This window comes from Corynebacterium silvaticum (assembly GCF_004382825.2).
In the GTDB taxonomy this organism is placed as follows: Bacteria; Actinomycetota; Actinomycetes; order Mycobacteriales; family Mycobacteriaceae; genus Corynebacterium; species Corynebacterium silvaticum.
On record NZ_SDQO02000003.1, the window covers coordinates 1 to 230,686 of the forward strand.

The 230,686-nt window shown below is 54.9% G+C and carries 217 protein-coding genes, 6 tRNA genes and 14 pseudogenes (1 of these 237 cut by a window edge); 84 read left to right on the top strand and 153 right to left on the bottom strand.

The features are described from left to right. Positions 1 to 150 precede the first annotated feature (150 nt). Complete coding sequence (gene murA / locus ET810_RS08035; protein ID WP_087454462.1) at positions 151 to 1,407, bottom strand: UDP-N-acetylglucosamine 1-carboxyvinyltransferase; 1,257 nt, start codon at positions 1,405 to 1,407, stop codon at positions 151 to 153. Between the two features lie 38 nt (positions 1,408 to 1,445). Between murA and ET810_RS08040 the strand changes: the two genes are divergently transcribed. Then, on the top strand, positions 1,446 to 2,018 hold the full coding sequence (locus tag ET810_RS08040; RefSeq protein WP_087454463.1) for a cob(I)yrinic acid a,c-diamide adenosyltransferase: 573 nt from the start codon (positions 1,446 to 1,448) through the stop codon (positions 2,016 to 2,018). A 66-nt stretch (positions 2,019 to 2,084) separates the two neighbouring features. Here the strand turns inward: ET810_RS08040 and ramA are convergent, their stop codons facing one another. Next, positions 2,085 to 2,924: an acetate metabolism transcriptional regulator RamA gene (gene ramA, locus ET810_RS08045; RefSeq protein ID WP_013912216.1), complete on the bottom strand. Its 840-nt coding sequence runs from the start codon at positions 2,922 to 2,924 to the stop codon at positions 2,085 to 2,087. Positions 2,925 to 3,702: 778 nt separating this feature from the next. Here ramA and cysK point away from each other — a divergent pair. Together cysK and epsC are read left to right on the top strand one after the other, a co-directional pair. After that, positions 3,703 to 4,638, top strand: a complete 936-nt coding sequence (gene cysK, locus ET810_RS08055) for a cysteine synthase A (RefSeq protein ID WP_087454464.1) — start codon at positions 3,703 to 3,705, stop codon at positions 4,636 to 4,638. A 165-nt stretch (positions 4,639 to 4,803) separates the two neighbouring features. Continuing rightward, a complete protein-coding gene (epsC, locus tag ET810_RS08060; protein ID WP_087454465.1) occupies positions 4,804 to 5,370 on the top strand; it encodes a serine O-acetyltransferase EpsC in 567 nt (188 codons plus the stop codon). Between the two features lie 61 nt (positions 5,371 to 5,431). Here the strand turns inward: epsC and ET810_RS08065 are convergent, their stop codons facing one another. The 7 genes from ET810_RS08065 to ET810_RS08095 all read right to left on the bottom strand — a co-directional run bounded on the left by ET810_RS08065 (position 5,432) and on the right by ET810_RS08095 (position 7,877). Beyond that, positions 5,432 to 5,728, bottom strand: coding sequence for a GNAT family N-acetyltransferase (locus ET810_RS08065; RefSeq protein ID WP_134316379.1), 297 nt, complete (start codon positions 5,726 to 5,728; stop codon positions 5,432 to 5,434). A 134-nt stretch (positions 5,729 to 5,862) separates the two neighbouring features. Next, positions 5,863 to 5,938, bottom strand: a tRNA-Phe gene (locus tag ET810_RS08070). A 21-nt stretch (positions 5,939 to 5,959) separates the two neighbouring features. Further along, positions 5,960 to 6,033: transfer RNA gene (locus ET810_RS08075), tRNA-Asp, on the bottom strand. A 124-nt stretch (positions 6,034 to 6,157) separates the two neighbouring features. Next, a complete protein-coding gene (locus tag ET810_RS08080; RefSeq protein ID WP_087454467.1) occupies positions 6,158 to 7,234 on the bottom strand; it encodes an iron-containing alcohol dehydrogenase family protein in 1,077 nt (358 codons plus the stop codon). Between the two features lie 155 nt (positions 7,235 to 7,389). Continuing rightward, a tRNA-Asp gene (locus ET810_RS08085) sits at positions 7,390 to 7,463 on the bottom strand. Positions 7,464 to 7,486: 23 nt separating this feature from the next. Further along, a tRNA-Glu gene (locus ET810_RS08090) sits at positions 7,487 to 7,562 on the bottom strand. A 242-nt stretch (positions 7,563 to 7,804) separates the two neighbouring features. Further along, positions 7,805 to 7,877, bottom strand: a tRNA-Lys gene (locus ET810_RS08095). Positions 7,878 to 8,148: 271 nt separating this feature from the next. Between ET810_RS08095 and ET810_RS08100 the strand changes: the two genes are divergently transcribed. From ET810_RS08100 to cydC, 4 genes are read left to right on the top strand one after another with little or no spacing between them, the layout of a single operon-like run. Beyond that, positions 8,149 to 9,672 (top strand): cytochrome ubiquinol oxidase subunit I, encoded by a 1,524-nt coding sequence (locus ET810_RS08100; RefSeq protein ID WP_087454468.1) that lies wholly within the window; start codon positions 8,149 to 8,151, stop codon positions 9,670 to 9,672. A gap of 3 nt (positions 9,673 to 9,675) precedes the next feature. Further along, positions 9,676 to 10,659 (top strand): cytochrome d ubiquinol oxidase subunit II, encoded by a 984-nt coding sequence (cydB, locus tag ET810_RS08105; RefSeq protein ID WP_087454469.1) that lies wholly within the window; start codon positions 9,676 to 9,678, stop codon positions 10,657 to 10,659. A 9-nt stretch (positions 10,660 to 10,668) separates the two neighbouring features. Then, complete coding sequence (locus tag ET810_RS08110; RefSeq protein ID WP_087454470.1) at positions 10,669 to 12,237, top strand: ATP-binding cassette domain-containing protein; 1,569 nt, start codon at positions 10,669 to 10,671, stop codon at positions 12,235 to 12,237. Continuing rightward, positions 12,234 to 13,817 (top strand): thiol reductant ABC exporter subunit CydC, encoded by a 1,584-nt coding sequence (gene cydC, locus ET810_RS08115; protein ID WP_087454471.1) that lies wholly within the window; start codon positions 12,234 to 12,236, stop codon positions 13,815 to 13,817. The genes ET810_RS08110 and cydC overlap by 4 nt, the downstream gene beginning before the upstream one ends. A gap of 55 nt (positions 13,818 to 13,872) precedes the next feature. Here the strand turns inward: cydC and ET810_RS08120 are convergent, their stop codons facing one another. Then, the gene (locus ET810_RS08120) at positions 13,873 to 15,378 is read right to left on the bottom strand and encodes an acetyl-CoA hydrolase/transferase family protein (RefSeq protein ID WP_087454472.1); all 1,506 of its coding nucleotides are present in this window, start codon (positions 15,376 to 15,378) and stop codon (positions 13,873 to 13,875) included. Between the two features lie 674 nt (positions 15,379 to 16,052). On the opposite strand from ET810_RS08120, the gene dusB reads away from it, so the two are divergent. Further along, positions 16,053 to 17,198: a tRNA dihydrouridine synthase DusB gene (gene dusB, locus ET810_RS08125; protein ID WP_087454473.1), complete on the top strand. Its 1,146-nt coding sequence runs from the start codon at positions 16,053 to 16,055 to the stop codon at positions 17,196 to 17,198. Positions 17,199 to 17,245: 47 nt separating this feature from the next. After that, a complete protein-coding gene (gene phoU, locus ET810_RS08130) occupies positions 17,246 to 17,998 on the top strand; it encodes a phosphate signaling complex protein PhoU (RefSeq protein WP_087454474.1) in 753 nt (250 codons plus the stop codon). A 79-nt stretch (positions 17,999 to 18,077) separates the two neighbouring features. On the opposite strand, the gene ET810_RS08135 is transcribed toward phoU, so the two are convergent. From ET810_RS08135 to mshD, 6 genes are all read right to left on the bottom strand, one after another. Beyond that, complete coding sequence (locus ET810_RS08135; RefSeq protein WP_013912229.1) at positions 18,078 to 18,281, bottom strand: hypothetical protein; 204 nt, start codon at positions 18,279 to 18,281, stop codon at positions 18,078 to 18,080. Positions 18,282 to 18,480: 199 nt separating this feature from the next. After that, complete coding sequence (pstB, locus tag ET810_RS08140) at positions 18,481 to 19,254, bottom strand: phosphate ABC transporter ATP-binding protein PstB (RefSeq protein WP_087454475.1); 774 nt, start codon at positions 19,252 to 19,254, stop codon at positions 18,481 to 18,483. Between the two features lie 34 nt (positions 19,255 to 19,288). Beyond that, positions 19,289 to 20,167 carry a phosphate ABC transporter permease PstA gene (gene pstA, locus ET810_RS08145; RefSeq protein ID WP_087454476.1) on the bottom strand — a complete coding sequence of 293 codons (879 nt, stop codon included), beginning with the start codon at positions 20,165 to 20,167 and terminating at the stop codon, positions 19,289 to 19,291. Positions 20,168 to 20,194: 27 nt separating this feature from the next. Continuing rightward, a complete protein-coding gene (gene pstC, locus ET810_RS08150; protein WP_134316378.1) occupies positions 20,195 to 21,226 on the bottom strand; it encodes a phosphate ABC transporter permease subunit PstC in 1,032 nt (343 codons plus the stop codon). 49 nt (positions 21,227 to 21,275) lie between these two features. Beyond that, a complete protein-coding gene (pstS, locus tag ET810_RS08155; protein WP_087454478.1) occupies positions 21,276 to 22,382 on the bottom strand; it encodes a phosphate ABC transporter substrate-binding protein PstS in 1,107 nt (368 codons plus the stop codon). Positions 22,383 to 22,664: 282 nt separating this feature from the next. Next, a complete protein-coding gene (mshD, locus tag ET810_RS08160; RefSeq protein ID WP_087454479.1) occupies positions 22,665 to 23,576 on the bottom strand; it encodes a mycothiol synthase in 912 nt (303 codons plus the stop codon). A 50-nt stretch (positions 23,577 to 23,626) separates the two neighbouring features. Between mshD and ET810_RS08165 the strand changes: the two genes are divergently transcribed. Beyond that, positions 23,627 to 24,415 (top strand): LmeA family phospholipid-binding protein, encoded by a 789-nt coding sequence (locus ET810_RS08165; RefSeq protein WP_087454480.1) that lies wholly within the window; start codon positions 23,627 to 23,629, stop codon positions 24,413 to 24,415. Positions 24,416 to 24,420: 5 nt separating this feature from the next. Here ET810_RS08165 and ET810_RS08170 read toward each other — a convergent pair whose 3' ends face one another. Then, complete coding sequence (locus ET810_RS08170) at positions 24,421 to 25,455, bottom strand: diacylglycerol/lipid kinase family protein (protein WP_087454930.1); 1,035 nt, start codon at positions 25,453 to 25,455, stop codon at positions 24,421 to 24,423. A 68-nt stretch (positions 25,456 to 25,523) separates the two neighbouring features. Between ET810_RS08170 and ET810_RS08175 the strand changes: the two genes are divergently transcribed. Beyond that, positions 25,524 to 26,168 (top strand): heme-binding beta-barrel domain-containing protein, encoded by a 645-nt coding sequence (locus ET810_RS08175; protein WP_087454481.1) that lies wholly within the window; start codon positions 25,524 to 25,526, stop codon positions 26,166 to 26,168. On the opposite strand, the gene ET810_RS08180 is transcribed toward ET810_RS08175, so the two are convergent. Then, positions 26,165 to 27,082, bottom strand: coding sequence for an aminodeoxychorismate lyase (locus tag ET810_RS08180; protein WP_087454482.1), 918 nt, complete (start codon positions 27,080 to 27,082; stop codon positions 26,165 to 26,167). The two genes, ET810_RS08175 and ET810_RS08180, sit on opposite strands and share 4 nt — an antisense overlap. A gap of 53 nt (positions 27,083 to 27,135) precedes the next feature. On the opposite strand from ET810_RS08180, the gene ygfZ reads away from it, so the two are divergent. Beyond that, the gene (gene ygfZ, locus ET810_RS08185) at positions 27,136 to 28,266 is read left to right on the top strand and encodes a CAF17-like 4Fe-4S cluster assembly/insertion protein YgfZ (RefSeq protein ID WP_087454483.1); all 1,131 of its coding nucleotides are present in this window, start codon (positions 27,136 to 27,138) and stop codon (positions 28,264 to 28,266) included. Between the two features lie 218 nt (positions 28,267 to 28,484). Continuing rightward, positions 28,485 to 28,688, top strand: a complete 204-nt coding sequence (locus ET810_RS12035) for a DUF3073 domain-containing protein (protein ID WP_013242574.1) — start codon at positions 28,485 to 28,487, stop codon at positions 28,686 to 28,688. 97 nt (positions 28,689 to 28,785) lie between these two features. On the opposite strand, the gene purM is transcribed toward ET810_RS12035, so the two are convergent. The 3 genes from purM to ET810_RS08205 all read right to left on the bottom strand — a co-directional run bounded on the left by purM (position 28,786) and on the right by ET810_RS08205 (position 31,937). Beyond that, positions 28,786 to 29,850 carry a phosphoribosylformylglycinamidine cyclo-ligase gene (purM, locus tag ET810_RS08195; protein ID WP_134316377.1) on the bottom strand — a complete coding sequence of 355 codons (1,065 nt, stop codon included), beginning with the start codon at positions 29,848 to 29,850 and terminating at the stop codon, positions 28,786 to 28,788. Positions 29,851 to 29,924: 74 nt separating this feature from the next. Continuing rightward, positions 29,925 to 31,487, bottom strand: a complete 1,563-nt coding sequence (purF, locus tag ET810_RS08200; protein WP_134316376.1) for an amidophosphoribosyltransferase — start codon at positions 31,485 to 31,487, stop codon at positions 29,925 to 29,927. A 42-nt stretch (positions 31,488 to 31,529) separates the two neighbouring features. Further along, on the bottom strand, positions 31,530 to 31,937 hold the full coding sequence (locus ET810_RS08205; protein ID WP_134316375.1) for a sterol carrier family protein: 408 nt from the start codon (positions 31,935 to 31,937) through the stop codon (positions 31,530 to 31,532). Positions 31,938 to 32,086: 149 nt separating this feature from the next. On the opposite strand from ET810_RS08205, the gene nrdI reads away from it, so the two are divergent. Together nrdI and nrdF are read left to right on the top strand one after the other, a co-directional pair. Continuing rightward, entirely contained in the window at positions 32,087 to 32,512 is a 426-nt protein-coding gene (gene nrdI, locus ET810_RS08210; RefSeq protein ID WP_087454486.1) for a class Ib ribonucleoside-diphosphate reductase assembly flavoprotein NrdI, read from the top strand. Between the two features lie 38 nt (positions 32,513 to 32,550). Beyond that, entirely contained in the window at positions 32,551 to 33,573 is a 1,023-nt protein-coding gene (gene nrdF, locus ET810_RS08215; protein ID WP_087454487.1) for a class 1b ribonucleoside-diphosphate reductase subunit beta, read from the top strand. Between the two features lie 24 nt (positions 33,574 to 33,597). Here nrdF and trhA read toward each other — a convergent pair whose 3' ends face one another. From trhA to ET810_RS08245, 6 genes and pseudogenes are all read right to left on the bottom strand, one after another. Beyond that, entirely contained in the window at positions 33,598 to 34,275 is a 678-nt protein-coding gene (gene trhA, locus ET810_RS08220) for a PAQR family membrane homeostasis protein TrhA (RefSeq protein ID WP_087454488.1), read from the bottom strand. Between the two features lie 136 nt (positions 34,276 to 34,411). After that, positions 34,412 to 36,712 (bottom strand): phosphoribosylformylglycinamidine synthase subunit PurL, encoded by a 2,301-nt coding sequence (gene purL / locus ET810_RS08225; RefSeq protein ID WP_134316374.1) that lies wholly within the window; start codon positions 36,710 to 36,712, stop codon positions 34,412 to 34,414. Positions 36,713 to 36,726: 14 nt separating this feature from the next. Next, on the bottom strand, positions 36,727 to 37,398 hold the full coding sequence (gene purQ, locus ET810_RS08230; protein ID WP_013912248.1) for a phosphoribosylformylglycinamidine synthase subunit PurQ: 672 nt from the start codon (positions 37,396 to 37,398) through the stop codon (positions 36,727 to 36,729). Further along, positions 37,399 to 37,638 carry a phosphoribosylformylglycinamidine synthase subunit PurS gene (purS, locus tag ET810_RS08235; protein ID WP_087454490.1) on the bottom strand — a complete coding sequence of 80 codons (240 nt, stop codon included), beginning with the start codon at positions 37,636 to 37,638 and terminating at the stop codon, positions 37,399 to 37,401. A 1,052-nt stretch (positions 37,639 to 38,690) separates the two neighbouring features. Continuing rightward, positions 38,691 to 39,165 (bottom strand): annotated as a pseudogene (locus ET810_RS08240) (glutathione peroxidase). Next, positions 39,162 to 41,288, bottom strand: coding sequence for a S9 family peptidase (locus ET810_RS08245; protein WP_087454491.1), 2,127 nt, complete (start codon positions 41,286 to 41,288; stop codon positions 39,162 to 39,164). Before ET810_RS08245 ends, ET810_RS08240 begins: the two are co-directional and overlap by 4 nt. Before the next feature lie 234 nt (positions 41,289 to 41,522). Between ET810_RS08245 and ET810_RS13050 the strand changes: the two genes are divergently transcribed. Further along, a complete protein-coding gene (locus tag ET810_RS13050; protein WP_259484258.1) occupies positions 41,523 to 41,648 on the top strand; it encodes a hypothetical protein in 126 nt (41 codons plus the stop codon). Between the two features lie 55 nt (positions 41,649 to 41,703). Here ET810_RS13050 and ET810_RS08255 read toward each other — a convergent pair whose 3' ends face one another. From ET810_RS08255 to purD, 5 genes are all read right to left on the bottom strand, one after another. Further along, complete coding sequence (locus ET810_RS08255) at positions 41,704 to 42,597, bottom strand: phosphoribosylaminoimidazolesuccinocarboxamide synthase (protein WP_087454492.1); 894 nt, start codon at positions 42,595 to 42,597, stop codon at positions 41,704 to 41,706. Positions 42,598 to 42,819: 222 nt separating this feature from the next. Further along, a complete protein-coding gene (gene purB, locus ET810_RS08260) occupies positions 42,820 to 44,259 on the bottom strand; it encodes an adenylosuccinate lyase (RefSeq protein WP_166741062.1) in 1,440 nt (479 codons plus the stop codon). Positions 44,260 to 44,289: 30 nt separating this feature from the next. Further along, on the bottom strand, positions 44,290 to 44,946 hold the full coding sequence (locus ET810_RS08265; RefSeq protein WP_087454493.1) for a potassium channel family protein: 657 nt from the start codon (positions 44,944 to 44,946) through the stop codon (positions 44,290 to 44,292). Next, positions 44,939 to 46,273: a TrkH family potassium uptake protein gene (locus tag ET810_RS08270; protein WP_134316373.1), complete on the bottom strand. Its 1,335-nt coding sequence runs from the start codon at positions 46,271 to 46,273 to the stop codon at positions 44,939 to 44,941. Before ET810_RS08270 ends, ET810_RS08265 begins: the two co-directional genes overlap by 8 nt. A gap of 57 nt (positions 46,274 to 46,330) precedes the next feature. Beyond that, entirely contained in the window at positions 46,331 to 47,599 is a 1,269-nt protein-coding gene (gene purD, locus ET810_RS08275) for a phosphoribosylamine--glycine ligase (RefSeq protein ID WP_134316372.1), read from the bottom strand. A gap of 51 nt (positions 47,600 to 47,650) precedes the next feature. Between purD and ET810_RS08280 the strand changes: the two genes are divergently transcribed. Together ET810_RS08280 and ET810_RS08285 are read left to right on the top strand one after the other, a co-directional pair. After that, positions 47,651 to 48,076: an HIT family protein gene (locus ET810_RS08280; RefSeq protein WP_087454934.1), complete on the top strand. Its 426-nt coding sequence runs from the start codon at positions 47,651 to 47,653 to the stop codon at positions 48,074 to 48,076. Between the two features lie 4 nt (positions 48,077 to 48,080). Then, positions 48,081 to 48,697: pseudogene (locus tag ET810_RS08285) on the top strand (esterase/lipase family protein). On the opposite strand, the gene ET810_RS08290 reads toward ET810_RS08285, so the two are convergent. Together ET810_RS08290 and ET810_RS08295 are read right to left on the bottom strand one after the other, a co-directional pair. Then, positions 48,694 to 50,202 (bottom strand): sensor histidine kinase, encoded by a 1,509-nt coding sequence (locus tag ET810_RS08290; RefSeq protein WP_134316371.1) that lies wholly within the window; start codon positions 50,200 to 50,202, stop codon positions 48,694 to 48,696. The pseudogene ET810_RS08285 and the gene ET810_RS08290 overlap by 4 nt on opposite strands. Before the next feature lie 40 nt (positions 50,203 to 50,242). After that, the gene (locus ET810_RS08295) at positions 50,243 to 50,956 is read right to left on the bottom strand and encodes a response regulator transcription factor (RefSeq protein ID WP_087454498.1); all 714 of its coding nucleotides are present in this window, start codon (positions 50,954 to 50,956) and stop codon (positions 50,243 to 50,245) included. A 208-nt stretch (positions 50,957 to 51,164) separates the two neighbouring features. Here ET810_RS08295 and ET810_RS08300 point away from each other — a divergent pair, with 208 nt between their 5' ends. The 4 genes and pseudogenes from ET810_RS08300 to ET810_RS08315 all read left to right on the top strand — a co-directional run bounded on the left by ET810_RS08300 (position 51,165) and on the right by ET810_RS08315 (position 56,391). Further along, a complete protein-coding gene (locus ET810_RS08300; protein ID WP_263970156.1) occupies positions 51,165 to 52,583 on the top strand; it encodes an MFS transporter in 1,419 nt (472 codons plus the stop codon). Further along, a pseudogene (locus ET810_RS13205) lies at positions 52,570 to 53,104 on the top strand (TetR/AcrR family transcriptional regulator). The gene ET810_RS08300 and the pseudogene ET810_RS13205 overlap by 14 nt, the downstream one beginning before the upstream one ends. Before the next feature lie 114 nt (positions 53,105 to 53,218). Beyond that, entirely contained in the window at positions 53,219 to 54,400 is a 1,182-nt protein-coding gene (locus ET810_RS08310; RefSeq protein WP_134316369.1) for an alpha/beta hydrolase, read from the top strand. 73 nt (positions 54,401 to 54,473) lie between these two features. Continuing rightward, positions 54,474 to 56,391, top strand: a pseudogene (locus ET810_RS08315) (solute carrier family 23 protein). Positions 56,392 to 56,395: 4 nt separating this feature from the next. Here the strand turns inward: ET810_RS08315 and ET810_RS13210 are convergent. Continuing rightward, positions 56,396 to 57,263 (bottom strand): annotated as a pseudogene (locus tag ET810_RS13210) (DUF559 domain-containing protein). A gap of 155 nt (positions 57,264 to 57,418) precedes the next feature. Then, the gene (locus ET810_RS08325) at positions 57,419 to 59,155 is read right to left on the bottom strand and encodes a pyruvate dehydrogenase (protein ID WP_134316368.1); all 1,737 of its coding nucleotides are present in this window, start codon (positions 59,153 to 59,155) and stop codon (positions 57,419 to 57,421) included. A gap of 154 nt (positions 59,156 to 59,309) precedes the next feature. Here ET810_RS08325 and thrE (ET810_RS08330) point away from each other — a divergent pair, with 154 nt between their 5' ends. Beyond that, on the top strand, positions 59,310 to 60,779 hold the full coding sequence (thrE, locus tag ET810_RS08330; RefSeq protein WP_087454502.1) for a threonine/serine exporter ThrE: 1,470 nt from the start codon (positions 59,310 to 59,312) through the stop codon (positions 60,777 to 60,779). 73 nt (positions 60,780 to 60,852) lie between these two features. Here the strand turns inward: thrE (ET810_RS08330) and ET810_RS12720 are convergent, their stop codons facing one another. From ET810_RS12720 to ET810_RS08480, 36 genes are all read right to left on the bottom strand, one after another. Further along, on the bottom strand, positions 60,853 to 61,797 hold the full coding sequence (locus ET810_RS12720; RefSeq protein ID WP_225870283.1) for a DUF5979 domain-containing protein: 945 nt from the start codon (positions 61,795 to 61,797) through the stop codon (positions 60,853 to 60,855). Next, positions 61,794 to 62,810 carry a DUF5979 domain-containing protein gene (locus ET810_RS12725; protein ID WP_225870284.1) on the bottom strand — a complete coding sequence of 339 codons (1,017 nt, stop codon included), beginning with the start codon at positions 62,808 to 62,810 and terminating at the stop codon, positions 61,794 to 61,796. Before ET810_RS12725 ends, ET810_RS12720 begins: the two co-directional genes overlap by 4 nt. After that, positions 62,773 to 63,183 carry a DUF5979 domain-containing protein gene (locus ET810_RS12730; protein ID WP_134316367.1) on the bottom strand — a complete coding sequence of 137 codons (411 nt, stop codon included), beginning with the start codon at positions 63,181 to 63,183 and terminating at the stop codon, positions 62,773 to 62,775. The genes ET810_RS12725 and ET810_RS12730 overlap by 38 nt, the downstream gene beginning before the upstream one ends. Further along, entirely contained in the window at positions 63,134 to 63,958 is an 825-nt protein-coding gene (locus ET810_RS12735; RefSeq protein WP_134316366.1) for a DUF5979 domain-containing protein, read from the bottom strand. Before ET810_RS12735 ends, ET810_RS12730 begins: the two co-directional genes overlap by 50 nt. Then, the gene (locus ET810_RS12740; protein ID WP_134316365.1) at positions 63,919 to 64,311 is read right to left on the bottom strand and encodes an Ig-like domain-containing protein; all 393 of its coding nucleotides are present in this window, start codon (positions 64,309 to 64,311) and stop codon (positions 63,919 to 63,921) included. Before ET810_RS12740 ends, ET810_RS12735 begins: the two co-directional genes overlap by 40 nt. 1,139 nt (positions 64,312 to 65,450) lie before the next feature. After that, complete coding sequence (locus tag ET810_RS08355) at positions 65,451 to 66,848, bottom strand: hypothetical protein (protein WP_134316364.1); 1,398 nt, start codon at positions 66,846 to 66,848, stop codon at positions 65,451 to 65,453. 205 nt (positions 66,849 to 67,053) lie between these two features. Continuing rightward, on the bottom strand, positions 67,054 to 67,389 hold the full coding sequence (locus tag ET810_RS08360) for a hypothetical protein (protein ID WP_134316407.1): 336 nt from the start codon (positions 67,387 to 67,389) through the stop codon (positions 67,054 to 67,056). Next, entirely contained in the window at positions 67,386 to 67,841 is a 456-nt protein-coding gene (locus ET810_RS08365) for a hypothetical protein (RefSeq protein WP_134316408.1), read from the bottom strand. Before ET810_RS08365 ends, ET810_RS08360 begins: the two co-directional genes overlap by 4 nt. After that, the gene (locus ET810_RS08370) at positions 67,831 to 68,205 is read right to left on the bottom strand and encodes a hypothetical protein (protein ID WP_134316409.1); all 375 of its coding nucleotides are present in this window, start codon (positions 68,203 to 68,205) and stop codon (positions 67,831 to 67,833) included. The genes ET810_RS08365 and ET810_RS08370 overlap by 11 nt, the downstream gene beginning before the upstream one ends. 3 nt (positions 68,206 to 68,208) lie before the next feature. Then, entirely contained in the window at positions 68,209 to 68,373 is a 165-nt protein-coding gene (locus ET810_RS12045; protein ID WP_166741455.1) for a hypothetical protein, read from the bottom strand. 35 nt (positions 68,374 to 68,408) lie between these two features. Then, a complete protein-coding gene (locus ET810_RS08375; protein ID WP_225871224.1) occupies positions 68,409 to 69,662 on the bottom strand; it encodes a C39 family peptidase in 1,254 nt (417 codons plus the stop codon). A 5-nt stretch (positions 69,663 to 69,667) separates the two neighbouring features. Beyond that, positions 69,668 to 71,515 (bottom strand): glycine-rich domain-containing protein, encoded by a 1,848-nt coding sequence (locus ET810_RS08380; RefSeq protein WP_134316171.1) that lies wholly within the window; start codon positions 71,513 to 71,515, stop codon positions 69,668 to 69,670. Positions 71,516 to 71,520: 5 nt separating this feature from the next. Next, a complete protein-coding gene (locus ET810_RS08385; RefSeq protein ID WP_087454505.1) occupies positions 71,521 to 72,651 on the bottom strand; it encodes a hypothetical protein in 1,131 nt (376 codons plus the stop codon). A 37-nt stretch (positions 72,652 to 72,688) separates the two neighbouring features. Beyond that, entirely contained in the window at positions 72,689 to 73,414 is a 726-nt protein-coding gene (locus tag ET810_RS08390) for a hypothetical protein (RefSeq protein WP_225870137.1), read from the bottom strand. 363 nt (positions 73,415 to 73,777) lie between these two features. Beyond that, positions 73,778 to 74,269 (bottom strand): hypothetical protein, encoded by a 492-nt coding sequence (locus ET810_RS08395; RefSeq protein ID WP_134316173.1) that lies wholly within the window; start codon positions 74,267 to 74,269, stop codon positions 73,778 to 73,780. A gap of 96 nt (positions 74,270 to 74,365) precedes the next feature. Then, a complete protein-coding gene (locus ET810_RS12050; protein ID WP_166741054.1) occupies positions 74,366 to 74,515 on the bottom strand; it encodes a hypothetical protein in 150 nt (49 codons plus the stop codon). Between the two features lie 12 nt (positions 74,516 to 74,527). Further along, on the bottom strand, positions 74,528 to 74,791 hold the full coding sequence (locus ET810_RS08400) for a hypothetical protein (protein WP_087454507.1): 264 nt from the start codon (positions 74,789 to 74,791) through the stop codon (positions 74,528 to 74,530). After that, the gene (locus tag ET810_RS08405) at positions 74,784 to 76,079 is read right to left on the bottom strand and encodes a hypothetical protein (RefSeq protein WP_134316174.1); all 1,296 of its coding nucleotides are present in this window, start codon (positions 76,077 to 76,079) and stop codon (positions 74,784 to 74,786) included. The genes ET810_RS08400 and ET810_RS08405 overlap by 8 nt, the downstream gene beginning before the upstream one ends. Before the next feature lie 37 nt (positions 76,080 to 76,116). After that, positions 76,117 to 76,269 (bottom strand): hypothetical protein, encoded by a 153-nt coding sequence (locus tag ET810_RS12055; RefSeq protein ID WP_166741053.1) that lies wholly within the window; start codon positions 76,267 to 76,269, stop codon positions 76,117 to 76,119. A gap of 135 nt (positions 76,270 to 76,404) precedes the next feature. Continuing rightward, positions 76,405 to 77,124, bottom strand: a complete 720-nt coding sequence (locus ET810_RS08410) for a hypothetical protein (RefSeq protein WP_087454509.1) — start codon at positions 77,122 to 77,124, stop codon at positions 76,405 to 76,407. Positions 77,125 to 77,296: 172 nt separating this feature from the next. Further along, a complete protein-coding gene (locus tag ET810_RS08415; RefSeq protein ID WP_134316175.1) occupies positions 77,297 to 78,193 on the bottom strand; it encodes a phage tail protein in 897 nt (298 codons plus the stop codon). A gap of 195 nt (positions 78,194 to 78,388) precedes the next feature. Beyond that, positions 78,389 to 79,612 carry a phage tail tape measure protein gene (locus tag ET810_RS08420; RefSeq protein ID WP_134316176.1) on the bottom strand — a complete coding sequence of 408 codons (1,224 nt, stop codon included), beginning with the start codon at positions 79,610 to 79,612 and terminating at the stop codon, positions 78,389 to 78,391. Beyond that, positions 79,594 to 79,998 carry a hypothetical protein gene (locus tag ET810_RS08425; protein ID WP_087454513.1) on the bottom strand — a complete coding sequence of 135 codons (405 nt, stop codon included), beginning with the start codon at positions 79,996 to 79,998 and terminating at the stop codon, positions 79,594 to 79,596. Before ET810_RS08425 ends, ET810_RS08420 begins: the two co-directional genes overlap by 19 nt. A gap of 20 nt (positions 79,999 to 80,018) precedes the next feature. Further along, complete coding sequence (locus ET810_RS08430; RefSeq protein WP_232251731.1) at positions 80,019 to 80,207, bottom strand: hypothetical protein; 189 nt, start codon at positions 80,205 to 80,207, stop codon at positions 80,019 to 80,021. A 118-nt stretch (positions 80,208 to 80,325) separates the two neighbouring features. Next, entirely contained in the window at positions 80,326 to 80,673 is a 348-nt protein-coding gene (locus ET810_RS12060) for a hypothetical protein (RefSeq protein ID WP_174775564.1), read from the bottom strand. A gap of 94 nt (positions 80,674 to 80,767) precedes the next feature. Continuing rightward, positions 80,768 to 81,685, bottom strand: a complete 918-nt coding sequence (locus ET810_RS08435) for a hypothetical protein (RefSeq protein ID WP_087454514.1) — start codon at positions 81,683 to 81,685, stop codon at positions 80,768 to 80,770. 2 nt (positions 81,686 to 81,687) lie between these two features. Next, positions 81,688 to 82,065, bottom strand: a complete 378-nt coding sequence (locus ET810_RS08440; protein ID WP_134316177.1) for a hypothetical protein — start codon at positions 82,063 to 82,065, stop codon at positions 81,688 to 81,690. A 5-nt stretch (positions 82,066 to 82,070) separates the two neighbouring features. Next, the gene (locus ET810_RS08445) at positions 82,071 to 82,349 is read right to left on the bottom strand and encodes a hypothetical protein (protein ID WP_134316178.1); all 279 of its coding nucleotides are present in this window, start codon (positions 82,347 to 82,349) and stop codon (positions 82,071 to 82,073) included. Between the two features lie 12 nt (positions 82,350 to 82,361). Further along, positions 82,362 to 82,685 (bottom strand): hypothetical protein, encoded by a 324-nt coding sequence (locus ET810_RS08450; protein ID WP_225870139.1) that lies wholly within the window; start codon positions 82,683 to 82,685, stop codon positions 82,362 to 82,364. Between the two features lie 382 nt (positions 82,686 to 83,067). Next, a complete protein-coding gene (locus ET810_RS13055) occupies positions 83,068 to 83,196 on the bottom strand; it encodes a hypothetical protein (protein WP_259484264.1) in 129 nt (42 codons plus the stop codon). A 59-nt stretch (positions 83,197 to 83,255) separates the two neighbouring features. Beyond that, a complete protein-coding gene (locus tag ET810_RS08455) occupies positions 83,256 to 83,564 on the bottom strand; it encodes a hypothetical protein (RefSeq protein WP_134316179.1) in 309 nt (102 codons plus the stop codon). A gap of 12 nt (positions 83,565 to 83,576) precedes the next feature. Next, positions 83,577 to 84,497 carry a phage major capsid protein gene (locus ET810_RS08460; protein ID WP_087454518.1) on the bottom strand — a complete coding sequence of 307 codons (921 nt, stop codon included), beginning with the start codon at positions 84,495 to 84,497 and terminating at the stop codon, positions 83,577 to 83,579. Between the two features lie 30 nt (positions 84,498 to 84,527). Then, entirely contained in the window at positions 84,528 to 84,926 is a 399-nt protein-coding gene (locus ET810_RS08465) for a hypothetical protein (protein ID WP_087454519.1), read from the bottom strand. A gap of 15 nt (positions 84,927 to 84,941) precedes the next feature. Beyond that, a complete protein-coding gene (locus ET810_RS08470; protein WP_134316180.1) occupies positions 84,942 to 86,258 on the bottom strand; it encodes a head maturation protease, ClpP-related in 1,317 nt (438 codons plus the stop codon). Then, positions 86,255 to 87,748, bottom strand: a complete 1,494-nt coding sequence (locus tag ET810_RS08475) for a phage portal protein family protein (protein ID WP_174775565.1) — start codon at positions 87,746 to 87,748, stop codon at positions 86,255 to 86,257. Before ET810_RS08475 ends, ET810_RS08470 begins: the two co-directional genes overlap by 4 nt. A 192-nt stretch (positions 87,749 to 87,940) precedes the next feature. Continuing rightward, positions 87,941 to 88,492, bottom strand: a complete 552-nt coding sequence (locus tag ET810_RS08480; protein WP_134316183.1) for a hypothetical protein — start codon at positions 88,490 to 88,492, stop codon at positions 87,941 to 87,943. A 44-nt stretch (positions 88,493 to 88,536) separates the two neighbouring features. Between ET810_RS08480 and ET810_RS08485 the strand changes: the two genes are divergently transcribed. Together ET810_RS08485 and ET810_RS08490 are read left to right on the top strand one after the other, a co-directional pair. Then, a complete protein-coding gene (locus tag ET810_RS08485) occupies positions 88,537 to 89,454 on the top strand; it encodes a hypothetical protein (RefSeq protein ID WP_134316184.1) in 918 nt (305 codons plus the stop codon). 437 nt (positions 89,455 to 89,891) lie between these two features. Then, entirely contained in the window at positions 89,892 to 90,674 is a 783-nt protein-coding gene (locus ET810_RS08490) for a tyrosine-type recombinase/integrase (protein ID WP_225870450.1), read from the top strand. Between the two features lie 46 nt (positions 90,675 to 90,720). Here the strand turns inward: ET810_RS08490 and ET810_RS08495 are convergent. After that, positions 90,721 to 90,793, bottom strand: a tRNA-Thr gene (locus ET810_RS08495). Positions 90,794 to 90,985: 192 nt separating this feature from the next. Here ET810_RS08495 and thrE (ET810_RS08500) point away from each other — a divergent pair. The 5 genes from thrE (ET810_RS08500) (at position 90,986) to otsB (ending at position 95,606) form a co-directional block, all read left to right on the top strand. Then, entirely contained in the window at positions 90,986 to 92,530 is a 1,545-nt protein-coding gene (gene thrE, locus ET810_RS08500; protein WP_087454936.1) for a threonine/serine exporter ThrE, read from the top strand. 72 nt (positions 92,531 to 92,602) lie between these two features. Continuing rightward, positions 92,603 to 92,911, top strand: coding sequence for a hypothetical protein (locus ET810_RS08505; protein ID WP_134316185.1), 309 nt, complete (start codon positions 92,603 to 92,605; stop codon positions 92,909 to 92,911). Between the two features lie 8 nt (positions 92,912 to 92,919). Continuing rightward, positions 92,920 to 94,395, top strand: a complete 1,476-nt coding sequence (locus ET810_RS08510) for an alpha,alpha-trehalose-phosphate synthase (UDP-forming) (RefSeq protein ID WP_087454525.1) — start codon at positions 92,920 to 92,922, stop codon at positions 94,393 to 94,395. Continuing rightward, the gene (locus ET810_RS08515; RefSeq protein WP_087454526.1) at positions 94,392 to 94,871 is read left to right on the top strand and encodes a hypothetical protein; all 480 of its coding nucleotides are present in this window, start codon (positions 94,392 to 94,394) and stop codon (positions 94,869 to 94,871) included. Before ET810_RS08510 ends, ET810_RS08515 begins: the two co-directional genes overlap by 4 nt. Before the next feature lie 9 nt (positions 94,872 to 94,880). Next, positions 94,881 to 95,606, top strand: coding sequence for a trehalose-phosphatase (otsB, locus tag ET810_RS08520; RefSeq protein ID WP_087454527.1), 726 nt, complete (start codon positions 94,881 to 94,883; stop codon positions 95,604 to 95,606). Here the strand turns inward: otsB and ET810_RS08525 are convergent. Next, positions 95,603 to 96,694, bottom strand: coding sequence for a LacI family DNA-binding transcriptional regulator (locus ET810_RS08525; protein ID WP_087454528.1), 1,092 nt, complete (start codon positions 96,692 to 96,694; stop codon positions 95,603 to 95,605). The two genes, otsB and ET810_RS08525, sit on opposite strands and share 4 nt — an antisense overlap. 41 nt (positions 96,695 to 96,735) lie before the next feature. Between ET810_RS08525 and ET810_RS13350 the strand changes: the two are divergent. Next, a pseudogene (locus ET810_RS13350) lies at positions 96,736 to 97,568 on the top strand (CE1 family esterase). On the opposite strand, the gene rlmB reads toward ET810_RS13350, so the two are convergent. Genes rlmB through ET810_RS08555 form a run of 5 tightly spaced genes read right to left on the bottom strand, consistent with a single transcriptional unit; the run spans position 97,504 to position 101,723 of the window. Next, positions 97,504 to 98,445, bottom strand: coding sequence for a 23S rRNA (guanosine(2251)-2'-O)-methyltransferase RlmB (gene rlmB / locus ET810_RS08535; RefSeq protein ID WP_134316186.1), 942 nt, complete (start codon positions 98,443 to 98,445; stop codon positions 97,504 to 97,506). The pseudogene ET810_RS13350 and the gene rlmB sit on opposite strands and share 65 nt — an antisense overlap. 21 nt (positions 98,446 to 98,466) lie before the next feature. Continuing rightward, positions 98,467 to 99,864, bottom strand: coding sequence for a cysteine--tRNA ligase (gene cysS / locus ET810_RS08540; protein WP_087454530.1), 1,398 nt, complete (start codon positions 99,862 to 99,864; stop codon positions 98,467 to 98,469). A gap of 60 nt (positions 99,865 to 99,924) precedes the next feature. Next, complete coding sequence (ispF, locus tag ET810_RS08545) at positions 99,925 to 100,404, bottom strand: 2-C-methyl-D-erythritol 2,4-cyclodiphosphate synthase (protein WP_087454531.1); 480 nt, start codon at positions 100,402 to 100,404, stop codon at positions 99,925 to 99,927. Next, entirely contained in the window at positions 100,397 to 101,134 is a 738-nt protein-coding gene (gene ispD, locus ET810_RS08550; RefSeq protein WP_134316187.1) for a 2-C-methyl-D-erythritol 4-phosphate cytidylyltransferase, read from the bottom strand. Before ispD ends, ispF begins: the two co-directional genes overlap by 8 nt. Before the next feature lie 7 nt (positions 101,135 to 101,141). Next, entirely contained in the window at positions 101,142 to 101,723 is a 582-nt protein-coding gene (locus ET810_RS08555) for a CarD family transcriptional regulator (protein ID WP_087454533.1), read from the bottom strand. A gap of 330 nt (positions 101,724 to 102,053) precedes the next feature. Between ET810_RS08555 and ET810_RS08560 the strand changes: the two genes are divergently transcribed. After that, positions 102,054 to 102,626 (top strand): hypothetical protein, encoded by a 573-nt coding sequence (locus ET810_RS08560; protein WP_087454534.1) that lies wholly within the window; start codon positions 102,054 to 102,056, stop codon positions 102,624 to 102,626. 62 nt (positions 102,627 to 102,688) lie between these two features. Here the strand turns inward: ET810_RS08560 and ET810_RS12065 are convergent, their stop codons facing one another. Continuing rightward, complete coding sequence (locus tag ET810_RS12065; RefSeq protein ID WP_225870142.1) at positions 102,689 to 104,080, bottom strand: Ig-like domain-containing protein; 1,392 nt, start codon at positions 104,078 to 104,080, stop codon at positions 102,689 to 102,691. Between the two features lie 460 nt (positions 104,081 to 104,540). Here ET810_RS12065 and radA point away from each other — a divergent pair, with 460 nt between their 5' ends. Further along, entirely contained in the window at positions 104,541 to 105,920 is a 1,380-nt protein-coding gene (radA, locus tag ET810_RS08575) for a DNA repair protein RadA (protein ID WP_087454535.1), read from the top strand. Positions 105,921 to 105,929: 9 nt separating this feature from the next. Here radA and ET810_RS08580 read toward each other — a convergent pair whose 3' ends face one another. After that, positions 105,930 to 106,640, bottom strand: coding sequence for a hypothetical protein (locus tag ET810_RS08580; RefSeq protein WP_087454536.1), 711 nt, complete (start codon positions 106,638 to 106,640; stop codon positions 105,930 to 105,932). A 67-nt stretch (positions 106,641 to 106,707) separates the two neighbouring features. Then, positions 106,708 to 107,337 carry a carbonic anhydrase gene (locus ET810_RS08585; RefSeq protein WP_087454537.1) on the bottom strand — a complete coding sequence of 210 codons (630 nt, stop codon included), beginning with the start codon at positions 107,335 to 107,337 and terminating at the stop codon, positions 106,708 to 106,710. Between the two features lie 78 nt (positions 107,338 to 107,415). On the opposite strand from ET810_RS08585, the gene ET810_RS08590 reads away from it, so the two are divergent. Beyond that, entirely contained in the window at positions 107,416 to 108,303 is an 888-nt protein-coding gene (locus ET810_RS08590; protein ID WP_087454538.1) for an HhH-GPD family protein, read from the top strand. Between the two features lie 3 nt (positions 108,304 to 108,306). Here the strand turns inward: ET810_RS08590 and ET810_RS08595 are convergent, their stop codons facing one another. From ET810_RS08595 to ET810_RS08605, 3 genes are all read right to left on the bottom strand, one after another. Beyond that, the gene (locus ET810_RS08595; RefSeq protein ID WP_134316221.1) at positions 108,307 to 109,563 is read right to left on the bottom strand and encodes a threonine/serine exporter family protein; all 1,257 of its coding nucleotides are present in this window, start codon (positions 109,561 to 109,563) and stop codon (positions 108,307 to 108,309) included. A gap of 71 nt (positions 109,564 to 109,634) precedes the next feature. Beyond that, entirely contained in the window at positions 109,635 to 109,805 is a 171-nt protein-coding gene (locus tag ET810_RS08600) for a DUF4236 domain-containing protein (protein WP_087454540.1), read from the bottom strand. Between the two features lie 2 nt (positions 109,806 to 109,807). Beyond that, positions 109,808 to 112,465, bottom strand: coding sequence for an ATP-dependent Clp protease ATP-binding subunit (locus tag ET810_RS08605; RefSeq protein ID WP_134316188.1), 2,658 nt, complete (start codon positions 112,463 to 112,465; stop codon positions 109,808 to 109,810). Between the two features lie 232 nt (positions 112,466 to 112,697). On the opposite strand from ET810_RS08605, the gene ET810_RS08610 reads away from it, so the two are divergent. After that, positions 112,698 to 113,339, top strand: a complete 642-nt coding sequence (locus ET810_RS08610; protein ID WP_087454542.1) for a Pr6Pr family membrane protein — start codon at positions 112,698 to 112,700, stop codon at positions 113,337 to 113,339. Positions 113,340 to 113,412: 73 nt separating this feature from the next. On the opposite strand, the pseudogene ET810_RS08615 reads toward ET810_RS08610, so the two are convergent. Together ET810_RS08615 and ET810_RS08620 are read right to left on the bottom strand one after the other, a co-directional pair. Next, positions 113,413 to 114,816: pseudogene (locus ET810_RS08615) on the bottom strand (MFS transporter). Between the two features lie 36 nt (positions 114,817 to 114,852). After that, a complete protein-coding gene (locus tag ET810_RS08620) occupies positions 114,853 to 115,845 on the bottom strand; it encodes a nucleoside hydrolase (RefSeq protein ID WP_087454543.1) in 993 nt (330 codons plus the stop codon). Between the two features lie 196 nt (positions 115,846 to 116,041). On the opposite strand from ET810_RS08620, the gene ET810_RS08625 reads away from it, so the two are divergent. Next, positions 116,042 to 116,842 (top strand): alpha/beta fold hydrolase, encoded by an 801-nt coding sequence (locus ET810_RS08625; protein ID WP_087454938.1) that lies wholly within the window; start codon positions 116,042 to 116,044, stop codon positions 116,840 to 116,842. Positions 116,843 to 116,952: 110 nt separating this feature from the next. Here ET810_RS08625 and lysS read toward each other — a convergent pair whose 3' ends face one another. Further along, complete coding sequence (gene lysS, locus ET810_RS08630) at positions 116,953 to 118,509, bottom strand: lysine--tRNA ligase (RefSeq protein WP_087454544.1); 1,557 nt, start codon at positions 118,507 to 118,509, stop codon at positions 116,953 to 116,955. 114 nt (positions 118,510 to 118,623) lie between these two features. On the opposite strand from lysS, the pseudogene ET810_RS08635 reads away from it, so the two are divergent. From ET810_RS08635 to ET810_RS08645, 3 genes and pseudogenes are all read left to right on the top strand, one after another. Further along, positions 118,624 to 119,569, top strand: a pseudogene (locus ET810_RS08635) (SPFH domain-containing protein). After that, positions 119,570 to 119,782, top strand: coding sequence for a type II toxin-antitoxin system antitoxin (locus tag ET810_RS08640; RefSeq protein WP_087454546.1), 213 nt, complete (start codon positions 119,570 to 119,572; stop codon positions 119,780 to 119,782). Between the two features lie 144 nt (positions 119,783 to 119,926). Then, complete coding sequence (locus ET810_RS08645) at positions 119,927 to 121,216, top strand: dicarboxylate/amino acid:cation symporter (protein ID WP_087454547.1); 1,290 nt, start codon at positions 119,927 to 119,929, stop codon at positions 121,214 to 121,216. Here the strand turns inward: ET810_RS08645 and ET810_RS08650 are convergent. Both ET810_RS08650 and betT read right to left on the bottom strand, forming a co-directional pair. Next, positions 121,213 to 122,720 (bottom strand): annotated as a pseudogene (locus ET810_RS08650) (aldehyde dehydrogenase family protein). The gene ET810_RS08645 and the pseudogene ET810_RS08650 sit on opposite strands and share 4 nt — an antisense overlap. A 9-nt stretch (positions 122,721 to 122,729) precedes the next feature. Further along, positions 122,730 to 124,877: a choline BCCT transporter BetT gene (betT, locus tag ET810_RS08655; protein ID WP_134316189.1), complete on the bottom strand. Its 2,148-nt coding sequence runs from the start codon at positions 124,875 to 124,877 to the stop codon at positions 122,730 to 122,732. A gap of 205 nt (positions 124,878 to 125,082) precedes the next feature. Here betT and betA point away from each other — a divergent pair, with 205 nt between their 5' ends. Further along, positions 125,083 to 126,840 (top strand): choline dehydrogenase, encoded by a 1,758-nt coding sequence (gene betA, locus ET810_RS08660; protein WP_134316190.1) that lies wholly within the window; start codon positions 125,083 to 125,085, stop codon positions 126,838 to 126,840. Here the strand turns inward: betA and ET810_RS08665 are convergent. From ET810_RS08665 to dacB, 12 genes are read right to left on the bottom strand one after another with little or no spacing between them, the layout of a single operon-like run. Further along, a complete protein-coding gene (locus ET810_RS08665; RefSeq protein ID WP_087454550.1) occupies positions 126,818 to 127,486 on the bottom strand; it encodes a pantoate--beta-alanine ligase in 669 nt (222 codons plus the stop codon). The two genes, betA and ET810_RS08665, sit on opposite strands and share 23 nt — an antisense overlap. Before the next feature lie 7 nt (positions 127,487 to 127,493). Further along, positions 127,494 to 127,880 carry a hypothetical protein gene (locus ET810_RS08670; protein WP_134316191.1) on the bottom strand — a complete coding sequence of 129 codons (387 nt, stop codon included), beginning with the start codon at positions 127,878 to 127,880 and terminating at the stop codon, positions 127,494 to 127,496. Continuing rightward, positions 127,877 to 128,392: a DUF6779 domain-containing protein gene (locus ET810_RS08675; RefSeq protein WP_087454939.1), complete on the bottom strand. Its 516-nt coding sequence runs from the start codon at positions 128,390 to 128,392 to the stop codon at positions 127,877 to 127,879. Before ET810_RS08675 ends, ET810_RS08670 begins: the two co-directional genes overlap by 4 nt. A gap of 10 nt (positions 128,393 to 128,402) precedes the next feature. Further along, positions 128,403 to 128,849: a DUF3180 domain-containing protein gene (locus ET810_RS08680; protein ID WP_087454551.1), complete on the bottom strand. Its 447-nt coding sequence runs from the start codon at positions 128,847 to 128,849 to the stop codon at positions 128,403 to 128,405. Beyond that, entirely contained in the window at positions 128,846 to 129,301 is a 456-nt protein-coding gene (gene folK, locus ET810_RS08685; protein WP_087454552.1) for a 2-amino-4-hydroxy-6-hydroxymethyldihydropteridine diphosphokinase, read from the bottom strand. The genes ET810_RS08680 and folK overlap by 4 nt, the downstream gene beginning before the upstream one ends. 1 nt (position 129,302) lies before the next feature. Beyond that, on the bottom strand, positions 129,303 to 129,644 hold the full coding sequence (gene folB, locus ET810_RS08690; RefSeq protein WP_087454553.1) for a dihydroneopterin aldolase: 342 nt from the start codon (positions 129,642 to 129,644) through the stop codon (positions 129,303 to 129,305). Further along, a complete protein-coding gene (gene folP, locus ET810_RS08695; RefSeq protein WP_087454554.1) occupies positions 129,631 to 130,413 on the bottom strand; it encodes a dihydropteroate synthase in 783 nt (260 codons plus the stop codon). The genes folB and folP overlap by 14 nt, the downstream gene beginning before the upstream one ends. A 1-nt stretch (position 130,414) precedes the next feature. Next, positions 130,415 to 130,978: a GTP cyclohydrolase I FolE gene (folE, locus tag ET810_RS08700; protein WP_087454940.1), complete on the bottom strand. Its 564-nt coding sequence runs from the start codon at positions 130,976 to 130,978 to the stop codon at positions 130,415 to 130,417. After that, on the bottom strand, positions 130,971 to 132,977 hold the full coding sequence (gene ftsH, locus ET810_RS08705) for an ATP-dependent zinc metalloprotease FtsH (RefSeq protein WP_180709360.1): 2,007 nt from the start codon (positions 132,975 to 132,977) through the stop codon (positions 130,971 to 130,973). Before ftsH ends, folE begins: the two co-directional genes overlap by 8 nt. After that, positions 132,974 to 133,555, bottom strand: a complete 582-nt coding sequence (gene hpt, locus ET810_RS08710) for a hypoxanthine phosphoribosyltransferase (protein WP_087454555.1) — start codon at positions 133,553 to 133,555, stop codon at positions 132,974 to 132,976. The genes ftsH and hpt overlap by 4 nt, the downstream gene beginning before the upstream one ends. Positions 133,556 to 133,558: 3 nt before the next feature. Further along, positions 133,559 to 134,401, bottom strand: a complete 843-nt coding sequence (tilS, locus tag ET810_RS08715; RefSeq protein ID WP_134316222.1) for a tRNA lysidine(34) synthetase TilS — start codon at positions 134,399 to 134,401, stop codon at positions 133,559 to 133,561. A gap of 30 nt (positions 134,402 to 134,431) precedes the next feature. Then, positions 134,432 to 135,616, bottom strand: coding sequence for a D-alanyl-D-alanine carboxypeptidase/D-alanyl-D-alanine endopeptidase (gene dacB / locus ET810_RS08720; RefSeq protein ID WP_087454556.1), 1,185 nt, complete (start codon positions 135,614 to 135,616; stop codon positions 134,432 to 134,434). A 49-nt stretch (positions 135,617 to 135,665) separates the two neighbouring features. Between dacB and ET810_RS08725 the strand changes: the two genes are divergently transcribed. Together ET810_RS08725 and ET810_RS08730 are read left to right on the top strand one after the other, a co-directional pair. After that, complete coding sequence (locus tag ET810_RS08725; protein WP_013242650.1) at positions 135,666 to 136,142, top strand: inorganic diphosphatase; 477 nt, start codon at positions 135,666 to 135,668, stop codon at positions 136,140 to 136,142. A gap of 1 nt (position 136,143) precedes the next feature. Next, the gene (locus ET810_RS08730) at positions 136,144 to 136,428 is read left to right on the top strand and encodes a rhodanese-like domain-containing protein (protein ID WP_087454557.1); all 285 of its coding nucleotides are present in this window, start codon (positions 136,144 to 136,146) and stop codon (positions 136,426 to 136,428) included. Between the two features lie 34 nt (positions 136,429 to 136,462). Here ET810_RS08730 and ET810_RS08735 read toward each other — a convergent pair whose 3' ends face one another. Then, positions 136,463 to 137,905 carry a cation:dicarboxylate symporter family transporter gene (locus ET810_RS08735; RefSeq protein WP_087454558.1) on the bottom strand — a complete coding sequence of 481 codons (1,443 nt, stop codon included), beginning with the start codon at positions 137,903 to 137,905 and terminating at the stop codon, positions 136,463 to 136,465. Between the two features lie 268 nt (positions 137,906 to 138,173). Between ET810_RS08735 and ET810_RS08745 the strand changes: the two genes are divergently transcribed. The 5 genes and pseudogenes from ET810_RS08745 (at position 138,174) to ET810_RS12075 (ending at position 144,641) form a co-directional block, all read left to right on the top strand. After that, complete coding sequence (locus tag ET810_RS08745) at positions 138,174 to 139,421, top strand: lipase family protein (RefSeq protein ID WP_087454943.1); 1,248 nt, start codon at positions 138,174 to 138,176, stop codon at positions 139,419 to 139,421. Positions 139,422 to 139,442: 21 nt separating this feature from the next. After that, complete coding sequence (locus ET810_RS08750; RefSeq protein ID WP_087454560.1) at positions 139,443 to 139,883, top strand: MarR family winged helix-turn-helix transcriptional regulator; 441 nt, start codon at positions 139,443 to 139,445, stop codon at positions 139,881 to 139,883. After that, positions 139,884 to 143,714, top strand: a pseudogene (locus ET810_RS13060) (Pls/PosA family non-ribosomal peptide synthetase). 434 nt (positions 143,715 to 144,148) lie between these two features. Further along, positions 144,149 to 144,313: a hypothetical protein gene (locus ET810_RS12070; RefSeq protein ID WP_166741051.1), complete on the top strand. Its 165-nt coding sequence runs from the start codon at positions 144,149 to 144,151 to the stop codon at positions 144,311 to 144,313. A gap of 187 nt (positions 144,314 to 144,500) precedes the next feature. Next, positions 144,501 to 144,641, top strand: a complete 141-nt coding sequence (locus ET810_RS12075) for a hypothetical protein (RefSeq protein WP_166741050.1) — start codon at positions 144,501 to 144,503, stop codon at positions 144,639 to 144,641. A gap of 77 nt (positions 144,642 to 144,718) precedes the next feature. Here the strand turns inward: ET810_RS12075 and ET810_RS12170 are convergent, their stop codons facing one another. From ET810_RS12170 to groL, 6 genes are all read right to left on the bottom strand, one after another. Next, positions 144,719 to 144,871, bottom strand: coding sequence for a hypothetical protein (locus ET810_RS12170; protein WP_206666998.1), 153 nt, complete (start codon positions 144,869 to 144,871; stop codon positions 144,719 to 144,721). 280 nt (positions 144,872 to 145,151) lie between these two features. Then, positions 145,152 to 146,057, bottom strand: a complete 906-nt coding sequence (gene ppk2 / locus ET810_RS08760) for a polyphosphate kinase 2 (protein WP_087454561.1) — start codon at positions 146,055 to 146,057, stop codon at positions 145,152 to 145,154. A gap of 193 nt (positions 146,058 to 146,250) precedes the next feature. Beyond that, on the bottom strand, positions 146,251 to 146,433 hold the full coding sequence (locus tag ET810_RS08765; protein ID WP_013912376.1) for a hypothetical protein: 183 nt from the start codon (positions 146,431 to 146,433) through the stop codon (positions 146,251 to 146,253). Positions 146,434 to 146,484: 51 nt separating this feature from the next. After that, positions 146,485 to 146,634, bottom strand: coding sequence for a cell wall channel (locus ET810_RS08770; protein ID WP_134316192.1), 150 nt, complete (start codon positions 146,632 to 146,634; stop codon positions 146,485 to 146,487). A 916-nt stretch (positions 146,635 to 147,550) separates the two neighbouring features. Continuing rightward, positions 147,551 to 147,742: a hypothetical protein gene (locus ET810_RS08775; protein ID WP_087454562.1), complete on the bottom strand. Its 192-nt coding sequence runs from the start codon at positions 147,740 to 147,742 to the stop codon at positions 147,551 to 147,553. A 405-nt stretch (positions 147,743 to 148,147) separates the two neighbouring features. Further along, positions 148,148 to 149,788 carry a chaperonin GroEL gene (groL, locus tag ET810_RS08780; RefSeq protein ID WP_134316193.1) on the bottom strand — a complete coding sequence of 547 codons (1,641 nt, stop codon included), beginning with the start codon at positions 149,786 to 149,788 and terminating at the stop codon, positions 148,148 to 148,150. A gap of 211 nt (positions 149,789 to 149,999) precedes the next feature. Here groL and ET810_RS08785 point away from each other — a divergent pair, with 211 nt between their 5' ends. Continuing rightward, positions 150,000 to 151,361 carry a dipeptidase gene (locus ET810_RS08785; protein ID WP_134316194.1) on the top strand — a complete coding sequence of 454 codons (1,362 nt, stop codon included), beginning with the start codon at positions 150,000 to 150,002 and terminating at the stop codon, positions 151,359 to 151,361. A 186-nt stretch (positions 151,362 to 151,547) separates the two neighbouring features. Here ET810_RS08785 and ET810_RS12765 read toward each other — a convergent pair. Continuing rightward, positions 151,548 to 152,525 (bottom strand): annotated as a pseudogene (locus ET810_RS12765) (Abi family protein). A gap of 384 nt (positions 152,526 to 152,909) precedes the next feature. Between ET810_RS12765 and ET810_RS08800 the strand changes: the two are divergent. The 8 genes from ET810_RS08800 (at position 152,910) to ET810_RS08835 (ending at position 161,038) form a co-directional block, all read left to right on the top strand. Beyond that, positions 152,910 to 153,467, top strand: a complete 558-nt coding sequence (locus tag ET810_RS08800; protein ID WP_087454566.1) for an acetyl-CoA acetyltransferase — start codon at positions 152,910 to 152,912, stop codon at positions 153,465 to 153,467. A gap of 133 nt (positions 153,468 to 153,600) precedes the next feature. Continuing rightward, positions 153,601 to 156,459, top strand: a complete 2,859-nt coding sequence (locus ET810_RS08805; RefSeq protein WP_134316196.1) for a Na+/H+ antiporter subunit A — start codon at positions 153,601 to 153,603, stop codon at positions 156,457 to 156,459. Beyond that, on the top strand, positions 156,460 to 156,954 hold the full coding sequence (locus tag ET810_RS08810) for a Na(+)/H(+) antiporter subunit C (protein WP_087454568.1): 495 nt from the start codon (positions 156,460 to 156,462) through the stop codon (positions 156,952 to 156,954). It abuts the gene before it with no gap. Continuing rightward, positions 156,951 to 158,621, top strand: coding sequence for a Na+/H+ antiporter subunit D (locus tag ET810_RS08815; protein WP_166741041.1), 1,671 nt, complete (start codon positions 156,951 to 156,953; stop codon positions 158,619 to 158,621). The genes ET810_RS08810 and ET810_RS08815 overlap by 4 nt, the downstream gene beginning before the upstream one ends. Further along, positions 158,618 to 159,133 (top strand): Na+/H+ antiporter subunit E, encoded by a 516-nt coding sequence (locus tag ET810_RS08820; protein WP_134316197.1) that lies wholly within the window; start codon positions 158,618 to 158,620, stop codon positions 159,131 to 159,133. The genes ET810_RS08815 and ET810_RS08820 overlap by 4 nt, the downstream gene beginning before the upstream one ends. Further along, on the top strand, positions 159,130 to 159,402 hold the full coding sequence (locus ET810_RS08825) for a monovalent cation/H+ antiporter complex subunit F (protein WP_023636346.1): 273 nt from the start codon (positions 159,130 to 159,132) through the stop codon (positions 159,400 to 159,402). Before ET810_RS08820 ends, ET810_RS08825 begins: the two co-directional genes overlap by 4 nt. Beyond that, the gene (locus ET810_RS08830; protein ID WP_087454570.1) at positions 159,402 to 159,755 is read left to right on the top strand and encodes a monovalent cation/H(+) antiporter subunit G; all 354 of its coding nucleotides are present in this window, start codon (positions 159,402 to 159,404) and stop codon (positions 159,753 to 159,755) included. Before ET810_RS08825 ends, ET810_RS08830 begins: the two co-directional genes overlap by 1 nt. Positions 159,756 to 159,775: 20 nt before the next feature. Further along, positions 159,776 to 161,038, top strand: a complete 1,263-nt coding sequence (locus tag ET810_RS08835) for a glycosyltransferase 87 family protein (protein WP_087454571.1) — start codon at positions 159,776 to 159,778, stop codon at positions 161,036 to 161,038. On the opposite strand, the gene ET810_RS08840 is transcribed toward ET810_RS08835, so the two are convergent. Genes ET810_RS08840 through ET810_RS08850 form a run of 3 tightly spaced genes read right to left on the bottom strand, consistent with a single transcriptional unit; the run spans position 160,966 to position 162,947 of the window. After that, positions 160,966 to 162,090, bottom strand: a complete 1,125-nt coding sequence (locus ET810_RS08840; protein WP_134316198.1) for a glutamate--cysteine ligase — start codon at positions 162,088 to 162,090, stop codon at positions 160,966 to 160,968. The genes ET810_RS08835 and ET810_RS08840 overlap by 73 nt on opposite strands. 19 nt (positions 162,091 to 162,109) lie before the next feature. Continuing rightward, the gene (locus ET810_RS08845; protein WP_087454573.1) at positions 162,110 to 162,658 is read right to left on the bottom strand and encodes a LytR C-terminal domain-containing protein; all 549 of its coding nucleotides are present in this window, start codon (positions 162,656 to 162,658) and stop codon (positions 162,110 to 162,112) included. Positions 162,659 to 162,668: 10 nt separating this feature from the next. Beyond that, positions 162,669 to 162,947, bottom strand: coding sequence for a DUF3263 domain-containing protein (locus tag ET810_RS08850; RefSeq protein ID WP_087454574.1), 279 nt, complete (start codon positions 162,945 to 162,947; stop codon positions 162,669 to 162,671). Between ET810_RS08850 and ET810_RS08855 the strand changes: the two genes are divergently transcribed. The 4 genes from ET810_RS08855 to cls are packed head-to-tail and all read left to right on the top strand — an operon-like array spanning position 162,946 to position 166,769. Then, complete coding sequence (locus tag ET810_RS08855; RefSeq protein ID WP_087454575.1) at positions 162,946 to 163,539, top strand: peptide deformylase; 594 nt, start codon at positions 162,946 to 162,948, stop codon at positions 163,537 to 163,539. The genes ET810_RS08850 and ET810_RS08855 overlap by 2 nt on opposite strands. 6 nt (positions 163,540 to 163,545) lie before the next feature. Further along, on the top strand, positions 163,546 to 164,508 hold the full coding sequence (locus tag ET810_RS08860) for an N-acetylglutamate synthase, CG3035 family (protein ID WP_087454576.1): 963 nt from the start codon (positions 163,546 to 163,548) through the stop codon (positions 164,506 to 164,508). Positions 164,509 to 164,511: 3 nt separating this feature from the next. Then, positions 164,512 to 165,279 carry an exodeoxyribonuclease III gene (locus ET810_RS08865; protein WP_087454577.1) on the top strand — a complete coding sequence of 256 codons (768 nt, stop codon included), beginning with the start codon at positions 164,512 to 164,514 and terminating at the stop codon, positions 165,277 to 165,279. Then, positions 165,276 to 166,769 (top strand): cardiolipin synthase, encoded by a 1,494-nt coding sequence (gene cls, locus ET810_RS08870; RefSeq protein WP_134317674.1) that lies wholly within the window; start codon positions 165,276 to 165,278, stop codon positions 166,767 to 166,769. The genes ET810_RS08865 and cls overlap by 4 nt, the downstream gene beginning before the upstream one ends. 7 nt (positions 166,770 to 166,776) lie before the next feature. On the opposite strand, the gene ET810_RS08875 is transcribed toward cls, so the two are convergent. Genes ET810_RS08875 through ET810_RS08885 form a run of 3 tightly spaced genes read right to left on the bottom strand, consistent with a single transcriptional unit; the run spans position 166,777 to position 168,961 of the window. Then, positions 166,777 to 167,538: a multidrug ABC transporter permease gene (locus ET810_RS08875; protein ID WP_087454579.1), complete on the bottom strand. Its 762-nt coding sequence runs from the start codon at positions 167,536 to 167,538 to the stop codon at positions 166,777 to 166,779. Beyond that, a complete protein-coding gene (locus ET810_RS08880; RefSeq protein WP_087454580.1) occupies positions 167,539 to 168,468 on the bottom strand; it encodes an ABC transporter ATP-binding protein in 930 nt (309 codons plus the stop codon). A gap of 13 nt (positions 168,469 to 168,481) precedes the next feature. Continuing rightward, entirely contained in the window at positions 168,482 to 168,961 is a 480-nt protein-coding gene (locus ET810_RS08885; RefSeq protein ID WP_166741042.1) for an NUDIX domain-containing protein, read from the bottom strand. A gap of 76 nt (positions 168,962 to 169,037) precedes the next feature. Here ET810_RS08885 and ET810_RS08890 point away from each other — a divergent pair, with 76 nt between their 5' ends. Genes ET810_RS08890 through ET810_RS08900 form a run of 3 tightly spaced genes read left to right on the top strand, consistent with a single transcriptional unit; the run spans position 169,038 to position 173,667 of the window. Further along, on the top strand, positions 169,038 to 170,465 hold the full coding sequence (locus tag ET810_RS08890) for an MCP four helix bundle domain-containing protein (RefSeq protein ID WP_166741043.1): 1,428 nt from the start codon (positions 169,038 to 169,040) through the stop codon (positions 170,463 to 170,465). Next, a complete protein-coding gene (locus ET810_RS08895; protein ID WP_087454582.1) occupies positions 170,465 to 171,424 on the top strand; it encodes a glutamate ABC transporter substrate-binding protein in 960 nt (319 codons plus the stop codon). The genes ET810_RS08890 and ET810_RS08895 overlap by 1 nt, the downstream gene beginning before the upstream one ends. Further along, positions 171,421 to 173,667 (top strand): serine/threonine protein kinase, encoded by a 2,247-nt coding sequence (locus ET810_RS08900; RefSeq protein WP_087454583.1) that lies wholly within the window; start codon positions 171,421 to 171,423, stop codon positions 173,665 to 173,667. The genes ET810_RS08895 and ET810_RS08900 overlap by 4 nt, the downstream gene beginning before the upstream one ends. Here ET810_RS08900 and ET810_RS08905 read toward each other — a convergent pair. Together ET810_RS08905 and pta are read right to left on the bottom strand one after the other, a co-directional pair. Beyond that, entirely contained in the window at positions 173,664 to 174,866 is a 1,203-nt protein-coding gene (locus tag ET810_RS08905; protein ID WP_087454584.1) for an acetate kinase, read from the bottom strand. The genes ET810_RS08900 and ET810_RS08905 overlap by 4 nt on opposite strands. 3 nt (positions 174,867 to 174,869) lie before the next feature. After that, complete coding sequence (gene pta, locus ET810_RS08910; RefSeq protein ID WP_087454585.1) at positions 174,870 to 176,258, bottom strand: phosphate acetyltransferase; 1,389 nt, start codon at positions 176,256 to 176,258, stop codon at positions 174,870 to 174,872. A 248-nt stretch (positions 176,259 to 176,506) separates the two neighbouring features. On the opposite strand from pta, the gene ET810_RS08915 reads away from it, so the two are divergent. The 3 genes from ET810_RS08915 (at position 176,507) to ET810_RS08925 (ending at position 179,613) form a co-directional block, all read left to right on the top strand. Next, the gene (locus tag ET810_RS08915) at positions 176,507 to 177,859 is read left to right on the top strand and encodes an FAD-dependent oxidoreductase (RefSeq protein WP_134316201.1); all 1,353 of its coding nucleotides are present in this window, start codon (positions 176,507 to 176,509) and stop codon (positions 177,857 to 177,859) included. A 1-nt stretch (position 177,860) separates the two neighbouring features. After that, positions 177,861 to 178,331: a GNAT family N-acetyltransferase gene (locus ET810_RS08920; protein WP_087454588.1), complete on the top strand. Its 471-nt coding sequence runs from the start codon at positions 177,861 to 177,863 to the stop codon at positions 178,329 to 178,331. A gap of 121 nt (positions 178,332 to 178,452) precedes the next feature. Continuing rightward, entirely contained in the window at positions 178,453 to 179,613 is a 1,161-nt protein-coding gene (locus ET810_RS08925) for an HNH endonuclease signature motif containing protein (protein ID WP_134316202.1), read from the top strand. On the opposite strand, the gene ET810_RS08930 is transcribed toward ET810_RS08925, so the two are convergent. Next, the gene (locus ET810_RS08930; protein ID WP_087454590.1) at positions 179,558 to 180,613 is read right to left on the bottom strand and encodes an ATP-grasp domain-containing protein; all 1,056 of its coding nucleotides are present in this window, start codon (positions 180,611 to 180,613) and stop codon (positions 179,558 to 179,560) included. The two genes, ET810_RS08925 and ET810_RS08930, sit on opposite strands and share 56 nt — an antisense overlap. Positions 180,614 to 180,671: 58 nt before the next feature. Between ET810_RS08930 and ET810_RS08935 the strand changes: the two genes are divergently transcribed. Next, the gene (locus ET810_RS08935; RefSeq protein ID WP_134316203.1) at positions 180,672 to 181,175 is read left to right on the top strand and encodes a phosphoribosyltransferase; all 504 of its coding nucleotides are present in this window, start codon (positions 180,672 to 180,674) and stop codon (positions 181,173 to 181,175) included. Between the two features lie 37 nt (positions 181,176 to 181,212). Here the strand turns inward: ET810_RS08935 and ET810_RS08940 are convergent, their stop codons facing one another. The 5 genes from ET810_RS08940 to ET810_RS08950 form a co-directional block, all read right to left on the bottom strand. Continuing rightward, positions 181,213 to 182,703 carry a disulfide bond formation protein B gene (locus ET810_RS08940; protein ID WP_134316204.1) on the bottom strand — a complete coding sequence of 497 codons (1,491 nt, stop codon included), beginning with the start codon at positions 182,701 to 182,703 and terminating at the stop codon, positions 181,213 to 181,215. Beyond that, on the bottom strand, positions 182,704 to 182,871 hold the full coding sequence (locus tag ET810_RS12080) for a hypothetical protein (RefSeq protein ID WP_013912414.1): 168 nt from the start codon (positions 182,869 to 182,871) through the stop codon (positions 182,704 to 182,706). A 103-nt stretch (positions 182,872 to 182,974) separates the two neighbouring features. Beyond that, the gene (locus tag ET810_RS12770; RefSeq protein ID WP_225870144.1) at positions 182,975 to 183,412 is read right to left on the bottom strand and encodes a PrsW family glutamic-type intramembrane protease; all 438 of its coding nucleotides are present in this window, start codon (positions 183,410 to 183,412) and stop codon (positions 182,975 to 182,977) included. Continuing rightward, complete coding sequence (locus ET810_RS12775) at positions 183,363 to 183,749, bottom strand: PrsW family glutamic-type intramembrane protease (protein ID WP_225870145.1); 387 nt, start codon at positions 183,747 to 183,749, stop codon at positions 183,363 to 183,365. The genes ET810_RS12770 and ET810_RS12775 overlap by 50 nt, the downstream gene beginning before the upstream one ends. Positions 183,750 to 184,027: 278 nt before the next feature. Next, on the bottom strand, positions 184,028 to 184,444 hold the full coding sequence (locus tag ET810_RS08950; protein WP_225870146.1) for a hypothetical protein: 417 nt from the start codon (positions 184,442 to 184,444) through the stop codon (positions 184,028 to 184,030). 297 nt (positions 184,445 to 184,741) lie between these two features. Here ET810_RS08950 and ET810_RS08955 point away from each other — a divergent pair, with 297 nt between their 5' ends. From ET810_RS08955 to ET810_RS08980, 6 genes are all read left to right on the top strand, one after another. Next, a complete protein-coding gene (locus ET810_RS08955) occupies positions 184,742 to 185,053 on the top strand; it encodes a hypothetical protein (protein WP_087454946.1) in 312 nt (103 codons plus the stop codon). Beyond that, positions 185,053 to 185,310: a hypothetical protein gene (locus ET810_RS08960; protein ID WP_087454592.1), complete on the top strand. Its 258-nt coding sequence runs from the start codon at positions 185,053 to 185,055 to the stop codon at positions 185,308 to 185,310. Before ET810_RS08955 ends, ET810_RS08960 begins: the two co-directional genes overlap by 1 nt. Before the next feature lie 21 nt (positions 185,311 to 185,331). Next, entirely contained in the window at positions 185,332 to 185,586 is a 255-nt protein-coding gene (locus tag ET810_RS08965; RefSeq protein WP_087454593.1) for a hypothetical protein, read from the top strand. A 181-nt stretch (positions 185,587 to 185,767) separates the two neighbouring features. Next, a complete protein-coding gene (locus ET810_RS08970; protein WP_087454594.1) occupies positions 185,768 to 186,034 on the top strand; it encodes a hypothetical protein in 267 nt (88 codons plus the stop codon). Between the two features lie 2 nt (positions 186,035 to 186,036). Then, positions 186,037 to 186,303, top strand: coding sequence for a hypothetical protein (locus ET810_RS08975; RefSeq protein WP_174775566.1), 267 nt, complete (start codon positions 186,037 to 186,039; stop codon positions 186,301 to 186,303). Further along, positions 186,300 to 186,548: a hypothetical protein gene (locus tag ET810_RS08980; RefSeq protein WP_087454596.1), complete on the top strand. Its 249-nt coding sequence runs from the start codon at positions 186,300 to 186,302 to the stop codon at positions 186,546 to 186,548. The genes ET810_RS08975 and ET810_RS08980 overlap by 4 nt, the downstream gene beginning before the upstream one ends. A 42-nt stretch (positions 186,549 to 186,590) precedes the next feature. Here ET810_RS08980 and ET810_RS08985 read toward each other — a convergent pair whose 3' ends face one another. Further along, positions 186,591 to 187,877: an adenylosuccinate synthase gene (locus tag ET810_RS08985; protein ID WP_087454597.1), complete on the bottom strand. Its 1,287-nt coding sequence runs from the start codon at positions 187,875 to 187,877 to the stop codon at positions 186,591 to 186,593. Between the two features lie 80 nt (positions 187,878 to 187,957). On the opposite strand from ET810_RS08985, the gene ET810_RS08990 reads away from it, so the two are divergent. Then, entirely contained in the window at positions 187,958 to 188,812 is an 855-nt protein-coding gene (locus ET810_RS08990) for a hypothetical protein (RefSeq protein WP_087454598.1), read from the top strand. Here ET810_RS08990 and ET810_RS08995 read toward each other — a convergent pair whose 3' ends face one another. After that, positions 188,813 to 189,913 carry an FUSC family protein gene (locus tag ET810_RS08995; RefSeq protein WP_134316205.1) on the bottom strand — a complete coding sequence of 367 codons (1,101 nt, stop codon included), beginning with the start codon at positions 189,911 to 189,913 and terminating at the stop codon, positions 188,813 to 188,815. 133 nt (positions 189,914 to 190,046) lie between these two features. Here ET810_RS08995 and ET810_RS09000 point away from each other — a divergent pair, with 133 nt between their 5' ends. Next, entirely contained in the window at positions 190,047 to 191,144 is a 1,098-nt protein-coding gene (locus ET810_RS09000) for a chymotrypsin family serine protease (RefSeq protein ID WP_087454600.1), read from the top strand. A gap of 13 nt (positions 191,145 to 191,157) precedes the next feature. Here ET810_RS09000 and ET810_RS09005 read toward each other — a convergent pair whose 3' ends face one another. From ET810_RS09005 to ET810_RS09105, 25 genes and pseudogenes are all read right to left on the bottom strand, one after another. Beyond that, a complete protein-coding gene (locus ET810_RS09005; protein ID WP_166741044.1) occupies positions 191,158 to 192,282 on the bottom strand; it encodes an FUSC family protein in 1,125 nt (374 codons plus the stop codon). A 65-nt stretch (positions 192,283 to 192,347) separates the two neighbouring features. Next, positions 192,348 to 192,947: an ABC transporter permease gene (locus ET810_RS09010; RefSeq protein ID WP_087454947.1), complete on the bottom strand. Its 600-nt coding sequence runs from the start codon at positions 192,945 to 192,947 to the stop codon at positions 192,348 to 192,350. 55 nt (positions 192,948 to 193,002) lie between these two features. Further along, complete coding sequence (locus ET810_RS09015) at positions 193,003 to 193,818, bottom strand: ABC transporter ATP-binding protein (RefSeq protein WP_087454602.1); 816 nt, start codon at positions 193,816 to 193,818, stop codon at positions 193,003 to 193,005. Then, complete coding sequence (locus tag ET810_RS09020) at positions 193,815 to 194,087, bottom strand: PLDc N-terminal domain-containing protein (RefSeq protein WP_087454603.1); 273 nt, start codon at positions 194,085 to 194,087, stop codon at positions 193,815 to 193,817. The genes ET810_RS09015 and ET810_RS09020 overlap by 4 nt, the downstream gene beginning before the upstream one ends. After that, complete coding sequence (locus ET810_RS09025) at positions 194,080 to 194,646, bottom strand: DUF5808 domain-containing protein (protein WP_087454604.1); 567 nt, start codon at positions 194,644 to 194,646, stop codon at positions 194,080 to 194,082. Before ET810_RS09025 ends, ET810_RS09020 begins: the two co-directional genes overlap by 8 nt. Continuing rightward, positions 194,643 to 194,957, bottom strand: a complete 315-nt coding sequence (locus tag ET810_RS09030) for a PadR family transcriptional regulator (RefSeq protein WP_087454605.1) — start codon at positions 194,955 to 194,957, stop codon at positions 194,643 to 194,645. The genes ET810_RS09025 and ET810_RS09030 overlap by 4 nt, the downstream gene beginning before the upstream one ends. Before the next feature lie 115 nt (positions 194,958 to 195,072). Then, positions 195,073 to 195,327, bottom strand: coding sequence for an LPXTG cell wall anchor domain-containing protein (locus ET810_RS12780; protein ID WP_225870150.1), 255 nt, complete (start codon positions 195,325 to 195,327; stop codon positions 195,073 to 195,075). After that, positions 195,287 to 198,265, bottom strand: a complete 2,979-nt coding sequence (locus tag ET810_RS09035; protein ID WP_241656038.1) for an SdrD B-like domain-containing protein — start codon at positions 198,263 to 198,265, stop codon at positions 195,287 to 195,289. Before ET810_RS09035 ends, ET810_RS12780 begins: the two co-directional genes overlap by 41 nt. A 23-nt stretch (positions 198,266 to 198,288) precedes the next feature. Then, entirely contained in the window at positions 198,289 to 198,936 is a 648-nt protein-coding gene (locus ET810_RS12785; RefSeq protein WP_225870151.1) for a hypothetical protein, read from the bottom strand. A 177-nt stretch (positions 198,937 to 199,113) separates the two neighbouring features. Then, positions 199,114 to 200,148 (bottom strand): class II fructose-bisphosphate aldolase, encoded by a 1,035-nt coding sequence (gene fbaA, locus ET810_RS09040; RefSeq protein WP_013912436.1) that lies wholly within the window; start codon positions 200,146 to 200,148, stop codon positions 199,114 to 199,116. A gap of 153 nt (positions 200,149 to 200,301) precedes the next feature. Further along, the gene (locus ET810_RS09045) at positions 200,302 to 201,444 is read right to left on the bottom strand and encodes a glycoside hydrolase family 76 protein (RefSeq protein WP_087454606.1); all 1,143 of its coding nucleotides are present in this window, start codon (positions 201,442 to 201,444) and stop codon (positions 200,302 to 200,304) included. Positions 201,445 to 201,536: 92 nt separating this feature from the next. After that, positions 201,537 to 202,208 (bottom strand): TrmH family RNA methyltransferase, encoded by a 672-nt coding sequence (locus ET810_RS09050; RefSeq protein WP_087454607.1) that lies wholly within the window; start codon positions 202,206 to 202,208, stop codon positions 201,537 to 201,539. Continuing rightward, positions 202,201 to 202,746: an orotate phosphoribosyltransferase gene (gene pyrE, locus ET810_RS09055; protein ID WP_134316206.1), complete on the bottom strand. Its 546-nt coding sequence runs from the start codon at positions 202,744 to 202,746 to the stop codon at positions 202,201 to 202,203. The genes ET810_RS09050 and pyrE overlap by 8 nt, the downstream gene beginning before the upstream one ends. A gap of 48 nt (positions 202,747 to 202,794) precedes the next feature. Next, positions 202,795 to 203,793, bottom strand: a complete 999-nt coding sequence (locus tag ET810_RS09060; RefSeq protein ID WP_087454609.1) for a type III secretion system chaperone family protein — start codon at positions 203,791 to 203,793, stop codon at positions 202,795 to 202,797. A gap of 10 nt (positions 203,794 to 203,803) precedes the next feature. Next, positions 203,804 to 204,640 (bottom strand): sulfurtransferase, encoded by an 837-nt coding sequence (locus ET810_RS09065; protein WP_087454610.1) that lies wholly within the window; start codon positions 204,638 to 204,640, stop codon positions 203,804 to 203,806. A gap of 400 nt (positions 204,641 to 205,040) precedes the next feature. Further along, positions 205,041 to 206,762, bottom strand: a complete 1,722-nt coding sequence (locus tag ET810_RS09070; protein ID WP_087454611.1) for a glycerol-3-phosphate dehydrogenase/oxidase — start codon at positions 206,760 to 206,762, stop codon at positions 205,041 to 205,043. A 711-nt stretch (positions 206,763 to 207,473) separates the two neighbouring features. Continuing rightward, on the bottom strand, positions 207,474 to 208,373 hold the full coding sequence (locus ET810_RS09075; protein ID WP_225870170.1) for a YdcF family protein: 900 nt from the start codon (positions 208,371 to 208,373) through the stop codon (positions 207,474 to 207,476). Then, complete coding sequence (locus ET810_RS12790; RefSeq protein ID WP_225870152.1) at positions 208,363 to 208,911, bottom strand: hypothetical protein; 549 nt, start codon at positions 208,909 to 208,911, stop codon at positions 208,363 to 208,365. The genes ET810_RS09075 and ET810_RS12790 overlap by 11 nt, the downstream gene beginning before the upstream one ends. Positions 208,912 to 209,047: 136 nt before the next feature. Next, on the bottom strand, positions 209,048 to 210,799 hold the full coding sequence (locus ET810_RS09080) for a DUF6923 family protein (RefSeq protein ID WP_375167605.1): 1,752 nt from the start codon (positions 210,797 to 210,799) through the stop codon (positions 209,048 to 209,050). Then, entirely contained in the window at positions 210,775 to 212,196 is a 1,422-nt protein-coding gene (locus ET810_RS09085; protein ID WP_134316208.1) for a hypothetical protein, read from the bottom strand. Before ET810_RS09085 ends, ET810_RS09080 begins: the two co-directional genes overlap by 25 nt. Positions 212,197 to 212,304: 108 nt before the next feature. Continuing rightward, the gene (locus ET810_RS09090; protein WP_134316209.1) at positions 212,305 to 212,739 is read right to left on the bottom strand and encodes a hypothetical protein; all 435 of its coding nucleotides are present in this window, start codon (positions 212,737 to 212,739) and stop codon (positions 212,305 to 212,307) included. Positions 212,740 to 212,804: 65 nt separating this feature from the next. Then, positions 212,805 to 213,428: a hypothetical protein gene (locus tag ET810_RS09095; RefSeq protein ID WP_087454617.1), complete on the bottom strand. Its 624-nt coding sequence runs from the start codon at positions 213,426 to 213,428 to the stop codon at positions 212,805 to 212,807. A 172-nt stretch (positions 213,429 to 213,600) separates the two neighbouring features. Then, positions 213,601 to 214,499, bottom strand: a pseudogene (locus tag ET810_RS09100) (class C sortase). A gap of 196 nt (positions 214,500 to 214,695) precedes the next feature. Next, the gene (locus ET810_RS12795; RefSeq protein ID WP_225870153.1) at positions 214,696 to 215,007 is read right to left on the bottom strand and encodes an LPXTG cell wall anchor domain-containing protein; all 312 of its coding nucleotides are present in this window, start codon (positions 215,005 to 215,007) and stop codon (positions 214,696 to 214,698) included. Between the two features lie 135 nt (positions 215,008 to 215,142). Beyond that, positions 215,143 to 216,264, bottom strand: a complete 1,122-nt coding sequence (locus tag ET810_RS09105) for a SpaH/EbpB family LPXTG-anchored major pilin (protein WP_225870154.1) — start codon at positions 216,262 to 216,264, stop codon at positions 215,143 to 215,145. Positions 216,265 to 217,157: 893 nt separating this feature from the next. Between ET810_RS09105 and ET810_RS09110 the strand changes: the two are divergent. The 5 genes and pseudogenes from ET810_RS09110 (at position 217,158) to ET810_RS09130 (ending at position 221,753) form a co-directional block, all read left to right on the top strand. Beyond that, positions 217,158 to 218,024: pseudogene (locus ET810_RS09110) on the top strand (class C sortase). A gap of 98 nt (positions 218,025 to 218,122) precedes the next feature. After that, positions 218,123 to 219,043 carry an ABC transporter ATP-binding protein gene (locus tag ET810_RS09115; RefSeq protein ID WP_134316210.1) on the top strand — a complete coding sequence of 307 codons (921 nt, stop codon included), beginning with the start codon at positions 218,123 to 218,125 and terminating at the stop codon, positions 219,041 to 219,043. A gap of 33 nt (positions 219,044 to 219,076) precedes the next feature. Next, complete coding sequence (locus ET810_RS09120; RefSeq protein ID WP_225870155.1) at positions 219,077 to 219,715, top strand: ABC transporter permease; 639 nt, start codon at positions 219,077 to 219,079, stop codon at positions 219,713 to 219,715. Positions 219,716 to 220,047: 332 nt separating this feature from the next. Next, the gene (locus ET810_RS09125) at positions 220,048 to 220,896 is read left to right on the top strand and encodes a sensor histidine kinase (RefSeq protein WP_166741045.1); all 849 of its coding nucleotides are present in this window, start codon (positions 220,048 to 220,050) and stop codon (positions 220,894 to 220,896) included. Between the two features lie 233 nt (positions 220,897 to 221,129). Beyond that, a complete protein-coding gene (locus ET810_RS09130; protein WP_134316211.1) occupies positions 221,130 to 221,753 on the top strand; it encodes a response regulator transcription factor in 624 nt (207 codons plus the stop codon). Here ET810_RS09130 and clpB read toward each other — a convergent pair. Next, positions 221,750 to 224,299 carry an ATP-dependent chaperone ClpB gene (gene clpB / locus ET810_RS09135; protein WP_134316212.1) on the bottom strand — a complete coding sequence of 850 codons (2,550 nt, stop codon included), beginning with the start codon at positions 224,297 to 224,299 and terminating at the stop codon, positions 221,750 to 221,752. The genes ET810_RS09130 and clpB overlap by 4 nt on opposite strands. A 222-nt stretch (positions 224,300 to 224,521) precedes the next feature. Between clpB and ET810_RS09140 the strand changes: the two are divergent. The 4 genes and pseudogenes from ET810_RS09140 (at position 224,522) to ET810_RS09155 (ending at position 229,231) form a co-directional block, all read left to right on the top strand. Beyond that, positions 224,522 to 225,327: pseudogene (locus ET810_RS09140) on the top strand (ABC transporter ATP-binding protein). A 5-nt stretch (positions 225,328 to 225,332) separates the two neighbouring features. Continuing rightward, the gene (locus ET810_RS09145; protein ID WP_087454623.1) at positions 225,333 to 226,919 is read left to right on the top strand and encodes a transporter; all 1,587 of its coding nucleotides are present in this window, start codon (positions 225,333 to 225,335) and stop codon (positions 226,917 to 226,919) included. 201 nt (positions 226,920 to 227,120) lie between these two features. Continuing rightward, positions 227,121 to 227,750 (top strand): hypothetical protein, encoded by a 630-nt coding sequence (locus ET810_RS09150; protein WP_225870156.1) that lies wholly within the window; start codon positions 227,121 to 227,123, stop codon positions 227,748 to 227,750. 536 nt (positions 227,751 to 228,286) lie between these two features. Then, positions 228,287 to 229,231 (top strand): hypothetical protein, encoded by a 945-nt coding sequence (locus tag ET810_RS09155; RefSeq protein ID WP_087454624.1) that lies wholly within the window; start codon positions 228,287 to 228,289, stop codon positions 229,229 to 229,231. A gap of 221 nt (positions 229,232 to 229,452) precedes the next feature. On the opposite strand, the gene ET810_RS09160 is transcribed toward ET810_RS09155, so the two are convergent. Then, a protein-coding gene (locus ET810_RS09160) for a sodium/glutamate symporter (protein WP_087454625.1) crosses the window boundary here: on the bottom strand, positions 229,453 to 230,686 show its 3' portion. It continues 116 nt past the right edge of the window; only the last 1,234 of its 1,350 coding nucleotides appear in the window; its start codon lies beyond the right edge, outside the window — the gene reads right to left on this strand; it ends in the stop codon at positions 229,453 to 229,455.

Below are 230,686 nucleotides of genomic sequence, written 5' to 3' on the forward strand. Positions count from 1 at the left end.
CCTTACACTCACTGATTCACAATCACCTTCGTGGTGTTTGCCTCTGTGAGGGGCGCTGTCGGTCGCGGCGACTCACATAAAGTTACACACCACTTACAGAACACACAAATCCCCAGCTCACAGGCGTGAAGCTGGGGATTGAAAGAGTGTTTAATCGACTACTCGCTCGATGGTGGCGCCTAAACATCGTAAATCCTCAACAAAATTGGGATATCCGCGATCGATATGGAAGACATCGTTAACTTCGGTGACTCCCTCCGCGCACAAGCCGGCAAGAACTAATCCGGCACCGGCCCTAATGTCTGAGCTCCACACGGGAGTAGAAGACAGCTGTTCCACTCCGCGTAAAACAACGTGGTGTCCATCCACAGTGGCGTCTGCACCAAGCCGCATCAGTTCGTCGACAAAGCGGAAGCGTGCTTCAAAGATGTTCTCTGTGATCACAGAGGTTCCTTGAGCCACGGTCGCAATTCCGATGGCCATCGGCTGGAGATCTGTAGGGAAACCCGGGAAAGGCAACGTTTGATAATCAACGGCCTGCGGGCGACGGTTCATACGCACACGGAATCCATGCTCATATGTTTCAACTTCCGCGCCAGCTACCTTGAGCTTCTCCAGTGGCAAGTGGAGGTTCCGCGGCGCAATGCCGCCGACAGTGATGTCACCCTGGGTCATAGCTGCGGCATACGCCCAAGTTCCCGCAACGATGCGGTCGCCAATCACTTCATGCTCCGTAGGATAGAGCTTATCCACACCGGTGATGGTGATCGTTGAGGTTCCCTCGCCGGAGATATCGGCACCCATCTCTTTAAGCATGGTGCATAGGTCGAGGATCTCGGGCTCACGGGCTGCGTTATCAAGGATGGTGGTGCCGTCGGCAAGCACTGCGGCGGTGAGGATATTTTCCGTCGCTCCCACGGAAGGGAAATCGAGCGTAATTTTGGCACCTCTAAGCTGCTCTGCTTCCGCGACAACAGCACCGTGCTGAATACGTGTCTTGGCACCGAGTTTTTCCAGACCGCTCTGATGCATATCCAAAGGTCGGCTACCAATGGCATCGCCGCCGGGCAAGGCCACAACGGCTCGACCGCAACGCGAGGTCAGCGGACCCAGCACGCACACCGACGCACGGAACTGTCGCACGGCATCAAAATCCGCATCGCTAGAGATCTCCGCGGGGGTGCTAATACACACTGTCCCATTATCGGATTCCACTGAGCATCCCAGGCCTTCAAGCACCCGGATCATGTAGGGAACGTCCAAAATCTGCGGACAGTTAGTTAGGGTGGTTGTTCCCTCCGCAAGCAGAGCTGCCGCCATAAGTTTGAGAACGCTGTTTTTTGCGCCACTTACCCGTACGGAGCCTTCGAGTCGGGCCCCACCCGTCACTAGAAATCTTTCTTTCACCCTCCCAACCCTACTGACTTCTCACGTAGGTTGGGCTTATGGCTGTTCATTTAACAAAGATTTACACGCGTACCGGTGACGATGGAACCACCGGACTCTCCGATTTCTCCCGAGTTTCCAAAAACGACCCCAGGCTTGTCGCCTACGCAGATTGCGATGAGCTCAACGCAGTGCTCGGCGTAGTTTTGGCGCTATCCGAGGTACCTGACACAGTCGGCGCATGCTTACGCCGCATCCAAAATGAGCTTTTCGACGCCGGCGCAGACCTGGCTACCCCCATCGCCGAGAATCCCAAATACCCGCCCCTACGCATTGAGCAATCCTATATAGACAACCTGGAAAAAGACTGCGACTTTTTCAACGAGAACCTAGAAAAGCTCAACTCCTTCATCCTCCCAGGTGGCACACCGGCGGCTGCATTGCTGCATTCTGCACGGACTATCGCCCGTCGCGCAGAACGCGCAGCGTGGGGAGCCATAGAGGCTCACCCAGACACCACCTCTGTGTTACCAGCTAAATACCTCAACAGGCTCAGCGATTTATTGTTCATCCTGAGCCGAGTAGCAAACGATAGCAATGACGTGAAATGGGTTCCGGGAGGAAGCCGCTAATCCCTCGATAGACAAACAAGGGTAAGAGAAAATCTCTTACCCTTGTTCCTTCATGCACGCCCTCTATCAGGGCAGCGCGCCGATGCGGCGGGCCGCATTCACGGCCTCGTAGCGGGTGTGAGCACCCAACTTACGCATCACAGAGCGCAAGTAGCTCTTCACTGTTTCTGCGCCGATTCCCATTTCCTCAGCAGCCTCGACATTGGTGTGTCCGAGAGCCACGCAAGAGAGAACATCAAGTTCACGAGCAGAAAGCTTGGTGGTTTGCTTGACGTGTACAGGAGCGACCATCTGATCGCAGAGCTCTTCAAGCTCTTGGCGCAGCTCTTCATGCTCGATGCGGTTAGCAAGCATCCGCAGCTTGGAGTGAGTAGCTCTAATCTGCTCCCACTCGGCGCCGTTCATCATGCGCCCCTGCTTGGCTGCGCCGCGCAGCCCCTCGGAGCGTCGAGAAGCAGCAATAATAGCGAGATCTTGTTCCAGGACGCGCGCGGTCATGGTGACTTCTTCAATCACTTTGTCACCAAGACGCACCGGAGAATGCACGCCAACGTACAGGACACCGCGAACCTCGCGATGCACGATAACAGGGACGGCCACGATCGAATGTAAGCCCTCGTCCTGGATGACAGGATCCAGATCATGTGAGATCACGTTAGCCCGCATGTAATCGCTCACACCTACTGGACGGCGAGTCTTGACCACTCGCCCGCCAACACCCACGCCACTTTCAATCGTGAGATTCTGAAGCGCGGGGGTACGCAAACCCACCCACTGATTAATCAGCAGGCGATTATCCGACTGAACGGTCGCGTACATAGTCACCGGGATACCAGTGGCATTTTTCAGTGATGCCAGCGCAGAGCGGATCGCATCGTCATCATCTTTGACGCGTTGAGCTTCCACTGTAAGCCTCCTGTCAGACGCCCGGTCAGGCAAACACCCAACAGATTCGTTGGTTCGTTTGATCCATTCCTGAGCGAAAATGTGCAACTGGCGAAAGTATATCTACTTTACGGGGGTAGTCAAAAGCCCTCCGGTCCGACGTGTCGTTTTTAATATGTCCGTTTTGTCGGAACGCAGGGGTGCACTTCCAGCTCGAGATGGTTTTCAGTAACGCACGCAGATTTCACATATTTAAAGATTAAAAATCCCATCATGCCGGATAAATTACGCAAATAGTCCTGCATACTCACGCAAAATGTAAATATTATGCACTTTCCACGATAGTGCATTCGGTGAAAATATCCACCTCCACTTTCCCAATTTCTATTCCCCTACAGCCCTTAAATTCCCCAACCCAGAGTCAGGTCAACCATCCCAAATGTCCGTTTTGTCCGAAAAGAAAAACAAAAGCGTCATTATTGTGTGATGTATTTCACCACAATCGCGGGAACTAGCTTAGACCTCATCTATATACACCCCATATAAAACCATGATTTGGATATTATTTACATAAGAATTTACCATATAGAAACCCATTTTCCTGCCATTTCATGGATACATGCCGCCGGGACAAAAAGAGCCACACCTGGACATATATAGACAGATTTGTCCATATATAAAGACTAACCTGTCTGGTCTTTTTCGCTGAGGAAGAGTAAGGTCACGGTAAAGCGCACAATTGTGCTGCTATCTACTGATATCTACGTAGAATTAATCTGACTAAGGAGCCCCAACAGCTATGGCTAAGGTCTATGACAACATTTTGGACACCATTGGCAATACACCAATTGTTCGCATTAACCGTCTAGCACAGGACCTTCCAGGCAACGTGCTGGTAAAAGTAGAGTCCTTTAACCCAGCTAATTCGGTTAAGGACCGGATTGGTAAAGCCATTGTGGATGCTGCAGAGGCATCTGGTGTGCTTAAACCTGGTGGCACCATAGTCGAAGCAACGTCCGGAAACACAGGCATTGCGCTTGCGCTCGTCGGCGCAGCCCGTGGCTATGACGTTGTGCTGACCATGCCGGAAACAATGTCTTTGGAACGCCGCGTCATGCTCCGTGCATATGGGGCAGAAATCATCCTGACTCCTGGTGCCGCAGGCATGCAAGGGGCCGTGGATAAAGCCAATGAGATCGTCCGCGAGCGAGGCAATGCTATTTTGGCCAGCCAGTTTGCCAATGCCGCAAACCCAGAGATCCACCGCAACACCACAGGTGAAGAAATCTGGAACGATACCGAGGGCCAGGTTGATATTTTCGTAGCTGGCATCGGCACAGGCGGAACAATAACAGGTGCAGGTGAGACATTAAAGAAGCACAACCCAGACATTAAGATTTATGCCGTCGAACCAGCAGCCTCTCCCCTACTGACCACCGGTAAAGCCGGCCCCCACAAGATTCAAGGTCTAGGTGCCAACTTTATCCCCGAGGTCCTCAATCAGAAGATCTACGAGGAAGTTCTCACGGTGACCAACGAGGACGCCATTGCGACTTCCCGCCAAATGGCAGCCCAGGAAGGCATCCTCGGAGGTATTTCCGCAGGCGCAAACCTCAAGGCAGCTCTTGAAATAGCTGCCCGCCCAGAAAATGAAGGCAAGACCATCGTCACCGTCGTTCCAGATTACGGCGAGCGCTACGTCTCCACTGCCTTATTCGACGACATCCGCGACTAAAAACTTCTTTTTAGCCCCACGCTAGTCATAAGCGTGGGGAATTTATTTTTCCTGCAGTGGGTTGTACCCCTTAAACAAGCTCATTCCTATAGAAGGTTCACCCAGATAATAGTCACAATCTGAATCGCCTCAGCAGGAAAAGACAGACTGATAGGCTCAACAACCATGTACAACATCGTCAAGGTGATTCGCGAGGACCTAGCAAATGCACGGGATCATGATCCTGCGGCACGCGGTGACGTGGAAAACGCCATTGTTTATTCCGGACTACACGCCATTTGGTCACACCGAGTGGCACACGCGCTCTGGAAGAAAGGCTATAAGGGGCCAGCGCGTCTCCTATCCCAATTCACACGATTCCTCACTGGCATTGAGATCCACCCCGGTGCAACCATCGGCCGTCGGTTCTTTATCGACCACGGCATGGGCATAGTCATCGGAGAGACCGCGGAGATCGGGGAAGGCGTTATGTTGTACCACGGCGTAACCCTCGGCGGACAGGTTCTCACCCAAACAAAGCGCCATCCGACTGTGGAAGATAACGTAACGATTGGCGCAGGCGCTAAAGTCCTAGGTCCCATCACTATCGGCGAAGGAAGTGCCATTGGCGCTAACGCCGTAGTAACAAAAGATGTCCCGACTAACCACATAGCTGTGGGAATCCCCGCGAAAAACCGCCCCCGTGGGGCCGGAGAAAAGATCAAACTCGTGGATCCGGATTACTACATCTAATACAGCCATCAAACGTTTAAGAAGCAGTCGTCTCCGACTGCTTCTTTTTTAAATTTTCGCGCTAAACAACGAAATCCTGGTACTCAGGATTTTTAGCAATAAATCCTTCCACCGCAGAACACGTGGGAACGATAGAAAAACCATCTGCATGGCTGCTCTCAAGGGCCTGCTTAATCAGCGGTTTGGATAGCCCCTGCCCACGGAATGCAGAATCTACCACCGTGTGGTTGAAGTCGCGAGACTGGCCGCGTTCAACGTAACTGGCGAATCCTCCGGGCTTCCCGTCTTTGTAAACAACAAAACGGCTCTGCTCCGGCTCATGTTCTACTGCAATGATGTTATGAGAGTTCTGTGTCATAGCTATCCCCTGATGAGTTGTAGCGTCCAAGTACTCTCTACAACAACGCATCACTGTCCGATGTTCCATTAAGCGTTTCGACGTCCCCAGCAACACAAAAAGAAGCCCCATCCTCAACGAGGATGAGGCTTCGGTGGTGGCACGGACCAGGATCGAACTGGTGACCTTCCACTTTTCAGGCGGACGCTCTACCGACTGAGCTACCGCGCCACTGACCACAAAAGTGATCCGCGACCCTGACGGGACTTGAACCCGCGACCTCCGCCGTGACAGGGCGGCGCGCTAACCAACTGCGCCACAGGGCCATATTTATTTGTATGCAATCCGGTAAGCATCGCTCCCCTTTGCACGAGGTAAAACTTTACACAGTAGTCGTCACCTCGCACAAATCCCCAGCGTGCGGGCAGGAAACTATGATTGAAATCCTGACTAGTCCAAGACCTGAGCTTCAATGATCGCCCGGGCGAATCGATCAAAGTCGTACTCTCCGACTTTCCACTCGGTGGTAGCCGGAATTCTTTCCATAATCGCCGGAACATCAGACTCACTAAGATCCAGATCCGCAAGCGTCAATGGGAAGCCCATGGTTTTATAAAACTCCACGTAACGATCTTTGCGATCAAAATCTTGGTCATACTGCAAGAGCGCCAACACTCCATAGGACACGATCTCGCCATGCAGATGCACACCGACGCAACGAGGTATCGCGGTAGTGGAGTTATAGAAAGCATGCGCCAATGCGGAATTGTAGTAATACGTTTGTCCCGGATCGACTGTCATATTAGATACGTATCCACAGGTCATAATGATCGCCAGGGCCACTTCTTCAATGGCAGTTGAAGGCTTAGCGTTCTTGCAATCCTGAAGGGCCTGGAATCCATACTCCATGAGTGCAGGAGTCACGGCTGAGCTCAAATGACGGCCCATCAGTGGGGCACTGGTCAATTCTTTGCCCCGGGATTGCAATTTGACTTCGCATTCTTTTGACATGCCGTCGGCAATGCCCGCCCAGAAGAGATCTACCGGGGAATGCGCGATCACGGAAGTATTGATAAATACATGCTGACAAGGTCCTGGTTGGTAGTCATAGCCGTCCAGGGCGTCATCTTCCTTGTACATCACGGATAGATTTGTCGCCGCCGCGCAATTAGAGCCCACCGTAGGAAAGTTGAACAGGGGCTTTCCCAACCGCGCTGCAACAACCTTAACGGTGTCAACTGCCCGGCCGCCCCCAACACCGAAGATGACCTCTGCGTCGCGCACCGATTCAAGGCTACATAGCTTATCGACGTTGGCGTACGTGGAATTATGCCCGTAAACAATCCAGTCCTCGATAACAAAATCTTGGCTTGCTTGTGCAATCTCAAAAGCTTCACGGGTTTTCTCTATGGCGGTTTTACCCCCGATAACTACTGCACGGTATCCATAAGCAGCAATGACCTCATCAATTTTCCCATACGCATCTTTGCCAATGCTGTAGCCAGGAAGTTGAAGCGAGTAAGACATAACTAGTACACCTCAGAAAATTCTAGTTCCGTGATTCACCTTAGCGGTGTCGATTACCCAAGGTAGTGCAATCACGCATCATAAGCCCTCCGCTTCACCCCCGTAAGCTACTAAGAACATGCAAAAAGCGGCGAGTAAAAACTCGCCGCTTTTTGCGACCCTGACGGGACTTGAACCCGCGACCTCCGCCGTGACAGGGCGGCGCGCTAACCAACTGCGCCACAGGGCCGTATCACAAAACCACAAAAGTGGTGGTACTCCCAACGGGATTCGAACCCGTGTCGCCGCCGTGAAAGGGCGGTGTCCTAGGCCCCTAGACGATGGGAGCAAGCTTCACCATACTCAGCTAGCTGAGCGGCTCGACTGCAGAGAACTATACTTGATGTTCCAATAATCACAAAACAGCAGGTAAAAGTGCTTCTTTCCTTCCAATATATGAAGCAAGAAGCGTCAAGCCCCAGAAAGGTTCCCACCGACACCGGCCAATGCAGGCAACACGAGGCCTCCCATTACGCACTAAAACAAAAACAGGCCAGGCAGTAAATAGATACTTCCTGGCCTGCATAAAAGTGGGCCCTCCGGGGCTCGAACCCGGGACCTGCGGATTAAAAGTCCGTAGCTCTACCAACTGAGCTAAAGGCCCATCACCGTTTTGCCGGTGCGTTTGGCACTTTACTACTTTCATCCCTCAAGTGCGAAATCCAACCCCCACCGCTCAGGTTTTCCCTGCACCCTCATCACTCCCCCACACAAAAACTCCCGCAAATCGCGCGTCATGTGACACAACAGGCCACACCCCCGTCCCTCGATGAAAGTTGTCACAGTCGGAAACTTTTTAGCCACGTTTAGCGACAGTTAAGTTACCGTAGTATTTCCTTAAGGTTTTATCCCGATTTTCCCTGAAAGCAGTTCCCATGGATCTGGTTGATATTTCACGGTGGCAGTTTGGAATCACAACTGTTTACCACTTTATTTTTGTACCACTCACAATCGGGCTAGCACCGATAGTCGCAGGCTTTCAAACTGCTTGGGTACTCACTAACAAAGACAAGTGGCTACGAGCCACAAAATTTTTTGGCACTCTCTTCCTGGTGAACTTTGCCATGGGCGTGGTCACCGGCATTGTGCAAGAGTTCCAATTCGGAATGGCATGGAGCGAGTACTCCAGGTTTGTCGGTGACGTCTTTGGAGCACCACTCGCGCTAGAAGGCCTCGTCGCATTCTTCGTGGAGTCCACCTTCCTTGGACTGTGGATCTTTGGCTGGGGGCGTTTGCCCCGATGGGCTCACCTGGCGTCCATCTGGCTTGTTGCCATAGCCGTCAATGTTTCCGCTTACTTCATTATCGTCGCCAACTCCTTTATGCAGCACCCGGTGGGAGCTATCTTTAATCCCGATACTGGGCGAGCCGAGCTCGTCTCTCTCACCGAGTTGCTGACAAACCCCACCGCTCTTGCTGCGTGGCCTCACGCGGTAACCGGTTCGTTGCTTACCGCAGGCACCTTTGTCGCGGGAATTGCTGGTTGGTGGATGATTAAAGAAGCCCGAAGTAAGTCCGCAGAAAAGCGCGAAGAAGCAGCTTCTGTATGGCGGCCTCTCTTACGCATCGGGTCGTGGGTCACGCTCTTAAGCGCCGCAGGATTGGGTCTTACTGGAGACATTCAAGGAAAACTCATGTTTGTCCAGCAGCCAATGAAGATGGCTGCTGCAGAGTCCTTGTGCCAAACCGCCAAAGACCCCTATTTCTCAGTTTTATCCGTAGGAACCCATAACGATTGTGGAGCGGTAAAGCATCTCATTGAGTTGCCCGGCATCTTGAGTTTCCTTGCCACCAATAAGTTCAGCGGTGTGACATTGCAGGGTGTAGAACAGCTGCAGAAGCAGTACGAACAGCTCTACGGCCCTGGCAATTACACGCCTAATCTGTTTGTCACGTACTGGTCATTCCGCGCGATGATTGGGTTAATGCTGGCGTCGATAGTGCTTGCTGTCGTGGGCCTCTGGTACACCCGACGGGGTGCAGTCCCGCGTGCTCGTTGGATGGGCATTGGCGCATTAATCGCTGTGCCTTTCCCCTTCCTTGCCAACTCAGCGGGATGGGTCTTCACCGAGATGGGTCGGCAGCCGTGGGTAGTCGCCCCCAACCCAGATGTGGCGCCTGGCTCCCCAGACAACGCAGATCGTATTCATCTCATCGTTGACTTTGGCGTGTCTAACAACCCAGTGTGGGTAGTCTTTACGTCTCTCATCGGTTTCACCCTCGTTTATGGTGCTCTGGCCTGTGTCTGGTTCTGGTTGATGAAGAAGAAAGTTGTGGAGGGAATGCCCACCAATGTGGACTCCGCACCTCTTGTCACTCCGCACGATGAAGACTCGTCCGTGCACGTTCTGCAGTTTGGCAAAGACAAGCCCTCAACCGACCGTGAAAGTAGGAGCTAACAGATGGACCTGCACATCATTTGGTTTATCCTCGTGGGATTCCTGTTTACCGGCTACTTCATCCTTGAGGGGTTCGACTTCGGCGTAGGCATGCTGTTGCCCTTCCTCAAGCACTGCGAACGCGATGCTGCTGTCAAAGCCATCGGCCCGGTGTGGGACGGTAACGAGGTCTGGCTGATCACCGCTGGAGGTGCGCTCTTTGCAGCGTTCCCTGAGTGGTATGCCACCATGTTTTCAGGCTTTTACCTGCCGTTATTCCTCATCCTGATCAGTTTGATCCTGCGCGGAGTCGCATTGGAATGGCGCTCTAAAGCTGACACTGCTGCCTGGCGCCACTGGTGCGACCGTGGCATCGGCATTGGAAGCTGGGTCCCAGCATTATTGTGGGGCGTTGCTTTTGCCAACATCGTGCGTGGTGTCGCAGTAGATGCCAACCGACAGATAGATTCCGGGCTACACGGTTTATTGGCGCTTTTGAATCCCTTTGCGCTGCTAGGAGGTGTTGCATTTGTTGCGGTATTCCTCCTCCATGGGGCCACGTTCTTGGCTCTAAAAACAGACATCCAGCCGGTTCACCGTGCTGCACGCATAATGATTGGGCCAACTATTGCCGTTGGTGCCGCCTTTGCCTTGTGGACGCAACTTTCCTTTGGCAAAACCTGGACGTGGGCAGTGGTCGCGGTCATTGTTGCGGCGTGCGCGGCTGTGGTGGCGTCGTTAAGCTTCCGACGTGCCGGCTGGGCCTTTAGCGCAACGGCTGTTCTCATTTGCGCGGTCTCCGTGTTGCTTTTTGGCTCGCTGTTCCCATCTTTGCTTCCGACTACTCTCACCGATGGCGTTGGGCTCGACATTTACAACGCCGCAAGCTCTGCCTACACGCTCAAGGTCATGACCTGGGCTGCGGTTCTTATTACCCCGTTGGTTTTGCTCTACCAAGGATGGACCTACTGGGTATTCCGCGCCAGAGTCATCGTCCATCGCGATTAGGTGCGCTCTATGAATGGGCCGATCAATATCGACCTCGTACGTAGTACTCCTGCCACACAAAAGTTCCTCATCGGTGCTGGCGTGGCAGAAGGGGTGCGTAGTTGCCTGGTGATTGCGAGGGGCTTCCTCATCGGAACCCTTGTGGCACGCGTGATTACTACTTTTAGTAACCAGACCATCCCGGATATTTCTTCCTGGTATTGGATAAGCACGCTGATAGTCATGGTTGCGCTCGCACTAGTAACAGGTGCAGCGCGCCACTGGGCGCACGTCAGCTGCGGCAACGCAATAGACCAATTAAGATCTCAGGCACTTGACGCTTTGCGACGCAAAGACCCCCGTGAGGTGCAAGAAGAATCTGCGCACTGGCGCACTCTCTTAGGTGAGGGACTTGGCGGCTTGCGCGGATACTTCAGCGATTACCTTCCGGCGCTGCTCGCAATGTGCATCGCTACCCCCTCCGCGATCCTCGTCATTAGTCTGCTCGACCTTCCTTCGGGGATTCTCGCAGCAGTCACGATTCCACTCATACCCCTTTTTATGGTGCTCATCGGTACGCTCACCCGCACCGCTACCCAGCGTCGTCTGCAGGAGACCGGGATTCTCAACGGACAGCTCGTGGATTTATTATCCGGGACACTTACCCTTAAAGCATTGGGAAACACTGCAGGTCCAGCGGAAGAAATACGGCGCAGCGGCACCCGCCATGCTCGCACCACGATGTCTGTTCTCCGGCTAGCCTTCCTCTCTTCCTTTGCTCTGGAATTTATTGCCACGCTCTCTGTCGCGCTAGTAGCAGTGGGCATCGGGCTGCGTTTGGTGCACGGAGAAATATCCTTGGAAGCGGGGCTGATCATCCTTATTGTGGTACCTGAGGTCTATGCACCCTTGCGCAGGGTAGGTGCTGCTTTCCATGCCTCAGCTGACGGGCTCACGGCAGCAAACCAGGTGTTTCAGCTGATCAAAGACGCTCCCCCGTCGCATGTATCGCCGACGCATGAACCCGCTGGGGAACTGTGTGTCCGAGGACTCAGCGTGGCAGGCCGCGACGGCATCTTGCCCCACAACCTCAGCTTTAACGCACCTCGTGGACGCATCACCGTCTTATTGGGTGGCAACGGTTCCGGTAAGTCCACAACATTTCTTGCTGTTCTCGGCGTTCTTCCTTACACCGGGACTATCACGGCCCCGCCATTAGAATCCATTTCTTATCTCGCCGCTCAGCCCTATTTTCTGGAGGGAACGGTGGATGAGAACCTCCATGTGTTTGGCCAGTGCGATCCCGCCGCCGTAGAGGCATATATGGCACAACTTGATGTACAACTGCCGCCTGAACGTCAGATGAGCCCTGGCACGGGTGTTTCCACCGGGCAGGCACAGCGGCTGGCTCTCACCCGCTCGCTCGCCCAGCCCGCTAGCCTCTATCTTCTCGACGAACCCAGTGCTCATCTCAGCCCAGAGCTGATTGCACCGTTGATTGACGCCATTCAACAACGCGCAGCAGCTGGCGCTGCTGTAGTGATAGCCACGCACGATGATCGGCTCCTCACAGCTGCCCACCAGGTGGTGGAACTATGAATGATACGAGAAAATTTCTGCGCCAAAGCGGGGTGCGCAACCGTGACCTGGCCGGCGCTATCGCCGCCGCAAGCGTCACTCTTATAAGCGCGCTTGGGTTGTCTGTTTTGTCCGGTTGGCTTATCACGCGGGCGTGGCAGATGCCTCCGATCTTGGACTTAGCCATCGCCATCACTGCGGTCAGGGCCCTGGGTATTTCCCGGGCTGTGTTCAGATATATTGACCGCCTGATCTCACACCGGCTGGCACTACGCGCACTGAGAAACCTCCGCAGCACTGTCTTCCAGAGTATCGCTGAGACAACAACGCCTCACCCCGATGCTCTTCTCACACAAGGCGATCAGCTCACCCGTCTTTCCAAGGACACCGAGCGGGTGACTGACCTCATCGTCCGCTCGCTCGTTCCGGCTGGTACAGCACTGGTGGTGTCCATTATCGCGGTAGCCTTTGCCGCCCTTTTACTACCCACGGCGGATTTAGTGCTGCTCGCTGGTTTTTGCGTTACGGGTGTGTTCATTCCGTGGCTTTCCCGGCGCGCGTCCGACAAGCGGTTGCAGCGCGCTGCCGTTGAGTCGGAGGACGCGTGGGAGCAGCAGTTGCAGGGGGTGCTCTCTCATCGCGTAGAGTTCCACGCCGCAGGCATCGCACAGCAACGCGCAGAGTCGGCGGCCACTGCTTCTCGACGCGCCTCCCACGACCAGATCCGTGCAACCCGAAACGAGTCTGTTCAGGCATTCTTGCTGTCGTTATCCTGCGACCTCACCGTTCTTGGGATAGCGTGGCTGGGGGTCCAGCATTATGGTGGTTCACCGATGTGGTTGGGGATGCTGGTTATCTTGTCTTTAGCCGCCTTTGAATCCCATGCCGAGCTGGCAAAAGCATCTGTCTATGCAGATGTCGTGTCCACTGCGTCGCAAGCACTAGCCGAGGTAACCGGCGAGGCGTTACCGCGTCACCCAGCCACACAGCTTCCCCACGATACGACGCTCACCGTTTCCCATCTGCAGTGCCTGCATACAGACAAAACGTGGAACTTCACGCTCGCACCCAACGAGCGGCTCCTCATTACCGGGCCTAGCGGACTCGGAAAAACCACGCTGCTCTATACCCTGGCTGGTTTGTTGGAGCCTCGTGCCGGTAGCGCGTCGATAGGCGGCGATACTACCGCCGAGGCCAAGAGAGCGCTTATCCGTATGCATCCCGAAAACGAGTGGCTCTTTTCCACCACTATCCGAGAAAACATCCGCGTTGCCAACCCTGATGCCTCCGATGATCTCATCGACGCCACGCTCAGGGATTTGGGCCTAGGCCAGTGGCTGGATGCAAACCAGGGACTCGATACGGTGCTTCTCGACGGCGCCAGCTCGCTCTCCAGCGGTCAGCGCCGGCGATTATTGCTGGCCCGAGCCTTGTGCTCTACTGCGCCAATTGTGCTTCTCGACGAACCCACCGCCCATATCTCCCACGCCGACGCCTCTCGTATCCTCTATACCCTGCTTCATCAGCAGTTACCCGGCGCGTTGCCCCACCGCAGCCTCATAATCGTCAGCCACGAACAGGGAAAACCCGTCCGCGGATAGCAAAAGACGCGCCCGTGGTGGACGCGTCCTGTGCTGATGACGAATATGTGTGTGTTTACTTAGCCATTGTTCCGGTCTCGTTCATGCGCTGATGGAACGAGAATGCCTGGGTGAGATCATGCGGGGTCTGCATGAAAGGCGTTGCCTTCTTTGCTGCCTCGAAGTACTCCTCCAGCAAGGGGCGGTAATCCGGGTGCGCAACGGAGATGGCCTTCTGGACGCGCTCGCGTGGTGCAAGTCCACGCAAGTCTGCGACACCGTACTCGGTGATAAGAACCATCACGTCGTGCTCCGTGTGGTCAGTGTGAGATGCGAAAGGAACGATAGCGGAGATAGCGCCGTCCTTAGCCACCGATGGGGAGATGAACGTGGAGATCAAAGCGTTACGGGTGAAGTCTCCGGAACCGCCGATGCCGTTCATCATGCGCACACCATTGACGTGCGTTGAGTTCACGTTGCCGTAAATGTCAGCCTCGATCATGCCGTTGGAAGCGATCAGTCCGGTACGACGGATCACCTCAGGGTGGTTGGAGATCTGCTGCGGGCGAAGAACGATGTGCTTGCGGTAGAACTCCGCATTCTCATTCATCTTGTCCGCATACTCCGGAGACAGCGAGAACGAGGTGGCAGAGGCAACGGTCATCTTGCCAGCGTCGATCAGGTCGACCATTCCGTCTTGGATGACCTCGGTGTAAGCCTGGATGTTTTCAAACTTAGAGTCCAGCAGGCCTGCCATCACGGCATTGGGGACGTTGCCCACGCCGGACTGCATGATGTAGCGGTCATAATCGAGGCGACCAGCTTTCACTTCGCCTTCGAGGAAGCCCAGGAAGTTCGAGGCGATCTCACGGGAGATGTCGTCGAGAGGCTTGAAAGGAGCGTTGCGGTCAGGGGCGTCAGTCTCGATAACTGCGACTACCTTATTGGGGTCGATAGAAATCGAGGTATCGCCGATACGGTCACCGGTGTTCTTGATGGGGATTGCAATGCGGTTCGGGGTGCGTGGCATTCTCCAAATGTCGTGCATTCCCTCAAGGTGCTCGGACTGCCAGGAGTTAACCTCGATGATGATCTTTTCTGTGGCATCGAGGTATTCCACAGAGTTGCCGACGGAGGAAGAAGGCACGATCGAGCCATCTTCCTTGATGCGGACAGCCTCAACGATGGCCACGTTGAGCTGGCCAAAGAAGCCCTCCGCAACCATTGCGCCCGAATGCGATAGGTGAATATCGGAGTACAGCATGTCCCCTGAGTTAATAGCCTTACGCATGTTGGGGTCTGACTGATATGGCATTCGGAAACGCAAAGCGCCGGCTTCTGCCAGTACGCCATCGCAGTCCGGTGCAGTGGAAGCGCCGGTGAAGAGGTCAATGGTGTAGCTTTCCCCCTTAGCATGTGCTTCCTTTGCACGTTCGGCGATCGCAGCAGGCATAACCTTTGGGTAGCCGGCACCGGTAAAGCCCGAGACACCGACTTTATCGCCGTTGTCTACGAACTGAGCGGCCTCTTGTGCCGACATAATTTTGCCCCGCAACTGTGCGTTAGCAATGCGATCAGACATTTATTCCTCCTCAAAGAAACCTGCTGGTGGGTTCTTACCCATCCGCAGAAGGCTCGGACATTACGTGCTTTCCACCCGTCGAGTAATAGCGACCGGCATCACAGCCATTCAGTTATGGGCACCACAATAGTCCAATAATGCGAGCACTGTTGCTTAGTTCACTATTTCACCCATAATTCCCCCACAGAGCCGAAACTCAGCAAGAATTCAGGAAAAGTAAAGCATCAGTAAATACGCTTTCCCCGCTTTCATCTGCCACTGAACAGGTTCCCGGGAAGTTCATCATGGTTGACATAAAGAAAGACAATCAGAGGTACTTTCATTCAGAGTACTTGCACGAGAGACACAATTCATAAAATCGATTGTGCGATTGATTACACAGTTCAGAGGTGTGAAGCACTTTTTAAGCCCCGTTCCACCGAGACCGCCGATAAGCCTTGCACCATCCCCCCCAGCCTTGCCCCAAACCGTCATTAGACGCGCCAATCACATGCGGCGGCAACGCCACAGGGACACCCCTTAATAAGAGCCATCCCCCATACTGTGAATAGGTTGCATACAGCACCCCATACAACTACACCCGAAGTGAACAAGTATGGCCACAAAACACAGGATAACGGACTTCTTCTAGCGAATATTTGAGAGCAGGGCTCCCTTAAGGAACAATGACACGGGTGACTTTGAAGATTGGTGCGCTCAGCCTAGACTCCGCCGTGGCCCTTGCCCCGATGGCAGGTGTAACAAACGTAGCTTTCCGCACCCTTTGCAGAGAGCAAGAACTCGAAAGAACCGGAACAGTCTCCGGGCTCTACATCTGCGAGATGATTACCGCCCGCGCGCTGGTACACCGCAACGAGAAGACTCTTCACATGACCACTTTTGGGCCCCACGAAGATGTTCGATCGCTTCAGCTGTACACCGTTGACCCTGAGTACACCTTCAAAGCAGCAAAGATGATCGCTGACGAAGGCATCGCAGATCATATAGACATGAACTTTGGTTGCCCAGTTCCCAAGGTGACCAAACGCGGTGGCGGCTCCGCTCTGCCGTATAAGCGCCGTCTTTTTGGCAATATCGTCGCAGCCGCAGTCAAAGGCGTGGAAGGCACTAACATCCCCGTAACGGTCAAGTTCCGCATGGGCATCGACCAAGATCACCTGACCCATCTTGACGCAGGAAGGATCGCCGCAGAAGAGGGCGCTGCAGCCGTCACTCTCCATGCTCGCACCGCCGCCGAGAGATATTCCGGAGATGCCCACTGGGACGAAATAGGAAAGCTCAAAGAACATCTCGCCCGCACCAATGTCCCGGTGCTGGGCAATGGCGACATCTTCAAGCCCACAGATGCCGTCGATATGATCAAAGCCTCTGGCTGCGACGGCGTGGTAGTGGGCAGGGGCTGCTTGGGCAGGCCGTGGCTCTTTGCCGGACTATCGGCTGTCATGCGTGGCGAGGACATCCCTCCGGAGCCCACCCTGGGAGAAGTTACTCGCATCATCTATCGCCACGCAGAACTCCTCGTCGAGCATGAAGGCGAAACCAAGGGCTGCCGCGATATGCGCAAGCACATGGGCTGGTATCTCCGCGGATTCCCCGTGGGAGGAGAATTCCGAGGAGCGCTGTCCCGCATTAGCACGCTCGCTGAGCTCAAAGAGGCCTTGGCACCGTGGGCAGATTCCGAGGCTTTGGCAGAAGACTCAGATAGCGCACGTGGCAGGCAGGGTTCACCGGCTAAGGTATCGCTTCCCGACGGCTGGCTTGATGATCCGCAGGACGCTACTGTGCCGGAAGGAGCTGACATCATGCACTCGGGGGGATAGGCGCTTCATACCCTGCCGCGCTAGCGTTTTAGGGTTATAGTTTCCCCATGCGGACAGCCTACAGAGAACATCTTGATGCCTTTTCTCATGACCTCATCGTCATGTGCGACACGGTGACAAAGATCCTTCGTAATGCCTCCAAAGGACTGATGGAACAATCGCTGCAAGCGACTCAAGCCGCGCTATCGCTTTCCGACGAGATGGAGGAAATCAAAACTCGTTCGAGCAAGCGCGCTGTTCAGCTCTTGGCCCTTGAGGCTCCCGTTGCCCGCGATCTCAGGCAAATCGTCTCCTCCATCTACATTGTGGAAGACCTGGATCGTATGGCCAAGCTCGCGATGCACATCGCAAGCATCGCGCGGCGTCGTTATCCCGAGTCGGCTATACCTGAACCCATTACGGGTTACTTCCAAGAGATGTGCCGGCTTAGCCTGGAAATGTCGGAAAAAATCCGCAGTGTCCTCATCGATCCCGATGCAGACGTAGCGCTCGTACTCTCCGCGGAGGACGATGCCGTGGACGATCTACACGACCATCTCATGGGTGTGCTCACTAAACGCGACTGGCCACACAGCACCCGCGAGGCAGTGGACGTCACTCTGCTCGCACGCTACTTTGAGCGCTTTGCCGACCACACGGTCAACGTCGCAGCCCAAATCGTCTACCTCACATCAGGCCTCATGCCAGAGGAATACCAGAAAAAGCGTAACGACGGCTACGCGCAGGACGAGCTAGAACGACGCTTCTCCGAGTTAGAAAAGCAGTTCAGCAACTTCGACTGGCCTAAGCCCAAGGAATAGCGGTTATACCGCATGAAAAAGCTTCCCAACTCGCGACCAAAGGGGTTGGGAAGCTTTTTATCTGCGTCTCTCCGTGCGACTACGCGCGGAGAGGACCGGCAGAGCGGAAAGACTCACTGAGGTTTTCTTGAATACGGCGGAAAGATCCAACGAGGAAGTCAGCGACACTGGAGTTGTCTCGCTCTTGTGCTGCATACATGTTGCTAAAAGCTACATCTGCCGCGTTTATCAACTGATCTGCAGTAGGGAGATCGAGCTTAAGTGCGGTGATGGTGCCGGCCATAAATGTTCCTTCTTAGAAGTTCTGAAATCACATTGATGATGTTTTCTTGTGACGCTGACTTAGCCTCACAAGAAACTAATCTAACGCCCAAAGTTAAAAGGAAAGCACCGCGCAGGTAAACAGTTGGTGAACTTCCCCGTCATCTCAGGTAAATAACCTCAGAAAAGGTGATAACCAGCACAAAGGGTCACCTCAGAACCTAGCCGAACCGGCCCGAAATATAATCTTCCGTCTCCTTATTTGTGGGGTTGGAGAAGATTTTCTTGGTCTTTCCCACTTCCACCAGTCGGCCAGGTTTCCCCGTGGCTTCCAAAGAGAAAAACGCTGTCTGATCAGACACCCTGGATGCTTGCTGCATGTTATGGGTAACGATGACGATGGTGTAGTCCTGTTTGAGCTCATGTATCAGTTCCTCCACCGCCAGCGTGGAAATGGGATCGAGTGCAGAACACGGCTCGTCCATCAGTAGCACCTCGGGTTCTACCGCGATGGCCCTGGCAATGCACAAACGCTGTTGCTGCCCACCAGACAATCCACCGCCAGGTTTATTGAGGCGATCTTTGACTTCTTCCCATAAATTTGCCCCACGCAGCGATTTCTCCGCTACCTCTTTGACTTTCTTTTTGTCCTTGACCCCGGCAAGTTTCAAACCCGCCACAACGTTATCCTCGATAGACATAGTGGGGAACGGATTGGCTTTTTGGAAGACCATTCCGATGGTCGTGCGGACCGTAACGGGATCGACATGCGGCGCGTAGATATCGTGGCCGTCGAGAAGCACAGTGCCCGCTACTCGGGCGCCCGGTGTCACCTCATGCATCCGATTAAGAGAGCGCAATACCGTGGATTTTCCGCAACCCGACGGGCCGATAAAAGCAGTCACAGAGCGTTCCGGGACCTCAAGATTGATCTCCTGTACAGCGTGAAAATCGCCGTAAAAAATGTTCAGACCATCAATTTTTAGCTTAGACATACTCGCACATTACTTTCTGTGAAAAGAGAACCGGCTACGCGGAGCGGACGGAAAACTTGGAGGAAATAACCCGTGCAAGAACATTGAGCACGGTAATGATGAGAACAAGCGTGAGCGCAGCGCCCCAGAGCTTGTCCAATACGGCATCCGCTGTGCCTGCTTTGTACATATCCAGCATCATCAGCGGCAACGACGACTGCGGCCCCGCTGCTAGGTTCCAGTTGATCACTTGGGTCGAACCCACCAAGATAAGCACGGGCGCGGACTCCCCCATCACTCGCGCGATAGCCAGCATCACGCCGGTGACTATTCCGGATAAAGCGGTGGGCAAAACTATCCTGGTGATCGTCTTCCATCGTGGAATTCCCAGGGCGTAGGAGGCCTCTCGCAAATCCATGGGGACAACCCGCAGCATCTCCTCCGTGTTCCGAATAATCACGGGGATCATGAGAATAACCAGCGCCAGAGACACAGCAAATCCGGAGCGGCCAAAGCCAAACATGACAATCCACATGGAGTACACAAACAGCGCAGCCACGATAGAAGGAACGCCGGTCAGGATGTCCACCATGAAGGTGGTGATACGCCCTAAACGATTACCGTGTGCGTATTCCACAAGGTAGACCGCCGTAAGCACCCCAATCGGAATAGAGATAAGGGAGCAGATCGCAGTCTGAACCAGCGTCCCGACCATCGCGTGTAGCGCACCGCCACCTGGACGAGAATATAAAACACCCCGCTGGGAAGTAGTCCACCACGAGGGGTCGATCAGCGTTCCCAAGCCTTTTGTGATCAGGGTGGCAAGAACCCATAACAACGGGATGAGGGCAAGAGCCATGCACGCATAGACCAGAAGCGTAGCCGTTTTATCTGTAAGCTTTCGACGCCTAGTGGCAGTCTGCATGTGGATCATGACGTCCTCAGATCAAAATCATTCATGTCAGGCCTTAGAATTCACTATCGACCTGGCAAGGGAGTTAACTGCAAAAGTCAGCAGGAATAAGACCAGTCCGGCAGCGATATACGCCCCGGCGCGTAGGTCATCGTTGAATTCCGGCGCGGCATTGGCGATCGCGGTGGCAAAGGTCGTGCCGCCGTCGAAAAGCGAAAAACGGAACTCGGACGAAGGCGAAATGACGAGGTACAGCGCCATCATTTCGCCCAAAGCACGTCCCAACCCCAGCATCGAGCCGGAGATAAAACCCGATTTGCCAAAAGGAAGCACTGTCATGAGCACGACTTCCCATTTGGTAGCACCTAGTGCCAACGCAGCCTCAATGTGCCCGCGCGGTGTTTGTACAAAGACCTCACGAACGGTCGCGGCGATGATCGGAAGAATCATCACCGCCAAAACCACACCACCGGTGAAGATATTGCGACCGGTGGCAAAGGCCGGCGAGTTGCTATAGGTGGCAAGGAGGAAGAAGCCTCCGCCCCAGCTACTCACCCACTCATAAAAGCCTGACAACGCCGGCCCCAAAACCTGCCAACCCCATAGCCCATAAACAATTGATGGGACCGCAGCTAGCATGTCCACCAAAAATCCCAGTGGTTTTACCGCACGCGGACGCGCATAGTGGGACAGGAAGATTCCGATCCCTAACGCAATGGGCATCGCAATGACAAGCGCTATCGCAGAGACAAGGACAGTCGCTGCCAAAAGGTTGGGAATACCAAAGAGCATCTGCGCTGTGTTCTGCAGATTCCATGCTCCCGCGTAGGTAAAGAACCCAACGATGCCCTCTGAGTTATGACGGAGTGCCGGAATGGCACGCCACACAAAAAACAGCCCGATAGCTGCGATAATCACGCTTATGATCACCGTAGATGAGGTGGTAAGAAGACTAAAGATCTTGTCTCCTAGCCGGCGAACCCGAACCGGTTTCTGCTTCGGGCTGTTCTGTGGTGCCGGTGGTGAGGATTCGGGGAGAACCAAATCCTCAATTGTTATGCGTTCCGCGATGCGTTCCACTGAGACTGCGTCCTTACATAGTTATCGCTTGTTGTCGTTGCATTCCCGATTAGGAGATAGCTTTGACTGCTTTTTCTAGGCGATCGCGGTGAGTGCCTTTAACTGGGATATAGCCCAGGTCGGCGAGCTCTTGGTCTTGGGAATTCAGTGCCACGCTCAGGAAGTCTTTGACTTGATCATGGGTGGTCTGGTCATAGCCTGCGGAGCACACGATCTCGTAGGTTGTGAGAACCAACGGGTAGGCGTCTTTTTCTTTCATGGCAAACAGCGCTGAGGAGTCGACAACCATGTCGTTACCCTGGGTTTTAAAGGTCAAGTGATCCAGGGCCACTCCCACGGAGTCGGGGTTGAGCCGGACGGGTCCCTGACCAAAGTCGATTGCAGCTATTCCTAGCTTTTGCTGCTTGGCAAATCCAGCCTCGACATACGTAATGGCGCCATCAATGTTGGATACTTCGGTGGCCACACCATTGGAGCCGTTTGCACCTGAGCCGACGGCCGTGGGGAATGCTTGTCCCTCTGTAGACCAGTTCTCTGGGCTGGCTGCCTTGAGGAATTTTTGGAAATTATCGGAGGTACCGGACTCGTCGGAACGATAGACCACTTTGATGTCTGAGTCTGGAAGCTGCACACCCGTGTTCTCCTGAGCGATTGCCTCATCGTTCCATTTCTTGATCTCGCCTTTGAAGATCTTGGCTACGGTGGCAGCGGAGAGGTTGAGGTGGTCTACGCCGTTGAGGTGATAGGCCACTGCCACTGGTCCGATGACAAACGGAAGGTGCCATGCGTCGTTGCCGTTGCAACGACGCTTTGCTTTGTCCACTTGTTCTGCGCTCAGCGGGGAATCCGAGCCACCGAATGCTACTTGACCAGCGATGAAGTTTTTACGCCCAGAACCAGAGCCCGAGGCTGTGTACGCTAGCGAAGCTCCCGAGACGGCCTCTTGATACTTGATGTTGAAGTAGTCCATCGCGTTTTGTTGTGAGGAGGCTCCCTCGCCAACGAGTTCTCCGCCTACCTTGTTCAGACCGGAGACCTCACTGGTAGAGGCCCCTGCCCCGGAGGAACTTCCCGTCTCGGAACATGCGGAGAGTACGACAGCGCCCATACATACGATGCTGAGGGCGGTAGTTGAGCGCTTGAGATTCAGGTTCACGATCGACCTTCCAAATGATGTTGAGTGAGGATCATGTAAGCGACTGTTCCTTGCACACAAGGAATGCCTCTCGCTCACGTGGAAGAATCTAAAGAACCAAGGTGACGTACAACACCTATTTAGGTTAAATCCTGCAAAACGACCGGTTGACTTTTAGCTTTCCGCAGTTCACTGCAGCTTTGCGACGCCCCCTGCCCACTCATTTTATCCCGATTAGGGGGTGAAAGCCGCCCGCCTTGGGTGCCTAGGTTACGCACCCACCGGCTGATATTAACCTCATGTTCACGCTTGTCCAGCCGCGGAGAACACCACATGCCGTTCAAAAGTGCTAAATCCAAGCCGGTTATAGGCCTCAAGCGCTGGCTTATTATCCGCTTCTACGTACAAGATGATCCGCTGGGCACCCTCATGCACCAGATGTTGTAATCCTGCGGCGACCAAAGGGCCACCGAGTTTTTTGCCTCGGAAGGAGTCCGCCAGGCCAACCACATAGACTTCCCCATCTGCTCCTTTTGCCAGGTCACCGTGTTTTTTAGTCCAATGGAATCCCGCGACTTCTGGGTTCTCAGGATCGGCGGTGATAAGGAAGAGAACCCCCTCAGGTTCAAACCATGGAGTCTGCTGCGCACGGCCTAAGCGCTCAGCGTCCCACCCGCCTTGCTCTGGGTGCCACCAAAAGGCCTCGTTGTTAATGCGGAGCCATTGTGCGTCTATATCGGGAAATAGCTCTCGCGCTTCTAAAAGGTTCATCACGCGGTATCCCTCGGGAGCAGTACCGGCGCCTGGGACAAGATCCTCGCTCCGGGCCGCCATGACCAGCAGCTCACGCGAGACAGTCAGGTCGAGCGCTACCGCTAATCGTTGCGCTGCGGGAAGGTATCCATGGGACCAAAAGTCGGTGAGGCCGGTGTCGAGAAGCTTGCGAGCCAGCGCACGCCCAATCCCTTTATTGCGGTGTTCAGGCGCAACAACAAACTCTGCTTTCCCGCCGTGATAGGCACCTACACCGCTAAGCTGCCCGGAGTTGTCGTGTACGACGATGTGATGGTGGTCTAGCTCGGGGTTTTCAAGGCCCGCAACAAGGTGTTCTGCCAGCGGGGCTACACCATCAACCGCTTGTGCAGACTTGACAAGGGCTACGGCAGCTTGGGAGAGCTGTTTATCTGCGGGGATCTGGGTGGATGTGAAAATCATAGCCACCACACTAGTCAGCGCTGCCAGGTCTAGCTGGTAATAATAGTGAGGTGAGAATTACAACCCGGTCTCGGCTTTCCATCGCTGTGTGGGCAGGCATTGCTCTTATCTCCCTCATCGCTGCCCTGTGGGGTGTCGATTCCGCAATCGCTGCACGAGCGGAGCACCGAATTTCTCACGACGTTCGCAACAACGCGCACCTCGATCAAAACCCCAGCGTCTATCTTGGGGGTTTTCCTTATATTGGTGCTCTGTTTTCAGGAAAAGTCCCCGGGCTGGGTGTGAGCGTTTCTGACGTGGAAGTAAACGATTTTGGGCTTCTTACCACTACCTCCCAAGTCACCGACATGGAACTCAACCGCTCTCAGTTATTCAGCGGCGACGTAGAAGGAACCCACGCTCAATTGCTCACCCGCACCGTGGGATTCGACGCAGTAGCAGTGGGAAAACAACTCGATATTTTAGATTTAGACCTTTCCAACCCCTATGACGTGTCCCCCGCTGGCACCAATTCCAGCGAAGTACAACTGCGCGGAACCCCAGACGGCTTTAGCAAACCCGTCACAGTGATCGCGACCATGCGGCTCGAAGGCCCTACATTTAAGCTCACGCCTATCACTGTGGTGGACCGTGGCGACTCCGATCTAGATGACTCTGCTCTTTTCCGCGCCTTCACCTGGACGCTCAACACCAAGACGCTCCCCATCAACGCCCAAGCCAGTTACGTCTACCTTGCCGGCGGAAGCATTCGCTTTGAGGCACAAGAGCGCAACGTCACCTTGCGGCTGGAAGATCTTGCGCCTGTCCGCTCCGCATCCAACAAAGTGGTAGTGGATTAAAAGCGCTACATACGAGGATCGAAGAAACTAAAAGCGAGCCGGATTTTGGACATCGGGTTCGCTTTCACCGGATGCGTCGGCGCATAGACGTTGAGGGCATCAGCCACAGCACCTAGTCGAATACCATCGAACTTTCCTACAAATTCCCCATCTACTTGGAAACTCTGGTTTTCTGCGCATGAGATTTCCACGTCCATGGCATCGTCGAAACGCACAATGCGACGGTTAAACCAGCGCTTCATCGCCCGGCTGTGCCCAAAACCCACGAGGTGCGCCATGGCAGCCACACCGCCCGGGCCGGATAAGTCTGTCAGCCCGAATAACCCCAGCCCTAGATCAAAAGAATTTCTGGGGTTGGTTACCACGGGGACGGGACCTAAAAAGGTCCAGGGGTTGGTGTTGGAAGCGATGAGCAACGGTAGGTCGGAATGCTCGAAAAGCTCTCCCTTACGGTTTTTCGCTCGGACTCTCATCCGCGGAGGGTGCCGGTGTATGCGTCGCCACGCTACTAATGCCGCGTGGAGGTAGCGCAACGGTGTCGCGGCGGCACCGCGTCTGCGCACGCGCTCGACGCCCACGATCACATCAGCATCAATCCCAAAGCCTGCGTTGACGGCAAACCAGGACGTACCCCACGTTCCTACATCAATACTGCGGATCTTGTGGTGTTTCAGTGCGTCGACCAACACCTCGGTCGCCTGAATAGGATCCGGTGGAAACCCGAGTGCGCGGGCAAACACGTTGGCAGAACCCGTGGGTATTACCGCGAGGATGGGGAGATTCTCTCTGGGTTTCTTTCCCGCCGGGCCCAACAGCCCATTGATGATCTCATTCACCGTTCCATCACCACCGACCGCGATGACTACGTCAACGTCGTCTCGGCTGAGTCCCGCGCAGATGTTCGTGGCATGACCTCGGTAGTGAGTGAACTTTGCATGCAACGACAAGCCTGCCACAGAGCGCAGCAGAGGAATCACCACTCCAAACAAGTCCGAATCTTGGGTGGTGGAATTCGGGTTAGCTATGAGAAGGGCTCGCACGGCCCCCACCTTATCGCCTTGGCGAACAGTTGGGGTTCTTTGCATAATTGCCAGTAGGCTGAGTTGCTATGAGCGACGATAAAAACCACGTAGATGCTCCTGCTCTCAGCGGGAACGACGCCGTCAACCGCGCTGCGGAACAATGGAAAGACTCCGCCCTGCGCAATATTCCGGCGTTCGGTGACCTTCCGATCCCTGATGACACCGCAAACCTGCGCGAAGGACCCAACCTGCACGATGGGCTTCTCGCACTGCTGCCGCTGGTGGGCGTGTGGCGCGGCACCGGCCGTGCGGATACTGCAGAAGACGGCCAGTATTCCTTTGGGCAACAAATTACCTTTGCCCACGATGGAGAAAACTATCTCACCTATGAGTCCCGCATCTGGAAGCTGGACGAGGACGGCAACCACATCGGTCTAGATCAACGCGAGTCCGGTTTCTGGCGTATCAGCCTCAAAGATGAGATCGAGGTTGTGCTTACGCACTCCACCGGAGTCGTCGAGGTTCTCTACGGCGAGCCTATGAACGAGCGCGCCTGGCAGGTCGAGTCAGCCTCGACGATGGTCACTTCTACCGGCCCTGCTTCCCTAGGCCCCGGCAAGCGTTTGTACGGCCTCATGCCCAACAACAATCTGGGATGGGTAGATGAGCGCATGGTTGACGGCGAGCTCCGCCCCCGGATGTCTGCGGAGCTTTCCCGCGTCATTGGCTAGCCCAGGGCTGAATAGATAAGCTCGCGGATCTCATCCTCGTTGTCCGGGCGCGGCAGCTTGACGTCGTTAATGCGCCGTACCCGGGTGGCAACGCGCACTGAGCTCACAAGCCAGACGCTGTCGGCTTTCTCAGTGAGATATTCCAGGTCCAGGCCCTTAGTTTTACAGTTCCACCCGGCTGCGCGGGCTTGTTCAAAAAGCGCTGCTTGAGTTGTCCCCGGCAGGATATCTCCGCCGGGATGGGGCGTGCGTATCTTCTTATCGCGAACCGTAATCACGGTCGATGTCGCGCCTTCCAAGATGCGGTCGCCCTCGGTGAAGATGACATCGTCAAAACCATGTTTACGTGCCCACCGCAGAGCAGCCATGGTGGATGCATAGTTGAGGGTCTTAGCTCCCAGGATCAGCCAGGGAACTGAGGTGGAATCCACGTGGTATCCCCGTGGGCTCGTCATAACGCGTACGCCCTCAGCACGTTGCTTTACGACGCCCTCGTCGACCTTGGTGATCGTCAACCACGCAGAGGGATGTCCTGTGGAAGCGCGCCCGCGGGTGTACGTCCATACGCATTTAGCGTCGCACGCGTTGTGTGCAAACCACTGCTCAATCGCCATGGTGGTGGCGTGCAGCCAATCCTCAATGTTAGGCGCGGGCAAATCCAGCAATTTTGCAGAAGCGATAAAGCGTTGCGCGTGCCTTTCGATGTTGCAGGCCTTCCCTTGTCGTAGAAGAAGCGTCTCAAAAACACCATCCCCACGCGTGACCACAGCATCATCCCAGTAGACCAAGGGCAGCAGCGGGCTATGCGTTCGTACTGACCCACCATAGGGTTCCACCGCAAGGATTATGGGTTCGGGATTCCTCGGTTCGTGTCGATCATCCCGATGATCTTGATCTGATGAGCTGGGCGCCATGATTACTCATTATGCCCTGACAACCACGTGCTCGGTCGCGGTACGATCAAAATGTGACAAACTTTGAGAACTCTCATCCCCACGATTCCGTATATGTGTCTCCGCTTGCCACCTGGCCGGGTGCTGCGCTGCCCCAAGGCGACGACGATCTCCCCGAATATGCAGGTGTTGCCTGGCATTACGGCGCACCGCTTACTGAACAACGAGTCTTTGACACCGGCGTGGGGCTTATTGATCTTTCCCACCGCCGCGTTATCAAAGTCCACGGCCCGGAGGCCGGTGCCTTCCTGCACAACCTCCTTTCCCAAAAGCTTTCCGACGCCCCCCAGTGCCTGGCAGAAAAAAATACTGCAACCTCGGCATTAGACCTGGACATTCAGGGCCACATCCTCCACCAAGTGAACATACTCGCGGCACAGGACTCGGAAGATGTGCTTTACCTACATCTTCCGCAGGACCAATACGAGACGTTTTTCACGTTCCTCACCCGCATGATTTTTTGGTCCAAGGTCGAAGTAGAACCCGCCGACCTTGCTCTCTTGACCCTCATGGGGACTGGAGTCCCTGATTTCCGCTTACCAAGCTCAGACGCGATTGTGGCTGCTGCACAGGTCCCAGGTTTTACTACCCACCGCCTGGATATTCTTGTGCGCCGCCCAGAGCTCGCGGACATCGCGACAACGCTTACGGACGCCGGCGCTGTGCCCACTGGGCTTATGGCTTTTACGGCGGAGCGAGTGCGAAGCCAACAACCTGTTGTATCTCTCGATTTGGACGATAAGTCGATTCCCCACGAAGCCTCTCGTCTGATCGCAGATGCTGTGCACCTGAACAAGGGATGCTATCGCGGGCAAGAAACGGTGGCCCGGGTGGAAAATCTCGGCCGCCCACCCCGTTCGCTGGTGATTGCGCTTCTCGACGGCTCCGCCCCGACCACGCCCAAGCCAGGAGACCCGATTGTGTCTGGTGGCAGGACTGTCGGCAAGCTCGGCACTGTGGTCCAGGACTATGAGCTGGGCCCGATCGCACTAGCAACGATTAAGCGAAGCGCACTGAACGCCATTAACCTCGTGGTCGCAGATGATGTGGCCCTTGCCATAGATCCAGATTCTCTCCCCACAGATGACGATGAAAAAGCTGGGAGAAAGGCTATCAACAGATTAAAAGGACTTTCCACCGATTAAGGTTGAGACTTGCTTACCCCGTGGGGGTAAGCAAGGAGAAAATTCAGCACCACGAACCCACGACTGAGGGGAAATTTTCCGTGGTTACGGCGGCGGTGCGACAAATCGGACTGTTTCGGGCTATTGTGTCTAACAGGAATATATACGTCGAATATTACAGCTTCCGGAGAAGCCCAAATTCCCAAGTCTTCTCCTGCTCACTCCAAGGGGGTCCTGCCATGGGTCGCGGTCGCGCGAAGGCAAAACAGACCAAGGTTGCACGCCAGCTGAAGTACAACACTCCGAATATGGATCTGGATTCGCTTCAACGAGAGTTAGCTGGGAAGTCCCCTAATTCTAGCGATAACTATGAGAACAATTATTCGGATGAGTATGCAGAGGACGACCAGTACGGGGATTACTCCGACTGGGAGAAAAAGTAGCAAGGCACCGCCTCCTGCTTACATAGCTCCGCAACTTAGACAACGCGAAGAGGCTCGGGGAGTAAATTCCCCGAGCCTCTTCGCGTGCCTTCAGGCTTTAGTAACTCGGATGGTTTCCGTTAAGAACTACCGAATCCTCGCCCTCAGCGCTCACACGCACGGTGCCCAATTCCCACGCGTCGATATGCCGCGCGGTCAGCATAGCGAGCGCACGGTCACGGTCGCGTGGCGCGACAACAGCAACCATGCCCACACCCATGTTGAAGGTCTTCTCCATTTCCTCCTGAGGCACCTGTCCTACCGTCTCTATGAGACGGAAGATCGGCGCTGGAGTCCAGGAGGCACGAGTAAGCTCTGCCGTGAGCCCTTCAGGGATAACACGAGCAAGGTTTCCTGCCAGACCGCCACCGGTGACGTGACAGAAGGTGTGCACCTCGCACTCGTCGGCAAGCGCTAAGCAGTCCTTTGTGTAAATCCGGGTTGGCTCAAGCAATTCCTCGCCCAAGGTGCGATCGAGCTCTTCCAGGTGTCCGTCGAGAGGCAAACCGGCCTTTTCTAGCAGCACGTGGCGCGCCAACGAGTACCCGTTGGAGTGAAGACCGGAAGAAGCCATCGCGATAACGATGTCCCCGTTACGCACCCGATCAGGGCCCAATAGCTCATCTGCTTCCACGACGCCCACGGCGGTCGCGGAGACGTCGTAATGCCCCTGCTCCATGACACCGGGATGCTCAGCGGTCTCGCCACCGAGCAAGGCACATCCTGCCTGGATACAGCCTTCGGCAATGCCGGAAACTATCTGCGCGACATGCTCGGGCACCACTTTCCCGATAGCGATGTAGTCTTGCAGGAACAAGGGCTCTGCGCCACACACCACCAGGTCATCAACGCACATTGCCACCAAGTCGATGCCGATAGTGTCGTGCTTATCCATCGCCTGAGCGATCGCAAGCTTAGTGCCTACGCCATCCGAACCAGCAGCAAGCAGTGGCTCGCGGTATTTGCCAAGGGCAAAGAGTCCGGCAAATCCACCAAGCCCGCCTCGCACCTCCGGGCGGGTTGCTTTCTTTGCCAAGGGTGCAAAGAGCTCAACGGCTTTATCGCCGGCTTCAATATCCACGCCAGCGGCAGCGTAAGAGACACTTTCTTTGGGATCCGTCATGGTCCTTATTGTCCTTGTTCTTGGGAGTTTATTTTGTATTCGGCACACTACTCATGCACCGCCGATAATAATTGCTAATCGATGCTAGCGCAGGAGCTTCGCTTCATGGCAGAGACCAATTCCGCGTTCTTATTCCCCTCAGGCATGCCGATGGGATACTCGCCGTCAAAGCATGCACAGCACAGCTCATGACGCGGTTGCTGAGTCGCATCCACCATTTGTTCCGCAGAGACGTACCCCAGCGAATCCGCACCGAGCGCGGAACACACAGATTGAACAATCTCCGATTCGTTATCGCCAGTTACCGCGTTGGCAATAAGCTCACCGGAGCTAGCAAAGTCAATGCCATAGAAACACGGCCATTTCACCGGCGGCGAGGCAATGCGGACGTGAACCTCCGCCGCCCCCGCCTCACGCAGTATCCGGATGAGGGCACGCTGCGTATTACCGCGCACAATCGAATCGTCGACAACGATCAATCGTTTGCCCTGGATGACCTCGCGCAGCGGATTGAGTTTCAACCGGATGCCCAGTTGTCGCAAGGTTTGCGAAGGTTGGATGAAGGTTCGACCCACATAAGCGTTTTTCACCAGGCCCTGGCCAAAAGGAATCCCGGATTCTTGGGCGTACCCCACCGCGGCGGGGTTTCCCGACTCTGGCACCGGGATAACCAAATCGCCCTCGATGGGGGCCTCACGAGCAAGCCTGCGCCCGATTTCCAGGCGAGTGGCATTGACGTTGCGCGCATGGATCGTGGAATCCGGACGCGCTAGGTAAACGTACTCAAACACACACGTCTTGCGCTGCGGCTGAGCAAAGCGTTCACTGTGCACCCCGGAGCCGTCGATAGCAACCAGCTCGCCCGGTTCTATTTCCCGGACAAAGGAAGCTCCGACAATGTCCAACGCGCACGTCTCGGAAGCGATAACCCACCCATTGTTTAACCGCCCGAGAGCCAAGGGGCGAACTCCCCACGGGTCTCGGGCGGCATACATGGTTTTTCCATCGGTGAACGTCAAGCAAAACGCTCCGCGCATTCTAGGCAAGAGCTCACGCGCTGAATCCAGCAGCCCGTGATCCTTAGCAATGCCATGCGCCAAAAGAGCAGTCATGACGTCGGAATCCGACGGAGCTTCTTCCGGCTTTACCAGACCGAGCTCCCCAGCTTCCGCCATGAGCTCAAGGTAGTTCACCAGATTGCCGTTATGGCACAGGGCCACGTCTGTTCCATCGGGGGCGACGCGGAACATGGGCTGCGAGTTCTCCCACATCACGCCACCGGCGGTGGAATAACGCGTGTGTCCGATAGCTATGTCGCCACTGAGGGATTCCAGCGTTTGCTCATCAAAAACTTGCGACACAAGGCCCAAATCTTTGAACACCACCACTTGGTCACCATTGCCTACGGCGATACCAGCGGCTTCTTGACCACGGTGCTGAAGCGCGAAAAGGCCAAAGTACGTGAGTTTGGAAACTTCCTCGCCGGGCGCCCAGACGCCAAAAACGCCGCATTCTTCGCGGGGGGACTGCTCGCCATGATCGTTGAGGTCTAAAATTCGACGCCCTTGATCAGGTTGCGTCGGGTTAGTAGTTGAGTGTGGAAAGTAATCGTTACGATGACGGTCAAATTGTGCCACTCATGTCATTCTAGCTCGTGATCCATACATGCACTAATGGGGTTAACATACTGTCCCTTCTTTTGGTGGTGTTGGCAGGGTCACAAGCGGCAACCACTTTTCCACTTCGTGCACACGCGTTCCCGACGCGTCAACAGAAGCGTTTCCGGTGAGCGTCTCCAGTCCAACCGCCACCCTGAGCCATGTGTGCGGAGACATCTCCACAACGTTAGGAGGTGTGCCCCGAGTATGCCGAGGGCCTTCCACACATTGCACTGCGGCAAATGGCGGCACCCGCACTTCAACTGAGTTCCCCGGCGCGATCTGCCCGAGGGTGCGGACGCTCAGGCGTACGGCCTTGGCTAGGGACTCTCGCGAGGGCTTGGGGGCCTGGTGGGGGTCGATGATCCACTGTGCGACTGCCAGGACTGCTGCGCGGGTTTCCAGGGGATCGATACTGCGTGGTGCCATGGCGTTAAGCATATCTGGTGGCGTCGAGAAGCTACGCGGGCTTACCTCGGAGCTTTTGCAATTTACTCAGCGCGGCGTACATTCTCCATATCCCCTAAAGTTCAATCCATTGAACTTTTATGTTCATTTATAGATTTGGAGGGTTAATCATGTCCCCTGAGGGACCCGCCGTGATCTATTTTTCCTCAGTCTCGGAAAACACAAAGCGGTTCGTTGAAAAAACAAGGCTACCTGCGCAACGCATTGGCCTGAGGGTCAAAGACGGCCCCATCCATGCCTCCTCCCCCTTTGTCCTCATCACCCCAACCTATGGCGGCGGTGACCTAGCCAAAGCGGTGCCCAAACAGGTGATCAAGTTCCTAAACATACCGGAAAATCGGGAGCTCTTAAGAGGCGTTATCACCTCCGGAAACCGCAATTTCGGCCCGGCTTTCTGTTTTGCAGGAACCACCATCGCCCATAAATGCGGCGTGCCCGAGCTCTATCGATTTGAGCTGCTAGGAACAGCGGTCGACGCCGAATACGTGCGCACCGCAGTCCTCAACGCTTTGGATAAAGCGCCCGCACACGTATAAACATCCCCCGACGTTTTATTAAGGAGATCCATTCACCCATGAGTTATATCGATCAGTCCATCACCCCACCGCAATGGCGCACCACCCCGGAAATCCCCATGCGCCCCGTCAACTGGAACCACACAGAAGATCCCAAAGACATGGAAGTCTGGCAGCGTCTCACCTCCAACTTCTGGCTCCCAGAAAAGGTCCCACTTTCCAACGACATCCCCACATGGCGCGGCATGGGAGAAAACTATCGTACCCTGGTCACCCGAACCTTTACGGGCCTCACTCTCCTTGACACCGTCCAGGCCACAGTCGGTGAGATCAGTCAGATTCCCGACGCCCAAACCGAGCACGAGCAAGCCGTGTACACCAACATCGCCTTCATGCAGGCCGTCCACGCGCGCAGCTACAGCTCCGTCTTTAGCACCCTGTGCTCCTCCACCGAGATTGATGAGGCCTACTCGTGGGCAGTGTCTAACCCCCTGCTCCAACAACGAGCGTCCTCAGTGATGAGATACTACTACGGCGACGATCCGCTCAAGCGAAAAGTTGCCTCCACACTGCTATCTTCGCTCCTCCTGTACGCCGGCTTCTATCTCCCCCTATGGCTTTCCACACGCGGCCAGCTCATGAACACGGCCGATATGATCCGGCTCATCCTGCGCGACAAGGCAGTGCATGGATATTATTCCGGCTACAAGTATCAGCGAGGGCTGGACGCAAAGCCACAACGCAAAGACGAGATGGAAGACTTCACGTACAACTTTTGCGACGAGCTCCTCGCCCTGGAAAAAGACTATTCCGCCGACCTTTACGCCAGCGTGGACACTCTCGAAGAACCCCGACCCACCATTGACGGCGTGATGGCCTTTGTCTATTACAACGCCGATAAGGCCCTCATGAACCTCGGCTATGCCCCCGCATACGAGCTGCAAGCCGCCCATGTGAGCCCCGAGATCATCGCCGCGCTCACCCCTGAGTCCAATGAGACCCACGACTTCTTCTCCGGCTCCGGGTCCAGCTACATTATCGGCCGCGCCGAAAACACCACCGAGTCCGATTGGGACTTCTAGCTTTTCGACGCCCCCGCCCGGGCCCTATGCCACCAAGAGCCAGATAGCCACGTGGTGGGCGATAGCAGCAACGATCGTGGCTGTATGGAAGTGCTCGTGGTAGCCATAGATGCGCGCGCTGCGGCCGGGCCAGCGCAGCGCATACACAACAGCACCCAGGGAGTAGATCACTCCGCCTGCGGCTAGGAGCCAAACAATAGCCGGACTAGCGTTGACCCAGAGGTTGGGGATCACCGGTATCACCAGCCATCCAAGGACAAGGTAGACGGATACCGCAAGCCACCTCGGGTGGTCTACCCACACGAGCGCGAGTATCACGCCAAGAACGGCGCCCGCCCAGGCCACTGTCAGGACCCATGCGGCGGTGGCCGGTGGCAAGGCCACAAGGCAGAGCGGCGTGTAGGTGGACGCGATAAAGACCGCAATGGTGGCGTGATCAGCCCGGCGCCAGCGTTTGATCGTACTCATGCTGCGCCAGCGCCCTAGGTGATAGGAGGCCGATACACTGAAGAGAGCCACTGTCCCCAGGACGTAGATCGTCACTCCCAGTGCTTGCCACCACGTGAGCATGAGCCACGCAAAAGTAGCAAGAATAGCGCCCGATACCAGCGCAAACAAAGAAGCCACAGCATGGAACCAACCTCTAGTCTGTGGCCGCTGGCCACGGTCTACTACCACGGCCTTTTTCATTGTCACTGTCATTAACCCTCCACCCTAAGTTACTACTGCGTAGGTTTTTCTAAACCTACCTTCCCGCGGGTGCGTTGCCAAGACCTTGGATACAACAAAAGTGGGTCCCCGGCGTAACCACCGGAAGAACTCACTTGTTAGCTGTATTTTATTCCACTACGGAGTTCGCTCCCACAGCATGTCCAAACAACTCCGGAAGAGTGTTTTCCCATGCTGCACGGAGCTCTTCCACCCCAGCGGAAAACTCAGCGTTAGCGCCCTTCACGCTCAGCATGAGGTCATCGCGAGTGACACCTACCTTGAGAACCGGGATTCCCAATTCCCGAGCACGAGCTTCCACGGCGTCTCCCGCCTGTGTGGCCACGACCACGCGGGACGCAGACTCGGAGAACAGAGCCGTAAACACATCAGTAGCCACCTCGGTGACGTCAATGTCCATGCCCTTGTCCGCCTGCACTGCTAGCTCCACCAGAGTCTGGGCAAGCCCACCCTCTGAGATGTCATGAGCCGCAGTCACGATTCCTGGCTCCGCAAAGAATCGCACGAGCTTTTCCTCATTAGCCAGATCCACGCGCGGAGGCATACCGGAGAGCCCTGCGCCGGAGACCTGCTGCCAGATGGAACCACCGAACTCATCAAAGGTCTCGCCTAGGAGATAAACCTCCTCTGTCCCCTCAACGGTTCCCAGTTTCGCGCCGATGGCCTGATGTACATCGTCAATCACTCCCAAAACGCCGACCACAGGAGTAGGCAAAATCGCCTCATCGCCGGTTTGGTTGTAGAAAGAGATGTTTCCGCCAGAAACCGGGATGCCAAGCTCCTTGGAACCATCCGCCAGGCCATGCACGGCCTCCTTGGACTGCCACATCACCCCGGGGTCCTCTGGAGAACCGAAGTTCAGACAGTTGGTCACAGCAACCGGACGAGCACCCGTAACCGCCACGTTGCGATACGCCTCAGCCAGAGCAAGGCGCGCACCGGTGTTGGGATCCAGCTTGGTGTAGCGACCCGACGCATCCGCGGAGACAGCGACCCCGCGGTTGGTGGTTTCGTCGATACGCAAAACGCCCGCATCCGCATTCTTGGCCTGAACCGTATTTCCGCGCACATAGCGGTCGTACTGCTCCGTGATAAACGCACGAGAGCACAACGCAGGGGAAGCGACCATGTCAAAGAGAGCCTGTTTAATCTCCGCAGCATCCGTGGGCTTATTCACACCAGCGAATTCTTGCAGGCTATTCTGCCACTTCGGGCGCGCCAGCGGGCGATCGTATACCGGCCCCTCGTTAGCAATGGTGTGCGCCGGAGCATCCACCACGAGTTCCCCACGGTGCCGAATAATCAGGTGCTTTCCGTCCGTCACCTCACCGATCTCGGCGCAGGTAACATCCCAATGAGCACAGATCTCTTGGAAACGCTCGACATCCTCAGGGCGCACCACCGCGCACATGCGCTCCTGCGACTCCGAAGACAAAATCTCCGCCGCGGTCATGTTCTCCGCACGCAATGGAACGGCATCCAGGTTGACTTCCATGCCGCCGTCGCCAGACGCAGCAAGCTCCGAAGTCGCACAGGCAAGACCAGCACCGCCGAGATCCTGGATTCCCACAACCACGCCTGCTTTATACAGATCAAGACAGCACTCGATGAGTACTTTCTCCGCAAAGGGATCACCGACCTGCACGGCTGGAAGCTTGCGCTCCGCGCCTTCCACAAAGGTGTCAGATGCCAGTACAGATACTCCGCCAATGCCGTCAAGGCCGGTACGAGAACCAAACAGCATCACCTTGTTGCCCAGGCCCGACGCGAATGCCAACTTGAGGTCCTCCACCTTCAACGTGCCCACGCATAGCGCATTGACCAAAGGATTTCCGGAATAGGACTCGTCAAAGACCGTCTCACCGCCGATATTGGGAAGTCCCAGGCAGTTTCCGTAGTGGGAAATTCCGTCAACCACGCCAGGCAGCACCCGGGCGGTATCCGGGGCATCAGCAGGGCCAAAGCGCAGCTGATCCATCACTGCGATAGGCCTAGCGCCCATGGCCATAATGTCGCGGACGATGCCGCCGACGCCGGTTGCAGCGCCCTGATGCGGCTCAACATAAGACGGGTGGTTGTGCGACTCCACCCGGAAGGTAACAGCGTTGCCGTCTCCGATATCCACAACACCCGCGTTCTCACCGATACCCGCGAGGATCTTCTCCCCCATCTCAGGCGTGGTGGTTTCCCCGAAATAACGCAAGTGCACTTTAGAGGACTTATAGGAACAGTGCTCCGACCACATGACGGAGTACATGGCCAGCTCAGCGTCGGTGGGTCGACGACCCAGGATCTCCTTGATCCGAGCGTATTCGTCGTCCTTAAGTCCCAGGCTCGCATACGGTTGGTCGAGGTGTGGCTCAGCAGTTGCAGCCTCGACCGTGTCATTAAAAGTTGTGCGTTCAGTCATGAAAGTTGCCTCTTCTACGCTGCGATCGTGCCAATTGCGGAAAGGAACAGCTGCAAGCCGTCCACGGACGGGCCCGTTAGCTTTTCGACGGCATGCTCTGGGTGCGGCATCAGCCCCACCACGCGGCCCGTCTCATTGGTAATGCCAGCAATCCCGTTAACCGAGCCGTTGAAGTTATCCGTGTAGCGGAACACCACGCGCCCCTCCCCCTCAAGCATGTCCACGGTCTCTTGAGAAGCCTGGAAGCGCCCCTCACCATGCTTGGCAGGGACCAAGATTTTCTGTCCTGCTTCTAGGGTAGTGGTCCACGCGGTGTGGTTGTTTTCCACTACCAAATGGGTGTCCACGCAGTGGAAATGCAGGCCCTGATTACGCGTCAACGCGCCAGGGAGAAGCTTGGCCTCAGTGAGAATCTGAAATCCATTGCAAATTCCCAATACTGGCATGCCCTTGCCGGCCGCCTCTACGACAGAACGCATCACCGGCGCCAATGCTGAGATTGCGCCAGTGCGCAGGTAGTCGCCATACGAAAAACCGCCGGGAACAACCACAGCGTCCACGCCACGCAGGTCTGCGTCGGCATGCCACAAGCTCACTACCTCCGCGCCTGCGATGCGAGCAGCACGCGCAGCGTCGACGTCGTCAAGAGTTCCAGGGAACGTAATTACGCCAATTTTCGCAGTCATCTAGGCGTCCTCAAAGATCACGTCAAAGTCTTCAATAACCGTGTTAGCCAACAAGGTCTCCGCCACTTTTTCCAGGTCCTCGCGGGACACCGAATCATCGACCTCGATTTCAAAGCGCTTACCCTGCCGGACATCAGCAACACCCGTAACCCCGATACGCCCCAGCGCACGAACGACGGCCTGGCCTTGCGGGTCCAGAATCTCTGCCTTTGGCATCACGTTTACAACTACACGGGCCACGTTGACTTCAGCTCCCTTATTCAGAGGTTGGTATGCAAACCGATTCCCAAGAGAAGGGAATCAATGGCCCCAGCTTACCTAGACATCATCACAAAAAACTAGCCACAAACCCACTAAAAACCACTGGTTATATCCAGAAAAGATCAGGTTATCCCCGCAGGTTAAGACAGGATTTTTAGCACCAACACCGCTTTAGACAGGGAACTGGTACTACCTGCCAGCCTCCAGGCACCCCTCACCTCTACCCAGGAGAACACATGCTTATGACCTGTCAACCACCCCCACCGACCCCATCCCCACATCCCAACTCAGATACATCGCAAAATCGCAGGTCACGACCACAGTAGGAAACATGGAACAGTTTGTCAGCAAACTCCAACACTCCACCCCCGCGATATTCACACAACAACATACCAAGCAAAAACAAGCAGGTCAGGCACCGTTTCCAGAAATTTCCCAGCGCTCACAGAATTTTTTCAGCTAAAGGAATTTATGCAGTTCAGCGGCATGATTATAGATGTTTTTGTCCTATTGCGCCTCTACTTAATCCATGCGAGACTTCATTGCATCAACAGCACACAAGCTGTTGGGAGACCCAAACAGTCACCGGCGAAAGGAGAGAGCATGGCAGCTAACTCTCGGGTAGCAGCTCAACACAGCGGCACATGGTAGCGAACATGTAGCACGATGAGCGGCGAACCCGAGGACCAGAGACTCAAGGGATAGCGTTACTTGTTGAGGGACTAGCTAACGCACCACATTCTAAGAGTCATAGGTAGCTCGATGCATAGGGATTATCCCACCTCCTGGGAAGCGTTGAGGGGCGCGACTCAGAGCAGGCATTAGGCAAAGACAGACCGACTGGTCCCACAGCCGAATCCATTTCGGTTTAACTTTCTGAGGCATCTTTCCTTTTGAGGTTGAGGGATACCGGCCACCGCGCACACGGTGGCCGGTTCTTTTTGTCACCACAGCCTGCATTTCCATAGACATTGGACCGCAAAACGGTACCCAGAGGATGTTTTGTCTATGGAAATGCAGGCTGTTGGGCGCTAAAGCACCACGTGTTCCTCTAGGCATTCGATAATCTTGAGATCATCGGGGTCCATATTCGGGGTGAACCGACCCACAACCTTTCCTTCTGGAGAGACCACAAACTTTTCAAAGTTCCACTCAATATCCGGGCCGTCTCCCTTTAAGAATCGGTACAGCGGATGAGCGTTCTCACCGTTCACGTCTGCCTTTGCAAGAATCGGGAAGGTCACATCGTATTTCCCGCTTGCAGAACTCCGCGATCTGTTTATTGGATCCGGGTTCTTCCTCAGCAAACTGGTTGCACGGCATCGCAATCACAAAGAAGCCTCGTTGAGCATAGTCGCGATACAACTCTTCCAGAGCCTCGTACTGCGGAGTCAGACCGCATTTGGACGCGGTATTCACAATAAGCAGGCAGTGTCCTGCCCAGTCATTCATGGTTGTCTCGGTGGCGTCGTTAAGCGTCACCGGAATATCAAAGAACTGTGTCATTGAAGCACTCCCGTCGCCTGGTTAATGATCCATGCATATTCAAACGCCGTCTGCTTCCACTTTTCATACCGACCGGACACTCCGCCATGGCCCGCTGCCATCTCGGTCTTGAGCAAAAAGTCGCCGCTCTTGGCGGTAGCACGCAGCCTAGCAATCCACTTGGCAGGCTCTACGTACAGCACCCGGGTGTCATTAATCGAGGTCAAAGCCAGGATATTGGGATAGTCTTTGGCCTCCACATTCTCATAAGGGGCATACGACGCCATATAGTCATATACCTCCTTATCGTGCAGCGGATCGCCCCACTCATCCCACTCCGTGACAGTCAGCGGCAGCTCTGGCATCAGCATGGAGGTCAGCGGATCCACGAACGGAACCACAGCCTCAATTGCCTTGAATCGGTCGCCTGCGAGGTTGGCAATTGCTCCCATCAGCATGCCACCGGCGGAGCCGCCCTCGGCCACCATCTGCTCTGGCGTGGTCACGCCCTGAGCGATAAGGAAATCCGCTACGGCGATGAAGTCCGTAAACGTATTCTTTTTGCACAGCATCTTGCCGTTGTCATACCAACCCCGGCCCATCTCGCCGCCACCGCGGACGTGTGCAACGGCAAAAATCATCCCGCGATCCATAAGGGAGAGCCGCGCAATGGAAAATTCGGGATCCATAGATACCTCGTAGGAACCGTAGCCGTAGAGCAGCGTTGGGTTTGCAGTGGTCATGTCGAGATCAGCGCGGTGCACGAGCGACACCGGGATCTGCACCCCATCTGCTGCCGTGGCCCACAGCCTGGTTGCTACGTAGTCCTCACGGTTGTAGCCGCCAACGACCTCTTGTTGCTTGAGCAGGCGCTTGGAACCATCCGCAACCGTATAGTCGAACACCTGGCTGGGAGTGGTAAACGAGGTATAGCAAACGCGCAGCACGGGCGCATCCCACTCGGGGTTTCCGGCAACGCCCACGGTGTAGAGGTCCTCATCAAACTGAAGCTCTTCAAAGGTCCCGAAGCCTTGGTCAGTGAGCTGCATTATTGCGGCACGACCAATGGCCCCGGCGCGGTATCCCACCACGATCTGATCGCGGTAGGTGTCTACGCCTTCAATCCGGACATCATCGTGGTGCGGCATCAGCGTTGTCAGATCGGACAAGGCAAGGGGCTCCGTCGCGGGTGCCCACCCTATTTCAAAATTCGGCCCCGTAGCGTTGTGAGTAACTATCCACACGTCTTCGCCAGCAACAACGCCGTGGTCCACGTCGTATTCCACGCCCGACTTCCGGGGGATAATGCAGCGGAATTCGCCCTCTGGATTATCCATGTCAAGGACCCACACCTCAGAAGTTATCTTCGATGCGGATGCAATCATCAGGTATTTTTCTGAACGCGTCGCACCAATACCGGTGTTAAAATGCTCGTCTGCCTCATGGAACACGCGAACGTCTTCGCTCGAATCCGTGCCGATCTTGTGTCGCCACACGGAGTCCGGACGCCATGCGTCGTCGACTCGCTGATAGAACAGGTAGTCTTCTCCGGCCCATGTTGCGCCGTAGAAAAGATCCTCCAGGACGTCGTCTAGCAGTTCCCCTGTCTCCAGGTCTTTAATCCGCAGGGTAAAACGCTCATCGCCGGCGGTATCCACGGAGTAGGCCAAGTAGCGGCCCGACGTGGTGATCGTGGAGGCTCCCAGGGAGAAAAACTCGTGCCCCTCCGCCAGCTCATTCAAATCGAGAATGACCTGTTCCTGAGCAACCGGCTCCCCTTCTGGAATCACAGGTGGTACCCATGCGTCCTGCCCCTCAACGACGGGGATGCGGCAGGAGTAACCGTAGCTTTTCCCCTCTTCCGAGCGCCCGTAATACCAAAAATCGCCGGAGCGCTGCGGAACCGACATATCGGTCTCTTTTACTCGCGACTTTATCTCTTGATAAATATTGTCCCGCAACTGAGACAACCCTGCGGTCTCTTGCTCCGTGAAGGCATTCTCCGCCTCCAGATACGCAATGGTCTCTGGAGGCTCTTTATCCCGTAGCCATTCGTATTCATCGACAAACGTGGTGTCATGCACCGTTCTGGTGTGCGGATGAATCGGGGCTATCGGCGCTTGAATTCGCGTTGCTTCAGACATGCTCTAAATCGTAGTGGAAACCACTACCAAGCCTATTTTTTAAGCTTTTCGAGCTCTTGACATCCGCCCCTACGTCCCCCACCAAGACATATGCAAAAAATATGGATTTATCACCTTAGTGCTGCGTCTTTTTACTTCAGTGAACCCCGCCACGTGTTGCCTTTTTCTCTTGATTTTTTACAGAGTTCGGCTAGTGTAAATCCGGTCTTAGTGAGAAAAATGAAAGGTACCATAATGAGCAATGCCGTAGACGTATTTAGCCAACTCTCGTCTATCAAAGGTCTCAACCTACTTTCGGAGATGGTCAGCTTTACCAGCAAGATCGTCAGCGTTGTAGAGAAGATCAACAAGCTCACCTAATTAAGAAAATCAAAAAGCGCTGTACCGGTATCAGGTACAGCGCTTCTTTTAGTTTTTACACACAGGTTCCGATCCAATCACTGAACTTTTTTCCAGTAATGCGTTCGAATGCCTCCACATAGCGTTCCCGCGTCGCTTCCACGACGGACCCAGGAAGAGAGGGCGGCGGAGTAAGCGAATCCGTGGACCACCCCGACTTGGGGCCGGTGAGCCAGTTGCGCACGTACTGCTTATCAAAGCTCGGCTGCGCCTTGCCCTCCTCGTAGCCGTCGGCAGGCCAATAGCGGGAGGAATCTGGGGTGAGGGCTTCGTCGGCAAGCACTAAAGTGCCGTCCGCATCGAGTCCGAACTCAAACTTTGTGTCCGCAAGAATAATGCCGCGGGACTCCGCGATGGCTGCTGCCTCGGAGTAGATCTTCAGAGTCACTGCGCGTAGCTCGTTAGCGCGCGCCTCGCCTAGCTTGTCGACGACCGCGTCAAAGGACACGTTCTCATCATGATCGCCAAAGTCAGCTTTGGTTGCAGGCGTAAAGATCGGTTCGGGCAATTTAGATGCCTCTACCAGGCCTTCTGGCAGCTCGATACCGCATACCTTGCCGGCCTGCTGGTATTCCTTGAGGCCAGAGCCGGTGAGGTAACCACGTGCCACGCATTCAAAAGGCAGCATCTTCAGTTTCTTGCACACCAGCGCACGTCCCAAAACTTCTTCTGGAATCGCAGGATCATCGATGGGTCCGGCAAGGTGATTGGGAAAATTGATGTGATCAAAGAAGTACATGCTCATCGCAGTGAGCACTCGGCCTTTGTCGGGGATCTCCGGATCCAGGATGTGATCGTATGCGGAGATGCGGTCAGAGACCACCATGAGCAGGCGTTCGTCGTCGATCTCATAGATCTCACGCACTTTGCCCGCGGACACATGAGTGTACTGGGAGAGTTCAGGACGCATAACGTAGCAGTCTAGCCCTCACGTCTCATGCAAGTCATATCTTATCTGCTTTTGTAGGGTTAACGTTATGCGCAAGCGGCCAAACATATCCCAAACGCGCCCGTTTCCACTGTTCACCACCCTGATCCTAAAACCAGGGTCGTGACGATCACACACTACAGTGACCAAAGCTACAACCGGCTACTTCAGTGGAGTAGCACTTTTCAACGCTAAATTTAAACGCTAAAGAATCTCGCCAGGAGTATAGGCCGCGGCGCTCGGATAGCGGTTGGTGAGGTCCTCCACCCGGTTGAGAACCCGGGAAACCTGCGATTCTGCGGCACCGATAAAGGCATGATGATCCGCAAGGGCCTCGTCCAGCTGCTCCTGAGTCATCGGCAGGCGCTCGTCTGCTGCGAGGCGCTGAATCAGGTCTTGCCCGCCACCGTTTTCTCGCATGTTCAGTGCCACTGCAACGGCGTTTTCCTTGATCACCTCATGGGCAGTCTCACGGCCCACGCCTGCGCGAACCGCCGCCATCAAAATACGGGTGGTGGCAAGGAATGGGAGGTAACGCTCAAGTTCCCGATCAATCATTGCCGGAAATGCCCCGAACTCGTCGAGGACAGTCAGGAAGGTCTCGTACATTCCGTCGAGAGCAAAAAACGCATCTGGCAGAGCCACACGGCGGATCACAGAGCAGAAGACGTCGCCTTCATTCCACTGCTGGCCCGCAAGATCGGCGACCATCGTGAGGTATCCACGCAGGATCACCTGGAGTCCACCGACCCGCTCGCATGAGCGAGCATTCATCTTGTGAGGCATAGCGGAAGAACCGACTTGTCCCTCCTTGAAGCCCTCAGTCACCGTCTCGTTGCCTGCCATGAGGCGGATGGTGGTTGCCAAGCTTGATGGGCCTGCCCCCAACTGAACCAGAGCCGATACAGCGTCAAAGTCGAGGGACCTCGGGTACACCTGCCCCACGGAATCAAAGACCCGTGAAATGCCAAGGTGATCAGCCACCTGCGTTTCCAAGGACGCCAGCTTCTTCTGGTCCCCACCCATCAGGTCAAGCATGTCCTGCGCCGTGCCCATCGGGCCCTTGATTCCTCTGAGAGGATAGCGATCAAGGAGCTCCTCAACGCGGTCGATGGCCACCAGGATTTCCTCGGCGGCAGAAGCGAAACGCTTGCCCAATGTAGTGGCCTGAGCAGCCACGTTATGAGAACGCCCAGCCATAACCAGTGATTGGTATTGAGCGGCATGGTGTGCCACCCGTGCCACCACTGCCACAGACTTGTTGCGGATCAATTCCAAAGAACGGTAGATCTGCAGCTGTTCTACGTTTTCAGTGAGGTCACGCGAGGTCATGCCCTTGTGAATATGCTCAAACCCAGCGAGGGCATTGAACTCCTCAATCCGGGCTTTAACGTCATGGCGGGTGATCTTCTCGCGATCAGCAATGCTCGCGAGATCAATCTGGTCGATGATCCGCTCATAGGCAGCAATAGCCTCCGAAGGAATCTCAACCCCCAATGCTTTTTGAGCCTTCATCACAGCGATCCAGAGCTGGCGCTCTAGCAGGATTTTGGCCTCGGGGCTCCACAGCTCAGTGAGCTCGGCGGAAGCGTATCGGTTGGAAAGGACGTTGGTGATCTTCTTCTTGTCTGCCACGTCACTCATTATCGCATGCGAAGCACCGCTTGTCCCCCCCTAGTCAGTCATCCCAAACTGCTCTAACTCGTCTGGGTGACCAGCCGCCAAAACCAAATCCCCTGCTTGCAGAATCATCTCGGGTTTCGCGGGCCTAAACATACCGTTGCTCGGACGAACGGCAATGATCTGTACCCGATCAACCTCGTGTACCCGCTTACCCAGAATTGAGACAGGCGGCGCAACTTTCACGATGGCGTAATCTCGGTCGAATTCCGCGTATTCCTGCACCCGGCCATTCATCAAATGTGCCACTCGTCGACCAGTATCCTGCTCCGGGCGAATGATGTGATGCACCCCGATTTGACGCAGGATCTTAGCGTGGGAGTTATTCAGAGCCTTCGCCCAGATACTCGGCACGTCCAGATCAATCACGGTAGAGGCGGTGAGCAATGATGCCCCCATGTCCGAGCCGATTCCGATCACCACGCGGGAAGCCTCATCCACAGAGAGCTGGCGGAGAGCTTCCTCGTTGGTCGTATCCGCCATGGCGGCATAGGTGAGAACTTTAGCGGCTGCGTTGACCACGGATTCAGAAGAATCAACTCCTAAAACCTCAATGCCAGAGTGCACCAGCTCTTCGCCCAGAGCCATGCCGAATCGACCTAAGCCAAGAATCACCACGGGTGCTTTAGAGCGGGAACGGAACTTAGCCAATGATCGGCCTTTCTACTGGATAGGAGTACAAACGCTTATTGCTGCGAGCTGCAAGAGCAGCCACAAGCGACACCGGCCCAACACGGCCTGCATACATCAAAAGAACCAGAAGCAGCTTGCCAACGCTAGGCAGATCCGGCGTAATACCCGTGCTCAAGCCTACCGTGGCAAAAGCGCTGACTACTTCAAAGGAAATATCCAAAAACTCAAATTCCGGGGCCACCAATAGCATGGTCATCAGGGAGACAGACACCAACAGCGTGGCCAGCATGGTGACCGCCAACGCCTGGCGCACGGTGCGGGTGGGGATTCGGCGACCTCGGATCAAGATGTTGTCATCTCCGCGGATCTCCGCCACCATGACGGTGAGGAGAACTGCCACCGTCGTGATCTTGATGCCACCAGCCGTGCCACCAGAACCGCCACCAATAAACATGAGGAAATCAGTGAGCAACAGGCTGGAGGGGTGCATCTCACCTATGTTGATCGAGTTAAATCCTGCGGTCCTGCTAGTTACTGACTGAAAAAAGGAGGCGAGGAGTTTCGTCGGCACGCTAAATCCAGACAGAACTCCGCGCCACTCAAATGCAGCAATGCCCACAGTTCCCGTGATGAGCAACGCGAGCGTTCCGACGATCGTGAACACCGCAGTCAAAGAAAATCGCCGCTCAGCGATACCCGCCGCTCTATGCTCGTGCCGACGATGCAGTTCCAAAAGAAGGGGAAACCCTAGTCCACCGAGGATGATGGCGCCGGAAATCGGGAGAATAATCCCAAAATCCCCCACGTAGGGCACGAGGTTGTCTGACCGCAGACCAAAGCCGGCGTTGTTAAAGGCCGACACCGAGTGGAAGACGCCTTCCCATAGACTCGCGCCCCAAGAAAAACCCAGCCCCTTAAAGCGCAGGGTCAAGACCAGCGCTACGGCAGACTCCACCACCACGGTGAACGCAAAGGTGGCTACGAGCAGGCCTTTGACCTCGCCTAATTCTCTACCGCGCCCCTCCGCGGCTGCGTTGAGCCTGTCTCGCACTCCGATCCGCCCCACCAGCACCCACGCGGCAAAAGACGTCAAGGTCATGATGCCCAAGCCGCCGAGCTGGATCAAAAGAAGAATCACTAATTGGCCAAAATGCGACCAATACGTGGCGGTATCCACAACGGTCAGGCCGGTCAAACACACGGCCGAGGTTGCGGTAAACAAAGCCGTGATGACGTCCGCTTGCGCTTGTCCTTCTCGGGATATGGGGAGAAGAAGGACAAGCGTTCCGATGATAACGAGCGTTGCAAAACTACCGGCTACAAGCCGAGCAGGGGTCTTACGCATGAGGCGAAACGTTACTCCTGCCACGGCTCGCAGAGCAAGAACTCAGCGCCCGCTCAGTTAAATCGTGATCTTTCCTTCCACCGCGGGCAACGCGATGTCAGAGCGGTAGTGGGAACCAGGCAGCGTGATCTTGTTCAAGACGTTGTAAGCGTTACGACGGGCGTCGATAAGCGAGTCCCCGGTGCCGATCACGTTCAGAACGCGTCCTCCAGCGGCAACAAGTTTTCCGTCTGCGTCGCGCGCCGTGCCAGCGTGTAGCACTGCGGCATCGTCCGCGCCAGTGATCTCGCCGCCCTTGCGGGGATCCTCCGGGTAGCCTTCAGCAGCCAAAACCACCGTCAAGGCATATCCATCTTCCCACTCCAGCGGCGGCAACTCAACCAGTTTTTCAGTGGCCACAGCCTTCAGAACCTCCGCCAGAGGCGATGTAAGCAGAGCCAACACCGCCTGTGTTTCTGGGTCGCCAAAACGGCAGTTGAACTCCACCACTGCGGGGCCTTCTTCGCCCCACGCTATGCCGGCGTACAGCAACCCGGAATATGAACAACCACGAGCGACCATCTCACGCGCCACGGGCACACAGACCTCGTCCACGATTCGCTGAACCCCGTCTTCTGGTAGCCACGGCAACGGCGTATAAGCTCCCATGCCGCCGGTATTCGGGCCCTCATCATTATCAAACGCGCGCTTATGATCCTGCGCCGGAAGCAACGGCACAACCGTTTCCCCGTCCACCAAGCAAAAGAGTGAAACCTCAGGGCTATCGAGGAAGCTCTCCAAGAGCACCGGATTTCCGGCAGACAAAACAGCATCCACATGAGCACGCGCCTGCGCGCGATCCTTAGTCACCACAACGCCTTTGCCACCAGCAAGGCCGTCATCTTTGACCACGTAATGCGGACCAAAATTATCCAGGGCAGCTTCCCGCTCGGCATCCGAGGCACCCGGCACGATCTGTTCCGCGCGAGCTGTCTTCACACCCGCTTTGGCCATAACGTCCTTGGCAAAGGCCTTTGAGCCTTCAATCCGTGCAGCATTCTTATTGGGACCAAAGACTGCAAACCCATGTGCACGCAAGGTATCGGCTACCCCCGCGACCAGAGGAATTTCAGGTCCTATGACCACAAGATCCGCATGTACCTCCTGCGCGACCTTTAGCATCTCATCTGGATTATCCACCTGCGTTGCTTCCGGGTGAACGGTAGCAATCGACTCCATGCCAACGTTTCCTGGTGCCACGTGGATTTCTGTAACCGCAGGGTCCTTGGACAAGCCGAGTGCAAGGGCGTGCTCACGGGCGCCCGAACCGATAACAAGAATGTGCATGATCCGAATCATACCGGCGAGACTGCGTATAAGCCGACTATCCTCGAAAACATGAGCAGCGTATTTACAAAAATTATTGCAGGTGATTTGCCAGGTCGTTTTGTCTATCGCGACGAAGACGTGGTGGCCTTCCTGACCATCGAGCCGTTGGCCTACGGACACGTATTGGTGGTGCCAGTGGCAGAAGTAGATAAGTGGACCGACCTGGATCCCAGCACGTGGGCAAAGCTCAATGAGCTAGCGCAGCGAGTGGGCAAGGCAATCACCGACGTGTTTGCTACACCTCGCGCGGGCTACGTGATCGCTGGTTTTGATGTTCCCCATACTCATATTCATGTTTTCCCAGCCGCAAAGATGTCCGATTACGTTTTCTCTCAAGCGATGTCCATGGACGCGACCGACCCAGCTCAGATGGATGCTGCAGCAGAAAAGCTACGGCAGGCACTGGGAACTGATGAGAACGGGCTAGTGAAGTAGCCCCATGGCGTTGTTGAGGTGGGTGCCCACACGCGGCCGACTGCCGGTTTCTCCCCGTATCACCAAAGACTCCCATATCCCCGTGCTGTTTTTACACGGAACTTTAGGGTCACCGGGTAACTTTGAGAGGCCCGCCCAGCGGCTTGTAGAGCAAGGGCGCCCATTTTTCGCGCCGGCCTATGGCAACCATGGGACAGCCGATCTTGATTCCTCGCTACAAGAACTACTGAGGTACGTCGATGGGCTCGCTAGCCAGGGGATACATCACGTTGATGTTGTGGGGCATTCCGCCGGGGGACTTCTCGCGCTGCGGATCGCTCATGCCCGCCCGGGTTTTGTGAGGAAACTGGTGGGGCTAGGGGCAGCGTTCCATGGGGTTCCCAAGAATTTACGTTTTAAGCCTGTGGTCAAATGGATTGGCGGACAAGCGCTTTTGCAGCTTACGCAAAAATCCCGGCTGAACTTCCAGAGAACGTGGAATTGATTTCAGTGTTTTCTACCGCGGACCTTGTGGTGCCGGCTCAGTCGAGCAAGCTAGGCGAACTCGTAGAGATTCATGGAGTTCGCCATGAGGACTTGCCGCGCCAGGCCGACATCATCGTAGACGCGTTGGGGGCTTAGCGATCTTCTAGCCGGGGAAGCACTAGATGGAAGGTGGTTCCTTGGCCAAGAGTGCTGCTCACGCTGATGCTTCCGCTGTGGGCAGATACCAGCGACTTCACGATGGCCAGCCCCAGGCCGCTGCCGCCGGTGGAGCGGGCGCGTGACGTGTCGGCTCGGTAGAAGCGCTCGAAAATATGCTCGGCATCCTTTTCCGACATACCTATGCCATCGTCGATGATGTCGATGGCGATATTGTTGCTGGTGGGATCGTCGTAAAGCTTAATCTGCACCTTTGCGTCCTCGCCGCCATGTTTCAAAGCGTTGGTGGTGAGGTTGGTGAGCACTTGGTGCAGCCGGGCCGCGTCGCCCAAGGTGATGGGCACACCGGCGCACTCAGACCGCACGTCGATGCTGCGGTTAGGGTAGGCGGCCTGCAGGGAGGACGCCACCGACAGAGAAACCTCCAAAAGATCAACCTGGGCTGTCTCATGACGAGCACCTTCGGCGCGAGTAAGCGCGAGGAGATCTTCTACTAAGAGACTCATGCGAGAGGCTTCTCCCTCGATTTTGTCGATCACCAGATCCGCATCTTTTGTGGCTCCAGAACGGTACAGCTCCGAGTAGCCGCGAACCGACGTCAGCGGTGTCCGCAGCTCATGGGAGGCATCCCCGACGAATCTGCGCATCTGGGCTTCTTTATCCTGCAGCTCCACGATGAGGGACTGCAGCCTAGAGATCATCGAGTTCAATGAGCGCGATAACGCCCCAACCTCAGTGTTTTCCGAGACTTCCGGCACTCGTCGGTCTAAGTCGCCCTGCGCGATTGCTTTGGCGGTGCATTCGACTTCGCGCAAAGGCCGCAATGCTCTACGGATCAGGAAAAACGCAATGAGCGCCATGAGAAGAAGCACGGCGACTTCAATGATGACCTGCCCCACGGCAAGCCTGCGCAACATGTTGGCTTCTTGGGTAATGTCCTTGGCCACGACCATGGTCACGCCATTACGTGTCTCAGCGGTTACTCGCCACATGCCTTCTTTATGGCTCTTCGGGCTAGATTCCACAGTGTGAGGGCCTTGGCCAGCATAAACTTGGCTCAGATCAGGTTCAGAAACGTCCTCGTTGTATACGTTTGTGGTTCCGTCCTGGTAGATCTTGACCACATAAAATTCTGTCGGCGGCCGCGCGCTGGTAGCCCCGGGGTTAGTTTTAAAAAGCGAATCTTGCTTGGCCCACCCATTGAGGCCCAGTTCTAGTTCCTTGTCAATGCGCGAATAGGTGAGCTCCCGCATCGTTCGGTTAACGGCAACGGCGCTGCCGATCAACCCCACCGCGGAGACCGCGACCACGATTACTAACAGCCCAAAGCGTAATGGCATCCCAGATAACACGTGCATATCTCGGACTCGCGCGACCAAGCTTTTACCCGTTTTTCTGGCACTCCGATACCCCCAGCGTTGTTTCCCGCTGTGGACAGGGCTCCCGCGAACCACCGCGGTGGAATATGGGTTCTGGGTGCTCATCTACTACTTTCTTCTTTGGGTTTTCGCCGCACTGCGGCTATTACGCATTTCGCGGCTTACGCAGCACGTATCCCACGCCTCGCACTGTTTGGATCAGTTGCGGATCATGGGTGTCTACTTTGCGACGCAAATAAGAAATATAGGACTCGACAACATTTCCGTCGCCACCGAAATCGTAATGCCACACGTGATCCAAAATCTTTGCCTTAGACATCACAACCTCAGCGTTAAGTATCAGGCAGCGCAGCAGATTGAACTCGGTGGGCGAGAGATCGACGACCTTTCCGGCTTTTGTCACCTCATGGGTGTCGTCGTTAAGCGTCAGGTCGGCATACACCAAGGTGGAATCGTCTTCGACCATCTCCACGGTGCTGCCTCGGCGCAAAATCACGCGCAACCGAGTAATCACTTCCTCCAAGGAGAAAGGCTTGGTCACGTAATCATCAGCCCCGATGGTCAACCCATGAATCCGGTGCTCCACGGCGTCTTTTGCCGTCAGGTACAAAACGGGACCGTCGAGGCCTTCCGCCCGAAGTTTGGGCAGGAGCTCATAGCCGTCCATGCCCGGCATCATGACGTCAAGAATGAATGCATCGGGCTTAAAATCCTTGGCTATTTCCAGCGCTTCTACGCCGGAATTAGCTACGGCAACATCAAATCCTTGGAATTTTAAGCTGACGTTCAAAAGCTCAACGATGTTCGGCTCGTCGTCGACGACCAGTATTCGCTTAGTTTTTTCGTTCACGCCTTCCATTTTTACCTGTCCTGATCTCCTGGTGAGGACACGACCTCACGGTTAGTTCCTTTAAGTCAACAACACGGCTCTGCTTTTCTTCTGAAGCGTAGCTGGTAACTACCTGTGAATGGATTAGCGCACCCGCACCGAAAATTGAAACTGTAATGACCGTTCGGTACAGTTTTGAGTTATGGAATCTCGACAACGCTGAGTCTTTTTAGGTGTTATCTCGCTAGGACTCTTCATGATCGGCGCAGACAATTCCATCCTCTACACCGCCCTACCGGTACTAAGAAGCGAATTGCACACCACCGAGCTTGAAGGCCTCTGGATTATCAACGCCTACTCGCTGGTCCTTGCCGGCCTTCTCCTAGGAACAGGCACCCTTGGAGACAAGATTGGGCACCGACGAATGTTTGAGATCGGAATTACGATCTTCGGACTGGCGTCCCTGGCCGCATCTTTCGCCCACAATCCGCTGGCACTCATCGCTGCACGCGCCGTCCTGGGCGTGGGCGCCACCACGATGATGCCCGCCACGCTCGCCCTGCTCCGCATCACTTTCCCCAATGTCCGTGAACGCAACATCGCAATCGGCATCTGGGGTTCCGTCGCCACGCTAGGAGCAGCGCTCGGCCCAGTCATCGGGGGTTTCCTTATCGAGCATTATTACTGGGGATCCGTATTCCTGATCAACATCCCAGTAACAATCGTCGCATTCCTAGGAACGTTATTAATCGCGCCGCCCAATATGGCCGATTCTTCCCGCCACTGGGATTTTCTCTCTTCTCTCTGGGCGATGGTGACCATGATGGGCCTTGTGCTACTGATCAAGGAACTTACGCACGCCCATATAGAAATAGCAGTACTCATCGGAGCACTGGCCGCCATCATCATCGGCGCGCTGCTTTTCAGCCAACGCCAGCGCACACTCCCCGAGCCGCTCCTCACCTTCGACGTATTCAAAAACCGAGTTTTCACGGCGCGAACCCTGGCCGCAGCGCTAGCGATGTTCATCCTCTCCGGCGCAGAGCTCATGACCACACAGCGCTTCCAGCTAGCCGAGGGTTTTACCCCCTTGCAAGCCGGCCTACTCACAGGCACCGTAGCTTTGGCAGCGTTTCCTAGTTCAATCTTGGGCGGAGCGTTGCTGCACCTCATCGGCTTTCTCCCGCTCATTTCTGGCGGCTTTCTCTCCATGGCTATTGGAACGTCGATCGCAGTCGGAGGCACGCGTGCCGACGCCTTCCCACTCTTTGTTGTTGGTCTGCTCCTCGTAGGCTTCGGCGCAGGATTGACCATGTCCGTATCCACGACCGCGATCATCGGCTCGGCCCCGGCGCGCCGCTCCGGCATGGCGTCCGCTATGGAGGAAGTCTCCTACGAGTTTGGCACGCTGCTCTCGGTGGCGGTGGTGGGCTCTTTGTTCTCCTTCTTCTACGCACGTTCCGCACCCGAAGCCATCGCCCAAAATTTTGAGCAGGGCCTCTCGCACCCCACGCTTGCCGACGCCGCCCGCGCCGCCATAGACACCTCGTATGTATCCGTGCTCGTCATTATTGCCATAACTGCATGCATCGCATGCGTCATCACCGCTTATCTGTTGCGAAACAACCCCAAGGAGACTCAATTTGCGCACGAATAAAAAAGACTCGCTGCTGGCCACCGCACTCAGCATCGTGGAGCCAGACGGCCTTGCGGCCCTCACATACGATTCCCTCTCCGCAGCCAGCGGCATATCCAAGTCTGGATTGATCTATCACTTCCCCACTCGCCACCAGCTCCTTATAGAGCTGAATGCGTCCGCAGCCCGAACATGGACGCAGGAGCTAGAGGCAGCAGCGGGGGGGACCTGCCTCCGAGGTTTCCCTCAGACAGAGAATGCGCGCCCTGCTGGAGGTGGAATCGCAAAGCGCTACTCGCGCGGATCTTTTATTAAGCATCGACGCCAACCTCAACGAGGAGATCCGTGCCATATGGGACAAAGCCTTAACGCCTTGGACCGATCCCCACAATCCTCATGCAACTATCGTGCAACTTATCGCTGATGGCCTGTGGGTATACGACCACATCAATGCCCGCCCACTCACCCCCCAACAGCGACACGCCGCAGTAGATGCAGCGCAATCGTTGCTGGGTAAACTATCTAATGAAGTGACTGAATAGCCTATCTTTACTCTCAACTTCACGATTAACCTAAATTACTTTAAGATAACTCTCATGTTTGGTGGTTCGCCGCCGTGGATTCCGTAGAAAACCATTTAGAAAGCCTCAATCGACATGAAATTGTCCCGTTCTCTCGGCGTTGCCGCAGTGTGTACTGCGCTCGTCGTAACGCATAGCCCTGCGCACGCATCTACTTCTTCCGCGCCTGTTTCCAGCTCGGCGAGCTCCATCGTCGCATCGCTTACTGCCGCACTCGCCAACTCCCCCAGCTCCAGCGATGCCACCATCGATAATGCCGCGCACTTGGCCCAGTCGATTGGTTTCCCGGCATGGTGGCTTCCTTCAGGCGTGGGCAGCTCCGACTCGGAGTATCCGTTGCCTACCAACCCGCACATCACCAAGGCGGAGGTCCTTAGCCGTACAGCGGAAACGACGATTCCGAACCTGGAGCGCTGGGTTGTGGCTTCCCCAGCGATGCAGCGCAACGTAGAGGTTGTTGTCCGCGTACCCAAGGACACCTCGGTGCCTTCCCCCGCGCTCTATCTCCTTGACGGCATCGGTGGAATGCGTAATCCCGGCTGGGTCCGCGAAGGCGGACTACACCCAGCCCTCGGCGACCAGAACGTGCCTGTGGTTATGCCTACCCAGGCGCTAGCCTCCCTCTATTCGGACTGGCTCACGGATGATCCCGCCCTAGGACACCTCAAGTGGGAAACCTTTATTACAAAGGAACTGACAAAACTCGTCGAGGATCCAGCACAAAAACTCAACTTCAACGGCAAGCGCGCCATCGGCGGCCTGTCCATGGGGGCTATCGGCGCTGTCCACATTGCTAACCAGAACCCCGATCTCTTCAAGGGAGTATTCGGTATCTCGGGATGCTATTCCACGCAAGAGCCCGTGGGCCGAATCACCACCAAGCTCGTTGTGGAGTCCCGCGGCGGCAACGTCCACAATATGTGGGGCCCAGACGGTTCTGAGCTATGGAAGCGTCACGACGTCCCCTCCAATCCTGAGGGCCTGCGCAACATGGCGGTTTATCTTTCTAGCGCCGACGGTGGAGTTCTTCCGGCAGACCTAGAGCGTGCGCACAACCGCCCCTTCTACGAGTTGCCAGCAGCCGTGGCCTTGGAGCAGGGAACCCTGCATTGCACCAAGGCCCTCGACTCCGCGATGCGTTCCCGCGGAATGAACCACCACGTAGTCGATCTGATCAAGGGTGGAGTCCACGACTGGCCGCTCTTTAACCGCCAACTGCGTCCCGCGTGGGATGCCATCAAGGGTGTTCTTTACTAACAAACCTTGGGGTCACGGTGAGTTGCTAAGGTAAACGGGGTCTAGAACCGACCTATCTCAAGGAGCTCTGCTCGTGACCTCAGCGACCCACCCCGTGGACGCACTTCCCTCGTCTCCTAAACTCGTCGCGCTAGGCATCCAGCATGTTTTAGCGTTTTATGCTGGCGCGGTGATTGTGCCGCTGCTCATCGCAGGTTCCCTCAACCTCGACGCAGCAACCACCGTTCATCTCATCAACGCCGACCTACTCACCTGTGGTTTAGCCACACTGATCCAATCAGTCGGCGTAGGAAAATACATAGGCGTACGTCTGCCTATCGTTCAGGGAGTCACCACAACTGCGGTGGCTCCCATTATCGCGATTGGCCTTAGCGTCTCTGACGGACAAGGCGGCGTGGAGTCTTTCCCCACCGTGTACGGCGCGGTTATCGTAGCCGGACTTTTTACGTTTTTTGCCACACCAATCTTCGCACGTTTTCTCAAGTTCTTTCCGCCGGTAGTCACCGGCTCCGTTTTGTTGGTGATGGTCACATCCCTCCTCGCAGTCTCCGCAAATGACTTCATCAACTACGCCGAGGACACTCCGTTAAGTCGCGACCTGTGGTACGCCTTTGTCACTCTCGTGGTCATCATCTTGGCGCAACGATTTTTCCGTGGTTTCTTGGGGGTTTCTTGGGCACCCTCGCTGTGCTCATAGGCCTGGTCAGCGGCACTCTCGTAGCGCTCATGCGGACCTCTCGGAGGTCTCTCATGCTGCGATCGTGGGGATCACAACGCCGTTCTACTTTGGAACACCCGTTTTCAACGCTAGCGCTAGTGCCTGCTTCTCCATAATTATCGTCATGATCATCACCATGGTCGAGACCACCGGCGACGTGTTTGCCACCGGAGAGATCGTGAAAAAGCGTATCCGACGTGATGACATCCAGCGGGCCCTCCGCGCAGACGGTCTTTCCACTTTCCTCGGTGGTGTCATGAACTCTTTCCCGTATACTTGCTTCGCGCAAAACGTAGGACTCGTCCGCATCACCGGAGTGAAGTCACGCTGGGTCGCGGCTTCCGCTGCGGGATTCATGATCCTTCTGGGGCTGCTTCCTAAGGCCGGAGCAATCGTGGCTTCTATCCCCTCGCCAGTATTGGGAGCAGCGTCTCTGGCGCTCTTTGCCAACGTGGCATGGGTCGGCCTGCAGACCATCGCTAAAACCGACCTCACGGATAACCGCAATGCAGCTATCGTCACCACTGCGCTGGGCCTCGCCATGCTGGTCACGTTCAAACCTTCGGTTGCCGAGGCTTTCCCTGAATGGGCCCGCATTTTCGTCTCTTCCGGCATGTCCATCGGAGCTATTGCTGCGATCCTCCTCAACATCCTGTTCTTCCACGTAGGTAAGCAAACCGGTTCTGACGTAGCCCGTGACGCCAGCGGTGAGGGTGTGTCTTTGGAGGAGATCAACGCTATGACCCGCGAAGATTTTGTCGCCGCATTGTGCCCGCTATTCAACCAGGAGACCTGGCCGCTAGAGGAAGCATGGGAATCACGGCCATTCGCCGATGTCAGCGAGCTACGAGCAGCCATCCAGGTTGGGGTTCTCACGGCTTCTGGGGAGCGTCGAGAAGCTTTGATCCACGACTACCCAGATACCTCTGCCATATTATTAGCCACCGACGCCGAGGCTCCCAGCATCAGCGCCGAGCGCGGCTCCCTTGGCTTTGACGACCTCGACGACGTAGAAACCGCGCAGCTCCTCGAGGTCAGCGCCGCCTACCGCGAGCGCTTCAACATGCCATTCGTCTACTGCCTGGGCACCAACGACAGCATCCGAAGCATCGTGGACGCAGCTATACGACGCCTAGCAAATTCCGACGAACAGGAACACCGCGTAGCCTTCTCTGAGATCATCGAGATTGCCAACGACCGCTTTGACATCCTCCTCGCCGATGCCAACCCCGTCCGCTCCGCGTGGGACCGGAAGTTCACCGAAGTGGAATAACGCGCTACAGCATCGGATGCCAATCCCACACTGGCGTCTTCTCAAACTCCAATAAAGGAGCTTGCCGACCAGACAGCCGGGCACTCACCAAGGCAACTATTTGCCCTGCTGTCTGGTCAAGGCATTCAAAGACACACCACGCGGAATACCGCACCAAGGCATAGCCTCGGCGCACGGCGTCATTGCCTTTCCACCGGTCATAGACAAAAGCATGACGATTCCCGTGGTAGGTGTAGCCGTCCACTTCAACGATAACTTTGCTCTTTGTGTGTACCCCGTCCCACCGATAAGCGCCGAGCTGCAGGTTTTGTTCAAAGATACCCCATAGAGCGTAGCTTTCGGAACAAGAGAATCTCTGCAGGACTTTCTGCTCCTACAGCCGCAAGCTCAATTACTCGATGAGCATGCTTAGTCAGCCGGGTTTTGGACATATCGCGGATTAATCGAGCTACCCCGGTCTTTCCCCAATATATGTTCTCAATAAACTCAACGAGTTCAGCAATAGTCATGGCCTCGGCATTATTGAGAACATCAAGCGGAGGAGCTACGCGAACCCCCTGCCTGAACTCTGACGCTGCAGACCTCACTTGTTTGATGCGGATCACATCATTAGAACAGGCAGATCTGCTCTTGATAATTACGGCTTCCACCGGAGTCTCAATCTCTGCAGACATATGCACCTGCATCGCTGTACGCCCGCTAAAGACAATCCCGGGCCGAGACTTTTGCAATGCTTTGAGCAACAAAATTCCCTCCGGTCTTTTGTCGGTGTAAATTCCGCGCTCCACGCGGTAGAGATCGCCGTGTTTTATTTTCGTTGCAATAGCGCTGCGGGAAAGCCCCAATTGATGGAGCTCTTGGGTCTTAAAGATGTGGTTGCCCGTGTGTCCTTAGACGTGGGGACTTAGCGATCGGTTCCCAGTAGTAGGAAGATACGGAAAAACCTGCATTTCCATAGACAAAGACGCCTAAAAATGTGTTTTACAGCCTAATGTCTATGGAAATGCAGGCTCCACGGCCCGTGTATTTAGGGGCGCGGGATGTTCCTCAGATTAGACCATGCCATGTCCACCATGTGCCCCACTCCACCGCCGAAGACCGTGCGAGTCGCTGCCTTGGAGAACCCCATGAGCATCTCCATGGTGATATTAGGTGGGATGGAGAGGGCATTGGGGTCGGTGGTGACGTCGATAAGCACAGGCCCGGGGTGAGAAAAAGCCGCCTCTAGCTGTTCTCTTGCAGTCTTCGGGTCTGTGATCGCGATGTGGTGCAGGCCTACGGCAGCCGCAATCGCCGCAAAATCAACGTGTTCATGGTCTGTTTCATACTCCGGTATCCCCTCCACGAGCATCTCAAGCTTGACCATTCCCAAGGAAGAGTTGTTAAAAACAACGATCTTGATGGGCAGTCGATGAAGTTTCACGGTGAGCAGCTCCCCCATGAGCATGCTGAGGCCGCCGTCGCCGGAGAAACACACGACCTGCCGGTCCCTATCACTGGATTGCGCGCCAATTGCATGCGGCAAAGCATTGGCCATGGTTCCGTGGCGGAAGGAACCCAGCATCTCGCGCTTGCCATTGGGGGTTACGTAGCGAGCGGCCCACACGTTGCACATGCCGGTGTCGATGGTGAAAATAGCGTTGTCATCGGCTATCTCATCAATGATGTTGGCGATGTACTCGGGGTGAATGGGTGTGTGGTTTTCCACGTTGGAGGTGTATGCCTCAATAACATCAGTAAGCTTCCGGTGATGCAGTTCAAGCATCCGGTCAAGGAAACTGCGATCAGTCTTTTCCTCTATGTGCGGCAAAATATTCTCAATCGTTGCAGCTACATCACCCACGACAGGATGCGTGATTCGGGTGCGCTTACCAATATGGGAGGCATCAATGTCTACTTGTGCAACGTTCTTTTTGGGGAGGAACTCGGTATAGGGGAAGTCGGTGCCGAGCAGAATGAGGAGGTCGGCTTCATGGGAAGCATCGTGGCATGCCCCATACCCGAGCAGCCCCGACATGCCCACGTCATAGGGGTTGTCATGCTGGATATACATTTTTCCGCCGAGCGCATGTCCAACGGGAGCTTTGATTTTTTGGGCTAACGCAAGGACTTGTTCACGGGCTTCGCGGGCACCTGATCCGCAGAAAAGCGTGACTGTGGAGGCCTCGTTGATTGCGCGGACCAGGTCGGCTGCCTCCGCAGGATCTGGATAGAGGATCGGCTTTCCCCTCGCAATCACCGAGCCGGCAAAGGTATCGTCCTCCGCGCGCTGCATGGTGACGTCGCCCGGGATCACCAGGACTGATACGCCCTTTCCCGCCATGGTGGACTGGATTGCATGGTGCACAATCGTTTGCCCTTGGGTCGCAGAGTTGGCCATTTCGCAGTAGCCGGAGCATTCTGCAAACAAGGCTTCGGGGTGGGTTTCTTGGAAAAAGTGGGAGCCGATTTGTGTGGAAGGAATGTGAGAGGCAATGGCTAGGACTTTTGCACCGTTGCGGTGGGAGTCGTAAAGCCCCTGTACAAGGTGGGTGTTTCCGGGACCGCACGAGGCTGCGCACACGGCCAGCTCGCCAGTGATCAGTGATTCTGCGCCGGCAGCGAATGCCGCAGCTTCTTCATTGCGAACGTGCACCCATTCGATGCTGGATTTCCGCACGGCGTTGACAATGGGATTGAGGCTATCGCCGACCAATCCAAAGATGCGTTTTACGCCTTGGGCTTCCAGGGTCTCCACAAGTTGTTCTGCAAACGACTGAGCCATGATCGTCCTCCATAACGTTGATGATGGTTCCGATTGTGCTTCCCTGCTGGTTCTTCCCACCATAGTTCGACTGAAATCACACATCTACCCCACAATTATGACATAAATAACTAAATGTTGTGCTTCTGTTCGCTGCGGTATTCTGTGTCTCATCATGCTGAAGCTTTTCGACGCCCCCATCTTCCGAATCCTGCGACGTAGGCAAGCAGCATCAACGGGCACCGCCACCATCGACGTCGCAGCTGCGCCTCCACTCGCACCGCTCGCTCCTGTCGACCTCAGCGACCGCGGGCAAGTCACCGGCGTGCTGGAAATCGCCGCACGTATCGGAGAAATCCTTATCTCAGCAGGATCAACCAATTCCGATGCCAGCGACCAGGTCAAAGCCGTCACAGAATCATTCGGACTGTGGTTTGTTCACGTCGATCTCACCTCCAATCGCATCCGGCTCTTTGCCAATGTTTCTGAAGACCGACGCGATCCGGTAACGGTCGTTCGCGTGGTAGCGCCCGCCCCACAGAATTTTCGCAAACTCATGCACGTAGATCGCTTGATCCGCGATATCCATTCAGGCCATGCCTCGCCTTTGGATGCCGAGACCCGTCTCGACGCCATACACCGCGCGCCCGACCCCATCGGGCTGCCCGGAGTTGTCGCATCTTTTGCAGTCATGAGTGGTGCCGTGGCATTCCTCCTTGGAGGAAATATCCCCGTCGCGCTCATTTCCACCATTGCCGGCGCCGTCATCATCTGGATGAGCGCCTGGCTAGACAAGCACGGCTTGCCGATCTTCTTCCAGAACACCGCGGGCGGAATTTTTGTCGCCTTCCTGGCCGCCATCACCTACGACTGGGGGCAGTACCTGGGACTTTCTATCCGCCCCAGCATGGTGATCGCCACGTCGATCATCGTGATGGTCGCGGGGCTAACCCTGGTGCAGGCGATTCAAAATGGAGTCACTTCCGCACCGATCACGGGCACGGCACGGCTTTTCGACGCCCTCATCATCACCGCTGGCATCGTCGCCGGCATTGCCATAGGTGTATCCCTTGCGGGGTCATTAGGATTCTCACTGCCCCCGGTAGAAACCGTCCCCGTCCCCAACTTCGCATCCAATACCGTCCGCGTTTTGGGCAGTATTTTTGCCACGTCCGGTTTCGCCCGCGCTTGCTACGCCGACTGGCCTTCCGTCTTCATCTCCGCGCTCACCGCGGCCTGTGGTTCAAGCTTGTTTTATTTTGTGCTCCTCCCCCATGGAGTTGGAGACATCACCGGATCTGCACTCACATCTGTCCTCATCGGGCTCATAGGCGGCTTCTTAGGGCGCCGCTACCTGATCCCGCCTCTCATCATCTCCATTGCTGGCATCACTCCGTTGCTCCCGGGTTCTGCAATCTATCGGGGCCTCTACGGACTACTCCATGATCAAATCCTGGTCGGCTTCTCCAACCTCTCTTATGCCATAGCCATCGCCACAGCGCTTTCTTCCGGGGTTGTCTTTGGCGAGTGGATCGCCCGCCGTTTCCGTAGGCCCCCGAGCCTTGATCACTATCGACGCTTCACCCGCAAGCTCGTACGCAACCGCCGCAAAAAGATCTACAAGCAAATCGCGACAGGCAATTAGGGTATGAAAAAAGGCGTGGATCCTTCAATTGGGTCCACGCCTTCTCTTTAATGTTTAGGTCCGTACTCCACGCTTAGCTATTGCGACGACGGATCACTAATATCAGCCCAGCAAGTATGTCAAGCATACCTAGCATGACAACGACACCAATCTCAGCGCCCGTCTTAGCCAGCAGCTTCTTCGGTTTCTTGTCAGCGTCCTTTGGAGCAGGCACATCCTTGGGCGCCGGCTGCGGAGCCGATGTAGCCGGCGTGACTGGCATAGAGCTAGACGAGGAACCCGATGGTAGCAACGGCGGGATAAAGAGCGGCAAAGTAGGCACCAAGATCCACCACCACGGAATATTTGCAGTGTTATGAACTTCAATCAATGCGGCTTCTTTGACCGTCTGGACAGAAACCAACAACGTTGCCGTCCCATCACCATGATCCTTTAGCTCAACACCTGGATTAGTGGTGCTAAAGCCTGGGGTAGACCAGGTAGTAAACGCAGTATTTTTGGGCATGATCTCCTTCAGCAGGAGTTCAGTTCCAACCGGAAGCGGATCTAGATTAGTGATCTTTCCTTCGCTGATCTTTACCTCACGGGTCTGCTTCACTCCCTTTTCATCTGTCCAAGAAACCTCAACATCAAACTCACGAGGATTCTGAGACGAACCGGAAAGCACTGATCCCAAACCACTCACTTTCTTAGTCAAGGAGATACGACCAAGACCGTCATAAGCATTGACGAGTGTAGATTCGCTGGTGCTTCCCTTATCTCCAACGACTACTTCAGTAGCAGTGGTAGAAGCTGAAAGATCAAACTCAAATCCTTCAACTTTGGCAGTATCAGTCTTCTCTGTGAACTTACATGTAGCACCAGAACGCACATCCGTGATTTCTGCAGGCTTCTTAGCAGAAATGGTCACCGTACCATTCTTGGAATATGTGCCCAAGGTGCATACATAATCCACATCGAAAGTCTTATTCAGCAGAGCATCTACCTGTGGCCCCAGAATTTTCTTGTTCAGTTTCAAAGAAGCACGCCACGCGGAGTACTCGTTGGTTGCAACAACTTTTTCTTCTTTGTTGTCAACAATTGTGATGGAGTCAAGCCCAGAAACCTTGAGATCTGCCTTGCCAACCTCAGCATTTTCTCTGTAACCGTACAGATAGAACCAGCCGGGATATTTTCAGCCTTGGCTTCTTCACCCGCACCGATTGGGCCAAGAACACCTTCTTTGACTTCACCGAGTTCTTCGTTCACACACTTGTAATCAAAAGTGAATTTCTTACCGGTAGCAACACCATCAGGATCTACCAATTTCTTAGTGATGCTGAAAGATCCGACTTTCTTAGAGTACGTGTTGTTCACAGTCACGGTCCCGGTAGTACCTGCCGTAATAAGAACTGGAGCACCAGTTTCAACGACCAACGAGTAGCCCTTAACCTGAACGCTTTCCTGATCCTCGGTGACAGCGCAAAATGCACTTTCCGGCAGCTTTTCCACCGTGGCTTCGCCAGCACCAGAAATCTCTTTTACACCTGAAGCGATTTCTTTGCCGTCCTTGGTGCAGGTGTAGTTGAACTTATAGTTCTTCGCTTGTTGTGAGGCAGGAAGTCCATCAACTGTCTTCGCAATTTTGAATCCACCGACCGCAGTGTGATACGTGTTGGTCACAGTAATCTGTGCGGTCTTATCTGCGATAACGCCTACTGGCTGCCCATTATCAATGTCAACAGTTGCATCATCGATTTGGGCGGAGTAATCACGTTCAGCAACTTTGCAGGAATAACCAACCGGGATTTCTGGAGACTCTGTAGAAACACCATTCTTGATTGATAGTGCACCCTTGATTTCTTCTGAACCGTTCTTGGTACAGGTGTAATCCACTGCAAAGGCTTTGTCCTCAGGTACGTTAACTCCGTTTGCTACGACCTTCTTGAGAACCGAGAATTTGCCAAATTCCTTCTTGTAGCTGTTAGTTACTTCTACTACCTCTGTCTTCCCCTCAACGATAAGTACTTCTTTTTTTCTCAGGGATTTCAACAGAATAGCCAGGAACTTTGGCAGAATTTTCTTGTTCAGTTACAAGACAGGATGCACCCACGGGAACATCGTCAACCTGTGCTTCTCCGGCTCCCGTGATAGAAGCTACGCCCGCTTTTACTTCAACATCATCTTTCTTACAACTGTAATCAAATGAATAAGTAGGAAGATTCTCCGTCGCAGGCAGCCCCTTGACAGTTTTTACGATCTTAAAGCTGCTATTCTTAGGCTCGGTTTTCTTGGTGTAAGTATTTACTGCTTCGACGACAACAGCGTCTTCATTTTTCTCACGAACCGGGAACTCGACTTTTCCATCTTCGACTTTATTTCCACTGAGGGTCCAAGTGGGTTTCCCTCTCGAATCCTTCAACATCAGCGTCCTTTTCAGAAACCTTACAAATTAATCCTTTGTCAAGGTCACTGATGTGGAAATTTTCACCACCTTTAATTTTTTGAGTTCCACTCTTCGAGATTTCTTCAAGGTTTTCTAAAGGCGAGCACGACCAATCAAAAGTAAATTCCTTCAAAGGATCATTTTTCACCCCATCTACCTGTTTTTGAACTGCAAATCCACCTTTTTTACCTTCAGCCCAACATCCAGCAGAAGGAATAAAGACTGTTCCGTTAACATCATTTCCGTTTATATTCGCATGATTTATTACAGCACTTCCCGGAACAGGTTTTTTATCTGTATAAGTAATCAACGTAATACGTGGACCAGTACTTGGATCCACCCCATAGGGAAAACGAACAGTAAGTTTCTCTGGAGTACAATTAATCTCATAGCCATAGCCATGCGGAATCGGCGTAGTCAGGTCTGTCATATTATGAATTCCGCCTTCGACCCGACCATAACCATCGACTATATAATGCGGTGTTGGGTCCACAGCAGCACTACGAACTGCATCCAGATGTACCGGCGGTCGACCGAAATCAAAATCGCCAGAGCACGCAATTTTATGCCCTTCAGGAGGTGTATCCGTTACTGTAAAATCTTTCTTTCCGGTATCACTTCCTACAAAAATCGTCCACGCGAAAGGATAAAGAGTCTTACCATCTAATTGAATAGGAGCATCGTATTGAACACCAGTTTTACCATTTCTATGTGTCACCCCAGGTGGACCATCAGGCAGATAAACTCCTTGCAAATTACCGTCACCACATCCCCAAAAGTAAGAGTTCCTGGATTCTCCCTACTCCCAAAACCGTTTACAGACAGTCCGCTATGTTTGTGATCCCATTCCACGGTAAAAAAGGCTGATCCCTTAACCTGGAAATTCGTTTGCACGTAATCCGTTAGCGTGAAGACTACTTCTTTTTGCCCTCCCGATATAGCGGCAGTAGCTACAGTTTTTCCGTTTTCATCTTTCAACGGAAGGAAACCCGTAGCAACAGTCATTAATTCTTGCGGTAATTCAACCTTAAATTGGTCACCGTTCTTCGCGTCTTCATTAACAGACCATTTTAAATTCCACCTCTGCTCGGCCTGACTTTTGGTCATACACATTATTGCTAACGCCCGGGCTGCCATCTCTCCATTTGAGATCTGTATACTTCGCGGCGCATTCCTCCCGTACTGCTTCTTGGGCTACAGACTTCGGTATCACCGCACATAATGCAGCAACCAAAACCACAATCACAGTCGTGACTAGAGCTTTGAATGCAGGGATACGGAACAAGGATTTCCGTATAGGAGAGGAAGCAGATAAAGGAACCTCTAAGTTCATTCTTTTCCAATCTAATTGAAATTCTTCGATTTAGCCCACATCCGAGTCCAGACCAGCCGCAAAAATACAGAAAGAGAAAAACACTTGCTTACCAGGTGACTTATCAAGTCCCTCCCCACAGCACGAAAGTTTAAAAAGCGCGCTTCAACGTCGCCCACGAATATGATGGCTATATCAACAAAAATACCAATTTTTAAGAAACGGGCATAATTTTCCCAGGTTTTGCACACCCATTATCCAAGTAACACCACCTATCCCTACCCCTATGATATGCTCGAGGCTGGACGCACTGCGGTGCTCCGCTTCCAAGGCTCGTGTGAAAGCACGAGCTTTTGTGCATTTAAGAGGAAAATGTACATCGGATATTTCGACGAATACAGACAACCCTGCGGCCTGAACCTGCACCCCACCTATATACCAAAAGCTCCCCTGTAGTTAGTATCTGTTTTCTCAGTCCAACTACAGGGGAGCTTTTCATTTTTTGAGCTGGAGATGGGACTTGAACCCGTGACCCCCACACTGCCAGTGTGGTGCACTACCAGCGTTTTTGTAGGTTATCGGGGGTTTTCTTATTTTTTCTTTCCTTGTGTGTCCTTCTCTTTTCCTGCGGTTTTGTATGGCTTGTTGTGGAAATGTCGTGGCATTTACACCACCAATCCAGCACTACACAACACAAAAACCCATCACCCAAAGCCCCCAAAACACAAATCCCCTTCCATAAGTTTCCTAATCGTGTGGAAGGGGGCCATAATCTGCGCCGGAATTAGCGCATTACGCATATAGTCCAGTACCAGTGATAAAAGCACCAGATGTTAAAATTCCATAGAACATTAACATCTGGCGCTTCACACAACATGCGCAATCTCCAGAACATCCCTACTGTGCGGACCGCATACGCACAGACGGCTAATTATTAAGAAGTTGCCTTTGCTAGGTAAATAGTCCGACCGCTAGCGTCCGTTTCCTTACTTACCTTGATATTCTTAATTTTTGTCTTCTCGGTGTCTACATTAAGAATGCCATCATTACTTTCTGTATCTTTAGGCAAAGGAATTTCTAGCTGGCCATTCTCCATAAACACAGCAGCGCCATTCAAAGCGGCTTCTCCGTCAGCTACCGAGTAAGAGCCTGTAAAGCCGATTACCACCTCTTTGCCTTTGTGATTAATAAAGTGCTTACTGTAGAAACTGTTTTTAGCGCCAGTAGTATCAAGTTTTAGCAAAGGGATATTTATATCCTTTTCTGCATCTAACACTGGAGCTATATCTGACGATATCCCCTTGTTCTGGCCCTCAATAATGGATGTCACATCGCGCTCAATCTTTGGATTTATCTTTTCCTCCAAAGGGGTGATATTTGATAGCAGTTTCTCCGCCTGGGTGATGCCCTCTTTTAGATAGGTATCCTTCCACGAAGGCTGACTTTCGTCTAGAAGCAAGCTAGCTACATAACCTATCTCATAGCTTTCTTGATCGGCGCTGTCAAACGTTACATCTTTTTTAATATTTTTCAGCGCACCCGCGTGGATCTCTTCAGGTGTACTTTTCACCGTACGGAAAGTCATAAAATTTTCTATATACCGAGCGTGCCCTTCGGCGATATCGACCCAAGCGATCGACTTATACTCATCAGGGAACTGTTGCTTCCACTGCTCATGCCAATATTTAGCATATCGCAAATACGTTTCGCGCTCTTTCGGATTTTCGTAGGCTTTAACCATGTTGTGGTAAGCCATCTGACGCAAGATACGCGGTTCTGGGTTTATCGGATATTCCTGGGACCTGCTAACTCCGATATCTTGGAGAGCTGCATCTTGCTGGTGATAGAAATGAACAGGCTCATGCGATGCAAACCTATACAACTCATTGGCATCTGGGTCGTCTTTGATGGTGCTGTTATTGACAGACAGGAAAATCGCTGTACGATCCTTGAATGTTGCTTGGCTGTATTGCCCTGGATCTGGCGGAGTAAGATCGTTGAGGTCCGCTTGACTTAGCTTCTTTGAGCCTTGTGTATCGAATGACCAAGCCTCTTCAATTTTCTTTTCGTCGTCCAGCTTAAAGACCACAGCTACATGTTTAGTAAAATCAACTCCGGGCCAGACCAAAGAGGAGGCAGGCCAATGCGCCTGTATCTTTTGGCCAAAAGGCTCAAGATAAGATTTAAAAGAGTTCTGCTCAGCTGAAACTGACGTAGATTGTGTAGTGTCCTGAGATGATTCAGTAGGGCTTCCGCATCCAGCAGCTAACAGTGTTACTGCTGTTAACGTAGCTACTGCGCACATCGGCCTGCTCTTTTTGTTAGGCGTCATCTTGTATACCTTCCAGTTGGGTCCTTTAGCACCTTAGGAAAATACTTTACCAAATAGCTATTAAAATCTTACTATCTGTATAGCTTTGATAGGAAACCCCTGGTAATCACCACAGCATAGACCGGGCCCGGATCAGGTGCGCCACACACAAAGATAGCCCCCTTCAGCCTAGGTGTATCACCTAAACCAAAGGGGACTAAATTTTTTACGCCTTCAACAAGCCTTTAATCTCATCTAAATCAATATCATCAGGCCTAGGTGGCTTCGCACCACCAGCCCACCGGATCAACTGCTCTAAATGCTTCACCGCCGTTACCAATGCCATACGCAGCCGGTGATTATCCACCTCCACACCACGCCGCTTAGCCCGCTCATCGTCTAAATCGGCCTGCATTTTATCAATGCGTGCCTCCAACGCGTCCATGCGTGAGCCTTTCACAGCCTGCGTATCCGACCGGGCTTTTACCACACCGATCCACACACCACCCAGTGCGGTTATAAGGGCGCCGATGCCGCTCAGTATCGCAGCTACAACGCTCACTGCTTCCCCCCTTCTTTAACGAACGGAATATCCCCACGCTTCCCACGCCACACAGCCCACATCAACGACACCGTCAACGCGAAAATAAGCACAGCTACCAGCCACAACACAGCCTCACCAGTCTCAATGGATGCCACCATAAGACTTGATGCCCACGACAAATTCAACGCCGTAGACACCGCTAACACCACCGTATCCAGATGCCATTTCCGTATGATCGCAGCAACCACACCCACGATGATGTGCACCCACGCCCATATCATAAGTGGCATCACCAACTCACTAGGACGCTGCCACTGCAAAGGATCACCCAAAATCCCGGGCACATAATAGGCTCCCACGGCGATTTGCACCACAGCCAAAATCAGCAACGCGGTGGAATCAGTCATCACAAAAGCCCGCACACGGCGGGCTACAGGTCTCATTTTTGCAGGCAGTCGCTCAATCGGCATGGGCTACACCCACCTCAGCGGTACTCTGGCCTGAGTATATCGGCAAACCCGCAGGCTCCCCACTGCTATGGCGTGGCTCATACGATACAGCCTTGCTATACACCTTTGCTGCATCAGCAATACTTAACACCGCAGGCAACAACGCTGCCAGATCAAGACCTGCGGTTTGTTGATCAGGTGCTTTCGGTAGATTCACCACTGCCGTACCACCGGTCACGGCTGCTCCTGCACCAGCAACAACGCCCAAAAGGGACGCTATCTGCTCATAGCCCAAGGTGGTGGCCACAACTGCTGCCACACTCACAAGCGCGGATAAAACATACATCACAAGCCGTACCCAACCAGCAGGATTTAGTGTATTCATGAATTATTTCCCTTCCTTGTCCATAAGGCTCAAAATCTTGGCAACATCGGCACGCAAAGCAGCAATCCCATCAACCGGGGTTAAATTATCGCCGTGGATGTTACGCCCCAGTTGCGGCCATCCCTTCAACTCAGGGCCACGAAGCTGGGTGTGAATATCTTTCACCATGGTTTCTATGCGGAATACCGCATCAACAACCGGGGTTAAAAACCCAGTGATGAAATCCTTAAATACTTTTCCGTTAAAGCCCCCACAGGGGCCTCCTTCCTCTCATGTGTTTTCTGAGCCGCCGTGGAATACGCATAGCCTTTGGGCACAATCAGCGTGCAGAACTGGTCAAACCCAATCCAATAGCCATAAGGGTAGAACCCAGAATCAGCGATCCACAGCTTGCGCATGCCTTCATCCGAGTACCCCATCACTGCGATGTAGTGATACACCACCCCACCGCCATAACGCGGTGACATCGTTGACGGGGCAACAGCACGCGGATAATTGCTTGGCGGGGCCACAATATTGGCCACCACCCCATGACCTGCACGAATGCTATTAGTGATCTCATCCCAGATCACATCTTTCAACCGGTAATCCGGATAAGCCCCAACATCACGGTGCCGGTACTCCCCACCAGGAACATTCGCGTTCAACACCGCCGGGAATTGCCCAATATAATCAGTGCCATTAGTCGTCGTCCGAAGGTCTTTCCCCAAAACGCTTTCTGACACCAAGCCCCCTGTCGCAGACCTAATCACGGTCTGACAGGACGCCGGGCCACAGTTATAAAAAGTGTCTTGGGTTACTTGATCCCGTGGGTAATCAAGAACTTTTTCCATCACTTTCCTTTCTGCCTGGCCTCCACCAAGCAAGCGCTGCCCGATGCCTAGGGCGCGCTCATACCTTTCTTTTCGATCTTGGAACCCATTCAGCCCGCCATTAATCGCACGAGTGACCCCCTCGATATCCTCCGCATCACACAAGTCATTGATCTCGGGGCGGGCCACAGTCCAATACCACGTAGCAGCAAGAAACCCCCAACGGGGGTCTTGACGCACCAACTCCGGGTGCTGCTCAAAATCAAGTGTTGTCAGTCCCCGTGATTGCACCCACCTGGTGAACGCGCGGAAATTATTCCGGCCTGTCAGCTGTATCGGGCCTGAGCCCTTAAAACGCCTGCCGTCACCAGGGTGGATATTCCCCAGGTCCGACCGACCTTCGTAGGCATCACCGCTAGCTATCTCCTCCATATAGCGCAGACCTGCGGATTCATGCCCGATCTGCGCGCAAAACATCGCCGCGCGGCGCACCGTAGTACACCCTGCAGCATCCATCGCTTCTGTGAAAGGGGCTGCAAAGCGGGCGTAATCCGCACTACCGCCCATTACTTCAGCAAGTGTTTGAGCATCCAACGTTCCCTCCTTTTGGGCATAAAAAATGCACCCGATGAGGGTGCCTGCCATCTTGGTTAACTCCTGCGGAAACGTATCCACGCCAGCCCATCCGCGCCGGACTGCCCTGGATTAAACTTCCCCAAAATGCCTCCGGTGCCCCCACCACCACCATCCCCGGGGGTCATGCCAGGGGTATCGACACCAGCAGGAGAGCCAGCAGGTGCATAAAAACCATCAACCTTGACCTGCTCACGTACACCGGCTGCAGCACCTCCAAATCCACTGCCGCCTCCGCCTCCAACAGCAGTTCCGGTAATGCCACCCCCATTGACAGAGCTTTCACCTCCGGCACGCCCATTTCTATCATCCCAGGATAGCCCGCCACCCCCTCCAGCACCGACTGTAACTTTGAATTGAACTCTGCCTAGCAAGGGTTGGGTGCCACTTGTGACCTGCCCAGCGCCTCCGCCATTGCCTAAGCGCCCCCAAGAATTATCACCACACGCCCCACCACCACCGCCGGCGATGAGAACAAAATCCATAAACTTCGCCCACGAGGGAGAGAAAATCACGTAGTGCCCAGGCTGCCTAAACTCGTGAACCTCTGGCTGGCGTGAATTCCTCCACACCAACACCCCACCGCGATACACCTCCTGAACCTGGACCGCACCGACAGTAATGCTTTTGATTGCTTTCCCACCAACAAAAATCACTTTATGACTCCCTGACGAAATACCACACGTTAGGCGCAGGATATTCAGGGGCAGCATCAACAACACGCATATCAGTATTCCTGCCAACGCGCGGCGCGCATAATCCCAGGCTTGCTCAACCTTCCGAGATTTTTCAACAACCCCGACAACGTCATCTCGATCAACCTTTTGGCTCAGGGAGCTTTTAAGCTCATTTATCTCACCACCTAGCCCTGTGATCTCGGAAGTTCTGTGCGTATGGCTCGTGTTCGCCTTACCAGCCAACGCCTGCGACAAACCAGACACACCAGAAATCGCAAGGGACTCAACTTTTTGACGCAGTGCCGAAAGCTCAGTCACAGACGCTTTCTCAGAAAGCTGCTTCATCAATACAGCCGCAGCACTCTTCTGAGACACCAACTCATCCGCTACTTCTTTCAGCGTGTCATAAGCTTGCGACGCACCATCAAGAAGCTTATTAATCGCTGATTCAACAACGCGGTTCGTCACCGACTCCGCGGTATTTGCCGCTGCTTGCGCTTTCAGCGAATGCTGCCCCGCTGTTGCAGCATCCCGCTTCACAGCTTCTGCATCACCTTTGACCTGCGAGATAACCTGCTGTGTGGCTTGGGTGATCTTTTCTTGCACCACCGAAAAAGACCTCTCAGCGTTGTCTTTCAGCCACTCATACTGCGGCTGCCACGCATCTAGCTGCTGGACGCGTGGCTCCCACTGAGCAAGCCGATCCTTCAACTGCTGCCACGCTGACGATGCCGCCGACTCCTTCTGACTGGCCACAGACGCCGACTCTTTAGCGGCGGTGGCGGACTTTTCCGCTTTCTCACGATCAGTAGCAGCAGCCGTAGCAGCCTCGCCAGCAGTCTTCACACCACGAGCCACCTGATCAGCCAGCTCAGCCAGCTTATCTGCCACTTCCGGGGTAAAATCCTTCGCATCCTCCACAGCCTGACGCAGCGTGGCCGTGCCCTCATGCACCAGCATCGGGATAGACTCACGAGCTGTGAAATCAGCCCCGATTAACACCAACACCGCAGCACCCACTGCTACATCAACACTGAACTCACCACGCTCATCCACAGTGATACGCACTGGCTCATCCACAATCAACCCACCACCCCCAGGGCGGGTGGCAGCAGGACGCAGCCACACCTCCCGAATACCAGAAGGCTGCTTGGTGACCGTGGACAATTTTCCCTGAATAACAGGCATACTTTTTATCTCTTTCCTTCGCTAAAAACCGGCAAAACAACAACGGTTGCAGACCTATACGCCTGGTAGGAGCAACCAGCATGCATCTCGTGAACTTGGCCGGCTTGCGTAATCTCCATAGCAGTGATGTCAGTCGCACCGTTCGTCGCAACACAGATCATCAGAATGGACCCCTTCCATCCAGCTTTGGAAATGAAAGCCGCGCCAGAATTTTTTGTGAACGTCGTTCCCCGAAATTCCAGGCTTCCGAATTCATCCCCTGTAGAAAGCTTCCCTGAAGAACTGCCATAAAACCCCGGCTTACCATCATCGATGTGCAAAAACCGTGGGGCACAGGTAAGGGCTATTGAGTTCGCCTCAATCGCGCGTTGCTGGTCGTCATTAGCTTTCGCGTTCGCCTCAATCTGAGCAGATTGCAGCGCGTCAGTTGCGTCTTTTTGCTCACGCCACTTCTCTATCGACAACTCAGCAGTCTTCTGGGCCTCCCCAGCTTTTTCGTCTGCGGCTTCAGCCTTCCCATCAGCAACCCTGGCGTCTGACTTCGCCTCGTGAGCAACACGAGAAACCTGAGACACACGAGAAGACACCTCAGCTACCTTCGCAGCAGCCTCACGACGTTCCTGGGCTAAAACTCCCAAAATCTGCGTGTTCGACGAATTCAAACGCACAGAATCAACAATCGGCTGCCCGCCAGCATGAACGCGCCACCCCCACACCCCATTCTCCGCCACCATGTCGACCGCAGTCACGGGCGCAGGAATACGATGCTGGCACAGCTGCACATCCACGATGGAATCAATATCAAAATTCACACCCGGGACATGTGGCCCTAACCCTATCGCCGTGATATCGGACTCAAAAAACACCTCACCATCAGACCGGGTTTCCGCCGCATCCAAGACCTGTTCTGCATCCGACGAACCACGCACATAATCAACCTCACCATCAGGAGTGACGGCCATCACCTGAGTAATATCGGCCCTCACCCCACGCACATCAAACCTACCCATAGGCATATCAGCGGGCTTATGAACAAAACCCTGCACAAGACGCGGATCATCGGCTTGGGGCAGCTCCCCATCTAAAACCTGGGTATTCCACTTTCCCCACACAAACCCCGCAACCCTGCGCCCCACGGTGCCTCACCGCCATCAGCAACCAACACAACATCACTCATTGCTGCAACACCTCCACAACAATCGACGGCTTCGCCAGATCCAACCCCGCCACAGGCTTATCCCCTGGCAGCCACATATGGGCCTTGACCACACACCCCGACATCTGCGCCGGAGTACTAATCTCGTCCCATAGCGAATTATCCGACGGGCGCAGCAAAAGTCTTTTCGAGGGCTTACCAGTGGAGGTATCGGCCACCACAATCGGATAATCCTCCACCCCGAAAAGCCCATAGGTGGCCTTCAGGCTCTCGCGGATCATTCGGCGGATGACCTGATCGGCTGGACCGTCAAAAGTGAACCCGTCTGCCACGACTGCCATTTTCACAGGCGCATACATGCGAGGCTTTTCATACCTCGCCCCCAGGTCACTATCCTGTAGCGCAAACTCGCCTTTCACCTGCCCGGGGGCTGACCAGCCGGGTAAAAGCATCAACTCGGACAGCATATCCGTGCCCGTGCCATGCACGGTCAAACTATGGGGAAGCCGTGCGTCACACTCGGCTTTCGTGAGCTGTACACGATACACCGCGCGCCACGACTCACGCTCAACCATGACAAACCGCGGCGGCCCCATCACCGGCACCAATCGCAGCCTCTCATCCTGCCTGACCAAACCATCAGCAACAAGCTCATCAACAATCTGGTGGGCCACGCCGCCGATATCCACACGAAACTTTGCTTCAAAAGATTCAGGATTCAGCCGGGTTGTAGGGTCCTTCATCAGCTCATACGGTGGGCACTCGCACACGGGCTCCCCATTTTCATCAAGCAGCCCCACCCACTCCCCACGAGCCTTAATAACGCTTTTACGGCGCTGTGCAAACGCGTCCCAATCCAATTTTTACCCCTTCCACGGATCATAGACACCGATGTTCCACCGCAAAGTGGCGCCATCAGGAAGATGAAAACACCAGATTTCCCACCGGAACTTGCTCTGGAAGAGCCTTACCCCGAACCTTCAGCCACAGGGCACGATCAAGCTCACCCCTCAACGTGGTGACTTTAAGCCCATCAGCCCACGCGAGTGACAAAACCCGCAATTCGAAAGATTCAGGAAGTGTAAAAGTGGCACCGGAGGGGAGTTTTACCTCACCCCCGGCCCCCTCCCATACGATTTGGGGGATACTGGAACATCACCGCTATTCGTCACTGTGACGATATTCGAACCGTGGGACTCAAAAGTATCCGACAGCCAAACACCACCATCACCCACCAACGGAACATCAATCACAATCTCCCCACCCTCAGTAGGATCAGCCACAGGAGTAGACAACGCCCCCGACAACCGAACCGGCAAACTCCACCGACCCAACCTAGGATGCGACACCACCAACACTGATTTCGCCACTGAAGACCACATCCCACGAAACTCAGCCACCAACGCAGCCACATCACACAGCCCCAAAGTCTGTACAAAACACGACAGCGACTCCTCGACCGGCTGAGCAACCGCATCAGTAACAACCTGCCCTGCAACACCAACCGAGGAAGCCGTAGACACCGACGGTGACCCCACTAAACCCGACAACCCGGACTCGGCCAAAACCACCGGCGAAAAAACATCCGTTAAATTCACATGGCGAGCACCAGAGGGCGAAAAGACCTCCACCGAAAAACATCCGGCATAGCCCGAGACAACTCAAACACAAAGAAATCCTTTCACCCTCAAAACCTAGCGACTCCGCAAAGCCGCCCATTGCTGCCCATCAATCCCAGACCGACGATCATTCACCTTGACCTCCAAACCATCAACACGATCCCCAAGCTCACGCAAAAGACGCAAAGCCGGATCATTCCGAGGATAAGAAGAATCCAAAGTCACATTAACCACGGTCTAAGACCCACCATCACGAACCACACGGCCCAAAAGATCACGCTGAGAATTAGCCTCATCAGCTAACTTTTTCAGCACATCAGCCGAATCAGACTGCACCTTCGCAACATCCGCAATCGACTTCCGTGCCCCGGCATCCTTCTCACGCCAATACTCAGCCCAAGACTTTTCAGACCCCTGACGCGATTCCAGCGACTTAATCAGGGTCTCCAATGGCGCTAAATCAAGCTTGTGCAGCGCCTCAGCCTTACCCCGATCAATCAATCTTCGACTTCAACGCCTCACGGTCAGCGGCTAGATCAACCAGCCCGGTATCGAACTTCGCCCGATCAAGCGCACGCGCCGCATCACCAAGAGGCGAAAACCGAATCAATTCCTCAACCCGATCACCACCACCGAAAAATCCAAGAGCACCAGCACTCGCCGTTGCTTTATTGATCTCAGCCAATGACTTCTCATCAAATTTCTTGAATTCCGGCATCTCAGCGAGCTTCCGCATCTCCTCATTAATCTGAGAGATACGGCGGTTCGCCGCCGGGTACCACGTTGCCCACTTAACCGGGTTAATCCAATTCCCGACGCTTGCTTTATCCGCTTCGATCTTCGCTTTCTCAGCCGCAAGCTTCGAATAACGCTCCCCCACAGTCGCCTGTGTGGAATCCAAACCGAACGCAGTCCCCGTCAAAACCACAAGCTTTTGCGACGCAACACCCAAAGACCGCGTCGCATCACGCAAATCAAACACAGCCTTAGTCTGCTCAAAAACCGCATTCAAAGAAGCCACACGAGCCTGCTTCTCAGCAAGCTGCTGCCCAATCAACGCAGCCTGAACCTCCGCATACAGCGCACGGGACTCATCAGACATCTGCTCAAAATCCGCCAGAGCCCCAGCCACATCACGACCAAGCTTCCACCGGAACCGATCAAACGCCAACCCCATATCCGACTGCAACAACAACCGTGCGCGCGCGTCAGCCCGCAACTGAGCCTGATACTTCGCCTGAGCCTGAGCCACAGTCTTTGCAGCCTCAAGCTGAGAGCGCACTCCATCAAGCTGCACAATCCGGAGATTAAGAGCCGCAGCGGCCACCTGGATCTGAGATAAAGCAAACGCAACACGCAACTCCATGACCTGCTCACGCTGCTTTTCCACCATTGTGGAAAACTCGCGCACAGCACCCATCATGGACGCGATAGCATTACTCACCTGCAAGCGGGCCTGGAACACAGCACCCACGATTTTATCCGTGATCTTAACAACCGCGATTGCGACTTCAATCGCCGCCGCTATCTCAGCACGCCCAGCAGCCTTAGCCGCAAGCGTAACAACACCGCGGGCCTTCTCTAGATCACTTTCAGCTTTCATGAGCTGATTCAGCGCTTCCGCCGATGCTTTCGGGTCCTTAGCCTTCAGATGATTTTCGCGGGCCTCATGCAGATTCGACTCAGCTTGACGCACAGCATCCGCAGCATCAACTTGCGCCGCAAAAGCATCCTGCATCGACTCATCCCCGTCGAAAGCACCTTTGAAAAGGCCAGTGAAGCCACCCAAGCCAAGCTTCTCACCAACCCCAAAAACATCTTTGAGGCTAAACCCGCTGGCGAAAGCCCCCAGATTTGAGCTTGCTACCTGCTACCTGCATGGACTCCGCAACCTTCACCAAAGCGTCAGGAAGGCGCTCAAAGGCCACGGTCTGCCCCGGCGATAACACCCGCTCTGGCTTAATCGTTGCCTTAGGCAAAAACCTACGCCATTGGCAACCCCACCGAGATCAAACGCACGATCACGCCAACGCGCGAGCGCCGATTCACGCCCGGCCCGCTTATCCCACTCAGATGCAAGCGACGACGCCGCACCCCAACTAATCTCCTTACCGCTAGTTGTTTTGTAAGCCCACTTGTCGATGTGGACTGCACACCCTCAACCAGCGTGGGGCCAGCAAGAGAACGATGCCAAATATCGGTGTATTGAGGATGATTAGCGGGCGCCGCAGCCCCACCAATCTGGCCATTGCCACGGCCACCACCCATTTCGATATTGACCTTTTTCCCATCACCAAAAGTGATAGTCCCCGACGTGTGCCCACCATAAGGCCCGCCGTTAAAAATCCTATTGAGTAAGTATTAGGCCCGCCCATTCCGCGCCTAAACCCATGCACAGCGGTCCACTGCCCTTGGTTAAGGGTGGCGAATTTACGGCCAGCGACCGGAACCCCAGCAACCAAAGCTGCACCAGCAGACTGAGTGCCAGAGTAATCACCCCAGCTGGAGGCCAATCCACCGCCCCACGCATAGCGGGATCCTTCTAAAGAAGAGGGGCCTTGCTGCCCGCGGATATTCTCGCCTTTGAAGAATCTCAAAAGCTCGCTCGCAGACACTAGCCCACCATCAGCGAACCTCGGCAGCCCCAAATCCCCTACACGTGGGCTGAGGTTTCCGCCGTTGATTGCTCTCAAAAGTGGAAGATTCCGTGAAGTAGCCTCACGATTTACGATGAATTCACCAGGCTCGACCCTGGCTATGGGCACCCCAGCGCGGGTAATCCCCACGATTGGGTCACGGGTGGATCGTGAAACCCCCGGGATATCCGGTAGCACGCCACCACGATTGAACCCGGGTATCTCACCATCATTATGGCGGTGAACGACGTTAATCTGCCGACCCGCAGATTGCGTCGTATCGGAAAAATACTGAAAATACTATTTTTAGCTTCTGACAGCCATCTCTTTACATCTCCAAACTTCCGCTTTATCCCTTCCCACAAGCCGTTCATGATGTTCTTGCCAGCATCAACGAGCCACTCACCGGATTTCGCAAAAATCCCTTGATCTTATCGGGAAGCTCTCTAATCGTGGAGAGGATGCGATCTTTCATCTCTGTGGTTTTTCGCCCCACAGACTCAGCCCCCTCAGACACCTTCGCTTTAACCGATTCAACCATTTCGCGGAAGAAATCTTTGACCGCAGACCCAAAACGCTGAGTCAACCCAACAACGGTGTCCCACGCCACGCTAATACGCTCGCGGGTACCATCAAGCCACTCACCAACTACGGCTTTAATATGCTCAATAGCTTCACCGAAACGATTTTTGATGGATTCCCAACCCGCGGAGAGAATCCCGCCGATCTCATCCCACTTGCCGGTGAAAAGGGCAACGATAACTAGCCAAGCAGTGGCGAAAACATCTTTCACGGCTTCCCAGCCCGTGGTGAATATGGTTTTCACAATCTCAAAGCCAGCCGAGAAACTAGCTTTAAGCTGCTCCCACCACGCAGACGCAATCGCAGTGACCCCATCAAATAAGGCCTTAACACCAGCAACGAAATCACTATTCATGAACGCATCAAAAAGCTCATGGGCACCGGTCACGATGCTATTAAACGCTTCTTTGATCCACTCAGCCCCGCTTTTTACAAGATCAGTGAAACCCTGCCAAACTTTCTGACCAGTCTCGGTTTTTGTGAAGAAACCCCACAACGCTAGCCCAATACCAGTAATCGCAGTAATAGCCCAACCAACAGGACCCATTGCGATCACCCAAGCCGCGGCGATCCGCACAGCGTTAAAAATAGCCTTGCCAGCGGTTTTAGCCCACGCCCAACCAACCTTCCACAAGGCTTTCACATTCGACGCGGATCCTTTAATCGCATCGGCTTTCGCGATCATCCAGGCTTTGCCGTGCTTCCCAGCCCCAATCAAAGCTTTCGCACCCGATTGAACCCACGAAACACCCAGCTCAATAATAAGGGGGGGTAACAAGGGGCGCTACCACAGATGCAAAAATAATAAGCTTTTCCTTATTAGCCTCGATCCATTGCCCAGCCTCCTTAAAAGCCTCCGGCAAAGCCTTCACAGCGGGGACTAGCTTCTCCTTGAAAACGCCTCAGCCACCGGAATAAACTGAATCAAAGCCTCAAGCTTATTCTTAGCGAAATCCTGCACCGCCTGAGCCACAGGCTCCAATGCTTCTTTCGCAGTATCCCGGAACCGCTGCCACTTCTGCCCTGTGGTTTCCAGCTCACCGGCAAGGCCATTAATCGTGTCCTGAGTTACCCCAATATCACCCTGAAGATCATCAATAGACAACGCACCAGTTTTAACAGCCTCAACGAACTTACCGGCGCCCTTCACCCCAAAAAGCTTCTCGGAAAGGGCAATAGCCCCAACCTCATCACCCTTTTTAATAAGATCCCCAACCGCACTAGCAGTCGCGTGAAGCTCCTTCTGAGGATCCTTACCAGCCTTATCCAGCTTACCGACAAGGGCCGCAGATTCACCGATACTAAAACCAAATTGCTTAAGCTGTGGGCCACCCTTAACCACACTCCCCGCAAGGCTATCAATAGACACACCAGTAGCCTGTGACACACGGAAGAGGTCATTCATTGCTTCCGGCATCTGCCCAGCTTCCACACCAAAAGCACTCAACGCAGACGCAGCAGAAGTCACATCAGCATCAAAACCCAAATTCTTCAAATTCTGAAACTGACGGGTCATCTCCTCCAACGGAGCACCAGTAACACCCAACCGGGTATTAAGATCCGCCATTGTGGCGCCAATCTCAGCCAGACCACCCTCCGCGGCAACCGTCCCAGACACATTCCGCAAAGACTGCTTCAAAGCATCAAAAGCCTCACCACTAGCCCCCGTACCAGAGCGGATGATGTTATATGTGGATTCGAATTCCTTCCCCACATCCCACACCGCACCCTTAATCGACGCCACACCAGCAAACGCGGTCGCAGCCCCCAACATGAGCCCCGGCAACCCTTTAAGCTTCTCAGAGACAGCGCCAATAGCATGGCTACCCTTCTCCTTAAACTTCTCCATCCCGCGGCTCATAGACTCCGTGGACTTCGCCGCCGCCTCTTGAGCATCATCCAAACGCCGCGTCGCCGAAAACAAATCCGAACTAACCCCAGTCGCGAACTTCTGATTCTCACCCAGCTTCCGCTCAGAATCCGCAAGCTTATCCGACGCCTTCGACGCCTCCAGACGCGCACGCTCAACCGCCGACTCCTTAGAAGCAACAGCAGCATCCGCACTAGCCCGCGCCTGCTTCAACTTCAGCTCCGCCTGCTCCAACTGCTCAACCGAGGCCTTCCCGAAGCACGCAGCTTCGCTAAAGACTCCTCAGCAGCACGCACCTTCGCGTCACCGCCAGCCCGCGCAGCCTCCAAAGACTTCTCAGCAGCCTCAACCTGCTTCACCTTCACAGCAACATCAGCCTTAGCGTCAGCAATCTTCTTCTGCTGAGCAACAACCGTCTCAGTGGCCTTCTTCTCCAAAGCCTCAAGACGCTTCACCTCAGCCCCAGCAACATCAACGCCAGACTTAAAGCCCTGTGCGATGCCTTGGCCCGCCTTTTTCGTCGCGGCTTCCATCGGGGCCTGCACCTGAGACCGAATGTTCTTCTGAATGCCTCGCAAATCAACCGAAATCGGCAAAGACGCAAAACCTACACCAGACACATCGAATCCCCTTTTTTTTGTTATTCCATACCGAGCGCCCTTGTGCGCATCCGCTCGGCGGCCAAAATTTGTTGCTTTCTCGCCTCGAAATCCGCCTGCTTCTTCTGATCCTCACGCGCAGTCATAAACGGATGAGCCTTCTCAGAGAAAAGATTAAAAATCGTCATCGTGATCAATTCCAGCTTCGTGAACCGCTCCGTGTCGTTCACGTCAGCCCAGAATCGGGAAGAATCACGATCCAACCCATCCACAAGCAGCAAAAGCCGCCGCAGTGTCAGCCGGGATTCCCCACCGTTGGGGAGGAAAAAGTACCGGTAATCCCAGCCTTTATCTGCGAAATCCTGCTCTACAAGGTCTTCGCGCTCGCGGATCAGGCGAAAAAGCCCTAGCCTTCCCCAGCCCGGTGGCCTCTGTGTATGCAGGAATGATGATTTCAGTGAAGTCACGGACTGAAGCACCTACGTTTTCGAGTTTTTGCATCTGGCGTGGCCCGAGGATCAGTGAGAATGCTTTCACGAATTTTTCTTCTTCCCATGCGATTGCGGTAGCGACAGGTGCATCGTCTAAGGATGAAGGCGCGGTGAGTGTAATAGTTTTCCCATTGACCTCAACCTCGAAACTGATGCTTTCTTTGTTGGCTTCTGCTTGCGCGGGGGTTTTCTTAGAGTTAGTCATGGCAGACCTTTCTATTTAGATGTGTGCAAAAAGTTTGTGCAGACCTTTAGGGATGGCCCCACGCCGGTCTGCCATGAGCGTGGGGCCATGAGGATTACCCCTCAGAAACGGTGACCTTCGCACTGTCACCGAGCTTCGCACCATTAGCAGTAACGCTGGCTGCGCCCTTGACCGTGTAGCCAGAGGTTGCGCTAGAACCGGTTACGGTGACGCCAGTGGTGACCTTCAGGATCTCTTCCTGAATCTTCGAAGCAGCAGCGTTGTAATCAATCGCTTCGGTCTGCTTGCCGTTCACCGTCAGCGTGAAGGAGCCGGAAGAAGCAGCCTTATCGAACTTCACTGTGAAGTTCTTAACAGACTCAGCAGCAACCTTCTCGCCGTTAGATTTTTCAGAGAAACGCAGCAGATCAACCTTGCGCGCAGCCTTAGCAGCACTGCCAACCTTGATACGGTCGAAAGCGTCCTTCATCTGACCAATCTTGAAATCGAACTCGATTTCCTTGCCCTCAGGGTCCTCACCATAGCCAATGTTCTGCATGGTGGCGATCGCCGGATAACGAGAAGCAATGATCTCAAGATCGCCCTTCTGATCAGTCACGACCATCGCAACATAAGGCAGAGCGACAGCAGAACCACCGAAAGGAACCTCAGCGCTCTTGACACCGTCGAACTTCTCCTTAGCCTCGGTGGTCTTATCCTCGCGGTCAGGCCACGCGTTCCGGTCAACGGTGGCGTTGCGCTCAATAACAGAGGCCTTAGCGGTCAGCTCACCGGGCTTAACAGTGGTGGAAACCACGCCGTAGCCCCAGCCCTTCTTCTTGGACTTCTCGACCGTCTTCTGAATGTCGATCTTGGTGCCATCGTCCAAAATTCCGATGGTCTCCCACTGCTCATTGAAAGACCCATCAAAACCAATCAGCGGATTCTCGTGAAAAGACACCAAAACCTGACCGTCAATCAGCGGAGAAACGTTTTCTGGGGAGCGCTGAGAAGCGCCCTTCGTTGCAGCCATATCTAGGCCACCTTTCTGTTCAACGCGACGTTAAACGCAGCCGACGCCACAAACCCACCAATGCGGGAATCAGGGCGGGCAATGCGATTAGTCGCAGGCTTAATAGAAAAAGCCCACCCCGTTGAGGTGGGCTTAGTAAGATGCCCGTCAATCATGTCGAGCATCCTGTTAGTGGTTCGCAGGTCACCGCAATGCACTGTGATCCTCACAACCTCACGCGTCCAACCACGCGAGGAATAAGGAACACCATCGGAGACCACAACCACACGAGGGCCATCACGGGGAGTCCACTTAGGCGGCAGCGTGTCGGAGATAATGTCAACGGGGTCAAACACACGACGCAGACGATTAAGCAACAGCTCCGCGGCGTCTCTTTTCATCCACATCAACCGTCACCACCATAAGGGCTGACGGTCAGACCAAGCGCCGAGGCCGCTTTCGTCAGATAACCGTGCTTCGCCTGCAGCAGCATGCCGTGAGGCTCCGCAATGGTCACAAGACCATAGGGGCGACCGTTGTCATTAACACCTGTCTGGGTGAGAACCTCAACATCTTCAGGAATCTCACCAGCAACCTTCTCAGTCACCTCAGCAATCGTCGCAGCATGAGCATTACGCACAGCCTCCATGATCACAGCATCATCAAACTCAATCTTGAAACTCATGCCTCACCCCTCTCAGCGATGACCTGCATGCGGGGGGCGATGAGAAGCAAGCGCAGGGGTTCGCCCCGTCGCCCAATCCCACGGGATATGAATCACGCGATAGGACAGGCCACGGATCACAAGCTCATCGCCCTCATTGATTGGGGTGCCAGCAGCAGCCAGCACCTGCACCTGCACCTGCACCTGCCGAGTGTTTCCCCCGTTAACCCCATCACCTTGATCATCGAACGTTGTTGCCCCCATGGGGAACACATCGGCAAAGAATATCTCCTCAACCACCCCAGCTTGGAACCCATTCACAAACACTGGGTCAGGACGACGAATCACCTGTTCCATACACAGACCACCCTTTCAAACCAGCAGTTGATGATGATCAATCGCCAAGATTTTCCATCAACGACTTTCCGCCAAATCGACCTCACTACTCAAAGGCACCAAGGCCACAGCGGCGCATACAGAGTCAGAAATAATGACGACAGTCTCGCTCGTCGCTCACCTCCGGCCAACGACCAGGCGGCGGGAAATTAAACCGCGAGCTACCCAGCAAACCAAGCAACTCGCATTGAGAATCAGACAAGACAAGACCACCCAGTGCAACGGACTCGACACCGACCGCATCCCACGAGACGCACCAACAAGGATTGCGGATGTCACCATCTCTTTAATGACCCGCTTGACGGTGAACAATCCCCACTCGTCTCCCTCGGTTGGGAAGTCCTTATGGACCACGGGCGAAGTCCGCTCTGACGATCATCTCTGCTTCCTTCAGGAGTCGTGGTGCGAGGAGCTCCTCAAAATCCGAGAGTTCCCTAGGCAGGATCAGATCGTTGATAGTAACGAGTGACATGCGCACCTCCTTATGGAAGAGCAGCGATCAGCTCGTCCTTGCTCTTGTACTGTGATGGGTCAACGCCACGGGCACGGGCGTAAGCGTCCCACGTTGCACGGTTCGCAGCATTCAACGGTCGGACTGGAAGCCTCTGGTTCTGCCTCGCGCTCGTCGTCCGATTCGCTAGCCTCACGCTCCTCGGGTACATGATCTTCAGTGTGAGCCTCTGCTGGTTCGTCGCCCATGGCGCGCTTGGCGATACCGTCTTCTTCAAGCCACGCGATTAGTTCGTCGTCCACGCTCACGCGCTCGCCCTTCTGGCGAAGCACGATACAGTCGGACAGCTGCTGATACCAGCGTGTAACAAGGATGATGACTACTGTCATTACTCGACCTCCTTAGATGCCGGTGATCTTGATTGCAGCCTGTGGGTTGTCCACAGCCAGAACACGCTCACGGAATGCATCCATGCGCCAAGACTGGTTGGAACCGCCGTATCCGTTCTCGCCATGCTCGGAATACAGCGGAGTGATTGTCAGCGGATCCACAACGGATTCAAAACCGACGACACCGGATTGCAGAACATAAATCTCGTTGTCTGGAAGCCATGCGGAGACGAAGACGCGCAGACCAGCGAGCACACCTGGCGTGACACCGGAGTACACAGGGTTATCAACTGGGGAGCTGCCGTTGTAGTAGCGCTGCGCTTCCTCGTTGAACAGGATCAGGTCCAAGGACGCCTCGTTCAAAAGAAGAGTGTCAGGACGATACCCCATGAGCGCATCGTCTCGGTTAGGTGCCTTAGCAGTGCTGATCATGCGCTTAGCGTTGCGGATGTCGCGCAGTGGCTTCGCCGCGGTCTGATCCCACTTGGTTGTTGCACCGAGGGTCTGAATGTCTGCTGCTTTGAATGCTCGCAGAGCACCCTCGACACCATTCTTAACCATCGTGTTCTGCAGAGCAGTGACCTGCAAACCAACCTGATCAATCTTGTTCTTGCGGACCATGTCCCGAGAGATGCGAGCACCGATGGCGGTGCGCTCAGAAACGATCTTCTTGACCTTGCCAAGATTGACGTCAGAAGTAGGGATCTCCGCGAACTCAGCGACGATCTCAGCGTCATCGTTCAAATATGGTGCTGCTGCCTCACGGTAGGCGACGACACCATCGTTAGTGCCACCGTCACGGAAGATAGCCTTGACAAGGTCAGCACCATCAAGGTTCTCGTAGGTGCGCTCCTGCCGCCACGTTGGGTCCTTGATGATGGAGTCAACGGTGATTGCTTCGCCGGAGTACGCGCTATTAAGCAAAGTCGGCATTTTCCCTCCTAGGAAAGTAGTTGAGTTAGGTTAGGCACCGAGTCCAGCTGGGTGAAACAGGGAAACCTTGACGAGGCCGTTCTTCACATCAGAAACGGCGATACCGACACCTACGGTGCCGGACTTTGCGACCTTTCCATCAGCTGCTGCATACACCTTGGTATCAACGGTCAGGTTCTTTTCCGCGGTCTCAATCGGAACGACAACACGGCCCGTGTGAACGCGGACGTGCTTTGGTAGTCCGTGGGTCAGGTCGTTGTCTCGATCACTGGGTGCTGGTGCTGCTGCTTCGGTGACGGCGCCGAATGGAAGCGCGTTGGCTCCGGCGTGCTCGATCTTTCCTTCGACGGACTTGACCAAGCGGAACTTACTGGCCGCCTTGCCTGCTTCGCGGGTGAGGTAGCCGGTTTCAAAAGTTGGGTTAGACATTGCGAAAGTCTCCTTTTAGATAGTTGGGCGCTGGAAGATTCGGCCTCGATCTGCCTGCTGGTTCTTCTCCGAGTGGGCAGCGGACGCACCGATTCCAATTCCGCGTGCTTCATCAGATCCACCTCGACCCTTTTCCACTGTTGGGATTAGACCCGGCGCGAGATGCGCGAAGTACGCCTTCATACCGTCGTAGTCTTCGACGGTTGCGGCTACGAGCTGGTCGTGTTTTACAGCTAGAACCTTGCCGGCTTTGATTGCTGCGGCGACGAGCTCTTCTGCTTCTCGGTGCTTGTTGTCTTCACTGGCTTGGTCGCCGATGGCAGCGCGTCGGAGCAGGTCATCGTAGACGTCCTTGTCAAGGCTGATAACACCGTCTGCTGGTTCTTCAGAGGTTTGTTCTTTCGTCTCCGTGTTTTCAGCTACTGGGCTGCTGACAGACGGAGTGTCTACGGCATCGGCGAGATCCTTGAGCATCTGCTCCACATTCACTTTGGTGAGTGCAGAAAGATCCGGCTCGATCTTCACTGTTGCTGTCCCGACTGGTTCTGGCTGTTCCTCGTTGCTAGCTTGCTCTGCCAGCGCCTCATCGAGGGCTGCTAGAACGGTCGCTTCATCGGATTTACCGTCAACGCCCAATCGCTGGGCAATCGAAGCCAAGAAATCCATATTCTTCTTTCCTCCCCGCCCTCTCTGGGCGTTGTTGATAACGGGGTCTGGTGCGGATCGACGCCCCGAGTATTTGCACTTCGCAAACACCCGAGACTGCACACCAGCGACCACTGGGTCGACTGTCTTCGGTGTTACTGCTGTCACCTCATCGGCTAGGCCGACGTTCACCGCTTCGGAAGCCGAGTACCACGTTTCATCCGTGAGCACCCCGAGCCATTCGTCAGCAGAGATCCCCGACTTTGCTGCATAGATTCGCGCGTAATTCACTGCAACCTGATCCAATCGATCCGCAGCTTTTCGCAGATCCGTGGAATCGCCGTCTGTGAATACCCACGGGCTGTGGATCATGAGCTCTGCTGATTCAGCCATCGATAGGCGTTCCGCGCCGCCTATCGCGATGACTGTGGCCGCCGATGCGCAAACCCCGTCTACAACTGCGTGGATAGTGGCTGGGTGTTCACGAAGAATGTTCATGATTGCCAGGCCCTCGAGTGTGTCACCGCCGTAGGAGTGGATGCGCAGTGTGATGGACGAGGCGTTGGCCTCGTCGAGGAGGCTACGGATATTCGCGGCGGTGAAGCCATCCCAACCTCCGATATCTCCATACAAAATAACCTCGAAGTGGGATTCTCCGAGGTTCTTGATTTCTAGCTTCTTTCTCATGCTTCTCCTTCTTTCACCGTCACTGGCAAAAGCCCGGTATGTTTGATCGGATCAAGCCCGACGGCTTCAAGCGCAGCTGCCGGATCAAAGCCGGATCTGATCAGCGTTCCGGCTGCGGAAGTGAGCTTTTGCAGATCATCAGAGCTATGTTGCTGCTGTTGCATTACCCCCCCCATCGTCTGAGCGTCTGGTGTCGTATTAGCTGGTTCTACTGGGGTGGATGACAGTGTGACCCCGAGTTCCTGTTCTAATTGACGGCGCTCCGCCTTCTTCTCCAACGCCTCCTTAAACGGCGTCAACGGAGGGAGCTCACCACGACGACGCACGTACTCTTCCAGAGTCCCGTCGCCGGTGACCAGACCGGCGTTCTTCAACGCCACAAGATCCTGCGGGCTGTAGCCAGTCTTGGATCCGATCGTGTCGAACGCGATACGCGGGAACGAGCCGACGCCCTCACCCGTGTACTTTTCGACCATGTCGACAACCAAATACTTATTTGCAATCGTCGCGATGTATTCGGCGATTGACTGCAGCGACTGGATGAACATCGACATCTGAACATCAGCCAAGGCATACGATCCGCCCTTGCCTTCGAGGTTCAGCGCATGGGCCAACGCCGTACGGGCGATCTGCGCATCGTGGTACTCGATCGCTGCACGCGGAGAGACCAGCTGCCCAGACACGCCTTGGATCGTCAGCTTCGACCCGCGCTTAATCGACGCACCCGCTTGTGCGCCACTGCGCAGCCCCTCGACGAGATCCTGACCACGGTCAATATCCTGCTGATCCGTCTCCGAGTACGACTCAAATACTGGAACTCCCATGCCGTTACGCTCAAGCACCAGACGCTCAAGCTTCAAAAACTCATCTTTAAGCTTCCAATACTTATACGCGGGCCGGAACATCGACGTCCCCAAGCCGTCTTTCTGCTCTTCGCCGTAGATGAAAAACAACAGCCTTGAGACTTCAAGCTCGACCCTGTCCAAGCGCTTACCGCTCGCATCGACGGCTGCGCGTTGCACGATCGACTCGATGCCACCGTCGAGAGCGATATTGATCTTCTCGATAGTGTCAGGAAGACGCGGGGCAAGCTTTACCAGACGCTGTGGTCCGCGTATCTCATCCGAGTACACCTTCTCGAAGTACGCATGGCCATAGCGCAGATACTTCAAAATCCACGGAAGCGTCTCCTGCCACGACACCCTGCCCACGGACTGCGCCAGCGGATCAGCACCAGAATCACCTTTAACCGGAAGATTCAAATCCTCCGCGATCATCTGCACGATCTCATCAGAAGCGCCGTTCGGCTCGATGTACCAAGGCGTTCGGAGAATAGGCAAAGTTACCGCCCGCTCCACAGATTTAGCCTGTGAATCCTCACGCAGCATCTTCGAGAACTCGCGCACCGACTGAGGCCACTTCAACGCCCAATTATCCTCCGCCAGCGGGGACAAACGACGAGCCTGCGCATGCCCTAGCTCTCCAGCCATACGGCCACCTCCTCACCATGCCTAGAATGCAAACGATTCATGACTGGACTTCACCACCCGCATCTTCACCCCACTGCTGTCCGGTGCGACAGCCTTCGGTAGCGGCGCGTATTCATGGACACCCCACATAGCGAAGTCCAACGCCACCAGCGGAGAAATCACACCAGAAGACCTCGTCAACCTGACCCCGCCTTACTTGTCCTCCTGCAGCTCAGCAACAGCGAACGACTCACGCAGCTCTTTCGATTCACCGAAAGTCCACGTGCGTTCATCGACGCCGTGCAGTAGTTTCGATGCAGCCGCTTTCACGTGCGAGAACTTCATCTCCGCGACATCAAAACCCGCATCACGGATAGCATCCGCGATCACCCACGCCGCAGACTTCGGGTCAATGATGATCGCCACAGGATCAGCGTCGCGCACAGCCTGCAGCACAGCGGCAGTTGCTGCCTGAATATTCAACGGACCGTGATAACCCACGACCCCGTGAACCCCACCGGAGTTCGTTCGACCACCCGCAGCGATAGAGCACCACTCACGGTCAGGGGTAGCGTCAACCGCCAACACAGTGTGCAACAAAGCAACATGATCAGTTGTGAACGCGGCATCAAGTTGCTCATCCGTGAAGATCGGTTTGAACTCATCCACGACCTCATCGTCGAACCACAAACCCCAGCCCAGCGCTTCAACACCAAAGTTGATCCTGCCGGACTCGGTGTTCATGCGTCGCATGATGTTCTTCATCTTCTTAGCGTTAGCGATTACACCCTACAGGGAATGCAGTACAGGTGACGAAAGAATCAGACCACTACGAACATCTGCTCGACTATGTCCCAGTAAGTGGCGAGGGGCTCATATTCGTCACTCTACATATAGACACCGTTGGTGTACGGACAAAGCTGGAAGCGATCATTGTTGAGCTTGACGGGGCACCAATTGGAGAACTAACAAAAGGCTCCTCAGAGAAATTCATTACAGCCGTCAAACATCTAGAAGGGCTGGGGCTTACCTGTGGGTGTATGGCGAAGATCAAAGGATCATCGGTAGCTGCAGAAGTCACTCTATACGCGAAAAAAGCCCATGAGCTGACAGAAGAAGAACTAAACCCTACGGGCTTTTCTTCCTACCCAAGTTCAGTCCCCTTTGAAGTCAACCCGTTAGAGTACGACGCCCCAGCTAGATACGCTGGAGAACCGCTCCCAGCGTCATCTAAAAAACCGGAAACAAAAACGGAGACGGACAGCCCCCGTACCCCCACAGCCACTCCTCCTACGGCTTGGGCTGCGCCGGCACCCCTAGTTGAGACTGCCCCCGCAGTTCCATCGATCCTTGACCCTATCCCTTGGGGGGAGCTTTTAGTCCAAGACGGAACCCGTCGGGCAACGCCATTCCAACGTGGTTACGTTCGAGGAATCGCCAACAAGTACATCACTGATGGCAAAGCTCCACGCATTGATTACATCACAGTTGGCCAGTGTGAAATGGTGCTAAGATATTTGGGCGAATCAATCACACCACTTACCACCCAAGGACGTAACTCCATGACGCTGTGGTGGGTGCTAGTAATGGCGATAACACTTTTAGTCCTCCTATTTTCATTTATCCCCACAGTAGGACCTCTAGTGTTTCTCGCTTCATTAGGTTTCTTGGTGTTCTACTTCTGGACCCGGAGTAAACTGCAACCGCCTTTTAACAAGAAAAGATAAATAAATACCCTCCACCTGCAGTCGCCAAACGAAAGGTGGAGGGGGCCGCCAATTCAGCAAATTAACCGACCTGAGGAGAAGTCTACCCAATGGCATCCATCAAAAAAATACAACACAGCCAAAGGCACCGCCTGGCGTGTCCAATACCGTAGCCCTGATGGGCGATCACGCACCAAACAAGGGTTCCGCACAAAGGCGGAAGCGCAGCACTGGGCCGACAAAACGCCACCACAATCGCAGAAGGGGCGTGGATCGACCCGAATGCTGGAAAGACTCTCATCCGCGACCTGACAGAAACGTGGTGGGAGGGTCGGCAGCACCTCAAAGCGTCGACGCTTAAAGCCGACGGCTACAGAAAGGTTCAAGTTCTAGAGTATTGGGGCGCCCGGCCGGTCGGGAGCATAAAAAAATCAGCAGTGCAGGCGTGGGTATCAGGAATGGGGAAATCTGGGTCCACGGTCCGGCACGCCCATAGCGTTCTTTTGCAAATTCTTGAGGTTGCGGTGACCGATGGACTTATAGTGTCGAATCCTGCCCGTGGGGTGCGCCTTCCCCGCAGGAACGCGCCGGTGAAGGTTTTTCTTACCCCTGCACAGCTGGCTGCTCTGGCAAAAGCCACCGGTGATGAGACGGGTGATCATGCCATCATTGTGTGGGTATTGGGCACTGTGGGGCTGCGTTGGGGTGAGCTGGCGGGGCTGAAGGTAGAGGATATTGATTTTGAGCGGGCGCGGATTATGGTCAGGCGGTCGGTGACGTATGTGGGGGGGGCGGAGCCTGTGGAGTCTGCACCGAAGACACATGAGCGGCGTGAGGTATCAATGTCTCTTCCTGTGTGTCGGATGCTCAGGCGGCAGTGTGAGGGGAAGGCTCAGGGGGCGTGGGTTTTTGAGCGCGACAATGGACTCCCGCTGAGGTCTGTGAATTCGTCTGATGGGTTGTTTCAGGCTGCTGTGGAGGCTGCTAAGGCTGATGATTCAAAGTTTCCTACAGTTACCCCGCATGGGCTTCGGCATGTGGCTGCGGGTCTTCTGGTGTCGGATGGTGCGAATGTGAAGGTGGTTCAGAAGCAGTTGACGCATGCGTCGGCGGCTATGACTTTGGATACGTACGCTGCTCTTTTTGATGATGATTTGGATTCTGTGGGTAGTGCGCTTGGTGAGATTTTGTCGGGTGTCGTGGGATTGTCGTGGAATGAGGGAAAGTTGCACGTGGTTTAGGTATGAAAAATGCCCCTGACCTTTATCTTTAGTCAGGGGCTTGTTGAGCTGGAGATGGGACTTGAACCCACAACCTACGGTTTACAAGACCGTTGCGCTACCAATTGCGCCACTCCAGCACACGCTCAAGACAGCTCACTGAGTTTAGTGAGCACCCTTTCGCACGATAATGAATCGTACAACACGAGTGGGCTTTCAGCCAAGCAGGACCGTGAGCATGAGCTATACCCCTCCCCCACGTAAAAGCTAATGTTTGAGTAACTTCCTAAACTGTAGGATGCAAAGACAACCCAAGGATCAGGGGGCTCGTGGTGAGTTTGCTGGATAAGCTTCGGAGCTGGAATAGCAGTTCCGGCCGTCTGGCCACGATCGATACGGTCAAAGCTGCGCCGCCTCCCTCACCCCTTGCGCCAATTGATCTCACCGATCCCGCTCAGGTTGCTGCGGTTATGGATCTCGCTGCTCGGATCGGCGACATTCTGCTCTCTGCTGGCACGTCCAATCGCGATACGCGTGCGCAGGTTCACGCGGTGACCGCTGCTTATGGTTTGCTCTTCTGTCATGTTGACATCACGCTGAACACAATCACGGTGTTTACTACGATCGGCATCACAAAGAAGACTCCGGTCAGTGTGTTTCGTGTCGTTCGCTCTCTCACTACGGATTTTTCCAAGTTGACTGAGGTGGACCGCTTGATTCGTTCGATTCAGGCAGGTGCTACGCCACCGGATGTGGCGGAGAAAATCCTCAACGAGCTATCGCAGACGCGTGCTAAGTACCGTTTCCGTACCGCGGTTTTCGGTTGGGGCTTTCTGGGTGCCGCTGTGTCGATGCTGCTTGGTGGCACTTTTTTGGTCGCAGCGATCTCTTTCGTCGTGTCGCTAGTCATCATGGGCGGAAGCGTGTGGCTTGATCGCAACTCCCTGCCATTATTCTTCCAATATATATTTGGCGGTTTTATGGCGACGGTTCCCGCTGCTGTCGCTTATTCGGTGGCCAGCCATTATGGGATGCACGTATCGCCAAGCCATATTGTCGCGGCGGGGATTGTCGTCATGATGTCCAATCTTGCAATGGTCCAGTCGTTGCAGGATGGCATTACAGGCGCTCCGGTCACTGCTAGTGCTCGCTTCTTTGAGACCCTGCTGCTCACTGGTGCGATTGTGGCAGGCGTGGGCGCCGGGATTCAGGCCGCGCAGTTGATGGGCATTACGCTTCCGCCGTTAGAGGCAGCAGTCTCGTTGGCGGCTAAGTCTTCCGCTTCTAAAGTGATCGCCGGGGCCGTGGCGTCGGCAGCTTTTGCAGTGGGATGTTTTGCCGAGCTCTCTGCCGTTGCGGTGTCGGGTCTTACTGCGGCAGCGGGTTCTTTTGTCTTCTATTACGTGCTTATCCCGTTGGGTATCGGCCCCGTGGTGTCCATTGCTATTGCCGCAACTTTTATTGGTCTTGCCGGTGGTTTACTTGCCCGCAGGTTCTTGATTCCGCCGCTTATTACGGCCATTGCGGGCATCACGCCTATGCTCCCGGGCCTTTCCATTTACCGAGGAATGTACGCGGCCCTCAACGAGCAGGTGTTGTTGGGATTCACCAACGTCGCCCTTGCGCTTTCTATTTGTTGTGGTTTGGCAGCCGGAGTGGTGTTGGGAGAATGGGTTGCACGCCGAGTACGCCGGCCGCAGCGCTTCAATCCTTACAAAGCTTTTCGACGCACGCGCCGTTATTCCTTCCGCCAAGCTCAGGCCGCTGCGGAGAAACGTGCGGAGCAGGAAGAGCAGGAAAAACTGGCGCTGCGTAGGCGCATGTCTAAGGGACATACGCCTAAGTACACGGCGACCAAGCGACGCCGCGGTTTATAGAGTAGAATGTTGGTTTTGCATTGCTTTTCATGAGCCGCGCTTCCGTCGTCTTCACTATTTTGAGGAGGATCCTTGCCACCCAAGGTCACTGACACCCGTACTAATTCGGCCGAGTCTCTTCACGCCGTCGAAGCGGAGACAGCCGCTGCCGCACGCCGCATCGTAGCTGGTTATGCCAAAGATTTCTTTGATGGCGTGACCTTGATGTGCATGCTGGGTGTAGAGCCAGAGGGCTTGTCGCATCGCAAGGTTGCTGCCGAGCACGAGGAAGCTAACGCTTCAAAGAAGACTCGCGCTAAGAAGACCACCAAAAAAGCTGCCAAGAAGACCACTAAGAAGGCCGCGAAAAAGGCTACTAAGAAAACCACTAAGAAAGCCTGAGGCTAACTGTGAGTGATGAGTTCGGCGACAACGACTTTGTCGTAGTAGCTAATCGCCTGCCTGTTGATTTAACCGTTAATTCTGATGGTACCTCCCAATGGGTAGCTAGCCCCGGCGGACTTGTCACAGCACTCAGCCCCATTTTGTCCCAGCACAGCGGTTGCTGGGTGGGGTGGCCCGGCACCACGGACGGGCACGCGCCTGAGCCTTTTAAGACTGAAGACGGCATTCTTCTTCACCCCGTAGCCCTCACTGATTATGACTTTGAGGGATTTTATGAGGGATTTTCCAATGCCACCTTGTGGCCGCTTTATCACGACCTCATTGTCCATCCCATCTACAACCGGGACTGGTGGTCGGCGTATCGGGAAGTAAACCTCAAGTTTGCTAACGCGGTGGCAGAGGTGGCCGCACAAGATGCCATAGTGTGGGTGCAGGATTATCAGTTGCAGCTGGTCCCTGGCATTTTGCGGCAGACGCGCCCCGATTTAACTATTGGGTTCTTCCTTCATATCCCGTTCCCCAGCCCGGATCTCTTCCGCCAACTCCCATGGCGGGAGGAAGTGGTACGCGGACTTCTGGGAGCAGACCTCATCGGCTTCCATTTGCCAGCCAGCGCAAACAACTTCCTGGAATTGGCGCGGCAGGTAACCGGCACTACTGGCTCTCACACCGGCCAGCCAGATACTTTAGTGGTTCAGGGAACCGCTGCTGTGCGCTCTGTGGAGGCCTCCCTGCAGGCAAGCGATGGCAGAGAAGTTGGCGTGGCAGCCTATCCCATTTCTATCGATGTCACTCAGTTGACGGATATGGAGACAGACGCCGAGGCCACCCGCGCCGAGTTTGGGAATCCTAAAACCATTATCCTGGGCGTCGATAGGCTTGATTACACCAAGGGGATTCTCCAGCGGCTGCTGGCCTTTGAAGAGCTGCTAGAAAGCGGCGCTTTGGATGCCGACGATACTGTCCTGGTTCAGGTCGCCACCCCCTCCCGCGAGCGCATCGAACACTATAAGCAAACTCGCTCCGAGGTTGAGGAAGCCGTGGGCCGTATCAATGGCCGTTTTGGTTCCATTGGGCATTCGGCAGTCCATTATCACCACCGTTCTTTAGCCAAGACCGAACTTGCCTCGCTCTATGCTGCGGCCGACATCATGCTGGTCACCCCCTTTAAAGATGGGATGAATCTGGTGGCCAAGGAGTACGTGGCGTGCCATGGGGATGGAACGGGCGCCTTGGTACTCAGCGAGTTCGCGGGTGCAGCCTATGAGCTTGAGCAGGCCTTCCTGTGCAACCCCTTTGATACGGAGTCAATTAAGAAGCAGGTCGTTGCAGCAGTTACCTCGTTAAAGTTCACACCAGATGCCGCCAAGGAGCGGATGATGGCGTTGCACCGACAGGTTGTGAAGCATGACGTGAACCTCTGGGCCGCGTCGTTCCTGGAGGATCTCCACCGGCTTCATGAAAACGGAGTGGAAGAGTGAAAGCCAAGGCCACCGCAGTATTATGCCTGCTCGCCATCTCTTTGGCCGGGTGTGGGCAGCAAAAACAGCAGGTCGCAGGCTCGCAGTGGCAAGTGACCGACGTCTACACCACACCGGAGTTTCCCCATGAGGTCCCCGATGCTATAGCAGGGGCCGCGGTGATGAGCTTCGGTGGTTCTTCCATGACCGGCTTCACCGGTTGCGCCCCATTCCAAGGCAAGATTTCCTTTAGCGCACAGGAAAAGCAAAACGTTGCCCCGCAGGATGCGGATCGGCTTACTGTGAAAGCCGTAAAGTTCCAGCCTATCGACGACGCAACCTGCGAAGGGCGCACGCGTTATATCCATGGTTCTCTCGTCGACATCATCGTTGGTGCATCCTTTGACGTACGGCACGACGGCCCCGGAGTGATAACGCTTCTGCGCAGCGGAGAATCAGTCGACTCGCCAGCGATAAGGCTTGTAGTAAAGCAGTAAGGTAGAAAAATGACCCCCGAGTTGTCGCACCTCGCTCGCGCACCACGTCTGCTTATCGTCTCTGATTTCGACGGCACTCTCGCTGGTTTTAGCACTAACGCACAAGTCGTCCCCATCGAGCACCGATCGTTGGACGCGCTGCGTCGTCTAGCTGCGCTCCCCCACACGGACGTGGCGGTTCTCTCTGGCCGCGGCCTTGCGGAGCTTCGTCAAGTCAGCGGTCTCACAGACCCCATCGCGCTCATCGGATCGCATGGAACCGAATCCTCTACCGGCGCCCCACCACTCACCGAAGAACAACGCACTGCTCTGACGGCTGTCACCGCCGCCTACGAGGCCATCGCGCAGCGCGTTGAGGGGGCTTTTGTGGAATACAAGCCATTCCATCGCGTACTGCACGTTATCCGAGTAGCTGATCACGATATCGCGCGTAATGCCCTCGATGAGGCCCTTGCCATCAACATACCTGGGGTAACGCCCAAAGAGGGCAAGTGGATCGCTGAAGCCGGCGTGATCGATACCAACAAGGGGACATGGCTCGCCCACCAGCGCACGCGTGCCGACGTCACCATCTTCCTCGGCGACGACACCACGGATGAAGACGCTTTCCGAGTCCTAGGACCTGCAGACCTCGGGGTGAAAGTCGGCCCCGGGGAAACCGCCGCTACGCATCGTGTGGCAGACCTCAAAGGCGTGGCAGATCTGCTCACGCAGCTTGCAGACCTCCGCGCCTAATCTCTAGGAGCCACCACAGTCTTTCCTGGGTGCAAGGTAGTCGTGAGAATCTCACGTTCTGTCCCGGTCGTATCTTGTTCAATGAGCCGGTACAGCATCCGCCCTGCGCACTCGCCTTTGATCTTGTTAGGTTGCAGGACTGTCGTTAACTCACTGTTCAGTGCCGGTGCGATGCCGTCAAAACCGGTCACCGACATGTCCTCAGGAACAACCAGCCCTACTCGCTTGGCATATTCGATAACGCCAAAAGCCATCGTATCCGTGGTGCACAGCACCGCAGTGAGATCGGGGTGCTCCGTAAGCAGCTCGCGCGCCGCGTCGATGTTGTTGGCGGGGTCATTGATGTGCCGTTCCACAATCGGAACTGCACCTTGCGGAATCCCCGCAGCGTCGAACACTTCTAGCGCCCCCTGAACCCGCGCTCTTTGCACGTGATGACGCGCCGAGCTGAGCCTTTCCGCCGTCACCGGCCCATTGTTAGGAACCGAATCCAGGCGAATGCACAGTATCCCGATGCGGCGGTGGCCGGCGTCGATAAGCGCCTGCGCGGCCGGGGCAATCGCAGCATGATCATCTATCCCGACAAAGGACATGCGAGTGTCGTCGGCGGGTTGGTCGCACACCACCGTGGGGAGGCCGCGGGTATGCACTGCCTCCAGGAACGGGTCGCCTTGCGCCACCGAATACACCACAAACCCGTCTACCACAGCGGAGTTCACCAACTGCCGCGTGGCAACCGGGTCCAAAGAGTGCGGCCCCACCGGCACCAACGTCATCGAGGTCTGCGACCCAGCCGATGCCTCGGCCATCCCCGCCAGAAAATCCACGGAAGCTAAGTCCTCAAAGGCATAGCTCAAGTGATCAGTGAACAGCACCCCCACAGAACCCACGCGTCGGGTGCGCAACGACCTTGCCGTTGGGTCCGGCCCCGGATAGCCCAGGCGCTCTGCCGTAGCCAGAATTTGTTCACGCAATTGAGTGGATAGCTGCTCCGGATGATTGTAGGCATTGGACACCGTGGTCCGGGAAACACCTAACTCCTGTGCCAAGGACGCCAAACTCGTTCGCTGCTTCTGACGGGAAACCATAGGCACCAACCTACCGCATGCGGTAAATATACTGGGCCACTATGAGGCACAAACTCGGCGAAAGAACTTATATTCGGATCGATCCCGCTGTTCCCAACGGCTCGCTTCTCATGTACCTGCATGGATCTAGACAAACAGCAAGCGTGTCCCGAAACTTCACCGATCGAACTTTCGACCGCTTCGCAGAGCACGGCACCACGGTCATCTACCCGGAAGGCATCTCGCACCACTGGAACGACGCACGTCGCAACTTCACAGAACAGACTCGGCTGCTAGGCACCGATGACGTCGCCTTCCCCACCGCCCTCGCAGCCCCGTATTCCCAGTTCTTTGGCGTGGGATTCTCCAACGGCGCCCATATGTTGATTCGGTTGCTTCACGATTCACCCGGCACCCTCGCCGGCGCAGCCCTCATCGCGGCAAATCAGCCCGCCCCTCCAACTTCCTCAGCACCTCGGAGCACTGGCGCCCGACCAAGGTTCTCACCATGCACGGCACTGAAGACCCCATTTCCCCCTATCACGGGGGCCTTATCGACGCCGCCCGCGGGGAAGTCCTCTCTTTCCACGACACCGCCGCCTACTATGCCCAGCTCAATGTCCTAGACCATTCAACAGAAAGCACGGCCCAGGGCTTTAGGGTGGCATCGTGGCCTGGCGAGCACCCCGTCGAAGCATGGTCGCTCACGGGCATCGGTCACGTGGTCCCCACTCGGCACCCCGTGACCTCCGCATTCTTGGGTCCCACGTCAACCGATTTTGTGGCGGCTACGGCAATCGCGAGGTTCTTCGAGTTGCCGTACTCAGAAGCTACTGAGTTCTGCGCTGGCGAGCGAACTCGCTCAGCACTACGCCCGCAGCCACCGACGCGTTGAGGGATTCCACCCATCGTGCCATCGGAATAGACATGATGGAGTCACATGTCTCCCGCACCAGGCGGGAAATACCTTTGCCTTCGGAACCAACAACGATAACAACGGGGCCCTTACCGTCGTACGTGTCCAACGTTGCATCGCCGCCAGCATCGAGGCCAACGATCTGGTAACCGTTTTGTTGGAACTCTTTGAGCGCACGCGTGATATTTGTTGCCTTGGCCACTGGGAGTCGCGCCGCGGTGCCAGCCGAGGTGCGCCAAGCCACAGCGGTCACCGAAGCAGAACGACGCTCCGGGATCACCACGCCGTGTCCGCCAAAGGCAGCCACCGAACGAATAACAGCGCCCAAGTTGCGTGGGTCGGTGATGTTGTCCAGCACCACGATCATGCCGGGTTCACCGGAGTCCTTGGCCTGAGTAATCAGGTCATAGACCTCAACGTACTTGTATGGCGGGATCTGTAGGCCAATGCCTTGGTGCATGCCATTGCCCGTCATACGATCAAGCTCACGCCGCGCGACCTCAATCAGGGGGATGCCACGGCCATGAGCCATCTGTACGGCTTCGCTGAGTCGGGCATCATTTTTTGTGCCTTCCGCGATGTAGAGACTCGTGGCAGGCACCTTGGCGTGCAGGCATTCCACTACTGGGTTACGGCCAACAACGAGCTCAGCTGTCTCTTCTTTCTTGTGGCGCCCCTGATCACGACGCTGCTTTTCCAGCTTGCGCTTATGCGCCGCATGGTACACGCGGTCTTCGGCCTTTGGCGTAGGGCCTTTGCCTTTTAATCCGCGCCGCCGAACGGCACCGGATCCTTTGGTAGCGCCCTTTTTGTTGGTCTTGCGGACGCCGGGGCGATTGGTCTCTTTTCCTGACATTGACTGTCTTTCTTGGTCTATTTATTGATTGTCGTTGAGCGCCCAGGTGGGGCCATCGGCGGTGTCTGTGACTGTGATGCCGGCAGCAGCGAGGCGGTCGCGGACCTGATCTGCTGTTGCCCAGTCTTTGGCTTCTCGTGCTGTGGTGCGTCGTTCCAGCTCTGCGCGTACGAGGACGTCGAGGGCGGCCATCGCGTCCTCAGAAGTATCGGACTCTGTACTCCAATGCTCTGATTGTGGGTCGACTCCCAGCACCGCAGTCATGGCTCGTATCGAGGAAGCAAGACGCTGCGCCTCTGCGATATCGCCCGAAGACAACGCGGTATTACCAGCGCGAACTAGGCCATGAATCTCTGCAAGCGCCTTGGGAACGGCAAGGTCATCGTCCAAAGCCGCTGCAAATTCTGGTGTCCAGGTTCCGCTACCCACCGGGCCGACTTTTGCCAGGAATGCCTCAATACGACGATAGCCAGCGGCTGCCTCTAAGAGAGCATTATCGGAATATTCGAGCATGGAACGATAGTGGGCTGAGCCAAGGTAATAACGAAGCTCTACCGGGCGTACTTTCTCCAAAATATTGGGAACAGAAAGAACGTTGCCCAGTGATTTTGACATCTTTTCCCCGCTCATGGTCACCCAGTGATTGTGCATCCAATACTGAGCAAACCCATCACCTGCGGCATGCGATTGCGCAATTTCGTTCTCGTGATGCGGGAATTGTAAGTCAAGGCCGCCGCAGTGAATATCGAATTCACCGCCGAGATACCACGTGGCCATCGCGGAGCACTCAAGATGCCAGCCGGGGCGACCGTCTCCCCAAGGAGTGGGCCAGGATGGTTCGCCTGGTTTGGCGGCCTTCCACAGCGCAAAATCGTGCGCGCCACGCTTGCCGTGATTTTCTGTCTCGCCTTGTTCCATCTCTTCGACTTTATTGCCAGAGAGGCTTCCGTAGTCTGAGCCCTGCGCCGCAGTCCAGGCAGAAACATCAAAGTAGACGGAGCCTTCGGCTTCATAGGCATAACCGTTATCTATGAGGCGCTGCATATAGTCGATCATTTGAGTGACGTGACCGGTGGCACGAGGCTCAACGGAGGGCGGGAGAACCCCGAGCTGATCGTATGCCCACGTGAACTCTCGTTCATAGGTGGATACCCATTCCCACCAGGGGCGGCCATGCTCTTCTGCTTTGCGAAGAATCTTGTCATCAATATCCGTGACGTTACGAACAAACGCAACATCGAGGCCTTTAGCAAGCAGCCATCGGCGCAGGATATCAAAAGCGACTCCCGAGCGAACATGCCCAATATGCGGCTGTGCTTGAGGAGTTGCCCCACACAGGTAGATCGATGCGTGTCCTTCACGCAAAGGCGTGAAATCTCGAAGCGAGCGTGTTCCTGTGTCAAAGATGCGTAGAGTCACAAAAACTAGTCTATCGGACGTGGAAGCATTTGCTTCATTTGCTTAATCCACGCCCAGCGGTTACTTCCATACCACCGCCGTGGCCACGGCGGCCCGCCCCTCGCTGCGCCCCGTAAAACCGAGATGATCAGTCGTGGTGGCCGATACGGAAACGGGTGCACCAAGGATCTCGCTCATCACACGTTCGGCTTCTTCACGGCGTGGTCCCATCTTAGGGCTTTGCCCCACCAGTTGCACGGCACCGTTTCCGATGGTGAATCCATGCTCTTCCAGCAAAGCTCGGCATCCTTGCAGTAAGCGGGCACCGGAAACCCCGTCGTATTCTTTTCTTCCCACTCCCACAAAGGAACCTAGATCGCCGAGGTTTGCTGCGGACAGGAGGGCGTCGACAAGCGAATGCGCGACCACGTCTCCATCGGAGTGTCCCTCGCAGCCATCTTGGCCGGGAAAGAGCAGGCAGGCGATCCAGCAGGGCTTGCCTGCCTCGATTTGGTGGGCGTCGGTGGCAATCCCCACGCGTGGGATGATCGGGTTAGTCACTGGGCACCTCAAAGATCGTAGGTTCGGCTTCGTCGGTCACTGCCTTGGCCAGCGCATAATCCAATGGTGTGGTTACTTTGAAGGCCATAGGGTCCCCCTGCACGCACTGAACGTTCGCGCCGAACCATTCCATAAGGCTGGCATCATCAGTAGCGATAAATTCAGGTTGTTGCTCGAAATAAGCAAGATTCGCGGCACGCAATTGAGCCAGGTCGAAGCCCTGCGGGGTCTGAACCGCGCGTAACGACGAGCGCGCGGGGGTACGCAGCACCGTCGTGTCGTCGACTTCTTTGATTGTGTCTGCCACGGGCAGGACCGGAATAACGGCCTCCGTCCCTTCCAAAACCGCACGGGCGACTCGCGCAATCATCCCCGGCGGGGTCAAAGCACGGGCAGAATCGTGGATCAGTACTACCGCGTCTTCATCAGGTAAAGACTGCAAACCACACCAGACCGAATCAGCCCTTTCTACCCCGCCGTGTACTAGCCGCACGGGAATTTCTGGGGAGGAAAGCAGCCCTGCCTGGTCTAAAATGCGCTCAGCGTAGTCCTGCATCTCTGGGCTAATGATCACGATCACCTCATCAACGATGCCGGAGGTGATCATGGCCTGGACAGATCTAACCAAGAGCGCTGTGCCCCGAAGCGGCACATAGGCTTTAGGTAACTCAGCCCCCAGGCGCTTACCTTTGCCCGCTGCCGCAACGATGGCTACGACGCGCCTAGACATCGTAGTTCTAGTCCTCGTCATCAAAGCTGAGGTCATCCAGATCGATGTCTGACTCCTCAACTTTGTTGACCTCAGGGAGGTCAATGCCGGCAGCGCGATGACGCTCAACGGTCGCGTCTACCTGTGCAAGCAGCTCATCTGCCTTCTTTTCATCGATGTTCTCTGCCAGTGCCAGCTCACCGACGAGCACCTGACGTGCCTTGGCGAGCATGCGCTTTTCGCCAGCGGACAGGCCTCGGCCCTGATCGCGACGCCACAGGTCACGAACTACCTCAGCGACCTTGTTCACGTCACCGGAAGCAAGACGCTCCTGGTTTGCTTTGAAACGACGAGACCAGTTACCGGCTTCCTCCACGTCGATTTCCCTCAAGAACCCAAAGACCTTTTGCAGGCCTTCATCATCGACGACGTCACGCACGCCCACCAGCTCCGCGTTCTTGGAGGGAACGCGAACCACGAGATCCGATTGGTTGATTTGGAGGACCAAGAATTCCAAGGTCTCACCGTTCATTTCACGCTGTTCGATCGCCTCGATGACTGCGGCACCATGATGCGGATAGACGACGGTATCGCCGACCTTGAATTCCATCTAAACTCCTTGAGCGTTCGGGTTTAACCGCCGTATTCTACCACGACTCCAACCAGCACTTTTAGCCGAGTGCACTATTCCCACACTATTCACATCTGAACCGGACGATAAAAGATTTTTGTTCCAGAAAAATGCATGGCGAGATATGCAAAATACTCGACTGATCCCCACCGCAAGGCAAAAAGTTCCCATGGTTCTAAAGTTTCCCCCCGTTTGGCTTCACTGCTACACAAATAACTGTGTGAACAGCAGCACTAGATACTAGAGTGAAGAACGAAAAATGTGACGAAACTCTGCTCACACTCGTCACGCCCCTACAGTCTCACCCCTATGGAGGACCAACAAGTGAAGTCCATGAAGTCTGTCGCCCGTCGTGGCGCTTTGATCTCCGTCGCTGCAGTGTCCACAATTGCTCTGGCAGCCTGCAGCGCAGGACAGATCACTCAGACCTCTTCACAGGTCGCAGCTGTGGACGGAACCCAGGCCGACACCGAGAACGGCACCATCGCAATCCGCGACGTCACCGTTCACCTCACCGACAAGGGCGAAGCAGGCGTAAAATTCACTGCTATCAACCAGCACAACAGCAACGCGCGCCACACGCTGAAGTCCATCACCGTTCGCGGAGAAAAAGCAGTGATCACCGGGGAGACCACAATCAACTCGGACTGTTCCCTCGTTGGCGATGTCCCTTCTGAGCTGGCCAAGCTCACCAAGCCAAAGAACATCTGCATCGAGCATGTTTCCACCACGATTGCTAACACCGGCCTAGCTGTTGGCGGTAACAAGGAGGTTGTCTTCTCCTTCGATTCCGGCACCATCACCACCACCGCAACAATCTCCACTCCGGTTGTTGAATCCGGCACCCAGGATCGCGAGGTCGGCGGCCACGCCGCCCATTAATCATTAGCCATAAGCTTCAAAGGCTCCTCCATAAATACTTACAGAGGAGCCTTTAGTCGTTTTTATTTAACTTTGCGCAGTACCGCGATACCGCCAGCGATAGCCAAGAAACCAATCGCATTGAATGCTAAAGCCGTAGGAAGCATTCCTCCCATAAATTCACCTTGAGCCTCGTGCATACTGTGCATTTCACCGGGGAAAACCCACGGGCCTTTGGCCATCGGCTGGGGCTCAGCCATAGCGGTATGCTGTGGTTCTTTATCCACAACTTTGACCTCTTTAGTCGGCTTCCCGCTCTTATCTCTGCCCGCGTTCACCTGCACGCTCACGTCGCTATGCCGCGGCTGTCCCCCTGTTTCCTCTTGAGGCGCAGGAACCGCATGCGGCTCTTGGGCAGGGGCTTCTCGACGCTCCTGCGTCTCCGGGTGCTGCCCGCGCTCGCTGTCGTGCCTCCGCACCCTAGGAATAGTCGGAACAAGCACACGCTCCGCACGCGTTTCCTCTGCGACTCCTTCCCCCAGAAGATCCAGCAAGGAGGCTAAGCCCGACACGTCAACATCGGATTTTGTGGGCTTCTTTTCTGCTTTCAGCTCAGCAGGTACCTGCGGCTCTTTCTTCTGCGGGGCCATAGGCAATGGCTTGCCCTCGTTAGCCACAAAGCGGGGAGGATTCTCGAAATCTTCAAATCCCCACGGCTCACTGACAACCATCGGCGGAGCATCTAGATCCAGCACGTCCAACGGAGCATCCACAAAATCTTGCGGCGCTTCTGACTGTTCCTCATGAGGACCAGTCACGTCTTTAAAAGGCTCGTCTGAAAAGCTGTCGGCCATGGGTGGGCCGTCACTAGGCTTCTCAGCGCTCGGAAACCAATTCTCTTCCATGTCTGAGAAATAAGACTTTTGAAGCGATAAATCAGACATCTCTTGAGACTTAGGATCCACGTGTATCACTGCCCGACCAAAACGATCCAAATCAAAGGTGACCGGACCGGGGCCTGTCTGAAGCACTGTGGCATTCACAGTGACGCTCCCCGAGGAAGTCTGGCCTGCTATTTCTTTATTAAAAGTGACGCTTAACTGGTTGTTTACATCAATAACACCGTGCGCGATCACCCTCTTTAACGCGCGATCAGGAATCTCAAAAGTAAGCGGTCCCCCAATATCCAGTTGCTTGGGCAGTTGGTACCGAATCGTGTCCCCCGCACCAATTCCCACCGCATCTTTCCACGCGATAGCGACGCTAACGCGCTGCCCCTCCTCTATGTGAAATTCCCGGCCAGCGTGCCCACCCACCGGAGAAACTTTCACATCCACGATCGAAGCGCTTAAGTCCCGAGGCGCCCCCGCAACAGGTCGTCCCAATGTCTGAGAAGGTCCGATTGTAGCCGAAGAGACACTTACAATCTCAGAGGCACCATGTGCCATAGCTGGGGCAGAAAATGCGACCGCCATGCAAGTAAACGAGCTGGCAAAGCCCACCCTTGCAACATCTCGCACTTTTCTTGCACCCATGTATACCTACCTAAATTCAGCTTCGCGGAGCACCCACGCCGAGCCGAATGAAATCTAAGCTTTTCCCTAAGCCTATTTTTAATTTACTCCTGTCATAGTAGTTGAATTTCCCAAACAGCAACAACTTTTCCCACATTTTTCCGCAAACCAATAACCCCCTTACTCAGGACACATAACCCCCAAGGACCAGCCGGTAGTGCAACCTTTCATCAATTAAGACTTTAGGTAATTATAATTTTTACTTCAGGAAAATAGGCACCTTTATTTTTTAATATCTGCACCGGTGCAACTACCAGTAATTATGCATTTTTACCCATTATTTCAAGACATTTTCATGTAGTCCGCAGCATTCGAACATCCGGGGGGCACCGATGTCATGGGCGTGTCCTATGGTGTTCTCATGGCAAAGAAAGCGCGCAGCATTCACACGTGCAAAGAATGCGGATATTCCTCCCCCAAATGGTTGGGACGCTGCCCCGAATGCGGGTCTTGGGGAACCATGGAGGAACAGCGCGTGAGCGCTCCGACAAGTGCCCCAAGCGTCTCATCGAGGCCCCTAGGTCTCACACCAACGTCACCCGCTGTGTCGATCACTAGCATTAATGCACATACATCGGTTACACGCTCAACAGGCATCAGCGAACTTGATCGGGTTCTGGGCACAGGCATCGTTCCAGGCTCAGTAGTACTGCTTGCAGGCGAGCCGGGTGTGGGTAAATCAACTCTCCTCTTAGAAGTGGCAAGTAAGTGGGCACAACAGCCCGACGGCGATTCCACCCGAATCGCACTCTATGTCACGGCGGAAGAATCTGCTGGACAGGTGCGCATGCGAGCCGAACGCACCGGAGCGCTGCAGGACACCCTATACCTTGCCGCAGAGTCACACCTGGATATTGTCTTTGGCCATGTAGAGCAGTTAAAACCAAGTCTGCTTATCGTGGATTCCGTACAAACTATGCAAGCCGCAGGCGTAGAAGGCGTCGCAGGAGGTGTGGCGCAGTCACGCGCGGTGACTGCCGCGTTAACAAGTCTCGCAAAGACCACCGGCATCCCTATCCTCCTGGTGGGACACGTAACCAAAGACGGAAATGTAGCGGGTCCCCGCGTCTTGGAGCATCTTGTGGACGTAGTCCTTAACTTTGAAGGCGACAGACACTCCAGCCTCCGAATGCTGCGTGGCATCAAAAACCGTTTTGGGGCTACTGATGAAGTCGGCTGTTTTGAGCAACAGTCCGACGGCATCCATGCGGTCCCCGATCCCTCTGGGCTCTTTCTTTCACATCACGGCGCCACGCCCGACGGCACAGCCGTCACAGTGGCTATGGATGGAGTGCGCCCCATTGTTGCTGAGGTGCAGTCACTCGTAGTGCCCACTGAAGCTAAAAACCCGCGCCGCGCAGTCACCGGCCTTGATCCTACGAGAGTCCCCATGGTTCTTGCAGTCCTTGCCGCCAGAGCTGGCAAAAGAACACATAGCAGTGAGGTCTATGTGGCCACCGTAGGTGGCATGAAAGTGGGAGAACCTGCTACGGATCTTGCTATCGCGCTTGCCACCGCTAGCGCGCTGATGCGTACCCCCTTGCCGCCTAAAACAATTGTCTTAGGGGAAGTAGGGCTTGCCGGGGAAATCAGGCGGGTGCCCAACATTGATCGCCGGCTTGCAGAGGCACAACGACTCGGATACACCGCCGCCATCATCCCGGATGGCACCACCACGGCAAAGGGGATAGCCGTTAAAAAAGTACGCGACATCCAAGAAGCCCTGGATGCCGCGTTTTAAAGATCGACGCTATTGAAGGTTAAAGGTGTAGGCCGGCGAGGGGTTGCCACCGATAACAGTGTGGAGATAGTAGCTTCCGGCAGGCACTGGTTGGCGACCCGAACATTGCTTTGGTGCGCTGCCGGTCCTAGACCAGATGGCCTCAAAGTAGCGTTCTTCGCCAGCTTTGAACACGGTCTTTCCTTTAGCGACAGCCTGGTTGCAGTCTATGTCCGACCAGATTCGCTGGTTTGTTGCAAGGTTATAAACCTCAAACCGCAGCGGATTCTCGTCAGCGTTAATCTCGCAGTCCGCTTTGGTGGGGTTCTTTACCGTCATAAAGAACTTTGGCTGTGCTTTGGCGTCGTAATTCGCCTGGTCACTCGCGGCAGAAACAACAAGGTCTTCCACCGCACACGTCGTCTTCGCATCAGCGGCAACGCTGGAAGTCGGCTCGGAAGATGATTTTTGTGAGTCAGACGCCTTCTCAGACTCGGTGCTCTTTTCTGTGCTACGCCCAGAAGTTTCAGAAGCCCGTGCAGAGCTCGTTGTCGTCTCCGCGGCCGATGCCCCGGAGTCGGCCACGTTAGTGCTCTCGGCGTCTCCCCCACCAATGGTTGAAAGAACCCACACAATGAGGAGAACCACAACCACGAGCGCCACCACGGCGGCTGCTCGGCGCCGCTGGTAGTAGACCTCGGGCAGCCGCCGGTTCTCATGTTGTTCGCTTCGTCGATCCACGTACTCAGACTAAGTGTTTTCCATGGTCGTCTGGGGGAACATCGTGGCGTGTCTTCACGAGTCTTTCTTAAAACCCGATCGTGTGGAGGGTTTCCACCTTGCCGTCGGATAACCGATACCGGGCGGAAACCAAGGCCGTGCGGTGTTCTTCCACCGCTTTGCAAATAGCCGGAGAAGTCTGCAAAATCCGTGTGACCGTGGCTGTGGCGTGGTGGCGCTCAAAGTCCGCATGATCACTGCTACCTGCGTTTTTAGACTCTAGAATGCTGGGTGCGATCTGCTCGACCAGCGTGCGCTGGAAGCCAGCCGGTGCACCGTCGCCCTCGATAACTTTTGCAGTAGCAGCCACCGCACCGCACGATTCATGGCCTAAGACCACGACTACTTCCACCCCCAGGCCGGCGACGGCAAATTCAAGCGAGGCTAATACGCCGGTATCTATCACTTCTCCTGCTGTGCGGATAACGAAGATGTCACCAAAGCCGGCGTCGAAAAGCATTTCCGCTGGAACACGCGAGTCACAGCACGTAAAAACGCACGTCCGCGGGGCCTGGCCTTTTTTTAATTCATCACGACGCGCCACGTCCTGGTTGGGACGCTGGGGATTTCCCGAGGCAAATCGCGCATTGCCCTCAAGAAGCAGTGCCCACGCTTGTTCAGGATCACGAGGGGAATGAGAGTTATATCCGTACGACATGCCATATATTCTTGCACCCCTAGCCTCATAAATGTGACATTGCACTCAGGTAGGGGGTTACACTGGGTACCCACGAATATGAATGCATCAGAGAAAAACAACATCATCACGGCCCTTTTACGCTGGTATCGTGCTAACGCCCGTGCAATCATTTGGCGTACCCCCGAAACCTCCCCGTGGGGGATCCTTCTCAGCGAAGTCATGAGTCAGCAGACTCCCGTGGCACGCGTTGAGCCGATATGGACGCAGTGGATGGAAAGATGGCCTACCCCTCGGGACTTTGCGCAAGCACCCAAAGATGAGTTTCTTCGGGCATGGGGCAGCCTCGGGTATCCGCGCCGCGCGCTGCGGCTGCACCAATGCGCCCAGCAGATAGTCGCGCTCCACGGCGGAGAAGTCCCAGCAGACGTAGAGAAACTCCTCGCGCTGCCGGGTATTGGCGACTACACCGCCCGCGCGGTAGCAGCGTTTTCCTTTGGCCAGCGAGTAGCGGTGGTAGACACCAATGTCAGGCGCGTTTACCACCGGCTTTACCTTGGACGTTACCTCGCGGGAAACCCTTCCAAAAAGGAGATCGCGGAGGTACAGGACCTGTTGCCGGAACACGATGCGCCTGAGTTTTCTGTGGCGCTTATGGAACTCGGTGCGCTCGTCTGCACCACCACGCCTGCATGCGAAGCATGCCCCGTGCGCTCCCACTGTGCGTGGATCGCTGCCGGCGAGCCCCGCCCCAGCGAGGAAGAACTGGTAGCTAAAAAGAAGCGCGTACAAAAGTTTGTGGGTACGGATCGGCAGGTTCGTGGCCTTATCATGGCGCTCTTGCGCTCCGCTGACGCCCCGGTCCCCCTCAGCAGTATCGACATCCTATGGCCGGACGCGTCGCAACGCTCCCGCGCACTTTTTTCGTTGCTTGACGACGGCCTCGCTGAGCAGAACGCAGACGGGCTCTTCCACCTCCCCAGGTAAGCGCTAGTCGTGCCCCAGCTTGTCGAACTCAATGAGCTTGCCGTATGTCCATGACTTATCCGTAAGAAGCCGCGCCAACACCAGCCCCGCCGAGATCGAGAACACCACCATCATGGCGGTGGCAGCGTTCACCAGAGCCTGATCCATATCTCCCCTGTTGAGGTAATACACAGCCCTGAACATCGCGGTACCTGGCATCAAGATCACAGCAGCCGGCACGGTGGTTGTGATGCGGGGCAAGTTCACGCTTTTCGACGCCACCGCCCCGAACAGCCCGATAATCAGTCCCCCAATAAACACCGCGAAATAGCCGGTAGAGCCATGAGCCTCCAGGAGCAGCCTTATCACGTTTGCTGTCGTTCCCACCGTGGCCGCCACCAGAGCCATGCGTCGTGAGCTATTAAAGAGAAAAGCAAAGCCACCAATGCCCACGAAGCTAGCCAGACCTGCTATCACATACCAGCCGCCACCTGGTTCAACGAGCACTGGTTCCGGGTTAAGCCCGGTGGCCCAGCTGATCATGGCCACTGAAAAAGTCGCGGTTAAGATGACCGTCACCGCATAGACCAGCCGGGAAACACCCGCGTCAAAGTCAAAGCGACCAAGGTCAATCATCGCAGAGAACAGCGGGAATCCCGGGACCAAAAAGAGCACCGCGGCCACATAGCCGGCAGTAAAATTCTGGGTTTCTCCCACATCTAAGCGGATGAGGATGTGCGCAAGAGCAAAAAATGTCAGGCATGCGACTGTCCCTGCCGCGACAACGCACCCAAGCTGATGCATGTGCTTGTGATGAAGATGCGTCCGAACCGCCTGTCCTAGACCTGCAGACACCGCCACGAGAGCGATCTCCACGATGGCAAAGTGATTCAAGACCGCAAAACTGGCGCACGCTAGCGCAGCGGCCGCAGAGACCACCAACAGACTCCAGCGCTCGCGCACGTGATAAACAATTTTGTCCAGCGCTGCATTGAGGTCTTCTGCAGTAATCTCATGGTGCAAGCTATGCGACAAAGTCTCTAATGCCTCAATCCGCGAGGCGTCCACAGCCGGGCTCTGCGAGCGCGCGACGATCGTCCGGAAGCTATCGCCCCGGTGAAAAGTCGACGTAATCTGCGTGACCCCCACCACCGCATCAATCCGATCAAATCCCAAGGCCCGAGCGGCCCGCTTCATCGCTCGGATTACCCGATAGCCACTCGTGCCCGCCCCCATCAGCAACATGCCTAAGCGGATGACAGCATCCGCCTCCACTCCCATTCGGTACTGATCGCGATTATCCACATAACGATAGTAGCGCCAGCCCCACCAGGCTGACGCTACATCTTCTTCTACTTCCAGCGACCTCTAAAGCTAAGCCCGCCTGGCAACTTCACATACACGCCACCACGGCTATTCAGCGTTACCGGACCGATCTTGGTGCTCGCTGATGCTCCCGAGCCCGAGAGATTCAGCCAGCTGTTCTTGCCGATCTTTTTGCGCTTGCGGTAAGTGATACTCATGATTACTGTTCCTTAGCTTCTTCTACATCAAAATCAGCTTCGGGAACCGTCTCAGGATCATCTGCTGCATCGACCACAGCTTGCTGTGCCTCGACGACCTCAGGAGATTCCGTGGCAAAATCCATCAGTGGCTTCGGGCGCGGTGCGAAGGTAAATGAGGCCTTGTCCGTCTCCTTGGACTCGCCATCCCATCCCTCAACATCTACCGTGACGATCTCGCCAGCGCCGACCTCACCAAAGAGAATCTTCTCGGAGAGCGCGTCCTCGATCTCGCGCTGAATCGTACGGCGCAATGGACGTGCGCCCAGCACTGGATCGAATCCCCTGCGTGCCAAGAGGCTCTTTGCCTTCTCGGTGAGCTCGATGCCCATGTCCTTCTGTGCCAAAGCCTTTGCCACACGACCAACCAGCAGGTCCACCATCTGAACGATCTGGTCTTGAGTGAGCTGATGGAAGACCACGACCTCGTCGATGCGGTTAAGGAACTCAGGGCGGAAGTGCTTCTTCAGCTCATCGTTAACCTTCTGCTTCATCCGGGTGTACTGGCCATCCGCGTCATGCTCGCCGACAGAGCTAAAGCCCATGCCCACGGCCTTAGAGATGTCCTGCGTGCCGAGGTTTGACGTGAAGATCAAAACGGTGTTCTTGAAGTCCACCACGCGCCCTTGGCCGTCGGTAAGCCGTCCGTCTTCCAGCACCTGCAGCAGCGTGTTGTAGATCTCTTTGTGTGCCTTCTCGATTTCGTCGAAAAGCACAACGCTGAAAGGCTTGCGGCGTACCTTCTCCGTGAGCTGGCCACCTTCCTCGTAACCAACGTATCCGGGAGGAGCACCGAACAGGCGTGAAGCAGTGAAACGATCATGGAACTCGCCCATATCGATCTGAATCAACGCGTCATCATCACCGAAGAGGAAGTTAGCCAGTGCCTTGGAAAGCTCGGTCTTACCCACACCGGATGGCCCCGCGAAGATGAAGGAACCGGAAGGACGGCGTGGGTCCTTCAGCCCGGCGCGGGTACGGCGAATCGCACGGGATACAGCCTTGACTGCGTCCTCTTGGCCGATGATGCGCTTGTGCAGCTCATCTTCCATGCGCAACAGACGAGAGGACTCCTCTTCCGTCAGCTTGAACACTGGGATGCCCGTCCAGTTGCCCAGGACCTCCGCGATCTGCTCCTCGCCGACCTCAGCGATTTCTTCCAGATCGCCGGAACGCCATTGCTTTTCTTTCTCTGCGCGTTCCTCGTTCAGCTTCCGCTCGGTATCGCGCAAGCCAGCGGCCTTTTCAAAGTCCTGCGCATCAATCGCGGCTTCCTTTTCCCGGCGTACCTCTGCGATGCGATCATCGACCTTGCGGATCGACTCGGGAGCGGTCATGCGCTGAATGCGCATGCGTGCTCCGGCTTCGTCGATAAGGTCGACTGCTTTATCTGGCAAGAAGCGGTCGTTGATGTAGCGATCCGACAACTGTGCCGCGGCTGCTAGCGCGCCGTCCGTGATGGACACGCGGTGGTGTGCCTCGTAGCGGTCGCGCAGGCCCTTGAGGATCTCAATGGTCATCTCCACGCTTGGTTCCGGCACGTTGACTGGCTGGAAGCGGCGCTCAAGAGCGGCGTCCTTTTCAATGTGCTTACGGTACTCGTCGAGAGTCGTTGCGCCTATGGTCTGCAGCTCGCCGCGGGCAAGCTTTGGCTTCAGCAGGCTGGCGGCGTCGATAGCACCTTCAGCTGCGCCGGCACCCACCAGGGTGTGGATCTCGTCGATAAACAAGATGATGTCGCCGCGCTGATTGATCTCTTTGAGGACCTTCTTCAGGCGTTCCTCAAAGTCGCCGCGATAACGCGATCCTGCGACCAAGGAACCCAGATCTAAGGAGTACAGCTGCTTGTCTTTAAGGGTCTCGGGCACCTTGCCGTTGACGATGTCTAGAGCCAAGCCCTCAACCACGGCGGTCTTACCCACACCGGGCTCGCCGATCAACACAGGGTTGTTCTTGGTACGACGAGAAAGAACCTGCATAATGCGCTCGATTTCTTTCTCACGCCCCACAACCGGGTCCAGCTTGCCATCTTTGGCTGCCTGCGTCAGGTTTCGGCCGAATTGATCCAGCACCAAGGAGTTGGAACGCTCACCCGCGCCGCTGCCGCGACCTGCGCGTGCTGCGCCTGTGCCCGCACCCACGGCTTCACCGCCGGATTCGTTATTCTCTGGGCTCTCTCCGCCTTCATAACCGGAAAGCAGCTGGATAACCTGCTGACGCACACGAGGCAGGTCTGCCCCGAGTTTGACCAGCACCTGAGCTGCAATACCTTCGCCTTCGCGGATTAGGCCCAGCAGCAGGAACTCGGTACCGATGTACTTGTGTCCCATCTGCAGCCCCTCGCGGAGGGAAAGCTCAAGCACCTTCTTGGCGCGCGGGGTAAAAGGAATATGCCCGACTGGCGGCTCGGAGCCGTGTCCGATAATTTCTTCTACTTCTTGGCGAACCGCTTCCAGGGAGATGCCCATGGATTCGAGGGCCTTTGCAGCAACGCCCTCACCCTCATGGATAAGTCCGAGCAGGATGTGCTCAGTGCCGATGTAATTGTGGTTAAGGCCGCGCGCCTCTTCCTGGGCCAGGACGATCACGCGACGTGCACGATCGGTAAACCGCTCGAACATGGTTGCACCTCTTTTTCACTAGTTTGCCCCGCTAATGTCACCCACTGTAACGCTGTGCTTTGACATTTCCTTGCACTAGCGAGCAAGACAGCTCACCATACCCCCGTGATAAGCCGTATAACCTGCACTTTTATAGGTGTACGCCGGTAGCGAACAAACACAGTCATGGCATTTAACGCCTTGCCCAACGTGTTCACTTGAATTAGCACTTACAAAGCGTATAGTTTCGCCAGTGAACATACTCGGACGTCTTCTCGGTCTCGTTGGCCTTATCGGTATCATCCTTGCGGCTTATCAAACTGCAACAGAACCTTTTACCGACTGGCCTGCGTTTGATACCCCAGCCAAAGCCCTCCTCGCTGAGTTCTCTTTCTTCACAATGTGGTCCAACATCGTGGGCACCATATACCTCTTGCGTGCGGGCCGCACTCCCCGCTGGTTCACTGTCGACGCAGTAGCCATGCTGGTGGTCACCGGAGTCGTTTACAACACGCTTCTCGGCGGCGAGCTGCACGGGCTCTGGACAATTAGCAGCCCAATCCAGCACACCTTTATGCCCATAGCGGTTCCCCTCTACTGGCTACTGACCATCCGTGGCCGCCCCACATTCCAGCTCAGCTCCATCATTGGTGCTCTGAGAATCCCGGTGGTCTGGTCGGCACTGACCCTCTATCGCGGCGCTACCACCGGCTGGTACCCATACTTCTTTATCAATGTCACCGATTTGGGACTCCCTATTGCGCTGCGCAACATGGCCGGCGTTTATCTCGGATTCTTTATCCTCGCCCTAGTCCTGGGCCTGCTTGAGCGTTTGATTCTGTGGTTAAAGCGCAGTTCCAAAACTGCCGCCACCATCGCAGCCTCCTCGCTCTAGTACACCCCTAATTCTCTACTCACTGCATAAAAATGTGCCCCAGCATCGCATGACGCTGGGGCACACAGTGTTTTTACACCTCGACGTGCTTCGGAATAAAGAAGCTCGTGGCCACGGACAAGCCAAGAATTATGGCTCCCACGATAAACGCCGTCGTGTATCCGGCCGCCGAGTCCGATCCTGCCGGTGAGCCCGCAACCATGAAGACCGGGAGTACCGCGAAGGAGATTCCGGCGCCAAGGTTAAAGGCAGCAGAGTTCATGCCTGGGAGGAATCCCTCGTTATCTGCAGGTGAGTTCACCACGCCCAGGTTGTTCAGCACGATATTGCCAATTCCGGCGTACGTAATACCTAGGAGGACTACCGAGGCAATGAGGACCACCTTGGATGTACTTCCGGCCAGTACCAAGACGAGAAGGAGCGCTGCGGAGGAGGCATTACCGATCCGGAGCAACCGGCTGTAGCCGATGCGTGGCGCCCAACGTCCTGCGAAAGGCCCTACCAGCCAGCTGATGAGAGCGTAAGGGGTAAGCAGCATCAGGCTGGCAAGGTCAGCCGGAAGCCCAAAACCAGCATCAGGATTCTGCGCGAGTGAAATAGCTACGCCGTTCACTGCGGCGAACACACCCGTCATGGTGAGCACAGTGGTCAGCAGCAAGCCCCAGGTTTGCCGACGCGCCAGGTATTTGGGCGCAACCATAGGTTGGTCGTGCTTGTTCTCCCATTTCCAGAACCCTGCAAACACAACAAGTCCGAAAAGAATGAGGCCAGCAACGAGTGCCCAGTTGGCAGCCGCAGCTTTGCCTGCCTCATTGGCGGCCATGGTGATGCTGAAGACAGAAATCACCAGGATTGCCGCTCCCACCCAGTCCATCTTCACGTTGTCAGATGGCTTAGATTCCGGCGCCCAAAGAGCAACGACCACGGTGGCGATGACACCGACGATGGCGATAAACCAAAAGACCGAGCGGAAGCCGAGGTGCTCTGCCATCCATCCCGAGGCGATAACGTCGATACCTGCGATACCACCATTGACGGCTGCAATGATGCCCATGAGTGTTCACAGACGCACCTGGTCACGCACTTGGCTGCGCAGGATGATCAGGGTCATGGGGATGGTGGGTCCAGAGCTACCCTGCAACGCACGAGCGATAGCCAGCACCGTGATATTGGGGGCGAGTGCCGCCATGAGGCCACCAATCGACATAACGGCAAGCATGATCACAAGAATTTTGCGGCGCCCCACGATATCCGAGAGCCTGGGGAGGAAGAGACCGCACATAGCCCCGCCGGTAAAGAAGGCCGTTTGAGTGAGGCCAACAGTTGCCTCGTCAGTCCCTAGTTCCCGTGCCATGGTGGCAAGCACTGGGGAGAGCATTGAGGCGTTGAGTTGGAAGGCTATTGCTGCGGTAAGCAGAACCGTCATAAGAAGGGCGATGCCGCCCTTGCGGGTGTCTACTGGGTCATGAAGAGTCATAAAGTTACCTGTGTAATAAGGAACGGATTAGTCCGCTTAATCCGCAAAATTCGTGTTTCCGATGTTGGCAAGTGCCTGCGTCAGCATTGTCCAGAACAGGTCGCAGTCAGCGTCGACTGCAACGTGATGCTGTGGGGTTTCCTCAAAATCATCACGCTGGGCCAGCGTGGATGGGTCTGAGTTTGTCCATGTTCTACGCAGGTCCACGATGGTTTGCCCACGGGCGTAGTCGCCTTGGGTTTCCACGTAGATTGGGGCTGCAACAGTACGGATAACTGAGGGATTGGCCACCGCAGCAACGGCAAGAGGGTCGTGCATCGGCGGGCCAGGGTAGCGACGCTCACGTTTGTAGGAAGCACCAAAGAAGTCGATCAATTCCGCGACAAAAGCAGAGACGTCGGTATTGACGTCGACAAGCTGTTGCAACCGCTCGGGCACTGCCAGCACTTTGTGCGTAACGTCCAGGCCCACCATGGTTACTTTCCAGCCAGCTTCAAAAACAATCCGTGCTGCTTCTGGATCCGCAAGAATGTTGAATTCAGCTGCCGGAGTCATGTTTCCGGTGTGGTGTCCACCACCCATGAGGGTTACTCCAGCTACCCGTTCAACTAGCTCCGGATACATGCGAGCAAACAAAGCAATGTTGGTGAGTGCTCCCGTGGGAACCAGAGTGATACTGCCTGGCTCGTGTTCTTTGACAACGTCCGCAATCAGGTTCACAGCGTGGCGCGAGTCGAGTTCCACGCCGGGAACCGGAAGCTGCGGGCCGTCGAGCCCCGAATCACCATGGATTTCTTCGGGGATGAGCTGCGGTCCCAGCAGTGGCCTAGCTGCGCCGGCAGCAAAGGGCACCCCTGTGATTCCCGCAACTCGCGCCATCGCACGAGCGTTTGTGGTTACCTTTTCCAGCGTTTGGTTTCCAGCCACGGTAGTAACCGCAAGTAGGTCAATATCGGGACTTCCCCAAGCAAGCAGGATCGCAATGGCATCATCATGCCCCGGATCGCAGTCAAGGATGATCTTTTTCAAGGTGACTCCCTAGTACGTGATCTAGCAATGTTCGCTGCACCACACACTAGCGTGTCACTGGTTATATCCATAAGACGACACCTGTGAAGGTTGCCACTCCACCACCCCCTTTAACGTGGAGGAAATCGTTTGCGCTTTTATTGCACAAGCGGATGATATGCGTCACCCCGCGCGCTAAGCTGCCATACTTTTACTTATGAACATCCACTACCAGCACACATCCCTCTCGCCACGAATGACCGTCCTGCTCACGCACGGCTATGCTGAGCATTCTGGCAGGTACCAACCGCTCATTCAAGCTTTTCTCGACGCAGGCTACGATGTCGCTTCCTACGACCTACGGCAGCACGGCACAGCCTACGACCCGACACGCCCGCAAGCATGCGTCGACGTTGCACAGCTTATCGACGATCACCTCGCCGTCCGCGCAACCGTCACCCAGAACATGCGCACTCATAGCCTCGCGTTTTTCGGCCACTCCATGGGCGGAGTAATCACAGCAGGTTCTTTACAGAAGAATCCCGCAGGAGTTTCTGCGGTCATGCTTTCTGCCCCGGCACTGCGCCAATTCCCCGCTGTCCCCTTACCCCTAGCAAAGGCACTGCGCGTACTCGCCACGGCTATTCCTAACCTCCCCACGGTCAAGCTTTCCAGTGCCGACATCTCCCACGATCCCGCCGTTATCTCTGACTATGATTCCGACCCTCTTAATTATCGCGGGCCAGTCCCGCTACTAACCGCCATTTCGATGGCTCTCGCAGGGGCACGCGTGCTCAATTTCCCCTGGCCGGCACACGTGCCACTTTTTATCGCACATGGAACTGCAGACAAACTCGCAGACATTCGCGGATCAGAAGCTTTAGCAGCCTTAGCCCGCACACGGCTCATCACAGTTGATGGTGCTTTCCATGAAATATTCAACGAACCCGAGGCTCCAGAACTTAGAACAACAATGATTAATTGGCTGGAGCAACAGCAGGAAACTAAAGCAACATAGCTTCAGGTTTGTACGTTGCAGAGTTTATCGAAATAAAAGAGCAACAATACAAAATTCCCTCCCGTAAAATTCTGTTCACTAAACAGTTTCACGAGAGGGAATTATTCTTTTTAGCGTTCTGGCTTCACCATCGGGAAGAGAACGGTCTCGCGAATACCCAAACCAGTGAGCGCCATCAGGAGACGGTCGATGCCCATTCCGGTGCCGGAGGTCGGCGGCATGCCCTGCTCCATTGCAGCAAGGAAGTCTTCATCCAAGACCATAGCCTCGTCGTCGCCACCGGCGGCCAGGCGTGCCTGATCTTCAAAGCGCTCGCGCTGAATAACCGGATCGACAAGCTCGGAGTAGCCGGTAGCCAACTCAAAGCCACGAACGTAGAGGTCCCACTTTTCGGTCACACCTTCTTTGGAGCGGTGATCGCGGGTGAGCGGGGAGGTCTCTACGGGGAAGTCACGCACAAAGATCGGCCCGGTCAGCTGATCCTCGCACAGGAATTCCCAGATTTCCTCCACAAACTTTCCGTGGCCCCAGCCCTTGCCAGGTTCTACCCCAATGGCTTTGGCAATCGCCTTCAGCTCGTCCACGGTGGAGTGGATGGTAACCTCTGACTGCCCTGGGAACTTGCGCGCAAGTGCCTCGTTAAGGGACGGATACATCTCGATGGAAGGCCATTCGCCGCCGAGGTCATACTCCGTGCCGTCTGCAAGTGTGACGGTGGTGGAACCGAATACATCTTTGGTGATGTACTGGATCATGTCCTGGTGCAGCTTTGCGCCATCATCGTACGTTCCATACGCCTGGTAGGTCTCCAGCATGGAGAACTCCGGGCTGTGGGAGGAGTCCACGCCCTCGTTGCGGAAATTGCGGTTCACTTCAAAGACCCTCTCAATTCCGCCTACTACGCAACGCTTGAGGTAGAGCTCGGGAGCGATGCGCAGGTAAAGGTCAATGTCCAGGGCATTGGAGTGGGTCTCAAACGGACGCGCTGCAGCGCCACCGTGCAGGGTCTGGAGCATAGGGGTCTCCACCTCCAGGAAGTCGCGCGATTCCAGGAAGTTACGCAGAGAGCGCATCACCTTAATACGGGTCAGGGCGTTGGTGCGGGCCTGTTCCCGCATGATCAGATCGGTGTAGCGGTGACGGATGCGGGTGTCCTCGCTCATGTCGGCAAAAGCGACAGGCAGCGGCCTCAGCGATTTGGACGCCATCTGCCAGCTCTTGGCCATCACCGAAAGCTCGCCGCGCTTAGAGGCGATAACGCATCCGCGGATAGAGACGATGTCGCCTAGGTCTACGTCACTCTTCCATGCAGCCAGGGCCTCTGCACCGACTTCAGCCAGAGAGAGCATTGCCTGAATATGCTCGCCGTTGCCCTCTTGCAGAGCCGCAAAGCACAGTTTGCCGGTATTGCGAACAAAAAGGACACGACCTGCAATAGCAACCTCATCGTGGGTTTCATCGCCGGCGGTGAGGTAGGTAACGCCCTCTTCCCCGCCAGCATCGCCTTCCCCAAGGACCTGGTATTTCTTGCGCAGATCGGTGATTGAGGTGGTCCTATCAACAATCACCGGGTAGGCGTCTACGCCGGCGTCGATAAGCTTCTGGCGCTTATCGCGACGAATACGTAGCTGTTCTGGCACGTCTGGGGAATTTTTCTGCTCGCTCACGGGGTATGAGGGTAGTCCACGTGCAGTAACCTGACCAACCCCTCCTCCCCTTTGACAAAGTGATATCACATTATTTAATCTGATATCACTTTTCCCTCGATGAAAGGAAGTACTATGACAACAGTCACCGATCGCCCCGTGGGTCATGAAGGCGCCCAAGTTGACGTCACAGAAAAGACCCCGTGGATTGGAGGTAGCGGCCTCGCTGGCATCGCCGCCCTTGCGGTGATTATTGGACTTCCCGGCGCGATCGCACTCGCGGCCTTTGGCATCTACCTCTTGGATAAAGGCAGCAACACTGGCGCGCTACCAACTCATATGCGGCATCGTGCTCCTCGTCGCCTTCTCCATCCTCGCCGGAATGATCAAGGTCATCTCCCCCGGCCACACCCTGGTGGTGCAATTCTTTGGCCGCTACCTCGGCACAAACCGAACAACCGGCCTCTCCCTTAACCCGCCACTGAGCAACTCCGCCAAAGTTTCGGTTCGCGTGCGCAACTTTGAGACCAACGAGATCAAGGTCAACGACCTCAACGGCAATCCCGTGAACATTGGCGCAATCATCGTGTGGCAGGTAGCCGATACCGCCAAGGCGACTTTTGCCGTGGAAGATATGGACGAGTTCATCCATTCCCAGGCGGAGTCCGCGTTGCGTCACGTAGCTACCACCCATCCCTACGACGGTGGAACCGCAAATCTCCCGTCACTGTCCGGCTCCACCGAGCTCGTGTCCAAAGAGCTTGCCGACGAAGTCGCCGCACGGGTCGCCGTCGCCGGATTAGAGATCGTCGAAGCACGAATTTCCAACCTGTCGTACGCACCGGAGATCGCCCAGGCCATGTTGCAACGCCAGCAGGCAAACGCGATTGTCGATGCTCGCGAGACCATCGTCGAGGGCGCCGTCTCCATGGTAGAAAGTGCGCTTGCTCAGCTAGAATCACGCGATATTGTGGAACTCGACCCGGAGCGTCGCGCAGCTATGGTCTCCAACCTGCTCGTCGTCCTCTGTTCCGACAACAACGCACAACCCATGATCAATACAGGCAGTTTGTACACCTAAATGCCCAGAAAAAGCATCCCCCTTCGCATTGACCCGGCGGTCGCCGAGGCCATCGCCCGCTGGGCGCACGACGAGGCGCGCAGCGTCAACGCACAGATCGAGGTGATGCTGCGCGACCAGCTCCGCAAAGCAGGGCGATTGCCTAAAAATGTCGGGGAAATCCCCAAACCCGGCAGGCCGCAAAAAATTAACCCCGATCTAACCCCAGACTGATCTGTACAGAATCGCGTTATACCAGCGCAAAGATCAATTTCTGGGGTTTTCCCTTTAATTTTATAGACCAACCTGTCTTTTGGGAATAGACATTCCTGTACTAGCGTTGTGCCAGACGAAACAAACACAACCCAAAGGGGAATCATGAAGTGGAATAGCTTTGGAGCTCAGGTGATCTACGGCCTTATCGCCGGAATTATCCTCGGCCTTATCGCCAGCTCAATGCCAGACGGGAACTGGCTTACCACCGCGCTCACCACCGTGGGCAGCGATTATGTCACGCTCCTGAAGGTCTTGATCCCACCTCTGATGATGACAGCCGTTATTACGTCCATTGCCAACCTGCGTCAGGTTACCAATGCCGCACGACTGGCTGTAAAAACCCTCATCTGGTTTGCCATTACCGCGTTCTTCTCAGTACTTGCAGGCATAGGCGTTGGCCTGATTTTTAAGCCCGGCGAGACCTCGGGGCTGCAGGACACCTCCGCAGCGCCGTCGTCCGTTGGATCGTGGTGGGCGTTCCTTGAAGGAATCGTCCCCACCAATATCGTGGGTCTAGAGGCACGCACCAAGGTCGTCGATGGTGTGGCCTCCACCGGGCTGAGCTTCAACGTGCTTCAGCTGCTGGTAGTAGCCATCGCCCTAGGAATCGCGGCAGTGAAGGTCGGCGAGAAAGCCGAGCCTTTTATCAACTTCAACCGCTCACTGCTGGAGATCATCCAGAAGGTGCTGTGGTGGATTATTAGGCTCGCCCCCATCGGCACCGCCGCTCTTATCGGCAAGGCTGTGGCTACCTACGGCTTTGATGCCATGGGCGCCCTGGGCAAGTTTGTTCTTACCGTCTATGTCGGCCTCGCCATCGTCCTACTCGTGATCTACCCAGTGACCTTGAAGCTGCATGGCCTTAATGTCACCCAGTTCTACCGCCGCGTCTGGCCGGTAACCTCCTTGGGCTTTGTCACCCGTTCCTCCATGGGCGTTATGCCCGTCACCGAGCAGACTGCTGAGGCAATCGGCGTTCCCAAGCACTACGCTTCCTTCGCCGTACCGCTGGGCGCAACCACCAAGATGGACGGCTGCGCTGCGGTCTACCCGGCAGTAGCTGCGATATTTGTGTCCCAGTTCTACGGCGTACCGTTCAACTTCACCGATTACGTTTTGATCGTTATCGTTTCCGTCCTCGGCTCCGCAGCCACTGCCGGAACCACAGGCGCTACCGTGATGCTCACACTCACGCTGTCCACCTTGGGGCTCCCACTGGAAGGCATTGGCCTACTGCTCGCCATCGAGCCGATCATCGACATGGGCCGCACCGCAGTGAACGTGACGGGCCAGGTACTCGTCCCGGCTATCGTCGCAAAGCAAGAAAAGCTTCTCGACTCCGTCCAGTTCAACGCAAAGCGCACCATCGCCGAAGAAAAAGTCTCCGTCTAACCGGCAAACCAGCCGGTGACACCCGGCGCGATGTTGTGATACACGTGCTTGAGCTCTTGGTACTCGGCCAAGCCCGTAGGACCAAGCTCCCGGCCATTTCCTGATTGTTTCATTCCACCCCACTCCGCTTGCGGCAGGTAGGGGTGGAAATCGTTTATCCAGATAGTCCCATGCCGCATCGCACGAGCCATGCGCTCCGCTTTACCCGCGTCGCGAGTCCACACGGCACCGGCCAAGCCGTACGTTGTATCGTTGGCTATTTCTACGGCTTCCTCTTCCGTCTGGAAGGTCTCCACGGTCACGGTGGGGCCAAATGCCTCATCGTGCACGCAATCCATCTCGCGGGTGCAGCCGTCGATAACGGTGGGGAGATAAAACTCCCCTCCCATCTCTTCTGGAAGCCCACCGGTAAGCACCTGCGCGCCCTGTTCCTTGGCACGTTCGACGTACGCGTGCACCTTGTCACGGTGTTCCGCAGAGATGAGCGGTCCGGTCTCTGCGTTTTCATCTAGCGGCCCGCCTAGACGAATCTTTTCCGCACGTTTGACCAGCTCCGCAACAAATGCATCGTGAATCGACTCTTCCACAACAAGCCGCGAGCCCGCGGAGCACACTTGTCCCGAGTGAACAAAGGCCGCGTTGAGAGCGTTATCCACTGCGGCATCAAAATCAGCGTCGGCAAAGATCACGTTAGGGTTCTTACCACCGAGTTCTAACGCCACTCGTTTGACCCTCTCAGCGGCATTGCGCGCGATAATTTTTCCGGTCTCAAGACCGCCCGTAAAGGAAAAACCATATCCACGTCTGGGCTCACGGATAAAGGATTTCCGCAGCGTCCACCAGCACCAGTGATCAGGTTGGCCACGCCCGCAGGAACGCCCGCCTGGCTCAGGATAGTCATGAGCATCATGGCGGTGTGAGGGGTGAGCTCGGCCTGTTTTAACACAAAAGTGTTGCCGGCTGCCAGCGCAGGGGCAACCTTCCACGCAACCTGAAGCAGCGGATAGTTCCACGGGGTAATAAGACCGCATACGCCTATGGGCTCGGCGTCGATACGCGAGCGCACGTTGGGGTCTCCGGGGTCGACCACTCGCCCCGCCGAATGCTGCGCCAGGGTGCCAAAGTACTCAAAGGCATTCGCAATGTCGTCTATGTCGAGCTCAGACTCAACGAGTCGCTTGCCGGTGTCCGCGGACTCCGCGCGCGCAAGCTGATCCTTGTTCTCCCGGATAGCGTCTGCCACTTTCAGCAGAATCTTGCCGCGCTCTACTGCCGGTGCCCATTCCCCAGCATCAAAGGCCCGTCGCGCGGCTTTAATCGCCTTTTCCATATCCGCTTCGGATGCCTCAGAGACGGTGCCCACAACGCTGCGATCCGCCGGATTAGTAATCACGCGGGTCTCGCCATCGAGAGCTGGGACCCACTGGCCGTCGATAAACAGCGTCGCGGGGCCGTGAGCGCATGCGTCTGCGAGCAAGGGGGATGTGGTTGGATCAAAAAGCATAAATTCTCCTTAGTGGTCTTCGCGCCAGAAGCGTACCGGCTGAGCGCCGTCGCTGAGATCAGAGCTGCCTGGCAAGTCTTTTTGCATGTGGAGGAACTCCAGGTGACGCTCGTAGAGATCGAGCACATTATCAATGAGTTGTTCACCTGTGTACCCAAAAACGTCATATCCAAGAGAGCCTGTGAGGTCGAAAACCTCAATGCGGTAGTAGTGTTCTTTTCCTGGGTTCTTGGTAAAAGATGGCACGGGATTAGACACCGCAAATAGCTGGTAGCGGAAGTTTTGCTCGTCGCCCAGATCAACTGTGAGATCGAGGCTTCCCACCGGTGATTCCGGCACGTCGGTAGCAACAAGCGAGGCATCAAGGCCACGATCGCACAGCTCCTGAGCCACCTGCTTGAGCGCGGGAGTGGCCATCTCCTCCAGGAACCGTTGCGTCTTTGCAGTGCTAGGCCAGGTGTTAGCGCGGCTCAGCCTACGACGCCACGTGCTGCCGTCCGAGCTGCGGCCAGACATCGCCCCGTGCATGGAGATTGTCCGTGCATCCACTTGGGCACGCTCCAACCTAAAGGACCGCACCAACCCCAGCATGATCAGATACATCACCACCGTGAACGGCAGTCCCATCACCACTGTCGCAGACTGCACGGTGCTCACGCCGTCGATTTGCAGCAACACCACGGTAAGCGCGCCCACTAGTACCGCCCAGAAGATGCGCGACCACACTGGCCCGTACTGGCTTGAATGCGTTGTGGTGGAGGTGAAGTTACTCATCACCAATGCACCCGAGTCCGCGGAGGTGATATACAGCAGCAGACCGATCAAGGTGGCCAGGGCGATAATCGCGGTCGCCCCAGGATACGTGGCCAGCAGGTCATAGAATCCGCGCTGAGGTTCCTCGGCTGCGGCATGGCCAAACTCGTCATTACCACCCCGGACAATATCGAGCGCGGAATTACCAAAGAAGCTCATCCACAGCAGGATGAAGAGGAAGGGCACGCTCAACGTTCCAAAAACAAACTGACGCAAGGTGCGGCCCCGAGAGATGCGGGCAAGGAACAAACCAACAAAAGGTGCCCAGGCCACCCACCACGCCCAGAAGAACAGCGTCCAAGCCCCGAGCCAGGCTTTTGTATGCTCGGGATCATCCGTGAAGGCATAGGTGTCCATCGTCATCCCGGGCAGCGAAGCCACGTAGTCGCCGATGTTCATCACGAGCCCGTCGAGGAGGAAAGCCGTCTTTCCTGCCACCACAACGTACACCATCAGCGCAATGGCCAGAAGCACGTTGATCTCACTGAGCATTTTGATGCCCTTATCCACACCAGATACCGCAGACAACGTCGCGATAGCCACGGAGACAACCACCAGGATGATCTGCCACGTCGCGCCCTCTTCCACCCCAAAGAGCACTTTGATGCCGTAGTTCAGCTGCACCACGCCAATACCCAACGACGCCGCAATACCGAACACGGTTCCCAGCATGGCTGACACGTCGACGGAGTCCCCGATCGGGCCGTGGATACGCTTGCCGACGAGCGGATACAGCGCCGAGCGAATAGCAACCGGCATGTTCAATCGGTACGCGTAATAGCCAAATGCCATTCCCATGAGCGAGTACATGGCCCACCCGGTAAAGCCGTAGTGGAAGAGCGCCCAGACGACTGCTTCCTTCGCAGCCTCACGACTTTCCCCGCTCCCCACGGGCGGCCCGTAGTACTGGGCCACCGGTTCCGCCACAGAGAAGAACATGAGGTCCACGCCGATGCCGGCGGCAAAGAGCATCGCCGACCATGAGAACAATTTGAACTGAGGGCGGGAGTGATCCGGGCCTAGTCGGATCTTCCCGGCACCCGAGAAGGCCACCCCCAAAATAAACACGATCACTACTGTGGCGGTCAGGATATAGAACCATCCAAAATTGGTGGCGATCCACGTGGTAATGCTCCCAAGTGCCTTTTCCGCGGATTCTCGTCCAATAAATGCCCACAGCGTCACGGCGAGGATGCCCGCCGCCGAGGCGAGAAAGACGGGCCAATTAGTCCGGTCGGGAGGCACCCCGCTCGTTCCTACGTTGTAAGAACCAACAAGGACTTTACCCCCATTTACGGGTGGAGAGTCGTTTCCGCTCTCATCCCCCAATGCTGTGTTCGGCATTACTGGATAACTCCTCAATAATTTCTTCCGATCGACAGGAACCACACCGCATGACCTGCCACTATCCGATAGTTTCCCCACCCGAAATATTGCGTTGAACTGCACATTCTCCGAAGGGGGAACCTGACCCGAGAATACACAGACCCGTGGCCGGGACATCGGGACGCTGGCACACTGGACGGAAACGATTCAGAAAGGACATCACTTGTTTTCTTATGACTCTTATGACACGGTTGGAGAAACAGTTGAGGATCGACACCGCGATGTGGTGATCGTGGGTGGCGGCTCCGCAGGCTCTGTCTTGGCTAACCGCCTCAGCGAAGATGGTTCCTCGGTCATGGTGTTAGAAGCCGGGCGCTCCGACTCCCTCTGGGATCTTTTCATTCACATGCCCGCGGCATTCTCGTTCCCGATTGGCAACAAGTACTACGACTGGGCCTACGAATCCGAGCCAGAGCCGGAAATGAACGGGCGCCGCATCTACCACGCACGCGGCAAAGTGCTCGGCGGCTCCAGTTCCGTCAACGGCATGATCTTCCAACGCGGAAATCCCATGGACTATGAGAAATGGGGAAAGCTGCCCGGCATGCAGAACTGGGACTACGCCCACGTGCTGCCCTACTTCAACAAGATGGAAACCGCACTGGCAGCCGACCCCGACGACCCTCGTCGCGGCCATGATGGGCCTCTCAAGCTCACCCGTGGTCCCGCCACGAATCCGCTCTTCCAAGCGTTTTTCCGCTCCGTGCAGGAAGCTGGATACAAGCTAACTAACGACGTCAACGGATACCGCCAAGAGGGCTTTGCCCCCTTTGACCGCAACATCTTCAAGGGCAAGCGTCTCTCTGCAGCCCGCGCGTATCTCCACCCAGTCAAATCCCGCAAGAACCTTGACGTGCGCACCCGCGCATTCACCACCCGCATCCTTTTCACCGGCGACAAAGCCACCGGTGTGGAATACGAGTGGAAGGGGAAGACTCGTCGAGTCCACGCGGACAAGGTGATTCTCTGTGGTGGCGCATTCAATACTCCGCAGCTGCTGCAGGTGAGCGGAATCGGCGACCGCGAGGTCCTGGAAAAGGCTGGCGTGGAAGTCCGTAAGCACCTTCCCGGAGTCGGTGCCAACCTCCAGGACCACCTTGAGGTCTATGTGCAGTACAACTGCACCCAACCGGTGAGCTCGCAGCCCTATTACAAGATGATCAATCGTCCCAAGATTGGTCTACAGTGGTTGCTCACCAAGAAGGGGCCCGTGGCGTCCTCCCACTTTGAGGCAGGCGGATTTGCTCGTTCCAACGACAACGAGGACTACCCCAACCTCATGTTCCACTTCCTGCCGATGGCGATCCGCTACGACGGCTCCCAGCCAGAGGGCGAGCACGGCTTCCAATTCCACGTCGGTCCGATGTATTCCGATACCCTCGGCCACGTTCACATCACCTCGCCAGATCCCAAGGAAAAGCCAGAAATTATCTTCAATTACCTGGCTACCGACCAAGATCGACGCGAGTGGGTTGAAGCCGTCCGAACCTCCCGCAAGCTGCTGGACACCCCTGCGATGAAGGAGTTCACAGACGGAGAAATCTCCCCCGGCCCGCAGGTGCAGACCGACGAGGAGATTCTGGAATGGGTGCGTAACGACGCAGAAACAGCCCTGCACCCATCATGTACTGCAAAAATGGGTTCTGCTGACGACGAATACGCGGTGGTAGACCCCGACACGATGCAGGTTCACGGCGTTGAAGGACTCTACGTTTGCGATGCTTCCGTCATGCCGATTATCACTAACGGAAATATCTACGCCCCCGTGGTCATGATGGCAGAAAAAGCCGCTGACCTGATCAAGGGTGTGGAACCGCTGGCCCTCATCAACGAGCCTTTCTACCAGGCTAAGAAGGACATGCCGCTCTACGTCGAGGAACCCCGCGACCACACCACTGTTATTCCTGGTTCAGATCACTAGCACTATCGATCAATTGAACTCCGCCGAAGGTAGCCGCCACATACACGCGGTTATCTTCACAGCGGACGTAGTCCGGTTCTACCCCAGCTGCAACAAGTACTTGTTTCGCAGCGTCAACGCCTCTCAGCGCCCCCGCGGTGACAGCAGCAGAAAGCGCCAATGCTTTCTCTCGATCCTCCGCGGGGATCAGGGCATTATGGGAGGAAATGGCTATTCCGTCTGGCATCCGCACCGTGGGCACCGAATGCACCTTTACCGGTATATGTAGGTCGGTAATCGCACGCTGCGTATGCAGCAAGAATGCATAATCGTCCTCGCCGTAGATGACGTCCGTAGGACCGACCAGATTCAGCAGTGCTATCCGACGCGTCAGCCGAGGGGAGGCGTCGATAAGCGTGCGTTCTGGCTCGCTGTGATCAATATAGACGGCATCGACTCGCTCCTCGGCAAAAACCGGCTGGTTCTCACGCGCTGCCACAACAACCACGGCCCCCGGGAATCGCTTTGCCGTGCGGATCAACGCCACGTGTCCCGCGTGCACCTGTGTGCCAATAGAGACCAGCACAACGGGCTTGCCTTGCTTTCTAAAAGCACGACTTACCATCGCAATATCGTCAAAAACCTGCGCCTGGCCAAAGTGAAACATAATTCCCTTACAACAATTCCTCAGTAATATCGCCCAGCATGGGCTGAAGCAGTGCACGCGCCGAATCACGCATCTGTTCTAGCTGCTGTATCTGTACTAGCCCAGCGAGTAGCTCTGGCCACTTATCTTGCGATACATGAATAGCATATGCCCCGATCTCCGCGAGCAAAAGCTCAGCGATGGTCGCAGCGACGTCGTTTGTGGCGCTCACAGCATAAATATCCGGTTTTAATTCTTTAAGGACAAAGGACATACCGGATAAGCGCCCCACGAGGCCATCCCAAGCGGGCTCATCAAATGCTAGTTCCGCGTGCTTAAACGCACAGCGGTGCCCCACTGCGACCAGCCGAGTAACAAGCTCGTTGTTCCCACTGATCGAAAGAACCGGCCTCACCGGTTGCGCTTTAACAAGTCAGCGACGGAGACCGAATCTGAGCGCTCTTCACGTCGACGCCGGCCATGCGGTTCAGGCTCGGTGGGAACCCAATCCACCTTGGCAAAACTATTGGTCTCAGCAGCGACAGCGTTCCTAAACGCTGCCGCACGCAGCTCTTCGGCTTTTTCCTGATCGCTAGCCTGCTCGATTTCGGGGATCCGGGTGGCCTGTGCCTGGATCATCGTCGGCTCAACGAATACCTGTCCCGTGAGGGTTTCCAGTTGAGTCCGTACTTGCGCCACTTGCTCCCTAATCTGTGCCAAGGTTTCCTGCTCTTCCACCCGCTGCTCCAGGGCTTCTGCCTGTGCCCGGTAGCGGCCCACCAGAAAGAATCCGAGCACGGCTGCCCAGAGCGCCGCAAGCAACGCCAGCTTGAGTACTCCCTCGTTACCAGTGAACAGCATGATTATGCTTGCCACCAAAGACAGCACGACAAGCGCAATGAGTAACTTCTGCCCGTTGTCCTTCATGCCATCCAAACTACCGCACTGCATCCACGGGCGGCACCGTACACGATTTTTCTAACCAATATCCTGCCGCAGACATCGCCACCCCGCCGAGCGCAGAGGCAATCACGATGGGCAGATCTTGCGCAGAAATATGCGATGTGAGCACAAAGATTCCCAGGCCCACATAGCCCCCGCCAAAAATAGCCCCTGTCCATGCAGAGGCTTTGCCTATCACAAGGAACTGCGCAGCTGTCACCGGGTTCAATTGTGAGCGATCTTGTCCGATCTGGTCATCTTTAATGCGTGCCCGCACCCGAACGGCTAAGAGCACGCACAACACCGCCATCCCCCACAGGCATATCGCCACCCCCAAAGGGACCGAGGGCATCACGCCATAAAATCGCATCACCAAAATAAAGGACGCAAGAGCGCAGAAGAGGAAAACCCCTAGCAGCCCAAGGATGGAGGTTTGTTTCATAGAGTCCCCACAATCGGGAAGGTTCCGGTGATCAGCTCCGATAACGGATGCCCGTTCAGGGTTGCGTGAGGGTCCGCCTCAAGCCACGGGACCAGGACGAAATTGCGCTCGTGCGCATAGGGGTGCGGCAGTGTTAGCTCGGGATCATCCGAGGTCACGCCCTCAATGCACACAATATCTACGTCGAGGGTGCGGGGGCCCCAATGCCGAATCCGCTTGCGCTCCGCGGCTTGTTCTAAAGCCTGACCGCGTTTGAGCAGTTCCATCGGTGTCTCATCCACATCCACGATGAGCACAGCGTTAAGGAACTCATCCTGGTCTTCTACGCCCCACGGCGGGGTGGCATAAATACTCGATGAGGCAACGAGATCAGGTAGGAACTCCTCGTACGCCGACCTTAAGAGGGCATAGCGATCGTCCATGTTAGACCCGATGGATAGAACTGCTCTCATGTTATCTCCTTGCCACCACGGCTACGTCGGCAAATTCGAGAGGGATGGGCGCATGCGGTTTATGCACCGTTACTTCAATGCTCGAAAGCGGGAAAGTCTTCATTGCGGTATCGGCGATTTCCGATGCGACTGTCTCAATCAGGTCGCGTGGCTCGCCGGTAAGAATTCCATACGCCAGCTGCGCCAGCTCGCCATAATGCACCGTCTGGGTCAGATCATCCTGGGTGGGAAAGGTGAGCCAACAGGTGATGTCGACGAGGAACTCCTGCCCCTCGCGTTTCTCGTGTTCAAAGACGCCGTGATAGGCGTAGCCCTTGAGGCCTTTAAGTTCAATGCGATCCATGCTTCCTCCATTTCGCCGCAACGTCCACAGCGGCACGGGATAGCGCCACGTTGTGCACCCGGACACACCACACGCCCTGATGGGCCGCGATTGCTGTGACTGCGGCGGTCGCCGCGTCCACGTCTGAGCCTAGGCTAGCTAAAAAGCGCTTTCTCGACGCCCCCACGAGCACCGGATACTCGCTCATAAATTCTGGAAGAGCGTTCAATAAAGCCCAGTTGTCCTCTGCGGTTTTAGCAAACCCGAGTCCTGGGTCGAGGACAATAGCTTTCTCGTCGATACCCGCGGCAAGGGCATTATCCACGAGTTTGTCCAGGCCCTCATGAACATCGCGCACCACATCGGTGTGGTGCGCGCCTGCGGCATCCCCAAAGGTCGCCGTTTTCCAATGCATTAGGCACACGGGAAGCTGTGTATCGGCCATCACCGAGTACATGTTCTTGTCTGCGAGGCCGCCGGAGACGTCGTTAAGCACATCTACCCCGGCTGCTGCGGCGGCGGCCGCGACCGAGGCGCGCATGGTGTCCACTGACGTCTTGATACCCTCAGCATGCAGGGCTTTAATCACGGGGACGACGTGGGCGAGCTCAACCTGCTTGCTCACGCGAGTGGCGCCTGGGCGAGTGGACTCTCCGCCCACGTCGATGATGTCCGCTCCTTCTGCCACGAGTTGCTTGGCGTGCGCCACCGCGGAATCGAGATCGAGGTATTTTCCGCCGTCAGAAAAGGAATCGGTGGTCACGTTGACGATTCCCATTACTTGCGTCATGTCAGCTCCGAATAAGGCTCAAAACCTCCGCACGGGAGGCCGCGTTGGTTTGGAAACCGCCTCGAACCGCAGACGTGGTGGTGGTGGCTCCTGGCTTACGTATGCCGCGCATTGCCATGCACAGGTGCTCACATTCGATCACCACAATCACGGCCTGAGCTTCCAGCTTTTCTACCAGGGCATCGGCTACCTGGGAGGTTAACCGCTCCTGCACCTGGGGACGCTTGGCATACAGATCCACCAAACGCGCCAGCTTGGACAAGCCCGTCACTTTCCCGGACTGCCCCGGAATGTATCCGATGTGCGCCGTGCCAAAAAACGGCACCAGGTGATGCTCGCACGTTGAGTAGATCGGAATGTCTCGAACCAGTACTAGCTCACGGTGCTCCTCGCTGAAGGTCTTGTTCAAGACCTCCGTGGGGTCCGTGTGCAGGCCAGCAAAGACCTCTGCATATGCCTTTGCCACGCGCGCCGGCGTTTCCTTGAGTCCTTCACGATCCGGGTCCTCGCCCACCGCAATGAGGAGTTCCCGGACTGCTGTTTCCGCGCGATCGCGATCAAACACGATCTGCCCTTTCGCTTTGACGACGCGCACGCTCTGCCTTGGAGGCGTCGAGAAGCGTGAACGGCTTCGGGGGTTCTTCGCCGCGCTCGATGGCCAACTCTGTGGGGGTCTTTACTGGCTCGCTGCCGGCTTGGCGTGGGAAACGGGCGTCTTCATCCGGGAAGACATCCCCCACCTCACGCGGAACGATGCCGTTGAAGAGCTCCTCCAGCTCGGGGCGACGCAGGGTCTCCTTCTCCAAGAGCTTTTCTGCCAAACGATCCAGATAGTCGCGGTACTCGGCGAGGATCATATACGCCTCGGTATGCGCGCGATCGAGCAGATACTGCATCTCGCGGTCAATCTGCGCCGCGACCTCTGGCGAGTACTCCAGCACTCCACCACTGCCGCCACGGGCAAAGGGATCGCCTTGCTCTTCGCCGTATTTGACCATGCCGAGGGTCGGCGACATGCCGTACTCGGTGATCATAGCCTTGGCAATCTTGGTTGCCTGCTCAATATCGGCGGAGGCACCGGTGGTGGGCTCGCCAAACACCAGTTCCTCAGCTGCGCGTCCACCCATGGCAAAGACGAGGCGTGCGTACAGCTCATCGCGGTTGTACATGCCCTTGTCGTCTTCTTGCGCGGTCATGGCGTGCCCGCCGGTACGACCGCGCGCCAGGATGGTGACCTTGTAGACCCGCTCAATGTTTTTCAGCGCCCAGGCAGCCAGCGTGTGGCCACCCTCGTGATACGCGGTGACCTTCTTTTCCTTCTCAGAAATCACCTTGGAACGGCGCGGTCCGCCGACTACTCGGTCTGTGGCTTCTTCCAGCGCATCAGCGGTGATCACGGTCTTGCCAATGCGCGCTGTGAGCAACGCGGCCTCGTTGAGCACGTTGGCTAGGTCTGCGCCGGACATGCCGGCAGTACGACGAGCCAGCGACTCTATGTCTGCATCTGGGGCAAAGGGCTTGCCTTTGGCATGGACGCGGAGAATTTGTTCGCGCCCCTTGAGGTCGGGGTTGCTCACCGGGATCTGGCGGTCAAACCGGCCAGGGCGCAGCAACGCTGGATCCAGAATGTCTGGTCGGTTCGTGGCAGCCATGATGATCACGCCTTCACGGTCGCCAAAGCCGTCCATTTCCACCAGCATCTGGTTAAGGGTCTGCTCGCGCTCGTCGTGTCCGCCGCCCATGCCGGAGCCACGCTGCCGGCCCACGGCGTCGATCTCGTCGATGAAGATGATGCAGGGGCTGTTCTCGCGGGCTTGTTTGAAGAGATCGCGCACGCGGGAAGCACCCACACCAACAAACATCTCTACGAAGTCAGAACCAGAGATTGAGTAGAACGGCACACCGGCTTCTCCAGCGACGGCCCTAGCCAAGAGGGTCTTACCCGTGCCGGGAGGTCCGTACAGCAGAACGCCACGTGGGATCTTTGCGCCCAGTTGTTCATACCTGGATGGGTCTTCAAGGAAGTCTTTGATTTCGTGGAGCTCGTCCACGGCCTCTTCTGCACCAGCCACGTCTGCAAACGTGTTGGTAGGCATGTCCTTGTTCAGTTCCTTAGCGCGAGAACCACCAAAGCCGAACCTGCTGTTCCCCTGCATCCGGGAGAACATCCACATGATGAGGCCAAAAACGATCAGCATCGGCAGGATGTATCCGAGCATGGAAACAAGGAAGTTCTCCTTGTTCACGTTCGTGGTGTACTTCTCTGCCTCGGACTTCTCTACCTTGCTAAAGATCTCCGGGGACGTGCGCGCGGGATACCTGGCCAGGATCTCCGAAACCTCACGACCCTCGTGGTCGAGGGCGTTCTTGAGCTTGATGCGGATGCGTTGTTCGCGATCGTCGATTTGGACTTCTTTGGCGTTTTTCTTGTCCAACTGGGCGATAGCAACCGACGTGTCTACTTGCTTATAGCCACGGGCGTCGTTGCCTAGCAAAGTAAAAACGTAGATGGCCATCAAGACGATGGCGGCAATCACCGAATACTGCAGGATTTTTTTGTTCACTTGTAAACCTTAGGGTGCAGCGAAGCGACAAACGGCAAGTCGCGGTACTTCTCTGCGAAGTCTAGACCGTAACCGATCACAAATTCATTGGGAATATCAAAACCGATGTCAAGGCAGTCTATATCCGTCTTCACTGCCTCAGGTTTACGCAGCAACGCAACGATTTCCAAGGACTTTGGCTTGCGCCCATTGAGGTTACGAATCAGCCACTTGAGAGTGAGGCCGGAGTCAATGATGTCCTCGATAATCACTACGTTGCAGCCCTGGATGTTGCGATCCAGGTCCTTCAGAATCCGCACCATGCCAGAAGACGTGGCGGAGTTGCCGTAGGAGCTCACCGCCATGAATTCCATCTGGCAGGGGATGTCGAGAGCCCGCGCAAAGTCGGTAAGGAAGAATACCGCGCCCTTGAGCACACAGATCAAGACGAGATCGTCCTCTTCGTCGCGGTACTTATCCGACACCAGCGCCGCCATCTCCTTGATGCGGGTCTGGAGCTCTTCTTCGCTCACGAGGACGGCCTCAACGTCATCTCCGTAGGAGTTGACGGGCACTTGATAATCCTTCTTGTCGTGCATCTGTCACCTTTCTTTCGACAAAAGTTTGCCATCTTTGCGGATTACTTCCAACCTGTTGCCAACCGCTACGCCGCCTTGGCCATGCCAATCGGTGACCAGGCGTTCTACTGCGTCGATGTTAGCGCCTGTGACAGGGGCACCGTTTTCCCGGAGGAAAGCGGCGAGGTAGCGACGTCGAAAAGCTGGATGCGCTACCCGTAACTCGTCCAGAGTTGCATCGCTGACCTGCAAGGCTTCATCGTCGTGCGCAATGTTCGTGGCTGCCCGCGCCAATGCTGGGACGGGGTCGCCGCCGATGATGTCAGAGAGCAGCGGGAGCACCTGTTGGCGGATAGCCACGCGCCGAAACTCCCGTTGGTCATTATGCGGATCGTACCACGGCTCTAACCCCAATTCCGCACATGCACCCACGGTATCTGCGCGGCGCACCGTCAAGAAAGGCCGCCACACGGTTCCCTGAACCAGCATGCCAGCGGCCTTTCCCCGCAGCGCTCCCAGCAACAGCGTCTCAGCCTGATCGTCCGCGGTATGACCCACCACGACAGGTTTTCCAAATCCTCGCAGCGCCTCGTAGCGCGCCCGGCGCGCATTCGCCTCCAGGCTTCCGGTTTTCTCCACGTCTACCCGAACCACAGCTGCCTCAGCGCCCAGTGCCCGCACGGCCTCCGTGGCTCGTTTCGCCACGCGATCCGATCCCTGCTGCAAGCCATGATCCACGCACACGGCTAGCACCCGGTAGTTCTCGGCGACCAGCGCGGCGACCAGCGCTAGAGAATCCGGGCCGCCCGAAAGCCCTACCACCACGTCGCGGTCGGTTACCGCCCGGACCGCGACTCGGCAGGCCATGAAGCGTGGGCTTTTTCGTGGCCAGAACATCTACGCCTCACGCACCGCATTTGCAATAGCGTCGAGGGCTGCGCGGGCCTGTTTGATCTCGGAGCCATTAGAAATCATGGCAAAGCTATACACGTGCCCGCTCTTCGACGGCACAACCCCAGCCAGGGCAGAAACCCCGGTCAGCGTGCCGGTTTTGGCGCGAACCCACCCAGCGCCTGGTGTGTTGTTAAACCGGTTCTCCAGCGTTCCCGTTCCGCCGGCTACTGGTAGCGCCAATACTGAGGCAGCGGCCACCTGGTTCAGCAGCTTCGGGGTGATCTGGTTGCCCAAGCTCAGTCCAGAGTTGTCCACGACCGTTGAACCGCCCACGTCTACGCCGTTTTTCCGAAGCACGTCGAGGGTTGCCTCCACGGGGTGTTCTGCAGAGAGCTCCCTGCCAATGGCCTCAGCCATCACGTTGTCTGAGTCTTCCATCATCATGGAGATGCGTTTTTGCAGCGTCGGCGACTCAGTGTGAGCCACGACCTCGCCCTCTGCGGAATCTGTATAGCCGACGGTTCCCGCACCCAAGCGCTTGGCCAGGGCTTCTGCTACGTCAAAGGCCGGTCGATGGCTCCTAGGAACATCGCCCGAGGTTGCTCCCAGCCGTCCTCCATAGAGCATCACGGGTTCCAAGGGAGCTACGAATCCGGCGTCCACGTCGGCGGGGTCCCATCCGGGGAGGAGCTTGTCTTTCCACGCGGTGACGTCGACAAGCACGGTATCTACCCCCGTGCCGATCTGTGCCGCTAAGGAGTCCATCTGCTCGTGGGTCAGCCACACGTCCCCGGAGCCTTTGATTACTACCGTCCGGTCTTTCTTCCGCACCTCTGTGACTATGCGGTCCTCCGGGCCGAGCTCGTAGAGGGCGGCTGCCGCCGTGAGTAGTTTTGTCGCCGAGGCCGGAGTTAAGGCGGTCTCAGCGTTCTGGGAAAGGACAACTTCACCTGTGGTGATGTCTGTGATCATCGCCCCAAAGTTGCCTAAGCGTTTATCTTGCGCCATCGCGCTCAAGGTGGCCTTCAACCCAGTATTATCCACACCTCTAGGTTCCAGGGCGGTGATACCGCGTTCGGGTTTATCCACCTGTACCGGATCATGGACCAGCACATTAGCAACAGCGAACACCACCGTCGCTATGACTGCGGCCATTACTACCACTGTTGACATCCACCACTTCTTCATTGCCGCTATCCTAGTACGGTAGTATTCCGATTCTATTAAGGAGCATCGCATGACCATGGAAGTCACCATCGAGATCCCTAAGGGTTCCCGTAACAAGTACGAGGTCGATCATGAAACCGGCAAGGTTTACCTCGACCGCTACCTGTTCACCCCCATGGCGTATCCGCTGGACTACGGCTTCATCGACCACACCCTTGGCGAGGACGGCGATCCTTTGGATGCTCTAGTCATCCTTCCTGAGCCAGTCTTCCCCGGTGTGATCGTTAAGGCACGCCCGGTTGGCGTGTTCAAGATGACCGATGAGGCAGGCGGCGACGACAAGTTGCTCTGCGTCATCGACGACGTTCGCTGGGATCACATTCAGGACATCACCGACGTCTCTGAGTTCCTGCGCAACGAGATCGAGCACTTCTTTGTACACTACAAGGATCTTGAGCCAAACAAGGAAGTCACCGGCTCCGGCTGGGGCGACAAGGCTGAGGCAGAAAAGATCCATGCCGAAGCTATCGAGCGATTCAAGGCTTAACATGGAAGTATCTGTACGCGATATCCCACAAGGCGCCCAGCTTATCGACGTCCGCGAGGCTGACGAGTACGCCGAGGTTCATGCGCTAGGCGCGGTCAACATTCCGATGAGCGAATTCACCGTGCGCCTCAACGAGGTAGACACAGAACAAGACGTGTACGTGCTTTGCAAGTCCGGTGGACGTAGCTCTCGCGTGGTGGAATACCTCGCGGCCCGCGACATCAAAGCCATCAACGTTGCCGGAGGCACCGACGGCTGGGTGGACGCAGGACTGCCCACCGAATAACACCAAAGGCTAGGCCCTAGGGCCTAGCCTTTATTTATTTCTGGTAATGCGTGAGGTCTACCTGCGGGGTAGGTTGTAGCGTCGCATGCGCTGGGTTAGTCACCGTGGGGTTGCTCAAGTGCACGTCGCTATCGTCGGCGGATTCCACATATGGGATCTTGCCGTTGAGCACGTCGTGCGCACGTTGTACGTCGAGAGTGCTAGTCCAGCGTCCCACCAGAATCGTGGCCACAGCGTTGCCACTGAAGTTGGTCAGAGCGCGGGCCTCGGACATGAAGCGATCGATGCCTACGATGACGCCGACGCCGTCGAGAAGCTCCGGGCGATGCGAGTGCAACCCTGCGGCGAGCGTGGCGATACCAGCGCCGGACACTCCGGCTGCTCCTTTAGACGCAATAATCATGAAGACCAAGAGGCCGATCTGTTCCCCAAGAGTCAGCGGCTTGTTCATTGCATCCGAGATAAAGATGGCGGACATGGTGAGATAAATAGCCGTGCCGTCGAGGTTAAAGGAATAGCCGGTGGGGACCACGATTCCTACCGTGGATTTGTCCACACCCACGTGCTCCATCTTGCGCATCAGGTTTGGCAGCGCAGACTCCGACGATGATGTGGCCACGATGAGCAGTAATTCTCGGCCCAGATACTTCAAGAGCTTCCATATGTTGAACCCGGCGCCGATGCGCAGGATGGCCCCCAGCACCACAAAGATGAACAGCAGGCATGTGATGTAGAAAGCTAGCATCAAGATCGCGAGCTGTTTGACGGCTTCGAACCCTGTTGCACCCACCACGCCGGCGATAGCGCCGAATGCGCCGATCGGCGCCACCCACAGAATCATGGTAAGCATCTTGAACACCAGTTTTTGCAGGTGGGCGATGCCGCGCAAGATGGGCTCACCAGCTTTACCCATTCCCTGGACAGCAAAGCCTGCAAGCAAGGCAACAAAGAGCGTTTGCAGCACAGACCCTGAGGTCAAAGAAGAAAAGGCTGTTTCCGGGATGATCGACTGGATAAAGCCAACCAGTCCTGTTCCGTGTTCGGCTTTATCGGCAAAGGCGGCACCTTCGCCCGCGGTAGCTTCAATATCCAAACCGCTACCAGGCTCAATGAGGTTGCCCACCAGCAGTCCTACGGCAAGAGCAAACGTGGACATGATGATGAAGTACGTCAAGGCCAATCCGCCTGCTTTGCCCACTGAGGCAGCGGCGCGCACAGAGCCGATGCCCAACACGATTGTGCAGAAAATCACCGGCGAGATCATCATCTTGATCAAGAACACAAACATCGTGCCAATAACTTTGAAGCTCTTGGCAATATCTGGGGCGATAAGGCCAAAAGCGATACCTGCGACAACCGCAATAATCACTGCGATATAGAGCCAGTGCGTCCTGTCCTTGGGCGTCTTCGATTCAGCAATTTGTGGCTCCCTCGCTGGCAGGAGGGGGCTGCTTTCCCCTAAATGTGGTTCAGCCACGATGACCTCGATTCGATTATGCGACAGTAACGGAAATACGCACTTCTACGAATTAAGCAACGTTGCCTATCGATGCGATTCGTCTCACGTATCCCTATAGGCTAGAACATACGCCCGACAACCGCGATAGAAGAACATTGCTTTTCACTCAAACAATCCGATACCCCCACATTTGCCGCGTGTCTCTCCAAAGCGAGCCTTTGCTAGCGCCTAGGATTCAAAGATCCATTACTTTTACTAGCAAAACTATCTAGAAGTGGTCGTGTCTATGCTCTTTTCCTCTCGCTTTCAGGGCGCATTTCGCAAAACCCTAGTAACAATCGTTATGGCAACCCTCTGTACAGGTTTTACTCCAGCCACCGCACAGGTCATTCCTTACACCGATCCAGACGGTTTTTACGCGTCCATCCCACCGGCGGAGAACACCGCACCGGGCACCGTCTTAAGCCAACGCGACGTCTCCCCGCCGGTCTTGGACATGTTGGTACGGATGAAGCGCATCGCCTACACGTCCACTCACCCCAATGGCTTTTCCACCCCCGTAACCGGAGCCGTGCTCACGCCTACTGCGCCATGGCATGGCCCCGGCCCCCGTCCGGTGGCACTCCTAGCACCGGGGACTCAAGGAGCTGGGGACTCCTGTGCCCCTTCCAAGCTGCTCACCATGGGCGGGGAATATGAGATGTTTTCCGCCGCTGCACTGTTGAGCCGCGGCTGGACCGTGGCCTTAACCGACTATCAGGGGCTGGGCACCCCGGGCAACCACTCCTATATGAATAGGAAAGCCCAAGGCGCTGCGCTGCTGGATTTGGGGCGAGCCATCACCGCCCTGGGATTGCCGGATGTCCATAGCCACACCCCCCTTATTCCATGGGGCTACTCCCAAGGCGGCGGGGCATCAGCAGCCGCAGCCGAAATGCATCGTTCCTACGCCCCTGACGTGAACGTCGCTTTAGCCTATGCCGGCGGAGTTCCCGCCAACCTCCTCTCCGTCTCTAGCTCTTTGGAGGGCACCGCCCTTACCGGGGCGCTGGGGTATGTGATCACCGGAATGTACGAGATTTACCCCGAGGTGCGCGAGCCCATCAACAACCTGCTCAACGCACGAGGCCAGCTCTGGCTCGACCAGACAAGCCGCGATTGCCTCCCCGAGAGCATTCTTACTATGCCTCTTCCAGATACCAGCATCCTCACCGTATCTGGACAGCGCTTGACCAGCCTCATCTCCGACGAGGTCTTTCAGCGCGCCATTTCTGAACAACAAATCGGGCTCATAGCCCCCGACGTCCCCGTCTTTGTTGCACAGGGGCTTCACGACGGCATCATCCCGGCGGAACAAGCCCGCGACATGGTCAACGGCTGGCGCACCCGCGGCGCCGACGTGACATATTGGGAGGATCCAGCGCCCGCACTGGATAAGCTTTTAGGCCACGCGCACGTGTTGGGATCGTCGTTCCTCCCCGCAGTTGAGTGGGCCGAGCAACGTTTAGCCACGTTAGGGCAGCCAACTCCCTAAGAATGTGATAGACCTAACTATATGGTTGCCGATATTCCCGCTGCACTTCTCCAATCGCCATCCTTCCAACTAGAGCATCTGCGCCGCCGCACACGCGACTGCGTAGAGGAAGCACTGTCGCATGAAGGAATAACCCTGCGGGAATATTGGGTACTCACGTGCCTTGTTTCTGGCGATGTACCCACCCAAGCTACACTGTGCGATGCCCTTGGGATAGATGCCTCCGACATGGTTCGACTTATCGACTCCCTAGAGGCCAAATCCTGGACCACGAGAGAACGCGACCCCCAGGATCGTCGTCGCCAGATCGTCAAAGCCACTAAGGCTGGCAAATCCGCGCATCCACACCTCGCGGAAGTTGTCACCCAAGCAGAGGATGCCGCACTCGACGATTCGACGGCAAAACAACTCAGACACCTACGTAAACTAGCGGCAGCAATCATCACTGCAAACGAGGATTAGTTGATCTCTTCTGCTTACCTCCGCTCTAGCGAGGCCCCTTCTCCACGAACGCTTTACGACATCTTCACCCACACGGCAACCGCGTTCCCCGAGGCTGCAGCTATCGACGACGGCAGCATCATCACATATCGCGAGCTCCTGGAACGCGTTCAGGCAAGTGCCCACCAACTCCATGCTGCGGGAGTGAGGCCCGGAAGCCGCATTGGTGTCCGAATGGCATCAGGGCACAGCGACCTCTACATCGCCATTTTGTCCATCCTGGCAGCCGGCGCGGCCTATGTCCCTGTGGACGCCGATGACCCCGACGAACGCGCAGAACTTGTCTTTAGCGAGGCTGCCATCCAGGGCTTCTACGACGACAACGGCTTTCACCCCCACCAAGACAGCACCCCGGTTGCGCCAGCCGTCCCCGCATTAGAGGACACGGCATGGATCATCTTCACGTCTGGTTCTACCGGAAAACCAAAAGGCGTGGCAGTCTCACACCGCAGCGCCGCCGCCTTTGTTGACGCAGAATCGCAGCTCTTCTTGCAGGATGCCCCCATCGGCCCCGACGGATCGGGTGCTGGCGGGGCTTTCTGTTGCATTCGATGCTTCCTGCGAAGAGATGTGGCTGGCATGGGCACACGGCGCCTGTTTGGTTCCGGCCCCGCGTTCTCTGGTGCGCTCCGGGATGGATCTTGGCCCGTGGCTCATTCGCCGAGACATCACCGTCGTTTCTACCGTGCCCACGTTGGCGGGGCTCTGGCCTACGGAGGCGCTCGACAACATCAGGCTTCTCCTCTTGGGAGGAGAAGCCTGTTCGGCGGAGCTCGTCGAGAAGCTATCGGCTCCGGAACGGGAAGTATGGAATACCTACGGCCCCACCGAGGCCACCGTGGTCGCTTGTGCGGCGCTGTTGCGGCCGAATCACCCGGTATCGATCGGATTTCCACTAGCTGGCTGGGACTTAGCCGTGGTGGATGAGCAGGGAGAACCGGTAGAAATCGGCGAGGTCGGCGAACTAATTATCGGAGGGGTGGGCCTGGCGTGGTATCTGGATCCCCAGAAGGACGCGGAAAAATACGCCCCGGAGCTAGGGTGGTCGCGCGCTTATCGTTCCGGCGATCACGTCAAGCTCACGGAAGACGGCCTACTTTTTGTTGGGCGTGTCGACGACCAGGTGAAGATCGGGGGACGCCGCATTGAACTCGGCGAAGTCGATGCACACCTAGCTGCCCTTCCCAACGTGCGCCAATCCACGGTGGTTGTACAAAAGACCGGCGCAGGAGACAGCGTTTTGGTCGGCTATCTTTCGCTCACCGATGAGTCCCTAGAATTCGATCACGACCAGGCCCGGACCATTCTCAGCAACTCAATGCCGGCGGCACTTGTCCCGCGACTCTGTGTACTTGCGGAGCTTCCCACCACGACCTCCGGAAAAGTAGATAAACGCGCACTGCCCTGGCCAATCCATACCGACGTCACAGCAGTGGACCTCAGCGACACCGAACAGTGGTTGGCCGAACTCTGGGTGGACGTGCTGGGAATGGATATTTCCGACGCTGACGCAGATTTTTCTCCCTGGGAGGAACCTCCCTGGCCGCCGCCACACTGATAGGACGCATCCGCGAACGGGTTCCCACCATCGCCGTACGCGACCTTTATGACCACCCACGCCTCGGCGCACTTGCCGAGCACGTAGAGAGCATCCACGTCGCTCCTTCTGCTCAAGAAGCCCCCGCGCAGCCAGTCTCCGCTCAAGCCCGCGTTATCCAGGGGTTCGTTCAATTAGTGGCAGTAACACTGAGCTCCCTGCAATGGGTAGCTGCCCTAGCACTCATCAACAACATAGCGGCCAGCGCCGGCATCAGCTGGGCACGACATACCCCATGGTTGATAGTCACTGCTCTCCTTATCTTTGTCACTCCCCTGGGCAGATTGGTGGTTGGCGGTTATGCCGCGCGACTTCTGACTAAGGGCATCGCGCCGGGATCCTATCCACGCGCCGGGCGAATATACCTACGAGTCTGGGCAGCAGAACGCATTGCTAACGCCTCCGGGTACCGATCTATTGCGGATGCCACCTGGGTGAATTACTATGCGCGTGCGCTCGGCGCACGAGTAGGAGACGGCGTGAATCTGCACACAATCCCGCCGGTCACGGGGCTTCTTAACTTGGAAGATCACTGCTCAGTGGAGCCGGAAGTAGATTTATCAGGCTATTGGGTAGATGCCCGACATATTCATATAGGCACAATCCATGTGGGGAAGAACGCCCGCATCGGTGCCCGCTCAGTACTCATGCCGGGGACAGTCATAGGCGATAACGCACATGTGGAAGCCGGCTCCACAGTCACCGGAAGCACACCTGTCAAAGCCAACGCCCGGTGGTCTGGGTCGCCGGCACAAAAAGTGGGGCGTTCCAAGCACCGCTTCCCGGATACGCCTCCACCTCGACGCCCCCAGTGGGTTCTTGGGTACGGCCTCTCCTCACTGTTCCTCGCGCTTCTCCCTTTGTGCGCAGTGGCTATGGGCGGCGCCAGTATGATCGCTTTTGTCCAGGCCATCGACATTCATCCTTTCCTGGGCATGCTAGCTGCCGCCCCCGCAGGGACTCTCATAGCTTTTGCTGCTTACGGCGTGTGTATTTGGGCGCTCATCCGACTACTGAGCCTGCGGCTCACCCCAGGTGTTGCTCCAGTGCGCTCTGCTACGGGTTGGCGGGTGTGGTTTATCCAACGCCTCATGGACGATGCTCGCACATATCTTTTCCCGCTCTATGCCGCACAGCTCACCCCTTTGTGGTTCCGCAGCCTCGGCGCAACGGTAGGCAAAGACGTAGAAATCTCCACCTCTGTGATGGTGCCAGCATTTGTCACTATTCGCGACGGCTCTTTCCTTGCCGACGACACCCTCGTCGGCGGCTACGAACTCGGCGGAGGTTGGATGCTCGCCGGGGCAACCAAGATCGGCAAGCGCTCTTTTGTGGGAAACTCTGGCATCGCTGGACCACAACGCAAACTGGCCAAAAATTCTCTCGTAGCGGTGCTCTCCTCCACCCCAAAGAAGTCCAAAGCCGGGTCTAATTGGTGGGGCTCGCCGCCAGAACGCATGCGCCGCGTCACCGTGACCACCGATGCGTCGGAAAGCAGCACCTATAGGCCACGTCTCCGGATGCGGATTCTCCGCGGTGCTATAGAAACCCTCCGATTGCTCGCCCCCATCACTAGCGGTGTTCTTGCCACCGCGGTGCTAGCCACTCTGCAGGTGTTGCTGCTCAATCTAGGGCTTGGGGTGACGATCCTGCTCGGCGGCGTGGTTCTTATAGCCGCCGGTGCCCTTGCGCTACTGATCACGGTCACCATGAAGTGGCTGTGTGTTGGACGCCACCGCGCAGGAGACCACCCCTTGTGGAGTTGGTTTGTATGGCTCAACGAGCTGCAAGACACCTTTGTGGAGGTGGTCGCCGCCCCCTGGTTCTTTAACCACACGCTCGGCACTGGATCCCTCAATATCGGGTTACGCCTTCTTGGCGCGAAAATAGGCAAAGGCGCGTGGATTGAGACGTACTGGCTGCCTGAAACAGACCTCTGCCAGATCGGCACTGGGGCTACGGTCGGCCCTGGTGTGGTGGTACAGACCCACCTCTTCCAAGATCGCGTGATGAGCCTAGGCGACGTCACCATCGCACCGGGGGCGACCCTAGCGGCACATTCTGTCGCGCTTCCGGCTTCCAAGCTTGCCGACGCCACCACCATCGGCCCTGGCTCACTCGTCATGCGCGGTGACCAAGTTCCATCTCACACCCGTTGGCAGGGAAATCCAATTGAACCATGGAACCCCAGCTAAACCGGGTTTTGTTCACACGTCACCAAATTTTTTGCAACTTTGCGTAACGGTGCCAACGAGCCATCCGATACTCACCATGTAAGGCCTAAAGCGCCACATCCAGTGACGTTTCAAACGGGTTAGGGGTACCCATTTCCCTGCCTATACCTTCACCCAACAGGGCAAATGTAATAACCCTCATTATAATTGCCTTAAAAAGGGTGCAGAATTCCCCTCTTTCGGGTGGAAATTGCACCTTTTATTATTAGAGTGACTTTACTCCTTTATGGTTGCCACCCGCGATATTTTCAGCATAGGATAGAGGTTTTTCCTAAACTTTTGCCAAAAAATTCCAGGAGCGGCCACCAGCACCAAAAAGATCGGTAAAGTTGCCTGTTGAACAGGGAAAAGTCCATGACTCTTCCTTGTAGCCCCTCGACTGAAAGGAATGCTTTATGTTCAGCGCCATCCATGAATTCCTGGCCAACGTCTTCGACCTCGACTTCCTCTCCTCCGAACCCGGGTACTACTTCTCAGACGCCTGGGGAGCTTTCAAGCAGATCTTCTCGGTAATGGAAGACTATTTCCTCGATTTCAAGGACACCCTCTCCTCCAAGTAGAGGTGAGCTAAATAAAGTGATAGGAAGCTATCACTTTATTTAATTTTAGAAGCCCCCCTCACCGCGCCTGCCCGCGAGACTTCGGCCTTAATAAAGGTTTCCTTTCCAGCCGATTCGGTAAGCACCCATTAGACAATGGGAAAGTTCACAGCTTTCCTGCAGAATCCTCAACCGAAAGGAACAACTCATGTTCACCGCTATTTACAACTTCTTCTCTGACATCCTCGATCTCGACTTCCTCTCCTCGCAGCCAAAGGACTACTTCCTCGGTGCTTGGGACTCCTTCGTAGACATCTTTGACGCAGTCAAGGACGGCATCTCTTCCTAATAGGAATAGACAATATTAAGAGGATGTGCCCTGCAGATTAATCTGCAGGGCACATCCTCTTTTATACATATTCATCGCTATACAGCCGCCATCGCAATCCTTCTACCCAATAAAAAATTCTTAAAATGTGCATTTACTAAATTTTTATCAGTATAATGATCAGATAAGTCACTAAAGCCAGAGCTTTCCCAGGCTTCCCAACAAAAAGGAATATCTATGCCTAATGTCATCTACGATTTTTTCTTCAACATATTAAATTTCGAAGCTCTTTCCTCTGCCCCAAAGGCTTACTTTCACAACGGATGGATAGCGATCAAAGGAATCTTTAACGCTTTTAGCCGCTTCCTCGCTTCATCATAGAGGTTCAGGCTAAAGTGTGACCTTGCATGCTAATGCGCAAGGTCACACTTTCTTTTAGAATTTTTATCGCTGTATATCTTCAACCGCAGCATCCCCTAGCCTTCCTCTTAATTTTCTAAATCGGGTTACGGATCTAAAAATTAAAATCCACTAATCCCCTATTCGGTCCCTCCCTCGCATGACAATATTCGGGTCAGGAAGCCCCACAACGCTGTGGTCTTTGTTTGTATATTCAAACTTGCTCAAGATGTATCTCATCGCGTTGATGCGAGCACGTTTCTTATCATTTGAACGAATCGCAATCCAAGGGGATTCATCTGTATCCGTGTACCGGAACTGTTCTTCTTTAGCTCGCGTATAGTCATCCCATTTATCCAAAGAAGCAAGATCCATAGGAGAAAGCTTCCACTGCCGCACAGGATCAACCTGCCTAATCGCGAACCGTGTCCTCTGTTCTTTCTGAGTTACCGAGAACCAAAATTTTGTAAGCGCTATACCGGAACCCAAAATCATATTTTCTAGCATCGGCACTTCTCTAAGAAACTCCGCATGCTGCGATTCGGTACAAAAACCCATAACACGTTCTACGCCTGAGCGGTTGTACCATGAGCGATCAAAGAAAACGATTTCACCGGCACACGGGAAATGCTCAATATAACGTTGGAAGTACCATGAAGTGGATTCTCGTGGCGAGGGTTTTTCTAACGCTACTGTCCTCGCCCCGCGAGGGTTAAGGTGCTCATTAAAACGCTTAATAGTGCCACCCTTACCTGCGGCATCACGGCCTTCAAACAAGATAATATGGCGCTGCCCAGTATCCTTTGTCCAATTCTGCCACTTCAATAGCTCAATCTGCAGGGCACGCTTCGTATGCTCGTATTCTTCCCGCGACATACGTTCAGGGTAAGGATAAGATTCTTTCCATGTGTCCACTGGACTGCCATCCGGGGCCAAAAGAATGGGATCATCTTCATCAGAGTCATCAACTATATAGCCCTCGATTGCCGCAAGGTCTATGGTTGGCAGCTCTTTCTCTGATGCATTCATACTCATCATGATACCGCTCCTCCATCTCAGAAACCCGGCTATAGGGATAAATAATCATTCAGATTCTTGAATAATTAGCAGTTGAAACAACACACCATCAGCTTCAAGGAAACAAACAAGAACGACCAACACACATAAAAATCCCGCCAGTCAGACCTTTCCAGGCCAACCAACGGGATTTTTATTAGCGTAGAAGCTTTAATTAGCTCTGGCTAGAAGAAGAGAATGCACCGGAAAGCTGGCCGGTCCATACATCGAGTTTATCTGCGAATTGGCCATTAACAACAAACTTGCCAAGGTTCACAAGTGCATCATAGCCCTTGAAGAAATCACCGAGACGCTGCAGGCCGAGTACGAAATCGTTAGCCATTTGAACAATATCCATTATTAGCTCCTACCAGGATAAGAAGAATTTAGTACTTTAACGATCTGCTGTTTACTTGAAAACTTTGTCGATTGGGTTCAGGCGAGCCCACTCAAGAGCGGTCTCTACAACAGCCTTCACTGCCTTAGCGACATTTTCAAAGTCGGAGCCCTTGAAAGTTTTAAAAATATCCGAAGAGAGAGAAATCAATTCAGAAGACATATGTACTCCTAGAAGTAATCCCGGAGGGAATCCGGGGTGGAAAACTTTCCCACCGAGACTTGGCTGCAACACTAGCCTCTGATGGCTCATTATGAACGATAACACCGAAGTATGGGTGGCGCTAGCAAAGTCACAAACCCTTAGAAAGTTTTTAATCGCAGCTCAAGCGGCAATTTCGCTTATGTAACACTTCCATCAAACCAGCAAAGATAACGTTTGCCTAGGTGAAGATAGGGGAAGTCCTATAAGGCTATAGCCCAGACAATCCAAACCAGCCCCACATAGGGGTAAATCAAACCTAAGTAAACTTCTTCAAGAAATACCCCTATCTAGGGGCTTTTTCCATAAACTGCCTAGACACTGAACTGGCACTTGAGCGTTTTACATGCAAAACACCCATTCCCCCTCTGACTTTTGCGTACATTTTTCACCAATTGCCAGCAAGTATTGACTTTCAATCCCCCCATGCTTTATGAAAAGCTAAAAGTGAATCAATCTAAAAGCCGCCCCGAATTCAAGCCCTGTTTTCCCACGCCTCTCGCCCCAGCACATAGTAATTTTGTAACTGCCGACGACACCTAGCCACACAATAAACTTGCAGCTTTGTTTTCCACTAACCCGTTCTCCATTGCCGCAATCGAAGCATCGGAAATTTTCAGCTATGTAGATTTACTCCCCGCTAGTCGGTTTTCAGTCCAACTAACGGGGAGTAAATCGTATTTATAAAATGTCAAGTATTATTTGAAGATCTTGATCATCGATGCAACGTTGCCACCAAGCTTGGCAAGCGACACCATGAAGTCCAAGATTTCTTTAACAACGCCGGTGGTGGAAAGCTGAACCCAGTCGTTCATGTGCTCCATTATTTTCCTCTTTCAGATTTGTGTACGTGTCTTAAGCGTTAAGGAAGATACCCTTAGGGTGCAGGCTTAACGATCTGGTCTTCCGTAAAGATCTTCTTGGTGGTTTCCGCAGCGCTGGACATTCCACCGTCTATCCATGTAGCCAGCTTCATCAGAATTGTTGGGATACCCTGGAACAGGCCGGAAATTGCTTCCATGCCATCCTTGAATTTGCCCAGGTGCTCTGCCATAACCGTCATATCCATGAAATATCTCCTCTGAGAGAGGTCGGTACTCGTACCGACAGGAATTAGTAAGTAACGTCATCAGACGTCTCGGATAGCAATTATGTCACAAAGTTGCGCACATTCAAGCTGGGCCACCAATGCCTTTTGCGGCATACAACACAGAATTAGCTAACAGTTCCATCGAACTGTGCAAAAAGTTAGAAAAAATAGTCTTAAAGTCCGCTAATTTCATTTTTAAAAAAGGTTTCCGGTAAATATTTCCCTATTGGTGTGCGCTAGGTGACAAATCGACTTTCGTACCCAATACAAAAACTTGATCTACGCAACATTGCAAAAATGAAACACTAGGCCTTTTTTACCCCAAAAATGGGGGAACCCGAGCCCTCCATTGAGGACCCGGGTTCTAAAAACGTTCAGGCTATATTAGAAGCCCATCCCACCCATCTCGTCAGCGCCAGGCATTGCAGGAGCAGCAGGCTCCGGCTTGTCGGCAACAACAGCCTCGGTGGTGAGGAACAGAGCTGCGATGGACGCAGCGTTCTGCAGTGCAGAGCGGGTGACCTTCACCGGGTCATTGATGCCAGCAGCCATCAGGTCAACGTACTCTCCGGTAGCTGCGTTGAGGCCTTCGCCTGCAGGGAGGTTGGAAACGTTGTTAGCTACAACGCCGGGCTCTAGGCCAGCGTTGAGAGCGATCTGCTTCAGCGGCGCAGACAGTGCCTCGCGGACGATCTTCACGCCGGTAGCCTCGTCACCGGTGAGGTCCAGATCGCCGTCGAGAACGTGTGCAGCCTGCAGCAAAGCAACGCCGCCGCCGGCAACGATGCCTTCTTCAACAGCTGCCTTAGCATTGCGCACTGCGTCTTCAATGCGGTGCTTACGCTCGGTGAGCTCAACCTCGGTAGCTGCGCCAACCTTGATCACGGCAACGCCGCCGGCGAGCTTTGCAAGGCGCTCCTGCAGCTTCTCGCTGTCGTACTCAGAATCCGAGTTTTCAATCTCAGCGCGGATCTGGTTTACGCGCCCCTCGATCTGCTCAGGCGATCCTGCGCCCTCAACGATGGTGGTCTCGTCCTTTGTCACCACGACCTTGCGTGCGCGGCCCAGCAGCGGAATGTCAGCGGTCTCCAGGGAAAGGCCGACTTCTTCAGAGATGACCTGTCCGCCGGTAAGGATCGCCATATCCTGCAGCTGTGCTTTACGACGATCACCAAAGCCCGGTGCTTTCACAGCAACAGACTTGAAGGTGCCACGGATCTTGTTCACAACCAGAGTGGAGAGTGCTTCGCCCTCAACGTCTTCGGCGATAATCAGCAGCGGCTTGCCGGCCTGCATGACCTTTTCCAGCAGCGGCAAAAGATCCTTGATGTTGGAGATCTTGCCGGAAACCAGGAGGATGTAGGGGTCTTCCAGGACTGCCTCAAGGCGCTCCATGTCGGTAGCAAAGTAGCCCGAGATGTAGCCCTTATCAAAGCGCATACCCTCAGTGACCTCAAGGTCAACACCAAAGGTGTTGGATTCCTCGACGGTGATGACGGATTCCTTGTTCAGGGTTCCGTTGCCCACTGCGTACATGGCCTTGGCGATCTGAGCGCCGATTGCCGGATCAGCAGCAGAGATACCAGCGGTCGCAGCGATCTGCTCCTCGGTCTCTACTTCTTTAGCGTTCTGCAGAAGGTTTTCGGTCACCTTAGCCACAGCCTGCTCGATGCCGCGCTTGATGCCCATTGGGTTGGAGCCCGCAGCGACGTTGCGCAGGCCCTCGCGGACAAGTGCCTGAGCCAGAACGGTAGCGGTGGTGGTGCCGTCGCCAGCGACGTCGTCAGTCTTCTTAGCGACTTCCTTGACCAGCTCAGCGCCGATCTTCTCGTACGGGTCCTCAAGCTCAATTTCGCGAGCGATAGAGACGCCGTCGTTGGTGATGGTCGGGGCGCCCCAGCTCTTCTCTAGAACAACGTTACGACCCTTAGGTCCGAGCGTGACCTTAACTGCATCAGTCAAGGTATTCAGGCCCTTTTCAAGGCCCCGGCGTGCTTCCTCATCAAAGGCAATGATCTTTGCCATGAAAGTCTGTGCTCCTTATATATAGGACGACACTCACGTCTCGACGTTCCAGCAGGCGCCCGCGACGGCACGGTGGGCCGAGTGTAAACCAACCTCACCCGCTGATATGTCTCGAAAGTTTCGATTTATCTAGCACTCTAATGATCAAAGTGCTAACAACCGTTTTAGCAGTCTCCCCATGCGAGTGCAAGATCGTTCTACACTAGGCACCATGATTGCAGACATCGTTAATAAGGTACGTCCGCTCGTCGAGAAGCAAAGGGACGCCATATTCAAGGATCTCAGCGAGATCACGTCCTACAACTCTGTACACTCCACCCCAGAATGCGCCGACGACCATGCCGCCGCATGTGCATGGGTCGTGAATGCGCTGACCAAAGCCGGGCTAGAGGTAACCGAATACCCCTACGACGGCGGAGCCACCACCGTGTTGGGCACCAAGAAAGCCGTCGGAGACGCCCCGACCGTGCTGCTGTATTCGCACTATGACGTCGTGCCCGCCGGCGACCCCGCCGACTGGATCAGCGACGCCTTTACGCTTACCGAACGCAACGGACGCTGGTACGCCCGCGGCGCCGCCGACTGCAAAGGCAACCTCGTGATGCACCTCGCCGTGCTGCGCGCGATACAAGAACTCGGTGGCACCGACCTAGGCATCACATTCCTCGTAGAAGGCTCAGAGGAACAAGGCGGCGCGGAACTCAGCTCGCTTATCCACTCCCAACCCGAGCTCTTCCAATCCGATGTCATTCTCATCGCAGATTCCGGCAACCAGGAAGTAGGCGTGCCGACGCTCACTACCACCCTTCGTGGCGGCGCACAAATCACGGTTACGCTCAAAACCTTGAACGCAGCAGTCCATTCCGGCAGTTTCGGAGGTGCCGCCCCCGACGCAGCCGCAGCACTTATCCGACTGCTGGACTCCCTCAAGGACGAGCATGGACGCACCATCATAGACGGCGTAGATTGCTCCACACGATGGCCAGGAGGAACCTACGACCGCGAAAGTTTCCGCGCTGATTCCACCATGCTTGACGGCACCCAGATCATGGGAACCGACGAAGATAACCCTGCAGACATGGTCTGGGCACGCCCGGCAATCTCCATCACAGGCTTCACCTCCACCCCGGTAGACAAAGCAGTCAACGCGGTCCCACCCGTGGCCAGCGCACGACTCAACCTCCGCGTACCACCAGGACTCAAAGCCACCGACGTTGCAGAAGCCCTTATCGCACACCTCAAAGCCCATGTTCCGTGGGGCGCACATATTGAAGCCAGCTACGACGACGCGAATGAACCATTTGAAGCCAAAATCGACGGCCCGGCAATGTCCCACTTCAACGCTTGCCTAGCCAACGCCTACGGCAAAGAAGACACCGTGCATATCGGCTCGGGTGGCTCCATCCCACTATGCTCTGAGCTCCTAGGGATCATGCCGCACGCAGAGCTGGCACTTTTTGGCGTAGAAGAGCCACAATCCACGATCCACTCCCCCAATGAATCCGTAGACCCCAACGAAATCCGCGATATTGCAGTCGCGGAAGCCTCTTTCCTACTGACATACGGGAAATAGCCTTAACGAGGTAACCCGCAGGAAATATCGGTCATTGCCTGCGGGTTTTCTGCGTGAAGGACAACGCCTCCCGATGTTTTTTGTCGTTTTTGAGAACGCTAGCAACCGCGCGGCATAAAAACCCCAGGTGGCGTTTTTTAGCGTTCTCAAAAACGACATTTTCAGTGCGATGTACGCGGTGTTCCGCTAATTCCAGAGAGTAAGGGATCTCCAATTTTTGGGAAATTTCATATCTTTCTCCGGAGACACATAATCAGATGTGGGAAATTGATCCATCAATTCAACCACTTTGTGGTGCCAACCAATGCTCGGCCGTATCTGCTTCATTAAATATGCAATAACGGCTAAATATGCACACGTGGACGTGAGGTTATTTTTCTCGTATTGCAAATGGACCAAATCATCATTCACTTCATTAAGTTTTGGAGCCTGCAATCCATACGTCATAGTACGGTTCCATAACCGATTATGATGAGCTACTTTATTTCTAAGATAGTTCAACCCAACAATCCATTTACTAAATGTCGCCCCAGAACTTACCCCAAACTCTTTAGCTATCTGACTCTGTATCTTCGATGGCAAAAGGTAGAAAAAGCGGGTTAATCCACCAAAATCGATAAACTCGATAGCCACCCAAATAGGCATATGGCCATCGTATTTTTCTTTAAAATGTTTACAAAAGTCTTCGCTCCCGGCCTGACGACAGAGTTTCTCAAATTTCGTCTGCCATGCTTCTCAACGGGTATTTTGCTTCTTTCTTCCAGGAATCTTTGAATCACACCGTTGCAGATCAAGAGATTTTTTATTCAGATGTATAAACGGATCCACCCGACCTGCCCTGTAGGCGACCCGCGTACATAGTACGACTTCTATTTGCTCAATAGCTTCAAAAATAAGCCGACGTAATTCAGAGTCAAAATCTGCAAGTTGGACCACTGTATCAAAGCTTGTACCACTCAGAAATTCTTCGGCTCGATAATTAGTCGGACTTTCACGTTTTTCTTTGGTCAAGAATACGCGGAAAGGATAAGAATATGCAGAAAGCCTGTAGTAACCGATCCTTTTTAGTTCCCCCACGTGTATATCCCTGTTACTGATTTCCATTCCGCGACTTACAAGCGTGTCTAGCTGCTTCATATAAGACAGATGCGGTTTGTTATACATATTTTATTCCTTGTATAAAAGAAAACAGCCCCGTCATGCATGATCTTGCTGATGCATGAGGCGGAGGCTGTGTTTATGGGATTAAGACTACACCAAAACAGCCTCGTTTATTAATCCTTGCCACCCCCGGATACAGAAAACCCTTGCGGCTCAACCACATCCCCGTTAGCATCGCAGGTGTGATCCACATCATTGATTTCTCTCAGCGCGCACAGCTAGTGCTCGTGGCCCCGGTAGCGGCCCGAGTGCTCAAGGCTGCTACAGCCATGTGCCCGTCTGTGGGATAGGAGGACTGACTCCCACATTCGGGGAGCAGCCGTTAAACCCACAACATCCAGAGTCGGTCCATACCCTTTATCCGTTTTCACACAAGGACCGAAATCAATGTCTTCTTTCACCTCATCGCTTACTTTCCTTTCTCGCCGTTCACTGCCGACGAAAACCTACACCCCACATTCTCCGATACCCAGCACGACACGGGTGTTTGCCGATGACCCTTTCCGGGCACGCTTCGGACACAAATTACCCAGCGGTTTAAGGGAAGAAGCACGCGGTATGCAATGGCGAACGTTCATCGCTATCTACGCACCAACTTCCGCAATCCGCGTCCACATCACCGGCACGCACAAACTGCGTGGCAATCACAACTCCTATGACATCGAACTCCAGCGGAACACAACTGGCGGAAGAATCACTGAAACCCATTCAATCGTGGCCTCGGGTCCCATCGCTGCGTGCACCCAAGTCTTGGCTAATGCAGGGCGTCGTGTAGAAATTCTTTCTTTCCACCAATTCGAGATATTCGAATCCACCGTGACGTTTCTGCTCGCTTCACACAATCGTCGCCAACACTGGGCAGTAGGTTTCGGTGGTAGTCGTGAACACTCGGCAGCTACTGCAATGAGCTCTGCGTCTGAGCTGCTGTTTGGGACTTTGCGCTAAGATAACGAGAGTGAGCTGCGCCGATGCATGACGCAAAAACTACACCTCAATACCAGTCCGGCTGCGTTACTACATTGCGCGCACTTTCACTTCGCCTTGTACGTCCACGACAGCCAAAGGATTATTTCGCCCTGTGCTCGTATTGCTGTTAGCTCTCGCGGTGACTGCCACCGTCGCCCCAATTGCAGTTAAGACTTGCGGAAGACCGGCGTTCGGTCTTCTTTCCATTACGCCCTTCGCCGGGTTTGTGTGGATTCTTGGCAAGTTGGTCAACGGTGATTTTTCTTCGGGCAAAGCCCTCACCGCGCATTACGGGTGGATGAGCAGCGCGCATTTAGATCTGACATTCCGGCTCGATTCGCTTTCCGCACTGTTTAGCTTGGTCATCTTGGGCATCGGTGGCTTGGTCTTGCTGTATTGCTGGAATTACTTTGATTCCGTTCCTCGCCGGTTACGGCCCTTTGCGGGGCAGCTATCTGGCTTTGCGATGGCCATGTACGGGCTCGTGATCTCCGATAACATGCTGCTGCTCTATGTTTTCTGGGAGATTACCTCGGTGCTCAGCTTCTTGTTGGTGGGCTACTACGGCGAGCGAGCGTCGTCACGCCATGCTGCGATACAGGCGCTGATGATCACCACTTTGGGCGGATTGTCAATGCTCGTGGGCATTATCTTGCTGGGTCGGCAGACGGGCATATGGGAGTTGTCCGGCCTTGCCAACGCCAGTTTGGAGGGAACCCATCATATTTCTTATGCCGTAGTGCTCATCCTGGCAGGCGCGTTATCCAAGTCAGCCATCGCCCCAACGCACTTTTGGTTGCCTGGGGCGATGGCTGCGCCGACCCCGGTGTCTGCCTATCTGCATTCTGCGGCGATGGTCAAAGCGGGAATTTATCTTGTTGCTCGGTTGGCTCCTGACTTTGCGTTCTCGCGTGTCTGGTATTTGGTGGTGATCGCTCTAGGGATTTTCACTATGCTTTTGGGCGGCTGGATGTCCTTACGGCAAACAGATCTTAAGTTGATTTTGGCGTATGGCACCGTCAGTCAGCTGGGCTTTATCACTGTGCTCGTGGGGATTGGTTCGCATGCGGCTATGGTGGCGGGCCTTGCGTTAACGTTTGCGCACTCCATGTTTAAAGCGACGCTTTTTATGGTCGTAGGGGCGATTGACCATACGACGGGGACCCGAGATATACGCAAGCTCTACGGGTTGGGGCGCAAGCAACCGATCTTGATGGGCGTCGCCACGCTCGCTGCTGCGTCGATGGCGGGCATTCCTCCGTTGTTTGGTTTTGTGGCTAAAGAGGCGGCCCTTGAGGCTGTGCTGCATGAGCATGCTCTTGTGGGGTTGCCAGGGCAGGTAACGCTCGTGGGGATAGTGGCAGGTTCGATTCTCACTATGGCGTACAGCCTGCGGTTTCTCTTCGGGGCGTTCTCCACTAAGGGCGGTCAGGTCTCCGAACCTGTGCTCACGATGCACCCTATCGGCCCGCTGCTATGGATTCCCCCAACAATATTAATGGTGCTGACGGTACTCACTGGAGCAAGCCCCCAGCTGTTGGGCACTCTTCTCAGCGCCCACACAACCTCGGTTTTCGGTGAGGAAGCACACCTGGCGCTGTGGCACGGGTTTAATCTTCCGCTCGCGTTGAGCGCCGCAATCGTGGGAATCGGAGCGATTATGCACTGGCAGCGTGCGTCGATAGCCAAGTTGCATTTCACCGAGCCGGCCCTGGGCAACGCTAGCGCGGCATATGACCGCGTCTTGGATCTTCTCCGGACGTCCTCGCTGCGTTTAACTGCCTCCACCCAGCGAGGTTCGCTCGTTATTAACTCGGGTTCTATCTTTGCGGTCCTTGTCCTTGTCCCGCTCATCGCGCTGCTGGGCGGGGAGCGTAGCGACGTCCACATGATCCTCTGGGATACGCCGCTACAAGCGATCATCGCCGGAATCATGATCGTGATGGCTATTGGCGCAGCTGTCCAATCCAATCGGCTCTCTGCTCTGATTATGGTGGGGATGACTGGGTACGGCGCGGCCATGATTTTTGCGCTGCACGGCGCACCCGATCTTGCTCTTACTCAGATGCTGGTGGAAACCATCACGGTGGTGGTGTTCATGCTGGTTCTTCGCCGTTTCCCGGCGCGCACCCAGTGGCAGCCTTCCCATCGCGCTAATCGGCTACGCGCGTGGCTTGCTGCAGCAGTAGGTTTCACCGCCGTCATCCTCACTGTGTTTGCCATCAACGCTCGCACGGAAGCCCCCGTAAGCGCTGTTATCCCCGATTTGGCCAAGGACATCGGCCATGGGGCGAATGCCGTCAACGTGTTGCTGGTGGACATTCGTGCCTGGGATACCTTCGGCGAAAGTACTGTCCTTATCATCGCGGCGATTGGTGTTTCCTCCCTGATCTATCGCACCAAAAGCTTCCAGCGAGATTCGCGCCGTCCCACGTTGCATGATTCTGGCGGCTGGCTTTCCTCAGAGGCAGCGCGTAACCGCTCTTTGATGGTCGATGTGTCCACCCGACTGTTGTTCCCCATCATGATGGTGCTTTCCGTCTATTTCTTCTTCGCAGGCCATAATGCTCCTGGCGGCGGATTCGCGGGCGGGCTTGTCGCAGCCCTCGCGCTTGCTTTGCGTTACCTTGCGGGCGGCCGCGAGGAATTGGAGCAGACTTTCCCCATCGACCCTTCCCGCGTCTTGGGAGTCGGCGTGTTGCTTACCGCTGCTGCCGTTATCTGGCCAGTCTTCCTCGGCGCGCCACCGCTGACGTCCTATGCGTGGGATCTGCATATTCCAGGCATCGGGGACATACATGTGGTCAGCGCTTTGCTTTTCGACACCGGCGTCTACCTAATAGTTATCGGATTGGTGTTGCACATCCTCACATCTTTGGGCAGCCAACTCGATCTGGATGAGGAATTGCGTAAACAGCGCGCACGGGAACGAGTGAAAAAGCTCAAGGCTCGCGTAGGAAAGGAGAAGTAAATGCTGGTCAATCTCTCATTACTCCTTGCCGCAGGCGTGCTTGTGTCAGCCGGTGCGTATCTGGTGTTGGACAGGGCTATGACCAAGATGATGATGGGGCTGTTGCTTATGGGCAACGGCGTTAACATCCTCGTGCTCATGGCTGGTGGCGCGCCGGGTTCGCCGCCGATCAAGGGACGAGAATCTGTCCTCTATGGTGATACGGTCGCGGATCCGTTGGCCCAGGCCATGATTCTTACAGCAATCGTGATCTCCATGGCGCTTACTGCGTTCATCCTTACGCTTGCGTATCGGCAGTATCGTTACCGTACTCAGGACGTGGTGGAAGACGACGTGGAGGATGCAGCAGTGGCGGCTCGTCCACCGCTTCCTTCAGCGGCACCCGACCATGATCTTTCCGACGACCCCGCGACCGGGCGCATCACCAAGCTTGGCGACGAATTCGGCCCCCGTTGTTTCGAGGCACCATTGACCGATTCCCAGGAGGACCAGTGATTCCTTTCCAAAGCCTCCTTGACGCGATGCCAGTTCTTCTCCCGCTTCCCATCGTGATTCCTGCTGTGGGTGCAGGCATAGCATTAGCAGCAGCGAAGCATCTGCGTGTCCAGCGTATAGTCGCGGCTCTTACCCTCTTTGCACTCATCTCTTTGGCTGTCACCATGCTGTTTGTGGTGGACCAGGAAGGGATTCAGACCATTCAGATCGGTGGTTGGGATGGGCCCGTGGGCATTACCCTCGTGGCGGATCGTCTTTCTACCCTGATGCTGATGGTTTCTTCCATCGTGTTGTTCTGCGTGATGTGGTACGCGATTGGCCAGGGAGTTCGCGACGGGGAGGAAGACGAGCCAGTGGCGGTCTTCTTGCCCACGTATCTTCTGCTCAGCATGGGCGTAAACATGTCGTTTCTCGCCGGAGACCTCTTTAACCTCTACGTCGGCTTCGAGGTCTTCCTCGTCGCGTCTTATGTGCTTCTGACCTTGGGGGCTTCTCCTGCACGCGTGCGCGCAGGCGTGGGTTATGTCATGGTCTCCATGCTGAGTTCGCTTGTGTTCCTTATCGGGCTTGCGTTGGTGTATGCGTCCGTCGGCACGCTTAATATGGCGCATATTTCGGAGCGCATGGAGTCGGTGCCCAGCGGCACCCAAACCGCGATCTTTGCGGTGCTCCTCATCGCCTTTGGCATCAAGGCCGCAGTATTCCCGCTTGATTCTTGGTTGCCGGACTCCTATCCCACCGCGCCCTCGCTGGTCACGGCCGTCTTCGCGGGTCTGCTTACCAAGGTCGGCGTGTATTCGATCATCCGAATGCGTTCTGCGGTTTTCACGTCGGGGTCTTTGGATACGTTATTGATGTGGGTCGGGTTGGCCACCATGCTGGTGGGCATCTTGGGCGCGATGGCGCAGAATGACATCAAACGACTCCTCAGTTTCACCCTGGTCAGCCATATCGGCTACATGATCATGGGCGTGGGATTAGGAACAGAGCAGGGCCTTTCTGGGGCAATCTTCTATGCTGTGCACCATATTTTGGTTCAGACCGCACTCTTCTTGGTGGTCGGACTAATCGAGCGCCAAGCCGGTTCCTCCTCATTGCGCCAACTGGGCTCCCTGGCCAAAGCCACGCCCATCCTTGCCGTCCTCTACATCATCCCGGCACTCAACCTGGGCGGAATACCACCTTTTTCCGGATTCCTGGGCAAGGTAATCCTCGTGGAGGCAGGCGCTAACGAGGGCGGCCCACTCCCCTGGCTGCTCATCGGCGGCGCAATTGTGACCAGCCTGCTCACCCTTTACACCATGGTTTTGGTGTGGTCTAAAGCGTTCTGGCGCGATCGCAAAGATGCACCCGACGGGGGAACTGCCTATGCCCGACCGGCTTTGCTCTCTGATGTCACAGACAAGATCGATTTTTCTGAGCGAAACGACGTCGGCCGGATTCCAGCAGGAATGCTCATGTCCACTGCCACGTTGGTGTCTGTGTCCCTGGGACTGAGCCTCGTCGCCGGCCCGGTGAGCAACGTGACCTCCCGTGCCGCTGAGTCTGCGCAAGATACCAGTATCTACCGCACAGCAGTGCTCGGTACCGCACGGAAAGAGCCGGGGAGAACCCTAGAGCAAGAGCGTCTCGACGAAGGCAAGGACACGAGAGGAGCACAACAATGATCGCAGGCGCCCGACGTCGATTCCGGCCCCTCTTTGTCTTGGTAGCCACAGTGATGTGGGTGATGCTCATGGGAGAGCTATCCGTGGGGAACCTCGTCGCAGGTCTCCTCGTGGGCCTCATCGTGAGTATCGCGTTGCCGCTTCCCTCGCTGCCCGTGGAGGGACTCACCATCAACATTCTTCCCTTTCTCGAACTTATTTCCCGCTGGACTTTATATCTGTTTAGCGGTTCCGTTCGCGTAGCCTGGCTTTCCATAAGGAGGGCCGAGCCGCCGAGGTCTGCGATTGTGACGGTTCCGATGCGCGTCGATAGTGAGCTCGTACTCAACCTTGCTACCACCCTGTATAACCTGCAACCGGGTGGAACAGTCACGGATATTGATGTGGCAAACCGCCTCTGGACTGTTCATATCTTGGACGCAAGTTCTACGGACAAGGTCGATGCGGAAATCGCAGCCATCGAACAATACGAGCAGCGACTCAAGCGGGCGTTTGAAAGGAACAACGCATGAACCAAGACGTCTACAACCTCGTGCTGTTCTTCGTAGCGTGCATTTTCGCCCTATCGTTCATCCTTACGTCCTACCGGATCATCGCCGGCCCCAACTCCATTGACCGCCTGTTGGGTCTCGACGGCGTGGTCGCCATGCTGCAATGCGCGCTGGCTGCTTATATCTGCTGGAGCTTAGACACCACCGTGTCTAATGCGATGCTCGTGATCGCACTTTTGGGATTCATCTCCACGGTGGCTATCACTCGTTTTAGAAAGAAGGATGACTAATGCCGTCCCATATCGTCGCAGATGTCGCCTCCTTGGTGTTCCTTCTCGCGGGCGCTTTCTTTGTTCTCTCCGCATCCATCGGGCTCATCAGGTTCCGATCCCCCCTGGCGCGGGTACACGCGATTACTAAACCGCAGGCTGTGGGCCTGATTCTTACCATCATTGGTGCGATTATTCGGGTGATGGGAACGGACTCTTCCACTGGTGACCTCGGCGTTCTGGTCCTTCTCGTGCTCTTTGCGCTCATTACGTCCCCGGTTACGGGACAAAGGGTGGGCCGCATTGCGCGCAGGGAAGGCCTTTACGACGACACCTGCACCGTACACCGTGATAAAGTTCGCGATGGAAAGTAGCCGCTGAGCAGGAGGACAGCATGAAGGCACGCAACCTCAGAGGAGCCCCCACAATCCTTGTGATTTTGGCCTTCTTCATCCCCTGGGATCTGTTGCAAGAGGATTCAATCCTCAAAAAACACAAGCTCACCCAATGGATGCCTGTGGACCTGCACGTGTACACCCTTGCGGGGAGACACCTGCAATCCGGCGGGAAGCTCTACAGTGACTCTTTTGTATGGGATCTGCCGTTTACTTATCCACCATTTTCCGGTGCCCTTTTTAAATACCTTGCGCTTTTTAGCGACGACTGGCTCACCGTAATCTGGCAAAGCGCCAATTTTCTGGCGCTCATCGGGGTGATTCTGCTTATCTTGGCTCGCGGCGAGCGCCGCGTCACCGTGACCACCGCATTCGTGGCTGTGGGATTGGCCGTCGCTTCGCTGGGGCTCGAGGCCATCCGCGGTGGCTTCTTCTACGGGCAGATCAACCTGATTCTGATGCTGCTCGTCGCGTTGGACTTCCTCCCTAATAACCGTCGCTTTGCCGGCATCGGAGTAGGACTAGCAGCAGGGCTAAAGCTGACTCCTGCGTTCTTTGGCTTTGTGTTCCTTCTAGAACGCCACTGGGGTGCTGTGTTTCTTTCTGCCGCGACGTTCGGGGCCACCGTACTCGTCGGTCAGATCGTAGTCCCAGACGCCACTAAGTTCTGGGCCTCTGCCATCTCAGATTCTTCCCGCGTTGGAGTCCATACCAACGCTGGTGCCCAATCGCTGCGCTCCGTCATGGATCGTGTCCTTGGTATTCAGGGAGGACTGCTATGGATACTGGCAATTATCGTGGTGATTGCGCTGGCTGCCTACTCGATCAGGCTGGCCATTAAGCGCGATAACATGCCCATGGCGATGGCGATGGGCGGCATCACGGCATGCCTGGTGTCCCCCTTTAGCTGGTACCACCACTGGGTCTGGATGGTTCCTGTTGTGGTCTGCATCTACCTCGCTGTTGATGATGCAATCAACGAGTTCAATGCCAAACGCTCACTAGGGTGGGCCGGATGGTTGCTCAACCAGGCCGGCGCACTCGTAGCTACTGGCATCGTCGTGCTGGTCACGGCCCCGCAGGTCAGCTCGATCATCTGGAGCGACATGGCGTTTTTCAAGCGTAACGAGCACCCCCAGGACCTGGGCAACCTACTCTTCTGCGGGGCGGGGATCCTGGTCATCGTGGGCTATGGAATCATAGCGTCCATCTCTGCGATGGTGGAATCCACAACCGATTCCCATGAGCCAGTAGCCTCATAGATCGCTCGCTGACGCTGATAGCCTGCGCCGCGATGACAAACGCTGAAAACGCGGTGCAGCTCTTTCTCACACCCTAGCTCTTGGGCTATGGGGGTGAGCACTCCAACCCACCGGCGCAGTTCATCGGTCACAAGCCGTTCCTCTGTGTCCCGTGACGTAATGATGATCGCATCCATGCCGTAGCGGGCAGCGCGCCATTTGTTCTCCGCGATATGCCAATCCTGCAGAATTGGCAGTTCCTCTCCCCGGTCCAGCATCCGATCAAAATAGACCACCAGGCAGTGGGTAAGGGCTACGGCGGCGGAAAGCTCGGTGAGGTTACTGGTGGCGTCGCAAATGCGCACTTCGATCGTGCCCCACTTGCCTGCCGGCCGGATGTCAAAGTGCATCGAGCCGGTGTGGTTGATCACCCCAGACTTACCCTGGTCTTCCATATAGGATTCCCATTCCGCCCAATCGCGGAATTGATAAGGCAGACCGGCGGTAGGAAGCTGCTGGTACAGCATCGTCCGATTAGAGGCATAGCCGGTGTCTAATCCGTCCCACCCGGGCGAAGAGGCCGTTAACGCCAGCAGATGCGGATACATGGTGAGCATTGCGTTGATGATCGGCCAGACACGATCTTTGCTCGATATACCCACATGCACATGGATACCCCAGATCAGCATCTGGTTTCCCCAGTACTGGGTGCGCGCGATGATCTCGTTGTAGTGGCCTTTTTCGCTCACCGGCTGTTGACGGAAGTCGGAAAACGGATGTGAACCGGAACCCCAGATTTTAAGGCCGAGTTCCTCCGCTACCTCGCGCACTGCCGAAAGCGCAACGCCCAATTCCTCCACGGCCTGCGGGGTGGTCTCGCACACGGAGGTAACCAGCTCAACCGTGTTGGCCAAGAACTCCTTCGCCAGATGCACCTCGGGATATCTGGAAGCCACAAGGTCAATCACCTCGGCTGCGCGGGGAACCAGATCTCTCGTCTGCGGGTCAGCGAGGGCCACTTCCCATTCAACTCCTAGAGTCGGACGAGGTGAGGCATTGAAGTTTTCGGCCATGGTAGGCCACCTTTCAAAGCTAGTTGACTTCCTCGGCCAGCACGAGGACCACAGTATTGGGATCCTCAGTTCCGCCAGGCAGATTCTCTGCCCGCGGCACTGCTACTCCGCCGACGCGTTCTGCTAGTTTACGCGCAGCATGCTCCGCAGCAGCATTTTCTGGGGTGAAGTAAACAGTATTTTGGGGCACCGCACCATCCGGGAAGTTACCTACCTCGCCTAAATCCCACCCCTCGTGCTTCAGCTTGTCCGCTACCCCAGCAGCAAGACCCTGAATAGTGGAGTTGTTAAGAACGTGAACCTTCTTCACTTCAGCATGTGGGGCCGGAGCCGCTGTTGTTTGTTGCACTGTCTGCGGTGGCTGTGCCGCTGTGGTGGTGGTTGGCTGTTGCGGCCGTGGCATCTGAGTCGTGGTGCTCTCAGCGGTGACGGTGGTGTCTGATGCCTTTTCGCGGGTCATCGAGTACACGCCCCACGCCGCGAGGAGCACAGCGACGGCAATAAGGATCATGGCCATACCGCGCAGCGGAAGGCGTTGTTCGTTGTTTGGGGAGGGTTCTGTAGTCACCTGAGCTATTCTATCGTTTTTGTGCTTGCGCCCGACGATCGGCTCTTTGATCCCGGATCCTGCGCAGACGCGCCGTGAGCACCGGATACTCGGACATCACTTCGGGAACATCAATGGCTCGGTTGAGGGATTGGAAGTATCTCACGGGAGATATTCCCAGTTCTTCCCGAATTGCCTCTTCCTTTGCCCCCAGGCTGCGAGGCGCGCGATCTTCAAAAGCTAACAATGCCAACTGTTTTTCCAGTCGAGTAAGGTTATTGGCATCAGACATGCCTACACTGTAGGGCATGACAGTTCGACCCATCGTGATCCACGGCGATCCCGTTTTACATAATCCCACGGCCGAGGTCACCGAGCCGATTAGTTCCCCCGAGTTACAAGAGCTCATCGCAGACATGTACGAGACCATGGCGGTCGCCCATGGCGTCGGTTTAGCCGCGAACCAAATCGGCGTGGGCAAGCGCCTTTTCGTCTTCGATTGCCCCGATGATGAGGGCCATATGCATCGCGGATGCGTGATCAATCCGGTTCTGGAAACCACGGAGATCCCGCAGACGATGCCTTCCGACGACGGCACCGACGATGAAGGCTGCCTCTCTGTCCCCGGCGAGGGCTTCCCCACAGGCCGCGCCACCTGGGCCAAGGTCACAGGACTGGACGAGCACGGCAACCCCGTGTCTTATGAGGGAACAGGCTTCCTTGCTCGATGCTTCCAGCACGAGGTCGGTCACCTAGACGGGTTCCTCTATACAGATACCCTGGTCGGTCGTTATAAGCGCCAGGCCAAGAAGGCCATTAAGCGCAATGGCTGGACGGAAGCTGGGCTTACCTGGATGCCGGGTGAAGATGAAGATCCCTTCGGCTGGGACACCGAGGAATAAGCCGGGATGTCACGGATTTTCCGTTCTGACGCAGTGGCCCCAGGTGATCGCATCGTGGTGCGTCGTAAAGCTAACGACATTATTGGTCACGTGCTCAGCATCGACGAGGAAACCCTCGTGGTGCGGCCACAAAAAGTAGGCGGTTTTCCGTCTGAGGTTCCGGCGTTGTCTATCCCGCGCGCGGACATCATCATCATGAAAAAGCTGAGCCCGCGCACTGTCCGGAATTCGGATATTCGCGCAATCGAGACCGCCACGGCCAAAGCCTTCCCCGGTATCGAGCACACGTGGTGTGGTCAGTGGCTCATGCGCTCTGGCGACGGCATCACCGAGCGTTCTAACAGCGCGGCCCCGCTAGGGCACACCGCCATGTTTACCCCTATCCCACTGGAAGAAATCCATGCGTTTTATAGGCGGCATAATCTGCCCACGCGTGTCCTTATCCCTGAGCGCATCGGCGCGATGGCGGAAAAGCTCGTGGCGCAGCCCGGGTGGACTTTAGGCCCCGAGATCATCGTGATGACGCGCGACCTGGATAATCTCCCCGCTACCACGTCTGACTGGGAGTTTCGCGTCGACGACCAGCCGGATCAGGATTGGTTGTCGCTCTATAATTTCCGTGGCGAACCGCTCCCTGAGCACGCGCTCGATCTGCTCCGTGGGGAAATCGACGGGACGATGGGTTTTGGCCGGTTGATTACCCCCGAAGGAGAAACCGTCGCTATTACCCGTGGCACCATCACCGATGATTACCTCGGATACTCAGCCGTCGAGGTGGCGCAAGCGTATCGACGCCGCGGCCTAGGCACCGAGCTGGGCAAGCATATGCTGCACTGGGGTGCCCGGGAGGGCGCTACACGGGCCTACCTCCAAGTGATCGCCGCCAATGCTGCTGGCATTGGGCTCTACGAGAAACTCGGTTTTGTTGAGCATCACCGGCATCGATACGCGGAAGCGGCTAATCTTTAATCCATGCGCATTGTCAACTGGAACGTGAATTCCGCTCGCACCCGAGTAGACCGGATGGTCGATTTTTTGCAGCGCCATAACGTGGATGTCCTCGCGGTTCAGGAGACCAAATGCAAGGATGACCAGTTCCCCTATGAGCGCTTCCATGACATCGGCTACCAGGTAGCCCACTATGGGCTCAACCAGTGGAACGGCGTTGCCATTATTTCTCGAGTGGGTCTTGAGGATGTTCAGACCCACTTCCCAGGTCAGCCGGGCTTTCATAAAGACCCGCAGAAAGACCAGGCGCTGGAAGCTCGCGCGATCGGCGCCCTCTGCGGAGGCGTTCGCGTGTGGAGTCTCTATGTCCCTAACGGCCGCGAGATTGCGGATCCGCATTATGACTACAAGCTGCGGTGGCTCTTTGCGTTGCAGATCCACGCGCAGGACGTCACAGAGCCCACGGTGTTTCTGGGCGACTTCAATATTGCGCCCCGTGACCAGGATGTCTGGGACATGTCCTTCTTTGAGGGCAAAACCCATGTCACTGAACCAGAGCGCCAGGCCTTTGAGTCTTTGACCTCCTCCGGCCTGTACATCGCCTCCCCGTTGGAAGGCTTTAGTTATTGGGATTATCAGGCGGGCAGATTCCTAAAAAACCAGGGAATGCTTATCGACTTCCAGCTCGCCACACCGGATCTGATCGTAGAGAAAAGCTTTATCGACGTCGACGAGCGTTCGGGTAAAGGTGCCTCCGATCACGCTCCGGTTATCGTGGATTATTCGATATGAGCTGGCAGATCGACCTGAGCACGTGGCAGACCGTAGGCCTGATTATTGATTACTCCATCAAGCTCATTGCCATTGGCTTTGTGCCAGAAGGTCGCCGCCCGAGCTCCTCTACCGCATGGCTCCTCGCCATTTTGTTGATTCCTTTCCTGGGCCTGCCCTTGTTTTTGACCATGGGCAGCCCCTACATCAACAAGAGGCGACACGACCTGCAGCGTAAGGCGAACAAGGACATTGAGAATGTTCAGGCCAAGGTGCCTGATTACCCCGAGGGTTCAGCAATCGGGGACGAGCTCGTCTCCATGATTAAGATGAACCGGCGACTCACATCGCTGCCTGCCACTACGGGCTATAACCTCGGTGTGCATTCCGACTATGAGGCATCCATTCAGACCATGGCTGATGCCGTGGATCAAGCACAAAAATATGTTCATGTGCAGATCTACATCATGGCATGGGATAACACCACCGATGTTTTCTTCCAGTCGCTCGCCCGCGCAGTGCAGCGCGGGGTGAAAGTGCGTCTCCTGTTTGACCAGGTGGGAAGCTGGAAGTACCCAGGGTATTTGAAGCTGGGAAAGCGCCTCTCGGAGATAGGTGTGCAGTGGCGAATCATGTTGCCGCTGCAGCCTTTCCGCTGGCGTTTCCGCCGCCCGGACCTGCGCAATCACCGCAAGATGCTCATTATCGACGGCGAGCATGGCTTCATCGGCTCACAAAACATGATCGAAGCGGGCTACTTAAACAAGAAAAACCACGCCAGCGGACGGCGCTGGGTAGACGTTATGGTCGAGCTCTCGGGCCCAGTCGTCGCGTCTATGAACATGGTTTTTGCAGTGGACTGGTTCCAGGAAGCCGACGATCTCCCGCCCATCGACGACCACATGGTGAACCCAGAAATCCCTGACCAGGATGAAACTGATGTGAGCCTTCTGCAGCTGGTGCCTTCTGGCCCCGGGTATAGCACCGAGCCCAACTTGCGTCTGTTCAATCAGATCATTCACCACGCCAAGCATCGCCTGGTCATGTGTAGCCCCTATTTTATTCCCGATGAGTCCATGCTTGAAGCGGTGACGTCGGCATGCTATCGCGGGGTCACGGTTGAGTTGCTGGTCAGCGAGCAAGCCGACCAGTTTATGGTCGACCATGCGCAATCCAGCTACTATCAAGCGCTCTTGGAAGCCGGGGTTCACATCTACCGCTACCGCAAGCCGGCAGTGCTGCATTCCAAGTTCTTGATTGCTGATCCCCAGCTCGATGACACCCTCTCGGTGGGAGTCATCGGCTCTTCCAACATGGATATGCGCAGCTTTGGCTTAAATTACGAGGTCTCTTTGATGATGGCCCGTGGAAACATGATTCGCCAGCTAGATCAGCTGGCGAATGACTATAAGAAAAATTCCGTAGAACTCACGCTTGAGGAATGGAACAAGCGCGGATTAATCCGCAGATATGTGGATAACATCATGCGTTTAACCTCGGCGCTGCAATAAGTGCGGGTTAGGCATCACGCTTGTTGAGCACGATGATGCCCACCACCAGAAGCGCACAGGCCCACGCGGCAAAGTATGCGCCGCTTCCCTCATAACCCCACGGGACATCTTTGATCGCTGCTTTTCCTAGGAACGCGTTCATGTTATTCATCGGGCCATACTTAACGATCCACGTTCCGACCTTGGGGAGGAAGCCAAGCAGGGTCTCCAGCGCGAGCACCCAGATCAGCATCAACGTGGTGGCACCCGCAGTCTGCCTGAGCAGATACGCCACGCCATGGGAGAAGGTGACCAAGAGGGCCGAGATCAGGGGAAAGACCCACATGATGCGTAGAGCGTTCTCGTTGTTCCACACGTTAAGGGTCTTGCTAGCCTCAGAGCCCGCAACAAATTTAGCCGTGTAGAAGCACAGCACAACCACGATAAAGGTCAGAGCTGCGGCGATAACGGCATAGAGCAGCCATTTGCTCACCGCGACTAGTGTGCGGTTCGGAGTGGCAAGGAAAGTCACCGACTGATAATTGTGTCGGTATTCCGCGGTGACCACCATGATCGCTTGAATTGTCACGATGAGGAAGCCCAGTGCCTGTATCGCAAGCACGGTGCTCGCGGGGCTAAGGATAGGAATAGCCAGCGGACCTGGCGCTACCTCACGGGAGTTAAGGGCCGCAAAGCCAATGCCAAAGAAAGCAAAGAGGGCCGTGGTCCACCAAAACGCCTTGGTGGTGCGCAGTTTGGTCCACTCAGCGCGGATTGAGTTGAGGAACATTTAGTGATTCTCCTTTATCTGCGCGTGATACTGAACGGCGTCGTTGGTCATTTCCATAAAAGCGTCTTCCAGCGATGCTCGTTTGAGGGAAAGCTGCGACAATGGAACGCCACCAGAGTGGGCCATGGCGCCGATCTCATCGGTGCTGCGTCCAGCGATGCTGAGGTAGTCACGGTCTTCTTCATCGGTACCCCACTCAGGGACAATGTCGTATTCTCCAAGCAGCTCGGCCAGCTCCTTGAGATACGGCGACCTCACTATCACGCTGGACGCGGAGTTATCACGAATGAACTCATACGTGGATGTGTCCGCCACGAGCTTTCCCTTGCCAATGACCACAAGGTGATCGGCGGTCTGGGACATCTCGGACAGCAGGTGCGAGCTCACCAAGATGGTGCGGCCTTGGTTAGCCAGCGAGCGCAAAAACTCGCGGACCCACCGGATACCCTCGGGGTCGAGGCCGTTGACCGGCTCATCGAGAATAAGAATCTCGGGATCTCCCAGCAAAGCGCCGGCAAGTCCCAGGCGTTGGCTCATGCCTAATGAGAAGCTTCCAGCTTTTTTGGATGCGACGTTGCTAAGGCCAACGAGCCCCAGGACTTCGTCGACACGCTTAGTAGAGAGGCCGTTGGACTGGGCCACCCACTTGAGGTGGTTTGCGGCAGACCTGTTGGGGTGGATGGCCTTGGCGTCGAGAAGCGCGCCGACCTTGGTCAACGGCTTTTTTAGCTTGGAATAAGCGATGCCGTCGATGGTCGCAGTCCCCGAGGTAGGGGAATCGAGGCCGAGGATCATACGCATCGTCGTGGATTTGCCAGCGCCATTGGGGCCGAGGAATCCAGTAACGATGCCGGGTTTAACGGTGAAGGTCAGATCATCGACCGCCCGCACCTGCCCGTATTGCTTGGTTAAGCCGCGCACTTCAATCATGCGCTCTAGTCTGTCACATTTCTCTTAGCATCTTCTCAACGCGAGGTTTAAGGCTTGTCCACGTAGCTGCAAAAGCAGGCAATAAATCGAGCTTATCCACCTCAGATATAGGCACCCAGCGCAGCTCTTCCGACTCCGCATTAGCCACCGTATCCAGCTCCTCTTGTGCCAAGGCCAGCACCGTAGTGTATGTCCAACCTGAATGATATGGCCCGGCAGTCACCATCGACTGGACAAAAACATAGTGGTCAAAAGAGATTCCGGTCTCTTCATATGCCTCGCGCGCGGCGGCTTCCTCCGCGGTTTCAATGAGGTCGCGCGCCCCGCCGGGTAGCGCCCAGGTGCCACCTTGGTTAGTCCACGTCGCCCTGTGTTGCATCAATACTGATTCAGTGCGTGCAGCAGTAAGAAGGAGGCCTGCGGCGCCGTATTTTCCCCACAGCTGCGTACCATTGGGCCCCTCGACCCAACCGTCTCCGGATGTTGTAGGCATGTGCTCCACTCTAGCCGCCGGTATAATTCTAGGGTAGATTACAACTTCTGCAACATCTGTATCGTCAGTAACGGAGATGAGGTTTACCGTGGGGGACATCGCGCATACCTCACTGTCACCCGACGTTGAAGATTCTTGGCTCGACCGAATCAGCGAACGCCGCGAACGACAGCGCTCCCGTTTCCACGCCTTCTGGCACGAATCCATCACGTACCCCATCCTGTGGACCAAGAAACTACTGCAATTCCTCTCCACCACACCCGGGCGTATGACCACACTAGTGATCGTCCTGAGCGTCACTCTCCTATCCGCCGGCGTCTCCATGTCTCAGACGGCCGCCGACAGGCGCGCCGACCTCAAAACGCTGATAGACAACACGGAACCCGTCTCTTACCTCGCGCAGAATCTTTATTCTTCACTGTCCCTGGCCAACACCACGGCGTCGGTAAGCTTTGTGCGCGCTGGGGTGGATACCAGCGAAAACCGGCAGCGATACGAGCAAGCAATCCAAAATGCATCGCGCGCCGCCGCACAGACAGCCGGGGGCCTCAGCGATAATTCCGGCCGGCACCTAGAACTGCTCACCCATATCTCTCAGCAGATTCCCGTCTACACCGGCCTCGTGGAAACCGCGTGGGCCAACAATAGGCAGGGCAACCCCGTGGGCGTGGCTTATATGTCTCAGGCCTCCACGCTGATGCGCGAGGAGATCCTGCCTGCCGCCGCCGAGCTCTACACACTGACCAGCAATAACGTGAGCAACGAGCAGCAGCAGCTTGCCCGCCCCCTCTGGGTTCCGCTCGGGGGTCTCTTTGTCGCTCTTGTTATGTTGCTGCTCGGACAGCTGTGGCTCGCGCACGTCACTCGCCGCCGACTCAACGGGTGGTTTGTGCTGGCTACTCTCCTAATGGTGATCGCCACTTCCTGGGTATCCACCGCCAATTTCCTCACGTGGAGCGCCAGCTCGACTGCATACCAAACAGCATCAGCTCCACTACAGTCGCTCACAGACGCCCGCATCCGCGCCCAACAGGCCCGCACCAGCGAAACGCTTGCCTTGGTGTGGCGCCAGTCCCTGGAAAACTCCAACACCAACTTCAGCGCCACCATGACCACCGTAGACAAGGCACTAGAGAACTACGAAAACTCTAAGCTGGTGGAGAATTCCAACAACCGCGACCACCTGAACCAAGCCGTCAAGGCGGCAAAGGCCTGGCGCACTTCCCACGAGAAACTCGCCAAGGCGCTCAACTCCGGCGATTACGAGGAAGCCCTGGCCCTAACCCTTTACAACGACGCTTCCGCTGCAACGCCTTCCGCCTTCAACGGTTTGGATTCTTCCCTAGCCAAGCTTATCGACGACGCCCGCCAAACCGCACGCGGCTATATCGCTCGCGGGGCTAACGCATCCGATTTGGTGAGCATCATGGTTCTCGCGCTCACTCTTGTCTCTGTGCTCTCCCTCTGGCTCGGCATCCGCCCTCGGCTCCAGGAGTACCTCTGATGTCGCGCCGCTCTCTTCTTGCTTTCCTGTCCACGCTTGTGTTCTTCACCGCGGCCTGCTCAGAACCCGAGACCCCGGTGATTACTTCGCCCAGCCGCACCCAGTCCTCGGTTGCAAAGCCTCACGCCGATTCCGCATTACCCGATGTAGATACCACTAACTTGTTGGGTTCACTGCGTCCCAACAACGACCCCGAGGGCGTCCGAAGAATCCGCGAACGCGGCCGTCTGGTCGTGGGCATCGACCAATCGCAAAACCTCCTGAGCTTCCGCAACACCGCCACCGGCGAGTTGCAGGGCTTTGAGGTTGACCTGGCTAAGGAAATATCCCGCGATATTTTTGGCGACCCCACCAAGATCGACTTCCGCTACGTCGACGCAGGCACATGGATCAAGGCGTTAGAAAATAACGACGTTGACCTAGTCATCCGATCAATCTCAATCACCCGAGGCCGTCAACATCAGGTCTTCTTTTCCACCCCCTATTTCTCTGGCAAGACAAAGCTCCTCACCCAAAAGAACTCCGGCATTAGCTCCGTGGACGATCTCCCCGGAAAAACTGTGTGCGCCACCGCGGAATCCACCGGCGCTCAAAGAACCAGGTACGTAGCCCCCCGCGCCAAGCTGCTTGTGGTGAGTAGCTCGGCGGACTGCTTGCTTGCGTTGCAGCAGGGGCATACCGACGCCGTGATCTCGGACGATACGATTCTCTCAGGCATGCTCGCACAGGATCCTTTCACGGAAATAGTGGGTAATGCGTTGGCGGAGGAACACTATGGCATCGCTTTTGCCAAGCCCGGTCCAAGACACGATTCTGAAGGGATTATCCGTCAGGTTAACGCCACCATCGAACGCATCTTTAGGGACGGAACCTGGCAAAGGTCTTATGCCAAGTGGTTCGGCGCGTATCTTCCACCTCAGAATCCCCCTGCGCTGAACTATCGTGAGGAGAAACCATGAATGACCCGCTGAGTCGTGGCACCGAGGCCGTCCCCTTTGATCCCTTCGCGGACGATGATGAGGACGAGGACCTAGCCGGGCTTCTCAACGATCTCACCACTATCCAGCAGGACACCGATGCTGGCACGCGTTGCCGAGAAAAAGCGATTTCCACATTCCGCTCCCGGCGCGGCACCAACCGCGATGACCGCACCGTGGCCAACGGCATGGTCGCTTTGCCGTTCATCCGCGTCTCCGCTGTGGAAGACGTGCTCAAAGACGATGAGTACATTGCACAGAAGGGGCTGGAAAAGCCGATTCTGCATCGCGGCGATATCCTAGCTAATCAGTATGAGGTCCAGGGGGTAATCGCTCATGGCGGTATGGGCTGGATCTACCTGGCTAGTGACCGCAATGTTTCTGAGCGCGTCGTCGTGCTCAAGGACATGCGGGACAAGGCTAATCCGCATGATTACGGCGCTGCGGTGGCGGAACGCGAATTCCTCGCAGACATTACGCATCCGGGGATCGTGAAATCTTATAACTTTATTGACGATCCTCGCGTTGAGGGCGGCTTTATTGTCATGGAGTACGTCCCGGGGCCGTCGTTAGCGGATCGACGTAAAGAGCAGCCCGGGGGGTTGTTCTCCATAGATATTGCTATCGCCTACATCCTGGAGATTCTTCCCGCGCTCGATTATCTGCACTCACGCGGCGTGGTCTATAACGATCTCAAACCCGATAACATCATTGTCGCCGAGGACCAGGTCAAACTGATTGATCTGGGTGCGGTGTCCGGCATCGGGGCCTTTGGATATATCTATGGCACAAAAGGCTTCCAGGCCCCCGAGGTGGCCACCGACGGCCCCTCGATTGCAAGCGACATTTACACAATTGGCCGGACCCTTGCCGCCTTGACGGTGGATCTCCCCTCCGCCGATGGGGTTTATCTGCCTGGTATCCCCTCCCCCGACGAGGAAAACCTCTTTGCACAGAACCTCTCTTTTTATCGTCTGCTGCGCCGTTGTATCAGTAGCGATCCTGCTAAGCGCTTTGCCTCTATACGCGAGCTAGAGACCCAGCTTTTTGGAATTCTGCGCGAGTATCTTGCGCTCACCGAGGGCCGGCAATTCCCTGCCCAGCATTCGCTCTACTCTCCTCAGCGTTCCACCTTTGGCACCAAGCACATGGTGTTTCGCACAGATCAGCTTATCGACGGCATCGAGCGCAACGTGCGCATCACGTCCGAGGAAGTCAACGCTGCGCTGCCCGTCCCGCTTTTAGACCGCACCGATCCCGGAGCAATTCTGATTTCCGGGGCGTCCTATGCCGAGCCTTCACAAACGCTGCAGACGCTACGCGACGCAATGGCTCAAGAAGAATTCGCCGATTCCAAGGAGATTCCCCTCGGTGTGGTGCGTACCCTCCTTGACCTGGGATTTACCGATGAGGCTCGCTCGTGGTTGGATACCCTGGATGCCAAGCTAGGCGACGATTGGCGCCACCAGTGGTATTCCGGGGTGACCTCACTGTTCCTGGACGATTACGTGACTGCTCAGCGTCATTTCAACGAGGTCTACAGCATTCTTCCTGGTGAGGCTGCCCCCAAACTGGCGCGTGCTGCTGTTTGTGAGATGTTGCTCCAGGACATGGGGATGGACTCGTCACAGCTCTTGTCTCCGGCCACCGCTGTCTCGGCTGCCGAGCTCAAGGGCAACACCATTGGTATGTGGAGTGAACTGACTAAGGACCCTGAAACTCTACGTTTCAAGGCCCTGTATCTCTATGCTTTGGTGTGGCAGACAAATCCCACCACAGTGTCCTCGGCATTTGGGTTAGCTCGGCAATTGGTGGCCGAGAATCAGGTCGATCTAGCAGTCTCCACGTTGGATCAAGTCCCGCAGAACTCTACGCACAGGCGCATGGCTGAACTTACCGCCATTTTGCATCTGATCAACGGTGACCTTAGCGAGTCGCGTATCAGGCGTGCCGCGCGCAGGCTCGAAGGAATTCCTACTAATGAGCCGCGCTTCTTGCAGATCAAGATCGCGATCATGAACGCTGCTTTAACGTGGCTGCGCGAAGCACATCTAGAGGCTGCCGCATCGGACAACGATCTCTTTGACTATCACTTCACGCAAGAGGGGCTGCGCACCGGCCTTTATGATTCTCTCCGGCTTTTAGCGCGCAGCGCCCCCAACGCCCACCACCGATATACGCTGGTGGATATGGCCAATCAGGTCCGGCCGATGACCTGGTTTTAGACGGATTCCGCGATGGTCTTTGCGTAGCGAGCGATAGCAAGTTCCTCGTTGGTAGGAACCACAAAGACCTTCACCGTGGAATCAGGGGTGGAGATTTCGCGGGCGCCGTCGGCACGCACTGCGTTGATCCCTCGATCGATCTTGATACCAAAGTTCTCAAGGTCTGCGAGAGCGTCGGCACGCACGGCGTCATCATTTTCGCCTACGCCTGCGGTGAAGGTGATGGCGTCGATGCGTCCCAGAGCCACCATGTAGGAGCCGATGAAGCGGCGCAGCTGGTGGATGTAGACGTTGTAGGCAAGGCGAGCGTCTTCATTGCCCTCGGCGATCAGCTGGTGCAGCTCGCGGAAGTCATTAACGCCCGAGATGCCCTTCACACCGGAACGCTTGTTCAGCAGATCATCGATCTCGTCGATGCTCATGCCTGCGGTGCGGTACAGGTGGAAGATGATGCCTGGATCGATGTCGCCGGAGCGGGTGCCCATTGCCAAACCAGCCAGCGGGGTCATACCCATGGAGGTGTCAATCGGCTTACCGTGGCGGATGGCAGCGGCAGAAGCGCCGTTGCCCAGGTGCAGGGTGATCTGGTTAACGCTCTCAGGGTCCTTGCCCAGGAGATCAGGAACCTGCTGCGAGATGTACTCGTGGCTGGTGCCGTGGAAGCCGTATCGACGCACACCGTTTTTCGCAGCGGTCTCATTTTCGATTGCGTACAGCGCAGCAGCCGGGGGCATTGCGTGGAAGAAGCCGGTGTCAAACACAGCAACGTGTGGGATCTCAGGCAGCAGCTCGCGAGCGACCTCGATGCCGGAGATATTCGCTGGGTTGTGCAAAGGAGCCAGCGGAATGAGTCCGCGGATCCAGTCCACGACCTCATCAGTGATCAGCTCAGGCTGGGAGAAGACCTGACCGCCGTGCACGACGCGGTGACCGACGGCTTCCAGCTCAACGTCCTTGGGGCCGCAGCCATGCTCGCCCATGAGTTTGAAGGCCAGGTCGAGGCCTGCGGTATGGTCGGCAATTGGGGCCTCCACGACGTACTTCTCTCCGCCGTGCTTCAGCGTGATTTTGCCGTTTGGCTCACCGATTTGTTCGACGAGACCAGAGGCAAAGGGTGCGTCAGTTGCTTGCTGAGTGGGATCGACAAGTTGGAACTTGATCGATGAAGAGCCCGAATTGAGAACTAGGACCAGCGCCATGTGCTATTTTCCTCCTGCTTGGATAGCGGTGATGGCAACGGTGTTCACAATATCGGCAACCGTCGCACCGCGAGACAAATCATTAACCGGCTTATTCAGGCCCTGTAGGATCGGGCCTACGGCCAGCGCGTGGCCGGTGCGCTGTGCAGTCTTGTATCCGATGTTTCCGGCCTCAAGGTCCGGGAAGATAAAGACGTTTGCATGGCCTGCAACCTCAGAGTTGGGCATCTTCTTAGCCGCAACACCTGGGTCACAAGCAGCGTCGAACTGCAATGGGCCATCGAGCTTGAGCTCGGGATCTAGCTCATGAGCCTTGGCCACTGCCGCAACAGAACGGTCCACATCGGGGCCAGCTCCGGAGCTACCGGTGGAGTAAGACAACAGGGCGACGCGTGGATCAATACCAAACTGCGCTGCTGTGCGAGCAGAAACCACTGCGATTTCTGCCAGCTGCTCAGCGGTGGGGTTGGGATTCACAGCGCAGTCGCCGAATGCCCAGAGGCGACCTCGCATCACCATCAGGAAGATCGACGAGACAACGGAGGTGCCCGGCGCGGTCTTGATGATCTGGAAGCTTGGCTTGATGGTGTGCGCGGTGGTGTGTGCAGCACCGGACACCATGCCGTCGGCAAGCCCCTCGTGGATCATCATGGTGGCGTAGTAGGAGATGTCCTTCATGGTCTCCCGAGCCTCTTCGATGGTCACGCCCTTCTTTTTGCGCAACTCAGCAAAGTCAGCGGCGAACTTCTCCGCATTAGGGTCGGTGGCCGGATCCTGGAGGTGAGCCTTAGAGAGGTCAAAACCCAGCTCTGCCGCGCGAGCGGTGATGGTCTCCGGGTTACCCAGAATGGTCAGCTCACAGATGTCTTGAGCAAGCAACTGGTGTGCTGCCTCAAGAATGCGGTCATCGTCGCTTTCCGGCAGAACGATGTGGGATTGCTGTGCTTTAGCCTGGTCGAGCAGCCATGATTCAAAAACAGGAGCGCTCATAATAACGGGGGACTCAACGTTCAAGCCCGCGCGAATCTTCTCCATGCCGGCTTCGGTCTCTGCTTCTTCGGCGGTGAACGTAGCGGCTAGGACGGCACCTAGCTCGGCGCATTCCTCTGCGGCGAGGTCGATGTGCAGGCCGGGGGCGTCGATAAGCAGAAGGAGGGGAATGCCCAAAGCGGAGGCTGCTCGGGCATCAAAGTTGACGTTTCCAGAGCCGATGAACAATCCGGGGCGGTTTTCTAGCGGCTTAGACGCCAGAATTGCTGCGAGGTCAGCCTGCTTTTCGACGAGCTGCTGAACCGGAAGTCCGAGGCGATCTGCAAAAGTGTCGACGGCAAACCCGTCAAAGTTGCGTCCTGCGCGGGTGAGCAGGACTGATGCGTGCTGAATTTCAGTCACTTACGCGATCCTTTCATGGCCAAAAGAATGCGTTGACACCATGATTGAAGGGCTCAACGCATACTCGGTATGCTTCGCAAGCGAGTTTACCGTGAAACTGCTCTCGTTTTATACAAACCTGAAGGTTGCTTACACTGGCAGCCCGCAGCGTAAACTAGAACAATCACCCCTAAATAGGCCCCCTAACCGGCTTGTTTTAAAATTTTTAACATTCAAAACTCTCGCTCAGTATAGGAATTGTGACATTAATGACTGAACCAATGCGTGTAGCCATCATAGGCGCGGGCCCAGCCGGGATTTATGCTTCTGACCTACTAGTAAAATCAGAGGTAGACGTAAAGATCGATCTCTTTGAGCGCATGCCCGCACCCTTCGGATTGATCCGTTATGGAGTAGCACCGGACCATCCGCGCATCAAGGGCATCATCAAATCCCTTCACAATGTCCTAGATAAACCTGAGATTCGTCTGCTGGGAAACATTGACGTAGGCAAGGACATCACCATCGATGAGCTACGCCAGTATTATGACGCCATCATTTTCTCCACCGGCGCTGTAGCCGACCGTTACCTTGAGATCCCCGGCTCGGATCTCAAGGGCTCTTATGGCGCAGGCGAGTTCGTGGGCTTCTACGACGGCAACCCCGACTTCGAGCGCAGCTGGGATCTCTCAGCCAAGCAGGTCGCAGTTATCGGCGTGGGCAACGTGGGCCTCGACGTGTCGCGCATCCTCGCCAAGACCGGCGACGAGCTCCTGGTCACCGAGATCCCCGACAACGTCTACGAGGCCCTGAAGAACAATCAGGCCGAGGAAGTCCACGTCTTTGGACGCCGGGGACCTGCACAGGTTAAGTTCTCCCCGATGGAGTTGAAAGAGCTCGACCACTCTCCCACCATCGAGGTTGTGGTTAATCCCGAGGACATCGATTACGACGAGGCCTCCATCGAGGCTCGCCACGCGTCCAAGTCCCAGGATCTGGTCTGCCAAACCCTGGAGAACTACGCGATGCGCGACCCCAAGGGCGCACCTCACAAGCTTTTCATCCACCTCTTTGAGTCTCCCGTCGAGATCCTCGGCGAGGATGGACAAGTGGTGGGCCTGCGCACCGAGCGCACCGAATACGACGGCCAGGGCGGGGTCCGCAACACCGGCACGTTCACCGATTGGCCAGTTCAGGCTGTCTACCGCGCCGTAGGTTACCGCTCAGAGGCCATCAGCGACGTGCCTTTTGACCCCACCAACCACGTCATCCCCAATGACGGCGGACATGTCCTCCATGAGGGCGCCATCGTTCCCGGCCTCTACACCACCGGATGGATCAAGCGCGGCCCCGTGGGACTCATCGGCAACACCAAGTCCGACGCCAAGGAGACCACAGAAATGCTGGTCACGGACTGGAAAGATGGAAAGCTCACCGCAGCTGCAGAGCGTGACGACGCCGCCATCGTCGACTTCCTCAAAACCCGAGGCATCGCCGTAACCACCTGGGACGGCTGGCACATTCTCGACGCCGCAGAGCGCAAACTCGGCGAGGCCGAAGGCCGGGAACGCAAGAAGATCGTGGAGTGGGATGAGATGGTCTCTCATGCAGCATCCGAATGAGATGAACGCCATCTTTGCGGTGTCCGCGCTGAAAGATCTTTCACCTCTTGAGGTTCATAAGATCTACAAGCTCCGAGTGGATGTCTTTGTCCATGAGCAGCGAGCACCCTACAAAGAAATCGACGAGATCGACGCCCAAGACACCACGCTGCACGTCCAAGCCTGGTCGCCGCAGCGAGAGATCCTGGGCGTAGCTCGGGTCTTCCCCGAAGGCTCCGTGGTTCGCCTGGGCAGGTTCGTAGTGGCCAAGGAACAGCGCGGGACTGGCCTGGGGCGCGAGTTGTTGTTCCAAACGTTGCGCCTTATCCATGAGCAATATCCCGGGCGAGAAACCTTTATACATACCCAATCAGCATTGGAAGGCTACTACGCAGCCTATGGTTTTATCCGATCAGGCTCGCAGTTTGAGGAAGACGGAATACCGCACCTTCCCATGACCCTCAGCGCAGAAAAACTCGCTCATTTATTCTAGATCGACCAGAAACCCACAGTATATAAGCTGTGGGTTTTCTTTTTGAGGTCTTTACGGGTTAGAACGTTTGTGCTAGGGTTGGTTTTGCTATTAGGACTGCGGGGACCTCATAGGGGGAATCATGAAAACTTGGGGGACGTATCGTGGATGCGACATGGAAGACCCTCTCTGCGTAAGCGAGCGGCTGGCGCTGCAATTTGAATACCACAGGTGGTCACAGCTCATCCCGAGCAAAGACACCGATATAGAGGAATACTGCGTTTCCATCGGAGAAAGAATCAACAAGGGTCCACGCTATGTGGAACTCCGCATTGATGCCGTGCAGACGCTCAAGGCCTTACCGCTACTGCACCAGCTGGAGCTCAGCCTGTGGCATCTTGATTTCTCGCGGCTCATCGCCATTGCCCAATCTTTATACGGAGTTGAGCCCGATTTCTTTGACGTCATCGACCAGACACTCGCCCACCACCTGCATCCCAAGCGCCCGAACCAGAAGGTGCCAGGAACCCAAGCCATTCGGCGTTTCCTGCACAAACTCCTGGAGTCCCTCCATGAAGCTATTGAAGAACCCGAGCAGAAACTTGAACCGCGCGTTAGCTTCTTTGAGACCTACCGAGGGAAAACGGTGATCGAGGCTGTGGTGGATAATGGCACAGCACATGTGCTGAAAGAACGCCTGTCCCAGCTTTCGCGTGAACATGAGTGCACCGATGCGGAGGCTCTTTTCTTCTTAGCCGCAAGGCAAGCTCCGACGGTGCACCTCTATTCAGCAAAAGGCAGCAACGTAATCGAGACCATTGACGGCTCCTCCTTTGATGCCTCCACCAGCGAGGCAATCACGGCTGCCGCAACATGGCGAGACATTGATCCCTATAAAGACACCACGCTCGCCCAATACAAATTTACTGGCGACCTACGCCGCTGGATCCAAGCTCGCGACGGAACCTGCCAGTTCCCGGGCTGCAATGTTGCCGCCTGGCGCTGCGACATTGACCATATTCAAGAGTATGACCTCAACGGCCCTACTAAAGCCGACAACGCCCAATGTCTATGCCGCAAGCACCACAATCTCAAGACCTCTAAAGCAGTGGATTGCGTTGCCGGAGAAGACGGCGAGGTGACCTGGTTACTGGATAATGATCTTCGCGTCACCACAGTGCCCGAGGTCATTATCAGCGGACAACGTATGTTTGGTCAGTCATTTATCCAACGTGCGGCCAAGCGGATTAAGAAGCGCCGTCAAAGGACTCGTGAGTATGTGGTTGATGCCCCGCCATTCTAGAGATGGCCAGCATTGCTCGGTCAACTGCTTCGACCGTGGTATCCGCCGTAGATAGTGCCACGGCCCCGCGCTGCGTAATCGCCACATGGATTTCCGGCATGTTCAGCGCTTGGACAACAGACGCACGGGTAACTGGCCTGACGTCATTAGAAAAGGCGATTGCTCCTGGGGTGACCAAGGTTGCGTCAATGGGCAGACCCAGCACAGCGCGGGCATGGAGCGTGAATTGGTCAAAGCGCTGTGTTGCGCAGGTGACGGCACCGCTGCGGAATGGGTAGGGCGAGAGTTCGGAGAAGTAGACGTCCTCGCCGATCACAAAGAGCTTCACACCGAAAATCCCGCGGCCTCCTACGGCGTTAGTGATACGCGCTGCCACGCTGCGAGCGTTGTCCAAAGCGATAGAGTTCAATTCGACTGGCTGCGCTGCCCCGATAAGGACTCCGTCTTGGCGTATGTGGACGATCGGCTCACAGAACCATGTGGCGAGCTTCCCGGTCTCGGGGTCTAAAGAGCGTACGGCTAGCAGGGTGATCTCATAGTCAAACTCGACGTATCGTTCGACAACCATGCGGCCACCTTCCCATGCCGTCGCGCAATCCTCGGCGGAGGTCAGAAGGTGGAGCGAGTTGGCGGACTTGGCCACGCAGGGGTATCCGAGTTCGTTGGCGACGTCGAGAAGCTCGTGCTCAGAGGAGGCAAACAGAAATTTGCTCATGGGCAGGCCAAGTTTCTCGGTGGCGATTCGGCGGATTCCCTCGCGGTCATACGCGCAGGGCGAGGGCACGAGGAGGTCGCCGATGCCGGCAGGAATGTTTTTGGTCACAGGGACCACATAGTCCGGCTGGTGTTGTTCAATATCCGCGAGCGTTGCATCCGCTAGCACCGTGACCTCGGCGCCAAGATCGGCAAAAGCCAAGGCGAGCCTTTTCCCCAGGTCGGTGTTGCCAAGAACCAGAACTCGGGTTGGGTCGGGTGAAACAATGTACTCGGGGATAAACATGTCATTTATGCTACAAGGCGGCTACCACGAAGAGCGCCTAACGCGCTAAAGTTCGCTTATGGCATACCACGCAGACTCAGCAGATCTTGAGAACAAAGAAGTCCTGACTTGGGATGGGTTCGGCAACGCGAATCGTGAACTCGCCCAGCAGATCGTCGATGACGGCTACGACCCAGAAATCATTGTGGCTGTCGCACGTGGCGGACTCGTCCCCGCCGGCGCGCTGTCCTACTCCATGGGAGTAAAGCTTTCCGACGCCATCAACGTCGAGTTTTACACCGACGTCAACGAGACCCTGCCGGATCCTGTGCTGCTTGAGCCGCTCCTGGACACCAACTCGATCAAAGGCCATAGGGTCCTCGTGGTCGATGATGTCGCCGATTCTGGACGCACACTCCAGCTCGTACTCAAACTCCTTGAGTCGCATGGCGCTGAGGTCCGCTCCGCGGTGATCTACGCGAAGAGTCGCTCTGTCGTATCCCCCACGTATGTGTGGAAGCACACCGACGAGTGGATCGTCTTCCCATGGTCAGCTGAGCCACCGGTAACCAAGCAGGCATAAGAAAAAGCGCCCCGGGGGGCGCTTTTTTCATAGGTCTTTAGGAAAGCTTGAGCTCGTGCACTACGTCACGGTCACCGTCGTGGGCGAGCACAAAGGCGCTCTTTCCGGCAATGGCGACGTCGCGGACGTCGTTAAGCTCAGGGAGGTTACGGGTCTCCTTGACGCTGAAGTCCTTCATGTCGATGGTCAGCAGGCTGTTGTGTTCCTTGGATAGGACATACAGGGTGCCGTCGTGAAGGTCTGCGCCGACTGGGTAAACGCCCTCGGCATCGAGCACGCCCTCGCGAACCAGCTTGTTGTCTTCCTTGGAGAACTCAGAAATAACAACCTGCTTGGAGCGCTTATGAGGAACGCTGAGGGTGACAAAGGTATCGGCTTTGCTTTCCGACGCCACGGTCAGCGTGTAAGCCATGCGAGCACGAATAGTACGTAGCTCAGGGCGTCCCTTGGAGTCAAAGATCGGCATGATGTCACCGGAGGTTTCGGTGAAATCCTTCCAAGCGATCTTCTCGTCGACCTCGTCCTGGATCACAGCACCATAGACGGTCTTGTTCTGGGCGATGGCCACCAGACCACCAGGCTTGAAGAAGGCCGCATCCACGGTGCTGTGGATATCGGAGCCGTTGGGGACGTCGACACGCGCGAAGGAGGAGTGCTCCTTGAAGTTCTTGTCGGTGTAGTAGAAGCCGCCCTTGGTAGAAACCAGGCCGAACTTCTGGTTCTCGGAATCATAAGCGATACCTGCGGCACGGCCCTTTCCGCGGAAGCCCGTGACGTCGAAGCCGATCTCATGGGTACCAGCAAGCTCAAGGGTCTTCTTGCCTGCTACCGGAGTGGTGTCAAACTCCACGCCCTTGTAAGGATCGGGAGCATTGAACTTGTGCAAACGGATGTCGCTGAGGGACTCATACTGGTGCTCTTTATCCCAGTACTTTGCAGTCTGAGCGATGTTGAAGGTGAAGCGAGCTGGGTCGCCGGCGCCTGCGTAAGGGGGGATGCCGTTACCGATAAGGAACTGGACGCAGTTAGCGCAGGTGATAACGATGGCTACGATCGCAACAAACTTGGTAGCAGGTGAGAATTTCTTCACCTCTACCTCGGAAGAAATGAACTCCTGCTGGAGCATTTTGTCCTTGCCGATGAAGATCAAGCCAACGGCGAGAACACCAATAACAACCCAGTACACCAGAATGCCCCAGGTGTACGTGTGCACGCCGAGCACGGCGTCGCCAAAGCCCTGTCCTAGGTCAGCATTCGCGCGGCCACCCCAGTGTCGCACCGTTGTGTACAGGTAGTAGAAAGCGACCAAAAGGAGCGTAACCACATAGCGCATGCGAGCGCCGTAGCGCAGGATAAAGACGCCCAAGGCACCGATCAAAACCATGCCAAAACGCTCGTTACCACAGAGAATGCACGGGGATTCGCCGTTGATAAAGCCGAGGTAGATGTTGGCCACGCCCACCGGGAACGCCATGATAATAAAGACTGCTGCGGCCAGAATGAAACGGAAAACTTTTGCGTTAAACATTTAGAGGTTCACCGCCGGGACAATCGAGGTGGCGGAAGCCATGAAGAACATCAGCACAGAAAATGCGAATGATCCGACTAACAATCCAAACGCCAGCTTTTCTTTTTCTGGTTTGAGGAATACCAGAATGAGTGCCGCGGCACACAAACTGTAGAAAACAAACTCCACGAGAGAGCCTTTCCTAGTTGAGGGAAAACTATGACTTACAAATGATAAAGCTAAACGTATGGTGCACCGAATTTAGGAAAGAGTTTTGTTAGAAAGAACACATTTAAGAAAAGTCACCGCTATGTCTCATCACAGCAGCTTTTTCATTCCTGCACAGCCATCTAGCCAGCACGAAAAAGACGGCTATCGCGATAAGCAACTTGATCACTGGCGCAATAATGTCGTCCACACCAAAATTGATCGGAGAATTCCACAAGCCGTGCAGGCTTAAAGACAGGAAGAAGAACCAGCACGCAGTAAGAATGCGGGCAGAACGCTTTTCCGGAACCTTGCCGATCCCCAGCAGATAGCACAGCCCTATGGCAGCGATACCGGTATATGTCCAGTGTGATATCACGCCAAGCAGCACCCGAAAAGTAGATAGCGTAATGCCACCCGAAAGATCGCTGTTCACATCCTCAAAAGCTGCCCCCACCGCGAACCAGAAGTCCTCAGTTAGCTGGAACCCCAGGCCCACAAAAGCCCCAACAAAAAAAGGCATGCGCCGGGCGCACAATCCATTTTCTATAAAGCAAAACGACGGCCAACGTAACAGCCAGTTTGATCCATTCTTCGGATACAGGGCCAAAGGTGGCTTCACCCCATCGCTTATAAAAGTCGAGGTCAATCACAGCCGGGAAGACCTTACCGATCTCCCCGTTTGCCTTCACAGTAACCAAAGGGCCGACCAATCCGCCAAACACCAGGGAATTGAGCCAGATGATTCGGTTGTTTTCATCACCCCTCAACCGTGTTCTATCCACGACCACAAGTACGCCGAACACAATGACGCCACCAGCAGCACAGATCAAAAAAATATAGAGGGATGTTAACGGCATGGCTTTTAGTTCCCGTGAGAGAGCTTTTGCCAGATAGATCAGAGAGAGAAGGCTCAACCCGCACAAGAGCCACCATAAGGCAGAGGTACGCCTAGCGCTTTTAATTTCTCGTGTTGTCACTTCTGCTGCGCTCCATCACCTAAATCAAATTTTCCGTCCTTAGAGATAGCGCCGCGCGCCGTCTTGACCAGATCAACGGCATCGATCTGAGTGTCAGAGGAAACAACCGTGAGAATGAATTTTCCTGCGCCTACGACGGCACACTTCTGCGGAGTGTCCTATTCAATCTCGCAGCTCTTCCCCACGAGGTCATGCCGGGTCCCCGAATCATTCACGACACCGGCAACTCTGATGTCTTCGCGCCACTTCGCGGGGCCATACTGCCGCTTCACGAGCACTAGAGCACGTTCAATGGATCGCTCTTGATTCTCGGCGCCAGAAGCCAGATGAAAAGACAGACGGCTATCGCCCTTGACCAAAGAAGCTCGCGAGTCCCTCGACGAAATGACTTGATTAAATCCATCAGAAACCCTGAGCTCCACCCTAGACTCCCCGGCCTCCAGCGTGACCTTTCCCCCTTGGACTGGTGCGAAGTACTCCGGCTCCGCGAGCTTTTCCACCGCAACGGGAACTATCCACATGGCGGCGAACAGTACAATAATCACAATTGATTGGCGCAGATCCCTAATTTTCACCAGAACCCACCCGCGAATAACACAGCATATTTGAGCCATTCCGCCGCCTTGTTTCAAACGGCCTATGTAGTTGTTGCAATTTCTTTGAAAATTCTATCTGAGAGCTAAATTTTAACCACATTAAGGCTGTCACAATTTCAGTAAAGTGCGCCAAATCCAGGAAAAATGGCTTGCTGAGAATAAAAATGGCCAAATGTGTATCATTTTCCACCCGAAAACATATTAGTGAGATAGGGTGTTCAGGCATCTCTAGAACATCTGTAGGAATTGACTCAGAAAGAGCAGAAAGGTCCCCTCTTGGGCTCTATCGAATATTTATTGCAGCAAGCTGGTTGGTTTGACAAGGCCATTGAGCAGCCAGGTAGTGGCTGGATCAGCTGGTTGGTAACCCCGGTTAAGCACTCCCTGGTTGATATTTTCAACGGAACTACTGGCGGAGTCATTGGTGGCGGTCGCGACCTCGCTATCGGCACCCACATCCCCAAGTTCTTCCAGGCGCTACTGAACCTCGATGGAGCTTCGTCGGAGGGACTCGGCTCTTCTAACCCGGATTGGTCCTCATCCGGATCATCTGCCAGCACCCCTACCCCCGTCAAGGAGGCAAACTAATGGGTTCCGTTGAAAGCTTCTTGACCAACGTTGGGGTCAGCCAGACCGTTGTTGATTACTTGCATGACCGTAAAGGCAGTGGCCTCATCGGTAGCTTCCTAAACCTCATCACCCCTTTCTTCGGCAAGGGCTTTGAGTCTGTGCGAGAGTTCTTCGGAGCGATCCTAAACCTGGATTCCGCCTCTACTGAGGGCCTGGGCTCTAGCGGAATTAATCTCTCCTCAGATAAAAGTCAGACCCCTCCAGCAAAAAACTAGTTCTTAAATAAGGAAGTAATCATGCACAACGCAATCCTAGCTGCAGCAGAAACCGCTACCCAGGACCAGGGCTTCTACAAGTTCTTCGATATCGTCTTCAAGAACCTCGCTACCGTCAATGACTTTATTGCACGTGGCATGGGCTCCTCGATGGCCGGCGATAAAGATGTAGAAAAAGGCAAGGGCTTCCAGTCCATCTTCCACCTTTTCCATGAGTGGCTAACCCAGGGTTCCTCCGCTCCCACCAAGCCAGCGGAAACCCCCAAGGCCGCTTAATTTTTAAGCATCCGCCAAAGGCACCCCCTCGGGGTGCCTTTTTAGTTCTCCAACACCACCCCACTGTGAGAAAAAATTCAATCGTAGAATTTCCTTAAAATACTGTTATAGTTTTAACGCTAAAACAAAAAAGTGCCCGATTATTATTATTGCGACACTCTCTCTCGTTTTAAGGACACATATGGGATCTATTGACTTTTTATTGCACCAAGCGGGCTGGTTCAAGGAATTTTCAGTCTCCTTCCTCACCAAAACCAACCTGGTAGAACTCCTCACGGGTAAGACCAACGACTGGTTTGTGGGCCCCACAGTTAAAAAGGCCCTGGGGCACATCCCTGAGTTTTTCAAGGCAGTCCTGGCTTTGGACGCTGCCTCATCACAAGGCTTAGGTTCTACAACCCCTGATTGGGGCTCAAGCAGCTCGTCGGCACCAAAGGTAAAGGGATAACCGTGGGCTCTCTTGAAACTTTCCTGCTCAACGTGGGTGCAGACCAAGAGCTGATCAATTTTCTCCACGGCAAGGGCACGGGATTGCTCAGCCGTGCGATCAATCTGCTGGCAAGTTTTTTCGGCGAGGGATTCACCCGCGCCAGGGCTTTCTTCCAGGCCGTATTTAACTTAGATTCCGCGTCGACAGAGGGGCTCGGCTCCGGGAGTCCACGGCCTTTCCTACACCAAGCAAGCAGACACGAAACAATAAAGGAATTCTTTTTATGAGTAACACAGCTATCGTCGCCGCCGAAGCCGCCGCCAGCGCAGCAACAGAAGTAAAACAGGGCTTTTATAAGTTCTTTGAGATTGTCTTTAAGAACCTCGCGGTGGTTAATGAATTCATCGCCCGTGGTTTTGGGTCTTCCATTGCGGATGAAAAGAATGCCAAGGGCTTCTCCTCGGTTTTCCGCACTTTCCACACCTGGCTCACCACTGGATCTTCTGCTCCAGCACCCAAGCCAAAGGTGTAATGACATATGGGGCGGCTTCAGTCAGAAGCTCGCCCCATATCTTTATGCCATAACGTCGTGGCAAACAATCGTCTGGTCGCGTCCTGGCCCGACTCCGATGTAGGAAATACGGCAGCCAGATAGCTCTTCCAGCCGGCGCACATATGACTGCGCCTTTTCTGGCAGCTCCTCGAACGTGGTGCAGCCGGTGATGTCTTCGTCCCACGCCGGCATGGTCTCATAAATCGGTACTGCGTGGTGGAACTTGGATTGCGTCATCGGCATTTCATCGTGGCGCTCCCCGTCAACGTCGTAAGCAACGCAAATAGGAATTTCTCCGATGCCGGTTAGCACGTCCAGCTTGGTCAGGAAGAGATCGGTGAAACCGTTCACGCGAGATGCATAGCGTGCAATCACGGAATCGTACCAGCCACAACGGCGCTTCCGGCCGGTGTTCACTCCGACTTCGCCGCCTGTGGTCTGCAGGAACTCGCCCCATTTATCAAACAGCTCTGTGGGGAATGGTCCGGCACCCACACGGGTGGTGTACGCCTTGATGATGCCCAGGGAGCTGGTGATCTTGGTGGGCCCGATGCCTGCACCTACACATGCGCCACCCGCGGTGGGGTTGGAAGAGGTAACAAACGGATACGTGCCGTGGTCGACGTCCAGCATGGTGGCCTGGCCACCCTCCATGAGGACGTTCTTGCCTGCGTCGAGAGCCTCGTTGAGTACGAGTTCAGACTCGATGACCATGGGGCGCAGTCTTTCTGCGTAGCCCAGGAAGTACTGAACTATTTCTTCTGCGACGATGGCCTTGCGGTTGTACATCTTGACCAGGGTCTGGTTCTTTACGTCGAGTGCGGACTCGATCTTCTGGCGCAAGATGGACTCGTCAAAGACATCTTGCACGCGGATGCCTATGCGTGAGACTTTATCCGCATAGGCCGGCCCGATACCGCGACCAGTGGTGCCGATGGCACGCTTGCCCAGGAATCGCTCCTGAACCCGGTCGAGAACCTGGTGGTAGGGGGCCACAAGGTGAGCATTGGCGGAAACTTTGAGTCGTGATGCGTTGGCACCGCGAGATTCAAGCCCGTCGATTTCGTCGAAAAGCGCTTCAAGATTGATCACCACGCCGTTTCCCAGAATGGGGGTGGCGTTTTCCGAGAGAACACCAGCGGGCAGGAGCTTAAGCTCGTACTTTTCTCCACCGACTACCACTGTGTGACCTGCGTTGTTGCCGCCGTTGGGCTTGACCACGTAGTCAACCTGGCCGCCCAGGATGTCGGTTGCTTTGCCTTTGCCTTCGTCGCCCCATTGGGCACCGACGATCACGATTGCTGCCATGATTTACACGTCCTTGACTTTAGAATGCTCACAGACGTTTCATCATTGTACATACAAGCTCGTTTTCTGCCCTCCTCACCATGACAGATCACACACTTCCCAGAATTATTATCGCCTGCTGCGGCACTCCGCCCCCGAGCATTTCCGCCGACCGAATAGAACAGCTTTCGGCTATCCCTACCCGTAAGGAGCTGCGCTTTCTCGACCAAGAAGCCGCTGCGATCCTGCCGGAAGACCCCACGCCTTCCCTCGCTGAGATAGCGGCCATGCCCGATGTCCCGCATTTGGGGTCTCCTCAGTATGCGCCGCAACAGGTGGATCGCCCGTTACGCGTGGTGGTGATGGGTTCCGACGCCGCCCTCTCCGCCGTCATCACGCGCCTGATGCGCGCCGACACCCTGTGGGTCGAGGTCGCCTTTGTCCCCACCGAACAGGACTCGCGTGTGGCGCACCTCTGGCAGCTCCCCTCTGATCCCTTGGCCTTCGCGCTTTCGGGCGCAGTTCGCCCCAAGCCACTCTTGCGTGACGACGCCGGCATCGTCGTCGCAGGCATCGCCACGGTCACTGCGTGGGACGCGGGAGAGATTACCGGGGAGATCATCGTGGATGACCACGTGCTGATTCACCACCAAGGCAAGCGAAAAGCACCCCGCCGAGGCGTCTTCGGGGCACAACTCACCTCTACGTTGGATGCTCCCGGCGCGCAAGGGAACGTGATCGTGACTCCGCTGCGAGAGCCGGAGGTCAGTAGTTTCGTCGCAAAGCTAGGAAAGCGCGAGTTCGGGCTTATCGACGAAGACACCTGGCTGGGACGAGCCTTGCAGGGCGGCGGCATCGATTTCCGGGTTGAGGTCGATGGGGTTTCGCGGAAGCGGCCGGTAGATCGGGTGACGTTTTATCGACATCTGCGGGATCTGCAGTCGGTGCGCCCCTAATCATTCTTCCCACAGCTCGGGCGGGTATGCCGGGGTGGATGATGTCGGGGCGAGGACGGCGACGGCAGATTCACGGGACAACCCGCAGACCTGCAGCAAATCCACGATGATAGAACGCGATTGCGCGAGGACCACCTGGGCGGAGAGCACCCCGGAGTCGGCTATGTCGGGAGTGCAGCGGCCGCCGAGAAAGCGCAAGCGTCGGACGAGCTCGGGAATCTCGGCTAGGTTGTCGTTGGAGCTGGCTATGCCCTCCACAATGTCCGCCAGTTCTTCGATGATCGTAAGCTGTTCTGCGGTGACAGTGTCGTGGTCTTCCACCAGGATCTGCGCACGGCGCGCGAGCACTCGGGTGTTACGGATGGCGTTATCCACCGGTGCAAGGATGCGGACAAAGGATCGGACACGATGCCGCGAGGCCCAGAGCAGCGGAGACACGGTGCTTTCCTCCTGACCAGACTTGGCGGCTTCGAGCATCGCGTTGATAGAGACTTGCGATCCCCTAGCCCGCTCCAGCTCTTCCCGGATGATGTCGGGGTCTGCGGTCTTAAGGCCCACGGCGACATGCTTGAGGACCGTGCTGGCGAGCCGGAGCACCGCGGAGACTTCACGACGTCCCTCCGCGAGCGGGGAGTGCGGCAGCAGCGCCATAACGACGATGCCCGTGATACAGCCGAGGAAAGCGTCGATCATGCGATCCGGCCCCGCAGAGGTCCCCGGAGGCATGATTGTGGCGATCAGAATCGAGCCAATGGCTACCTGATTGATCAAGAGTTGGCTCTTGGACAGGAAGGTGGCCACAAACAGCGAGACAAAGATCTCGAGCGGCATCTGCCAGTGTCCCACGCCAATTCCCATGATGAGGAGATCGCCAAGCCCCACGCCGATGGAACAGCCAATGGAGAGTTCTATCGCCTTTTTAATTCTGTTTCCGCTGGTCAGGCCAAGGATGATGATAGCTGCCATCGGTGCGAAGAAAGGTTTGTCATGCCCAATAAGGTTGCGGGCGATCCAAAAAGCGATGCCTGCCGCGAGCGACATCTGAACAATAGATAGGAAACTTCGTCTGAGCCTTAGCACCCTCTCCTTGATATCCAGCATGTTTGCCAGCTTAGTTGATTCTCATTGCATAAGTATTTATTATTTTCCGCCCCCACCTGAGGGAAAAAACTCATCTACCTTCCAACCCAAAATAAATTCATAATGCAATTTGCAATCAACCGGAAGGAAACCGATGCACCTCAAACGCAAATTAGCGACGGTGCTTGTAGTCGCAGCCCTCTTGCCTCTCCCCGTGGCAAGCGCCCAAGACTCTCCCTCAGTTCCCGCAGCTGTTGATCAGGGAGACCGGCTACTGATTCAAAAAACCGCCAACATGCTTGGCGTATGCACTGTGGGCTACGTAGACACCGAGAACAATCGCGTGTGGACCGATGCTCACTGCGGCAACGATGGCGCCGAGGTATATGACGAATACCAGCAGACCATCGGCACCCTGCGCCATGTCTACCCAAACGAGTGGGCAACACTGAGCAACAACACAGACATGCAGTGGAGCGTCAATAGCCGCGCATCTGACCTGGCTTACGTGGAGATTTCCGATCCTAACGTCCTCGGAAAGAACTACTTCTCCCAGGACGCAGTTGCTGAGCCAGAGGTCGGCGACGTCCTTTGCGCCTACGGCAGCCGCACCCAGCGCATTGCGTGCTCCCCCATCACCAATATCAGCGGACCGGTGGTCATCACCGGTAACATCGGATCCGACCACGGCGATTCGGGCGGACCTGCATGGGTAGAGGGCAAGGGCTACATCGGCCAGCTTCTCGGAGCAGACCACGTCTGGCGCTCGGACAAGGGTGAAGTAACCACCACCGTTTTCCGCAAGATCGGCACCAATGACCTGCGCAATCCCCTCGACTTGCGCCAGCAGCTGCCGTACTACGACCTAGACTTTGACCGCCTCCGCCACCCAGAGGTAACCACCACGGGGAACAGCGATCAGATCCTCCGCGAAAAGGCAGAGCGCGACCGCGCCGAGCGCGACCGCGTTGCACGTGCGATGATGGGCGATCTGGATTCGCGTCTAGGCCGTGCACGTGAAGACGAGCGCACGCTTGAGCACCGCACCAACGAGTTGGAGAATGAGGTAAACGGCGAGTCCAACCGTGAGCGCCGCGAGGAGCTAGAGCGTGACCTGGAGAATGCTAAGGCTACGCGCGACGTGCTGAAGGAGCAGAAGGAAGCGCTAGAGCGCACCGAGAAGCAGCGTTCCACCAACAACGCAGATTCTCAGGGCTCTTCCGGCGGATTCTTCAAGTTCTTCCGTCGCTAGAAGCAGCCGAGAATCATTCACCATCGTTCCAGATTTTCCTCACTGTGGCTGGGTGTTCCGAGGTAGGGGCGAGAACTTCTACCGCGGAGCGCCTGGACTGGCCACATATTTGGAGCAGATCCACGGTCAATGATCGGGTCTGTGCCAACACGGCCTGAGCGGAGAGCACTCTCCCCTCGGCCACATCTAAGCCCGAGCGTGCGCCGGCGTCCTTGAGGATGCCGACCAGCTTGGGCACTTCTGCGTTTTCAGAGACTTCCGTGTTTCCAAAGTAGAGATTCGAGAGCCGTTCAGACACACAAGCCAGGGTCTCTATCAGATCGATCTGTTGCGCGGACACCTCATCTTGGTCTTCGCAGATCACCAGCGCCCGGCGCGCGAGCACACGCGTATTGCGCATCGCGTTGTCCACGGGGTTGAGAATCCTCATCATCGAACGGATCCGGCGGCGTTGCGCCCAGAGCAGTGGCGACGCCTGGATTGTCTCCTTGCCCATGTTGGCAGCGGCGATCATCTGGTTGATCTGCCCTTGGGTGCCACGCGCTAGGATAAGGGCATCAGCGATAGCGTCAGCGTCGCCCATGCGCAGCGCACTGGCAACCTTGCGCTGGACAACAGCCACCACGCCAAGAATATTTGCGATTTCCCGCCTGCCCGAGCGTAAGGGAGAGTCCGGAATGAGCGCTATAACCGCGATCCCCACCAGGCCGCCCACCAGCGCGTCGAGCATGCGGTCAGTGCCTCCCGAGGTACCCGGCGGGAGAATCGTTGCAATCAGGACTGCTGCGAACGACGCCTGATTAGCCACCAGCACCCCCTTGTCCGCGACAGTGCCCAGCACAATGGAAAGAGCCACTGCGACCGAGATCTGCCAGACCCCAGAACCGACAAGGGCGATGAGGACGTCGCCAAGCCCCACGCCGATGCTCACCCCCAGGACGAGTTCAAAGGAACGGCGGAATCGTTCTCCGCCTGTTGTGCTCAGCACAATCACCGTGGCCATCGGAGCGAAAAAGGGCTGTTCATGGCCAAAAAGGTGCAGACCCACCCAGTAGGATAACCCCGCCGCAAGCCCCGCCTGGATCACATAAATCCAATTAGAGCGCAGCCGCATCAGCCCCTGATGGAATCTGTTCATCCGTTGTGTCTGTGACCACGTAGGTGCCATAAGTTCCTCAATCTACTCTGTTACCTGAGTAAATCTTAGTCGCCCTGAATTTCTATGCGGTCGTACAGCCGCATCGCCGCATAAAGAACCACACACGCAAGGGGCACGCTGACCCATGCTGGCGGTGCAGATTCCCAGATTGCGGTGAGCTGTATCAAGAGAAAAACTGCGCATCCTACACCGGCTGCAGCAACCATTCGCTGCCAGATCACAGCCGCACCGGTAATCACCGCAAGCACAAGCGTCATCTGCATAAACCATTCGCTGCTTCTGCTTGCAGACAATGCGGCTTCCCCAAAAATCAGGTTGGTTGCGACCCACACTATCAACGTTCCTAGCGTTACGACGCCCACCGAAAGCGCATAATAACTGAATACCTTGGAGCTAATGTATGCACGACGCGACACATTCCGGCTCAGCACAAGGACGGCTTCCCCACCGCTAAGGCCTCCGCTTATTCCGTGAGCGGACACGATAATAATAGTGATGCTGATGACTTGGTGTAAGTTTTTCTCCCATTGCGCATACGAGTCCCGCCACGTGGGCTCAGGCATCGACAAGCTCTGAATTATGTCGGGCATAAACCATGCAGTGACTGGAGAAGCTACAGCAAGAAAGAGTCCCAGCCCTAACACAATGTGGCTGCTAGGAATCGACATTATTCTTCGCAGTTCGTAGGCCCATAAGACTTTATTGCCGTTCAAGGCACACCGCCTCATAAACATCCTGCAAGGTAGATGTTTCGATTGTCACTGGTACTCCCCATTGGGCTTGCAAGGCAGCACGCAAGGCCTCGTCTCCGGGGAGTCGGAGGTATGTGTTGGCAGACCGGTGTGCTGCTAACACATCTTGTATCTCCCCCTCAAGCACAAGTTTTCCCTTATGCAGCAGGCCTACGTGGTCGCACACGTTTTGGACGTCGGCAAGCAAGTGCGAAGTAAAAAGGACTGTGGTCTGCCCGCGCAGTTGCTTGATGATAGCTAAAACATCAGCACGCCCTAGTGGGTCGAGCGCGCTCGTGGGCTCGTCCAACACGAGTAATCGCGGTGCGCCTATCAGGCTGGCAGCGATGCCCAGACGCTGCACCATTCCTCGCGAAAAACCTCCCACGGTGCTTCTGGCCCCTGCCAGCCCAACAAGGTCTAACAGATCGTGTGCTCGATCAGCCACCTGATCTGATTCCACTCCAGACACCCGGCCTAAATATATGAGCGCATCTATGGGTTTCATCCACGCGGCAAAGCGGGGAACATCTGGCAAATAAGCTATCTGATTACTGGGCTCTGGTGGCAATGTCCCTCGAGGCAGTCCGAGTACTGTTGCACTTCCCGAGGTAGCAGCAGCAAAGCCCAGCAGAATCCTGATAGTTGTGGTCTTTCCCGCACCATTCGAGCCGATAAACCCATATATAGAGCCTTCAGGAACGTTCATGGAAAGATTATCCACAACGACTACATCGCCATAACGCTTGCTCAGATTCTGCGTTTGCACAGCTAACACGGTCATAGAGCATCCCCATAAAGCTGTTCAATCGTTTTTGCGCCTTTAGTGGGCTGCGTTCGTTCCGGTTGATCGCGATGCTTCCGGTCCCGGAAATACACGACCAAAAACACAATGCTTCCCACCGTTTGTCCCACCAAGATCGCTACTATCCATACCCACCGGGGCTGTTCAGCTAATCGCCGATCCCCGAGCCGCACAACATATAAAAGCGCCGTTACTGTCAGAGCTCCTTGCAGCGCGATCAACCACCACAAAGGTGCGAACTCACTCATTGTCCTTTGCCCTCAACGTTGCATCCAGGTTGAGCAGCGCGGATTTGACGGTGGTCACTACCACGGCGGTAGTGACCACGGGAAAGCTCAGAACAGCGATCGTGGAAAGCGGCCGCGAATCAGCTTTGATCGCACATATGTCTAGGAACGCCATAGTTTGCACCCCCAGGGTTTGCGCTTTTACGGTCACGTCTTTATCGGCGCTCCACAACGCCATTGCCCCACTCAGCGCGGTATAAGGCACAAGTTTTTGTTTACTGGCGACGCAAGCCGTCAGCGCCACAACGCCGGTGCCGATAAAGGGCATGTACTTCAGGGCTTTGAGCGTTTGCGACGGCACATACTCCTGCAAATCCGGCAGCGAATCATCCGGTCGCACTAGCCCCAACTTGACGGCAAGCGCCCCTACATTGAGATCCCATCCAATTCCCAATGATCGCGGCACAAAAAGAGCCGGGTTCTCTGGCTCGAAGATTTTAAATTGCGTCTGCGGAGAATGCACTGCGACGCCAAAAATCTTTATGGTTCCGTCTTGTTTTCGTTCATAAAAGCTGGTCATTTCCCAATCCCTTCCAGGTGTTCGTTGACAAATACGGACAGTGCGCGCCATTCCTGCGCCAGTTCTGTTATGCGCTGGCTCCCCTTCTCTGTGACCGAATAGATCTTGCGAGGTGGCCCCGAAGGCGATTCCTCCCAATGGCTACCGATCCACGCGTGCTTTTTCATTCGGGTTAGCAGTGGGTAAAGAGTTCCCGAAGAGACCTCCATCCCCAGATGCTCAATGAGCGCACCACCATAGGTGGGTTCCTTTTCCAAGGCCGCCAAAACGATCAGTTCCAGTACGCCTTTTCTTAATTGTGATTCCGCCATCTCACCTTCTATGTGTCGCCTATTACTATGCAATACATAGTAGACAGGTTGTGCAGACATGCACAAGGGCGGTACACCTCGCAATGAGATGTACCGCCCTTAGTTCTATGGATTATTACTTATTCTTACGACGCGCAACGAGTGCAGCGCCTGCAAGGACAAGCACTAGTGCCGCTACGAGCAGCCCCATAACACTTGCACCAGTGGTAGCCAGCATCGGAGACTTCTTTGCCTCTGCCTTTGGTGTCACCTTTGTCGGCTCGACCTTCGACTCAGCCTTCGGCTCAGCTGGTTTAGGTGCGGTGGTAGGAGCGGGCGCAGGAGCGTTGCTACTTCCATTGCTGCTTCCGCTTACCAAAGCAGCTAGCAAACCAACACCGCCTAACGCCACCAGCGATGAGCAGGTTACGAATCAGATCGCTGTTGCCTTCAGGAACCGGGTACGTGATGGTGACGGTTCCGTTGTTTGTTCCGGGGTTTCCGTCCGCATCTTCACCGTTGTACTTCACGGTATCCGGACTTCCTACAAAGTCCGGCTCAGGCGTGAATGTGAAGTTTCCGTTCTCGTCGATAGTCCAGACACCCTGGCCAGGAACGGTCATCTTCTTGCCATCTTCCGAGATCTCAGCGCCTTCAGGCTGGCCGTCTTCGACAAACTTCACGGTTTCTGGAAGCAAATCTGCAGGATAATCGGGGTGGTTTCCCTTACCTGGGGTAACGGTAACCGGCTCACCGGTCTCGCCCTTATCCACAAAGTGCGGCAGCGGGAACTCGCCATCGCTTTCTTTCGGAATAACAATCGGCGTGTAGTGAGCAACGTGAGTTACTTCGCCCTGGGTGGCGGTAACCACCACGGTCTTTGCTACACCAACAAAGTCAGGATGGGGCTCAAAGGTAACCACGCCATCGCTATCGATGGTGAACGTACCCTGACCTGGCACCTCTACCTTGTCGGTGGGGTTGTCGGAGGCGTCGACAAGCTTATACTCAACCAGAAGGGTCGGATCGACCCCTGGGAACATTTCTGCAGGAGTGATGCCCGCGTCCGTGATGTTTCCAAATTTCTCCGAGTCATTGTCGGTTGACTTCTGGGTCTCACCTTGGTGGGCCACGGTCACCGAGTTCTTGGTCTCCGGCTCAAAGATGTAGCCATCGTCCAGGTTCGGGGTATCCTCCCCAACCTTGACCTCAGCGGTGGCAGTCTCACCAGTGATCGGATCAGCGTTGGAGTCCTTCTCCTTGGTAACGTCCGCATCCGAGGACTTCTTGGTCAGATTTTCCGTCTCACCGAAGCACACGGAATAATCGGTACCAGGGGCAAGGTTCTCGAACTTATACGTGCCGTCTTCCCCGGTTTCCACGGGGTTAACGCTCTCGACGGGATTGCCGTCCCTGAGCAAGGTAACGGTCACGCCAGCGCGCGGCTTCTCGTTATCGTCGCGGATACCATCCCTATCGGCATCGAACCAGGTCATACCGGACAGTGAACCCAACTTAACGAAGCTGAAGTCCAAGGTCAGATCCTGAGCGCCGTCCTTGGTCAGCGCGCCCGGCGCGGTTTCCTCGCTCTTGGTGGAGGAGTCTTCCGCCGTGTTAGTTGCGTCGGACTTAGCAGGAACAAAGCCTTCAGGATCTTTTACAACCTCAACGGTGTAGCTTTGATCATCTTTCAGAACCGGAAGGTTCTCAAAGAGGTACTTGCCCTTGTCATCGGTGAGAGCATTGGCGACTAGCTTGCCGTCGATGTCCTTAGCCGGGTTGCCTTCCGGATCAAGAATCCTTAGCTCAACGCCAGGGATGCCGCTGTCGTCGCCATCATTCTGGATGCCGTCATTGTTCTTGTCATGCCAGACAAAATCACCAACGGAAACCGTAGGCGCAAAGGAAACAACAACTAGACCTGCGTCTACGTCGAGACGATCAGACTGCAGATCAATAACATCGGTGAGACCGATGCTGTTGAGCTTAGATTCTTTCGCATCAGAATCTTGCTCAGTCTTACCGTCTACGTCAGGGCCAGGAACCGTAAAAGCAGTGAAAGGTTTGTCGTCTGAGGTACGCGCAGCAGAGTAGTCGAACTGTACCTTGTACTTGCCCTTGGGCAGGTTTTCAAAGAGGTACTCGCCATTATCGCCGGTGATTATCTCATAAGGCTTATCTGTTCCGGGTTGTTTAACAGGATTACCCTGCTCATCCAGCAGCGATACCTTGACGTTTTTAACGCCTGGCTCGCCATCCGTTTGCAGGCCATCAGAGTCCTGGTCAAACCAAACCTTGTCGCCCAAGGAGACCAAGGGTTCTGGCTTCTTCTCGACCGTGAACTTGAGGTCTTCTACCTCGCCACCCTGCACAACGCCGGTGGGTTGCAGCATATCATCAGCCTTGACACCTTCGCCGCCTACACGGATGCGGGCGTAGTAGTCCTTACCGGGCTCAGGCTTGTTGGCAGCGTCACTCCAGTCGAAGGCGACGTTGCCATCCTTTACTACGCCAACGCGACGCTCAGAGTCGTCGAATGTACCGTTGTTGTCCAGGTCCACCCATGCCACAACGTCGCTATCTTTAGCGGTTGCGGGGAAAGTGACCTTGCCGTTCGACTTCTCAAAGCCGTCTTTGAAAGCGTTCGGTGAGACGTCTTCCTCGGAGTCCTTCTTAGCGTCATCGCTCCAGTTTCGGCCGCCGTCGCGAGTTGAGATGTCATTATCGACGCGGTTCTTGGCCTCAAAAGCAACGTCCGGGTTCTGCTTTGGCTGACCCGTCACATTCCAGTTATCCAGGATGTGGCTGGCTTCCCCATAAGACTTCGGCGCATCGCCTTGATCCGTAGGGATGAAGATACCTGCGACAACACCTTGGCGAGAGCCAGTCTTGCCACGCGGGTGATTGTCCAGGGTGACGGAAACCGTCTTAGCACCACGGCTGACCAGGAGCGGCTGAGACTGCGGAATGGATTTCCATTCTCCGCCTTCCTCGTTCAGCTCTGTGTCCACCCAGCCATAGCTCTTGTCACCGTTTTGCAAAGACCACTCATCGCCGGGCTTTACGACGATCGGATCATAAGGTTTCGCACCATCCGGAACTTCTTTGGGTACGGAAGGATCTTTATCTACAAAGTAGTAACGCTTCTCTTTGCCGACAAGGTCCTGAATAACCTGCCAACCACCGTTAGCATCTGTCACTAGCCCAAGGTTCTCTGGAACTCCGCCACGACGCTGTGCTTGGACACCATCAATTTTAAAGGTCGTACCGTAAGGATTGTTGTGGTCTTCCACCTTGATTCCGGTGGACTCACCGTCAGAAGCAATCACGTCGAGAGAGATCGGCTTGCCATTCAGGGTGCCTTGAATGGCAAGGTCAAAGTGTAGCCCTGGTTTCCTACAGCATCAGCATTACCATCAAACAGGTCAGGGTTAAGGTACTGGCTGATCTGCCACTTTGCACCGGAATCACTGGGATATAAAACATCCCTGTCAAACCATTTATCGCGCTCCGAGTTACGTCCGGCAAGCGCAGCAAAATCGATCGGCCGGAAAAAATCATTCCACGTCACGTTACGTGCCCAGATGCCGCCGTTGTCCACAGTGAGCGGTGTTCCGTTGCTGCTCTGAGCATCGGAATACATAGCCTTAATGCTCTTGATGGTTACGGTGACTTCCATCCCTTTAGGCACACCATCAGCCTCTTTGTAGGTATAGGTGTCGTCCTCTTTGATGCGTTTGCCGCCAAAGCCGCCTTCATTGTTTTCCGCACTATTGGCGTACCACTTATTTTGAAGTTCGTCGCCACTGGCTACCTTGGAGAAATCAAAGAAGAAAATCTCATTGGCAAATTTCGCATCTGGATTGCTGCTAGTAAATGCATTAGTTGTTCCGTCATCGACGGCCGCAAAGGCTGAGGGTGCCGTTACGGTTAAGCCTGAGATGGCAAGGGTTGCGGCTGTAGTGATTGCCACAATCCGAGGACCAGGTCTATTACCCATTGGGGTCTCCTAGAGAAGGAATGATTAAGTTAACCAGCCCAGCTAAGCAGCATATTTGCTACAGGTCAAAGAACCAATGAGTAATATGTTTTGGTTAAAAGCCAATCCACAGTTTTGTATAAAAAATGCCCGGTCAGCACTAAGCGACCGGGCATTAAAATATATACAGCTCTAAGTTTACTTGGTTACGGAGGTACCCACTGAGTGCAGGTCGTGGCAAGCCTCGATGATGCGCTCGGACATGCTCTGCTCAGCCTTCTTCATGTAAGAGCGAGGGTCGTAGACCTTCTTGTTTCCAACTTCGCCGTCGACCTTGAGCACGCCGTCGTAGTTAGAGAACATGTGAGCAGCAATTGGGCGAGAGAATGCGTACTGGGTGTCAGTGTCCACATTCATCTTGATCACGCCGTAGGTCAATGCCTCCTCGATCTTCTCCTTCTCGGAGCCGGAGCCACCGTGGAAGACGAAGTCGAATGGCAAAGCGGAGTCGTCGAGGCCGAGTAGCTTGCGGGCAACCTTCTGTCCCTCAAGAAGAACCTCTGGGCGCAACTTAACGTTGCCTGGCTTGTACACACCGTGGACGTTGCCAAAGGTGGCAGCCAGCAGGTAGCGGCCATTCTCGCCGGTACCGAGGGCGTTGATGGTCTTCTCAAAATCCTCTGGAGTGGTGTAGAGGTTGGCGCCAGCCTTGGCTTCCACGCCGTCTTCTTCGCCACCGACAACACCGATCTCAGCCTCAAGGATGATGTGAGCGTTTCGTGCCTTCTGGAGCAGCTCTTGAGCAATCGCAAGGTTCTCATCGATAGGAACAGCGGAACCATCCCACATGTGCGACTGGAACAGTGGAAGCTCGCCGCGATCTACGCGCTCCTGAGAAATAGCGATCAGGGGGCGAACGTACTCGTCCAGAACTTCCTTCTGGCAGTGGTCGGTATGCAGAGCAACGTTAATGCCGTAGCTCTTTGCTGCCTCGTGAGCGAATGCGGCGAGAGCCACGGCACCCTTGACCTTGTTCTTTACCGCAAGGCCGGAACCGAACTCCGCGCCACCGGTAGAGAACTGAATAATGCCGTCGGACTCAGCTTCAGCGAAACCCTTCAGAGCTGCGTTGATGGTTTCAGAAGAGGTGCAGTTGATGGCTGGGAAGGCGAATCCGCCTGCCTTAGCCCGATCCAGCATCTCGTTGTAGACCTCGGGAGTTGCGATAGGCATGAAAAATCCTCCAGTTGGATTAGCTTATTCGTTTCATCTGTGAGCACGATTGCTCGTAGCCTGTATCCCAGTATGCCAGCAACCCCAGCAGAATGCTTCCCTTCAATCTGAAAAGTTAGGAGAGAAATCACACAGATTCGGACATAACCGAAACTATTCAGACTCAACTATGTGTGCGGCGGCCTCTAGCAGCATCCACCCAGAGAGTTGCACGGACAGGTCACGTTCGTCGATACGCACTACATTCACTATGTCGCTCAGCGCCGAGCCTCCCACGCCAAAGTTGTGGGGAAGTTTCGCGTCATCGGTCCAGTCGGTGGCAAATACTGGAAGGCCATCGACCTCTAGGCGGTGATTCCACACACTTTCCGCCGAGGACATCACCAAACGCTTAGCGATGTTGCGGGCAGAGCGATTAGCCTCGCCGTCTTCGGGCAGCCGCACCGCCGCATCCGCGAGGTAGCGCGCCAAAATCCCTTTGAACAGCCCACCGTCGCCGTCGCCGGTTACCCAGTCGATCACTCCCGATGGCGTTGCCATTTCCTTGGCCACCGCATGGATTACGGCACGCGCATGAGCTAGGTATGTGATCGATTCTTCATACGTTGCTTCGTCGGCACGCAACGCCTCAGCGATTTCCACGCATGCCCCGATAACCACGCCTTGGCAATAAGGATGCGTGTATTTAACCAGCTCGGGACCCCGCATACTCATGCGGAGGCCATCCATCACCAGGCCTTTTTCATCAATAAGATTATCAAAAATCCAGTCGATGATCTCGCGAGCTTTGGCAATGTCACCATTGCGCGCAAGCATGATAGCTGCGGGGCCATTTGTCGGAACGTTAAAGAAGTGCTCCCCTACCCGCCACGGCAACACGCCCACCAGGGAATCCGCACCACCGACAATATTGGCTTCCAGTGCACGCAGGTGTTTACGTTTACCGCGTCCACGCATACGACGTTCCCGGTCCAGGGCAAGTGCCAGCCAGGATTTATCGTCGTAATAGTTATTGCGAGTCAGCTTGCCCAGGTTGCGGATCTGGATGCCTGCGATGGTCTCCCGGATTCGTTGCTTGCGGGCCTTACTGGGGCGGCGAATGGCGGCGTCGACAAGGCAATCTAGATAGTGCGCTTGCCACCAGTAATGCCACCGATAAAAAAGCTTTTCTTTAATATTCGGTGGCCACGCTACGACGGCTAAATTCGTGCGAGGCAGGCCCCACAACGACGACGCATGCCTCTCGTTAATCGCAGATTCAGCGAGATCGGCACGATGCAGCCATATTTCGTTCAACGTGATACCTACTCTTCTCGTAGAAAAGCCCGCCACCAGCTGGTGCGGCCGAACGGAACATTTCCCCAATACTAGACAAAAGCCTTAGCCAGCTACCATGCTTTCCCCAGATCGGCGTGTTGCCTTATCCATGCGTGCATGGCTATTCCGGCGGCAACACCAGCGTTGATCGAACGTGTCGAGCCAAACTGCGCAATAGAACACGTCATCAACGCCCCCTCTTGCGCCGCTTGGGTCACCCCCGGCCCTTCCTGACCAAAGAGCAGAAGGCATTTTTCCGGCAGCTCGGCAGTCTCTAAGGGAACGCACCCCGGCGTGTTGTCTATAGCCACGATTGTAAGGCCTTCCGCCAACGCCCAGTCGACCAGGGGCTGCGTGTCTGGGTGGTGCATAAGGTGCTGGTAGCGGTCGGTGACCATTGCGCCACGACGATTCCACCTGCGCCGCCCCACAATGTGCACCGTGTCTACGGCAAACGCATTGGCGGTGCGTACGACAGTGCCAATGTTCGCGTCGTTTTCAAAGTTCTCAATCGCGATGTGCAGGGCGTGGCGCCGGGTATCAATGTCCTTGATAATTGCGGGCCGTGACCAATAGCGGTAGGCGTCGACAACGTTGCGACGATCCCCCGCTTCCAGTAGCTCGGGATCATAGTGGGGCTCGGCGGGCAGGGGTACACCGGGGTGTTCTTCTGCCCACGGCCCAACCCCATGCAGGCCCTCGCCCCACTCTGTGGGACCCGGCGTGGAGGTTGCGTTAGACAAGCCCTAGATCCTCAAGCCCGATGAGGTAGCGGTACTCCAGCCCCTCGGCAGCAATAACGTCGGCCGCACCAGTGGCGCGATCCACGACGGTGGCCACGCCTACTACCTCGGCACCGATTTCCCGCAGCGCAGCAACTGCAGTAAGCGGCGAGTTTCCGGTGGTTGTGGTGTCTTCCACCACCAGGACTTTCTTACCCACCACATCGGGGCCTTCGACGCGACGCTGCATGCCGTGCTTTTTAGCTTCCTTGCGCACAACAAAGGCGTCGATTGCGCGACCTTCAGCGTGCATGACGGAGGTGGCCACGGGGTCAGCACCCAGGGTGAGTCCGCCGACGCACACATAATCCCAGTCTGCGGTGAGTTCGCGCAGCAGCTCTCCGATCAGGCGTGATGCACGGTGGTGCAAGGTAGCCCGACGCAGGTCAACATAGTAATCGGCCTCTTTGCCGGAAGACAGCGTGACTTTTCCGTGAACAACGGCGAGCTCTTTGACCAGTTCCGCTAGTTCTTTTTTCTTTGCTGCATTGATAGACATGGGTGCGGGAGTTCTCCTTAGTTTCAACTGCCGTTGGGCTTTAGCTACTTAGTTTAGAGGGTCGGTTCCGAGTTCCTCGGTGAGGTCCTCAAAGATCGTGGAACCTTGGCTGAGATCGCGCAGAGCGCGGGTTCCGTTATAGCGTTGCGTCTTTGGTTTATCGCCCTTGGCTATGGCTGCGACATCGTCACCGCCGACAGGCCGCGGTTCAACCACCCCTCGTGCTTGGGCTGTGGCGCGAGTTGGCAGCGGAACAGGATCTTCTTTGCGCGCAACCATGGGCAGAACCGGCACCGGATCTTCCGAGTCGTCCTCCTCCGTCTCCGGGGCATCCGGCATGGGCCGGGTGGGGTCGCAGTCCGTGAAATCCACTGGCTGGGTAGCGCCGCTTCGTGGCGGCAGGACCCGTGCTGCGTCGGCAAAGAGCGCGAGAGGCTGGATGAGCGCGTCCCAGTCCTCGTGGGTGGAGCCGCGTTCGAGCTGGGCTAATACCCAATCAGATTCCTCCCACACCACTGACACTGCGCTGGGCATATCGGCGAATGCTTTATCCACTCGCTCGTCCAGCATTCTTTCGGTAGCGCCTTGGTCGTTGCTGTACAGGATGAATCCCTCAATGCGGCTAACCTGCATTAAGTCTTCCGCATCTTCTTGTGCTTCTCGACGCGCCATCACAACCACATCCGAGGTAGCAGCGCGGCGCAGCGCCATCACGCTCACCTCGCCCAATTCCATGAGGTGCATCTCATATCCCCCGGCGATGCCGCTTACTACGTCGCGGGCAACCGCACCTTCCGCGGCCACTCCCCTGCTCCATTCGTCGGCAAGAAAAGCGTCCTCTTTGGTGTAATCAAATCCATGGGATTCAGCCCACGTCTTCTTTTCCTTCCGGCTCCCCCTAGGTATAGCCGCAAGCTTTTTCGACGGCCCACCTTTCTCCTCCGCGTCTGCGTTCTGTTGAACGGTGGTTGTCCGACGACGTGAAAGGTCAAACAACCACAGCCCGACTCCAAGGAGTCCCACAATTCCGGCGAAAAGAAATAGCATGGCTTAAAGCCTAGCGCGCATCTCCATGTTCAACAGGGTTCTTGGGATCTGCCGCCCATTGCGACCATCCACCCACATAATGTCGAGGCGTTCCCAGACCCGCAATATTCATAGCAATGATTGCTTGCGCCGAATGGTTGCCAGAACCCGAGTAAACGATCACATCATCCGCGCTGGTAATCCCCACAGCAGCAAACGCCGCACGGATTTCCTCCGGGGTTTTAAACAGACCCTCCTGGGTAAGCAGATCTCGGGAAGGAATATTGACTGCTCCGGGGATATGACCTGCTTTAAGATCAAGCCGTTCTTTGCGTCCAGCAAAACGATTAGCCTCGCGGGTATCCAGCAGGATCCCGGTGTGGTTCTTCACGTCCTCAATGGTTGCGGTGGGCATGCTGCCCAGCTCCGGCTCGATGGTGGAATACATCCGCGGGTTACCGGGACCGCCCAACGTCTCATATCCTGCAGCCTCCCACGCTTTCTGACCGCCGTCCAGGATGACCACGTCGGGAACGCCCGCCCACTTGAGCACCCACCAGGCGCGCGCGGCAAAAAGGCCACGGTGGTTGTCATACACCACAACCTGACGGTCATCTGTGAGACCCCAGCGGATAAACCAACGGTCCAGAATGTTCTTGGTGGGAAGCGGATTGCGACCCAGCTTGGAGCTTGGCGCAGAAGCCAAGGCAAATGCTGTGTCGCAGTAACGCGCGGTGGAAATGTGCTCTGAATTGAACTGCGCGTAGCCTCCGCCTTCGTGGGGCGACCATAGGCTGGCAAGAATGATGTTATTACTGCCGGTGTTGATTCGCTGCGCAAGCTCCTCAACGCTAATTGTGATACCCATACCCAAAAGTCTAAGGGCCGTCGCAGTTTTTCGCTTGTTTGATACCCCAAACGCGTTCCTACGGCGCTGAACAAAATCTACCTATACAGCGGAAACGCTCAGTGTGTGTTTTTGAACTAGGTTCCGCAGCTCGGCCATAGCTTGCCTATAGCGCACTCAAAATTAGCCCGCTTCACCTATTTACACTTTTAGCACCTTTAGCTTAGTATTTACTTAGGTTTGTAAGTGAACTCCGACACTTACAAACCGCCATACTTTCACCGGCGGTGTTGCGCTCATGTCCCCCACAGACCCCAGAAAAAGGAAAGACGCGGCACTATGAAACTGAAACCAGTTTCATAGTGCCGCGCGCTGGGATAGTAGCCCACAGCAAGGATTACTATACCCCACTTCCGCCAATTTATCCCTCAACGTCCAAATTTACTTTGGAACGAGTTTGCGTAGCGGTGGTCATAATCGTGTTCGCTTCAACATCCGTTAATGCTTTTTCTGCAGCTAGTTCAGCATTTACACGATCAACGAATCCCGAAATCTCTTCTTCAACGCGCGCGTCGTCCCACCCTAAATATGGGGCAATGCGTCGCGCCACGCCATCCACAGCACCCACGCCTCGGTCCGCGTATTCCATGCCCACACGCAACCGACGCAGCAGCACATCTTCCACATGCAAGGCCCCCTCGTCGGTGACTGCGTACAGCACCTCAGCCCAGCAATAGCCCTCGGCCCCCTCCACAGGAGTGAGCAACTGCGGGTCTTCCAACCCTGGGGCTAGCACGCGTTCGCACAACGAGCCATATCGGCCCAGGAGGTGGGTTATTAGCTGCTCGTCCACACCATACTTAGCCGCCAGCATCGGCGCCTGATTAACCAACGCATGGTATCCGTCCGCGCCCACGATAGGAGTGCGTTCAGTCACTGAATCCGGAGCCTTGATCTTGGATTCCTTGAGAGCCACGTCTACCGCATCTTTACCGATCACCCGGTACGTGGTGTACTTTCCGCCAGCCACGGAAACCAATCCCGGGGTCACCACAGCCACGGCGTGGTTACGCGAGAGATTCGTCGTAGCGTCAGACTTACCGCTGAGCAGCGGGCGCAATCCGGAGAAGACACCCACGATGTCGTCATACCCCAGCTGCCTGCTTACGCGCTGATTAACCTGAGACAGCACATAATCAATATCGGCACGCGTGGGAGCTGGGTCCGGCTTGGATAGATGCTGATCCCAGTCAGTGTCTGTGGTACCGATGATCCAATAGTTGCCCCACGGAATCACAAACAGCACTGACTTCTCGGTAACAAAGCACAGCGCTGCGTCAGCGTCGAGCTTGTCCTTCTCCACCACGATATGAATACCCTTGGAGGCATGCACAGAGAACTTGCCCTGCGCACCGGCAAGTTTTTCTACCTCGTCATTCCACACGCCCGTGGCGTTGATGAACACCTTGCCGCGGACTGTCGTCACCGCACCGGTATCGGTATCGCGCACCTGCGCTGCAACTATCCGGCCGGAAGCGTCTTTATCAAAGCCCACCACCTGGGTCGATGGACGAACCACCGCGCCATAGTGCGCCGCCGTACGCAGCACCATCATGGTGTGGCGAGCATCGTCAACAAGGGTGTCGTAATAACGGACACCACCAACGATGGCATCGTTACGCAGCCCCGGTGCGACTTTTAACACACCTCCGCGCGTGAGGTGTTTTTGCATGGGCACGCTCTTCGCCCCACCCATAAGGTCATAGAGGGTGAATCCGCCGAACATCATCACGCGCTCCCAGAGGCGGTGCGTCAGCGGGAAGATGAATTTTAGAGGCTTGACCAGGTGCGGCGCCAGGACAGACATATTGAGTTCGCGCTCGTGGAGGGACTCTGCGACGAGTTTGAAGTCCAGCATCGCAAGGTATCGCAAGCCTCCGTGGAACATTTTCGACGATCGCGAGGATGTGCCGGCAGCAAAGTCGCGGGTTTCCACCACGGCAGTACGCAGTCCTCGTGTTGCAGCATCGAGCGCCGCGCCAGCACCCACGGAGCCGCCACCAATGATGACAACGTCGAAGTCTTCTGATCCGAAACGATCCCAGGCCTGATCAAAAACCTGAGGATTAAATGACATGCTCATACCGATCAATGCTCCTTCTCTGGCTTGCCTTGAGAACAAACCACTAGCGCACCGCGATGGAAAGTAGCTCTTAACACACGCCGCGTTCCCCCCGCTGGTGCTTGTAGTTAATGCCTTATGGTCCCCATACTAGGTATGTCTCCGTATCACTGTTTTGAAAATAACGTGATTGCGAACACCAAATTTTTTTCCAACGCTTCTACCAGCATTTATACAAAAAATAAAATATACGCTAGCGTAGGTTTTTTGTTTTAAATCACGCTGAGCAAAGAAAAATAGGGCCCCATCCTGGGCCTCAAAAGTCAAAAAGCAAAAAATAGAAGGTAGCCATAATGACCACCTTCTATCCCCTGCAGAGCAGATACGCACCGCCTTGTTCCCAACCTCTTATGCAAATGCCGAAGACGCCCCTCGCGCCGACCCCTCAAGAGGTGTGACCTGCCCTTACGAGTGCACATAGGAAACACCCATTAGGTAAGGACAGGCCAAACCATAGGTCAGGCAGGTTGCATAGTGCGGTTAGGCCGGCACTTTTGATCTGCCCAAGAAGAACTATAGCTACAGTGTCAGAGATGCACAAGACACTTTCCAAAGTTTAATTAAAACTTTTCACCTGGAAATAAAATTATCCCTTTGAACAGCGCTTTCATGACATAACCGCCCAGGTACCCCCCACCCCCATAATGGTCTTTTTCGCCATAATTCCGGCGGTCAGTACAACCCCCGCCCACCGATCAGAGCCATTCCCACAGAAAAAATCCCGAGTAGTACTGCATGGAATTTCCAGTTAAACACCATGGATGCCACAAACTCGCGCAAAAAGGCCGTAGGAACGTAGTACAGAGCCGTAGGAGCGCCGTAGGACTCCCAGTCAACGCCCAGGCGTCGGGCAAGCGCCCCGGCCCGCATGGAGTGGTAGTTACTGGTCACTATTGCCACCTCAGCATCCGCGCCGAGCTCATCATCCATAAGGGCTTTACTAAAACGAATGTTTTCTTCTGTCGTCGTAGAACGATCCTCTGAGTAAATCGTGAACTCACCAGACGCATGTTTTTCAACATAACGCCGCATGGCCTCGGCTTCCGGGATCGGTTCATCCGGCCCCTGCCCGCCCGAGCACACAAATGTTTTTGCCCCTACCTCGCGGGCCAAATGAATCCCTCGATCAAGCCGCGACGCTAGCAGCGGCGTGACTATTTCGCCCCTGATTCCGCTTCCAAGCACAACCACCGCGTCATAGTGGGGAGCGCGCGGCCAGCGCCCATAGATCACCGCCTGAAGCGTATAAGCCGCAAGGTTGAAGCCCACGTACCCCACGACCCCGATGTACCAGACCGCCAATAAGAAGAAGACCTGAAAAATAGGCTTATTACCGAATACCTGACCACTGCTAAAAAACAGGCTGTTGCCAAAAACAAAGAAATAGACGAGCAGTGTTCCCAATCCAGCAAGCAGTGGTAGCGAATGCACCAGCGAGATCCCCTCGCGCTTCATCAAAAAGTAGCTATTCACCAGCATCGCAAACGCCATGCCGAACACTAATCCGATAACAAGCACGATCACGCCCAAACCAGCTAGAAGCCCCAAAGCTTGGTCGAACTCAAAAAGCACGTTGGTCAAAACGATCCAGAAAAAAGATGCTGACCAAAAGGATCATCCCACTATGCTGCCGCCTCCGGTCCTTTAACAACCGGTATACCGCCCACCCCAGCAACAATGCCCCCAGAACAAGGTACGTGATATTCAGAACCATGATGCCTCTCTGCATAAGCTTCTCGATGCCCACATAAACCCATGCAACGCATAGCAGGGCTTGCACACCACTATGACACAGACCATCCCCACCGTAGTTTTCCCCCACCACAGGCTTCCCCAGAAACCAAGCACTATTACTTGCTGCCACCACTACCGCAAAAAGAAAAAAGTGCTGGTCAGCTTTTAAAAAACTGACCAGCACTCTCCCAGCTAGTATATTGAGGGGGAATACTAGCTTTATATCAACTGGTTGCGATACCTCTACAGCATAACCCATAGTCCAACGGAGCGGTACTCGAATCGTTTTTACTAAGCCTAAGTACCCCCGAACCAATATCAAGGTTTTATAAACACAGGAAACTTGACGATTTTCCTCAAAATCATCAAGGCTCAAGAGTGCTTAAAATACCCCCACTACCTTGCCATGTATCGTCAAAATTGCATTATCCGAGACGGTAAACAGTTGATTCCTTTTACAAAAAGCCTGGCGTGTTTGCACAACACACCAGGCTTTAAAGCAATACTCTCCGCTATCGCTTTGTTTTAAATCGAGTCCTCATCGCACCAAATATTACTAGCGTTGCGCCTAAAAGAACGATAGGTACAACTCCATTACCACCAGTTCTCGGAAGATCTCCCACCATAACGTCAGCTACGGGGATTGTGATAACACCATCTTGATAGACAATTTTTTCCTGCAGCACTGGGAACGTATCTTTTTGCTCGGGGAAAACCAACTTGACCTTTCCGTCCTTATCGGATTCCACCCTTAATAAGATAGGTCGTGACAAAAGGCTGTATCCCTTAGGAGATTGGGTCTCCACCAAGAAGTATGACTTGCCCGGAGTAACCGTAGCTTCGCCCAAAACTCCTTTATCCGTAGTTACAATCTCTTTCCCCTCAGAAGACGGGGACAAAGAACCATCCGGACCAGCAACTGCTTCAAAAAGCTTAAAAGCAGCGTTTAGAGGCACATCTTGGCTCGATTCATTAAAATCAACTTTTTTAATCCGAATAGTGACGTCCTTGTTCTCACATTCCGCTGTGGAACTATTATTTCCAGAATTCGGATCATTCTCGTTACCAATAATTGACGCAGTATTTTCTACACAACCTGGAATTGATCCTGTAGGAACTTTAGCGCTGATTTCGACCCATGTAGATTGACCTGCGGGGAGGGGACCAAAAGTCGCCTGCAAATAGATCCGCTTCGGATCTATTTGGCTAGGACCTTGGTTAACAGATACCTGTACGTTCGGAGGCGTTTTTATCTTAAGATCTGTAAACCCTGCAGGGATCTCATCATTAACCAAGAAACCGGAGCTTCCGTTGGAAGCGCTCTTGTTAAAGACATCAATCCGCCAAGTCATTCTTCCAGCGGCTTGATCCTCACCAAGATAAGTTTTATTAACTTCTAGATCAACATCGATTGGGACTAACCCGTTACTCGTGCCATTAGTATTATAAGCAGCAGGAGTTGTGTTATCCAATGATACAAGTTCAAATGTGGGATTAGCTGAATCAGGATTTGTGACTTTGAGCTGTAAGACCGTACTTGAAGAACGGCTACTCGAAGTACCAAACCCTAAGTTTCCATTTCCATAGGTCCACGCTTTACCCCATTGATGCCCCGTAGGAATCGACTGACCAGAAGCTGTCTTATATCCAGTGATATCCCAGGTTTTAATGAAGCCAGTGCTCATATCAATTCGTTCTAGAACAACTCGGCCGCTGGCTGCCCATCCATTTTTTATGCCCCAGGCATAATTTCCCTGTGAAAGAGCAGACGAAAGTATGGCGTAATCCTCAGACCTAGCACAATAATTTTGCTCGTCTTTTCCACAGGTTGTTGCTGTATTTCCTGTGGAAGTTGCGACTCGTTTAGCAATATCAACTTTGTACAGATGTCCACTTCCGGACAAAGAACCATTGGTAACCCAATACTCATTGTTACGGTCAAAGAAACCTACGTTCACTCCGCCCCACAGGTCATTTGGCCATGGGCGATTGTATCCGCCGGAGATACCATAAGCAGGAGAATTCGGTGCTGTAATCTTCCCGAGGTTATGCACTGCACCGGTTAACGGATCAATCTGAAGAAGATGCCCCGCCGGGAAGCATGGGTCTTCAAGAGTCACTATTTGCAGGCGTTTCTTCCCCGTAGCAGTTGTTCCAGCCTCTACAAAGTGGTATCCCACTCGGCCTTGAGAAACAGCATATAACCAATTGTCACTTGTATTGTACGCAAGTGCGTTAATTACCCAGTCGGTTTGTTCTCCGATTTTTTAAACGACGTGCCCGCGCTCTCCTGATAATAAAGTTGGGAGAAGTTACGAGACTGACTATTAGGAGTACTTGCGGTTACATAAACGGTATTACCACGAGCTTTTTCTTCTTCAGTCAAAACGCGTGCAGGTTTCCGAGCAACCGAACGCGATTCGTTTCCGTTCCAAGGCATTGCCAAACCGCGATCATCAATTGGGCGATCTATCTCGCTACATACAGTAGGCATAGGTGCTTCTTTGCCCACGCCGAGGAAGGTGATATTATAATCAGTATAAGTAGTGCCGTATCTTGCGGTATCCGGAATAACAACACTAACTCCTTCAAGCTTACGTAACGGTGCTTCAGGAGTGAGAGTTAGTGTAAGCGTCCGCTCGTTGATTTCAGTGGTAAAGCCAGTTCCATTAGTGCGGCTTCCAAAAGAAGCTTGCAACAATATCTTTGGATCCGAAGGATCCGGAAGCGGAACTCCGTCTGGAATACGTACAACGACTTTAGAAAGAGATCCTTGCTCCGATGGGTTTGCGCTAATACGCAGCTGATTTCTAGCTGTCACTTTGCAAAGCAAGTATGGCTCTTTGGCCAAAGGATACAACCCAGAGTTGCCCTCTTTTTGGTCTGGCTCTGTGTTCGTATTTTTTGGTGTCCACAAGGTTAGAGAACCAGTAGCTTGCTGGTTTCCAACCCAGCGGCCCGCTGCTTCCACACGGCTGCCCACAGGAATATCTCGAAGAGTTTTGAATGTAAAGAAGACGGTATCGCTGTCTACTCTTAAATCATATTGCGAGGGATCTACAAGCTGGCCTGCATTTTTTAGAGACCAACCTTCGGTGCCTGTAAAACCAGGAACTTCTACCTGTACTTTTATCTCTTTGGTTAGCTCAGCTCCTTGCTTTTCTGTAGAGATAGTTAGTATCTCTGAGTTCAAAGAAGCTACAGAGTTACCGCTACCTATTGTTTGAAGATCTGGTGTAGGCGATACCTCAGGCAAAGAAGAACTGCCTGCATTAGTAACTGTTCCATAAAGTTGAACTCCACCAGGATTTCCACTGATGTACCCGGTACTACCAGGAATTTGAGAATAAATACCGCTTGAGCCCTTCAAACGCATAGTTATTTTTTGACCTTGAACTACGCTCTGTGGGATAGAGAGTTGTGCTGTAAGCGTATACGCGCCGTTCCCCGCATTCACCGGAAACGTCTCAATGGATTTCCCATCTACTAATATTTCGAGAGTAGTAATTCCATTCGGGATCGGCCCATCAAGCGCTAGACCTACTTTTTCAAGCCGAGCTTGAGGCTCTCCCACAAATACATCAAAATCCGCATAGCTCTGCCCACTGCTAGCAGGCACTTTAGTGGTAGCTTGTGTCCCCTTCAGATTACCCGGCGCCATAGGGGTCTCTGTAGTTTGAGAAGGGGCCTGTAAGGCAAGTGGGGCGACACTCCGTGGCTGAATGGTTGGTACGAGGGTCGACGTCGCGTCCCCGACAGTCCCTAGTATTTACGCACTCCAACCAGAATCTTTCACAGAGCCGATTACTTGAACTTCAACACTGGTTTCTGCGGAGACAGAAATTTCTGCGAATGTGGCAGTAAGAGAATATGGTGCAGTTGCGCCAGCGCTCCAATCGACGTTAGGTACTTTTACGCCATTTATAAACAGAGCTAATTGTGTGGCATCCGTACTAAATGCTGTTTCTTGCTCGGCTGCTGAGACTGTTACCGATTCAATTACTGCGTCCTCCAGTATGGGAACCTGTATCTTTCTTGAATAATTCAAATTATCCACAGAAGAAACCGATACAGAACCTGTGGAGATACTTTCTTGAGCTCGCGCCAATGGTGCAAAGTTAATTACCGTTATTCCTGCTAATAAACCAAGCATTATAGAAACAGTCACCATGAAACGTAAACGCAAAAATGCATTCTTGCTCACCAGTTTTTCTCCTAAGGCTTTATTATGTGATGAGGGCATACGACCGTTGGTCCCAATCCAATGCATTATTTCCCCTCCGTCTTTTTACGACGCGCCAAGATCAACAATGTGAATCCACCTAGAATCAGCACTGAAGCAGCCATAACCAGTCCTAAAACTGCGGCTCCAGTCATAGCCAAAGGCTCTGCAAGCTTCCCTGGAGCAGGCGAAGGCGAACTTGGCGAAAAGGTAGGGGCAGGCGGCGATGGTGGTGTATTCGTTGGGATGTTAGGAACTGGTGGGAGAATATGAGGCTCAAACTTAGCTATAAGCAAAACATCATAATTCCACTTATCATTTTGTCCTGAAGTCGGGATAACAACTACCATCTCTTGCGGCTTTGGATAGTAAAAAGAAGAGTCAGTGGGAGGCTGCGCAACCACCAGACATGCACCAGGCTTGAGTCCCGGAAAAGCAGCAATACCTTCGTTATCTGTTGTCGCAGTATATTTTTCTACAACAGCTAACTTTTTCGCATTTTTTACAGAAAGTTCTGCTGCTTTTTTATATCCCTCAATAGTATTAATCGGATCAGTATCTAATAAGCTGATCTCAATTTTATAGTTGGAGACTGAACAGTGAGGTTTATGACTCCGTAAGTCAGTGTCATATTTATCTACTAGCGGGATCTTAATTTTCAGGTTAACCAATCTATCTAGCTCGATTGTTGTTGGATCCTGACTATCATTAAAGCCAGTAATGGCAGCAGCAGCTTTCGGAACGTAACTTGAAGCAATTGGGGAAAAGCCAGTGTGCTCAGTGACATAAGTGAAACAGCAACATAGACAACTGAACTGCGTAGGATATGCGATTTCAAAATATTTAGTCTTTCTTATTTTCCAGCGCTTCAGCGTCGTGATTTCGCTGCTTCAACAGCCACCAAGCCAAACCAATAGAACAAATAATGAATGCGGCGATTAATACATACATCCACCATTGCCAGATCATTCCTTGACTTTTTCCAGTTGTAGAGTCTCAGAATTCGTAATGGGTACTTGATATCCTCGGACAAGAAGACGGTGAGTATTGATCCCATAGGGAGTGCAAGTAATCAATGTGACATAGTCTTTTCCCGCAACAGGGACAAGATGCTCAGTCTTATTCGGTAAAACAATTTCAATCTGATCAACTATGTATTTAATTTTGTGACCAGCGATTTGGATGAAGAAAGCATCCCCTTGCTTTACGTTTTTAAGATTGTCAAACAAAGTCGCATTCGGAAGGCCTGTATGCCCTGTTAACACCGAATGCGTTCCTGATCCTCCAACAGGAAGATCCGAACCAAAAAGATGACCTACCCCTTTTTGTAGAGTTTCGTCAGACGTTCCATGGTAAATCGGGAGGTCCGCTTTCATGCTAGGAATGACGAGACGCCCCATAGCATCTTGCGAATTGATCTGTTTTAGATAAGCATTAAAATCTTTATTGTCGGCAGTAATTCTGCCAATCCATGGGTCGAAAATAGGACCAGTAGTCCGCCCCTCATTATATTTATGAGCGCGCTCCCACTCTTCGTCTTTAATTTCTTGCGGTACCGATTTTTGAAGCTGGGAATACTCCTGCGCAGCCTTAAGTTGTCCCCAGTTGTTCATTTGCGTAGAAACAACTGGATATATCATGACGATAAGCCCCACGATCATCAATGCCACAGGTATGAAGACATTTTTCTTTCGAATGCGGGGTTGCTTTGAACCTAACGGTACCGTGTCTACATTAACCACGTTTGTTCCCAATCGTTTAGCAGACTCATGTTCAAGGCTGCGCAGGAAAACTACCGTAGAAACCCAGAATATCTATCTGGGAAAATACGGAATCAACACTTATACTTTTAGAAACCACTGATCGACATAACAAGCACTGCGACCAGCGAAAATCTAGCCGACCTTAGTTCCCTAAGGTCGGCGTCACAACCAAAAATTAGTTATTTTGGCTGGAGTTACGGCGTGCAAACCATGCACCAGCTGCGACAATCGCTGCACCTATTGCAGCCAAAATGCCAACACCAGCACCACCAGTTAGAGGAAGCTGCGGAGTGGTGTCATCGATGTTTACGACTTCACCATCAACATCTCCAACCTTGACAGAAGCAAGCTTGTACTCACGATTTTCGGGGGTTGCACCTGATTCCGCTTTAAGCTGGAATGGGATGGCTTTCGACAGGAGCTCTTTCCCCTTGGGCGCTTTTGTTTCTACTATGCAGTAAGTGCTTGGCGGGATCGACCACAGCATTATCTGCAAAATCGTTTACATGTAGTCCAGTGATCAGAACTTTTCCGTCTTCCCCAGAAGTGAAAAATTGAGAAACTTTTCCGTTCTGAAGTCCTTTCACAGAGGAAGCTTCAATACTCTTGGTATCTTTTACATTCACATCTTCACAAGTTTCGCTAGCCGAACGAATAAGCCTAAACTCAGCTCCGGATAGCCCCCGTGTTCCTTATCCACTTTCTTGAACTGCACGCCACCCCAATAAGTGCGAACTGTAGGCGTTGGAGTTCCTGTCGTATCCTGCTGGCCTCCTGGCTTATTCTGATATACGGTAGCTGAGTTTTCTACTTTCAAGTCCTCGATAGAACTTAGAACTTTAGTCGTAATTGTTACAGAAACCTTCGCACCTGTAACAAGCTGAGACAATCCCTTAGCAGTCAACTTAACGTGGACATTATTCTCCGTAAAAGTTGGGTTTTCATAGCTGTCTTTGTCAAGCTCAACGTCTCCCAAGAAAACTTTTACATCCGTGACTTGAAGCTTTTTATCAACCTGGTCAGCAATCTCAAATTGAGTTAACTTTTCGCCTTCTGCCAACCGACGTACGGTTCCAGAAACTGTATAAACTACTGTGTCATCAGCGTTTTGGTCTTTATCTTCTACTGCTTTACTTGGCTTTTCTTCTTTGAAGTTTTTAGGGAAAGCATGTACGTCATAATTCCACTTAACGCCTTGATTGTCTCCTGAATTTCCTTCAGTCATTGGAACATACGCAACAAAAGGAATCGCAGGAGTAGGAGTATATCCTTGCAGTGGGCCTGTCTCTACTACAAGGTAAGCCCCCAGCGGAAGGTCTGATAGAACTATTTTTCCATCGCGTGTTGTTTCTTTTTTGATCTGGGTTACTTTGCCAGAATCAACAACGCCTGCGGTTACATAATCAGCGGCTGTCTTTTTAGCTGCCGCTGCAATTCCACCATTTGTTGTCAAATCAATATCTTTTATTTTATAGATAGTAAACTCCACGCCATCGAGCTTTTCTCCACTAATACTTTCCGCATCTTTGATGGTTCCAGTGGGTGTTCCAAGGCGTTCCAGGTCGGCATACTTATGAATGGTTAGCATACCCTTTAAATTCGGGTTCACTAGAGGGGAATCCGAAGCTGTGGCAGCAGCAGCCACAGGCTCTTCCGCAAAAGCAGCCGGCATAGAGAGGGAAAGTGAGAGGCCGGCAATCGCAGCAACAGCCGCAGTACGCGTGGTACGAGAGAACTTATTCAAGACGATGTCTTCCTTAGATTGAGAGCGAACACTTTTGCTCGCAGACACTGCGAATTTGAGCAAATTGTCGAGACCATACCTTTCTATTTTTTAATAGATAAGTTCTGCTCACAGCGTTTTTCATCAAGAAACGCACATTTGCTAATCGCGTAATGGCATCTTAAGCACTCATCCAGAGACAAAAGAAGCGCATTACCCAATTCGCATGTGCCACAGTCGCAGATAGGTGACATCGCAACAAATCGGAAAAATTTTCCCGATTTGAGCACCACCAAGCAGATATGCAAAAAATTAGAGAGAGTCAGAAAATCCCTGAAAGATAGCTGTCCAAAAGAATGTTCCACACCCGAAAGGTTAGGTTTTTTCCGAATTGGGATACAGCAAAAGCATGCTCCCCCCCCCGCCAAAGCAAAGCTTTTTAGGGTAAAACTTCTCAAATTGGCAAAATTTTGACATTTTAGTGACTTTAAACACTGGTAAAGGGGGCGTTTTCCAAAAGGAATCCACCCCCCTAGGTATAAAAAATTCCTAACAATATCCTCCCGCCCAGACCCTAAAGCTTCGCATTTTCCGAGATCAGATGCGAAAAATTTCACTAAATGTGCCGTTTTTAAAAATGTTTATTTTTCAATACGACATGTTTAGCCGCATGGCAACCACACTTCTGAAACAACCACACCAGCAACTCATATTATCCACCCCCTAAATTAAGCATTAAAATACATTTCATATAGATAATCTATATATTGAGGGTTTTGTTTAGTTCGTTGTTGCACAAGCACGCCTTCCCCATATTGTCCGGTTTCTTTATTTCATCGTTTAGCCCTAAGTTGAGTAGAAACATTGCTGCCACGATTATTTCGAATTGGCTTCAGCCCCAAGAGAGCTACTTCATGAACCAAAAGCTGGACACAACTTCCACTAACACCCCACCTCGAAAAAGAGGAAATGCAGCACTAGCTGTACTTATCATTCTTGTTGGACTGGGAGTGCTCCTTTATCCTGTCATCGCGACGCAATGGAATAACATCATCCAGCAGCAAGCTGCAGACGCTTATTCCAAGTTAGAAAAGAGTGTTCCGGCAGAAGTTCTTGATACTGCTTGGGAAGAAGCCCACCGTTATAACGCTGAGCGATCCCAAGGCCCAATCCTGGATGCGTGGGCCTCGCGTAGGGCAAAGGATAACGAGCCCTACCAGGAATACCTTCATAAACTCCATGAAACCGACGCCATGGGACGCATCATTATCCCTTCCATTAAGTCGGATTTACCTATTTACCACGGAACTTCTGAGGAGTCGTTGCAGCGTGGCGTTGGCCATCTGTTCGGAACCGACTTACCGGTGGGAGGCGCTGATCGGTACTCTGTGCTTTCTGCACATACCGGACTGCAGAACGCTACTTTGTGGGACAACCTCAACAAGGTCAAAGAGGGCGACGCCTTTTATATCGCTGTTGCTGGACACAAACTTAAGTATCAAGTTGACCGCATAAGTGTAGTTCTGCCTGAGGAGACAGACGCGCTCCAAAGGGCTGAGGGACAAGACATCATCACTTTGGTCACGTGTACGCCGTACGGGATCAACACGCATCGTCTTCTAGTTCATGGGCATCAAGTACCCATGGATCCGCAGGAAGAAAAGGTTTTTGAAGACGGTTCAGGAATGAACATGCAGTGGTAGATGTGGGCAATTCTTGCAGCTGCCGTGCTCATCATTCTCTTGCTCATCGTTTGGTGGCGCAAAAACTTTAGCAAGTAGATAGAAATGACATTTGTCATGCTCTTTTATGCATCAAATAATAAGTTCGATGACAAAACATATGGTGTGAAATTTAGAGCTTTGGCAATGTTCACTGCATGAGCGAACTGCAGAATACACCTGTCGTGAGTGTCGAGAAGCTTACGCGCTGTTATGGAAAAAACAACACTAAGTACCAGGCCGTACGGGGTGTAGACTTCCACGTTTATAGTGGTGAAGTTTATGGGCTCCTCGGCACTAACGGCGCAGGAAAAACCTCTACTTTGGAAGTCGTCGAAGGATTGGCCCCAGCGACTTCCGGGACCGTGCGCGTGTTTGGAAAAGATCCTTACATAAACCGAGCTGAAGTGTGTCCGCACATGGGTATTATGCTCCAATCAGGTGGCTTACCCGCTCAGCTCACAGTTGGAGAAACCATCAAAATGTGGGCAGGTACTTGCTCTCAGCCTCAAGATCCCAACAGTGTCTTATCCGATGTGGAGTTATCTCACCGCAAAGAGATCAAAGTTGGAGTTCTCTCAGGAGGTGAACAGCGCAGGCTTGATCTAGCATGTGCTTTATTAGGCAATCCATCTTTGCTCTTCCTAGATGAGCCGACTTCGTGCCTCGATCCAGAATCACGCCATAATGTGTGGAATTTGTTGCTCAAACTGAAAGAGCGCGGCGTAACGATGATATTAACTACGCATTATCTAATAGAAGCTGAGACATTATGTGACCGCATCGGGATCATGAATGTTGGGAAAATAGCGTGCGAAGGCACACTACCGCAGCTCACCAACACCGTATCTGCAGAAATTTCTTTCAGGACTCAGCAACAACCACCCGAGATCCCAGACACCACCCTTTTGTCGAAGCTAAATCATCACACTATCTTCACCAATTATCTTCAGAAGGATACCCATAAGATTCTCCAATGGGTTAGTAAAAATCGTATCGAGTTACAAGATTTTTCTGCTTATCCTGCCTCTTTAGAGAAGGTATTCCTCAACATTGCGGGTACTGGCAGCCCTGATTAGTCAAAACTAGCCCATTCCATACAAAGGAAAACAATGAGCAATAACATACCTTTATCAGTGAACCCTGCCCATCTTATTCCACCACGTGGCAGCTCAAGATGGAGACGATACAAAGCCCTCGCACAAGCAGAAATACGTCAGTATTTACGAAATAAAACCCTGCTGTTCATGGCAGTGGTCTTCCCTATAGGCGTCGGATTTTTGATGCAGTTTTTAGGGAGTGGTGATACCCCAACGCGCATTAAAACAGCAATTTCTATGGAAGTTTTCTTTCTCATCACTCTAATGTTCGTGCAATTTTACGCAGTTCTATCAATGACTACCACCCGCAGAGACGAACGTGTTCTCAAGCGATTACGTACAGGCGAGACACAAACTCCTGAAATTTTAGCCGCGCTAGCTACTCCCGGCGCGATTATATCTCTATCGCTTACGGGACTAATGCTAATAATGTTGATTTGGTATACCAATGCCGTTCCCTACACAGTATTTATATTATTCATTGCTATAAATCTTGGCATCGTCATTTCCACAGCTTTTGCGCTATTAACCAGCGCGATCACATCTACCGCAGAAGCAGCTCAGCTGACGTCACTACCTGTCATGGTCCTCGCGATGTTATCGCAATCGTCACTTCGTGCAGCTATGCCCAACGAGTTCAAGATGTTCTAGGACAAACCCCCTTCGCATTGATTAGTGATATAGCTTTTACAGAGTGGACTGGCACCCCTTTCAAAACCATATCCGAGCTCTCGGGCAAAGAAAGTCTTTCTTTACTCGACGCATTCAATACGTCTCTATCCTCAATCGGCGCACTCCTGATATGGGCGTTGTTCCTTACGTGGGCTGCATTCCGGTATATGAGCTGGGAAACGAACCGCTAAATAACGCGCGGCCAGTTTGAAAATATGTGTAGGTTATTCAAAATGAGTGAAAGCGATAAGTTTTCAATTTATGTGCGGGGCTCTATGCACATATGTCTCGTTATCCTTGCAGTGTTCTGTATGAAAACTGCAATTTGGTGGAACTCGCTCAACCAATATTTAAGCTCCTTTGATTTAGGTTCACTACCACCCGCACTCTTCTTTATCGCAAACGTGTCTTGCGCTGCAGTCGTAATCGAACGGACCCCTGCGCTTCGTACCAGTGTTGCTCGGCCACTTTCGCAAGTGCTTCCACTTTCTCTAGCAATAAACATAATCACGTTATGTATCAGCACTGCTGCAATAAGAATTACCGCAATATCACAATCGCTGTCTGATGATTCTTTACGCACATACGCAGGAGTTTCATTAGTCGCTTTATCGTGTTTCTCATTCGCTATTGCCATTAATTTAGCTCAACCAATGCGGTACACGCTAGTGTTTGGGGTGCTCACGGCAGTGTACATCAAACACCCCACTTTTGAGCATCAGAGCTATATTGTTGTTTTTGCTCTGGTGCTTGTTGCTGGGAGCAAAGCCACAGCATGGTCTACTCAAATCGTGAAGCAGCTCAATCGGACACGTGAGCTTGAGTCGCAACTCCGAGTCCATGAAGAGCGCCTACGCTTTGCACAGGAGCTTCACGATAGTTTAGGGCAGCGCATTGCTGCGTTGTCTCTTAAAACTCAAATTGCTCTAGCTTTGTATAAGAAAGATGAGCATAAAGTATCCGCTGAACTACACGAATTAGAAAAATTGATTCAGTTAATGCGGGAAGATTTACATCAGGTAGTTACTGGGTACCGAACCTTATGCCCTGAGGAGGAACTAAATTCAGCACTCTCTTTGTTTAAATCCACAAAAGCTCTCGTTCATGTTAGAGGAAAATGCAGTCTCATTCCCCCGCACTGCAGGCAAATAGCTGCATGATTTATCAAGGAATCCACTACCAATATCATGAAGCACTCTGTTGCTACGAAGATTCAATTTGAAATCTCACCGATGTCGATCACCATAACTAACAATGGAGTCTCAAAACACATGGGTGCATTTGGCGGCATAGAGTCGTTGCAAGAACGCGCAAGCAAAATCCACGGTCAGATTCGTCTCAGCCACCAAGGTTCCGTTTTCACTGCAGCCCTCTTTTGGAAGGATACAAAAGCATGATCACACTGGTCATTGTGGATGATGAACAACTTATTGCTTCATCATTAGCAACGCTTCTCAGCCTCGAAGAAGACCTTGATGTCATCCATACTTTTTCTTCTGCAGAAGACGTACTCAGTTGGTGGAAGAAAACTCAAGCGATGCATGCGCCACTTCCAGATGTATTAGTCACTGATTTACAGCTCGGAGGCATCGATGGCGTGGAACTCGCCAAAAACATCAATAAGCTTTCACCCCAAACGGCTCTAGTCATCGTGACAAGCCACTCACGCCCTTACCAACTTAAAAGAGCCCTCGCTTCTGGAGTGCAAGGGTTTTTACCTAAGACTGCGACCGCAAAAGAATTTGCTGATACGGTTCGCTCCGTCTACTCAGGAAAACGGTATATCAACCCTGAATTAGCTGCAATGACTATTACCGCAGCAGATAGTCCGCTAACAGAACGTGAAACCGAAGTTATCGAAGCCGCAGGAAAAGGCGGATCTATAGAAAGCATCGCCGAGGAAGTCTTCCTTGCCCCTGGAACAACAAGAAATTACTTATCCTCGGCGATGTCTAAACTGGGTGCCCACAATAGATTTGAGGCACACCTTAGGGCTCGCGAAGCCGGTTGGATTTAGCCCTTCGCCAGCTCCAAAGCCCCGCCGCCATCGGCCACATCCACGTGCACGGTGTCGCCGTCGCGGATCTCACCTGCCAGCAGCTTCTTGGCCAGCTGGTCGCCAATCGCCTGTTGGATCAGGCGGCGTAGTGGCCGCGCGCCATAGGCCGGCTCGTAACCGCGTTCAGCCAGCCACAGTTTGGCAGCATCCGAGACGTCCAGAGTGAGGCGACGCGCAGAAAGGCGGTGTGCCAGCTGAGCGATCTGGATGTACACGATGTGGGTCAGCTGCTCTTCTGAGAGTGGATCAAAAATCACCACGTCGTCCAAGCGGTTAACAAATTCTGGTTTAAAGGCCCGCTTCACCGCATCCATCATCTGCTCGCGGGTGCCACCGGCGCCCAGGTTAGAGGTGAGGATGAGGACGGTGTTTCGGAAATCGACGGTGCGACCTTGGCCGTCGGTAAGCCTGCCCTCGTCGAGTACCTGCAGCAGGATGTCAAAGACGTCGGGATGAGCCTTCTCCACCTCGTCGAAAAGCACTACCGTGTAGGGACGCCGGCGCACGGCCTCGGTGAGCTGGCCGCCCTGATCGTAACCAACATATCCGGGAGGGGCACCAACCAGCCGAGCCACGGAGTGCTTCTCCCCGTACTCAGACATATCGATGCGCACCATCGCACGTTCATCATCAAACATGAACTCAGCCAAAGCCTTGGCCAGCTCCGTCTTACCCACACCTGTAGGGCCGAGGAAGAGGAACGAACCAGTCGGACGATTCGGATCAGCCACACCAGTGCGCGCACGACGCACCGCGTCAGATACCGCCTCCACGGCCTCCAGCTGACCCACCACTCGGCTGCCCAGCTCGGATTCCATGCGCAAAAGCTTCTCAGTCTCGCCTTGGAGCATCTTGCCCGCGGGGATACCAGTCCAGGCAGACACGACGTCCGCAATGGTGTCCGGGGTGACTTCCTCCGAGAGCATAGTGGTGTCAGTGGTATGAGACTCAGCCTCAGCCACCTGCTTTTCCAGCTCCGGGATTCGGCCATAGCGCAGCTCAGCTACCTTGCCATAGTCGCCCTCGCGCTCGGCGATCTCGGACTCAGAACGCAGGTGTTCCAATTCCTCCTTGGCCTCGCGCACCTTATCTATTGCAGACTTCTCATTATTCCAGCGGGCTTTGAGTTCACCGAGCTTCTCGCGCTCGTCGGCAAGCTCCTGGCGCAACTTCTCCAAGCGCTGCTGCGAAGCTGCGTCCGTCTCCTTGCCCAGCGCGACCTCTTCAATCTCCAAACGCCGCACGATACGCTCTAGCTCGTCGATCTCCTGCGGGGAAGAATCGATCTCCATGCGCAGCCGGCTAGCGGCCTCATCGACCAGGTCGATCGCCTTATCCGGCAAGAAACGCGACGTGATATAGCGATCCGAGAGGGTAGCCGCAGCAACCAATGCAGAATCCTGAATGCGCACGCCATGATGCACCTCATAGCGCTCTTTGAGTCCGCGCAAGATACCGATAGCGTCCTCCACGGACGGCTCACCGACAAAGACCTGCTGGAAACGACGCTCCAAAGCGGCATCCTTCTCGATGTACTTGCGATACTCATCGAGGGTCGTGGCACCCACCAAGCGCAGCTCGCCACGAGCCAACAGCGGCTTGATCATATTGCCGGCATCCATAGCGGAGTCGCCGGTAGCGCCCGCGCCAACAATGGTGTGAAGCTCATCAATAAAGGTAATGACTTCGCCCTCTGCTGCCTTGATCTCATCAAGCACAGCCTTGAGGCGCTCCTCAAACTCGCCACGGTACTTAGCACCAGCGACCATCGAACCAAGGTCAAGGCTAATTAGGGTCTTCCCCTTCAAAGATTCTGGCACATCGCCGGCGACGATACGGCGAGCCAAGCCTTCTACAATCGCGGTCTTACCCACGCCCGGCTCACCAATAAGAACCGGATTATTCTTGGTGCGGCGGCTCAGCACCTGGACCACACGACGAATCTCCGAGTCACGCCCAATAACAGGGTCGATCTTCCCCTCACGAGCGCGAGCCGTAAGGTCAGTGGAATACTTCTCCAAAGCCTGGAACTGCCCCTCAGGGTCTTGGCTAGTCACCTTCTTGCTTCCTCTCACAGATGGAAACACACCTTTAATAACGTCATAGGTAGCGCCTCGCTTAGTCAGCAGTTCCGCAGCGTCGGACTTACCCCGAGCAATCGCAGCGAGCAGCACCTCAGTGGACACATACTCATCGCCTAATTCGCCAGCCAGCTCCTGCGCAGCGGTCAGCGCGTTCAAAGCCTCGCGGTTAAAGTTGGGATTTGCCATCCCGGAGCCCTCAGCCTTGGGATACCCTGCCACAAGCGCATTGGCCTCCTGAGCCGCCACCTGCGGATCCACGCCTGTAGCGCGCAGGACCGGCACTGCAATGCCGTCCTCCTGGCCTAAGATCGCCGCGAGTAAATGCGCTGGGCGAATATCCGGGTTGCCCAGGGACGAGGCCTGCTGCAGCGCGACCTGCAAGGCCTCCTGCGTTTTAGTTGTTGGATTGAATGAACTCATATTTTTCCTTTCATGGACCTTATGTTCTGTAACCACCGCCTATCGCCCACATCGGAGCTTTGTCGGTGCGTTGTGAATCTCTAGTCATTTACTCCAACGTACACAAAGTTGAGTTTGTTCCACTCAAGTCAAAATTTTTTGAGCCGGGGCGACTCAACTTTCCATGGATGGATATCCCCCACCCACGCCTCTTCCCATAAAACCTCAACTATCTTTGTATTCATGACCTCTCACACGCCTCATCTCCCGCCACTCAACGCCGACCCCACGAGCCAAGCCTTTGCTGTTCGTGGAATGTTTAAGCAATTCGGCCCAAAAGTTGCAGTGGATAATCTCAGCCTGGACGTTCCTTACGGCAGCATCTTCGGCCTGGTTGGCCCCAATGGTGCCGGCAAGACAACGTTGATTAGCCTCGCCACAGGCCTCCTACGCCCCGACGCCGGCCAAGCATGGATAGCCGGCAGCGATATGTGGGCCAATGACATCGCGGCTAAGCAAAAATGGGGCTGCTTGCCGACGGCATCCCCGTCTTCGACCGCCTCAGCGGCCCGGAGTATCTCGAATTCCTCGGCGGCCTGCGTAACATGGATCCCGAGGTGATCGCAACCCGATCTGCGGAATTGCTCCAGACTCTAGGCCTTAAAGACGCCGGCGATACCCCAATCACGGATTACTCCGCCGGCATGACCAAGAAAATCCTGCTGGCAGGTGCGCTGCTCCACGCGCCAAAGCTGCTCATCCTAGACGAGCCACTAGAAGCCGTAGACCCCGCTTCTGGACGCACAATCCAGCGAATCCTGCGAAACTTTGCCGCCAACGGCGGAACCGTCATCTTGTCCTCACACGTGATGGAGCTTGTAGAAGGCCTCTGCGATCACCTAGCAATTATTGACCACGGCCGTGTGCTCACCATGGGCAGCGTCGACGAGGTTCGGCAAGGAACCAGCCTGGTGGACGCGTTCATCGATTTCGTGGGTGGGGATGCTGTATCTTCCGACTCACTCGACTGGCTCAAGAGTGGGGAGTAAGCCCCATGACATCGACATTAGTGCGGCTACACCGCAAACTACACTCGCGCCTTTTTAAGAAAAATCCCACGGCCATCATGATGCTCATCCTGGTCAGCATCTACGCTCTCGGCGGATTGGCAGGCACCTCCCTCCTCCTAGTCGTAGCAATCGAAGCCCAAAGCTGGAGCGCCCTACCGCTCATCCTCGGGATAGGATGCCTAGGCTATTTAGTGATCGAATCGGCCATCCCGAGCGGCGAAAACCAGATCGACGTGCGCACGCTAGCCTCTCCCCTCGAGGCAAAGCAGATCCTGCCGGCGCTCGCCATTATCCCCTTGCTCACCTCCCGAGGTGTCCTCGCATTAATCTGCGCTGTGGTGACGGCGGTCGTCGGCACGCTTATGCTTCCGGGAGCATGGGGACTGCTATGGAGCGTCGCGACGCTCATCAATACCGCCGCAGCCATCCTCCTCCTAGCCGAACTACTCAAGGCGGCAATCAGCGGAGCCAGTCGCGCCAATAACGATAAGAAAAACATGATAGGCGTGGTTGTGGTATTGCTCATTATCCTGGGGTTCAACCAAATACGCTGGGACAATGTCTCCCCGGAGACTCTATCCCCTGCCGGAGAAGTTCTCGGCTGGCTTCCCATCGCATCCGCCGGAGGCGCTGTTGCCTCACTGCTTGCTGGATCTGCGTGGTGGATCGTCGCAGCAAAAATTCTGATCACCGTGGCAACATTTGCGGTAGGAATACTGAGTTGGAAGGCACTGGTTTCCGGACATCTCAAGAACCCCAACGGCACCTCACAGGCCTCAGCAAAACCCGCCAAGGCCAAAAAGGATAAGGGGCAGCAGACCCTGCTTGTGCCCGGCGCGCCCCACACCGCCGGCGGATACATCTACTCCCGCGCAATTCGGTACTACCGACGCGACAGCCGACTCCTCGGGACGCTCATCATACTTCCGGTCATGATCGCTTTCTTCCTCTTCAAGGCCCTGACCGGCCAGCCTGAGTTGCTCTACATATCCATTTTTATCCTCGCTTTACTGTGCGGCATGTCCGCAGCCAATGATTTTGGTTACGACGGCTCCGGCATTTGGTCGATTATTGTCTCCGGAACACCCGTCAAAACATGGATACGCGCACGCCACCTCGCAGCCATTACCCCACCAATGATTTTCTACATCTTTACTGCGGTTTTGAGCCTTATCCTCGCCCCGGATACACCACTCGCATTACTTGCTTTCATTGCCAGCCTGGGCGCATTCCTTAGCTCGGCAGCGATCGGACTGCTTTTCACCTCTTTCAACGCATTCCCCACAGCCCCTCCCGGCACCAACCCATGGACCGATAAATCCGGCTACTCAGGTGCCGCCATGCTCAGCAGCTTCGGCTCCCTGATAGGCGTGTGGTTCCCGCTAGCACCTGGCGCGATTCCGCTGTTCATCGGATACCTCAACTCCTCCCAGACACTCATGATTATCGGGGCGATTCTCGTCATTGCCGTCCCGGCAGCCGTCTACTATGCAGTGCAGGTGCTGTGCATTAGACGCGTAGAGAAGAACATTCCAGAGCTATTTAACAAAGTCGTACACTGGGTGAGCTAAACACCCAATCCCCCCAAGGCTGTTGCTCATTGCGAGTAGCAGCCTTTCTTCATGCTCGCACAAACATGAAATTGTCCTTTGTCCCACAAAGCTATATATTTACTCCGTTCACAGCGAACGCTAAGTTAACCATTCCCTGTGGCACTGTATAGCGCTCGCGTGTTTTTTATTCACATCCCCATAATTTCTCGGAAGGCCCTCGTGAAAAAACTCATCGCCCCCATGCTGACCTGTGCAATCATCAGCTCCGTCTTTGTTCCTCCTGTCGCTCAAGCACAGGAGGAACATCTGGAAGACATTCTACTCTCCGGGGAAGAGCTGGACACCGAACGCAAAGAGCTGCAGGAAAAGATCGAAGAGCTACTTAAGAAAGAATCCACAGATAAGAGCGAATCTAATGAGCTCCTTTCCAAACTTTCAAAACTCGTTGACAGGTACCAGAAATTTGGAAGCACCTACGAGGCGTACACCGAAACACTTTCAAAAGACATCGAAGACTACCGCACCGAGGTAGAGGCCCAGCAAAGCCGACTCGACGGGTATCACCGGGTAATTCCTAGCTTTGAAGCTGATTACAAGGAGGTCGCCGACGAGCGCGATCTGGCACAAAAGCCCGCTAATGAACTTGAGGTCGCACTACTAGAGGCCGAGGAAAAGCTAGAGGCAGCAGAAACCAAAAACCAAGCCCTCCAAACTCAACGCCAAGAGATTTCTGACCTCATCGACAAGGTTCAAAGCTTAGGAACCACCCCAGATGAGGCGCTAAAGGAAATCAAGGCCAAGTTCCAGGAGACCAACTATCTCCAGGAAGGCTTTGCCAACAAACTGTAAAAGCTCACAGGAGAGAAAGATCAACTAGCCAAAGAAGCTAAGCGACTTCAGGGCCGCACCGAAACCCTCACCACCGAGAATAATTCCCTCCGCACCAATTTGGGGATTTTCAAGGCACTCACAGGACTCTTCGGAGCACTTTCCGCAATCGCAGCAACCGTTGGACTAGGAGCATTCCTCAAACCATTCATCGATCGTTTCGTTCGATAGAGCACTTCACACAAGCCCGCTAGCTAAGAGGCACACCCTCACAGCTAGCGGGCTTCATTGCTTTTTATAAGAAAAATCCCTCTGGACGGGACATATCAAAGAAATACCTAATACCTATCTCCCCTAGCTAAGAGATATATTTTCAATTATCACAGCTAAAACTTAACAAAGTTTTTCATATTTTGAATATAAATATACTGTGCAGCACTTTTGATATATTAGAAATGCTAATTTAATCTCTACAAAGTCGCCGTCGAAACACAGCATTTTCACATATTTACGTAAGGTCACGGCGGAAATCCCCACCGAAAGGCTATACCCTCATCATGAAGAAGCTGCTGTCTTCTGCCCTCACCTGCGCTATCGCGGGTTCCCTCCTGGTTGCACCTGCTGCGCATGCAGATGACCAAAAAGATAGTACCCAGGTGCTACTTCGCATCGCCGAATCCACCAAAGGCAGTTTCAATCCCGAGACAAATAAATGGAGCTGTGTAAGCGAAGGGGAATATATTCCCCTCACCGAACCAAACTCTCGGGTAACTCTTACCGGATCAGGTCCGTGCACCCGCGAGGAGTACGAGACCTTACTTGATACAGCCCTCGATCACCTACAGGAAACAATCGATCAGATCGGCGATTTTGCCCAGCAAATTAACAATTTGGAAAAGAAGTTACAGGGCAGTGAGCAGGAAGTAGATCACCTCCACAAAAACCTGACAAACTCCCGCAACGAGCTGGACGCCACAAAATGGGAAAACCGCAAGCTATTAAACGCACTTGAGGGCAGCGAACAAGAGGTTGAGCATCTCCACAAGAACCTAAAGATTTCTCGTGATGATCTTAATGCCACAAAGCAGAAGAATCGCGAGCTTACTGCCGAAGTGAAAAAAGCCGAAGAAGCTATTGAAGAACTCGAAGCAAAGAACGTACTCACCGAAGCCAACCTAAAGAAGGTCAAAGCCGAGTTTGAGCAGGCAAAAACTAAACTAGCTGAGACAGAAGCTAAGGCAAAGGCCCTCTCCGATCGAGTAAACCAGCTCGAAGAAGAGGTCAAAAACCTCAAGGCCCGCAACGCCGAGCTTCAGCAGAAGAACGACGATCTTACTTCTAAAATCGATTCCCTCAACGATGAGAATGATTCCCTGAACAATGATCTCAGCACCTCTCTCGGTCTGAACATCTTCTTTGGAGTTCTCTCTGCTATCGCTGCGATTATCGGTATCGGCAGCTTCCTCAAGCCAGTCTTTGAGAAGTTCTTCCACCGTCGCTAAATCTTTCAAAGATTCGCACACGTAAAGGGTGGTCTTCACGTTCATGAGCGTGAAGACCACCCTTTGAGTTTTCTTCAGCAACAGGCACCAAAGAATCAAGCCATATAAAGCAACTAACTAGTCCCTCCCAAACACGGAAAGCCCGGTCACATCCACTGACCGGGCTTTCCCTTACCCTTTACGTATTACGCCAAAGGGTGGGCGTCGAGAAGCTAGGAATCCTAGCTCACAGGCGCGGGGTTAGGTTCCTCGGTGCGCTTGGGCAGCCAGCCGGAAAAGACCGGGATAGCCAGGATCGCCACGGCGAGCACCAGCGCAAATCCGCCCAGGCCAAACGCGAACCCGGAGAGGATCGCAATCGGCGCGAGGATGGTCATGCCGATCTCAAACGGCGCAAATCCCACATAAGCCACACCGTATTCATTGAGTGTTCCCGATTTCAGGTCAGGATCGACGATCTTGAGCAGCGCGATGCCGGTAGCCACAGCAGCGGTTGCCCAACCCCAGCTGAACACGCCGCGCTCAAGCCAAGACTCGCCGAAGAAGACCGGGGACATAACAAAGAAGAAGAAAACGCAGTAAACAATGCCAGCGATAAAGAGAATGATGAGCGGCACAAGGTAGCTTGCCACTGCCGACGGCACGATGGATGCGATACCAAAGGCGATCAGGAAGTCAGTCGCACCGCCCGAGACCGTCTTGACCGTCTGCTGATCCAGGTAACGCGGACGACGAATGACCTTGAGGAAGACCACGCCACAGATACCGGCAACAAAGGACAATGCGAACAGCGGGATGGAGATATTAGGGAAGAAGCTCTTAACGCCCTGCTGCGCAAGGTAAGCAAAGAGCACCGTCACAGAGATAAAGCCGATGTGCAGGGTCAGTGGCTCGATAGAGGAAGGGTTGGTTGTCGCGCGTCCGATGGAAGGCTGCTTTTCCACGTCCTCAATGTGACCACTGCGCAATTCCCACGGCAGTTCTTTAGGCAGTGTGTTGGTGCGACCAGTACGGATGCCCCAGTTGGCAAAGATGATTCCGCCGATGATCGCAGCAAGGGTGCCCACCGTTGCGGAGGTGAAGCCTAACGACGACGCAGCCTCCGCGCCGATGCTGTCCAGAGAGCCGCCCACTGCAGCCGCGGTGCCAAAGCCGCCGACAAAGCCGACCGGAAGCATCATGCCAAACCAGTCTTCAGTGCCAAAGAATGGCTTGAATACAAACAGGCCAAGAAGAATGAACAGACCCCACTGGCCCAGGAACATGCCGGTGGAGTACGACCACATGTTGCGGGCTTTCGAGGCATCGCGCGCGTCAAAGGTCATGGAATACGGCATCGCGGCGAAGACGATAGCGATCAGCAGAGTGGAGTAATCGCCCAAGCGATCCGAAAACTTCAGTATGCCTAGAACCTCAGGGCCAAGAAGCAAGCCAAGCAGACCAGCGGTGATAGGG

Excerpts from the sequence above, each read along its gene's own strand:
- ET810_RS08355 (WP_134316364.1), bottom strand. The coding sequence starts at position 66,848 with ATGACGCCTAACAAAAAGAGCAGGCCGATGTGCGCAGTAGCTACGTTA.
- ET810_RS09005 (WP_166741044.1), bottom strand. The coding sequence starts at position 192,282 with ATGAACAGATTCCATCAGGGGCTGATGCGGCTGCGCTCTAATTGGATT.
- ET810_RS12035 (WP_013242574.1), top strand. The coding sequence starts at position 28,485 with ATGGGTCGCGGTCGCGCGAAGGCAAAACAGACCAAGGTTGCACGCCAG.
- purM (WP_134316377.1), bottom strand. The coding sequence starts at position 29,850 with ATGACGGATCCCAAAGAAAGTGTCTCTTACGCTGCCGCTGGCGTGGAT.
- ET810_RS09120 (WP_225870155.1), top strand. The coding sequence starts at position 219,077 with ATGAGCAATAACATACCTTTATCAGTGAACCCTGCCCATCTTATTCCA.
- purQ (WP_013912248.1), bottom strand. The coding sequence starts at position 37,398 with ATGACTGCGAAAATTGGCGTAATTACGTTCCCTGGAACTCTTGACGAC.
- ET810_RS09070 (WP_087454611.1), bottom strand. The coding sequence starts at position 206,762 with ATGAGCATGTCATTTAATCCTCAGGTTTTTGATCAGGCCTGGGATCGT.
- ET810_RS12045 (WP_166741455.1), bottom strand. The coding sequence starts at position 68,373 with ATGGTGAAAGATATTCACACCCAGCTTCGTGGCCCTGAGTTGAAGGGA.
- ET810_RS08290 (WP_134316371.1), bottom strand. The coding sequence starts at position 50,202 with ATGAGCACCCAGAACCCATATTCCACCGCGGTGGTTCGCGGGAGCCCT.
- ET810_RS12060 (WP_174775564.1), bottom strand. The coding sequence starts at position 80,673 with ATGACTAACTCTAAGAAAACCCCCGCGCAAGCAGAAGCCAACAAAGAA.
- ET810_RS08370 (WP_134316409.1), bottom strand. The coding sequence starts at position 68,205 with ATGAATACACTAAATCCTGCTGGTTGGGTACGGCTTGTGATGTATGTT.
- ET810_RS08785 (WP_134316194.1), top strand. The coding sequence starts at position 150,000 with ATGATTGCAGACATCGTTAATAAGGTACGTCCGCTCGTCGAGAAGCAA.
- ET810_RS08445 (WP_134316178.1), bottom strand. The coding sequence starts at position 82,349 with ATGAGTTTCAAGATTGAGTTTGATGATGCTGTGATCATGGAGGCTGTG.
- ET810_RS08270 (WP_134316373.1), bottom strand. The coding sequence starts at position 46,273 with ATGCGTAAGACCCCTGCTCGGCTTGTAGCCGGTAGTTTTGCAACGCTC.
- ET810_RS08255 (WP_087454492.1), bottom strand. The coding sequence starts at position 42,597 with ATGCGTCCTGAACTCTCCCAGTACACTCATGTGTCCGCGGGCAAAGTG.
- ET810_RS08590 (WP_087454538.1), top strand. The coding sequence starts at position 107,416 with ATGAATGCATCAGAGAAAAACAACATCATCACGGCCCTTTTACGCTGG.
- ET810_RS09130 (WP_134316211.1), top strand. The coding sequence starts at position 221,130 with ATGATCACACTGGTCATTGTGGATGATGAACAACTTATTGCTTCATCA.
- folP (WP_087454554.1), bottom strand. The coding sequence starts at position 130,413 with ATGACGCAAGTAATGGGAATCGTCAACGTGACCACCGATTCCTTTTCT.
- purB (WP_166741062.1), bottom strand. The coding sequence starts at position 44,259 with ATGAGTGACGTGGCAGACAAGAAGAAGATCACCAACGTCCTTTCCAAC.
- ET810_RS08865 (WP_087454577.1), top strand. The coding sequence starts at position 164,512 with ATGCGCATTGTCAACTGGAACGTGAATTCCGCTCGCACCCGAGTAGAC.
- cls (WP_134317674.1), top strand. The coding sequence starts at position 165,276 with ATGAGCTGGCAGATCGACCTGAGCACGTGGCAGACCGTAGGCCTGATT.
- ET810_RS08765 (WP_013912376.1), bottom strand. The coding sequence starts at position 146,433 with ATGGATATTGTTCAAATGGCTAACGATTTCGTACTCGGCCTGCAGCGT.
- phoU (WP_087454474.1), top strand. The coding sequence starts at position 17,246 with ATGCGGACAGCCTACAGAGAACATCTTGATGCCTTTTCTCATGACCTC.
- ET810_RS08280 (WP_087454934.1), top strand. The coding sequence starts at position 47,651 with ATGAGCAGCGTATTTACAAAAATTATTGCAGGTGATTTGCCAGGTCGT.
- nrdI (WP_087454486.1), top strand. The coding sequence starts at position 32,087 with ATGTCCCCTGAGGGACCCGCCGTGATCTATTTTTCCTCAGTCTCGGAA.
- otsB (WP_087454527.1), top strand. The coding sequence starts at position 94,881 with ATGACCCCCGAGTTGTCGCACCTCGCTCGCGCACCACGTCTGCTTATC.
- cydB (WP_087454469.1), top strand. The coding sequence starts at position 9,676 with ATGGACCTGCACATCATTTGGTTTATCCTCGTGGGATTCCTGTTTACC.
- ET810_RS08915 (WP_134316201.1), top strand. The coding sequence starts at position 176,507 with ATGACTGAACCAATGCGTGTAGCCATCATAGGCGCGGGCCCAGCCGGG.
- ET810_RS08380 (WP_134316171.1), bottom strand. The coding sequence starts at position 71,515 with ATGCCTGTTATTCAGGGAAAATTGTCCACGGTCACCAAGCAGCCTTCT.
- ET810_RS08175 (WP_087454481.1), top strand. The coding sequence starts at position 25,524 with ATGAGCGACGATAAAAACCACGTAGATGCTCCTGCTCTCAGCGGGAAC.
- rlmB (WP_134316186.1), bottom strand. The coding sequence starts at position 98,445 with ATGTCAGGAAAAGAGACCAATCGCCCCGGCGTCCGCAAGACCAACAAA.
- ET810_RS08640 (WP_087454546.1), top strand. The coding sequence starts at position 119,570 with ATGCCCAGAAAAAGCATCCCCCTTCGCATTGACCCGGCGGTCGCCGAG.
- folB (WP_087454553.1), bottom strand. The coding sequence starts at position 129,644 with ATGGATCGCATTGAACTTAAAGGCCTCAAGGGCTACGCCTATCACGGC.
- groL (WP_134316193.1), bottom strand. The coding sequence starts at position 149,788 with ATGGCAAAGATCATTGCCTTTGATGAGGAAGCACGCCGGGGCCTTGAA.
- ET810_RS08750 (WP_087454560.1), top strand. The coding sequence starts at position 139,443 with ATGGTTGCCGATATTCCCGCTGCACTTCTCCAATCGCCATCCTTCCAA.
- ET810_RS08180 (WP_087454482.1), bottom strand. The coding sequence starts at position 27,082 with ATGGCGCCCAGCTCATCAGATCAAGATCATCGGGATGATCGACACGAA.
- ET810_RS08820 (WP_134316197.1), top strand. The coding sequence starts at position 158,618 with ATGATCGCAGGCGCCCGACGTCGATTCCGGCCCCTCTTTGTCTTGGTA.
- ET810_RS08525 (WP_087454528.1), bottom strand. The coding sequence starts at position 96,694 with ATGGTTTCCCGTCAGAAGCAGCGAACGAGTTTGGCGTCCTTGGCACAG.
- fbaA (WP_013912436.1), bottom strand. The coding sequence starts at position 200,148 with ATGCCTATCGCAACTCCCGAGGTCTACAACGAGATGCTGGATCGGGCT.
- ET810_RS08465 (WP_087454519.1), bottom strand. The coding sequence starts at position 84,926 with ATGTCTAACCCAACTTTTGAAACCGGCTACCTCACCCGCGAAGCAGGC.
- ET810_RS08295 (WP_087454498.1), bottom strand. The coding sequence starts at position 50,956 with ATGGAAGGCGTGAACGAAAAAACTAAGCGAATACTGGTCGTCGACGAC.
- ET810_RS09025 (WP_087454604.1), bottom strand. The coding sequence starts at position 194,646 with ATGACCAGCTTTTATGAACGAAAACAAGACGGAACCATAAAGATTTTT.
- ET810_RS08555 (WP_087454533.1), bottom strand. The coding sequence starts at position 101,723 with ATGGAATTCAAGGTCGGCGATACCGTCGTCTATCCGCATCATGGTGCC.
- ET810_RS08600 (WP_087454540.1), bottom strand. The coding sequence starts at position 109,805 with ATGAGTATCACTTACCGCAAGCGCAAAAAGATCGGCAAGAACAGCTGG.
- ET810_RS08850 (WP_087454574.1), bottom strand. The coding sequence starts at position 162,947 with ATGCCCTACAGTGTAGGCATGTCTGATGCCAATAACCTTACTCGACTG.
- ET810_RS08675 (WP_087454939.1), bottom strand. The coding sequence starts at position 128,392 with ATGAAGGACAACGGGCAGAAGTTACTCATTGCGCTTGTCGTGCTGTCT.
- ET810_RS08450 (WP_225870139.1), bottom strand. The coding sequence starts at position 82,685 with ATGGAACAGGTGATTCGTCGTCCTGACCCAGTGTTTGTGAATGGGTTC.
- ET810_RS12075 (WP_166741050.1), top strand. The coding sequence starts at position 144,501 with ATGTTCACCGCTATTTACAACTTCTTCTCTGACATCCTCGATCTCGAC.
- ET810_RS08835 (WP_087454571.1), top strand. The coding sequence starts at position 159,776 with ATGAAGGCACGCAACCTCAGAGGAGCCCCCACAATCCTTGTGATTTTG.
- ET810_RS08840 (WP_134316198.1), bottom strand. The coding sequence starts at position 162,090 with ATGGCCGAAAACTTCAATGCCTCACCTCGTCCGACTCTAGGAGTTGAA.
- ET810_RS08960 (WP_087454592.1), top strand. The coding sequence starts at position 185,053 with ATGGGTTCCGTTGAAAGCTTCTTGACCAACGTTGGGGTCAGCCAGACC.
- ET810_RS08625 (WP_087454938.1), top strand. The coding sequence starts at position 116,042 with ATGAACATCCACTACCAGCACACATCCCTCTCGCCACGAATGACCGTC.
- ET810_RS08880 (WP_087454580.1), bottom strand. The coding sequence starts at position 168,468 with ATGATTGAAGTGCGCGGCTTAACCAAGCAATACGGGCAGGTGCGGGCG.
- ET810_RS08770 (WP_134316192.1), bottom strand. The coding sequence starts at position 146,634 with ATGTCTTCTGAATTGATTTCTCTCTCTTCGGATATTTTTAAAACTTTC.
- ET810_RS08810 (WP_087454568.1), top strand. The coding sequence starts at position 156,460 with ATGCTGGTCAATCTCTCATTACTCCTTGCCGCAGGCGTGCTTGTGTCA.
- ET810_RS12775 (WP_225870145.1), bottom strand. The coding sequence starts at position 183,749 with ATGCCGTTAACATCCCTCTATATTTTTTTGATCTGTGCTGCTGGTGGC.
- thrE (WP_087454502.1), top strand. The coding sequence starts at position 59,310 with ATGCTGAAGCTTTTCGACGCCCCCATCTTCCGAATCCTGCGACGTAGG.
- ET810_RS08800 (WP_087454566.1), top strand. The coding sequence starts at position 152,910 with ATGTCTTCTTTCACCTCATCGCTTACTTTCCTTTCTCGCCGTTCACTG.
- ET810_RS08905 (WP_087454584.1), bottom strand. The coding sequence starts at position 174,866 with ATGGCGCTGGTCCTAGTTCTCAATTCGGGCTCTTCATCGATCAAGTTC.
- ppk2 (WP_087454561.1), bottom strand. The coding sequence starts at position 146,057 with ATGATGAGTATGAATGCATCAGAGAAAGAGCTGCCAACCATAGACCTT.
- ET810_RS12065 (WP_225870142.1), bottom strand. The coding sequence starts at position 104,080 with ATGGCGGTCGCATTTTCTGCCCCAGCTATGGCACATGGTGCCTCTGAG.
- ET810_RS08490 (WP_225870450.1), top strand. The coding sequence starts at position 89,892 with ATGGGGAAATCTGGGTCCACGGTCCGGCACGCCCATAGCGTTCTTTTG.
- ET810_RS08730 (WP_087454557.1), top strand. The coding sequence starts at position 136,144 with ATGGAAGTATCTGTACGCGATATCCCACAAGGCGCCCAGCTTATCGAC.
- ET810_RS12785 (WP_225870151.1), bottom strand. The coding sequence starts at position 198,936 with ATGGGTAATAGACCTGGTCCTCGGATTGTGGCAATCACTACAGCCGCA.
- ET810_RS08605 (WP_134316188.1), bottom strand. The coding sequence starts at position 112,465 with ATGTTCGAGCGGTTTACCGATCGTGCACGTCGCGTGATCGTCCTGGCC.
- ET810_RS09000 (WP_087454600.1), top strand. The coding sequence starts at position 190,047 with ATGCACCTCAAACGCAAATTAGCGACGGTGCTTGTAGTCGCAGCCCTC.
- ET810_RS08480 (WP_134316183.1), bottom strand. The coding sequence starts at position 88,492 with ATGAAGAACATCATGCGACGCATGAACACCGAGTCCGGCAGGATCAAC.
- ET810_RS13050 (WP_259484258.1), top strand. The coding sequence starts at position 41,523 with ATGAGCAATGCCGTAGACGTATTTAGCCAACTCTCGTCTATCAAAGGT.
- ET810_RS08825 (WP_023636346.1), top strand. The coding sequence starts at position 159,130 with ATGAACCAAGACGTCTACAACCTCGTGCTGTTCTTCGTAGCGTGCATT.
- ET810_RS09020 (WP_087454603.1), bottom strand. The coding sequence starts at position 194,087 with ATGAGTGAGTTCGCACCTTTGTGGTGGTTGATCGCGCTGCAAGGAGCT.
- ET810_RS08830 (WP_087454570.1), top strand. The coding sequence starts at position 159,402 with ATGCCGTCCCATATCGTCGCAGATGTCGCCTCCTTGGTGTTCCTTCTC.
- ET810_RS08120 (WP_087454472.1), bottom strand. The coding sequence starts at position 15,378 with ATGTCTGATCGCATTGCTAACGCACAGTTGCGGGGCAAAATTATGTCG.
- ET810_RS09065 (WP_087454610.1), bottom strand. The coding sequence starts at position 204,640 with ATGGGTATCACAATTAGCGTTGAGGAGCTTGCGCAGCGAATCAACACC.
- ET810_RS09115 (WP_134316210.1), top strand. The coding sequence starts at position 218,123 with ATGAGCGAACTGCAGAATACACCTGTCGTGAGTGTCGAGAAGCTTACG.
- ET810_RS08455 (WP_134316179.1), bottom strand. The coding sequence starts at position 83,564 with ATGACAGTAGTCATCATCCTTGTTACACGCTGGTATCAGCAGCTGTCC.
- pyrE (WP_134316206.1), bottom strand. The coding sequence starts at position 202,746 with ATGTCTATCAATGCAGCAAAGAAAAAAGAACTAGCGGAACTGGTCAAA.
- ET810_RS09030 (WP_087454605.1), bottom strand. The coding sequence starts at position 194,957 with ATGGCGGAATCACAATTAAGAAAAGGCGTACTGGAACTGATCGTTTTG.
- folK (WP_087454552.1), bottom strand. The coding sequence starts at position 129,301 with ATGAGAGCAGTTCTATCCATCGGGTCTAACATGGACGATCGCTATGCC.
- ET810_RS08435 (WP_087454514.1), bottom strand. The coding sequence starts at position 81,685 with ATGGCTGCAACGAAGGGCGCTTCTCAGCGCTCCCCAGAAAACGTTTCT.
- ET810_RS08475 (WP_174775565.1), bottom strand. The coding sequence starts at position 87,748 with ATGGCTGGAGAGCTAGGGCATGCGCAGGCTCGTCGTTTGTCCCCGCTG.
- ET810_RS08415 (WP_134316175.1), bottom strand. The coding sequence starts at position 78,193 with ATGATCGCGAAAGCCGATGCGATTAAAGGATCCGCGTCGAATGTGAAA.
- ET810_RS08885 (WP_166741042.1), bottom strand. The coding sequence starts at position 168,961 with ATGCCTACAACATCCGGAGACGGTTGGGTCGAGGGGCCCAATGGTACG.
- ET810_RS08985 (WP_087454597.1), bottom strand. The coding sequence starts at position 187,877 with ATGGCAGCAATCGTGATCGTCGGTGCCCAATGGGGCGACGAAGGCAAA.
- ET810_RS08080 (WP_087454467.1), bottom strand. The coding sequence starts at position 7,234 with ATGTCTTACTCGCTTCAACTTCCTGGCTACAGCATTGGCAAAGATGCG.
- ET810_RS08110 (WP_087454470.1), top strand. The coding sequence starts at position 10,669 with ATGAATGGGCCGATCAATATCGACCTCGTACGTAGTACTCCTGCCACA.
- cysK (WP_087454464.1), top strand. The coding sequence starts at position 3,703 with ATGGCTAAGGTCTATGACAACATTTTGGACACCATTGGCAATACACCA.
- ET810_RS08980 (WP_087454596.1), top strand. The coding sequence starts at position 186,300 with ATGAGTAACACAGCTATCGTCGCCGCCGAAGCCGCCGCCAGCGCAGCA.
- ET810_RS08875 (WP_087454579.1), bottom strand. The coding sequence starts at position 167,538 with ATGTTCCTCAACTCAATCCGCGCTGAGTGGACCAAACTGCGCACCACC.
- nrdF (WP_087454487.1), top strand. The coding sequence starts at position 32,551 with ATGAGTTATATCGATCAGTCCATCACCCCACCGCAATGGCGCACCACC.
- ET810_RS08560 (WP_087454534.1), top strand. The coding sequence starts at position 102,054 with ATGGAGGACCAACAAGTGAAGTCCATGAAGTCTGTCGCCCGTCGTGGC.
- ET810_RS08245 (WP_087454491.1), bottom strand. The coding sequence starts at position 41,288 with ATGTCTGAAGCAACGCGAATTCAAGCGCCGATAGCCCCGATTCATCCG.
- ET810_RS08965 (WP_087454593.1), top strand. The coding sequence starts at position 185,332 with ATGCACAACGCAATCCTAGCTGCAGCAGAAACCGCTACCCAGGACCAG.
- ET810_RS08645 (WP_087454547.1), top strand. The coding sequence starts at position 119,927 with ATGAAGTGGAATAGCTTTGGAGCTCAGGTGATCTACGGCCTTATCGCC.
- tilS (WP_134316222.1), bottom strand. The coding sequence starts at position 134,401 with ATGGCCTGCCGAGTCGCGGTCCGGGCGGTAACCGACCGCGACGTGGTG.
- ET810_RS09015 (WP_087454602.1), bottom strand. The coding sequence starts at position 193,818 with ATGACCGTGTTAGCTGTGCAAACGCAGAATCTGAGCAAGCGTTATGGC.
- ET810_RS08745 (WP_087454943.1), top strand. The coding sequence starts at position 138,174 with ATGCTCTTTTCCTCTCGCTTTCAGGGCGCATTTCGCAAAACCCTAGTA.
- ET810_RS08890 (WP_166741043.1), top strand. The coding sequence starts at position 169,038 with ATGAGGTTTACCGTGGGGGACATCGCGCATACCTCACTGTCACCCGAC.
- purD (WP_134316372.1), bottom strand. The coding sequence starts at position 47,599 with ATGCACATTCTTGTTATCGGTTCGGGCGCCCGTGAGCACGCCCTTGCA.
- pstB (WP_087454475.1), bottom strand. The coding sequence starts at position 19,254 with ATGTCTAAGCTAAAAATTGATGGTCTGAACATTTTTTACGGCGATTTT.
- ET810_RS08725 (WP_013242650.1), top strand. The coding sequence starts at position 135,666 with ATGACCATGGAAGTCACCATCGAGATCCCTAAGGGTTCCCGTAACAAG.
- cydC (WP_087454471.1), top strand. The coding sequence starts at position 12,234 with ATGAATGATACGAGAAAATTTCTGCGCCAAAGCGGGGTGCGCAACCGT.
- ET810_RS08440 (WP_134316177.1), bottom strand. The coding sequence starts at position 82,065 with ATGAAAAGAGACGCCGCGGAGCTGTTGCTTAATCGTCTGCGTCGTGTG.
- betT (WP_134316189.1), bottom strand. The coding sequence starts at position 124,877 with ATGCCGAACACAGCATTGGGGGATGAGAGCGGAAACGACTCTCCACCC.
- ET810_RS08460 (WP_087454518.1), bottom strand. The coding sequence starts at position 84,497 with ATGCCGACTTTGCTTAATAGCGCGTACTCCGGCGAAGCAATCACCGTT.
- ET810_RS08595 (WP_134316221.1), bottom strand. The coding sequence starts at position 109,563 with ATGGGAGTGGAGGCGGATGCTGTCATCCGCTTAGGCATGTTGCTGATG.
- ET810_RS08920 (WP_087454588.1), top strand. The coding sequence starts at position 177,861 with ATGAACGCCATCTTTGCGGTGTCCGCGCTGAAAGATCTTTCACCTCTT.
- ET810_RS12070 (WP_166741051.1), top strand. The coding sequence starts at position 144,149 with ATGTTCAGCGCCATCCATGAATTCCTGGCCAACGTCTTCGACCTCGAC.
- ET810_RS08900 (WP_087454583.1), top strand. The coding sequence starts at position 171,421 with ATGAATGACCCGCTGAGTCGTGGCACCGAGGCCGTCCCCTTTGATCCC.
- dacB (WP_087454556.1), bottom strand. The coding sequence starts at position 135,616 with ATGAAGAAGTGGTGGATGTCAACAGTGGTAGTAATGGCCGCAGTCATA.
- ET810_RS12795 (WP_225870153.1), bottom strand. The coding sequence starts at position 215,007 with ATGCTGTGGTCGATCCCGCCAAGCACTTACTGCATAGTAGAAACAAAA.
- ET810_RS09145 (WP_087454623.1), top strand. The coding sequence starts at position 225,333 with ATGACATCGACATTAGTGCGGCTACACCGCAAACTACACTCGCGCCTT.
- ET810_RS08375 (WP_225871224.1), bottom strand. The coding sequence starts at position 69,662 with ATGGCAGGCACCCTCATCGGGTGCATTTTTTATGCCCAAAAGGAGGGA.
- ET810_RS13055 (WP_259484264.1), bottom strand. The coding sequence starts at position 83,196 with ATGTCACTCGTTACTATCAACGATCTGATCCTGCCTAGGGAACTCTCG.
- ET810_RS08365 (WP_134316408.1), bottom strand. The coding sequence starts at position 67,841 with ATGCCGATTGAGCGACTGCCTGCAAAAATGAGACCTGTAGCCCGCCGT.
- ET810_RS08585 (WP_087454537.1), bottom strand. The coding sequence starts at position 107,337 with ATGTCGTACGGATATAACTCTCATTCCCCTCGTGATCCTGAACAAGCG.
- ET810_RS08100 (WP_087454468.1), top strand. The coding sequence starts at position 8,149 with ATGGATCTGGTTGATATTTCACGGTGGCAGTTTGGAATCACAACTGTT.
- ET810_RS12770 (WP_225870144.1), bottom strand. The coding sequence starts at position 183,412 with ATGCCTTTTTTTGTTGGGGCTTTTGTGGGCCTGGGGTTCCAGCTAACT.
- ET810_RS09155 (WP_087454624.1), top strand. The coding sequence starts at position 228,287 with ATGAAGAAGCTGCTGTCTTCTGCCCTCACCTGCGCTATCGCGGGTTCC.
- ET810_RS08995 (WP_134316205.1), bottom strand. The coding sequence starts at position 189,913 with ATGCTGGATATCAAGGAGAGGGTGCTAAGGCTCAGACGAAGTTTCCTA.
- ET810_RS08205 (WP_134316375.1), bottom strand. The coding sequence starts at position 31,937 with ATGGCACCACGCAGTATCGATCCCCTGGAAACCCGCGCAGCAGTCCTG.
- epsC (WP_087454465.1), top strand. The coding sequence starts at position 4,804 with ATGTACAACATCGTCAAGGTGATTCGCGAGGACCTAGCAAATGCACGG.
- ET810_RS08135 (WP_013912229.1), bottom strand. The coding sequence starts at position 18,281 with ATGGCCGGCACCATCACCGCACTTAAGCTCGATCTCCCTACTGCAGAT.
- ET810_RS08065 (WP_134316379.1), bottom strand. The coding sequence starts at position 5,728 with ATGACACAGAACTCTCATAACATCATTGCAGTAGAACATGAGCCGGAG.
- ET810_RS08855 (WP_087454575.1), top strand. The coding sequence starts at position 162,946 with ATGACAGTTCGACCCATCGTGATCCACGGCGATCCCGTTTTACATAAT.
- trhA (WP_087454488.1), bottom strand. The coding sequence starts at position 34,275 with ATGACAGTGACAATGAAAAAGGCCGTGGTAGTAGACCGTGGCCAGCGG.
- purL (WP_134316374.1), bottom strand. The coding sequence starts at position 36,712 with ATGACTGAACGCACAACTTTTAATGACACGGTCGAGGCTGCAACTGCT.
- ET810_RS08775 (WP_087454562.1), bottom strand. The coding sequence starts at position 147,742 with ATGGATATGACGGTTATGGCAGAGCACCTGGGCAAATTCAAGGATGGC.
- ET810_RS09085 (WP_134316208.1), bottom strand. The coding sequence starts at position 212,196 with ATGGCGCCGGGTAATCTGAAGGGGACACAAGCTACCACTAAAGTGCCT.
- ET810_RS09125 (WP_166741045.1), top strand. The coding sequence starts at position 220,048 with ATGAAAACTGCAATTTGGTGGAACTCGCTCAACCAATATTTAAGCTCC.
- mshD (WP_087454479.1), bottom strand. The coding sequence starts at position 23,576 with ATGATTTTCACATCCACCCAGATCCCCGCAGATAAACAGCTCTCCCAA.
- clpB (WP_134316212.1), bottom strand. The coding sequence starts at position 224,299 with ATGAGTTCATTCAATCCAACAACTAAAACGCAGGAGGCCTTGCAGGTC.
- ET810_RS08990 (WP_087454598.1), top strand. The coding sequence starts at position 187,958 with ATGACAGATCACACACTTCCCAGAATTATTATCGCCTGCTGCGGCACT.
- ET810_RS12740 (WP_134316365.1), bottom strand. The coding sequence starts at position 64,311 with ATGACCAAAAGTCAGGCCGAGCAGAGGTGGAATTTAAAATGGTCTGTT.
- ET810_RS08470 (WP_134316180.1), bottom strand. The coding sequence starts at position 86,258 with ATGAGAAAGAAGCTAGAAATCAAGAACCTCGGAGAATCCCACTTCGAG.
- ET810_RS08895 (WP_087454582.1), top strand. The coding sequence starts at position 170,465 with ATGTCGCGCCGCTCTCTTCTTGCTTTCCTGTCCACGCTTGTGTTCTTC.
- ET810_RS08390 (WP_225870137.1), bottom strand. The coding sequence starts at position 73,414 with ATGAAGGACCCTACAACCCGGCTGAATCCTGAATCTTTTGAAGCAAAG.
- ET810_RS08925 (WP_134316202.1), top strand. The coding sequence starts at position 178,453 with ATGAAAACTTGGGGGACGTATCGTGGATGCGACATGGAAGACCCTCTC.
- ET810_RS08310 (WP_134316369.1), top strand. The coding sequence starts at position 53,219 with ATGAAATTGTCCCGTTCTCTCGGCGTTGCCGCAGTGTGTACTGCGCTC.
- ET810_RS08970 (WP_087454594.1), top strand. The coding sequence starts at position 185,768 with ATGGGATCTATTGACTTTTTATTGCACCAAGCGGGCTGGTTCAAGGAA.
- ET810_RS08665 (WP_087454550.1), bottom strand. The coding sequence starts at position 127,486 with ATGTTTCACTTTGGCCAGGCGCAGGTTTTTGACGATATTGCGATGGTA.
- ET810_RS08325 (WP_134316368.1), bottom strand. The coding sequence starts at position 59,155 with ATGGCTCAGTCGTTTGCAGAACAACTTGTGGAGACCCTGGAAGCCCAA.
- pstA (WP_087454476.1), bottom strand. The coding sequence starts at position 20,167 with ATGATCCACATGCAGACTGCCACTAGGCGTCGAAAGCTTACAGATAAA.
- ET810_RS12730 (WP_134316367.1), bottom strand. The coding sequence starts at position 63,183 with ATGTTGAAGGATTCGAGAGGGAAACCCACTTGGACCCTCAGTGGAAAT.
- ET810_RS08860 (WP_087454576.1), top strand. The coding sequence starts at position 163,546 with ATGTCACGGATTTTCCGTTCTGACGCAGTGGCCCCAGGTGATCGCATC.
- ispD (WP_134316187.1), bottom strand. The coding sequence starts at position 101,134 with ATGTCTAGGCGCGTCGTAGCCATCGTTGCGGCAGCGGGCAAAGGTAAG.
- ET810_RS09060 (WP_087454609.1), bottom strand. The coding sequence starts at position 203,793 with ATGCTATTTCTTTTCGCCGGAATTGTGGGACTCCTTGGAGTCGGGCTG.
- ET810_RS08040 (WP_087454463.1), top strand. The coding sequence starts at position 1,446 with ATGGCTGTTCATTTAACAAAGATTTACACGCGTACCGGTGACGATGGA.
- ET810_RS08935 (WP_134316203.1), top strand. The coding sequence starts at position 180,672 with ATGGCATACCACGCAGACTCAGCAGATCTTGAGAACAAAGAAGTCCTG.
- ET810_RS08680 (WP_087454551.1), bottom strand. The coding sequence starts at position 128,849 with ATGAAACAAACCTCCATCCTTGGGCTGCTAGGGGTTTTCCTCTTCTGC.
- ET810_RS08940 (WP_134316204.1), bottom strand. The coding sequence starts at position 182,703 with ATGTTTAACGCAAAAGTTTTCCGTTTCATTCTGGCCGCAGCAGTCTTT.
- ET810_RS08930 (WP_087454590.1), bottom strand. The coding sequence starts at position 180,613 with ATGTTTATCCCCGAGTACATTGTTTCACCCGACCCAACCCGAGTTCTG.
- hpt (WP_087454555.1), bottom strand. The coding sequence starts at position 133,555 with ATGCACGACAAGAAGGATTATCAAGTGCCCGTCAACTCCTACGGAGAT.
- radA (WP_087454535.1), top strand. The coding sequence starts at position 104,541 with ATGGCAAAGAAAGCGCGCAGCATTCACACGTGCAAAGAATGCGGATAT.
- ET810_RS12170 (WP_206666998.1), bottom strand. The coding sequence starts at position 144,871 with ATGACATTAGGCATAGATATTCCTTTTTGTTGGGAAGCCTGGGAAAGC.